The 226,474-nt window shown below is 60.7% G+C and carries 218 protein-coding genes and 1 riboswitch (2 of these 219 only partly in view); of the genes, 112 read left to right on the forward strand and 106 right to left on the reverse strand.

The window, feature by feature from the left end:
• The 6 genes from GVK95_RS11505 to GVK95_RS11530 form a co-directional block, all read right to left on the reverse strand.
• Window positions 1-1,027 carry the 5' portion of a right-handed parallel beta-helix repeat-containing protein gene (locus tag GVK95_RS11505; protein ID WP_159949667.1) on the reverse strand. Its footprint begins 479 nt before the window's first position, so only the first 1,027 of its 1,506 coding nucleotides appear in the window; it begins with the start codon at window positions 1,025-1,027; the stop codon falls past the left edge of the window.
• A 10-nt stretch (window positions 1,028-1,037) separates the two neighbouring features.
• Window positions 1,038-2,453 (reverse strand): sugar phosphate nucleotidyltransferase, encoded by a 1,416-nt coding sequence (locus GVK95_RS11510; RefSeq protein WP_159949669.1) that lies wholly within the window; start codon window positions 2,451-2,453, stop codon window positions 1,038-1,040.
• 59 nt (window positions 2,454-2,512) lie between these two features.
• Complete coding sequence (locus GVK95_RS11515; protein WP_159949671.1) at window positions 2,513-3,634, reverse strand: pilus assembly protein PilZ; 1,122 nt, start codon at window positions 3,632-3,634, stop codon at window positions 2,513-2,515.
• A gap of 33 nt (window positions 3,635-3,667) precedes the next feature.
• A complete protein-coding gene (locus GVK95_RS11520) occupies window positions 3,668-5,146 on the reverse strand; it encodes a glycosyltransferase (RefSeq protein ID WP_159949673.1) in 1,479 nt (492 codons plus the stop codon).
• 13 nt (window positions 5,147-5,159) lie between these two features.
• A complete protein-coding gene (locus GVK95_RS11525) occupies window positions 5,160-6,479 on the reverse strand; it encodes a nucleotide sugar dehydrogenase (protein WP_159949684.1) in 1,320 nt (439 codons plus the stop codon).
• Between the two features lie 242 nt (window positions 6,480-6,721).
• A complete protein-coding gene (locus GVK95_RS11530) occupies window positions 6,722-7,375 on the reverse strand; it encodes a response regulator transcription factor (RefSeq protein ID WP_159949686.1) in 654 nt (217 codons plus the stop codon).
• Window positions 7,376-8,225: 850 nt separating this feature from the next.
• Between GVK95_RS11530 and GVK95_RS11535 the strand changes: the two genes are divergently transcribed.
• Window positions 8,226-9,920: a chemotaxis protein gene (locus GVK95_RS11535; protein WP_244618752.1), complete on the forward strand. Its 1,695-nt coding sequence runs from the start codon at window positions 8,226-8,228 to the stop codon at window positions 9,918-9,920.
• Between the two features lie 9 nt (window positions 9,921-9,929).
• Here GVK95_RS11535 and GVK95_RS11540 read toward each other — a convergent pair whose 3' ends face one another.
• The 11 genes from GVK95_RS11540 to GVK95_RS11590 all read right to left on the reverse strand — a co-directional run bounded on the left by GVK95_RS11540 (window position 9,930) and on the right by GVK95_RS11590 (window position 21,286).
• Window positions 9,930-10,655 (reverse strand): ParA family protein, encoded by a 726-nt coding sequence (locus tag GVK95_RS11540; RefSeq protein WP_159949690.1) that lies wholly within the window; start codon window positions 10,653-10,655, stop codon window positions 9,930-9,932.
• Window positions 10,656-10,810: 155 nt separating this feature from the next.
• Window positions 10,811-11,896, reverse strand: a complete 1,086-nt coding sequence (locus tag GVK95_RS11545; RefSeq protein WP_159949692.1) for a chemotaxis response regulator protein-glutamate methylesterase — start codon at window positions 11,894-11,896, stop codon at window positions 10,811-10,813.
• 6 nt (window positions 11,897-11,902) lie between these two features.
• Entirely contained in the window at window positions 11,903-12,754 is an 852-nt protein-coding gene (locus tag GVK95_RS11550; protein ID WP_159949694.1) for a CheR family methyltransferase, read from the reverse strand.
• A gap of 11 nt (window positions 12,755-12,765) precedes the next feature.
• Window positions 12,766-13,266 (reverse strand): chemotaxis protein CheW, encoded by a 501-nt coding sequence (locus GVK95_RS11555; RefSeq protein ID WP_200844269.1) that lies wholly within the window; start codon window positions 13,264-13,266, stop codon window positions 12,766-12,768.
• On the reverse strand, window positions 13,263-15,080 hold the full coding sequence (locus tag GVK95_RS11560) for a methyl-accepting chemotaxis protein (RefSeq protein ID WP_159949696.1): 1,818 nt from the start codon (window positions 15,078-15,080) through the stop codon (window positions 13,263-13,265). Before GVK95_RS11560 ends, GVK95_RS11555 begins: the two co-directional genes overlap by 4 nt.
• A gap of 156 nt (window positions 15,081-15,236) precedes the next feature.
• Window positions 15,237-16,937: a methyl-accepting chemotaxis protein gene (locus GVK95_RS11565; RefSeq protein ID WP_159949698.1), complete on the reverse strand. Its 1,701-nt coding sequence runs from the start codon at window positions 16,935-16,937 to the stop codon at window positions 15,237-15,239.
• A 21-nt stretch (window positions 16,938-16,958) separates the two neighbouring features.
• Window positions 16,959-17,474 (reverse strand): chemotaxis protein CheW, encoded by a 516-nt coding sequence (locus GVK95_RS11570; protein WP_159949700.1) that lies wholly within the window; start codon window positions 17,472-17,474, stop codon window positions 16,959-16,961.
• Complete coding sequence (locus GVK95_RS11575) at window positions 17,471-19,480, reverse strand: chemotaxis protein CheA (protein ID WP_159949702.1); 2,010 nt, start codon at window positions 19,478-19,480, stop codon at window positions 17,471-17,473. Before GVK95_RS11575 ends, GVK95_RS11570 begins: the two co-directional genes overlap by 4 nt.
• On the reverse strand, window positions 19,477-19,845 hold the full coding sequence (locus tag GVK95_RS11580; RefSeq protein ID WP_113142410.1) for a response regulator: 369 nt from the start codon (window positions 19,843-19,845) through the stop codon (window positions 19,477-19,479). Before GVK95_RS11580 ends, GVK95_RS11575 begins: the two co-directional genes overlap by 4 nt.
• Entirely contained in the window at window positions 19,842-20,156 is a 315-nt protein-coding gene (locus tag GVK95_RS11585) for an STAS domain-containing protein (protein ID WP_159949704.1), read from the reverse strand. Before GVK95_RS11585 ends, GVK95_RS11580 begins: the two co-directional genes overlap by 4 nt.
• A gap of 8 nt (window positions 20,157-20,164) precedes the next feature.
• On the reverse strand, window positions 20,165-21,286 hold the full coding sequence (locus tag GVK95_RS11590) for an HD domain-containing phosphohydrolase (RefSeq protein WP_159949706.1): 1,122 nt from the start codon (window positions 21,284-21,286) through the stop codon (window positions 20,165-20,167).
• 725 nt (window positions 21,287-22,011) lie between these two features.
• Here GVK95_RS11590 and GVK95_RS11595 point away from each other — a divergent pair.
• From GVK95_RS11595 to GVK95_RS11625, 7 genes are all read left to right on the forward strand, one after another.
• Window positions 22,012-23,085: a LacI family DNA-binding transcriptional regulator gene (locus GVK95_RS11595; protein ID WP_159950273.1), complete on the forward strand. Its 1,074-nt coding sequence runs from the start codon at window positions 22,012-22,014 to the stop codon at window positions 23,083-23,085.
• Window positions 23,078-24,100, forward strand: coding sequence for an ABC transporter substrate-binding protein (locus tag GVK95_RS11600; protein WP_159950271.1), 1,023 nt, complete (start codon window positions 23,078-23,080; stop codon window positions 24,098-24,100). Before GVK95_RS11595 ends, GVK95_RS11600 begins: the two co-directional genes overlap by 8 nt.
• Before the next feature lie 104 nt (window positions 24,101-24,204).
• A complete protein-coding gene (locus GVK95_RS11605; RefSeq protein ID WP_159949708.1) occupies window positions 24,205-25,032 on the forward strand; it encodes an ABC transporter permease in 828 nt (275 codons plus the stop codon).
• On the forward strand, window positions 25,029-25,808 hold the full coding sequence (locus GVK95_RS11610) for an ABC transporter permease (RefSeq protein WP_159949710.1): 780 nt from the start codon (window positions 25,029-25,031) through the stop codon (window positions 25,806-25,808). Before GVK95_RS11605 ends, GVK95_RS11610 begins: the two co-directional genes overlap by 4 nt.
• Complete coding sequence (locus tag GVK95_RS11615) at window positions 25,801-26,826, forward strand: ABC transporter ATP-binding protein (protein ID WP_159949712.1); 1,026 nt, start codon at window positions 25,801-25,803, stop codon at window positions 26,824-26,826. Before GVK95_RS11610 ends, GVK95_RS11615 begins: the two co-directional genes overlap by 8 nt.
• 2 nt (window positions 26,827-26,828) lie before the next feature.
• Window positions 26,829-27,752: a nucleoside hydrolase gene (locus tag GVK95_RS11620; RefSeq protein ID WP_159949714.1), complete on the forward strand. Its 924-nt coding sequence runs from the start codon at window positions 26,829-26,831 to the stop codon at window positions 27,750-27,752.
• Entirely contained in the window at window positions 27,749-29,533 is a 1,785-nt protein-coding gene (locus GVK95_RS11625) for an adenine deaminase (protein WP_159949716.1), read from the forward strand. Before GVK95_RS11620 ends, GVK95_RS11625 begins: the two co-directional genes overlap by 4 nt.
• A 98-nt stretch (window positions 29,534-29,631) precedes the next feature.
• Here GVK95_RS11625 and GVK95_RS11630 read toward each other — a convergent pair whose 3' ends face one another.
• Complete coding sequence (locus GVK95_RS11630) at window positions 29,632-30,804, reverse strand: M20 aminoacylase family protein (protein WP_159949718.1); 1,173 nt, start codon at window positions 30,802-30,804, stop codon at window positions 29,632-29,634.
• A 163-nt stretch (window positions 30,805-30,967) separates the two neighbouring features.
• Between GVK95_RS11630 and GVK95_RS11635 the strand changes: the two genes are divergently transcribed.
• The 6 genes from GVK95_RS11635 to GVK95_RS11660 all read left to right on the forward strand — a co-directional run bounded on the left by GVK95_RS11635 (window position 30,968) and on the right by GVK95_RS11660 (window position 37,191).
• The gene (locus tag GVK95_RS11635) at window positions 30,968-31,651 is read left to right on the forward strand and encodes a phosphoribosyltransferase (RefSeq protein WP_159949720.1); all 684 of its coding nucleotides are present in this window, start codon (window positions 30,968-30,970) and stop codon (window positions 31,649-31,651) included.
• A gap of 235 nt (window positions 31,652-31,886) precedes the next feature.
• Window positions 31,887-32,849, forward strand: coding sequence for a galactofuranose ABC transporter, galactofuranose-binding protein YtfQ (gene ytfQ, locus GVK95_RS11640; RefSeq protein ID WP_159949722.1), 963 nt, complete (start codon window positions 31,887-31,889; stop codon window positions 32,847-32,849).
• A gap of 109 nt (window positions 32,850-32,958) precedes the next feature.
• Window positions 32,959-34,479 carry a sugar ABC transporter ATP-binding protein gene (locus GVK95_RS11645; protein ID WP_159949724.1) on the forward strand — a complete coding sequence of 507 codons (1,521 nt, stop codon included), beginning with the start codon at window positions 32,959-32,961 and terminating at the stop codon, window positions 34,477-34,479.
• Complete coding sequence (locus GVK95_RS11650) at window positions 34,476-35,483, forward strand: ABC transporter permease (protein ID WP_159949726.1); 1,008 nt, start codon at window positions 34,476-34,478, stop codon at window positions 35,481-35,483. Before GVK95_RS11645 ends, GVK95_RS11650 begins: the two co-directional genes overlap by 4 nt.
• A complete protein-coding gene (yjfF, locus tag GVK95_RS11655) occupies window positions 35,480-36,460 on the forward strand; it encodes a galactofuranose ABC transporter, permease protein YjfF (RefSeq protein WP_159949728.1) in 981 nt (326 codons plus the stop codon). Before GVK95_RS11650 ends, yjfF begins: the two co-directional genes overlap by 4 nt.
• Entirely contained in the window at window positions 36,457-37,191 is a 735-nt protein-coding gene (locus GVK95_RS11660; protein ID WP_159949730.1) for a FadR/GntR family transcriptional regulator, read from the forward strand. The genes yjfF and GVK95_RS11660 overlap by 4 nt, the downstream gene beginning before the upstream one ends.
• 24 nt (window positions 37,192-37,215) lie before the next feature.
• Here GVK95_RS11660 and GVK95_RS11665 read toward each other — a convergent pair whose 3' ends face one another.
• The gene (locus tag GVK95_RS11665) at window positions 37,216-38,364 is read right to left on the reverse strand and encodes a PatB family C-S lyase (RefSeq protein WP_159949732.1); all 1,149 of its coding nucleotides are present in this window, start codon (window positions 38,362-38,364) and stop codon (window positions 37,216-37,218) included.
• Window positions 38,365-38,646: 282 nt separating this feature from the next.
• Window positions 38,647-38,755: riboswitch (guanidine-I (ykkC/yxkD leader) on the forward strand.
• A gap of 73 nt (window positions 38,756-38,828) precedes the next feature.
• On the opposite strand from GVK95_RS11665, the gene GVK95_RS11670 reads away from it, so the two are divergent.
• From GVK95_RS11670 to GVK95_RS11705, 8 genes are all read left to right on the forward strand, one after another.
• Entirely contained in the window at window positions 38,829-39,902 is a 1,074-nt protein-coding gene (locus tag GVK95_RS11670; protein WP_159949734.1) for a putative urea ABC transporter substrate-binding protein, read from the forward strand.
• A gap of 60 nt (window positions 39,903-39,962) precedes the next feature.
• Window positions 39,963-40,781 carry an ABC transporter permease gene (locus tag GVK95_RS11675; RefSeq protein WP_159949736.1) on the forward strand — a complete coding sequence of 273 codons (819 nt, stop codon included), beginning with the start codon at window positions 39,963-39,965 and terminating at the stop codon, window positions 40,779-40,781.
• A complete protein-coding gene (locus GVK95_RS11680; RefSeq protein WP_159949738.1) occupies window positions 40,778-41,566 on the forward strand; it encodes an ABC transporter ATP-binding protein in 789 nt (262 codons plus the stop codon). The genes GVK95_RS11675 and GVK95_RS11680 overlap by 4 nt, the downstream gene beginning before the upstream one ends.
• A 38-nt stretch (window positions 41,567-41,604) precedes the next feature.
• On the forward strand, window positions 41,605-42,432 hold the full coding sequence (locus GVK95_RS11685) for an urea amidolyase associated protein UAAP1 (protein WP_159949740.1): 828 nt from the start codon (window positions 41,605-41,607) through the stop codon (window positions 42,430-42,432).
• A gap of 13 nt (window positions 42,433-42,445) precedes the next feature.
• Window positions 42,446-43,099, forward strand: coding sequence for an urea amidolyase associated protein UAAP2 (locus GVK95_RS11690; protein WP_159949742.1), 654 nt, complete (start codon window positions 42,446-42,448; stop codon window positions 43,097-43,099).
• On the forward strand, window positions 43,099-46,848 hold the full coding sequence (locus tag GVK95_RS11695) for a 5-oxoprolinase/urea amidolyase family protein (RefSeq protein ID WP_159949744.1): 3,750 nt from the start codon (window positions 43,099-43,101) through the stop codon (window positions 46,846-46,848). The genes GVK95_RS11690 and GVK95_RS11695 overlap by 1 nt, the downstream gene beginning before the upstream one ends.
• A complete protein-coding gene (gene atzF, locus GVK95_RS11700) occupies window positions 46,848-48,656 on the forward strand; it encodes an allophanate hydrolase (RefSeq protein WP_159949746.1) in 1,809 nt (602 codons plus the stop codon). The genes GVK95_RS11695 and atzF overlap by 1 nt, the downstream gene beginning before the upstream one ends.
• A gap of 150 nt (window positions 48,657-48,806) precedes the next feature.
• Window positions 48,807-49,652, forward strand: a complete 846-nt coding sequence (locus GVK95_RS11705) for an asparaginase domain-containing protein (RefSeq protein ID WP_159949748.1) — start codon at window positions 48,807-48,809, stop codon at window positions 49,650-49,652.
• An 18-nt stretch (window positions 49,653-49,670) separates the two neighbouring features.
• Here GVK95_RS11705 and GVK95_RS11710 read toward each other — a convergent pair whose 3' ends face one another.
• Window positions 49,671-50,384 carry a GntR family transcriptional regulator gene (locus tag GVK95_RS11710; RefSeq protein ID WP_159949750.1) on the reverse strand — a complete coding sequence of 238 codons (714 nt, stop codon included), beginning with the start codon at window positions 50,382-50,384 and terminating at the stop codon, window positions 49,671-49,673.
• A 259-nt stretch (window positions 50,385-50,643) separates the two neighbouring features.
• Between GVK95_RS11710 and GVK95_RS11715 the strand changes: the two genes are divergently transcribed.
• The 6 genes from GVK95_RS11715 (at window position 50,644) to GVK95_RS11740 (ending at window position 56,576) form a co-directional block, all read left to right on the forward strand.
• Window positions 50,644-51,732, forward strand: coding sequence for an ABC transporter ATP-binding protein (locus GVK95_RS11715; RefSeq protein ID WP_159949752.1), 1,089 nt, complete (start codon window positions 50,644-50,646; stop codon window positions 51,730-51,732).
• A gap of 31 nt (window positions 51,733-51,763) precedes the next feature.
• Window positions 51,764-53,053: a PotD/PotF family extracellular solute-binding protein gene (locus tag GVK95_RS11720; protein WP_159949754.1), complete on the forward strand. Its 1,290-nt coding sequence runs from the start codon at window positions 51,764-51,766 to the stop codon at window positions 53,051-53,053.
• Between the two features lie 197 nt (window positions 53,054-53,250).
• Window positions 53,251-54,156, forward strand: coding sequence for an ABC transporter permease (locus GVK95_RS11725; RefSeq protein WP_159949756.1), 906 nt, complete (start codon window positions 53,251-53,253; stop codon window positions 54,154-54,156).
• Between the two features lie 2 nt (window positions 54,157-54,158).
• Window positions 54,159-54,977: an ABC transporter permease gene (locus GVK95_RS11730; RefSeq protein WP_159949758.1), complete on the forward strand. Its 819-nt coding sequence runs from the start codon at window positions 54,159-54,161 to the stop codon at window positions 54,975-54,977.
• A gap of 4 nt (window positions 54,978-54,981) precedes the next feature.
• On the forward strand, window positions 54,982-55,725 hold the full coding sequence (locus GVK95_RS11735) for an aspartate/glutamate racemase family protein (RefSeq protein ID WP_159949760.1): 744 nt from the start codon (window positions 54,982-54,984) through the stop codon (window positions 55,723-55,725).
• An 8-nt stretch (window positions 55,726-55,733) separates the two neighbouring features.
• Window positions 55,734-56,576: a GNAT family N-acetyltransferase gene (locus GVK95_RS11740; protein ID WP_159949762.1), complete on the forward strand. Its 843-nt coding sequence runs from the start codon at window positions 55,734-55,736 to the stop codon at window positions 56,574-56,576.
• A 3-nt stretch (window positions 56,577-56,579) separates the two neighbouring features.
• Here GVK95_RS11740 and GVK95_RS11745 read toward each other — a convergent pair whose 3' ends face one another.
• Genes GVK95_RS11745 through GVK95_RS11765 form a run of 5 tightly spaced genes read right to left on the reverse strand, consistent with a single transcriptional unit; the run spans window position 56,580 to window position 60,985 of the window.
• Window positions 56,580-57,074 carry a GNAT family N-acetyltransferase gene (locus tag GVK95_RS11745; protein WP_159949763.1) on the reverse strand — a complete coding sequence of 165 codons (495 nt, stop codon included), beginning with the start codon at window positions 57,072-57,074 and terminating at the stop codon, window positions 56,580-56,582.
• A complete protein-coding gene (locus GVK95_RS11750) occupies window positions 57,074-58,009 on the reverse strand; it encodes an ROK family protein (protein WP_159949765.1) in 936 nt (311 codons plus the stop codon). The genes GVK95_RS11745 and GVK95_RS11750 overlap by 1 nt, the downstream gene beginning before the upstream one ends.
• Window positions 58,006-59,190, reverse strand: a complete 1,185-nt coding sequence (gene nagA / locus GVK95_RS11755; protein WP_159949767.1) for an N-acetylglucosamine-6-phosphate deacetylase — start codon at window positions 59,188-59,190, stop codon at window positions 58,006-58,008. Before nagA ends, GVK95_RS11750 begins: the two co-directional genes overlap by 4 nt.
• Entirely contained in the window at window positions 59,187-60,209 is a 1,023-nt protein-coding gene (locus GVK95_RS11760) for an SIS domain-containing protein (RefSeq protein ID WP_159949769.1), read from the reverse strand. Before GVK95_RS11760 ends, nagA begins: the two co-directional genes overlap by 4 nt.
• A gap of 23 nt (window positions 60,210-60,232) precedes the next feature.
• Window positions 60,233-60,985 (reverse strand): GntR family transcriptional regulator, encoded by a 753-nt coding sequence (locus GVK95_RS11765; protein WP_159949771.1) that lies wholly within the window; start codon window positions 60,983-60,985, stop codon window positions 60,233-60,235.
• 508 nt (window positions 60,986-61,493) lie between these two features.
• On the opposite strand from GVK95_RS11765, the gene GVK95_RS11770 reads away from it, so the two are divergent.
• The 5 genes from GVK95_RS11770 (at window position 61,494) to ugpC (ending at window position 66,945) form a co-directional block, all read left to right on the forward strand.
• The gene (locus GVK95_RS11770; RefSeq protein ID WP_159949773.1) at window positions 61,494-62,678 is read left to right on the forward strand and encodes a Gfo/Idh/MocA family oxidoreductase; all 1,185 of its coding nucleotides are present in this window, start codon (window positions 61,494-61,496) and stop codon (window positions 62,676-62,678) included.
• Window positions 62,679-62,689: 11 nt separating this feature from the next.
• Window positions 62,690-63,574 carry a sugar ABC transporter permease gene (locus GVK95_RS11775; protein WP_159949775.1) on the forward strand — a complete coding sequence of 295 codons (885 nt, stop codon included), beginning with the start codon at window positions 62,690-62,692 and terminating at the stop codon, window positions 63,572-63,574.
• The gene (locus GVK95_RS11780) at window positions 63,571-64,431 is read left to right on the forward strand and encodes a carbohydrate ABC transporter permease (protein ID WP_159949777.1); all 861 of its coding nucleotides are present in this window, start codon (window positions 63,571-63,573) and stop codon (window positions 64,429-64,431) included. The genes GVK95_RS11775 and GVK95_RS11780 overlap by 4 nt, the downstream gene beginning before the upstream one ends.
• 68 nt (window positions 64,432-64,499) lie before the next feature.
• Window positions 64,500-65,714 carry an extracellular solute-binding protein gene (locus tag GVK95_RS11785; protein ID WP_159950276.1) on the forward strand — a complete coding sequence of 405 codons (1,215 nt, stop codon included), beginning with the start codon at window positions 64,500-64,502 and terminating at the stop codon, window positions 65,712-65,714.
• A 100-nt stretch (window positions 65,715-65,814) separates the two neighbouring features.
• Complete coding sequence (gene ugpC / locus GVK95_RS11790; RefSeq protein ID WP_159949779.1) at window positions 65,815-66,945, forward strand: sn-glycerol-3-phosphate ABC transporter ATP-binding protein UgpC; 1,131 nt, start codon at window positions 65,815-65,817, stop codon at window positions 66,943-66,945.
• A 77-nt stretch (window positions 66,946-67,022) separates the two neighbouring features.
• Here the strand turns inward: ugpC and GVK95_RS11795 are convergent, their stop codons facing one another.
• The 4 genes from GVK95_RS11795 to GVK95_RS11810 form a co-directional block, all read right to left on the reverse strand.
• Entirely contained in the window at window positions 67,023-67,403 is a 381-nt protein-coding gene (locus tag GVK95_RS11795) for a GFA family protein (protein WP_159949781.1), read from the reverse strand.
• A gap of 111 nt (window positions 67,404-67,514) precedes the next feature.
• The gene (locus GVK95_RS11800; RefSeq protein WP_159949783.1) at window positions 67,515-68,603 is read right to left on the reverse strand and encodes a D-TA family PLP-dependent enzyme; all 1,089 of its coding nucleotides are present in this window, start codon (window positions 68,601-68,603) and stop codon (window positions 67,515-67,517) included.
• The gene (locus GVK95_RS11805) at window positions 68,603-70,084 is read right to left on the reverse strand and encodes a M81 family metallopeptidase (protein ID WP_159949785.1); all 1,482 of its coding nucleotides are present in this window, start codon (window positions 70,082-70,084) and stop codon (window positions 68,603-68,605) included. The genes GVK95_RS11800 and GVK95_RS11805 overlap by 1 nt, the downstream gene beginning before the upstream one ends.
• Window positions 70,085-70,123: 39 nt before the next feature.
• Entirely contained in the window at window positions 70,124-70,609 is a 486-nt protein-coding gene (locus GVK95_RS11810; RefSeq protein WP_159949787.1) for a hypothetical protein, read from the reverse strand.
• A 112-nt stretch (window positions 70,610-70,721) separates the two neighbouring features.
• Between GVK95_RS11810 and GVK95_RS11815 the strand changes: the two genes are divergently transcribed.
• The 8 genes from GVK95_RS11815 to GVK95_RS11850 all read left to right on the forward strand — a co-directional run bounded on the left by GVK95_RS11815 (window position 70,722) and on the right by GVK95_RS11850 (window position 78,900).
• Complete coding sequence (locus GVK95_RS11815) at window positions 70,722-71,108, forward strand: RidA family protein (protein WP_159949789.1); 387 nt, start codon at window positions 70,722-70,724, stop codon at window positions 71,106-71,108.
• A gap of 16 nt (window positions 71,109-71,124) precedes the next feature.
• Window positions 71,125-71,988, forward strand: coding sequence for a MurR/RpiR family transcriptional regulator (locus GVK95_RS11820; protein WP_159949791.1), 864 nt, complete (start codon window positions 71,125-71,127; stop codon window positions 71,986-71,988).
• A gap of 50 nt (window positions 71,989-72,038) precedes the next feature.
• Window positions 72,039-72,812 carry an SDR family oxidoreductase gene (locus GVK95_RS11825; RefSeq protein ID WP_200844270.1) on the forward strand — a complete coding sequence of 258 codons (774 nt, stop codon included), beginning with the start codon at window positions 72,039-72,041 and terminating at the stop codon, window positions 72,810-72,812.
• A 26-nt stretch (window positions 72,813-72,838) separates the two neighbouring features.
• Window positions 72,839-74,761 carry a family 20 glycosylhydrolase gene (locus GVK95_RS11830; RefSeq protein WP_159949793.1) on the forward strand — a complete coding sequence of 641 codons (1,923 nt, stop codon included), beginning with the start codon at window positions 72,839-72,841 and terminating at the stop codon, window positions 74,759-74,761.
• 17 nt (window positions 74,762-74,778) lie between these two features.
• Window positions 74,779-76,218, forward strand: a complete 1,440-nt coding sequence (locus GVK95_RS11835; protein WP_159950280.1) for a M81 family metallopeptidase — start codon at window positions 74,779-74,781, stop codon at window positions 76,216-76,218.
• A 61-nt stretch (window positions 76,219-76,279) separates the two neighbouring features.
• A complete protein-coding gene (locus GVK95_RS11840) occupies window positions 76,280-77,491 on the forward strand; it encodes an MFS transporter (protein ID WP_159949795.1) in 1,212 nt (403 codons plus the stop codon).
• 9 nt (window positions 77,492-77,500) lie between these two features.
• Window positions 77,501-78,217 (forward strand): copper homeostasis protein CutC, encoded by a 717-nt coding sequence (locus GVK95_RS11845; RefSeq protein ID WP_159949797.1) that lies wholly within the window; start codon window positions 77,501-77,503, stop codon window positions 78,215-78,217.
• 86 nt (window positions 78,218-78,303) lie between these two features.
• Window positions 78,304-78,900 (forward strand): DUF922 domain-containing protein, encoded by a 597-nt coding sequence (locus GVK95_RS11850; RefSeq protein WP_159949799.1) that lies wholly within the window; start codon window positions 78,304-78,306, stop codon window positions 78,898-78,900.
• Window positions 78,901-78,948: 48 nt separating this feature from the next.
• On the opposite strand, the gene pcaF is transcribed toward GVK95_RS11850, so the two are convergent.
• Genes pcaF through GVK95_RS11865 form a run of 3 tightly spaced genes read right to left on the reverse strand, consistent with a single transcriptional unit; the run spans window position 78,949 to window position 81,590 of the window.
• Window positions 78,949-80,154 carry a 3-oxoadipyl-CoA thiolase gene (gene pcaF, locus GVK95_RS11855; protein WP_159949801.1) on the reverse strand — a complete coding sequence of 402 codons (1,206 nt, stop codon included), beginning with the start codon at window positions 80,152-80,154 and terminating at the stop codon, window positions 78,949-78,951.
• Between the two features lie 12 nt (window positions 80,155-80,166).
• Complete coding sequence (locus tag GVK95_RS11860) at window positions 80,167-80,871, reverse strand: CoA transferase subunit B (RefSeq protein WP_159949803.1); 705 nt, start codon at window positions 80,869-80,871, stop codon at window positions 80,167-80,169.
• Window positions 80,868-81,590: a 3-oxoacid CoA-transferase subunit A gene (locus tag GVK95_RS11865; RefSeq protein ID WP_159949805.1), complete on the reverse strand. Its 723-nt coding sequence runs from the start codon at window positions 81,588-81,590 to the stop codon at window positions 80,868-80,870. The genes GVK95_RS11860 and GVK95_RS11865 overlap by 4 nt, the downstream gene beginning before the upstream one ends.
• Before the next feature lie 156 nt (window positions 81,591-81,746).
• Here GVK95_RS11865 and GVK95_RS11870 point away from each other — a divergent pair, with 156 nt between their 5' ends.
• Window positions 81,747-82,502, forward strand: a complete 756-nt coding sequence (locus tag GVK95_RS11870; protein ID WP_159950283.1) for an IclR family transcriptional regulator C-terminal domain-containing protein — start codon at window positions 81,747-81,749, stop codon at window positions 82,500-82,502.
• A 14-nt stretch (window positions 82,503-82,516) separates the two neighbouring features.
• Here the strand turns inward: GVK95_RS11870 and pcaQ are convergent, their stop codons facing one another.
• On the reverse strand, window positions 82,517-83,440 hold the full coding sequence (pcaQ, locus tag GVK95_RS11875; RefSeq protein WP_159949807.1) for a pca operon transcription factor PcaQ: 924 nt from the start codon (window positions 83,438-83,440) through the stop codon (window positions 82,517-82,519).
• Between the two features lie 96 nt (window positions 83,441-83,536).
• On the opposite strand from pcaQ, the gene pcaD reads away from it, so the two are divergent.
• Genes pcaD through GVK95_RS11900 form a run of 5 tightly spaced genes read left to right on the forward strand, consistent with a single transcriptional unit; the run spans window position 83,537 to window position 87,187 of the window.
• Window positions 83,537-84,349 (forward strand): 3-oxoadipate enol-lactonase, encoded by an 813-nt coding sequence (gene pcaD, locus GVK95_RS11880; protein WP_159949809.1) that lies wholly within the window; start codon window positions 83,537-83,539, stop codon window positions 84,347-84,349.
• Window positions 84,342-84,761, forward strand: coding sequence for a 4-carboxymuconolactone decarboxylase (gene pcaC / locus GVK95_RS11885; RefSeq protein WP_159949811.1), 420 nt, complete (start codon window positions 84,342-84,344; stop codon window positions 84,759-84,761). Before pcaD ends, pcaC begins: the two co-directional genes overlap by 8 nt.
• Window positions 84,754-85,503 carry a protocatechuate 3,4-dioxygenase subunit beta gene (pcaH, locus tag GVK95_RS11890; protein ID WP_159949813.1) on the forward strand — a complete coding sequence of 250 codons (750 nt, stop codon included), beginning with the start codon at window positions 84,754-84,756 and terminating at the stop codon, window positions 85,501-85,503. Before pcaC ends, pcaH begins: the two co-directional genes overlap by 8 nt.
• On the forward strand, window positions 85,503-86,117 hold the full coding sequence (gene pcaG / locus GVK95_RS11895) for a protocatechuate 3,4-dioxygenase subunit alpha (RefSeq protein WP_159949815.1): 615 nt from the start codon (window positions 85,503-85,505) through the stop codon (window positions 86,115-86,117). The genes pcaH and pcaG overlap by 1 nt, the downstream gene beginning before the upstream one ends.
• Before the next feature lie 20 nt (window positions 86,118-86,137).
• Window positions 86,138-87,187, forward strand: a complete 1,050-nt coding sequence (locus tag GVK95_RS11900; RefSeq protein WP_159949817.1) for a 3-carboxy-cis,cis-muconate cycloisomerase — start codon at window positions 86,138-86,140, stop codon at window positions 87,185-87,187.
• Here GVK95_RS11900 and GVK95_RS11905 read toward each other — a convergent pair whose 3' ends face one another.
• From GVK95_RS11905 to GVK95_RS11940, 8 genes are all read right to left on the reverse strand, one after another.
• Window positions 87,188-87,388 (reverse strand): zf-HC2 domain-containing protein, encoded by a 201-nt coding sequence (locus tag GVK95_RS11905; RefSeq protein WP_159949819.1) that lies wholly within the window; start codon window positions 87,386-87,388, stop codon window positions 87,188-87,190. It lies immediately after the preceding gene.
• Window positions 87,388-88,014 (reverse strand): sigma-70 family RNA polymerase sigma factor, encoded by a 627-nt coding sequence (locus tag GVK95_RS11910; protein WP_159949821.1) that lies wholly within the window; start codon window positions 88,012-88,014, stop codon window positions 87,388-87,390. Before GVK95_RS11910 ends, GVK95_RS11905 begins: the two co-directional genes overlap by 1 nt.
• 206 nt (window positions 88,015-88,220) lie before the next feature.
• Complete coding sequence (locus GVK95_RS11915) at window positions 88,221-89,357, reverse strand: glycoside hydrolase family 88 protein (RefSeq protein ID WP_159949823.1); 1,137 nt, start codon at window positions 89,355-89,357, stop codon at window positions 88,221-88,223.
• 6 nt (window positions 89,358-89,363) lie between these two features.
• Complete coding sequence (locus GVK95_RS11920; protein WP_159949825.1) at window positions 89,364-90,875, reverse strand: glycoside hydrolase family 28 protein; 1,512 nt, start codon at window positions 90,873-90,875, stop codon at window positions 89,364-89,366.
• A 10-nt stretch (window positions 90,876-90,885) separates the two neighbouring features.
• Window positions 90,886-92,142, reverse strand: coding sequence for an ABC transporter substrate-binding protein (locus GVK95_RS11925; protein WP_159949827.1), 1,257 nt, complete (start codon window positions 92,140-92,142; stop codon window positions 90,886-90,888).
• 33 nt (window positions 92,143-92,175) lie between these two features.
• Complete coding sequence (locus tag GVK95_RS11930; RefSeq protein ID WP_159949829.1) at window positions 92,176-93,288, reverse strand: ABC transporter ATP-binding protein; 1,113 nt, start codon at window positions 93,286-93,288, stop codon at window positions 92,176-92,178.
• A gap of 4 nt (window positions 93,289-93,292) precedes the next feature.
• Complete coding sequence (locus GVK95_RS11935; RefSeq protein ID WP_159949831.1) at window positions 93,293-94,201, reverse strand: carbohydrate ABC transporter permease; 909 nt, start codon at window positions 94,199-94,201, stop codon at window positions 93,293-93,295.
• Window positions 94,202-94,203: 2 nt separating this feature from the next.
• Window positions 94,204-95,088, reverse strand: coding sequence for a sugar ABC transporter permease (locus GVK95_RS11940; RefSeq protein ID WP_159949833.1), 885 nt, complete (start codon window positions 95,086-95,088; stop codon window positions 94,204-94,206).
• 279 nt (window positions 95,089-95,367) lie between these two features.
• On the opposite strand from GVK95_RS11940, the gene GVK95_RS11945 reads away from it, so the two are divergent.
• The 8 genes from GVK95_RS11945 to GVK95_RS11980 all read left to right on the forward strand — a co-directional run bounded on the left by GVK95_RS11945 (window position 95,368) and on the right by GVK95_RS11980 (window position 106,828).
• Window positions 95,368-96,279 (forward strand): helix-turn-helix domain-containing protein, encoded by a 912-nt coding sequence (locus tag GVK95_RS11945; RefSeq protein ID WP_159949835.1) that lies wholly within the window; start codon window positions 95,368-95,370, stop codon window positions 96,277-96,279.
• 173 nt (window positions 96,280-96,452) lie between these two features.
• A complete protein-coding gene (gene kduI, locus GVK95_RS11950) occupies window positions 96,453-97,295 on the forward strand; it encodes a 5-dehydro-4-deoxy-D-glucuronate isomerase (RefSeq protein ID WP_159949837.1) in 843 nt (280 codons plus the stop codon).
• Window positions 97,296-97,633: 338 nt separating this feature from the next.
• Entirely contained in the window at window positions 97,634-100,174 is a 2,541-nt protein-coding gene (locus GVK95_RS11955) for a HAMP domain-containing methyl-accepting chemotaxis protein (RefSeq protein ID WP_159949839.1), read from the forward strand.
• A 200-nt stretch (window positions 100,175-100,374) separates the two neighbouring features.
• The gene (locus tag GVK95_RS11960; protein WP_159950285.1) at window positions 100,375-102,159 is read left to right on the forward strand and encodes an ATP-binding protein; all 1,785 of its coding nucleotides are present in this window, start codon (window positions 100,375-100,377) and stop codon (window positions 102,157-102,159) included.
• Complete coding sequence (locus tag GVK95_RS11965) at window positions 102,156-103,529, forward strand: sigma-54 dependent transcriptional regulator (RefSeq protein ID WP_159949841.1); 1,374 nt, start codon at window positions 102,156-102,158, stop codon at window positions 103,527-103,529. Before GVK95_RS11960 ends, GVK95_RS11965 begins: the two co-directional genes overlap by 4 nt.
• 232 nt (window positions 103,530-103,761) lie before the next feature.
• Window positions 103,762-104,742, forward strand: coding sequence for a tripartite tricarboxylate transporter substrate-binding protein (locus GVK95_RS11970; protein ID WP_159949843.1), 981 nt, complete (start codon window positions 103,762-103,764; stop codon window positions 104,740-104,742).
• Between the two features lie 109 nt (window positions 104,743-104,851).
• Window positions 104,852-105,313, forward strand: coding sequence for a tripartite tricarboxylate transporter TctB family protein (locus GVK95_RS11975; RefSeq protein ID WP_159949845.1), 462 nt, complete (start codon window positions 104,852-104,854; stop codon window positions 105,311-105,313).
• A 9-nt stretch (window positions 105,314-105,322) separates the two neighbouring features.
• A complete protein-coding gene (locus GVK95_RS11980; protein WP_007599456.1) occupies window positions 105,323-106,828 on the forward strand; it encodes a tripartite tricarboxylate transporter permease in 1,506 nt (501 codons plus the stop codon).
• A gap of 57 nt (window positions 106,829-106,885) precedes the next feature.
• On the opposite strand, the gene GVK95_RS11985 is transcribed toward GVK95_RS11980, so the two are convergent.
• The 9 genes from GVK95_RS11985 to GVK95_RS12025 all read right to left on the reverse strand — a co-directional run bounded on the left by GVK95_RS11985 (window position 106,886) and on the right by GVK95_RS12025 (window position 116,245).
• A complete protein-coding gene (locus GVK95_RS11985; RefSeq protein WP_159949847.1) occupies window positions 106,886-107,968 on the reverse strand; it encodes an ABC transporter substrate-binding protein in 1,083 nt (360 codons plus the stop codon).
• Window positions 107,968-109,359 (reverse strand): sensor histidine kinase, encoded by a 1,392-nt coding sequence (locus tag GVK95_RS11990; protein ID WP_200844271.1) that lies wholly within the window; start codon window positions 109,357-109,359, stop codon window positions 107,968-107,970. The genes GVK95_RS11985 and GVK95_RS11990 overlap by 1 nt, the downstream gene beginning before the upstream one ends.
• Window positions 109,346-110,023 (reverse strand): response regulator transcription factor, encoded by a 678-nt coding sequence (locus tag GVK95_RS11995; RefSeq protein ID WP_159949851.1) that lies wholly within the window; start codon window positions 110,021-110,023, stop codon window positions 109,346-109,348. Before GVK95_RS11995 ends, GVK95_RS11990 begins: the two co-directional genes overlap by 14 nt.
• 59 nt (window positions 110,024-110,082) lie before the next feature.
• The gene (locus tag GVK95_RS12000) at window positions 110,083-110,319 is read right to left on the reverse strand and encodes a hypothetical protein (RefSeq protein WP_159949853.1); all 237 of its coding nucleotides are present in this window, start codon (window positions 110,317-110,319) and stop codon (window positions 110,083-110,085) included.
• A 145-nt stretch (window positions 110,320-110,464) separates the two neighbouring features.
• Window positions 110,465-111,022 carry a sugar transferase gene (locus GVK95_RS12005; protein ID WP_159949855.1) on the reverse strand — a complete coding sequence of 186 codons (558 nt, stop codon included), beginning with the start codon at window positions 111,020-111,022 and terminating at the stop codon, window positions 110,465-110,467.
• Between the two features lie 4 nt (window positions 111,023-111,026).
• Window positions 111,027-112,367, reverse strand: coding sequence for an O-antigen ligase family protein (locus GVK95_RS12010; RefSeq protein WP_159949857.1), 1,341 nt, complete (start codon window positions 112,365-112,367; stop codon window positions 111,027-111,029).
• A complete protein-coding gene (locus GVK95_RS12015) occupies window positions 112,355-113,092 on the reverse strand; it encodes a glycosyltransferase family 25 protein (RefSeq protein ID WP_159949859.1) in 738 nt (245 codons plus the stop codon). Before GVK95_RS12015 ends, GVK95_RS12010 begins: the two co-directional genes overlap by 13 nt.
• 266 nt (window positions 113,093-113,358) lie before the next feature.
• Window positions 113,359-115,329, reverse strand: a complete 1,971-nt coding sequence (locus tag GVK95_RS12020) for a nucleoside-diphosphate sugar epimerase/dehydratase (protein ID WP_159949861.1) — start codon at window positions 115,327-115,329, stop codon at window positions 113,359-113,361.
• A 148-nt stretch (window positions 115,330-115,477) separates the two neighbouring features.
• Window positions 115,478-116,245, reverse strand: a complete 768-nt coding sequence (locus GVK95_RS12025) for a DeoR/GlpR family DNA-binding transcription regulator (RefSeq protein WP_159949863.1) — start codon at window positions 116,243-116,245, stop codon at window positions 115,478-115,480.
• A gap of 245 nt (window positions 116,246-116,490) precedes the next feature.
• Here GVK95_RS12025 and GVK95_RS12030 point away from each other — a divergent pair, with 245 nt between their 5' ends.
• Together GVK95_RS12030 and GVK95_RS12035 are read left to right on the forward strand one after the other, a co-directional pair.
• Window positions 116,491-117,420: a phosphotransferase gene (locus GVK95_RS12030; protein WP_159950287.1), complete on the forward strand. Its 930-nt coding sequence runs from the start codon at window positions 116,491-116,493 to the stop codon at window positions 117,418-117,420.
• Window positions 117,417-119,858, forward strand: coding sequence for an FAD-dependent oxidoreductase (locus GVK95_RS12035; RefSeq protein ID WP_159949865.1), 2,442 nt, complete (start codon window positions 117,417-117,419; stop codon window positions 119,856-119,858). The genes GVK95_RS12030 and GVK95_RS12035 overlap by 4 nt, the downstream gene beginning before the upstream one ends.
• Window positions 119,859-119,912: 54 nt before the next feature.
• Here GVK95_RS12035 and GVK95_RS12040 read toward each other — a convergent pair whose 3' ends face one another.
• The 3 genes from GVK95_RS12040 to GVK95_RS12050 form a co-directional block, all read right to left on the reverse strand.
• Window positions 119,913-120,212 (reverse strand): DUF982 domain-containing protein, encoded by a 300-nt coding sequence (locus tag GVK95_RS12040; protein WP_159949867.1) that lies wholly within the window; start codon window positions 120,210-120,212, stop codon window positions 119,913-119,915.
• A 73-nt stretch (window positions 120,213-120,285) separates the two neighbouring features.
• Window positions 120,286-121,134 carry a PfkB family carbohydrate kinase gene (locus GVK95_RS12045; protein ID WP_159949869.1) on the reverse strand — a complete coding sequence of 283 codons (849 nt, stop codon included), beginning with the start codon at window positions 121,132-121,134 and terminating at the stop codon, window positions 120,286-120,288.
• Window positions 121,131-122,159, reverse strand: a complete 1,029-nt coding sequence (locus GVK95_RS12050) for a substrate-binding domain-containing protein (RefSeq protein WP_159950290.1) — start codon at window positions 122,157-122,159, stop codon at window positions 121,131-121,133. The genes GVK95_RS12045 and GVK95_RS12050 overlap by 4 nt, the downstream gene beginning before the upstream one ends.
• Window positions 122,160-122,488: 329 nt before the next feature.
• Between GVK95_RS12050 and GVK95_RS12055 the strand changes: the two genes are divergently transcribed.
• Together GVK95_RS12055 and GVK95_RS12060 are read left to right on the forward strand one after the other, a co-directional pair.
• The gene (locus GVK95_RS12055; RefSeq protein ID WP_159950292.1) at window positions 122,489-123,280 is read left to right on the forward strand and encodes a ThuA domain-containing protein; all 792 of its coding nucleotides are present in this window, start codon (window positions 122,489-122,491) and stop codon (window positions 123,278-123,280) included.
• Window positions 123,277-124,335, forward strand: coding sequence for a Gfo/Idh/MocA family oxidoreductase (locus GVK95_RS12060; RefSeq protein ID WP_159949871.1), 1,059 nt, complete (start codon window positions 123,277-123,279; stop codon window positions 124,333-124,335). The genes GVK95_RS12055 and GVK95_RS12060 overlap by 4 nt, the downstream gene beginning before the upstream one ends.
• Before the next feature lie 105 nt (window positions 124,336-124,440).
• Here GVK95_RS12060 and iolG read toward each other — a convergent pair whose 3' ends face one another.
• Window positions 124,441-125,436, reverse strand: coding sequence for an inositol 2-dehydrogenase (gene iolG, locus GVK95_RS12065; RefSeq protein WP_159949873.1), 996 nt, complete (start codon window positions 125,434-125,436; stop codon window positions 124,441-124,443).
• A gap of 210 nt (window positions 125,437-125,646) precedes the next feature.
• On the opposite strand from iolG, the gene GVK95_RS12070 reads away from it, so the two are divergent.
• From GVK95_RS12070 to GVK95_RS12100, 7 genes are all read left to right on the forward strand, one after another.
• On the forward strand, window positions 125,647-126,465 hold the full coding sequence (locus GVK95_RS12070; protein ID WP_159949875.1) for a MurR/RpiR family transcriptional regulator: 819 nt from the start codon (window positions 125,647-125,649) through the stop codon (window positions 126,463-126,465).
• Between the two features lie 136 nt (window positions 126,466-126,601).
• Window positions 126,602-128,530, forward strand: coding sequence for a 5-dehydro-2-deoxygluconokinase (gene iolC, locus GVK95_RS12075; RefSeq protein ID WP_159949877.1), 1,929 nt, complete (start codon window positions 126,602-126,604; stop codon window positions 128,528-128,530).
• Window positions 128,527-130,347 (forward strand): 3D-(3,5/4)-trihydroxycyclohexane-1,2-dione acylhydrolase (decyclizing), encoded by a 1,821-nt coding sequence (gene iolD / locus GVK95_RS12080; RefSeq protein WP_159949879.1) that lies wholly within the window; start codon window positions 128,527-128,529, stop codon window positions 130,345-130,347. Before iolC ends, iolD begins: the two co-directional genes overlap by 4 nt.
• Before the next feature lie 2 nt (window positions 130,348-130,349).
• Complete coding sequence (gene iolE / locus GVK95_RS12085; protein WP_159949881.1) at window positions 130,350-131,243, forward strand: myo-inosose-2 dehydratase; 894 nt, start codon at window positions 130,350-130,352, stop codon at window positions 131,241-131,243.
• Window positions 131,244-131,349: 106 nt separating this feature from the next.
• A complete protein-coding gene (locus GVK95_RS12090; protein ID WP_159949883.1) occupies window positions 131,350-131,637 on the forward strand; it encodes a hypothetical protein in 288 nt (95 codons plus the stop codon).
• Window positions 131,597-132,412, forward strand: a complete 816-nt coding sequence (iolB, locus tag GVK95_RS12095; protein ID WP_159949885.1) for a 5-deoxy-glucuronate isomerase — start codon at window positions 131,597-131,599, stop codon at window positions 132,410-132,412. Before GVK95_RS12090 ends, iolB begins: the two co-directional genes overlap by 41 nt.
• A gap of 100 nt (window positions 132,413-132,512) precedes the next feature.
• Window positions 132,513-133,028 carry a DUF3833 family protein gene (locus GVK95_RS12100; RefSeq protein ID WP_159949887.1) on the forward strand — a complete coding sequence of 172 codons (516 nt, stop codon included), beginning with the start codon at window positions 132,513-132,515 and terminating at the stop codon, window positions 133,026-133,028.
• A gap of 31 nt (window positions 133,029-133,059) precedes the next feature.
• On the opposite strand, the gene GVK95_RS12105 is transcribed toward GVK95_RS12100, so the two are convergent.
• Genes GVK95_RS12105 through GVK95_RS12115 form a run of 3 tightly spaced genes read right to left on the reverse strand, consistent with a single transcriptional unit; the run spans window position 133,060 to window position 136,461 of the window.
• Window positions 133,060-134,271 carry a TIGR03862 family flavoprotein gene (locus tag GVK95_RS12105; RefSeq protein ID WP_159949889.1) on the reverse strand — a complete coding sequence of 404 codons (1,212 nt, stop codon included), beginning with the start codon at window positions 134,269-134,271 and terminating at the stop codon, window positions 133,060-133,062.
• Window positions 134,272-134,279: 8 nt separating this feature from the next.
• Window positions 134,280-135,455, reverse strand: a complete 1,176-nt coding sequence (locus tag GVK95_RS12110) for an aminotransferase (RefSeq protein ID WP_159949891.1) — start codon at window positions 135,453-135,455, stop codon at window positions 134,280-134,282.
• A 19-nt stretch (window positions 135,456-135,474) separates the two neighbouring features.
• On the reverse strand, window positions 135,475-136,461 hold the full coding sequence (locus GVK95_RS12115; protein WP_159949893.1) for a LysR substrate-binding domain-containing protein: 987 nt from the start codon (window positions 136,459-136,461) through the stop codon (window positions 135,475-135,477).
• Between the two features lie 168 nt (window positions 136,462-136,629).
• Between GVK95_RS12115 and speB the strand changes: the two genes are divergently transcribed.
• The 10 genes from speB to GVK95_RS12165 all read left to right on the forward strand — a co-directional run bounded on the left by speB (window position 136,630) and on the right by GVK95_RS12165 (window position 144,592).
• On the forward strand, window positions 136,630-137,685 hold the full coding sequence (speB, locus tag GVK95_RS12120; RefSeq protein ID WP_159949895.1) for an agmatinase: 1,056 nt from the start codon (window positions 136,630-136,632) through the stop codon (window positions 137,683-137,685).
• An 88-nt stretch (window positions 137,686-137,773) separates the two neighbouring features.
• A complete protein-coding gene (locus GVK95_RS12125) occupies window positions 137,774-138,580 on the forward strand; it encodes a transporter substrate-binding domain-containing protein (protein ID WP_159949897.1) in 807 nt (268 codons plus the stop codon).
• 4 nt (window positions 138,581-138,584) lie between these two features.
• Window positions 138,585-139,253: an amino acid ABC transporter permease gene (locus GVK95_RS12130; protein WP_159949899.1), complete on the forward strand. Its 669-nt coding sequence runs from the start codon at window positions 138,585-138,587 to the stop codon at window positions 139,251-139,253.
• The gene (locus tag GVK95_RS12135) at window positions 139,250-139,900 is read left to right on the forward strand and encodes an amino acid ABC transporter permease (RefSeq protein WP_159949901.1); all 651 of its coding nucleotides are present in this window, start codon (window positions 139,250-139,252) and stop codon (window positions 139,898-139,900) included. Before GVK95_RS12130 ends, GVK95_RS12135 begins: the two co-directional genes overlap by 4 nt.
• Before the next feature lie 142 nt (window positions 139,901-140,042).
• Window positions 140,043-141,053 (forward strand): ABC transporter substrate-binding protein, encoded by a 1,011-nt coding sequence (locus GVK95_RS12140; RefSeq protein WP_244618756.1) that lies wholly within the window; start codon window positions 140,043-140,045, stop codon window positions 141,051-141,053.
• A 146-nt stretch (window positions 141,054-141,199) separates the two neighbouring features.
• A complete protein-coding gene (locus GVK95_RS12145) occupies window positions 141,200-141,445 on the forward strand; it encodes a type II toxin-antitoxin system prevent-host-death family antitoxin (protein WP_159949905.1) in 246 nt (81 codons plus the stop codon).
• Entirely contained in the window at window positions 141,442-141,876 is a 435-nt protein-coding gene (locus GVK95_RS12150; protein WP_159949907.1) for a type II toxin-antitoxin system VapC family toxin, read from the forward strand. Before GVK95_RS12145 ends, GVK95_RS12150 begins: the two co-directional genes overlap by 4 nt.
• 33 nt (window positions 141,877-141,909) lie before the next feature.
• Window positions 141,910-142,944 (forward strand): ABC transporter ATP-binding protein, encoded by a 1,035-nt coding sequence (locus GVK95_RS12155; protein ID WP_159949909.1) that lies wholly within the window; start codon window positions 141,910-141,912, stop codon window positions 142,942-142,944.
• Window positions 142,941-143,795, forward strand: coding sequence for an ABC transporter permease (locus tag GVK95_RS12160; RefSeq protein ID WP_159949911.1), 855 nt, complete (start codon window positions 142,941-142,943; stop codon window positions 143,793-143,795). Before GVK95_RS12155 ends, GVK95_RS12160 begins: the two co-directional genes overlap by 4 nt.
• Complete coding sequence (locus GVK95_RS12165) at window positions 143,792-144,592, forward strand: ABC transporter permease (RefSeq protein WP_159949913.1); 801 nt, start codon at window positions 143,792-143,794, stop codon at window positions 144,590-144,592. Before GVK95_RS12160 ends, GVK95_RS12165 begins: the two co-directional genes overlap by 4 nt.
• A gap of 12 nt (window positions 144,593-144,604) precedes the next feature.
• Here GVK95_RS12165 and scpA read toward each other — a convergent pair whose 3' ends face one another.
• The 9 genes from scpA to GVK95_RS12210 form a co-directional block, all read right to left on the reverse strand.
• Entirely contained in the window at window positions 144,605-146,740 is a 2,136-nt protein-coding gene (gene scpA, locus GVK95_RS12170; protein WP_159949915.1) for a methylmalonyl-CoA mutase, read from the reverse strand.
• A gap of 207 nt (window positions 146,741-146,947) precedes the next feature.
• Entirely contained in the window at window positions 146,948-148,957 is a 2,010-nt protein-coding gene (locus GVK95_RS12175; RefSeq protein WP_159949917.1) for an acetyl/propionyl/methylcrotonyl-CoA carboxylase subunit alpha, read from the reverse strand.
• 5 nt (window positions 148,958-148,962) lie between these two features.
• Complete coding sequence (locus GVK95_RS12180; RefSeq protein WP_159949919.1) at window positions 148,963-149,247, reverse strand: DUF2442 domain-containing protein; 285 nt, start codon at window positions 149,245-149,247, stop codon at window positions 148,963-148,965.
• On the reverse strand, window positions 149,228-149,464 hold the full coding sequence (locus GVK95_RS12185; protein ID WP_159949921.1) for a DUF4160 domain-containing protein: 237 nt from the start codon (window positions 149,462-149,464) through the stop codon (window positions 149,228-149,230). Before GVK95_RS12185 ends, GVK95_RS12180 begins: the two co-directional genes overlap by 20 nt.
• Window positions 149,465-149,469: 5 nt before the next feature.
• On the reverse strand, window positions 149,470-149,883 hold the full coding sequence (locus GVK95_RS12190) for a hypothetical protein (RefSeq protein WP_159949923.1): 414 nt from the start codon (window positions 149,881-149,883) through the stop codon (window positions 149,470-149,472).
• A 4-nt stretch (window positions 149,884-149,887) separates the two neighbouring features.
• On the reverse strand, window positions 149,888-150,265 hold the full coding sequence (locus GVK95_RS12195) for a hypothetical protein (RefSeq protein WP_159949925.1): 378 nt from the start codon (window positions 150,263-150,265) through the stop codon (window positions 149,888-149,890).
• 12 nt (window positions 150,266-150,277) lie between these two features.
• A complete protein-coding gene (gene yghU, locus GVK95_RS12200; RefSeq protein ID WP_159949927.1) occupies window positions 150,278-151,198 on the reverse strand; it encodes a glutathione-dependent disulfide-bond oxidoreductase in 921 nt (306 codons plus the stop codon).
• Between the two features lie 48 nt (window positions 151,199-151,246).
• Window positions 151,247-151,879: a hypothetical protein gene (locus GVK95_RS12205; RefSeq protein WP_159949929.1), complete on the reverse strand. Its 633-nt coding sequence runs from the start codon at window positions 151,877-151,879 to the stop codon at window positions 151,247-151,249.
• Between the two features lie 13 nt (window positions 151,880-151,892).
• Window positions 151,893-153,425 (reverse strand): acyl-CoA carboxylase subunit beta, encoded by a 1,533-nt coding sequence (locus tag GVK95_RS12210; RefSeq protein WP_159949931.1) that lies wholly within the window; start codon window positions 153,423-153,425, stop codon window positions 151,893-151,895.
• Window positions 153,426-153,560: 135 nt separating this feature from the next.
• On the opposite strand from GVK95_RS12210, the gene GVK95_RS12215 reads away from it, so the two are divergent.
• Complete coding sequence (locus GVK95_RS12215) at window positions 153,561-154,970, forward strand: XRE family transcriptional regulator (protein ID WP_159949933.1); 1,410 nt, start codon at window positions 153,561-153,563, stop codon at window positions 154,968-154,970.
• 3 nt (window positions 154,971-154,973) lie between these two features.
• On the opposite strand, the gene GVK95_RS12220 is transcribed toward GVK95_RS12215, so the two are convergent.
• The 5 genes from GVK95_RS12220 to GVK95_RS12240 all read right to left on the reverse strand — a co-directional run bounded on the left by GVK95_RS12220 (window position 154,974) and on the right by GVK95_RS12240 (window position 158,662).
• A complete protein-coding gene (locus GVK95_RS12220) occupies window positions 154,974-156,047 on the reverse strand; it encodes an enoyl-CoA hydratase/isomerase family protein (RefSeq protein WP_159949935.1) in 1,074 nt (357 codons plus the stop codon).
• Window positions 156,048-156,120: 73 nt separating this feature from the next.
• Complete coding sequence (locus tag GVK95_RS12225) at window positions 156,121-157,077, reverse strand: D-2-hydroxyacid dehydrogenase (protein ID WP_159949937.1); 957 nt, start codon at window positions 157,075-157,077, stop codon at window positions 156,121-156,123.
• A 47-nt stretch (window positions 157,078-157,124) separates the two neighbouring features.
• Entirely contained in the window at window positions 157,125-157,757 is a 633-nt protein-coding gene (locus GVK95_RS12230; protein ID WP_159949939.1) for a glutathione S-transferase family protein, read from the reverse strand.
• A complete protein-coding gene (locus GVK95_RS12235) occupies window positions 157,757-158,440 on the reverse strand; it encodes a Rieske (2Fe-2S) protein (RefSeq protein ID WP_159949941.1) in 684 nt (227 codons plus the stop codon). Before GVK95_RS12235 ends, GVK95_RS12230 begins: the two co-directional genes overlap by 1 nt.
• Before the next feature lie 15 nt (window positions 158,441-158,455).
• Entirely contained in the window at window positions 158,456-158,662 is a 207-nt protein-coding gene (locus tag GVK95_RS12240; RefSeq protein WP_244618753.1) for a hypothetical protein, read from the reverse strand.
• Between the two features lie 172 nt (window positions 158,663-158,834).
• On the opposite strand from GVK95_RS12240, the gene GVK95_RS12245 reads away from it, so the two are divergent.
• Complete coding sequence (locus tag GVK95_RS12245) at window positions 158,835-159,692, forward strand: aromatic ring-hydroxylating dioxygenase subunit alpha (protein WP_159949943.1); 858 nt, start codon at window positions 158,835-158,837, stop codon at window positions 159,690-159,692.
• Between the two features lie 63 nt (window positions 159,693-159,755).
• On the opposite strand, the gene GVK95_RS12250 is transcribed toward GVK95_RS12245, so the two are convergent.
• Entirely contained in the window at window positions 159,756-159,953 is a 198-nt protein-coding gene (locus GVK95_RS12250) for a CsbD family protein (RefSeq protein ID WP_159949945.1), read from the reverse strand.
• Between the two features lie 185 nt (window positions 159,954-160,138).
• Between GVK95_RS12250 and GVK95_RS12255 the strand changes: the two genes are divergently transcribed.
• Window positions 160,139-160,522 carry a DUF883 C-terminal domain-containing protein gene (locus GVK95_RS12255; protein WP_159949947.1) on the forward strand — a complete coding sequence of 128 codons (384 nt, stop codon included), beginning with the start codon at window positions 160,139-160,141 and terminating at the stop codon, window positions 160,520-160,522.
• Between the two features lie 2 nt (window positions 160,523-160,524).
• A complete protein-coding gene (locus GVK95_RS12260; RefSeq protein ID WP_159949949.1) occupies window positions 160,525-160,977 on the forward strand; it encodes a hypothetical protein in 453 nt (150 codons plus the stop codon).
• Between the two features lie 85 nt (window positions 160,978-161,062).
• Here the strand turns inward: GVK95_RS12260 and GVK95_RS12265 are convergent, their stop codons facing one another.
• A complete protein-coding gene (locus tag GVK95_RS12265) occupies window positions 161,063-161,251 on the reverse strand; it encodes a NepR family anti-sigma factor (protein WP_159949951.1) in 189 nt (62 codons plus the stop codon).
• A gap of 152 nt (window positions 161,252-161,403) precedes the next feature.
• Between GVK95_RS12265 and GVK95_RS12270 the strand changes: the two genes are divergently transcribed.
• From GVK95_RS12270 to GVK95_RS12290, 5 genes are all read left to right on the forward strand, one after another.
• On the forward strand, window positions 161,404-162,198 hold the full coding sequence (locus GVK95_RS12270) for a response regulator (RefSeq protein ID WP_007598258.1): 795 nt from the start codon (window positions 161,404-161,406) through the stop codon (window positions 162,196-162,198).
• Window positions 162,199-162,311: 113 nt separating this feature from the next.
• Complete coding sequence (locus tag GVK95_RS12275; RefSeq protein WP_244618754.1) at window positions 162,312-163,298, forward strand: sensor histidine kinase; 987 nt, start codon at window positions 162,312-162,314, stop codon at window positions 163,296-163,298.
• Window positions 163,299-163,356: 58 nt separating this feature from the next.
• Entirely contained in the window at window positions 163,357-164,430 is a 1,074-nt protein-coding gene (locus tag GVK95_RS12280) for a putative zinc-binding metallopeptidase (RefSeq protein WP_159949955.1), read from the forward strand.
• A gap of 85 nt (window positions 164,431-164,515) precedes the next feature.
• Window positions 164,516-164,866: a hypothetical protein gene (locus tag GVK95_RS12285; RefSeq protein ID WP_159949957.1), complete on the forward strand. Its 351-nt coding sequence runs from the start codon at window positions 164,516-164,518 to the stop codon at window positions 164,864-164,866.
• Window positions 164,863-165,060, forward strand: coding sequence for a hypothetical protein (locus GVK95_RS12290; protein ID WP_159949959.1), 198 nt, complete (start codon window positions 164,863-164,865; stop codon window positions 165,058-165,060). The genes GVK95_RS12285 and GVK95_RS12290 overlap by 4 nt, the downstream gene beginning before the upstream one ends.
• A 71-nt stretch (window positions 165,061-165,131) precedes the next feature.
• Here GVK95_RS12290 and GVK95_RS12295 read toward each other — a convergent pair whose 3' ends face one another.
• Window positions 165,132-165,296, reverse strand: a complete 165-nt coding sequence (locus GVK95_RS12295) for a DUF1328 domain-containing protein (protein WP_159949961.1) — start codon at window positions 165,294-165,296, stop codon at window positions 165,132-165,134.
• Window positions 165,297-165,467: 171 nt separating this feature from the next.
• On the opposite strand from GVK95_RS12295, the gene GVK95_RS12300 reads away from it, so the two are divergent.
• On the forward strand, window positions 165,468-165,677 hold the full coding sequence (locus GVK95_RS12300) for a NepR family anti-sigma factor (protein WP_159950296.1): 210 nt from the start codon (window positions 165,468-165,470) through the stop codon (window positions 165,675-165,677).
• A complete protein-coding gene (locus GVK95_RS12305; RefSeq protein ID WP_159949963.1) occupies window positions 165,674-166,240 on the forward strand; it encodes an RNA polymerase sigma factor in 567 nt (188 codons plus the stop codon). Before GVK95_RS12300 ends, GVK95_RS12305 begins: the two co-directional genes overlap by 4 nt.
• On the opposite strand, the gene GVK95_RS12310 is transcribed toward GVK95_RS12305, so the two are convergent.
• Window positions 166,208-166,606, reverse strand: coding sequence for a hypothetical protein (locus GVK95_RS12310; protein ID WP_159949965.1), 399 nt, complete (start codon window positions 166,604-166,606; stop codon window positions 166,208-166,210). The genes GVK95_RS12305 and GVK95_RS12310 overlap by 33 nt on opposite strands.
• A gap of 124 nt (window positions 166,607-166,730) precedes the next feature.
• On the opposite strand from GVK95_RS12310, the gene GVK95_RS12315 reads away from it, so the two are divergent.
• Window positions 166,731-167,486, forward strand: a complete 756-nt coding sequence (locus GVK95_RS12315; RefSeq protein ID WP_159949967.1) for a Crp/Fnr family transcriptional regulator — start codon at window positions 166,731-166,733, stop codon at window positions 167,484-167,486.
• A 104-nt stretch (window positions 167,487-167,590) separates the two neighbouring features.
• Here GVK95_RS12315 and GVK95_RS12320 read toward each other — a convergent pair whose 3' ends face one another.
• Window positions 167,591-167,755, reverse strand: coding sequence for a DUF1328 family protein (locus tag GVK95_RS12320; protein WP_007605921.1), 165 nt, complete (start codon window positions 167,753-167,755; stop codon window positions 167,591-167,593).
• 256 nt (window positions 167,756-168,011) lie between these two features.
• Between GVK95_RS12320 and GVK95_RS12325 the strand changes: the two genes are divergently transcribed.
• From GVK95_RS12325 to GVK95_RS12340, 4 genes are all read left to right on the forward strand, one after another.
• Window positions 168,012-169,583, forward strand: a complete 1,572-nt coding sequence (locus tag GVK95_RS12325; protein ID WP_159950299.1) for a Re/Si-specific NAD(P)(+) transhydrogenase subunit alpha — start codon at window positions 168,012-168,014, stop codon at window positions 169,581-169,583.
• Between the two features lie 19 nt (window positions 169,584-169,602).
• The gene (locus GVK95_RS12330) at window positions 169,603-171,042 is read left to right on the forward strand and encodes an NAD(P)(+) transhydrogenase (Re/Si-specific) subunit beta (protein ID WP_159949969.1); all 1,440 of its coding nucleotides are present in this window, start codon (window positions 169,603-169,605) and stop codon (window positions 171,040-171,042) included.
• Window positions 171,043-171,261: 219 nt separating this feature from the next.
• On the forward strand, window positions 171,262-171,528 hold the full coding sequence (locus GVK95_RS12335) for a hypothetical protein (protein ID WP_159949971.1): 267 nt from the start codon (window positions 171,262-171,264) through the stop codon (window positions 171,526-171,528).
• Window positions 171,492-172,184 (forward strand): nucleotidyl transferase AbiEii/AbiGii toxin family protein, encoded by a 693-nt coding sequence (locus GVK95_RS12340; RefSeq protein WP_159949973.1) that lies wholly within the window; start codon window positions 171,492-171,494, stop codon window positions 172,182-172,184. The genes GVK95_RS12335 and GVK95_RS12340 overlap by 37 nt, the downstream gene beginning before the upstream one ends.
• 115 nt (window positions 172,185-172,299) lie before the next feature.
• Here the strand turns inward: GVK95_RS12340 and GVK95_RS12345 are convergent, their stop codons facing one another.
• Together GVK95_RS12345 and GVK95_RS12350 are read right to left on the reverse strand one after the other, a co-directional pair.
• Entirely contained in the window at window positions 172,300-173,142 is an 843-nt protein-coding gene (locus tag GVK95_RS12345; protein ID WP_159949975.1) for a fumarylacetoacetate hydrolase family protein, read from the reverse strand.
• A 96-nt stretch (window positions 173,143-173,238) separates the two neighbouring features.
• Window positions 173,239-173,973, reverse strand: a complete 735-nt coding sequence (locus tag GVK95_RS12350) for an SDR family oxidoreductase (protein WP_159950301.1) — start codon at window positions 173,971-173,973, stop codon at window positions 173,239-173,241.
• Window positions 173,974-174,244: 271 nt separating this feature from the next.
• Here GVK95_RS12350 and GVK95_RS12355 point away from each other — a divergent pair, with 271 nt between their 5' ends.
• Window positions 174,245-175,039, forward strand: a complete 795-nt coding sequence (locus tag GVK95_RS12355) for an IclR family transcriptional regulator (protein WP_159949976.1) — start codon at window positions 174,245-174,247, stop codon at window positions 175,037-175,039.
• An 86-nt stretch (window positions 175,040-175,125) separates the two neighbouring features.
• A complete protein-coding gene (locus GVK95_RS12360; protein ID WP_159949978.1) occupies window positions 175,126-175,965 on the forward strand; it encodes an amidohydrolase in 840 nt (279 codons plus the stop codon).
• Here GVK95_RS12360 and GVK95_RS12365 read toward each other — a convergent pair.
• The 8 genes from GVK95_RS12365 to GVK95_RS12400 all read right to left on the reverse strand — a co-directional run bounded on the left by GVK95_RS12365 (window position 175,962) and on the right by GVK95_RS12400 (window position 185,248).
• Window positions 175,962-176,657 carry a TetR/AcrR family transcriptional regulator gene (locus GVK95_RS12365; protein ID WP_159949980.1) on the reverse strand — a complete coding sequence of 232 codons (696 nt, stop codon included), beginning with the start codon at window positions 176,655-176,657 and terminating at the stop codon, window positions 175,962-175,964. The two genes, GVK95_RS12360 and GVK95_RS12365, sit on opposite strands and share 4 nt — an antisense overlap.
• An 18-nt stretch (window positions 176,658-176,675) precedes the next feature.
• Complete coding sequence (locus GVK95_RS12370) at window positions 176,676-178,349, reverse strand: amidohydrolase (protein WP_159949982.1); 1,674 nt, start codon at window positions 178,347-178,349, stop codon at window positions 176,676-176,678.
• A 30-nt stretch (window positions 178,350-178,379) separates the two neighbouring features.
• Window positions 178,380-180,050: an amidohydrolase gene (locus tag GVK95_RS12375; protein WP_200844277.1), complete on the reverse strand. Its 1,671-nt coding sequence runs from the start codon at window positions 180,048-180,050 to the stop codon at window positions 178,380-178,382.
• A 42-nt stretch (window positions 180,051-180,092) separates the two neighbouring features.
• Window positions 180,093-181,274, reverse strand: coding sequence for a serine hydrolase (locus GVK95_RS12380; protein WP_159949986.1), 1,182 nt, complete (start codon window positions 181,272-181,274; stop codon window positions 180,093-180,095).
• Between the two features lie 75 nt (window positions 181,275-181,349).
• Window positions 181,350-182,384: an extracellular solute-binding protein gene (locus tag GVK95_RS12385; RefSeq protein ID WP_159950303.1), complete on the reverse strand. Its 1,035-nt coding sequence runs from the start codon at window positions 182,382-182,384 to the stop codon at window positions 181,350-181,352.
• A 38-nt stretch (window positions 182,385-182,422) separates the two neighbouring features.
• Entirely contained in the window at window positions 182,423-183,229 is an 807-nt protein-coding gene (locus GVK95_RS12390; protein ID WP_159949988.1) for an ABC transporter permease, read from the reverse strand.
• Window positions 183,222-184,136 (reverse strand): ABC transporter permease, encoded by a 915-nt coding sequence (locus GVK95_RS12395; RefSeq protein WP_159950305.1) that lies wholly within the window; start codon window positions 184,134-184,136, stop codon window positions 183,222-183,224. The genes GVK95_RS12390 and GVK95_RS12395 overlap by 8 nt, the downstream gene beginning before the upstream one ends.
• Window positions 184,137-184,147: 11 nt before the next feature.
• A complete protein-coding gene (locus tag GVK95_RS12400; RefSeq protein WP_159949990.1) occupies window positions 184,148-185,248 on the reverse strand; it encodes an ABC transporter ATP-binding protein in 1,101 nt (366 codons plus the stop codon).
• Window positions 185,249-185,724: 476 nt separating this feature from the next.
• Here GVK95_RS12400 and GVK95_RS12405 point away from each other — a divergent pair, with 476 nt between their 5' ends.
• The 7 genes from GVK95_RS12405 (at window position 185,725) to GVK95_RS12435 (ending at window position 193,627) form a co-directional block, all read left to right on the forward strand.
• Window positions 185,725-187,149, forward strand: a complete 1,425-nt coding sequence (locus tag GVK95_RS12405; protein ID WP_159949992.1) for an amidase — start codon at window positions 185,725-185,727, stop codon at window positions 187,147-187,149.
• 154 nt (window positions 187,150-187,303) lie between these two features.
• Complete coding sequence (locus GVK95_RS12410; RefSeq protein ID WP_159949994.1) at window positions 187,304-188,356, forward strand: dipeptidase; 1,053 nt, start codon at window positions 187,304-187,306, stop codon at window positions 188,354-188,356.
• A 52-nt stretch (window positions 188,357-188,408) separates the two neighbouring features.
• Window positions 188,409-190,049: an ABC transporter substrate-binding protein gene (locus tag GVK95_RS12415; RefSeq protein WP_159949996.1), complete on the forward strand. Its 1,641-nt coding sequence runs from the start codon at window positions 188,409-188,411 to the stop codon at window positions 190,047-190,049.
• A 68-nt stretch (window positions 190,050-190,117) separates the two neighbouring features.
• The gene (locus tag GVK95_RS12420) at window positions 190,118-191,122 is read left to right on the forward strand and encodes an ABC transporter permease (protein WP_244618757.1); all 1,005 of its coding nucleotides are present in this window, start codon (window positions 190,118-190,120) and stop codon (window positions 191,120-191,122) included.
• Window positions 191,119-192,051: an ABC transporter permease gene (locus tag GVK95_RS12425; RefSeq protein WP_159950000.1), complete on the forward strand. Its 933-nt coding sequence runs from the start codon at window positions 191,119-191,121 to the stop codon at window positions 192,049-192,051. The genes GVK95_RS12420 and GVK95_RS12425 overlap by 4 nt, the downstream gene beginning before the upstream one ends.
• On the forward strand, window positions 192,048-192,881 hold the full coding sequence (locus tag GVK95_RS12430; RefSeq protein ID WP_159950002.1) for an ABC transporter ATP-binding protein: 834 nt from the start codon (window positions 192,048-192,050) through the stop codon (window positions 192,879-192,881). The genes GVK95_RS12425 and GVK95_RS12430 overlap by 4 nt, the downstream gene beginning before the upstream one ends.
• Complete coding sequence (locus GVK95_RS12435; RefSeq protein ID WP_159950004.1) at window positions 192,878-193,627, forward strand: ABC transporter ATP-binding protein; 750 nt, start codon at window positions 192,878-192,880, stop codon at window positions 193,625-193,627. Before GVK95_RS12430 ends, GVK95_RS12435 begins: the two co-directional genes overlap by 4 nt.
• 48 nt (window positions 193,628-193,675) lie before the next feature.
• Here GVK95_RS12435 and GVK95_RS12440 read toward each other — a convergent pair whose 3' ends face one another.
• From GVK95_RS12440 to GVK95_RS12470, 7 genes are all read right to left on the reverse strand, one after another.
• A complete protein-coding gene (locus GVK95_RS12440; protein ID WP_159950006.1) occupies window positions 193,676-194,869 on the reverse strand; it encodes an alpha-D-ribose 1-methylphosphonate 5-triphosphate diphosphatase in 1,194 nt (397 codons plus the stop codon).
• 96 nt (window positions 194,870-194,965) lie between these two features.
• On the reverse strand, window positions 194,966-196,150 hold the full coding sequence (locus GVK95_RS12445; protein ID WP_159950008.1) for an acetate/propionate family kinase: 1,185 nt from the start codon (window positions 196,148-196,150) through the stop codon (window positions 194,966-194,968).
• A complete protein-coding gene (locus GVK95_RS12450) occupies window positions 196,147-197,544 on the reverse strand; it encodes a bifunctional enoyl-CoA hydratase/phosphate acetyltransferase (protein ID WP_159950010.1) in 1,398 nt (465 codons plus the stop codon). The genes GVK95_RS12445 and GVK95_RS12450 overlap by 4 nt, the downstream gene beginning before the upstream one ends.
• 156 nt (window positions 197,545-197,700) lie before the next feature.
• Complete coding sequence (locus tag GVK95_RS12455; protein ID WP_159950012.1) at window positions 197,701-198,711, reverse strand: P1 family peptidase; 1,011 nt, start codon at window positions 198,709-198,711, stop codon at window positions 197,701-197,703.
• A gap of 433 nt (window positions 198,712-199,144) precedes the next feature.
• Complete coding sequence (locus tag GVK95_RS12460; RefSeq protein ID WP_159950014.1) at window positions 199,145-200,065, reverse strand: ABC transporter permease; 921 nt, start codon at window positions 200,063-200,065, stop codon at window positions 199,145-199,147.
• A complete protein-coding gene (locus GVK95_RS12465; RefSeq protein ID WP_159950016.1) occupies window positions 200,058-201,068 on the reverse strand; it encodes an ABC transporter permease in 1,011 nt (336 codons plus the stop codon). Before GVK95_RS12465 ends, GVK95_RS12460 begins: the two co-directional genes overlap by 8 nt.
• A gap of 74 nt (window positions 201,069-201,142) precedes the next feature.
• Window positions 201,143-202,849: a peptide ABC transporter substrate-binding protein gene (locus tag GVK95_RS12470; RefSeq protein WP_159950018.1), complete on the reverse strand. Its 1,707-nt coding sequence runs from the start codon at window positions 202,847-202,849 to the stop codon at window positions 201,143-201,145.
• Between the two features lie 316 nt (window positions 202,850-203,165).
• Here GVK95_RS12470 and GVK95_RS12475 point away from each other — a divergent pair, with 316 nt between their 5' ends.
• From GVK95_RS12475 to GVK95_RS12495, 5 genes are all read left to right on the forward strand, one after another.
• A complete protein-coding gene (locus GVK95_RS12475; protein ID WP_159950020.1) occupies window positions 203,166-204,329 on the forward strand; it encodes a M20 aminoacylase family protein in 1,164 nt (387 codons plus the stop codon).
• A 46-nt stretch (window positions 204,330-204,375) separates the two neighbouring features.
• A complete protein-coding gene (locus tag GVK95_RS12480) occupies window positions 204,376-206,226 on the forward strand; it encodes an ABC transporter ATP-binding protein (protein WP_159950022.1) in 1,851 nt (616 codons plus the stop codon).
• A gap of 117 nt (window positions 206,227-206,343) precedes the next feature.
• Window positions 206,344-207,006, forward strand: coding sequence for an exopolysaccharide biosynthesis protein (locus tag GVK95_RS12485; RefSeq protein ID WP_159950024.1), 663 nt, complete (start codon window positions 206,344-206,346; stop codon window positions 207,004-207,006).
• Between the two features lie 22 nt (window positions 207,007-207,028).
• Window positions 207,029-207,817: a carbon-nitrogen hydrolase family protein gene (locus GVK95_RS12490; RefSeq protein WP_159950026.1), complete on the forward strand. Its 789-nt coding sequence runs from the start codon at window positions 207,029-207,031 to the stop codon at window positions 207,815-207,817.
• Between the two features lie 65 nt (window positions 207,818-207,882).
• Window positions 207,883-208,596 carry a sulfate transporter family protein gene (locus GVK95_RS12495; RefSeq protein ID WP_159950028.1) on the forward strand — a complete coding sequence of 238 codons (714 nt, stop codon included), beginning with the start codon at window positions 207,883-207,885 and terminating at the stop codon, window positions 208,594-208,596.
• A gap of 3 nt (window positions 208,597-208,599) precedes the next feature.
• Here the strand turns inward: GVK95_RS12495 and nth are convergent, their stop codons facing one another.
• On the reverse strand, window positions 208,600-209,379 hold the full coding sequence (gene nth / locus GVK95_RS12500; RefSeq protein WP_159950029.1) for an endonuclease III: 780 nt from the start codon (window positions 209,377-209,379) through the stop codon (window positions 208,600-208,602).
• 25 nt (window positions 209,380-209,404) lie between these two features.
• Between nth and GVK95_RS12505 the strand changes: the two genes are divergently transcribed.
• From GVK95_RS12505 to GVK95_RS12520, 4 genes are all read left to right on the forward strand, one after another.
• A complete protein-coding gene (locus tag GVK95_RS12505; RefSeq protein ID WP_159950031.1) occupies window positions 209,405-209,899 on the forward strand; it encodes a DUF2244 domain-containing protein in 495 nt (164 codons plus the stop codon).
• 67 nt (window positions 209,900-209,966) lie between these two features.
• Entirely contained in the window at window positions 209,967-210,851 is an 885-nt protein-coding gene (locus GVK95_RS12510; RefSeq protein WP_159950033.1) for a bifunctional helix-turn-helix domain-containing protein/methylated-DNA--[protein]-cysteine S-methyltransferase, read from the forward strand.
• Between the two features lie 75 nt (window positions 210,852-210,926).
• Window positions 210,927-211,220, forward strand: a complete 294-nt coding sequence (locus tag GVK95_RS12515) for a type II toxin-antitoxin system ParD family antitoxin (RefSeq protein WP_159950035.1) — start codon at window positions 210,927-210,929, stop codon at window positions 211,218-211,220.
• 5 nt (window positions 211,221-211,225) lie between these two features.
• Window positions 211,226-211,594: a type II toxin-antitoxin system RelE/ParE family toxin gene (locus GVK95_RS12520; RefSeq protein WP_159950037.1), complete on the forward strand. Its 369-nt coding sequence runs from the start codon at window positions 211,226-211,228 to the stop codon at window positions 211,592-211,594.
• Here the strand turns inward: GVK95_RS12520 and GVK95_RS12525 are convergent.
• Window positions 211,579-212,589, reverse strand: a complete 1,011-nt coding sequence (locus tag GVK95_RS12525; RefSeq protein WP_159950039.1) for a sugar-binding transcriptional regulator — start codon at window positions 212,587-212,589, stop codon at window positions 211,579-211,581. The two genes, GVK95_RS12520 and GVK95_RS12525, sit on opposite strands and share 16 nt — an antisense overlap.
• Before the next feature lie 213 nt (window positions 212,590-212,802).
• Here GVK95_RS12525 and tal point away from each other — a divergent pair, with 213 nt between their 5' ends.
• Window positions 212,803-213,759: a transaldolase gene (tal, locus tag GVK95_RS12530; RefSeq protein ID WP_159950041.1), complete on the forward strand. Its 957-nt coding sequence runs from the start codon at window positions 212,803-212,805 to the stop codon at window positions 213,757-213,759.
• Between the two features lie 76 nt (window positions 213,760-213,835).
• Here the strand turns inward: tal and GVK95_RS12535 are convergent, their stop codons facing one another.
• The 7 genes from GVK95_RS12535 to GVK95_RS12565 form a co-directional block, all read right to left on the reverse strand.
• Complete coding sequence (locus GVK95_RS12535) at window positions 213,836-214,318, reverse strand: SH3 domain-containing protein (RefSeq protein ID WP_159950043.1); 483 nt, start codon at window positions 214,316-214,318, stop codon at window positions 213,836-213,838.
• A 950-nt stretch (window positions 214,319-215,268) separates the two neighbouring features.
• Window positions 215,269-216,693, reverse strand: coding sequence for a gamma-aminobutyraldehyde dehydrogenase (locus GVK95_RS12540; protein ID WP_159950045.1), 1,425 nt, complete (start codon window positions 216,691-216,693; stop codon window positions 215,269-215,271).
• 24 nt (window positions 216,694-216,717) lie between these two features.
• Complete coding sequence (locus GVK95_RS12545; RefSeq protein WP_159950047.1) at window positions 216,718-217,533, reverse strand: ABC transporter permease; 816 nt, start codon at window positions 217,531-217,533, stop codon at window positions 216,718-216,720.
• Entirely contained in the window at window positions 217,523-218,473 is a 951-nt protein-coding gene (locus GVK95_RS12550; protein WP_159950049.1) for an ABC transporter permease, read from the reverse strand. Before GVK95_RS12550 ends, GVK95_RS12545 begins: the two co-directional genes overlap by 11 nt.
• Window positions 218,470-219,459, reverse strand: coding sequence for an ABC transporter ATP-binding protein (locus GVK95_RS12555; protein WP_159950051.1), 990 nt, complete (start codon window positions 219,457-219,459; stop codon window positions 218,470-218,472). The genes GVK95_RS12550 and GVK95_RS12555 overlap by 4 nt, the downstream gene beginning before the upstream one ends.
• A 196-nt stretch (window positions 219,460-219,655) precedes the next feature.
• A complete protein-coding gene (locus GVK95_RS12560; RefSeq protein ID WP_159950053.1) occupies window positions 219,656-220,813 on the reverse strand; it encodes an ABC transporter substrate-binding protein in 1,158 nt (385 codons plus the stop codon).
• Window positions 220,814-220,950: 137 nt separating this feature from the next.
• Window positions 220,951-221,862 (reverse strand): LysR family transcriptional regulator, encoded by a 912-nt coding sequence (locus GVK95_RS12565; protein WP_159950055.1) that lies wholly within the window; start codon window positions 221,860-221,862, stop codon window positions 220,951-220,953.
• A 181-nt stretch (window positions 221,863-222,043) separates the two neighbouring features.
• Between GVK95_RS12565 and GVK95_RS12570 the strand changes: the two genes are divergently transcribed.
• Window positions 222,044-222,940 carry a DMT family transporter gene (locus GVK95_RS12570; protein WP_159950057.1) on the forward strand — a complete coding sequence of 299 codons (897 nt, stop codon included), beginning with the start codon at window positions 222,044-222,046 and terminating at the stop codon, window positions 222,938-222,940.
• A 40-nt stretch (window positions 222,941-222,980) separates the two neighbouring features.
• Here the strand turns inward: GVK95_RS12570 and GVK95_RS12575 are convergent, their stop codons facing one another.
• The 4 genes in view from GVK95_RS12575 to GVK95_RS12590 are tightly spaced (at most 2 nt apart) and all read right to left on the reverse strand, a layout consistent with a single transcriptional unit that may run on beyond the window.
• Window positions 222,981-223,823, reverse strand: a complete 843-nt coding sequence (locus tag GVK95_RS12575; protein WP_159950059.1) for a metal ABC transporter permease — start codon at window positions 223,821-223,823, stop codon at window positions 222,981-222,983.
• On the reverse strand, window positions 223,820-224,695 hold the full coding sequence (locus tag GVK95_RS12580) for a metal ABC transporter permease (protein WP_159950061.1): 876 nt from the start codon (window positions 224,693-224,695) through the stop codon (window positions 223,820-223,822). Before GVK95_RS12580 ends, GVK95_RS12575 begins: the two co-directional genes overlap by 4 nt.
• Window positions 224,676-225,659 (reverse strand): manganese/iron ABC transporter ATP-binding protein, encoded by a 984-nt coding sequence (locus tag GVK95_RS12585; RefSeq protein WP_159950063.1) that lies wholly within the window; start codon window positions 225,657-225,659, stop codon window positions 224,676-224,678. Before GVK95_RS12585 ends, GVK95_RS12580 begins: the two co-directional genes overlap by 20 nt.
• Before the next feature lie 2 nt (window positions 225,660-225,661).
• On the reverse strand, window positions 225,662-226,474 hold the 3' portion of the coding sequence (locus GVK95_RS12590; RefSeq protein ID WP_159950065.1) for a metal ABC transporter substrate-binding protein. 90 nt of this gene lie beyond the right edge of the window; 813 of the gene's 903 nt are visible here — the last part of the coding sequence; its start codon lies off the right edge, out of view — the gene reads right to left on this strand; the stop codon is at window positions 225,662-225,664.

Below are 226,474 nucleotides of genomic sequence, written 5' to 3' on the forward strand. Positions count from 1 at the left end.
GGAAAATGCCGCTGCCGCGATTGCCGAGCACGAGGTTGTGGGCGATCTCGATATCCGAGCTGCGGTTCTGGATGTTGATACCCTGAGCCTGTCGCGACCCCGTCACGATGTTGGACAGGATGCGTGCACGGTTGACGCCCTTCATGGCGATCGCTGGCCCGTCTGCATCGCGAAACCGATTTTGGGCGATCAGCACATTGTGGGTGTCGAGCAGATTGACACCGCTGACCCTGTCGAAGGCGCTTTCGACGAAGAAGGATCGGATCTTGGCAGGCAGGAGCGCCGCACCAATGATCGAGATCCCACTGGTCGAACCGGAGCCGGGAAAGCCAAGATTGCTGAACTCGGCCTGTCTCGCCTGCAAGGCGCCACTCATCGCTGTGACGATGAATGGCTTGAATTCAGGCAGGCCGTCATTAACCCCGGAGGAGCCGGATATTGATCCGTTGTTCACCTGGAGCAGGCCAGCGTTCAGGACAAAGGCGCCTGCGCGCGTCGATAGTTCAAGTCGGTCACCCTCTTCGAGCACCAGTCCGGAGTCCGACCAAATGACGATCGGCCATTTGGCGGTCCATGTTTCACCGTTCTTTTCGACCGCATCGGGAAACTGGGTCGCTGCGGCCGCTGCGAGTTCCTTCAGCGTGATGGTTCCGCCGCGGATGAACAAGGCGGGAGTGTTGGCATCGGTGAACGCCTTGTCGATGTTGGCGTTGAACCGCGCGCCGGTCTGAAGCCGCATTTGTGCCAGCATGAAGTCCACTGGGATCGTGTGTAGGCCGCCCTTGCCTTCGATCGCTGCGAAAGCCGGTACCTGAAGTGGCGCGGTGGCTGCTATACCATGCAATCGTTCCGTCAGGAGCGGTTCCACGCTCTCGAGTGTCGCGTCGCCAGCACCTGCCCGGTCGGTGACCTGGTTGATCTGTCGGGTCAGCTTGGCAAGAGCCGCATGATCGAGGTTTTCGGCAACCGCGCCGAACGCCGTCGAGGCGAGCAGTCCAGCAAGCAGAAGTGAGGCGCTTCTTCGCATGGAACCGTCCTCAGCTGTTCACGAGCTGGCGGCTGCCGGCCTGGGGTTCCAGTTTCGCCGTAACCACTTCGCAGACGACCTCGACGAGTTGCATCTCGGCTTCCGGTCCGCAAAAAATCACCGTGGATTCACCCGGGGGCACTTCGAACGTATCGCCGACGTGAAGGTGGCGGGTTATGGCGCCGTTCTTGAGCAGACCGGAGCCATTTGTCACCGTCAGCATTCGGTGAGAGGCCAGATCCTCCAGCATCGGCAGCATGCCGCCAGCTCGCAATGTCATCATGCGCAATTCATAGCCTGGGCCACTCTGCACGCGGCGGATCTCGCCCCAGGCCATCTGGTTGCGGGCATGCTCGGCCAGTTCACGACGTTTGATGGTTTCGAGCTTTTTCACGATCTGCTTCACCTGTTGTGCCTGGTCGCGGGTGGTGATCAGCAGGGCATCGTCGGTGTCGACGACGACCACGTCCTGCATGCCGATCACTGCCACGAGCTTGTTTGTCGAGCGGATGTAGGAGTTGCAGGTGTCGATGCTGATGACGTCACCGCTCAACACGTTGCCGTCTTCGTCCTTTTCCGCGATGTGATGAAGCGCATTCCAGGCGCCGACATCGCTCCACGCCACGTGCAGCGGCGCGATCACAGTGCGGGGCGAATGCTCGAAGACGATGGATTCGGTCGGGAGGTTGGCTGCAGAGAACAGTGCTTCAGCATTCAGATAGAGGGCATGTTCGGTCTGCAGGCCAAGCTTGATGGCGTTGCTGACCGCTTCATAGGTGATGGGATCCAGGCGCTGGAATTCGGAGATCAGCACATCGGCGCGGAACAGGCTGATGCCAGACGCCCAATAGGCATTGCCGGCCTTGATCAGTGATGTTGCAATTTCAACCGGGGGCTTTTCAATGAAGCTTGCAACCTTGCGGGCGCAGTCGAGCGTATCCAGTGCCCCGCCATCGACGATGTAGCCATAGCCGGTTTCCGGATATTCCGGCGGCACACCGAACAGGACAATGTGACCGCTTTCGGCGGCTGCGCGGGCAGCCAGAACATTTGCCGTCAGGTCACCCTTGACGATGTGATCCGACGGGATGACACAAATCAGCGCTGCCGGATCGGTTTCCGCAAGATCGAGTGCTGTGGCAAGGACTGCGGGTCCGGTGTTTCGGGAGATTGGCTCGGCGATGATGCGGGCCGGGCAATTCAGGTCGTTCAGCTGGCGCAAGACAGTAGCGACATGCGAACTGCTGACGGCGACGATGGGGTCTGCAAAGCCCGGCATGCGGTGGCGTTCAACCGTTGCATGAAAAAAGGTGGTCTCCGAGTTGCCGTCGATACGCTGAAACTGTTTCGGGTGCTCGGTGCGGGAAAGGGGCCAAAGGCGTGTGCCGATGCCGCCGCACAGGATGAGGGGATGGACGTTTTGCATGACTGCTCCTGTGAATCCTGTTTGTCGATTGCGCGGGATTGTCTGCCTTGCTGCGGTTCTCAGCCGGCCGTGCGGTTGGAGGACATCAGGCCGAGTTGCTGGCCAATGGCGAAAATGCGGTTGCTGATGATGCGTACGGAGACCGGCGAGCCGACGGCTTCCCCACCGAGAGCGGTATCCGGGGTGATGACGGCGCGCATCTCGCCTTGCGCGCCAACCGGCGTCAGAGCTTGTGCACCGGTGGCGAGTTTGCCGTAGGCAACGACGCCATCGGGGAAATTGAGCTCGGCGATGTCGCCGCGAACCAGAAGCTTTGCCTGATCTGCACTGACGGTCGCGACGACGACTGGTGCCGTCTCGCCGGTGACGACTTCGGCAATGGTGTCGCCGGCCATGACGGTCGAACCTTCTATTGCAGCGCCGGGCAGGATCTCGCAGTCACAGGGCATGTTGACGCTGAGCGTGTCGCCCGAGACGGCCTGCAGGGTGTAGAGAACGTCACCCTTGGCAGCGCCAAGGTTGAGATAGGAAATCTGGCCGCTTGCCACGGCGCGCAGCGGCTGGCCGCCAGCGGAAAGCGTGGCGAGTTGGGCGACTTCCTTGGAGAATACCCGCTGGTAGACGAGGTTTGCTGCGATGGCTGCCAGCGCAAGGCTGAGGGCTGCGGTTGCCGCGACGCGCAGGCCGCGTCCGACATAGCCGCCTAATGTCGTCGATCCACTCTGGATCCTGGCGTTGCTCACGCCAGCCTTTTCGCGGCGGCTGATAATGCCATCGATCGAGGTGATATCACCGGCGATATGGCTGTTGAGCAGATAACGCAGGGTCGGCAGGTGTTCTCCGGTCGGCTCGATGAAGTCGAGACGCAGTTCACCGGTTTCGGACTGGATACGGCTGATGCGAACATCGACCTGAAGGGCGATCGTGTAGCCGTCGAAATCGAAGCGCAGAACCGCGATCCGCTGCTTTCCTTCCAGTTCCGGTCCGGAAAGACCGGCGACCGTTGCCGACACGAGGGACAGGCTTTTGCCGCTGAACTGTCGACCGTCGATGATTGCGGAAAACGGGATGTTGGTTTTTGGGTGCTCGGTGCCGTTGTCCAGGAGGACCGGGACGTTTTCGGCCTGGATGGCCAAAGCCTGTGAAGCTGTGTCTCGTGCGGGCTTTTTCTCGATGTCCATTGTCACGGTCCTTCGCTGTTAGGGTGGGCGCGGTTAGATGAGGTTGCCGACATAAGCCACACCGAGGATGAGCCATCCGAGGGCAAGGCCATGCATGTAGGTTGAACTGTGGGCCTTCAGTCGCTGGCCGAGAGGCAGGCTGAATTTCCCCGTTTTCGCCGAGGACTGACGGGTCCAGCGCTGGCGGTCGAGGCGGAAGAGGATGAAGCTCTTGATCACCGCGCCGCCGACCTGGCTGAAGTAGAGCAGGAAGGGAAAGGTGACTGGGAAGCTGCGTTTGCGGAACGCCATGATGATCGTGCACATGCAGTAGCGGGTGAACATGACCCAGGCAAAATAGAGGGGCAGGATCCAGGGACTGACAAAGAAGGTCGCCAGGAGGATGCTGGCCGGACCGGCGAGTGTGGTCCAGATCGAGATTGCCTGATCGAGGATCGACCACCAGGTGAAATAGCCGATCTGCGAGGCGGGCAGGGCAAGTGCGCGGGCGTTGGTGCGCAGCATGTTGCCGAACCAGCGGGTCATCAGGACGGTGGCGGAGTCCATGAAACCGGAATTGGGCTGTGTTTCGATCGAGACCGTGCACAGGTCTGGCAGGTAAAGCATCTTGTATCCGCGCTGCAGCAGCCAATACCAGGTGGACTTGTCATCGCCGGTGAGGAAATGAACGCGGCCGAGGCGCCAGTGGTCGATGAAGTCGTTGCGGACGAGATCGACGAAGCCGCTGTCGGTGGCGAGATTGGCACGGAAGATCGACATGCGACCGGTCAAGGTCAGGACCCGTTCACCCAGCGACATCGACGACATCATCACATGGCGCTGGCAAAAGCGCAGGTCGAACCAGTCGCGGAACAGGCGGCCGCCCTTCGTGTCGCTGTATTCGTCGGTGGTGACGGCGCCGACGGAAGGGTCGGTGAAGAAGGGCAGGCTGCGCTCGATGACGTCGATCGGTACGCAGCTGTCACCATCGACGAAGATGACGATATCGTTGCGACCCGGATTGAGCCTGGCGATCGAGCGCAGGGACGTAGCGAGCGCGTCGCGCTTGCCGGTACCGGCGATCTTGTCGATCTTCAGGGCAACCATCGCTTCCGAACCCGGATTGCGTGAGGCGACCGAGGCCATGACTTGCCGGATCAGCCGTGCATCGGCTTCGTCGACGATCGAGGCGACGATGGTGGCGCCACCCTTTGCGTGGTAGGCCGCCTCGAAGATCGAACGATAGACCCGGGTCGAGATATCCGGAGCGATCTTGTAGGTGGTCACGAGGAAGAAGGTGTGATCCTTCAAGCCTCGGGCCTGGTAGGCCTCGACGGCGTTTTTACGCCGGCGAGGATAGGCGAAGTTCAGATAATAGGCGGCCCGCGCCAGGTTGATCCCCGCCCAGGCATAGCGCCAGCCGCCAATCAGGCCGACGGTGATCAGGGTGCCGGAGACGGTCTGGACCGCCGGATGCGGCACGCTGAGCGCCAGGATCGTCATGATGAGGAGATAGATGACGTGGGCCAACATATCGGTGCGCCCCTTACCAGCAAATGCCTTGGTAGGTTCCGGCGGAGCGAATGCCGGGGCGAATGCGGAGCAGGTCGACCATGGGGATCTTGTCACTCGAGGCATCAAGAACCGGCATGGCCTCGGCATAGTGATTGCCGACAAGGATGACGTCGGAACTGTCGACGAGATCGTCGAGGTCGCTGACGAGCCTGTTTTTCAGGTCGATGGCGGTGTCATTGCCGCGACCGGCGCCGCTCATGCCCTCGGCATAGGCCTGATTGACGAAGGGGTCGTAGATCTTGAGGTCGTAGCCTCGGTCGATCAGGCGAGAGGCGAGGCTTGCGAGCGGGCTTTCGCGCAGATCGTCGGTACCGGTCTTGAAGCTGATGCCGACCATGCCGATCGTCTGTCCGCCCATCTGCGAAACCATGGTCTCGGCGCGGTCGATCTGCGCTTCGTTGGCTTCCAGCACCGCGTCGAGAAGGGCGGTCTCGACATGCTTTTCCTTGGCCAGATGACGCAGAGCGCGGACATCCTTCGGCAGGCAGGAGCCGCCAAAGGCAAAGCCCGGGCGCATGAAATAGGGTGAGATGTTGACCTTGAGATCCGAGCACAGGATCTTCATCACCAGCTGACCGTCGACGCCGCTCGCCTTGGCGATGTTGCCGATCTCGTTGGCGAAGGTCACCTTGACGGCGCGCCAGGAGTTGCTGGTGTATTTGATCATCTCTGCGGTGGCGAGAGAGACCGAGTGGCACGGGCATGGGAGGGCGTCATTCAATTCGTGCAGAACCTTGTCGGTCTGTTCGTCGAGTGCGCCGAAGACGATCAAGCCCGGATCGTAGTAGTCTTCGATCGCTGTGCTCTCACGCAGGAATTCCGGATAGTAGCCGACACCGAAATCCTTGCCGGCGATCAGGCCCGTGCTGCGCTCGAGCGCCGGGATGCAGACCTGCTCCATGCTGCCTGGCACGATGGTCGAGCGGACGACAACGGAGTGGAAACGTCCCTTGGCAGCGATTGCAGTGCCGATCGCCTCGCAGGCCTTGACCACATAGGTCAGCCCAACCGAGCCGTCCGGTGCGCTCGGAGTGCCGACGCAGACGAAGGACACGTCGGTCGAAGCAATTGCATCCTGGATATCGAGCGTGGCGCGCAGCTTGCCGCTGGCGACAGTCTGCTCGATCAGGGGATCAAGGCCCTTCTCAACGATCGGTGCGCGTCCGTTGTTGATCGTGTCGACCTTGGCAGGGTCGATATCCACGGCTACGACTTCATGTCCATCTTTGGCCAGGCAGGCCGCTGCCACCACGCCGACGTAGCCGATTCCAAATACGCTGATCCTAGCCATGTGCTGCCCTTGTTGTTGACCGTAGGCCTCGACGGCCAGCCGGTAGTTAACAATCGTTTAAATCCGTCGTTAGGATTGGCAGCTATGTTTGCTTAGTAAAAGTCAGGAAAGGCCCGACAATTGTCAGGTAAATTCCCAATAAATATTTAATAAAAACAGCATATTAGCAATTGTAATTTAATAAACGCAAAGTAGCGCGATGGACGTACATCCATCGCGCTACCAATTTTTATCAATCAATGTTAATATTGAAGCCAGCCTACGCTAATTGCGTAGTTGACTATGTCTGATCTTGTTCGAAGTGATAGTTTTTTTGTCGCACGATATTTGTATGTTTCAACCGTTTTTGTGCTTAGTTGAATATCTGCTGCGATTTCTTTCATCGCTTTTCCAAGCGCGACATAACGTAAAACAAGTTCTTCCTGCGTGGAGAGCTTGCCTTGTTCGGGTTCTGATGTCGTATTGTTGGCGTTTCCGCTTTCAGACAATACAATCACAGATTCATCTATGACGATGTCGCCGGCGTGTATGCTCTTGATCACACGCAACAGCTTCGGGCTTGCAACCGTTTTGTTGACCACCCCAGAGTATCCCTTGGCGATATATGTCTCTCCGGGCAAGGTATCGCGCGCATTGCAATAGGCGATGATGCGTGCCGTGGCCTGAAGTTCTTTCAAGTCCATCTCGCCGTCGCGCAGCACCCGATCGAGGAAGCCCGGGTCGGCGACGATAACATGCGGCGCCAAGCGCTTGACCGCTTCAGTCAGACTCACGTCCCTTTGCGTCAGCGCGAGTGCTTTCAGCTGTCGTGTCGAATTTATCAGAAAGCTCAGGCCGTCCACCAGAACCGGGTTCTCGTCCAAAACAAGGACCCTTATCTTGCTAGTGTTTTCCATCGCAGCTCCAATCGACCGACCCTGCCGCACATTCCACCAATCGACCGATGTACTCGGGCGAACATGTTTGCAAATGACAAGCTCTGGCCTGAACATGTTCGGAGAGAACGGAGGGGGTGTCAAGATGCTGCGACGCAGTAAGAATTCTATCGATTATGCTGTTGTGCAACATAACTAAGCCGCTCGCCATCGTACTGATAGGGGGAATTCCTTTTTCTATCAATAAATTAGGCAAGTCTTTTGCAGGGTGATGAGGATCACAATATTCGGCTGGACTGCCGTAGGTTGCTCTCTTTAGCGGTGAAAAGGGCTTTTTGTCTCGAAAAAGCACATGGCCTATAAGGAATGACAGGTGACATTTCTCCAGCATTTCATGCCCGGAAGTTTCATTGACAAATGCCAAACCGTGGCCAGCCAATTCCCTTCACGACGTCCAGAAATCGCGCGCGAAATCCTCTTCGCACGAACTTCCGTTGGGATCGCGAATTGCTCGCGAGTGATTTGCAGTGTCATATCGTCGCTATCAGGCGAAATTGCAGCAATGTGATTTTATGTGATCTACGGATTGCAAGGAGGCCCCAGTCGCGGGCGTGCCCGGGTCGATGATCGTCAGCACCCCTTGCCATGAGCCAGCCGCATTCCCCTCGATCGAACAGCGGATTGCCGACGCTAAACCATTAACTGTAAAACCCATCACAAGTCGCATCGGGCCACTTTCGCAATTTGTTGCGCCCTGAATTTACTACTCTTTTTACAGTGTCGGCTAAGTTGACCTCTACAAAGTAGCGTAGGGTGTGTTGTGAAGCATAATTTCAAGCTTACGACAGTTGGTCCAGACTTGCGGACGGACTTGGTCTCAAAACTCAATCTGGCGCATTCGGCGATCGAGAAGTCATTTCTCGACGCGGGGGCGGTTCTTGTTTCGGTGATGGAGATTTTGAACGGACTGGTCGATATCCTTGATCGCCTGACGAATACCCTCGACGGCGAGACCACGGCGTCGACGGTCAAGGGTTTGCGGAGTACCGTTTCCGATCTCGCACTGCTGCCGAAGATCGCTGAAGCGCGGCATACGAAGTTTGTCGAGATTTCCGACATATGCCATTCGAGCAGCCTTCACCTCGACGACATGCGTGAGACAATCCGCTATCTGCGTACCTTCGCCATCACGGTGAAAATCACCGGTGCGGGACTTGCCGAGTTCGCGGAATTCGCCGATGAGATCCGCGACCGGGTGCAGTTCGGCGCGGAAGAGGTGGACAAGTTCGTCGCGCAGCTCAGCGTAATGCGTGCGCAGTTGCGGACAGCGCGCGACTTTGCCGAAGGCATCCGCAGCGATTTCGACACCACGGTTCCACGCATTGTCAGCAACCTGGATCAGAGCTCGAGCCGCATCGCACAGCAATATGCGCAGATGTCTGCCGTTGCCAGTGATGTCAAACAGGTGACGGGCCGAGTCCAGGGCAAGATAGCCAGCGTGCTTTCGGGACTGCAGATTGGCGATATCACCCGCCAGCGCATCGAACATGTGCAAAGCACGTTCGAACTGCTTGACGCGTTTCTGGCCTCGCCGGAGGGGCGCGCGCTTTCGGCGCAGGAAGCCGACGATCTGAATTCGGTCATTCTCCATCTGTGTCATGCACAGCTCGATGAAACGCTGGTCGATTTCCGTCGGCAGTGCCGTGGCATCTCTACCAATATTGCAAGCTTCTCCGCCGATGCATCGCAGATCCTCGTTCTGCGTGACAAGGTGACGTCCGAAGGTGCTGGCGAAGAGCACAATGCGCTGAAGTCGATGGAGGCGGATCTCAGGGTCGGTTGCGAGCTTGCCGAACGTGTTCGCGATCGCAGTGGCGAGTCTGATTCCGTCGTCGGTTCGGTGACAGCGACAGCCCAGCATCTGTTGAAAGGGATCGAGGTCATCCGCTCGATCAAGACTGATATCCACTATATGGCTCTCAACTCCAACCTGCGCTGTTCGCGCCTGGGGGATGCAGGGCGTTCGGTGAATGTGGTCAGCGGCGAGCTGCGGCTTTTCGCCGGTAAGCTTGAAACGCCGGCCGATGCGATCGTGACCGACCTTCATGCCGTGGAAGCGGCGACGCAGTTCCTGTCCGGTGAAGCGACCGCTGACATCGCCAATCTCGGTGAGCCTCTGCGGAATGCGCTGACGGCGGTCCAGACGGTCGGTGCTGAAATGGAAAAGGGGCTGCAGGAATTTGCGGTCGAGGGGCAGGCGGTGTTTGCGCGCATCAGCGCGGCCGTGACCAAGCTTGACTTCGAGAGTGAGCTCGGTGGTGTTCTAGACCAATGCCTGGGGCTTGCATCCCACATGGCCGCCGACACTCTTCCGGACACATTCGATCTCGCATCCAAAATCGAGCCGCTTTCATCGGGCATTTTCCGGATCTATACGATGGCGCAGGAAAGAGACATTCATCTGCGATACCTGAATGTGAATTCCGCGGGATCCACTGCCCCGGCTGAAACGGCCAAGGCGGAGATCATGGATGACGACGACCTGTTCGCCGACGCCCTGTTCTGACCTGCGGTACTAGGCCGCGTGCTCCAGCCGCCCGAACGTTCGGGCGGCGAGCAGCACCTGCTCGGTTGTCTGCGCCAGCGGCACAAGCTTCAACACTTCATCCGCATAACGTTCGGCGTTCAGGATCGCCTTGCCGAGATTGCTGACCTTGGCCGGATCCATACTGTGCAAGTAGGCGTGAAAATCGAACATGTCGCGATAGGCGGAGCGCTCGATGATCGGCGTGTCAAGCACATGCACGCGCTGTTCGGTCAGGAGCTGCTTGACGGCCTGCAGCGCACGCGTGGTTACAAACGAATTCACCCGCGACAGGACCACCGAGTGGGCGATGCGGATACCAGCTTTCCGGTCGAGATAACGGAGCAGATCGAGAACCTGCGCGCCACCCTGCGCATCCATGCTGCTTCCCTGCACGGGGATCATCACATGGTCGGACAGACCGATGGCAGTCGCCAGCAGGGGAGACTGAATTCCGGGAAGATCAATGATCACGTAGTCCCAGTCACGCTGGGAGTCGTTTACGGTTTTCTGGATCGTAGCCATGGAGACAAATGTCTCGACGGTCAGGTTTGGCCGCTTCTCGGCGGTTTCAAACCATCTCGAGATCCAGCGCTGCGGATCGGTATCCAGGATGCAGACCCTGAAATTGCGCCGCACGAGTTCTGTCGCGAGGAGAAGGACGGCAGTGGTCTTGCCGGCGCCACCCTTGGAATTGGCGAATGTGATGACGGCCATGGTCTGCTCCTCGTCTAGACGCGTGAGCCAGAATCGCTCGCCAGGGCACAACCATCGTGCAGGTTTCACTCTTGCCAAACATGGTTAACAAAGAGGAAAGCCCTAGGGACATAAGCTTGCAGATGTGCCTGCAATGCCGGGAAAAATTCTATGAATTACCGATGCTTGTCGGCACTCAGGATTTCCCGTGCGATGAGATCGAGAGAGACGACCTTGTCGACGCCACCACGCGCAATCGCTTCCTTCGGCATTCCGAAGACGATGGAACTCGCTTCATCCTGGGCGACGGTAAAGGCGCCGGTCTGGTGCATTTCCTCCATGCCACGCGCCCCGTCGTCGCCCATGCCGGTCATGATGACGCCCATGGCATTGGAGCCTGCAGCGCGTGCTGCCGAACGGAAGAGGACATCCACCGACGGACGGTGACGCGAGACAAGCGGGCCTGTGCGCACAGACACGTGGTAGCGGGCGCCTTGCCGCTCGAGGAGGATATGTTTGTCGCCGGGTGCAATCAGGACATGGCCGCGCAGAACCGGGTCGCCATCGACTGCCTCCTTCACCTCAACCTCGCAGAGGCTGTTCAACCGCTTGGCAAAGGCTGCGGTGAAGCGTTCCGGCATGTGCTGGACGATAACGATGCCGGGCGCGTTGGCCGGCAACCGCTCCAGCATTTCACGCAAGGCTTCGGTGCCGCCGGTGGACGCGCCGACGCAGACAACCATTTCGGTCGTGCGGGCCATGGCCTTGCCTGTCGGCGGCGGCAGGACGGCGTCGGCTGTCAGCTTGGCCGTCGGGCCGCCGGCTGCGGCCGAGCGCATACGCCTCGTCGACCCCAGCCGCGCCTGGGCTGCACTTTTCACCACGTCGCAGATCCGAAGCGCCTGCTCGGAGAGATAGTCGGCCGCACCGATCTTCGGTTTCAGGATGACATCAACGGCGCCGGCTTCGAGTGCCTGCAGCAGGGTTTCGGAGCCTGATTCCGTCAGGGACGAGCACATTACGACTGGGATGGGCCGCTGCGACATCAGTTTGCGCAGAAACGTGATGCCATCCATGCGCGGCATCTCGACATCCAGGGTGATAACATCCGGTATCTCCTCCTGGATGCGCTTGGCCGCTATGAACGGATCCGAAGCCGCACCGATCACTTCGATGTCAGGGTCCGACTGCAGGACTGCGGTCAGTGTCTGGCGCACAGACGCGGAATCATCAATGATCAGGACGCGGATCTTGTTGCTCATAGGTCTTCAGATCCTTTTGAAGATCGTGTTCGCCACCTGGCGGACAGGGAGATCCAGGCCGGTCACGGATTCCGAATGGCCGATGAAGAGATAACCGTCCGGAACGAGATTGGCGCAGAGTTGCGAGAGGACGTGTTCCTGGGTCTTCTTGTCGAAGTAGATCAGCACGTTGCGGCAGAAAATCATGTGGAACGGGTCACCGACTGGGTAGGTCTTGTCCATGAAGTTCAACCGGCCAAAGCCTATTTTCGACCGCAACGCAGGTGTTATCCTGACGTTGGTCCGCTTTTTATCCTTGGGCTGCATCACGTATTTCGCCATCATGTGTGGCGGTACCGGATCCAGTTGCTCCACCGGATAAATCCCGGCCCTGGCCGTCTTCAGCACATCCGTGGACAGGTCGGTTGCAAGGATATTGAAGTCGCTGCCGCTGTTGGCCTGGGTCGCTTCGGCCATCACCATGGCCATCGTATAGGGTTCGGCCCCGTTAGAGCAGGCGGCACTCCACGCCCGCAGGCGACGGATCCCCCGGTCCTTCAGTTCCGGCAGAACAACCTGTTCCAGATAGTTGAAATGGTTGGGCTCGCGAAAGAAGTCTGTCTTGTTGGTGGTGACCGCATCGATCAGATGTATGCTCTCGTTCTGCAAGCCACCGTGCTTGAAAAGGAAATCGCAGTAGTCGTTGAAGGTGGCAAGGCCGGTGGCGCGCAACCGCCGGCGCAGTCGTCCCTCGAGCATGGTGACCTTGTTCGGCGGCATCTTGATACCGCTATAGTCATAGATGAACTTCGCCAATAACTGATAATTGCGAGGACCCAGCGTGTCCTCGCCCCGTACCTGGGCTACGCCTGCATTCACCGAGTCACTCCTTAGCCAAAGGCCACTTGTTTTTCATTGCTGCCCAGCACATTCACGTCCGAATGTGAAAACAGGCGCGCCAGATCGATGATCACGACGAAATCCGCCTCGCGCCGGACAACGCCGGCGATGTAGTCGGAGCCCCAGCGGACACCGATATCCGGGGCTGCTTCGATCTGATCACGCCGAAACGGTGTGACCTCGTAAACCTTGTCCGCGACCAGGCCGATTGCCAGCGTCTTGCCCTCAATCGGAATATCCAGCACCAGGATGCGGGTATCATTGGTGCGGATCGTCCTCGACATTCCAAGGCGGACCCTGAGGTCGATGACCGGCACGCCCTGGCCACGCACATCGCGCAGCCCGAGCAGGTAGTCCGGCCCGTGCGGGATCTTGAACGGATCCTCATGGTCCAGGATCTCCCGGACCACGGTGACGGGAACGGCGAAGATCTCCTCGCCGAGGCTGAATGTGACGAACTGGGATTCAGATGAGGCCGTGCTCATGATCATGCGCTTTCCCGGAAATCGGCGTCGTGTGCATCAGGTCCACCCATCGACAGATCGAGGGCAAATCCCTTGGCGCGCGCCTGCTGGCTGGCGATTGAGTGGTCGGTTGCTGAAGGCTTTCTCTGGGGCGCGGCAGCGGTGCGGTTCGTCTGTGCCGCGGGGCGTGCGACAGTCTTGGCGGCCGCATTTTCGCGGGCGTTTCGTTCGACACGGAAGAAGGCGATGGAGGTCTGCAGTTCTTCGGACTGTGCTGCCAGCTCTTCAGAGGTCGCGGCCATCTGTTCGGACGCCGAGGCGTTCTGCTGGGTGACCTTGTCGAGCTGCTGGATCGCTTCGTTGATCTGCGAGGCGCCGACGTCCTGCTCGCGGCATGCTGCCGAGATTTCGGAGACCAGTTCGGCTGTCTTGCGAATATCGGGTACCAGACGGCCGAGCATTTCGCCGGCTTCCTGGGCTGCCTTCACCGTCTCACCGGACATTGCGCCGATTTCAGCCGCTGCCGATTGCGAACGTTCGGCAAGCTTGCGGACTTCGGAAGCGACGACGGCAAAACCCTTGCCATGTTCGCCGGCACGGGCCGCTTCGACAGCAGCGTTCAGTGCGAGCAAGTCAGTCTGGCGGGCGATTTCCTGGACGATGGAGATCTTCTCGGCAATCGTGCGCATGGCACCGACGGCGCGATTGACAGCGTCGCCGGATGCTTCGGCATCCTTGGCCGACTGGCGGGCAATCTTCTCGGTCTGGGCGGCGTTGTCGGCGTTCTGCTTGATGTTGGCGGCCATTTCTTCCATCGAGGCGGAGGCCTCTTCGGCGGATGCCGCCTGTTCGGTCGCACCCTGCGACAGCTGTTCGGAGCTTGCCGACAGTTCCTGGCTACCGGACGAGACGTTTGCGGCGGCTGAAAGCGCATCAGCGACCACGCCACGCAGGCGTTCAACCATGCTTTCCAGCGAGAGGCCGAGCGTATCCTTGTCGGACAGGGGCTTCGGCGTGACGACCAGGTCGCCATTGGCGATCAGGTCGGCGATGCGCGCCGTTTCGCGCAGGTTTCCGGTCATGATCTCCATGGATTTGACAAGATCCTTGATCTCATCGTTGGCCTTGTGCTCGATCTCGTGGTTCAAGTCACCAATGCTGACTGCGACAGCCAGATCGCCGGCACGTCGCAAGCCGCGCGAGATGTTGATCGAAATCCAGAATGCCACGACGGCAGAGAAGACCAGCAAACCTACGACGATAGCGATCAGTATATTGCGCGAGTACTCATACTGGATGTTCGTCGCCTCATCTGTGGCATTCAGATCCGTGACGATTTCCTCGTTCAGCCCGTTCATGGCGGTGAGCAGGGTCGAGGTCATCTTCGCGCCTTCGCCCATGGATATTGCACCGGCGCGCGCATTGGACTCCGTCGTATTTTGTCGAGCGAGGGCAATGATTTGATCCTGGAGCTCAAGCCAGGCAGGCAACGCGGCACGGACTTCGGCTAGCTTTACCCTTACACCCTCAGTCTTTTCGGCGTCGAGACGGGTAAGGAGCTCATTGATCTTGGTGCGAGCCTCACTGACTTCCTGGGAGTAGGAAGAAATTTGCGAAGCGTCAGTGTTGAGGATTGCGTTCTTTTCGGCCCGGATAGACAGGTAGATAGTGTCCGAAAGGTCGCTCGAATTGCGCAGATTAGCAGCCGGTCCCTGAACAATTTCGGTGATGGCGAAGTTCAACGTCGAGAGATTGTTGATCGCAAGCATGGCCATCCCGAAAGACATCAGAATGATGATTCCGAATGTCAGAGCGAGCTTGAGTTTGATGGTAAAGCGCATTGTCGCGTCCCCGGTCATATGTGTGTGATTCAAGGTGTGTATGGGACATCCCGGGCTTGCCTCTAAGCTACCGGGCAGGAGCCGCTGCTCCTCGCAATCAGCGCATTCTACGCTGGGATCAGGGCGGATCCATTTATCCGCCCTGGCTCATCAATTTTATGCGCTCTGCTTGAAATGCGCGTCGTCTGAGTCTGGGCCGCCCATCGACAGATCGAGGGCAAAGCCGTTGGCGCGGGCCTGCTGGCCGGAGATACTGTTGTCACCGTGGGCAGGCTTGCGAACTGCAGCGGCCGCTGCCGGACGGGCAACAGGAGCCGCCGGACGGGCGGCCGGTTTGCGGATGGCGGCAGGGGCTCGTTCGCCAGACCGGTCAACCCGGAAGAAGGCGATCGAGGTCTGCAGTTCCTCGGACTGGGCCGCCAGTTCTTCGGAGGTCGCGGCCATCTGTTCGGAGGCCGAGGCGTTCTGCTGGGTGACCTGGTCAAGCTGCTGGATCGCTTCATTGATCTGCGAGGCGCCGATGTCCTGTTCGCGGCAGGCTGCCGAGATTTCCGAGACGAGTTCTGCCGTCTTGCGGATATCGGGCACCAGGCGGCCGAGCATTTCGCCGGCTTCCTGGGCTGCCTTGACGGTGTCGCTCGACATGGCGCCGATTTCGGCTGCTGCCGACTGCGAACGTTCGGCGAGCTTGCGGACTTCGGAGGCGACGACCGCAAAGCCTTTGCCATGTTCGCCGGCGCGAGCCGCTTCAACGGCTGCGTTCAGCGCGAGAAGGTCGGTCTGACGGGCGATTTCCTGGACGATCGAGATCTTCTCGGCAATCGTGCGCATCGCGCCGACGGCACGGGTGACAGCATCGCCGGATGCTTCGGCATCCTTGGCAGACTGGCGGGCAATCTTCTCGGTCTGGGCGGCGTTATCGGCGTTCTGCTTGATGTTGGCGGCCATCTCTTCCATCGAGGCGGATGCCTCTTCTGCAGCTGCGGCCTGTTCGGTGGCGCCCTGCGACAGCTGCTCGGAGCTTGCCGACAGTTCCTGGCTGCCGGACGAGACGTTCGAGGATGCCGAGAGGGCATCGCCGACCACGCCGCGCAGACGTTCGATCATGGCGTTGACGTAAGTCAGCAGGTCGCCGATTTCGTCATTGGACTTGACCACGGCCAGCTTGGTCAGATCGCCGTCGGAGACGCTCTGGACCGAGCTGACTGCGTTGCGCAGGCCGCGATTGATGGAAAGTGCGATCCAGACTGCGGCAGCCAGGGCAATCAGCAATGCAGCGCCGGCCACTGCGAGCATGACATTGCGTGTCTGGACATAGTCGACTCCGGCCGTCTCGTTGGCTTCTGCCAGTCGGCTGGTTTCCAGCGTGACAACTTCATCGAGCAACTCGTCGATTTTGCCGACGGTTGCCCGATTTTCGTTTGTCGAAATGCGCAGGGCGCCGTCACGGTCGCCGGCCATCATCAGGGCCTGGATCCGGTCATCCTGCTCGCGGTATTCGGTGGCCATGCCATCCAGCTTGCCCCACAGGACCTTTCCCTGCTCCGTGGCCAGTAGCATGACGCTGTCAAACGCCTTGTCGAAATCCTGGCGCTGCTGGGTGATCTTGGCGGTATAGTCCCGCATGGCGGCGATATCGGTCGCGAGCAGCATGTTCTTCTGCTGGCGCAGCTGCTGCAGCTGGGTAATGTTGAGTTCCTGGGCAAGCCTCAACCGGGTGGCCGGGCCTTTGACGACGTTTTCGAGCGTGGTGTTCAGATCGCTGAGGCTCATGATGGCGATGGTTGCCGTGGCGATGAGCATGATGATGACAAAGCCGAAGGCGACGGTCAGCTTGAGTTTGATCGAGGCGCGCATGTGGTTTTTCCTTTGCTGCGACTAGTTTTTCGACGGGTCTGCCGCATGGCGCTCATGGCCGACGGAGAAGATCGTTTGAAGGTTGGGAAGAATGATGAATTCGCCGCCGCGGCGAACGAGGCAATCGATGAAATCGGAACGCCAGCGCATGCCGATGCTGGGTGGCGGTTCGCTGGCGGCCTTCAGCAGAGACGTGACTTCGTGAACCTTGTCGGTGCGGATACCGGTCAGTGTCGGTTCCCCGTCGACATCCAGTTCGATGACGATGATGCGGCTGTCGATCGTCGGCTTGGTTGCCTCCATGCCGAAGGCAAGGCGGATGTCGGCGAGCGGGATGACCTTACCGCGGAAGTTGATGACGCTGCCGACGAAGGGTTTTGCCCCGGGAACGCTCGTTTCCGGTAGGAGATCGAGGATTTCCTGCACCATGACGGCCTCAAGGGCGAACATTTCGCCGGCAATGTCGAAGGTCAGAACTTCGAGTTCCTCGCTGGCGCCCCAAAGATGCTCGGGTATCTTACGTGCTGCTTCGCTCATCCTGCTGCGCGCAAATGCGCCTCCTGTTTCTGGCCTTCCAAGACGAGATGTCCCACGTCGAGGATGAGAGCCACGTCGCCGTCACCCAGGATCGTGGCGCCCGAGAAGGTCGCAACGTCGTGATGCAGTTTGGACATGGCCTTGATGACGGTCTGGTGGTCGCCGATGATCTGGTCGACGACGAGACCGACGCGTTCGGAACCGGTCGAGATGACCACGACCTTCTGGAAGGGGTCGGGTTTGCTGCCGGTGCGGAACAGCTCGCGCAGGCGAAGATAAGGCACCAGGCTGTCGCGCAGCGAGATGAAGCTGCGGCCGCGCGAGCGCATGTCGTCTTCGACGGAAAGCTCGAGGCATTCCTCGACGGCCGAGAGCGGAATGACATAGCGGCCGTTGCCGACACGCACCAGCAGGCCATCGATGATTGCCAGCGTCAGAGGGATCGACAGCGAGACTTCCGATCCCTCGCCAGGATGGCTGACCACGTTGATGGTGCCGCGTAGCGTATCGATCGTGCGCTTCACCACATCCATGCCGACACCACGGCCGGAAAGGTTGGTGACTTCCTGCGCCGTCGAGAAGCCCGGCTGGAAGATCAGCTGGAGCAGTTCCTGGTCCGAGAGGACCGCGTTCGGCTGGATCAGGCCCGAGGCTTCGGCCTTGGCGCGGACACGGTCACGATTGATGCCGCGACCGTCGTCCTTGATGGTGATGATGACCTCGCCGGCTTGCTGGCGGGCCGAGAGCAGGATGCGGCCTTGCGGTGATTTTCCGGCAGCGCGGCGTTCTTCCGGCGGCTCGAGACCGTGGTCGCAGGAGTTGCGGACCAAATGAACCAGCGGGTCGGCCAGCCGTTCGATGACGGTCTTGTCGACTTCGGTTGTCTCACCTTCGGTTTCCAGCTCGATCGTCTTGCCGGTTTCGCGGGCAAGGTCGTGCACCAGACGGCGGAAGCGGCCAAACAGGCTACCGACCGGGACCATGCGCAGCACCATCATCGTGTCGCGCAATTCACCGGACAGGCGCTCGACATCTTCCGATACCGAACGCAGCTGAATATTGGCGCTGATATTGGCCAGCTGCGACAGGCGCGACTGCGCAATTACCAGTTCGCCGACGCGGTCCATGAGTTCGTCCAGGCGTTCGGCCGGAACGCGGACGTTTTCAGCCGACTTGTTGGACTTGGCGTCTGCCGGGCCAGTGTTCGTCGTGGCTTGTTTCTTCTCGGCAACCGGTTCGGCGACCAGTTCCGGCGCGGTTTGGTTCGGTGCCTGTTCGGTTGATGCTGCCGCCTTGATCTCGGTTATTTCCAGCTGCATGTCGTCCATGACGAAGATGAACACATCTTCGATCGCCGAACGTGGCTGCTCGGTTTCCAGCGCGATGGTCCATCCGAGATAAAGGGTTGTCGGATCGATCTCGGCAAGGCCGGGGATCGTGCTGGCGTCGACAGTGATCGTGCACTCTCCGAGTTCGCGCAGTTCGTCCAGCAGGCCCAGCGGGTTGGTGCCGTTGGCCATTGCATTGTCGGGCAGACGGAACTTGATCGACCAATTGGTCGATGCGGTTTTGGCTGCGGCCACGGCGATCGATGCCGGCGCTGTCGGCTGTGAGGCCGCGACATGACCATTCTTTCCACCGACTGCCGCATGCAGCTTGGCGAGAAGTTTCTGGCTCATGTCGTCATGATCGCCATTCGGCTTCTCGACCAGGGCCTTCATATGGTCCTGGGCTTCGAGAACGGCGGCAACCAGTTCGCTGGTTGCCTGGACCTCACCCTTGCGGACGCGGTCAAAGGCGGATTCGCAGTGGTGCGTAAAAGCGGCGAGGGCCTCGAAGCCAAACATGGCTCCTGATCCCTTCAGCGTGTGCAGTCCGCGGAAGACAGCGTCGATCTGGTCCTGGTTGGACAGGTCATGGAGGAGATCAAGCAGACCGCTTTCGATCTGTTCGAAGAGCTCCGCCGCTTCCGTCCTGAAGACCTGGATGGGGTCCATTGTGTTCATTTGCCCAGCACTTTCCTGGCGATCTTGACGAGCTGTTCAGGGTCGAAAGGCTTTGTGATCCAACCGGTGGCACCGGCTGCCTTGGCACGGCTCTTCATGTCCGCGTCGGACTCTGTGGTCAGGAAGATGATCGGGATACCGGTGTGTGCCGGCGACTGACGCAGCGCCTCGATCATGGCCAGGCCATTCATGTTGGGCATGTTGAGGTCGGTGACGATCAGGTCGAAGCTGGCGCTCTTGGCCTTGTTGAGGCCGTCAAGGCCGTCCACGGCTTCCGTCACCTTGTAGCCGGCATTGGTCAGCGCGATCTTCGTCGTCATCCGGATGCTGGCTGAATCGTCAACCGTCAGAATGTTCGCACTCATTGTATTTCCTTCCGATGTAACCAAAATTGAGAAAAGGCGGGGTCCATGGCCGAGAGAAAGCCGCCGCGCTCGAGAACGTCGAACACACGTCCATTCGCCGCTGCCTTCAGGGACAGGCGCTTGCCATGGCCATCGGCGTGACGCCGGGCGGCCTCGATCAACTGAATGAGGCTGAGATCGGCATCACAGCCGTCGGGAAATTCCACCTCAACCGCTTCATGCTTTTCAAGGGCGGCCAGAAGCTGCTCGCGGGTGGTGGCCGCGTGGCGGATCGAGAGTGTGCTTGGCAGTGTCAGTGGGTGGCTCGGCATGTCTCTTCCTAAGCTCGGTGAATGGCGTTTGTTTTTTCCGGGTTTTCGTCCGCCTTTGCGGAAGGCAAACGGACGGTCTTGGCGCTGCGGGCGTCGGCGAGGTCATTGCTTCCGGTCATGAGTGCCTCGATTGCCGGCCACTGGCGCTCGAAAGCAGCAATGCAGGCTGGATCGAAATGCCTGCCGCTCTCGGTGCGGAGATAGCCAAGCGCCTGCTGCGGAGCCCAGGCAGATTTGTATGGACGTTCGCTGCACAGGGCCTCGAACACGTCTGCGACGGCGACAATGCGGGCCTCGATCGGGATTGCGTCGCCGACGAGGCCGTTCGGATAACCGCTTCCATCCCATTTTTCGTGATGGCCACCGGCAATCTTTTCAGCGGTACGCACCAGGTCGGACGTGCCGTTTTCCAGAATCCTGACGCCTATCTGGACATGCTGCCGCATCTCGGCGATTTCGGCCTCGGTCAGGCGGCCAGGTTTGGACAGGATATTGTCGGCGATACCGATCTTGCCGACATCGTGCAGCGGGGCGGCCAGATAGATCATCCGGCAATAGGCCTGGTCGAAGCCCAGTTCTTCCGAGATCATCCGGCAGATATGGGCGACCCGCGAGACATGTTCTCCGGTGGAGCCGTCGCGATATTCGATTGCGCGGGCAAGGCGCCAGATGATTTCCTCTTCACGGATGGCCAGCTTTGCCGTTGCACTATTCACCAGCCTTTCCAGACCTTTTGCCTGATCGGCCAGATCGAGCTGGGCCTGCCGCAAGGTGAGCAGATTGGCGACGCGCGCGCGCAGTTCAACACCGTCGAAAGGCTTGCGAAGAAACTCGGTTGCGCCTGCTTCGATCGCTTCGATGCGGATGCTGCGCTCGGTCTCCGACGTCACCATGACAATCGGCACATGCTGATAGGAGGGGCATGCACGCAGTTGACGAATGACATCGACGCCGTTCATCCGGGGCATTGTGTAATCGACCAGAACCAGGTCGAACGGCGTGGATTTGCACGCTTCCAGTGCCAGCACAGGATCCAGAAAGGCTTCCACATGGAGAGCTACAAGCCCCAGAAGCGATGTTTGTATCGCTGCGAGCACAGACTTGCTGTCATCTATTAGAATTACGCGCACGGGTTCTCCGGCCGGCCGAAGGGCTGGCAAAAAATTGGGCACACTATCCCGGTGCGAAATGCCATCGGGCATGCCGCCTGGAGAAGAGCTAATTGGTCAGATTTCGAGGATCGAGTTGCGTCATGCAGCCGCTGGAGCCGGGGCGTGTATTTGTGCGCCGTTTAATCCGATTCCTTACCACAATTTTGACTAGCAGAGTTAAAAGAGGTTTAAAGTCTGACGTGAATAGTAATCACGCTTGAGGTCAAAATCTAGTATTGCTTGATCATCGTTGTTTTTCACTTTTCTCGATACGATGTGAGCACCAGATTTCGGATGTGAACGTGGAATTCACGCGTTCTTCCCAATAATTTCCATCTAACTATATGTAATTGTATAATTTTATTTTCAGTTCGGAAAGCCTCAAGGTGGCTGTTTGTTCGGCCGTTGCCGTTGACCGCAGTCGGCTGTCGCAAATTTAAATGCTCGCCGACCCCTCATTTATGAGGTGACGGATTGCCGATAGTGCCACTCCTCTCTGCAACCAAAAGTAAGTTTTTTAGCCCAAAAAAAATCCGCTGTAGCGCATACATTTAACAATGGCTGTGGCGATCGCAGGTTGCGCGGCAAGACAGCTTCCATAGGAAAGCTGGTCGTTTCAAACCCGTAATCTCGGATGGACAAGGTAGGTGATCTGGGTTAAGTTGATTAAACGTTTAATCACGCTGCTGGACAATCTCTTGGCCATAGCCCGCCCCGGATCGAGCCTTGCGCACATTGCCGAAGCCCTCGGCGTGTCTGTGGCGACTGTGTCCAATGCGCTGTCGGGCAAAGGCAGGGTGTCTCCTGAACTGATTGCACGTGTGCGGACCAAGGCGGCGGAGCTGGGTTATGTGCCGAGCCAGGCGGGCAGGGCGCTTCGCACCGGCCGCACCGGTGTTCTCGGGCTCGTGCTGCCGGATATCGCCAATCCGCTGTTTCCACAGATTGCCCAGGCGATCGATTTTGCCGCAAGCGAAGCCGGCTATGGTGTGCTGATCGCCGATTCCCGTGGGGATGTCGCGATGCAGACCGAAGCGATCAATCGACTGATCGAGCGTGGTGTCGACGGTATCGTGATCGTACCGCGGCGGGGCACGCGCATTGCCGATGTCGGTTGCCCTATCGCGGTCATCGACAGCCCATCGACTCCAGGCAATACCGTGTCGGCGGATCACTGGCAGGGCGGGCAGATCCTGATCGATTATCTGGCCGCACTCGGGCATCGCAAGTTCCTGCTGATCGGCAACAACCCGGCATCGATCGTGCAGAACGACCGGATCGGGGGGATGAAATCCCGCGTTCCCGCCGGCGCCAGCGCCGAGGTGGTCTGGATCGAGACACTCGAAGAAAAGAATGGCAAGGGCTGCACGCTCGGGCTGGCCGATAAGGTGGCAAAAGGCCTAACCGCCATAGCGTCCGTCTCGGACCTTCATGCCTTGCGTGCGCTCACCGAATTGCAGCGGGCCGGCGTCAAGGTGCCGGAGGATGTCAGTGTTGCCGGCTTCGACGATCTGGTCTGGTCGTCGGTGGTGACGCCGAGCCTGACAAGCATCCGCATGGACATGGCGACAATCGCAGAAATCGCCGTCGGAGCGCTCGCCCGCGCCATTCTGGGCGAGCCGACAACAGCTTCCAGCCCCGATACCACGAACGGCAGCGTGGTTTCGGCGGATATCAAAAAAGTGCCGATGCAATTGGTGGTGCGACAGACGACCGCTCCGGTGGAAGAGCGCGTTGCATCATCATCCCCCCAGAAGGAGAACACAGATGATCAATAAGACAATGCTGGCATCGGCAACTGCGCTGATGCTGACCATGGGTGCTGCCCAGGCTCAGGAAAAGACGCTGACGATTTCGGTGTATGCGCTGGCACAGGACGAGTTCAAGGCGATCGTCTACGATCCGTTTGAAGCCAAATGTGGCTGCAAGCTGGTGGTCGAAACCGGCAACAGCGTTGAGCGTCTGGCCAAGATGGAGGCCAACAAGGCCAACCCGGTCGTCGACATGGCCGTCGTCTCGATGGCGGATGCGCTGTCTGCGTCGCGCAAGGATCTGATCGAGAAGATCGATACGTCGAAGCTGTCGAACTACGGCAAGCTCTACGATATCGCCAAGGATCCGAACGGCGACGGCATGAGTGTCGGCTACACCTTCTATGCGACCTCCATCGTCTACCGCACCGACAAGATGAAGATCGACAGCTGGGCCGACCTGCTGAAGCCGGAAAATGTCGGCCATGTCGCCTTCCCGAACGTCACCACCAATCAGGGCCCGCCGTCACTGTTCATGCTCGGCAAGGCGCTGGGCAACGATGCGGCCGATCTGAAGACCCCGATCGCCGCCGTTGGCGAAAAGAAGGACGAACTCGTCACCTTCTACGTCAAGTCCTCGCAGCTTGTGCAGTTGATGCAGCAGGAAGAAATCTGGGCCGCGCCGATCGGCCGTTTCACCTGGGCACCGTTCAACAAGCTCGATCTGCCGCTCGCCTGGGCAACGCCGAAAGAAGGCCAGACCGGCGGCATGAACGTCATGGTGCTCGCCAAGGGTTCGAAGAACCAGGATCTGGCGCTTGAATTCATGGATTTCTGGCTCTCGACCGAAATCCAGACAAAGCTCGCCGAACAGCTGGTCGACAGCCCGGCCAATGCTGACGTCAAGGTTTCGGACGAGATCGCGGAGAACCTGACCTATGGGCAGGAAACAGCCAAGAGCCTGACGCTCATTCCGTCGGCGGCCGCCCTCGACAACCGTGATGCCTGGCTTTCGGAATGGAATGCCAAGGTCGGACAGTAACATCCGGCCCATATGAATGCCTCCCAAGGCAAGGGGTGCGGTGGACAAGCTTCGGCTCGCCATCGCATCCCGCTTGATCATCCTTCGTGCTGAAAGCTCAGTCCATGTTTCAGAACCGTAAGGAAGCCCTGGTGCTTGCATTGCCGGCAGCGATTTTCGCCGCTGTCGTGTTCCTTGTGCCCGTCATTCTGCTTCTGTCAGAAGGCTTCCGTAATACCGAAGGCTGGACACTGTCTGCTTTCACCAGCTTCTTTTCGGAACCGTTGAACCGTACGGTTTTCCTGCGCACCCTGCGTCTCGGCGCCATCCTGACAGTCGTGTCCGCCGTGATCGGCTATGCTGCTGCCTATGCGATCGTCAGCCTTCCGCCGGAAGGCAAGGGCCGCATGGTCGGCCTCGTGGTTTTGCCGTTGATGATTTCGCCGGTGGCGCGCACCTATGCCTGGATCGTCATCCTGGGCCGCACGGGTATCGTCAACGAGTTCATCACCGGGCTTGGCCTGTCCGAGACGCCGATCCGGCTGCTGTTTACCGAGACGGCCGTGTTCATCGGCCTGCTTCAGCTCTTCCTGCCATTGATGATCCTGTCGCTGGTCAGCGCGCTTGAAAACATGCCGCGCGATGCCGTGCCGGCTGCCCGCGTGCTCGGTACAAACTGGTTTCAGGTGTTCTGGAAAATCATCCTGCCGCTGACGAAGGAAGGCCTTGTCATCGGCGGAACGCTCGTCTTCACCGGTTCGATGACCGCCTATATCACGCCCGCAATCCTGGGCGGCTCCAAGGTTCTCATGCTTGAAACTCTGCTCTACCAGCGCGTGACGGTCGCCAACGACTTTGTTGCCGCCAGCGTCATCGCCTTCATCCTGATCGTCATGAGCTTTGCCGCAAACCTGTTGCTCAAGCGCCTGGCCACCGCAAGGAACCGCGCATGACCCAGCGCCTGTTTACCTGGGTCACGCTTGGCCTGCTGATGATCTTCCTGATCGGGCCGTTCCTGATCATCGTTGCCGCATCCTTCTCTGCCGGCGATACGTTGGCCTTTCCGCCGCAGGGATTTTCGCTCAAGTGGATCGTCAAGGTCTTCACGGTCGAGAGCTTCCGCGAAAGCTTCGTCACGTCGATGTTTCTTGCAATCGGCGGCACAGGTGCCGCCCTGGTGCTCGGCATTCCGGCCGCCTATGCCATGTCGCGTTACCAGCTGCCATTTTCCGAAACGGTGAAAACCGTGGTGTCCGCGCCGATCATCGTGCCCGGCATTATCGTTGGCCTGGCGCTGCTGCGCTACTTCGTCGTGCCGTTCCAGATCAACATCACGCTGGCCTTGTTTCTCGCGCACACGGCACTGGTTCTCCCCTATGCGGTGCGTGTCGTCTCGGCCAGCCTGAACAATCTGCGCTCCGACATCGAGGAAGCGGCGGTGCTGCTCGGCTCCACCAGGCTGGGCGCCTTCTTCCGTGTCGTCATGCCCAATATCCGTGGCGGCATTCTTTCGGCCTTCATCCTCGGCTTCGTCACCAGCTTCAATCAGGTGCCGGTCTCACTGTTCCTGTCGGGACCGGGCGTGCGCACCCTGCCGATCGACATGCTCGGCTACATGGAAATCGTCTTCGACCCATCCATCGCAGCGCTCTCGTCGCTGCTTGCCTTCCTCTCCATCGGCATCGTTTTCCTTGCCGAGCGTTTTCTGGGGTTCTCCCGCTATGTCTGACCAAGATTTTCTGACACTCGACAAGCTGACGTTGCGTTACGGCAAGACGCCTGCGGTCAAGGATCTCGATCTCAAGATCCGCAAGGGCGAGCTGCTGGCGCTGCTGGGGCCGTCCGGTTGCGGCAAGACGACGACCATGCGGTCGATCGCCGGCCTGCTGAACCCGAGTAGCGGACGCATCATGCTGGACGGCGTCGACATCACCCGGGTGCCGGCCAACAAGCGTGCCGTTGGTCTGGTGTTCCAGTCCTATGCGCTGTTCCCGCATCTGACGGTGTTCGAGAATGTCGCCTTCGGTCTGAAGCTGAAGGGCATGCGCGGTGCAGAACTTGAAGACAAGGTTCGCGGCGGCCTCAAATCGGTCGGCCTTGCGGATTTTGCCGGCCGCAAGCCTCCCGAGCTTTCCGGCGGCCAACAGCAGCGCGTAGCATTGGCGCGTTCGATGGTGATGGAGCCGAAGGTGCTATTGCTCGACGAACCGCTCTCGAACCTTGATGCGCGACTTCGGCTTGAAATGCGCACCGAATTGCAGCGCGTGCAGCGCGAGACCGGTGTGACGATGATCTTCGTCACCCATGACCAGGTCGAGGCGTTGGCGCTGGCCGACCGGATCGTGGTGATGAAGAACGGCGCGATCGAGCAGATCGGCACGCCGGAGGAAATCTACAATGCGCCGGTTTCGCGGTTCGTCGCGGACTTTGTCGGCTTCGAGAATATTTTCGAACTGCGCGATGGCAAGCTGATGGTGGGCGCCAAGGAAATTGCCCTTGGCGCTGGGGTTCCGGATGCCGCCGGTCTGGCCTGGCGACCGGGGGCGGTCCCGCTTGGGGGCGGACCGTTTACCGGGATAATCCGGGGAACCTCCTTTGCCGGCAGTAGCCGTGAATATGTGCTTGAAACGCCGATCGGATGGATCAAGGCGGAGACGGATGCTGCTCGCCAGGCGTTCCTTCCAGGACAGCAAATCGCCTTTGATCTGCCGGTCGACAAGGCCGCTCGACTTACGCGGTTTGCCTGACCATGGGGATCTGGATCGATACCGACATGGGCTTCGACGATATCGCCGCCATCCTGACGGTGGCGCGGTCGGGGCTGGAGATTGACGGCATTTCCCTGGTGTTCGGCAACACGCCGATGGAGCAGGTGCGCCGGAATACGGCTGCGGCGTGTTCGGTGTTCGGTTGGCGATATCCGGTTTCGATCGGCCGCGACCGTCCGGTGCTTGGCCCCATGGAGACGGCGCAGGCGATCCTCGGCAACACCGGCATCCCGACGCTTGGGCTGGCGCTACCGGTGATGGACCCCGTCCAGGGCGAACGGGCTTTTGACGCCCTGGTGCGCTGGCTGGAAGCGGGCGACACGCCGCGCCGGATCCTGGCGCTCGGCCCCTTAAGCAATATCGCGGCGCTTGTTCTTGCACGCCCCGATCTTGTCGCGAAGATCGGCGACCTGACCTGGATGGGCGGCGGTGCCACCCGTGGCAACCACACGGCGTCCGCCGAGTTCAATGCGCTTGCGGATCCGGAGGCGGTGGCCATCGTTCTTGCTCAAGGGGTGTCGCTGAACGTGATTGATCTCGATTTTTGTCGTCAGATCCTGAGTTTACCCGAAGAGGCTGATCATCTTCGCGGGTTCGGGGGTCGCAATGCGCCGCTGCTGGCGGACCTGTTCGGTGGTTTCATTGCCATCGCAACAAGCAGAGGCCGAAAGGCCATGGCGCTTTACGACCCTGCGGCGGCGGCCGCGTTTGTCCACCCGGATCTCGTGACATGGCAGCCTGTCGGCTTGCAGATGGAGCTCGCCGGGACAGTGACGCGCGGCCGCACAGTCGTCGAACACCGGGCCAGCCATGCGACCTTCAACGCTCGCCTGGCCATTGACAGCGACCGTGACCGGTTGAAGTCTGTCATTCTCGACGCGCTTGCCTTCGAGGCGTCCCGATGACCGCTTCCAGGCATGAACCGGCCGATCTCAACAGTTCCGCGTTGCGCAGCCGCGGCGTTGCCGCTGCGCGGGGCGATGGTGCATTCGATCGGCTGATCATCGGCGGCACCGTTGTCGACATGGTTACCGGCGAACGGCGCTTGGCCGATGTCGGCCTTGTCGGCCCCCTGATCGCCAGCGTGCACGCGCCGGGCACCCGCACCGATGCCGTGGAGGTTGTCGATGCAGCCGGGCTTTATCTTTCGCCCGGCCTGATCGACATGCACATGCATATCGAAAGTTCGATGGTGACGCCGGCAACCTATGCCGGGGCGGTTGTCCCGCGCGGGGTGACAACCATTGTCTGGGATCCACACGAGTTCGGCAATGTTCTCGGACTAAAAGGCGTCGAGTGGGCGCTGGAGGCATCCAGGGATCTGCCGCTCCGGGTGGTGATGCTTGCGCCGTCCTGCGTGCCTTCAGCGCCTGGGCTGGAGCAGGCCGGTGCCGATTTCGATGGCGGTCTCATCGCCGACCTGCTGGCCGATCCCGCCATCGGCGGCATTGCGGAAATGATGAACATGCGCGGCGTGATCGAGCGCGATGCGCGCATGAGCGCCGTCATTCAGGCGGGTCTGGACGCCGGAAAGCCGGTGTTTGGCCATGCACGCGGTCTTGCCGGCGCAGACCTCAATGCCTTCATGGCGGCGGGCGTCAGCTCCGACCATGAGCTGACCTCGGCCGAAGATCTCATTGCGAAACTGCGGGCAGGTCTGGCGATCGAGATGCGCGGCTCGCATGATCATCTGCTGCCGGAATTCGTCGAGGCCCTGAACGCCCTCGGTCATCTGCCGCAGACGGTGACCCTGTGCACCGACGATGTTTTTCCCGACGATCTTGAGCAGGGCGGCGGTCTCGATGATGTCGTGCGCCGCGTGGTACGCTACGGTCTCAGGCCGGAATGGGCGCTGAGGGCGGCGACGCTGAATGCGGCGCAAAGGCTGGGACGCAGCGATCTCGGCCTGATCGCTGCGGGTCGCCGCGCAGATATCGTGCTGTTCGAAGACCTCAAGGATTTTCGTGCACGTCATGTGCTGGCCAATGGTGAACCGGTGGCACTTGAGGGTCGCTTGCTCAAGCAGCCGAAGGCCCTGTCGGTTGCGGCACTGACCAAGACAATGAAGATCGCGCCGCTGACGGCCGACGATTTCCGGATTGCGTCCACCGCGAGGAAGGTCAAGGTCGCCACCATCGAACGGCCACGGTTTACCCAATGGGGCGAGCGCGACACGGACGTGCGCGACGGTTTCGTCGTGCCGCCGGAGGATGCGACGCTGATTGCGGTTGCGCATCGGCATGGGCTCGCCGACAGCCGGCCGCGCGTCGGTTTTCTGACCGGCTGGGGACAGTGGCGCGGTGCTTTCGCCACGACCGTTTCGCATGACAGCCACAATCTGACGGTCTTCGGTTCCAATCCCGAGGATATGGCAATCGCCGCCAATGCCCTGATCGAGGCGGGCGGCGGCATGGTCGTCGTGTCCAAGGGCGTGGTCGATGCGCTGCTGCCGCTCCCCTTGGCCGGGCTCGTCTCGGATGCGCCGCTTGCTGACGTGGCGGGGGAATTCCGCGCGTTGCGGGCGGCAATGGACCGGATAGTGACCTGGCAGCCGCCCTATCTCATCTTCAAGGCCTGTTTCGGGGCAACGCTTGCCTGCAACGCCGGTCCGCATCAGACGGACCGTGGCATTGCAGACGTGCTGACCGGCAAGCTGCTGGAAAGCCCGGTTCTCGCAGAACTCTGAGCCTTGCCGGCGAAAACGGTGTCGCCTTCAATGCTCTATCTGTTTGTTTTTACGCAATTCCGGACGCAAAGCCGGTTCCCACTTCTGCTGGATTTTCTCTAGCTGGCGTTCAGTTCCTGCTCGACCAGTGTCGACCAATAGGCGATGCCATAGGGAATGGCGTCGTCGTTGAAGTCGTAAGCCGTGTTGTGATGCAGGGCGCCGTCGACCGCAGGGCCGTTGCCGAGCCAGGCATAACAGCCCGGCACAGCGGCGCCGAAAAAGGCGAAATCATCTCCCGCCGTCGATGGCGGAAAGGCGGTGCGGGTCTTGTCGCCGAAGACCAATCTTGCAGCGGCAAGCGCTCTTGCTGTCGCTTCGGCATTGTTGACCACCGGCGGTATGCGACGCTCGAAATGGTAGTCGGCGGCGATGCTGTACATTTCCGCCGTACCACGGGCGAGCCGGCCGATTTCGGTCTCGAGCTGGTCGCGGACCTCGGGTGTATAGGCACGGGCCGTGCCGCCGATCTCAACGATATCAGGGATGACATTCAATGCCTTGGGATCACCGGCGCGGATCGAACAGGCGCTGACGACTGATGGCTGCAGTGGATCCACCACGCGGCCTGGAATGGTCTGCAGTGCGCTGAGAAACGTGCCCATCGCCGTGATCGGATCGCGCCCGAGATGCGGCTTGGCGCCGTGGGTTCCGGTACCGCGCAAGGTCACGTGCCAGCTGTCGGAGGATGCAAGCTGCGGCCCTTCCACGACTGCCATTTCGTCGACAGCGAGGCCCGGCATGTTGTGCAGGGCATAGACGGCATCGCAAGGGAAAAGATCGAAAAGGCCGTCCTCGACCATACGCCGCGCACCGCCGCGGCCCTCTTCTGCGGGCTGGAAGATGAAATGCACCGTGCCGGAAAAATTGCGGCTGCGGGCAAGGTGAAGGGCGGCACCCAGCAGCATGACCGTGTGTCCATCATGGCCGCATGCATGCATCTTGCCGGGAACCGTCGATTTATACGGGCGCTCTGCCGTCTCCGGCATGGCGAGGGCATCCATGTCGGCGCGCAGGCCGATGCGTCTTGTGCCGTTGCCGATCTGCAGTGTGCCGACCACGCCGGTCCTGCCGAGACCGCGATGGATGGCGATACCTGCGTCCTCCAGGATGCGCGCGACGATGTCGCTGGTGCGATCTTCTTCAAAACCCAGTTCCGGATGGGCATGCAGATCGTGCCGCAGTTCGGTCAGTCGGGCGAGGTCAGCGGTAAATTTCGGATCGGGCGACATGAAGCTGGGCATATCCCTTTGAAATGGCATGCGACGGATGGTTGTCCACCGCTCCAACCTGCATAAAGGAAATGTCCGAAAAGTTGAACGAAAACCGCTCGGCTGGCAGGCCACATCACAGTATTCGACTGATGTTCGACAGATGCCAAGATGGAGATGATAGATGCAGCCTCATAATTTCTGGCAGGAGTTCCATCCGCCGGGTTCTTTTCCGGGCGAGGGTCCCTTTGCCGACTTCTTTCCGGCTTCACTCGGCGACGGTCGGCAGCTTCGTCTGCCGATCCGCGCGTTGGCAGATGGGCGGCATGGACTTGCGTCCCTGATCATCAATCAGGCGGGTTTTGTTGTGCAGGACGCCCTGGCTGCGGCACTGGCTGAAAAGCTGAAGCACCTGAACGCGGATGTGATCATCGGGCTTCCAACCTTGGGTCTGACGCTTGCGGCGGCTGTGTCTCGTGCATTGGGCCATTCCCGCTACGTTCCGCTCGGCACGTCGCGCAAGTTCTGGTATGTCGATGACCTGTCCGTTTCGCTGACGTCGATCACCACCCCGGATCAGGTCAAGCGCCTTTATGTCGATCCTCGCATGCTGCCGTTGATCGAAGGCAAGCGTGTTGTGCTGATCGACGACGTCGTCTCAAGCGGCAGTTCCATGCGTGCCGGCCTTGAACTCCTGACCGCCTGCGGCGTGGAGCCGGTAGCGCTCGGCGTCGCCATGGCGCAGAGCATGCGCTGGCGGGATCACCTGACCCTTGCCGGTCGGGATTGGTCGAATGCCGTGTTGAGCGTGTTTCAAACGCCGCGGCTGGTGAGGGGCGATCATGGTGGCTGGTTGCTTGAAGGCTGATCCTTCGCCTTAAACGAGAAAACGTTGCGCATCAGGCCGTCTCGTGTAGACTAACAGCTTGTTGCAGCACAATATTATGCTGCAATGCGGTCTCGGCAGTTCTGTGTTGCAATGCAGCGTTTTATGCTGCAGTGCACACCATATAATAGTACTTTTTCACTTTACAGATGCTTTTGTCTTGCCTAAGCATAATGCCAGACACCGTGGAGGCGGTGTCTTTCTCAGGGAGGACATCATGAACATTCTTCGTAAGCTTGCGCTCAGCGCAAGCGTGATTGCACTCGGCTGCACATCAGCCATGGCTGCCGATCTGACCGTCGGCTTTTCCCAGATCGGTTCGGAATCCGGCTGGCGCGCGGCGGAAACGTCGGTGACCAAGCAGGAAGCAGAAAAGCGTGGCATCACGCTGAAATTCGCCGATGCACAGCAGAAGCAGGAAAACCAGATCAAGGCGCTTCGCGGTTTCATCGCCCAGGGCGTTGACGCGATCCTCGTTGCTCCGGTGGTTGCCACCGGCTGGGAAGACGTGCTGACTGAAGCCAAGGAAGCCAATATTCCGGTCATCCTGCTCGACCGTGGCGTCGATGCACCGCAGGATCTCTACCTGACGTCGGTCGCATCCGACCAGGTCAAGGAAGGCCGCGTTGCCGGCGAATGGCTGGTCAAGGCCGTTGGCGACAAGCCATGCAAGGTCGTTGAACTGCAGGGCACCGTCGGCTCGACGCCGGCGATCAACCGCAAGAAGGGCTTCGAAGAAGCGCTTGCCGGTCATGCCAACATCACCATCGCACGCAGCCAGACCGGCGACTTTACCCGCGCTAAGGGCAAGGAAGTCATGGAAGGCTTCATCAAGGCAGAAAATGGCGGCAAGGACATTTGCGCCATGTATGCCCATAACGATGACATGGCCGTCGGTGGCATCCAGGCGATCAAGGACGCGGGCCTGAAGCCAGGTACCGATATCCTCGTTGCCTCGATCGACGCCGTTCCGGACATCTTCGCCGCCATGGTTGCCGGTGAAGCCAATGCCACCGTCGAACTGACCCCGAACATGGCCGGTCCCGCCTTCGACGCGCTGGCTGCCTTCCTCAAGGATGGCAAGGCGCCGGAGAAGTTCATCATCACGGAATCGAAGCTCTATACGCCTGCCGACAATCCGCAGGGCGAATACGACAGCCGCAAGGGTCTGGGCTACTAAGCTCCTCCTGGAACGGCCCTGTCTGCCCAAAAGGCAGCGGGGCCGTCTCCGCTTTCACCCGAGTGCAATCGGGGTTAGCCTGCATGCATTCGAGGGGTGACGGAATCACATGACAGCAGTATCGGGGGTCGTGCTCGAAGCCCAGGGCATCACCAAGACATTCGGCAATCACACAGCCTTGAGCGGCGTGGATATCGCATTCCACAAGGGCGAAGTTCATGCACTGCTCGGCGAAAACGGCGCTGGCAAGTCCACACTGATCAAGATTTTGACCGGGGCCTATATCGCGGATTCCGGGGTCATTACCGTTGATGGCGAAACCGTCAGCTTCTCGACCCCGCAACAGGCCCAGGTACTGGGCATCGGCACGGTTTACCAGGAGGTGAACCTGCTGCCGAACATGACAGTCGTCGACAATCTCTTCATCGGCCGCCAACCGCGGCGGTTCGGTATCGTGGACCGACGCCGGATGGAGCGCGACGCGCGCCAGATCCTGGCGACCTATGGCCTTGATATCGACGTCAGGGCAGAACTTTCGACCTTTTCGGTCGCCATACAGCAGATCATCGCGATTGCCCGTGCCGTCGAGCTCTCCGGCAAGGTGTTGATCCTCGATGAGCCAACGGCGAGCCTCGACCGATCCGAGGTGGAAAAGCTTTTCAGCATCATCCGGCAATTGCGCGACCGCGGCCTCGCCATCGTTTTCATCACCCACTTTCTCGATCAGGTCTTCGAGCTTTCCGACCGCGTCACGGTCTTGCGCAACGGTCGCCTGATCGGCACGGAATCGATCAAGTCGCTCGACCGCGCCAGCCTTGTGCGGATGATGCTGGGCAAGGACCTTGCCTTCCACCATGCCGAACTTCTCGGTGAAGAGGCGGCTGCCGGCGAAACGCTGATGACCTTCGAAAGCTTCGGTCTTGCCGGCAAGGTGCAGCCGTTCGATCTGAAGATCCACCGGGGCGAAGTCGTCGGCGTTGCAGGACTTCTCGGTTCCGGTCGAACCGAAATGGCGCGGCTTATGTTCGGTATCGACCATGCCGATAGCGGTACGCTGCATATCGACGGCAAGTCCCGGCAGGTGAAAAATCCGCGTGAGGCCGTCGAACTCGGCTTCGGCTTCTGCCCGGAGGATCGCAAGATCGACGGCATCTTCGGTGAACTTTCGGTGCGCGAAAACATCGTCATCGCCATGCAGGCGCGTCTCGGCTGGTTCCGGGCGCTGAACCATGACGAGCAGATCGAGATCGCCGGAAACTTCATCGAGGCGCTCGACATCCGAACAGCCTCTGCCGAACTGCCGGTCAAGCTGCTGTCGGGCGGCAACCAGCAGAAGGTCATCCTTGCCCGCTGGCTGGCGACCGATCCGCGCTTCCTGATCCTCGACGAGCCGACGCGTGGCATCGATGTCGGCGCCCACGCCGAAATCGTCCGCATGATCACCCGACTGCGCGAAGACGGCCTGGCGCTTGTCGTCATCTCGTCCGAACTCGACGAAATCGTCAGCTATTCCTCGCGCGTGGTGGTGATGCGCGACCGCAAGATGGTCGCCGAACTGCATGGCGCCGACATCACTCCGGGCGTGATCGTCCAGACAATTGCCGCCCAGCCGGCGGAGGCCGAGGCATGAAAAGACTGCAATTTTCCCGTATCATTTCGCCGCAACTGCTGGCGCTTGCCGGTGTGCTGCTGTTCAACTGGATCGTCTTTCCGGGCTTCTTCGACGTCACCTGGAAAGATGGCCGCCTGTTTGGCAGCATGATCGACGTGATCAATCGCGGTGCACCGGTGGCCATCCTTGCCATCGGTATGACGGCGATCATCGCGACGAAGGGGGTCGACCTCTCCGTCGGCGCGGTAATGGCAGTGGCCGGCGCCGTGGCCGCGACCTTTGCTGTCGCCGGGCAACCACTCATCGTCATCCTTGCCGCCGCACTTGCCTGCGGTATCGTCTGCGGTCTGTGGAATGGTGCGCTCGTCGCCTATCTCGGCATTCAGCCCTTTGTCGCGACGCTGGTGCTGATGGTCGCCGGACGCGGTGTGGCGCAGCTGATCACCGAGGGGTCGATCGTTACTTTCTCCGATCCCGCTCTGATCTTTGTCGGCACGGGATCGGTGCTCGGGCTTCCCATGCCGGCAGTGATCGCGATCGTTCTGATGATCATCGCGCATATCGTCATGCGCCGCACTGCGATCGGGCTTTTTATCGAGGCGATCGGCACCAATCTTTCGGCGGCCAATTATACCGGCCTTCGCAGTCGGGCGTTGATGATGTGCATCTATGCGTTTGGCGGCTTCTGCGCGGCGATCGCCGGGATCATCGCAGCCGCCGACATTCGGGGCGCTGATGCCAACAATGCCGGTCTCTGGCTTGAACTCGACGCGATCCTCGCCGTGGTCATCGGTGGTACGTCGCTGCTCGGCGGGCGTTTCTCGATCCCGATGTCGGTGCTCGGGGCTGTGATCATCCAGGCAATGAACACCGGTGTTCTCGTTTCCGGTTTCCCGCCCGAGTTCAACCTCATCGTCAAGGCCGGCATGATCATCATCATCCTCGTCCTGCAGTCGGCGCGCATCGCCCAAGCCCTCGGTCGCAAGTTCGGCCCCAGACAGACTTCGGAACAGACACGATGAACCCGCGCTATCGCCCGCTCGCTGCCACCACGCTTATCTTCATCATCGCTTACGCGCTGTGCATCTTCCAATATCCGGGCATGTGGTCGACCCGGGTGTTCGGCAACTTTCTGACGGACAATGCCTTTCTCGGCATTGCCGCCGTCGGTGCCACTTTTGTCATCCTGTCCGGTGGCATCGACCTCTCCGTCGGTGCGATCATTGGCCTGACCGGCGTGGTGACGGCCATCCTGATTTCCTGGCTCGGCCTGCATCCGCTTCTGGTCTTCGCCATCGTTCTGGTCTTGGCGGCATCGTTCGGCGCCGGCATGGGAGCGGTCATTCATTTCCTGCAGGTGCCGCCGTTCATCGTCACGCTGGCCGGCATGTTTCTCGCCCGTGGTCTCGCTTCGGTGCTGACCCAGGATTCGATCCCGATCGACCACGAGTTCTACCGGACAATCTCGACGCTCTATTTCAAGCTTCCAGGCGGCGGGCGGTTGAGCTTCATCGGCATGCTGATGCTGGCGACGTTCGTGATCTGTGGCCTGATCGCGCACAAGACCCGCTTCGGTTCCTATGTCTACGCGATCGGTGGCAATGCGACCTCAGCCTCGCTGATGGGCGTTCCAACCGGGCATGTGACGATTGGCATCTATGCGCTGTCATCGTTCCTCGGCGGTCTGGCGGGCATCGTCTACTCGCTCTATACATCGGCCGGGTATCCCCTGGCAGCCGTCGGCATCGAACTTGACTCGATTGCAGCCGTGGTGATAGGCGGGACCCTGTTGACGGGCGGTTACGGGTTTATTTTTGGAACCCTGATCGGGGTCATGCTGCAGGGCCTCGTCCAGACCTATATCGTCTTTGACGGCACGCTCTCCAGTTGGTGGACCAAAATTGCCATCGGGTTCCTGCTGTTTATGTTCATCCTGCTTCAGAAGCTTGTCTTCAGCGCGCAATCCGGACGTTCGCGATTGAAGAAAGGCCCCGCATGAGTGAGCCGGGGAGCCTTCTTCGCTCCCTGTCCGGGCGGTCGACGGCACGAAACTTCCATTCGCATGTGATCAATGAAATCGGCGCCGGCGTTATCTCCGGTCGCTATGCGATAGGCTCCGTGCTGCCGAATGATGCCGAGCTGATGGCCGATTTCGAGGTCTCCCGCACAGTCCTGCGCGAGGCCTTGAAAACGCTCGAGGCCAAGGGTCTGCTGGAGGCGCGCCCCAAGGTCGGGACCAAGGTTTCGCAGAGGAACCGGTGGAACCTGTACGACCCCCAGGTGCTGGCCTGGCATCTCGAGGCGCCGGCCGACGAGGAGTTCCTCATCGGCATGCAGGAGGTCCGCCGGGCGCTGGAGCCGCTGGCAGCAGGCCAGGCCGCCAAGCGTCGTTCTGCCGACCAGATCCGCCTGATGCTCTACTGGATCCGGCAGATGGAGACGTCGCTTTCCTCGGCGCAGAATTTTGTCCTGGCCGATTTCGAACTGCACCGGATCATCGCGGACGCCGCACATAATCCGTTTTTGCGGGCGCTCTACGGCGTGATCGAACTGTCGCATGCCTTCGCCTATCAGCGGTTGGTGCAGCAACCGGACGAAGAAGCGCTTCTGCCGTTTCTCGACAAGCACCGCGCCCTGGTCATGCGCATCGAATACGGCGACGAGGCGGGCGCCCGCAATGCCATGCTCGACACGATCGCGCATGATTGCGCCATGGCATTGCTCCGGTAGTGTTACGGCAGAGAGGGCTGCAATTCAGCTCTTCAGCGCCGCTTCCATTCGCTCGAGACCTTCGGTGATCAGCGAACGCGGGCACCCGAAATTGATGCGCAGATACTGGCCGTAATCCGCCCCGAAATCCGAGCCGGCACTGAATGCCACCTTGCCCTTGTCGAGGAAGAAGCGCTGTGGTGCATCCGCGAGATCGAGTGCCGAGCAATCCAGCCAGGCGAGATAGGTGCTTTCGGCGGCAATCATCCGGATCTTGGGGAAGCGGCGGGCGATCTCGGCCTGCAGGTAGTCGCGGTTACCTTCGAGATAGGCGATCAACTGTCTCCGCCATTCATCTGCGCTTTCGTAAGCGGCCAATGTCGCTTGCAAGCCGAAAACATTGACGCTGTCGACCAGGCCGCTTCGGGCGGCGTTGACCCGCTGGCGAAGCGCAGGGTCCTGGATGACGGCGAAGGAAGTCTTAAGACCGGCGATATTGTAGGTCTTGCTGGCCGACATCAGGGTCACGGTCCGCCTGGCAATCTCCGGAGACAGGGAGGCGATCGGAATGTGCTTACGGCCGTCAAAGACAAGCTCGCAATGGATCTCATCGGAAATCAGCAGCAGGTCGTGGCGAATGCAGGCATCGGCAATCAGGGCCAGTTCCGTGGCCGTGAAGACTTTGCCGGTCGGATTATGCGGATTGCAGAAGAGGAAGGCTTTCGAACGGGCGAAGCCTGATTCCAGGGCTTGTTCATCGATGACATAGCCGGCCTGACTCGGCATCAGCGGCGCCTCGACAGATGTCAGGCCCCAGTGCTTGTGGGCGGTCAGGATCGGATTGTAGATCGGCGTCTGGATCAGCAGTCCTTCGCCTGCTTCAAGTTCCGAATTCAGAGCCATGTTGAAGCCCGCTTCGACGCCGGGCAGGAAGATGATATCGTCGGCCGCAATCTGCCAGCCGTATTTTTCGTCCATATCGGCGACGATCCGCGACCGAACCTCGTCCTGCGGCAGGCAATAGCCGAAGAACGGATGGTCCATCCGCTTTTTCATCGCATCGATCACCGGGGGCGGTGCGGCGAAATCCATGTCCGCAATCCACATCGGCAGAATGTCGTCGCCGTAGAGCGCCCACTTCTTGCTGCCGGTGTGTTTGCGGTCGTGGACGGTGTCGAAGTCGAAGCTGGTCATGGTGCGCGGGGATCCCGGGTGTCGGTGGTAAAAGAGCGACGAAATCGCTAGCACAAGTCTTTTTCGCGCGGGCAGGAAAATTGTCCCCATGACAGGCGATGACAGTTCGGGAAAGGCTGTTGGATCGATGCAGGGCATCGAACGCGTGCTCAAAAACTGGGCTTGATATGCCGAATTTATCCAAAATGTATGCACATTGAAATCGGTGGGAAGTTAGCGGCGTGTCATTTCGTTGATTTCATATGGTTTTTCCGTATGGCACGCGGATTGCTTGTTTTTGCTTGAGTTGGTGGCTAGGGTTCCGGTGCATTCACGCATGCTGGTCCGAGAGCTGCCACCGGCAGGGGAGACATCCTTGTCGGATGCACGGCGGGATAAAAGCCCGGGAGACCTCGTTAGCCAAGGGATTGGCGGCGCTGGTCTATGCCGATCCCTTTTTGGACAAAACAAAAAGGGGAATTTCAATGCAGACTTTTTCGAAGCTTCTTTCCATCGCCGCGTTGACATCAGCGATCGCGCTGTCCGGTCTTGGTCCGGCGCAGGCCGAAGCGAAGAAGGATTTCAAGGTTGCCTGGTCGATCTATGTCGGCTGGATGCCATGGGGCTATGCCAACGACAAGGGCATCGTGAAGAAGTGGGCCGACAAATACGGCATCAATATCGAGGTGACACAGTTCAACGACTATGTTGAGTCGATGAACCAATACACTGCCGGCGCCTTCGATGCGGTCACGCTGACCAATATGGACGGCCTGTCGATCCCGGCTGCCGGTGGCGTGGATACGACTGCCGTCATCGTCGGTGATTTTTCCAGCGGCAATGACGCGGTCATCCTGAAGGGCAAAGACAAGCTCGAGGATATCAAGGGTTCGAACGTCAATCTGGTCGAGTTTTCCGTGTCGCACTACCTGCTGGCGCGCGCGCTCGAGACCATTGGTTCCTCGGAGCGTGACGTGAAGGTGGTCAATACTTCGGATGCCGACATGGTCGGCGCCTACAAGGCCGACGACGTCAACGCTGTCGTGACCTGGAACCCGCTGGTCGCCAGCATCATGGAGGATCCGTCGGCCAAGAAGGTGTTCGACAGTTCGCAGATCCCCGGCGAGATCATCGACCTGATGGTCGCCAATTCCGATGTGCTCAAGGATAATCCCGATTTCGGCAAGGCGCTTGCCGGCATCTGGTACGACACCATGGCCGTGATGACCGCCGACACGGATGAAGGCAAGGCGGCGCGGACCGCAATGGGTGCTGCCTCCGGGACTGATCTTGCCGGCTTCGAAAGCCAGATGGCGGCAACCAAGCTGTTCGACAAGGCAGCCGATGCGGTGGCCTTCACCACATCGCCGGATCTGTCGAAGACCATGGACCTTGTGCGGGCCTTCCTGTTCGAAAAGGGTCTGCTCGGCAGCGGTGCTGCTTCGGCCGACGTGATCGGCATCGAAATGCCGGACGGCTCGGTGCTTGGCGACAAGGAGAACGTCAAGTTCCGCTTCACCGCCACCTACATGGATGCAGCCGCCAAGGGCGCGCTCTGATTTCAGCGAGGCCGGGCAATTATCGCCCGGCCCCTGGCTGTCTTCGATGGAGGTTTCCCGATGCGCTGGATCAATGCACGGCCGAGCAATGGCGCCCGTCTGGCGCTGACGCTTGCGCCTTTCGCCCTTGTGCTGATCGCCTATGCCATGGGTTCGGCGGCGCGGCTGGCGGACAATGCCAATGACAAGCTTCTGCCTGGCTTTGCCGGATTTGCCGAGGCGATCAATCGGCTGGCCTTTGTCGCCGATCCGCGCACGGGCGACTACATTCTCTGGGCCGATACTGTGGCGAGCCTGCTGCGCCTGTCTGCCGGGCTCGGCATCTCGACGCTGATTGCGCTGATCATCGGCATGCTGATCGGCATGCTGCCATATCTGCGTGCGCTGCTGGCGCCATTTGTCGCGGCGGTCTCGATGGTGCCGCCTTTGGCTCTGCTGCCGATCCTGTTCATCGTGATGGGACTTGGCGAAGCCTCCAAGGTGACGTTGATCGTCATCGGGGTCGCGCCGATCATGATCCGCGATCTGGCGCTGAAAGCGCTGGAGTTGCCGCGCGAACAGATCATCAAGGCCGAAACGCTGGGCGGCAATTCCTGGCAGATCGCCTTGCGTGTCGTGCTGCCGCAGATCCTGCCACGGCTTTTGACCTGCCTGCGCCTGCAGCTTGGGCCCGCATGGCTGTTCCTGATCGCAGCAGAGGCGATTTCGTCCGATAGTGGTCTCGGTTACCGCATCTTCCTGGTTCGCCGCTATCTGGCGATGGATGTGATCTTTCCCTACGTGCTGTGGATCACGCTGCTTGCCGTGTTGACCGACTACCTGCTCGACCGCCTGCGCGTCGCTGTCTTCCCCTGGTCGGAGCTGGAGAAGCAGGCATGAGCGCGATCAGCATCAAGGACGTCTGGAAGGAATATGGCGACCAGATCGTGCTGGAGAACGTGTCGATCGACATTGCTTCTCGCGCCTTCGTGGCACTGGTCGGTCCATCCGGCTGCGGCAAGACCACGTTCCTGCGCATGCTGCTTGGCCAGGAGCGTCCGACCCGTGGCAGGATCCTTCTCGACGGCGAGCCTTTGCCGGCGGAGCCGGGGCCGGATCGCGGCGTCGTCTTCCAGCGCTATTCGGTGTTTCCGCACCTGACCGTGCTTGGCAATGTGCTGCTCGGCAAGGAGCTCAGGGCGGCGCGCCTGAGTGCGAGGCTATTCGGCGCGGTACGGCGACAGGCGGTCGATGAGGCCCTTGCGATGATTGCAGCCGTCGGCCTTTCGGGTTCCGAAGACAAATATCCGGCCCAGCTTTCCGGGGGCATGCAGCAGCGGCTTGCGCTTGCCCAGGCGCTGGTCATGCGACCCAAGGTCCTGCTGCTCGACGAACCCTTCGGTGCGCTCGATCCGGGCATCCGGGCCGAGATCCATGTGTTGATGAAGCGCCTCTGGCACGGCGCGCCGATGACCGTGGTCATGGTCACGCATGACATGCGCGAGGCTTTCACGCTGGCGACGCGGGTCGTTGCCTTCGAGCGACCGCGCGACCGGCCGGAGGAAAAGTTGCGCTACGGCGCCAGTATCACCAAGGACATAACCATCTGGCCCCCCCGCAAGGCGGGCGAGGCTTCTCTCATTCGACCCGACCGGGACGGCCCGGTTCCTAGCCAAGGTCACTAGCCGGGACGACCCGGCCACCCGATGATAGGAGATGAACCGTGCATTTCAGACGTTCCCCCGAAGAAATTGCCGAAAACCGTGCGCGCTACGAAGAGCATCAGAAGAAGGGGCTTGAATTTGCCCCGAAGGCCTTGCCGGCCAAGAGCGAGAAACCGGCGCCTGCGATCGCGGACAGCGCTATCCTGCACCGCGAGGTCATTCCGGGTGCCTGGTACTGGTCAACCCGTGTCAGGACCAACGAGGTCTTGCGCATCACGCTCGATCAGGGTCACTCGACTGTCTCCGTCGTCGCCTGGAACGCTGTCGATACTACCGAGCGCATGAACCTGCCGGATACGGTCAAGGTGCAGTGGACGACCGGGCTCGGCAAGGGCCGGGTGATCTTTTCCGACATGGGCAAGGTGATGTTCTCGATCGTCGAGGATTCGTCGGGCGCGCATGACTGCCTGATGGGCGGTTCGACGACTGCGTCGAATGCGAAGAAATATGCCGGCGCCAATGGTCCTGCCCTGCGCAATACCCGGGACAATCTCGTGCTGCTCGCCACCAAGGCAGGCCTCGACAAGCGCGACATCCCGGCGGCGCTCGCCTTGTTCGCGCCGGTTCGTGTCGACGCCGAAGGCGTGTTTCACTGGAGGCCCGATCTGGTGGCGGAAGGTGACTACGTCGAGCTACGCGCCGAGATGGACATGATCGTCGGTTTTTCCAATTGCCCGCATCCGCTCGATCCCAACCCGGTCTATGCGCCCAATCCGGTGACGGTCACCCGCATCGCGGCCGTCGAGCCGGCGGCAGACGATCTTTGCCGGACCGCCACCGCCGAGGCCGTTCGCGGGTTTGAAAACAATGCGTTTGCAGCGATCTGAGAGGAGCGGAGCCATGAACAATTTTATCCAGACGTCCGCCGCCCGCACGCTCTCCAACGCAGTGCAGGACCACTACATTCCGGCGGAGGCGCCGTTCTCTACCGTCGTCAGGGCGGGGCAGACCGTGCGCATCGAAGACAGCTACGGCCAGCAGGCGATCGACACGCTGTTCTACAATGCCGCCGATTTCTCCGAGCGCTATTCCAGCCAGGACACGTTGCGGGAGCATGGGGCGGCCTACATCTCCACCGGCACGAGGGTCATCTCCAACGAAGGCCGGGTGATGCTGACCATGACCGCCGATACCTGCGGTCGTCATGACACATCCGCCGGTGCCTGCTCCTGCGAGAGCAATACGGTGCGCTTTGGCCACAGCGTCAAATATCTGCACGCGTGCCGGGACAACTTTGTCATCGAAGTCTCCAAGCATGGCATGAGCAAGCGCGATGTCGTGCCCAACATCAATCTCTTCATGAATGTGCCCATCGAGCCGAGCGGGGAGATGACCATCGTCGACGGTATTTCGGCGCCGGGCGACTATGTCGAGCTGAAGGCCGAGATGGACGTGCTGCTGGTGATTTCCAATTGCCCGCAGATCAACAATCCCTGCAACGGCTTCGATCCGACGCCGGTGCGCGTGCTCGTCTGGGATGGTGAGGACGCCTGATGTTCAACAAGGTACTCATTGCCAATCGCGGCGAGATCGCGGTGCGTGTCATTCGCACGCTGCAGAAAATGGGGATCGCCTCGGTGGCGGTCTATTCCGATGCCGACCGGTTTTCCAAGGCCGTGTTGATGGCCGACGAGGCAGTGCGACTCGGGCCGGCACCGGCTTCGGAGAGCTATCTGAATGTCGACGCGGTGATTGCCGCCTGCAGGCAGACGGGCGCGCAAGCCGTCCACCCCGGCTATGGTTTCCTCTCGGAAAACATCGGCTTTGCCGAGCGGCTGAAGGCAGAGGGCATCGTTTTCATCGGCCCGAGCCCGGCCAATATCGCCGATTTCGGCCTGAAACATACGGCGCGTGAACTGGCGCGCGACAGTGGCGTGCCGCTGCTTCCGGGCTCCGGCCTGCTCGACAACCGTGAGGCAGCCCTGATGGCGGCCGAGGAGATCGGCTATCCCGTGATGCTGAAGTCGACTGCCGGCGGCGGCGGCATCGGTATGTCGCTGTGTCACGATGCGGAGAGCCTGAAGGCATCGTTCGACAGCGTGCAGCGCACGGCGAAATCGAGTTTTGGCGATGCCCGCGTTTATCTCGAACGTTTCGTGGCCAAGGCCCGCCATGTCGAGGTGCAGATCTTCGGCGACGGCCAGGGCCGTGTGATCGCGCTCGGCGAACGCGACTGCTCTTTGCAGCGGCGAAACCAGAAGGTGATCGAGGAAACACCGGCGCCCGGACTGTCCGACGTCGTGCGATCCAGCCTGCATGCTGCGGCCGTGGCGCTTGGCCGGAAGGTCAAATACGCGTCCGCCGGCACGGTGGAATTCATCTACGACCCGGCCCGCGAGGAGTTCTACTTCCTTGAGGTCAATACGCGTTTGCAGGTCGAGCATCCGGTGACGGAGGCGGTGTTCGGCATCGACCTGGTCGAGTGGATGATCCGCCAGGCGGCCGGCGAAGATGTGCTGACCGGTAAGGAAACACTTACGCCGAAAGGTGCGGCGATCGAGGCGCGGATTTATGCCGAGATGCCGCATGCGGATTTCCGGCCGAGTGCCGGCCTGCTGACCGAAGTGGTGTTTCCGGCCGGCGTGCGCGTCGACGGATGGATCGAGACCGGCACGGATGTGACGCCATATTACGATCCTATGCTAGCCAAGGTCATCGTCTCTGCCGATGATCGTGCGTCGGCGATTGCAGCCCTTTCAACGGCACTCGAGGGCACGGCACTTTCGGGCATCGAGACCAATCTGGAATATCTGAAAGCCATTGCGGCGTCGGAGCTTTTCAACAGTGGTGATGTTGCGACCACGGCATTGAAGGATTTCGATTTTGTGCCCGATGTGATCGAGGTGATCGCGCCTGGTGCACAATCAAGCCTGCAGGAATTGCCGGGGCGGATCGGCCTCTGGCATGTCGGCGTGCCGCCAAGTGGTCCGATGGACGAGCGATCCTTCCGCCATGCCAATCGGCTTGTCGGCAATGGTGACGAGACGACAGCGCTGGAGCTGACGGTTTCCGGCCCGATGCTGAAATTCGTCTCCGATGTGGTCGTGGCGCTTGCCGGTGCGGTGATGCCGATGATGCTGGACGGCAATCCGGTGCCGCATGGTACGGCGGTGATGGTGAGGGCCGGGCAGACGCTGGCTATCGGCAGCATCCAAGGGGCGGGGCAGCGTGCCTATCTGGCGGTGGCAGGCGGCTTTGCGGCACCCGTCGTGCTTGGATCGCGCGCCACGTTCGGGCTTGGCCAGTTCGGCGGCAATGCCACCGGCACCTTGCGCGCCGGCCATGTTCTGCGGCTGGCAAGGGCGGCTCAGGAACCGAGCAAGCCTGCGGATGAACCAGCGATCCTGTCGCGCGAATGGTCCGTCGGTGTGGTCTATGGCCCGCATGGCGCTCCCGATTTCTTCCTTGAGGAGGATATCGAGACCCTGTTTTCGACCGAATACGAGGTGCATTTCAACTCCGCCCGCACCGGTGTCCGGCTGATCGGGCCTGCGCCGAAATGGGCGCGCACCGATGGCGGCGAGGCGGGACTGCATCCGTCCAACCTGCATGACAACGCCTATGCGATCGGTTCGATCGATTTTACCGGCGACATGCCGATCATTCTCGGGCCGGATGGTCCCAGTCTCGGCGGTTTCGTTTGCCCGGCGGTCATAGCCGCTGACGAGCAATGGAAAATGGGCCAGTTCAAGCCGGGCGACAGGATTAGGTTTCACCCGGTGGCGCGGGATGGCGATGTGGGCATTGATGGTTCGAGTGTCATGGTGGCTGCACCCCCCTCTGTCCTGTCGGACATCTCCCCCACACGGGGGGAGATCAGGGATGCCGCAGTTTCGCCTGCCGCTTCGGCTGAAATCGGGGCGAGGTTGCTTTCTGAAAGTGAAGAGGCCGGCGTGGCGCAGATCTCCCCCCGTGTGGGGGAGATGCCCGGCAGGGCAGAGGGGGGTGTTCACGAAGCCATAGCGTTAACCTCTCGTCTGGCATTCGCCACCGGTTCCCCAATCCTCGCCACCAGCATGAGCGGTCCGGTGCCGGTCGTCTACCGCCGGCAGGGCGACGACAATCTGTTGGTGGAATATGGCGAGATGCAGCTCGACATCGCGCTGCGCCTGCGCGTTCATCTGCTGATGCAGGCGGTGAAGGCGGCAAAGCTGCCGGGGCTGATCGATCTGACGCCCGGCATCCGCTCGCTGCAGATCCATTATGACGGAACGACGCTCACCCGCAGCCGCCTGCTCGGTCTGCTGCAGGAGATCGAGGCGGGCCTGCCGCCGGCGCAGGCGGTGACGGTGCCGAGCCGCACGGTCTATCTGCCGCTGTCGTGGAATGATCCGCAGGCGGAACTGGCGATGCGGAAATATCAGGAACTCGTGCGTCCGAATGCGCCCTGGTGCCCGTCGAATATCGAGTTCATCCGCCGGATCAACGGCCTTGCCGACGAGCAGGCGGTGAAGGACACGATCTTCGACGCCTCCTATCTGGTCATGGGGCTCGGCGATGTCTATCTCGGTGCGCCGGTGGCTACCCCGCTTGACCCGCGTCATCGGCTGGTCACCACCAAGTACAATCCGGCGCGCACCTGGACGCCGGAAAACGCGGTCGGGATCGGCGGCGCTTATATGTGCATCTACGGCATGGAGGGGCCCGGAGGCTATCAGTTGTTCGGCCGCACCATCCAGGTGTGGAACACCTGGCACCAAACACCGGTCTTCCACAAGGACAAGCCCTGGCTGCTCGACTTCTTCGACCAGATCCGCTTCTTTCCTGTCAGCCATGAGGAGTTGACGGAAGCGCGCGCAGCGTTTCCGCATGGTGGCTATCCGATCAGGATCGAGGAGGGCGAGTTTTCCTATGCGGCCTATGAGGCCGAACTTGCCGCCAATGCCGCGAGCATCGGCGCGTTCAAGCAGAAGCAGCAGGCGGCGTTCGAAGCCGAACGCCTGCGCTGGAAGGAGCAGGGGCTCGACAGTTTCATCGTCGATGAGGGTGCCGGGCCCGGCCTTTGCGGAGATATTCCCGAGGGCTGCTTCGGGGTCGAAAGCGCCGTGCCCGGCAATATCTGGAAAGTGCTGGTCGAACAGGGACAGACGGTCGCCCCCGGCGATACGCTTGCCATCATCGAATCCATGAAAATGGAAATCAACGTCACCGCTCACGCCGCAGGCACTGTTCGCGATCTTCGCGCCGGTCCGGGGCGCAACGTCAAGGCCGGCGATGTGCTGGTCGTGCTGGAGGAAATCTGATGCTCCCCACCATACTCGATCTTTCGTCGCTCAAGGCCGCCTATGCTGCGGGTCTTTCACCGCTTGACCTTGTCGAAGAGGTGATCGCCCGTCGCAGGGCATCCGACGATCCGGCAATTTTCATCACCGAGACGCCGGATGATGTTCTGCGAACGGCTGCCAAAGACCTTATGGCGCGGGCGCCGGAGCCGAACAGCCTGCCGCTTTGGGGCGTGCCGTTTGCGGTGAAAGACAATATTGACGTTGCCGGCCTGCCGACGACTGCGGCTTGCCCGGCCTTTGCCTATGATCCGACAATCGATTCCACCGTCGTTGCCCGGCTGAAAGCGGCCGGTGCATTTGTGATCGGCAAGACCAATCTCGACCAGTTTGCCACTGGCCTCAATGGTACGCGTTCGCCTTATGGCGCGCCACGCTCGGTCTTCGACAAGGCCTATGTCTCGGGTGGTTCGTCTTCCGGTTCCGCCGTGACCGTCGCTTCGGGCCTCGCAAGTTTTGCGCTGGGTACGGATACCGCCGGTTCCGGTCGTGTGCCTGCTGCGTTCAACAACCTCGTCGGCATCAAGCCGACGCCCGGACTGGTGCCGAATGTCGGTGTCGTGCCGGCCTGCCGCAGCGTCGATGTGGTGACGGTCTTCGCCGCGACTGTCGGTGACGGGGTGGCGATCCGCAGGGTGATGGACGGTTATGAGGCTGGCGATCCCTATTCCCGCAAGGCGGTTCCGGCCAGCCTGCCGGCCGCTGGCCTCAGGATTGGCGTACTTGATGGCGCAGAGCGCGAGTTTTTCGGAAACAAGCGGGTCGAAGCGCTTTACGATGCGGCGATCGAACGCGCGAAATCGCTGGGTGCTATCATCGTGCCCTTCGACTATGCGCCGTTTCGTCAGGCGGCCGAACTGCTCTACAATGGGCCCTGGGTTGCCGAGCGGCTGGCTGCCGTGAAGGACTTCATCGGCAGCAATGCCGATGATTTCGACCCGACGGTGCGCACGATCATCGAAGGTGCCAAGGCCTATGATGCCGTTGCCGCTTTCGAGGGGCAGTACAAGCTTGGCGCACTCAGGCAAAAGACGCTGGTCGAATGGGAAAAGCTCGACATCCTGATGCTGCCGACATCGCCGACGACCTACACGGTCGACGAGATGCTGGCCGATCCGATCGTGCGCAATGGTCATTTCGGTCGTTACACCAATTTCGCAAACCTGTTCGGCTATGCGGCGATTGCCATTCCAGCCGGCTTCGATTCCGACGATCACCTGCCCGCCGGCGTGACGCTGTTTGGCCCGTGCTTTTCCGACGATGCACTGGCTACGTTTGCCGATGCCATGCACCGGGCACTGGCCCCAGGCATGGGCAAGGACAAGTCTGCCGTCATTCCCGAAGCCAGCCGGGTTGCGGAACCGGACGATGGTCTTGTCCCGATCATGGTGGTCGGTGCGCATCTGACCGGCATGCCGCTCAACCACGAACTGACCGGCCCCGGTGGTCGGCTGGTGAAAACCTGCCGCACGGCGGGCGACTATCGTCTCTTCGTCCTGCCGAATACCGTGCCGCCGAAGCCCGGTCTGATCCGGGAGCCGGGGTTCGTGGGCAAAGGGCTGGAGGTCGAGGTTTGGAAGGTGACGCCGGCTGTCTTCGGACGTTTCGTGCAGAATATTCCGGCACCGCTCGGGATCGGCAAGGTGACGCTGGACGATGGCAGCCAGGTCTCCGGCTTCCTGTGCGAACCCTACGCCATCCAGAATGCGCAGGACGTGACCGAACTTGGTGGCTGGCGGGCCTATATCGCCTCGCGCAACAAGGCATAACTCTACTGCCCGCCATGACCCGGCTGTTTCATATCATCGGGTCATGGCGACATTCCTCGCTTCCCCCTCTGCATTGATCTTGGCCATATGCTCGCCTAAGACGGCGCCTCACGCATAGGCAAGGGCGCCGACAAAGGCAGGGAGACGCGAATGAAGCTGTTGCTTATCCATACGGGAGGAACGATCGGCATGGTGCCGACACCGGACGGCCTTGCTCCGCAGGCCGGCATGGTGGAGGCCGCGCTGGAGGCGATGCTGCCGACGGGGATCACCCTCGTTCGCCATATCTTCGACCCGCTGCTCGACAGTGCCGATGTCGGCCCCAGCCACTGGAACGTCATATTGAACGTGATCCGGTCGCATCCCGACATGCCGGTGATCGTCACGCATGGCTCCGACACCATGTCCTTCACCGGTGCCGCCCTGTCACAGGCTCTGGCAGGCGAAGAGCGGCGCGTGGTGCTTTGCGGCTCGATGAAGCCGCTTGGCCAAAATGCCGACGCCGAGGGCAATCTCGCTCTCGCAATCGGCACTGCCCTTGCCCCGGGCGCCGGCGTGTTCCTGGCTTTTGCCGGCAAACTGCTGCCTGCGGCCGGTCTGGTCAAACATGACAGCCAGGCCGAGGATGCGTTCTGTTCCCAGCCTCAAGCACCGCTGGAGCCGGCGCAATCGCGCCTGTTTTCCGACAAGCGCCTGGCCATTCTGTCCCTGTCTCCCGGCGTGGAAGGGGCATTCCTTGCTGCGGCGCTCGATGCGCTCGATGGTGCGGTGTTGCGGGTCTTCGGGTCAGGGACTGCTATGTCGGATCAGGCGGTGCTTGCTGCGCTTGCGACGGCGGTGTCCGGCGGCAAGCGCGTGCGTGCGGTCAGCCAATGCGAGGCTGGCGGCTTGCAGCCCGGCGCTTATGCGGCCGGTGCCGGGTTATGGGCCGCGGGCGTAGAAAACGGCGGGGCTGAAACGCCGGAGGCGGCACTGATCCATCTGTGGCTGAACTGAACCGTCCAACTCACACCTTCAGAGCGCCAGGGCATCCTTCAGCGTTCGGGTCTCGCTGAGCGCAAGGTCGAGGTCGGCCTCGATGTGGTCGATATGATGCATCATCAGATGCGTGGCGCGGGCAATGTCGCCTTTTTCCAGAGCATCGAGAATGTCGCCATGTTCGTCATGGCCGCAACTCGAGACGCCGGTGCGGCCATAAAGCGCGATCACCAGCGAGGAGCGGGCCACGAGCTCGTCCATGAACTTTTCCAGCACGGCATTGCCGGCGACCTTGGCAAGCAGCAGATGGAAATCGCCGGATGCCTTAATCTCGGCGCGGCGGGCGCTGGCGCCGCGCTCGGTCCGGTGTCTTTCCTCTTCGCGCAGCTGTTCTCGAAACTGGGCGATGTCCGCAGGCGTCAGCCGTTCGGCGGCAACTGCAATGATACCGGCTTCGATCAGGCGTCGTGACGCAAAGACCTGGCGAGCCTCCTCGGTGCTCGGATTGGAGACGAAAGCGCCGCGGTTGCGCTCCGTGCGCACCAGGCCCTCGAAGGCGAGCATCTGCAAGGCGTCGCGCACGACCGTGCGGCTGACATCGAACAGGGTTCCCACTTCCGCCTCGGAGAGTTTCGTGCCCGGCGCGAGGCGTCTGTCGACAATCGCGTCACGCAGCGCGTCGCGGATGGCGCGGGCGCGATCTTCCTGGTTCTGGTCGAGTTGGCGGTGAGACGTGGCTTTGAGAGACATTGTTCAATCCGGTGTTGCCTCTATTTAGCGGCAGCTACGGAAAATTGAAACCCGCATTGTCTGTGATCGCTTTTTCATATTGCATACAATCTGCTGTACCGATTGGTCGCAATCGATTATTTTTTGTGCATACATGTTCTCTGTCTGCTCATGTCTTTTGCGCAGTGCACAATGGCTATTGCGAATCCAAGCACTTAGCGCCGCAGACTGAAACTGGCACAGCTTATGCATCCCTTATCGGGCAGATCAGGGAGCTATCATGAGCAAAGCAGCAGAGATCGATATCGCCGCCGTCTCCAAGGTTTACGGCAACACCACAGCGGTGCATGCCATCAGCCTGAAAATACCGGCCGGCACCTATTGCTGCCTGCTCGGCCCGTCAGGTTGCGGCAAGACATCGACGCTCCGTATGATTGCAGGCCACGAAAGCATCTCCTCCGGCGATGTGCGTCTCGGCAATGCGGTTGTGACCGACCTGCCTCCCGCCAAGCGCGGCACGGCGATGATGTTCCAGTCCTACGCGCTGTTTCCACATCTCGATCTTGTCGACAATGTCGCCTTCAGTTTGAAGATGAAGGGCGTCGACAAGGAAGAGCGCCGCCGCAAGGCAATGGACATGCTGAAGCTGATGCAGCTCGAGCCCTATGCCACGCGCCGTCCCGCCCAGCTTTCCGGTGGCCAGCAGCAGCGTGTCGCTCTGGCGCGCGCGCTGATCACCAATCCCGAGGCGTTGCTGCTCGACGAGCCGCTGTCGGCGCTCGATCCGTTCCTGAAGATCCGCATGCGGGCAGAACTGAAGAAGCTGCAGACCTCGCTCGGCATCACCTTCGTGCATGTGACCCATAGCCAGGAGGAGGCCATGGCGCTGGCTGACCTGATCGTGGTGATGAACGAAGGGCGCATCGAGCAGGCGGCGCATCCGCGTGTGGTGTTCGAGGCGCCTGCGACCGCTTTCGTCGCGCGTTTCATGGGTGATCACAATGTGCTGTCTGGGCGGATCGTTGAGCGCACCGAAACAGGTCTTTTCATCGAGGTCAGCGGCGGTGGTCGCTTCTTCGCCAAGGGGACGGCGCCGGTCGAAGACGAAACCGCCGATATCGCTATCCGCACGGATCATGTCCGTCTGGGCGCTGCACCAGCTCCCGGGCTTGGTTTCGACGGGATCATTTCCAATCTCGAATATCTCGGTGCCAAGGTGAAGCTGACGATCACCACCGCCTTCACCGACGAGTTTACCGCGGTCCTCACCGACGCGGCCTTCTTCGCGACCCCCGTCAAGGTTGGCGAGGTCGTCACCCTGTCATGGGATGACACGGATTCGATCGTCCTCGGACGCATCGGCAACTGAATCAACAATAGCAAAACCAGGAGAACAGCGCATGTCAGAGACAACCAAGCCAACAAAGGGAATTAGCCGCCGCTCGCTTCTGAAGACGGCATCTGCTGCTGCCGGCCTTGCTGCCGGCTCCGGCGTCATCACCGGTTTCCCGACCATCTGGGCGCAGAACCCGATCACCCTGCGCCAGTTCGGTACCGGCGTGTCGAACCTCAATGCGATCGCCGAAAAGTGCAAGGCCGACCTCGGCATCACGCTAGAAATGACGGCGACGGACTCGGACGCCGCCGCCCAGCGCGCCGTGACCCAGCCGAATTCCTACGATATCGCCGACATCGAATACTGGATCCTGAAGAAGGTGTTTCCGGCCGGCGTCATTCAGCCGATGGATGTCAAGAAGCTGAAATATTACGACAAGATCGTTCCACTGTTCAAGAACGGCAAGCTTACGGCAGACAGCGTCATCGCCCAGGGCACCGCGCCGCACACCGTCGGTTATGTCGAAAAGGCCGGTGACAAGACCTTTGCCAAGAGCGAGACCGAACTGTTCACGATGGTTCCGACCATCTACAACGCCGATACGCTCGGCATCCGTCCCGACCTCGTCGGTCGTGAAATCACCACCTGGGCCGACATCATGGATCCGGCCTTCAAGGGCAAGACCTCGATCCTGAACATCCCGTCGATCGGCATCATGGATGCCGCGATGATCATGGAAGCCATGGGCAACATCAAGTATGCCGACAAGGGCAACATGACCAAGGCGGAAATCGATGCGACCATCGAATTCCTGATCAAGGCCAAGCAGGACGGCCAGTTCCGCGCCTTCTGGAAGAGCTTCGACGAGTCGGTCAACCTGATGGCATCGGGCGAAGTCGTCATCCAGTCGATGTGGTCGCCAGCCGTTGCCGCCGTCCGCGGCAAGGGCATCGCCTGCAAGTACCAGCCTCTCAAGGAAGGCTATCGTTCGTGGGGCGGTGGTCTGGGTCTCGCCTCGCACCTGCAGGGCGCCCAGCTCGACGCTGCCTATGAATACATCAACTGGTACACGTCCGGCTGGGTCGGCGCTTATCTCAACCGTCAGGGTTACTACTCCGCTGCCATGGAAACCGCCAAGGAACACATGTCGGCTGACGAATGGGGCTACTGGATCGAGGGCAAGGCCGCCCAGGGCGATATCGTCGCACCGGACGGCAAGGTCATGGAAAAGGCCGGTGCTGTGCGCGATGGCGGCTCTTTCGAAGAGCGCATGGGCAAGGTCGCGTGCTGGAACTCCGTGATGGACGAAGACCGCTACATGGTTCGCCGCTGGAACGAATTCATCGCGGCCTGAGGCGTCAAACCCCTCCCGGCCTGCCGGCCACCCTCCCCACAAGGGGGAGGGATACTCGTAGCCACCGCTCATCTCGAGACGTGTGACAGGGTACCAACGGCGAGAAGGCAGGGTGCCATCGAGATCCTGTCTCCCCCCTTGTGGGGGAGATGGCGGCAGCCAGAGGGGGTTTTCCCCATAAACAGGAGACGGAAACCATGGCGACAGTGCGGTTCATAGGCGTCGGCGAGCCGAAGCCGAGGCGCGTCATCAAGCTGCCGTCGTGGCTGCCCGCCTATCTGCAGGCACTACCTCTGACCCTCATTCTCGGCGGGTTCCTGCTACTGCCGATCCTGATGATAAGTGTCGTCAGCTTCTGGGACTACGACTTTGCCCAGATGTATCCTGATTTCGTCACCTTCAATTATACCGAGACACTGGGCTCCTGGGTCACCTGGAAGACCTATCTCAACACGCTGAAATTCGCCTTCATCGTCTGGGCAATCACCTTGTTCATCGGTTTCTGGGTCGCCTATTTCCTGGCTTTCCACATACGCACCTCGTCTATGAAGATGGTGCTGTTTCTCGTCTGCACGGTACCGTTCCTGACGTCGAACATCATCCGGATGATCTCCTGGATCCCAGTGCTGGGGCGCAACGGGCTGATCAACAATACTCTCGTCGGCGCCGGCATCATTCCGCAGCCGATCGAGTGGCTGCTCTATTCCGATTTCGCCGTGGTGCTTGCCATGGTGCATCTCTACACACTGTTCATGGTCACCCCGATCTTCAACACGATGATGCGCATCGACCGGTCGCTGATGGAGGCCGCGCGTGATGCTGGCGCCTCCGGCTGGCAGACGCTGACCAATGTCATCATCCCGCTGGCCAAGCCCGGCATGGCGATCGGCACGATCTTTGTCGTGACGCTGGTCATGGCCGATTTCTCCACCGTGCAGGTGATGTCCGGCGGCCAGAGCGCTTCTGTTGCGCTGATGATGAAGAACCAGATGTCGTTGCTGCAATATCCGGCGGCGGCGGCCAATGCCGTGGTTCTTCTGATCATCGTGCTGATGATGGTTGCCGCCATCCTGCGCGTCGTCGATATCCGCAAGGAACTCTGAGCATGAACAGCGAAACCCGCTCCCGCGAATTCTACGTCCTGGCGATCTTCTTCGCCCTGTTTGTCCTCTTCCTCTATGGACCACTATCGGCGATCCTGATCCTGTCCTTCCAGGGTCCAAATGGTGGCCTGACCTTCCCGCTGAACGGTGTCTCCGTCCACTGGTTCATCAACCTGTTCCAGACCCAGGCGGTCGGCGATTTCGGCGGTTCGTTCCGGCGTTCGCTGATGCTCGGGCTGATGGTCATGGTGGTGACGGTGGTTGTGTCGCTGCTGGCCGGCCTTGCGTTCCGGCGCAAATTTGTTGGCGGGACGGCTTTGTTCTATCTTTCGGTTGCCAGCCTTGTTGTGCCGTCCATCGTGATTTCGCTCGGCATCGGCGTGCTGTTCCAGCAGATCGGGCTGCAGCCGGCGTGGTATTCGTCAGGCTTCGGCGCGCATCTGACCTGGACGCTGCCGTTCGGCGTCTTGATCATGTTTGCCATCTTCAATCGCTTCTCTCCCGCCTATGAAGAAGCGGCGCGCGATCTCGGCGCCACGCCGTGGCAGACCTTTGCCCATGTCGTGCTGCCAATCATCGCGCCCAGCCTGATCGGGGTCGGCCTGTTCGGCTTCACGCTCTCCTATGACGAATTCGCCCGCACCCTGATGACGGCCGGGACCTACAACACGCTGCCGCTGGAGATCTACGGCATGACGACCAATGTAACGACGCCGGTGCTGTATGCGCTCGGCACCGTGACGACGGTTTTTTCCTTCCTCGTGATTGCGGGAACACTTGGCCTGATCGTCGGCATGAGCCGGCGCAGGAACCAGGGCTGAACGCATGAAAATCGCAGTGATCAACCCAAATACGACCGCCAGTATGACGGCGACGATCGCAGACGCAGCAAGGCGCGTAGCGAATGCCGGGACCGAGATCGAGGCGATCACCTCGTCGATGGGCCCTGTGTCGATCGAAGGCTATTACGACGAGGTCTTTGCCATTCCGGGGTTATTGGTCGAAATCGCCAAGGCGGAACGGCGAGGGGCGCAGGCAATTGTCATCGCCTGCTTCGACGACACGGGGCTTGATGCGGCGCGCGCTCTGGCCTCGATACCGGTCATCGGCATCTGCGAGGCGGCGGTGGCCGCGACATCCTTCATAGCGCAGCGTTTTTCCATCGTCACCACGATGGAGCGTTCGCGGCTGCCGGTCGAGCATCTGGTGCATCGCTATGGCATGAGCGGACGCTGCAAGGTGCGGGCCGCCGACGTGCCGGTGCTGTCGCTCGAAGATCCGAATTCCAATGCGCGTGACCGGCTGCGTAGCGAGATCATCGCGGCCCTTCGCGACGACCGAGCCGAGGCCATCGTTCTTGGTTGTGCGGGCATGGCAGACCTGACGCTCGAACTGCGGCGCGAATTCGGCGTGCCGGTGGTCGATGGCGTGGCGGCGGCCGTCAAACAGGCCGAAGCGCTCGTCGCGCTCGGGCTTTCGACCGCCAAACGCGGCGCTTACGCGACGCCGATCGACAAACCCTATCTGGGCGTGCTTGAGCGTTTTTCGCCGGCTGCCATGGCGGTGTGACGGTGGATATGGCTTCTGCCGAAATCCGCGTATTGAAATTGGGCGAAGTCGAGCAACTGGTCGGCTGGGCGGCAGACGAGGGCTGGAACCCGGGGTCGGAAGATGCTGCCGCTTTTCGGGCTGTAGATCCGCAAGGTTTTATCGGATGCCTGGTCGACGGCCGATTGGCCGCCGGCATTGCGACGGTCTCCTACGGCGGCTTCGGCTTCATCGGGCTCTATATCTGCCATCCGGAGTTTCGCGGACGGGGCCTCGGCCGCCAGGTCTGGGATGCCGGCATGGCGCATCTCGGCGATGTGGTGATCGGGCTCGACGGGGTGGTCGAGCAACAGGAGAATTACCGCCGGATGGGTTTCGTTCCCCACTACCGGACCTTCCGTTGGTCTGTGGCCAGTGCCGGCGACAACGGAGTCGTCGCTGAGCGGTCTGTCAGCCTTGCGGCGCCGGACGATGTGGCCGAGATCGTCGCTTTTGATCGCCGGTTTTTTCCGGCCGAACGCGGCAATTTCCTGCAGGCGTGGCTTGGTGTGCCTCGTGAGGTGATGGTCAGCCGTAACGGCAAGTATGTTGATGGCTATGCGGTCATGAGGCCTTGTGTCGATGGCTACAAGATCGGACCACTGTTTGCCACCAGCGAGGCCGATGCCATAGCGCTGCTCAATGCCTGCCTTGACCGCCTTGCCGGCACTGCGGTGCATGTCGATGTGCCGGAATACCAGCAGGCGTTCAGTGCGCATCTGGCGGCGTGTGGTTTCAATCGCGGCTTCATGACGGCGCGCATGTATCGCGGAACGCCGCCGGCCATTGAAGCGGATGGCGTGTTTGCGATCACGACACTTGAGCTTGGCTGAGGTCTAGCCCGAGACCCCGTTCGGGGCCGAAGACGGCATCATGCCGCGATAGATACCGGGCTTCGAGCCCTCGATCGGCACGGCGCCAACGCTCTTTTGATAGAATTCCATCGGTCCGGCGCCACCGATGATCGCATAGGCATAGCCCTGCGCATGCATGTCGAGCAGGGTGGTGATCAACAGGGCATGCCCGACGCCCTTGCCGCGTGCTGCCTCGTCGACGCCTGTCGGGCCGAAAAAACCCTTCATCGTCGCGTCGTGGCAGGCAAAACCGAGCAGGACCGGTCCCTGATGTGCAATGAAGCAGGTGACCGGCTGACGCATGATGGCGGCTGTCGCTTCTGCTGCCCAGCCGGAACCGAAACGGGGCTCGATCCAGTCGCAGATCGATTTCAGTTCCGGGACCAGCGCGCGACGCAGCGTGATGCCCTGACCGTCCATGCGCTGATCGAGCCCGTTATCGGGCTGCAAATCGTAGAGCTTGACCAGCATGTCCATCAAATGGTCTCCAGGCGCTTGCCCATTTCCTCGGCGGCGCTCAGGCCGAGGACGGCAGCACCGATCAGGCCGGGCTCGACGCGGCATTCGGCTGGAATGACGATCGGATTTTCGAAGCGCCGCAGGATGCGGGTTCGCACGGTGGTGTCGATGGCGGAAATCAGAGCCGGAACGTTCGACAGACCGCCACCGACCGGCAGGATCGTCGTCCCCGTCAGGTTGATCACCAGCGCCAGCGGATCGGCAATGATGTCGACATAGATATCGATGGTGCGTCCGGCCAGCGGATCGCCCTTTTGCCAATCCGACAGGATTTCCTCGCTGGTCAGCGGTTCACCATGCAGATGCTGGTGCAGCTTTTCCAATCCGCGCGCGCTGCAGATCGCATCGATGCAACCCTTCTGGCCGCAGCCGCACTGAAAGCGTGGAATGCTGGCCGGTGGATCACCGGCCTCTGTTGCGGAAATGGGACCATGGCCCCACTCGCCGGCAAAGCCACCGTCGCTGTTGATCAGTTTGCCGTCGATCACCAGACCGCCACCGACGCCGGTGCCGAGAATGATGCCGAAAACGACACGGTGACCCTTGGCAGCACCGATGCTAGCCTCAGCGAGGACGAAACAATCGGCGTCATTGGCAATGATCACGGGCAGGCCAAGGCGCTGTTCGAGATCGGCCTGCAGCGGTCGCCCATGGATGCAGGGTATATTGGCAACGACGGCATTCGAGGTGTCGGGATCGATGACGCCGGCAATCGAGATCGCGACGCAGTCCGGTCGCGCCCCGGCCTCGGCAATCACCGAAGCCAGTGTCGCGACAAAGGCGTCGAAGTCATGGATCGGAGTCGGATGGCGCGGAAAGGGGCGGATATCGTCGGCACTGTAAGCCACGGCACCCTTGATGGCGGTGCCGCCGATGTCGAAACAGACGATCATGCGCGGGCTTTCCGTCGTTCGGCATTGGCCTCATGGACGCAAGCGCCCCCGATCCAGGTTGAGAGAAGGTCGAGTTCTTCGCCGAGCACGATAAAATCGGCGTCGTTTCCGACCGTCAGGCTGCCCTTGCAAGGGGCGGCAATCGCTTGTGCCGGATAGAGGCTGGCCATGCGCAATGCCTCCTCGAGAGGCTGGCCGAGGCGTTCATGCACAAAGCGCACGCATGACAGCATGTCGATGTCGGCGCCGGCCAGAGTGCCATCCGCCAGGGTGAGGCGGCCGTCACGGCGATAGACCGCACGACCATTGAGGTCGAAGCCGCTGCTGTCGGTGCCGATGGTCGACATGGCATCGGTGACGAGGAAGATATGGGCCGGCCCCTGTTTGGCGGCGAGCGCTACCCGCATCGTGACCGGATCGACGTGGAAGCCGTCCGCGATCAGGCCACAATGTAGGGCTGGCGAAGAGAGGCCGGCGCCGACCAGACCCGGCTCGCGGTTGCCGAGCTGGCTCATGGCGTTGAACAGATGGGTGACCATTGTTGCGCCGGCATCGACATAGTCTGCGATCGCCGCGCATTTGGAATCGGTATGGCCGAGGCTGATGCGGTAGCCTGCCGCGACGAGGCGGCGGACCTGGGCAGGCGTGACGCTTTCCGGGGCCACGGTCATCATCGGCAGGCCGAACATTCCGGCCTTGCGCTCCAGATAGAGGAGATCGTCTTCGGTCATCGGTCGGATCAGGGCCGGATCGTGGGTTCCCTTGCGGGCGACCGAGAGATGCGGGCCTTCCAGATGCAGGCCGAGGAAACCCGGAACCGCGTTGGTCGCGGCCTGGCAACCGGCCTCGACCGCAATGTCACGGATGTCGGGAACATCGGTGATCAGGGTGACCATCAGGGCCGTCGTGCCGAAACTGGCGTGGGCTGCGCAGATCGTCTCGATGCCTGTGACATCCGGCTGGTTGTTGAACAGTACGCCGCCGCCGCCATTGACCTGCAGATCGATGAAGCCGGGTGCAATCAGGTTGTTGCCGACCGGAAGCGTCTTCATGCCGGCTGGCAGTTTCGATTGTGGCATGATGGCGCCGACTTTGGAGCCGTCGACAACGAGGGCGGCGTCCAGATAAAAGCTCTGCCCATCGAAGATACGGCTGGCGGTTATGGCAAAAACGGCAGTCATCGGGTCTGGGTGACTTTCTTGAGGGCGACGGGTTTATCGGGATTGAAGCCCCTTGCACGCGAAAGCGATTCGACCATGCCATAATAGGGAACGATCAACATCAGCGCATCGGTCAACGGATGGCCGGTCTCGATAAACGGCAGGCGGTTTGCGCTGTCGGTTTTGTCGGAGGTGATGAAGCAGGCGGCATTGTTGGAGGCCAGTTTCGACATGGTCTGGGCAATCGAGGCTTCCGCCTTGTCACGGGCGGCAAATCCGACGACCGGGAAATTCTTGCCGACGATCGAGACCGGGCCGTGCAGGACTTCGGCAGAGGAGTAGGCCTCTGCATGCAGTTCGCAGGTTTCCTTGCATTTCAGCGCCGCTTCCGCAGCAATCGCCAGCGCCGGGCCACGGCCGAGCATATAGAGAGAGTCTGCATTGGTCAGCGGCTCGATCAGCGCGCTCCAGTCGAGCTTGAGCGCCTGCGAAAAATGCTCCGGCAGGCGAGAGACTGCGCTTTCCAGCTCCTTGTCTTCGCTCCAGCCAGCGATGATGGCGAGGCCTGCGACAATCGAATTGACGAAAGACTTGGTCGCCGCGACGGCAATTTCCGGGCCGGCCTTGATGTCGACGGCGATGGTTGCAGCGTCGCCAAGCGGCGAGGGCAGTGTGTTGACCAGGCTGATCGTTGTTGCGCCACCAAGCCTGGCACCGCGCATCATCGCGACGATGTCCGGGCTTGCACCCGATTGCGATACGGCAAAGGCCGCAGCGTTTTTCAGCTTCATCGGCGCTTCGTAGATGGAGGCCAGCGATGGGCCGAGGGAAGCGACGGGCAGGCCCAGCTGCAATTCGATGGCATATTTGAGGAAATAGGCCGCATGGTCGGACGATCCACGGGCGATCGTCACGACGACGCTCGGATCCTTTTGGCGCAGCGCATCCGCGCATGCGCCGATGGCTTCAGACGATTCCTTGAGAAGGCGCGCTGCGGCAGCCGGGATCTCGTCGATTTCTTCTCGCATTTTCGTCAGCATTGCTTGTCTTTCAATGTTCGGCGTCACGGAGATCCGATGGTCAATTCTGCGACCAGGTCATAGGCGTCGCTGCGGTAGAGGGCGCGCGACATTTCCATCACGCGGCCGGTTTCAAGATAGGCGATGCGCTGCACCGACAGCGCGGCAGACCCCTGCGGGACGCCAAGCAGCTTGGTTTCGTCATCCCTCAGGATAACGGCGGAGATGCGTTGGTTGGCGCGGACCGGCGTGATGCCGCTCTGGCGCAGGTGGAGATAGAGGGAATCATCCATGGCATCCGGATCGGGCAGGATATCGTCGGGAAGGCTGGTGCGTTCCAGTGCGATAGGCATGTCATTGGCTGTGCGAATGCGCTCGATCCGGGCGACCCTTGCGCCGCCAACCAGACCCAGCATCATGGTTTCCTCGGCGGTCGGAAAATACAGGCCACGGTCGATCCAGTGCGATCCCGCCGTCATGCCGCGCCGGCGCATGTCCTCGGTGAACGAGGTAAGCTGGCTCAGTGGCTGCTGCATGCGCGGCACAGGCTTGACGACAAACGTGCCGGAGCCGCGCCGGCGAACGAGCAGTCCGTCGTTGACCAGGTCGTCGATGGCTTTGCGCACGGTGACGCGACTGATCGCGGCCGCGTCGGCAATGTCGCGTTCGGCAGGCAGCGCATCGCCATGCTTCAGGCGACCGGAGGACACGGCGTCCTCAATCATCTTGCGAAGCTTGACATATAGCGGACCGCCACGAACGGCCTGCAGCTGATCCAGCGGAAGGGTCGCGCTCATGGGTGATCCTTACCGAAACGATGGCAGGCGGGCCAACAGCCACCGGAAGCGCAATCCACGCTTTTCGCTATCCGCATTCGTCGAGCCTCTCAATGTCAACTGCTTAAAAAGATACCAACCAAGCACCTATTTCGCAAATGGTTTCATCACTTGAATGCCAAAAACCTGTTGTCGCCAGAAATATCGCCGTTAAATCATCTATTTATCAACAATTCAGCAGTTTATGACGAAACTGGCTGGACGATTGGCATTTATTTGGTATCGTTTATTAACTTTTGAAACGCTGAGCCAAGTCTGGCCGTAGTTCGAAGGTGTGCGTGCCTGATCGTGATGTTGTGCGTCGGCGACGATGTGTCCTTGATCGATCGGGTGGGGCTGGAAGGCTGTCGTGATATCCAATGTGTGAAAAGAATTTTCATAAGTCGATGAAAATTTCCACCGGATGTTGACGATGGCCGGTTTCTGACGCAGTCTAAGAAAAATAATTGCGAAAGCAGGGGAATTACACATGAAGGTTGCCGTTATCGGGCTCGGATTCCGCCTCGGCTACCTGGGCCGGGTTTTCAAGGAACTCGATCCAGATTTCCAGATTGTCGGTTATGTCGATCCGGCGCCGGCTGGAATGCCGACCTTGGCTGAAAACGGCATCTCGCCGGGCAAGGCCTATGACACGCCCGAAGCGCTGATCGCCGGGGAGAGTTTCGACCTGCTGATGATCGGTTCGCCCAACCATCTTCATCTGGATCATATCCGTCTCGGTCTCGAGGCAGGGCTCACGGTCTTTACTGAAAAGCCGATTGTCACGACCATCGAGGAAAGCTTCGCGCTGGCCTCGCTGCTGCACACCCATGGCCATGACCGTCTGCTGGTCGGTCTGGTGCTGCGCTACTCGCCGCTATACCGCGATCTGCGCAAGGCGCAGGCGGAAGGCAAGCTTGGCGATGTCGTGTCGATTGAGGCATCCGAGCATATCCAGCCTTATCATGGTGCATTCTTCATGCGTGACTGGCGCCGTTACGGCCAGTATGCTGGCGGCTTCATGCTGGAAAAGTGCTGCCACGATCTCGACCTGTATAATGGTGTGGTCGGCGCGCGTCCGCGTTTCGTGGCAAGCTTCGGCGGCCGCAAGAGCTTCGTTCCGGCGAATGCGCCGGAAAACCACGGCGTCAACGATATGGAAGTCTATCATCGCAAGCCGAGCGGCTGGATGGGGTCCGACAAGGTGTTCGACAGCGATGGCGACATCATCGATTTCCAGACCGCAATCGTTGAATACGAGAACGGCGCGTCGATGACCTTCCATACCAATCTCAATGTTCCGGACGAGTTCCGCCGCTTCTGCGTCATGGGCTCGAAGGGCATGGCGGAAGGCGATTTCGTCCGTGGTTTCATGGATGTGCATGATGCGCGCACCAACGAGAAACTGGTCGCCAACAAATATGCAGCGCCCTCGGCGAAGTCGCAGCACTACGGTGCCGACGAGCAGATGGCGGAGGATGTTCTCGCTTTCGTTCGCACGGGTGCCAAGCAGCCGGTTTCGGCAATCGACGCGCTCGAAGCCGGCATGCTGGCTCTGGCGATGGATGAAGCCCGCCTCGGTCGCAAGGTCATCGACATGAAGCCGGTATTCGAGCGTTTCGATGCCTGCCTTCACGGCACCAGCCAGGGCGTTGCCCAGGCGAAGTCAGCTTAAGGGGCGATGTGATGCAAGCCAGACGAAGCGCTGTCATCTTTGCCTGGTTGCTGATTGCACCGGCTGTTCTCTACATCGCGGTCATTGTCGCGTTTCCGCTGGTCCAGACCTTTGTGCTTTCCTTTACCGATGCGTCGCTGAAGAAGGTGACCAACTGGGTCGGCTGGGTCAATTACGAAAAGATCTTCAACGAAACATTCGCCGGCGTTATCATCCGGACCTTCATCTGGACGTTCTTCTCCGTGGCGATCAAGATGATCATCGGCACGTTCGGCGCGACCATGCTGAATGCCGCCGTGCCGGGACGCGCGCTGTTTCGCGTGCTGACCATGCCGCCGTGGATTGTGCCTATGGCGATCGGGATCTTCATGTGGGGCTGGATGTATAATGGTCAGTTCGGGATGATTTCCGGCATGCTGCAGCGTGCCGACCTGGTCGATGGACCGGTCGCTTTCCTTGCGCATGGCTCGACCGCCTTCTGGGCGACGATCTTCACCGATGTGTGGATCGGCGTGCCGATGGTAACGCTCTATATGCTGGCCGCGATGCAGGCGATCCCGCAGGACCTCTACGAGGCTGCATGGACCGATGGTGCCGGCCGCTTCTACCGCTTCCGCCGCATCACCATGCCGCTGATCCTGCCTGCCATGATCACCATGTCGATGCTGTCGCTGATCTCGACGTTCAATTCCTTCGACATCATCTGGATCCTCACGCAGGGTGGTCCGAATGGCGAAACGACGACGATGATCATCGATACCTACCGGACGGCCATCGGTTCGAAGAAATACGGCGAGGGCGCTGCCCGTGCGGTTCTGATCTGCATCTTCCTGTCGATCTTCTGCTTTGCTTATTTCCGCGTCACCAGCCGCCTTTCGCAGGAGCACGCCCGATGAACCAAGACAAGAATGCGATGATCAACCGCTACCGGTGGTATGAGCTCATCTCGATCTATGCCGGCATCGCGCTGTTCCTGACCTTCGTGCTTGCGCCCTTCGTCGAAGGTTTCCTGGTTTCCCTGAAGCCGCTCAGCCAGCTGTTCTCGTCACCCTATCGTTTCCTGCCGGAGAACGGCTCGTTCGAGGCCTATCGGACGATGTGGGTCAGCGTACCGGGCTTTGCCCGCTATATCTTCAACTCGTTCTTCATCTCGACCATCGCGACCGTGATCGTATTGCTTCTGGTCGTGCCGGCCTCCTATGCATTTGCCCGTTTCGAATTCAAGGGCAGCGGTCCGTTGCTCGGTGCCTTCCTAGCGGTCAACATGTTCTCCGGCGCGGTTCTGCTTATCCCGCTGTTCCGGCTGATGCGGACGCTGGGTGTGCTGAACACTTATTTCGCCATGATCGTGCCGGGCGTGGCCTTCCTCATTCCCTCGGCGATCTGGCTGCTGCGCACCTATATGCTGCGCATTCCGCGCGAGCTTGAAGAGGCGGCCTATGTCGATGGTGCGAGTTACTTCTATACATTCCGCCGGGTCATCCTGCCGCTGGCGAGACCGGGCATTGCCGTTGTCGCGATCACCACGTTCATCGGCGCCTATGCCCAGCAATTCATCTTTGCACTGACCTTCAATTCGAAGACCGAGTTTATGCCGCTGCCGATTGGCCTGTTTGCCTATTTTGGTCGTCAGGAAGTGGTGTGGAACGAATTGATGGCCGCCAGCTTCGTCGGCATCGCACCCGCGATGATCGTCATCTTCTTCCTGCAGCGCTTCCTCGTCAGCGGTTTGACCGCTGGTGCGGTCAAGTAAGCGGTGCCAACAAAATTCGGGCTAACCGGACGACCTAACCTGTCAACAAAGGGGAACTATCGATGAAAATGACACTCTCTCTTCTGGCCGGCACCCTGGCGCTTCTCGCCAGCTCGGCTTTGCCGACACTTGCAGCTGATCAGGAAATCAGCTGGATCTATTGCGGCGACAAGATCGACCCGATCCATGAGAAGTACATCAAGGAATGGGAAGGCAAGAATGCCGGCTTCAAGGTCGTGCCGGAAGTTGTCGGCTGGGCCCAGTGCCAGGACAAGGCAACGACGCTTGCCGCCGCCGGTACACCGGTCGCCATGGCCTATGTCGGCTCGCGCACGCTGAAGGAATTCGCCCAGAACGACATGATCGTTCCGGTTCCGATGACCGACGAGGAAAAGGCAAGCTACTACCCCAATATCGTCGATACCGTCACCTTTGATGACAACCAGTGGGGCGTGCCGGTCGCATTCTCCACCAAGGCGCTTTACTGGAACAAGGATCTGTTCAAGGCTGCCGGCCTTGACCCGGAAACCGCACCGAAGACATGGGCGGAAGAAGTCGCCTTTGCCAAGCAGATCAAGGAAAAGACCGGCACTGCTGGTTACGGTCTGCCTGCCAAGACTTTCGACAACACCATGCACCAGTTCATGCACTGGGTTTACACCAACAACGGCAAGGTCATCGACGGCGACAAGATCGTCATCGACAGCCCGGAAGTTCTGGCAGCCCTCCAGGCTTACAAGGACATCACGCCTTACTCCGTCGAAGGTGCGACTGCTTACGAGCAGAACGAAATCCGCGCCATCTTCCTCGATGGCAAGGTTGCAATGATCCAGGCCGGCTCCGGTGCCGCTGCCCGCCTCAAGGAAACCAAGATCAACTGGGGCGTTGCGCCTCTGCCGCTCGGTCCTGCTGCAAAGGGTGAAGGCACGCTGCTGATCACCGATAGCCTGGCCGTGTTCAAGGGTTCTGGCGTTGAAGAAAAGGCGATCGAATTCGCCAAGTTCATCACATCGCCGGGTCCGCAGGGCGAATACGAACTGCAGGGCGGCGCCGGCCTCACCCCGCTGCGTCCGTCGGCGAAGGTTGACGAATTCGTCAAGGCCGATCCGTCGTGGAAGCCGTTCATCGACGGTATCGCCTTTGGTGGTCCCGAGCCGCTGTTCACCGATTACAAGGGCTTCCAGAACGTGATGATCGAACTGGTCCAGGCTGTTGTCACCGGCAAGGCCGAACCAGCTGATGCGCTGAAGAAGGCTGCTGCCGATCTCGAGCAGTACAAGTAAGCCTTTCTTTCATGGTGCCGCGGGCCTTCGGGTCCGCGGTTTCCGCCAGATTGTTTATTGAACCGGTCGTCACCGACCGGCGGCGTGGAGACGCAAAGTCGTGGGTCAGCTTTATCTCAACAAGGTGCGCAAGTCGTACGGACATTTCGAAGTCATCAAGGGCGTCACGCTTGACGTGAAGGATGGCGAGTTCGTCGTCTTTGTCGGACCGTCGGGTTGCGGGAAATCGACACTGCTGCGGATGATCGCCGGCCTTGACGACACAACCGACGGCGACATCGTCATCGATGGTGACCGGGTGAATGACCGCCCGCCCGTAGAGCGTGGCATTGCCATGGTGTTCCAGTCCTATGCGCTCTATCCGCATATGTCGGTATTTGAAAACATTGCCTTTCCGCTGCGAGTCGAAGGCATGAACGATGCGAAGATGCGCGAGAAGGTCGACGGGGTCGCCAAGATCCTCAAGCTTGACCAGCGCCTGGATCAGCGCCCGGGCCAGCTGTCCGGCGGCCAGCGCCAGCGTGTCGCCATCGGCCGCGCGATCGTCCGCGAACCGAAGATCTTCCTGTTCGACGAACCGCTGTCAAACCTCGATGCTGCTCTGCGCGCCGACATGCGTATCGAGCTGACCAAGCTGCACAGCGATCTGAAGGCAACCATGATCTACGTGACCCACGATCAGATCGAGGCCATGACCATGGCGGATCGCATCGTAGTGCTGAATGCTGGCGATATCGCTCAGGTCGGCGCGCCGCTTGAGCTTTATCACAAGCCGCAGAACCTGTTCGTTGCCGGCTTTATCGGCAATCCGAAGATGAACTTCGTGCCGGTGACCTGTACCGCCATCGATCCGACCGGCGTGACCGTTTCCTATGAAGGCCAGAGCGTTACCCTGCCCGTCGAACCGCGGACCGACCTTGTTGGCCAGACGCTGACACTCGGCATTCGGCCGGAACACACGACGCTTGCGCGCGGTGACGTCAACATCACTGTCCTTCCGTCGGTCATCGAGCGATTGGGCATCAATACGATCGCCTATGCCGCCCTGCCATCCGGCGAACCGTATTGCGCGCTGCTGCCGGGATCGGCGCCCGTGCGTGCGGAAGAGCCGCTGGTCACCGGCATTATGGCAGCGGACTGCCATCTGTTCGATGGCAATGGCCAGGCGCTGGAGCGTCAGGTCGATTGGCGCACCCTGGAACTTCCGGCTGCGGTCACCGCTGCCGAGTAAGACTTCGCTTCAGGTCCCCCGACCTTAACTCTGGTCCGCCTTCGGGCGGGCCATTTTTATTCATGCCGTGATCGACCTCATGGAAATCCCTGGTACTGGGGCAGATCGTCGGTGATTTCATACCACGGCGCTTTCGATCCGACGAAGATGTGCATGCTGGGGCGCGATGATGGTGGATCCATCAGCGTTCCCATCGGGATATGGATCTTCACGCTGCCATTTTCGGCGATCCAGGAATAGATCAGCGATCCGCATAGGCGGCAGTGCCGGTCGTGGATGCCGTCCGGATTGCCGTGTGTAAACAGCTCCTCCTTGCCGTGGACAATCCTGAAATCATCCGGACGGAGGCCTGCAATGGGCTTGAAGGCGGAGCCTGTGGTTCGGCGGCATTTCGAGCAATGGCAGTTGAGCGCATAGAGGAACCGATCCTCGGCCTCGTATTCCACGGCGCCGCACATGCATCCGCCACGTAACGGCCTGGCATGGGGTCTCTGTTGTTTGTCCGACACGACCGGTCCTCCTGCTGCGCAAGCTAGGGAAGGTCGATCGGTGTAGCAACCGAAAGCTTGTTACCAGACGAGGCCACGGGCGGCGACATTCTCAACACGCGTCACCAAACCATTGCGATGGAAGGTCATGCTGTCGAACAGATTGGAGACCACACAGGTGTGGTTCGGCACGATGCGTACCTTTTCGCCGATCTCGGGGCGCTTGCCTTCGATCTTGGACAGGTCGACCGTGCCATGTTCTTCCGACAGGCCGGTAATCGACGCTTGCGGATACTCGACAATCAGGCCGAAATCGGCAAAGCCGAGAAGATCCGAAGTCAGCGTCTTGGAGCCGGCATCGAGAATGGCGCGGTCAGCGGTCGGGCGCGAAACCACGGTCGCCAGAATATGCATGGCGCAATCTTCCAGCGTGCAGTGTCCCGCCCGGAACATCGAGCGATCGTTGTAGACATAGGTTCCCGCCCGGTGCTCCGTGGCCGAGGGCACGAGATGGGCGGAGAACAGGCTTGGCGAGCCGCCATTGGAGACGATGGGGCAGGGGATGCCAAATCCCGCAAGCGTGGCTACGGTTTCTGCAAAGAAAGCCTCAACTTCGGTCTCGGTATTCGCCTTGGGATAGGTCAGCAGGCCGGCGAAGGTCAGTGATGTTGTGGCCACGATCATCTGCGCCAATGCCACGGCCTCGGCCGGGGTCTGGACGCCGCAGCGCCCGCCACCGGTATCGCACTCGACCAGAACAGTGAGTGGCTTGCGGGGAGCGAAATAGTCGGCCAGGCCCTGAACGGTGGTTGCACTGTCGGCCACGACCTTGAGACCCGAGATACGCTCGTTCAAGGCGGCGAGTCGCTCGAGCTTTTCAGCGCCGAGAATGTTGAAGGTGATCAGCAGGTCTTCGAAACCGGCATCGGCAAAGACTTCCGCCTCGGTGATCTTCTGGCAGTTAATGCCTCTCGCTCCGGCCTCGACCTGGGCCTTGGCGATCGACGGGATCTTGTGGGTCTTGATATGCGGGCGAAAGGCGATGCCGCTGGCGTCCATGTAGGACTGAACGCGGGCAATATTGCCCTCCAGGCGGGTCTCGTCGATCAGCGGCAGGGGCGTCGACAAGGAGTGCAGCGGTGCGCCGATTTTTGGGCGTAGATCAAGCATCAGGCGGCCTCGTGTCCTTCAGGTGTGCCATGCGGATCCGCCATGATCGGCCAGATGTCATGGCGTACGCGGCGATAGGCGGTTTTGGCCGGGTTGTTCGGGTAGGGTGTGCCGGCCGAGCAGTACAATATCTCCGAGGCGATCTTTGAAAAGGCCGCATAGAAGTGATTGGTCGATTTGATCACAAGGATATGCTTGCTGGTCGGGTCTATGCCGAGCGCTGTAAACAGCGACGGGTCGTAGCTCTGCACGCGCACGCTGCTCAGGATGATATCGATGCCGTTCAAATGAATATGGGCCGCATCGCCGAATGGCGCGACGCTTTCGCCGAAATGCATCTCGGCATTCGGCACCACCTTGACCACTTTCACCAGTCCATCGATCGGATTGCCGGTACCGGGCGCCGATTTCGCCCCGAAACGCAGGGGTATTTCTGCCCCTTCACCGGCGGCCATGCAGATCTGCACGGCGATCGGGTCCCAGATCATGCCGACGGCGACATTGGTGATGCCCTGCGCCAGTATTTCTGCCAGGACAACGGTTGCGTCGCCTGCCGTGCCGCCGCCGGGATTGTCCCACATGTCGGCGAGCACCACCGGGCCATTGGGATAGGCAGCAGCGCGGGCAACGGCTTCCCGCTCGTCGATCTGCGGCATCATGAAGGTGCCGCGCTTGGAGAACAGGTCAAGACCGAGTTCGCGGGCAAGCGCTGCCCCCTTGTCCGGCCTTGCATTGGTCACGGCGATGGTCTTGGTGCCCATTTCCGGAACGTCACCTGCCATGAAGCCATGGATGACCGATAGCGAGAGCACATCGTCATCTTCGTTTTCGATGGCCATAAGCCTGTCAACAAAGCTGCGCATCGGCTCGCGTGACGTCGGAAAGACGTCGATCATCCGGCAGTCGAAGACCGACATTGCAGGTTTAACGCGGCCTTCCAGCGTGTCTACGGCGATCGCCCACAGATCTTCGGCGCGATCGACGAAATCGGTGTGCGGAAACTCCTTGAAGACGACAAAGAAATCGGCGGCGGCAACACGTTTGGCGGTCAGATGGCTGTGCGGATCCAGTTCGGCGCAGAGAAGAATGTCCGAACCGATAATCTCGCGGATACGGGTGAGCAGATCGCCTTCCGGGTCGATGTAGCCGTCGGCGACCATGGCGCCATGCAGGCCGAGCACAACGGCATCGACCGGCATGGCGGCCTTCAACTGGCCGAGGATCTCGTCGCGCAGGCCTTCATAGGTCTGCTTGTTGATGAGGCCTGCCGGATCGGCCCAGGTCGCTGTGCCTTCGATCAGCGTCCAGCCTTTCCGCGCGCAGACCTTGCGACCGACTGTGATCGGCGCCGTGCACAGCGTCGGTGTTTCCGGATGCTGCCCGGGTGCTGCATAGAGCGACTCTTCGAAGGCGCGCCGGTCGATGCAGATCGGAGAGAAGGTGTTTGTTTCCGTTGCAAGAGCGGCTGTGAAGATGCGCACGGGCTGGCTTTCTGATCTGTTGTCGGAGCGGACGGTGTTTTAACCCATCGGGTTGGGCAGGTAGCCGGTAAAGCCGGAGATCTTCCAGCGGCCTTCGTGCAGGCGGCAGTAGTAGAGCGTTTGCCACTTCATTACGTCAAAGCTGCCGTCGGCCTTCTTGATGCCGCCATCGAACTTCTTGCGCACCAGCGCCGTTTCGCCTTCGACTTCAATCACTTCCAGTGTCGTGGTGGTAAAGATCGCGGTGCGTGTGTCTTCGCCATAGCTTTCGCCGGCAAATTCCTTGGCCTGTTTCAGCCATTCGTCGCGATAGGCGGGGAGATTGGGGAAGGCGAGGCGCCAGTTGTCGGCATTCTGGTCGCGGTTGCCGCTGACGGCGAGGAAGCCTTCCTCGACGAAATCATCCGCAACCATGCCCCAGTCTGCAGCTAGAAAGGCATCGATGTCGCGCGGAACCAGCATCTCCCAGATGCTGTGACGGGCCGTGTCGCTTTCGGGAAAGGGATTCTTGAACGGATCGCGCATTCTAGGTCTCGCCTTTAAAATCTTTTCATGGATTGCGTTTTTCTCTGGTCAAATTCGGTTTTTTATGGTCGTTTGTCAACGATTGACGAAAATAATTTGCATGGAGAGCCCTATGACGATCAAACGTTACGGCGCTGAAAAGGCTGGCGCCGGTGGCCAGCGTCTTCCTTTTGCGCGGGCGGTCGAAGCCGACGGCTGGCTGCATGTTTCCGGCCAGGTTGCCATGGAAAACGGCGAAATCATCAATGGCGGCATTGTCGAACAGACCCACAAGACGATCGCCAATGTCATCGAGATCCTGCACGAGGCCGGATATGGCGTCGAGCATGTGGTGCGCTGTGGCGTCTGGCTTGATGATCCGCGTGATTTCTGGACCTTCAACAAGATCTACCAGCAGTATTTCGGCGAGCATCCGCCAGCGCGTGCCTGCGTACAGGCGTCGATGATGGTCGATTGCAAGGTCGAGATCGACTGCATAGCCTACAAATCTTCGAAATAGAGAAGAGGGCAGGCCAGTGGATATCTTTGCGACGATACAGGAAGAGGGGCCGCAGTTTTCGGCCTCCGAGCAACGCATCGCGGATATCCTGCTCAGCCAGTTCGACTTTGCCGTCAACGCCTCGATCATCGAGCTTGCCGAGCGCGCCGAAGTTTCGCCGCCGACGGTGACGCGGTTCTGCCGGCGCCTCGGCTGCCAGAGCTTTGCCGATTTCAAGGTTAATCTGGCGCGCACCGCCTATGTCGGTGTGCGGTATCTCAACCCGGAAGCCGAGAGCACCGAACCGGCCGATGTCGCAACCGACGTGATCACCAAGGCGCAGAATGCGCTGTTCATGGTGCATCGTTCGCTGGATGCCTCGGTGATGGAAAAGGTCGCAGATCGCGTGTCGCGTGCCGAGATGGTTTACGCCTTCGGCTCGGGCGGCAATTCCTCGCTGATCGCCGGGGAGTTCCAGAACCGACTGTTCCGGCTGGGTTCGCGTGTCAGTGTCAGTACCGACCATGGACTGCAGCTGATGCTGACGGCGGCGGCGCGTCCCAATGATGTGCTCATCGGCTCGTCGTTTTCGGGTCGCAATGCCGAGCTGGTCAAATGCTTCAACCTGGCGCGCGAAAACGGGATTACCACGATCGCACTGACCCAGAGCGACAGTCCGGTGGCCAAGGCGGCAGAACTGGTGATCGGCATCGACCTGCCGGAGGGCGACAATATCTTCCGCCCGACTTCCACGCGTTTTGCCTATCTGGCGGTGGTCGATGTGATTGCCAGCCTGGTTGCCTATCGCAATCGCAAGCTCTCGCAGGTGACGCTGCGCCATATCAAGCAACAACTGGTCGAGCACCGCGATGGTGACGACCGCCAGCTTCTGGGAGACTGACCCGTGTCCAGCCTGTTTCTGCCGTCGTTTTGCCTGAAGGCGGACCGCTGATGTCTTCCGTCGCAGTTGTAACTGGTGCTGCCGGGGATATCGGCCGGGCGATCGCGCTTCGTCTTGCCGACAGCCACGATGTCGTGGTGCTGGTCGATATCGACGTCGTTGCGGCGGAAAAGGCGGCGCGCGATCTTGGACCCGCAGAGCGCTTTGTGGCGCTCGGCTGCGACGTGACCAGCGAGGCAGAGCTTGCCGCGCTGGCGACAAGGATTGCCGGGTTCGGGCTCGTGCATACGCTGGTCAACAACGCAGGCGCTGCGCGTGCCGTCAGCCTGCATGACACGGACGGCGATATCTGGCGCAAAGACAATGCGCTGAACCTTGAGGCACCATTCCTCTGCTTCAGGGCTTTCTCCGAGGCGTTGAAGCAATCGCAGGGATCGGTGATCAACATCTCCTCGGTCAATGGCATGGCCGTGTTCGGCCACCCGGCCTATAGCGCAGCCAAGGCCGGTCTCATTCACCTGACCAAGCTGATTGCCGTCGAATACGGCAAGTTCGGCATCCGCGCGAATGCCGTGGCGCCCGGCACGGTGCGCACGCAGGCCTGGGAAGTGCGGGCTGCGGCCAATCCTGAGGTCTTCGAGGAAGCCAAGCGCTGGTACGCATTGCGGCGTATTGCAACCGCTGAGGACATTGCCAATGCCGTGTTCTTCCTGTCGGGCGACCAGGCGGCGGCAATTACCGGCGTCTGCCTTCCGGTCGATTGTGGCCTCACCGCAGGCCAGGCGGAACTCGCGCGCACCTTCTCGCAATCCGAACATTACTGATCCAACGATAAGCCAGGGGAACCATCATGGCACCAGTCCTTTTCCGTCTTGAAAACGCATGGCACCCGACCGAAGGTGGCCAGAACGGTCGTTTCACCTTCACGCTGGTCAACCTGTCCGACGCTGCCATCAGCGGCTTCAAGGTCGCCTATACGTCCTTGACCCGTGTCATCGACAAGGCGGCCTGCAGCAATGCTGTGTTCGTCAATCGCAATGCCAACTTCCATCAATTCGCGCCGCCGCAGGGTTTCGTGCTCGAGCCCGGCGCTTCGTGGTGCTTTACGGTCGCTGGGCTGCATCGGCCGGCAGTCCATCGCACGGATGGGGCGAAATCCGCCTATCTGACCTTGGCAGATGGTAGCCACATGGCGGTGGCGGTGGCCGACCTGATGCTGGAAGGCAAACATAGCGAGCCGGCGCCGGCTCTCCTGCCGGAAGGCAAGGTTAGCGAACCCTTCGCCATGCTGCCCTGGCCGGCAGAGGCGACGCTCGTTGCCGGTGACAGCTTTCCTGTTGCGCTCTATCCGGCGGAGGGTGCCTCGCTTGCCGAATTGCGCACGGTCGAAAATGCGTTGCGGCTTTTCTGCCGACTGTTTTCCGTCGGACATGCGCCGCTGGCGCTCGCTCCTGTGCATGAGGGTCGTGCGCTGCGTTTCGAAGAAAAGCCAAGCCTCGGCGCTTCCGCTTATGGGATTGTCTTCTCGCAGAGCGACGTTACCATTTCCTATGGCGATATCGCCGGCCTGCAATACGGCCTGACCATCCTCGCCCAGATGTTACATGGCGCGCGCATCAAGCCTGATCTGTTCCGGTTCCCGGTTTCGGGCAACATTTCCGACCAGCCGCGCTACGGCTGGCGCGGTTGCCATCTCGATGTCTCGCGCCAGTTCTATCCGACCCATGACGTCAAGCGGCTGATCGACATTCTCGCCTGGTTCCGGATGAACATCTTCCACTGGCACCTGAGCGATGACGAAGCCTGGCGGCTTGAGATCAAGGCCTATCCGGAACTGACCACGCTCGGCGTGCTGCGTGGCCCGGACGAACCGCTTCTGCCGCAGCTCGGCAACGGCGCGGAGCCGGTCGGCGGCTTCTATAGCCAGGAAGAGGTCAAAGACGTGGTGGCGCACGCCACGGCGCTGCATGTCGAGGTCATTCCGGAAATCGATATTCCCGGTCACAGCACGGCAACACTTGTCGCTCTGCCGGACCTGGTCGATGGACAGGAAGCGCCAGACAGCTATCGTTCGGTGCAGGGTTATCCCAACAATGCGCTGAACCCGGCGATCGAATATACCTATGAAGTGCTCGGCAAGGTGTTCGACGAGATGGTCGAACTCTTCCCCTCGGTGCTGATCCATATCGGCGGCGACGAAGTGGCGTCCAATACCTGGATGGCGTCTCCGCTGGCAAAGAAGCTTATGGAAGACGAAGGCATCGAAGGCACTTTCGGATTGCAGAGCTATTTCATGAAACGCATCCAGCAGATGCTCGCCGAGCGTGGCAAGAAACTAGCCGGCTGGGACGAAGTCAGCCATGGCGGCGGCGTCGATCCGGAAGGCACGCTGCTGATGGCCTGGCAGAAGCCCGAAGTCGGCCTGGAACTGGCAAAGCAGGGTTATGATGTCGTGATGACGCCCGGCCAGGCCTATTACCTCGACATGGTGCAGGCAACGGAATGGCAGGAGCCGGGCGCGAGCTGGGCCGGGACCGTGCCACCGCATCACACCTACACCTATGAAGCCGTCGCGGAATTCCCGGCGGAACTGGCGGCGCGCATGCGTGGCGTGCAGGCCTGCATCTGGTCAGAGCATTTCCTCAATCGCGACTATTTCAACCATCTCGTCTTCCCGCGCCTGCCGGCCATCGCCGAGGCAGCGTGGACGCCGAAGGCGCGGAAGGACTGGCTGCGCTTTGCCGCCATCGTGCCGCTCAGCCCACGCTACTGAGGAGAAAACATATGACCTTGCGTATCGCCGTTGGCGGCATTCACACCGAATGCAGCACCTCCTCGCCGGTCCTGATGCAGCCGGACGATTTCCGCGTGCTGCGCGGCGAGGAACTGCTGGGAGCCGAATACTTCAACTTCCTCGACGCCGAGGATATCGAGCATCATCCTTTGCTGCATGCGCGTGCCGTTCCGGGTGGTCCGATTGCACGCGCCACCTATGAAGGCTTCAAGGCGCAGTTCCTCGAACTGCTGCGCGATGCGTTGCCTGTAGATGGCCTCTATCTGGCCATGCACGGCGCGATGAATGTCGAAGGCATGGATGATGCCGAAGGCGACTGGATTTCGGCTGCGCGCGCGGTGGTCGGCCCCGATATCCCCGTGGCAGCAAGCTATGATCTGCATGGCAATGTAACGCAGAAGATCATCGACCAGCTCGACATCTTCGCCGGCTATCGCACGGCGCCGCATATCGATGTGCGCGAAACCATGGTGCGGGCGTGGTCGATGCTGGTTCGGGCTCTTTCCACCGGCGAGAAGCCCGGCGTTGCCTGGGCGCCTGTGCCGGTGCTGTTGCCGGGTGAGCGGACCTCGACCGAGGACGAGCCGGCCAAGGGGCTCTATCTCAAGCTGCCGGAGCACGACAAGGTTGCCGGCATCTGGGACGCCAATCTGATGGTCGGTTACGTTTGGGCGGACGAGCCACGCGGCACCGCCTGTGCCGTCGTGACTGCGATCGATAAGGTGGCTGCGGAAACTGCGGCGACTGCTATTGCCCAGTCCTACTGGGATGCACGCTCCGACTTCCAGTTCGGACCGGTGACCGGGTCGCTGGATGACATGCTCGACATTGCCGAGAAGACCGAGACCCGTCCGGTGATCCTCGCCGATTCCGGCGACAACCCGACCGGCGGCGGTGTCGGCGATCGCGGCGATGTGCTGAAAGCACTGATTGCCCGCAATTTCGACGGCGCTCTGGTCGGCGGTATTACCGACAGGCCGGCGGTGGAGGCCTGCTTTGCGGCCGGCGAAGGGGCGGAGATCAGCGTGAAAATCGGCGGCTCGCTCGACCCGGCCAGTCCGTTCGTCGAAACGACGGCAAAGGTGCTGCGGCTCGATGATACAGGCGTTCCGGCCGAGCGTCAGGCTGTGGTGAAGATCGGTGGCATTACAGTTATCCTGGCGGCGAAACGCCGTCCGTATCACAACATCGCCGATTTCGCCCGTCACGGGCTCGACCCGCAGACGGCCAGGCTTCTGGTGGTGAAATCGGGCTATCTTTCGCCTGAACTGAGCCCGATCGCCAATCCCAATCTGATGGCGCTCACCGATGGCGTGATCAATCAGGATATCGAGGCTCTGCCGAGCAAACGTCGCCAGCAACCGACCTATCCCTTCGTCAAGGATTTCGAGTATACACCCCTGGTTCGCCTGTCCGCACGATTCCCCGGCGCCTAGCGAAGCATCTTTTGCGTGCCGCCTGAGGTGGCACGCTCCCTCCATGTGAACGTATTGTCCGATGCTGTCGACCCTGACGCTTGTCTATCGCCATCCACCCATCCGGGTGAGTGCGCTTGCGATCTTCTTCTTCGGATTCTCCGGAGCGGCGACCTCGCCGTATATGTCGCTCGTCGGCATTCGTGAGCTGGGACTTTCGGACGTCGTCTATTCGGCGTTGATGTTTGCGGCTGCCATCGTCAATGTCAGCGCCAGTGTGACCGCCGGCATTCTCGCCGACCGGCTTGGACACTTTCGCTCACCGATGTTGTTTGCCGGAACATTCGGCGTTGTCGGCTTCGGCATCGTCTATCTGCTGCCGTCCCAGCTTGTTTTCATTGTCGCGGCATTGATCTTCATTCCGGTGTTCAATTCGGTCAATTCGCTGATCTTCGCCAATGTACGGGCGGTCTCGGCCGGAATGCCGGTTCGCGAACTGATCGCAGTCAATTCGGCGATCCGCGCTGTTCTTTCTCTCTCTTGGGTTCTCGTTCCGGGTGTCGTCGGTGCCGCTCTTGCCGGTGGCCCGAGCATGCTGCCGGCCTATCTTTTGGCGGCCCTTGCCTGCCTGATCTGTCTGGCGCTGTTCTATTTCGGCATGCCGAAGGAGCCGCCGCCGGTTGCCGAAAACCGGCCGCACTATTCCTTCTTCGCGTCAATCCGCCAGATCGGCTCTCGCTCTGTCGTGTCACGGCTGCTGGCAATCGCCTTGATTTCCTCCATGCTGCATATCAATGGCGCAGTGCTGCCGCTGGTCATCACCGGCAAGGCGGGAGGCACGACGGCGGATGTCGGGGTGATCGTCGGCATCGTCGCGTTTCTCGAGATCATTTTTATCCTGTTCTGGGGCTGGGTCGAAGCCAGAACTTCGACCGTGCTGGCGATGTCGGCCGGGGCGGTCGTCTACTGTGTCTACCTGATCTTCCTCGGCCTCGCCGACCAGCCGAGAGATGTCTATGTCCTGACATTGGTGAGCGGCCTCGGCGCTGCCGGTATCATCGCCATTCCGATCACCTATCTGCAGAACCTGATTGCCGACCGGGCCGGGCTCGGCAGTTCGCTGATCGCGGTGAATATCTTTGTCAGCGGTGGACTGAGTTCCTTGCTGTTTGCCGTCGGTACCGCTGTCAGCGACTATGCGGGAACGGCTATATTGGGGGCTGTCGCGGGCCTGACCGGTATTTTCCTTCTCTGGTTCTTGGACAAACCATTTGCCGCCGCGACGGACAGGTAAGGGCGCAGGATGCAGACGAGAATTCTGGAAGTGTGTGTCGATGATGCCGATGGCCTTGCCGCAGCAATTGCCGGCGGAGCTGATCGCATCGAGCTGTGTTCCGCGCTTGGCGTGGGCGGCCTGACGCCGACACGCGGCTTCATGGCGCTGGCTGCCAAATGCCATATCCCGGTCAACGCCATCATCCGCCCGCGCATCGGCGGCTTCGTCTATTCGGACGATGAGATTTCAATCATGCTCGCCGATATCCAAGCCGCGTGCGAGGCAGGGCTTGCGGGCGTCGTCATCGGTGCTTCGCGGCCAGACGGTACTCTGGATCGTGCAGTTCTGGAGCGGCTGATCAAAGCTGCTTTGAAACTCGACGTTACGCTGCATCGCGCCTTCGATCTGGTGCCGGATTTTGATGCTGCTGTGGAAATGGCGATCCATCTCGGTTTTTCGCGTATTCTGACCTCCGGTGGTGCGCGACATGCCGAGGCCGGATTGCCGGTGCTGCAGCACGCTGCGGAGGTGGGACGCGGGCGCATTTCAATCATGCCCGGTGGCGGCGTGCGCCCAGGTAATGCGGCCGCTTTCCTCGCCATTCCGGGGATTTTCGAGCTGCACGCTTCCTGCAGCCAACCGATGGAACCGAATGCCGATCTGGTCGATTTCGGCTTTTCGCCCGCCAATGCGCGGCGGACCGATGCCGATACGGTGCGGCAGATGAAAGCGATCTTGGCGTGAGGTTGCTGACTGCGCCAGTGGAGCGGCTTCCCTTCAAGCGGGAATGGCACTAAATCATGCGGGCCTTGCCAACGATCGGAAGTCGCGTGATCCTTCTTTCCAGAACCAGCCTTGTTCTTGCCTTTGCCGTATTGACCTGCACAACCGCGGCTCGTGCGGACTGGGTCGCGACCGAAAAGATAGAGAGCTACAAGATCAGCGGCACCGCGCCGATGGAGCTCTACACCTCGATCGGCGAGCGAGGGCCTAAGCTTGGCGGCGGCCGGGCGATAGCGCATACAAATTTCAAGCTGACCTGGCAGCGCGACTACCAGCCGCAGGGCACGGCCTGTGTGCTCGTTTCGGCCAAACCGAAGTTGATCATTACCTATACGCTGCCGAAACCCAGTCAGAAACTGCCGGCGGAGACCAAGGCCAAGTGGGATCGGTTCTACGAGGGGATCGTCAAGCATGAAAAGCTGCACGGCGAGTTCATTCGTGACCTCGTGCGGCAGATCGAGCAGATCTCGGTCGGACTACGGGCCGAGAATGACCCGCAATGCCAGAAAGTGCGCCAGGCATTGCAGGCGCAGTTGAAGCCCATTTCCGATGCGCATGTGGCGCGCCATGGCGACTACGACCGGGTCGAAATGTCGCCCGGCGGCGCGGTTCACCAGTTGATCCTGACATTTCTCAATCCGTAACGCAGGCCTCAAGCCATAAGCACGGACACGCCGACGGGAATTCTGGTATCAGACCCGTTCGATGACGATCGAAATGCCCTGGCCAACGCCGATGCACATGGTCGACAACGCGTAGCGGCTGCCGGTCTCCTGCAATTCCAGCGCGGCCGTGCCGGTGATGCGGGCACCTGACATGCCGAGCGGATGACCCAAAGCGATGGCGCCGCCATTGCGGTTCACGCGGGGGTCGTCATCGGCGATGCCGAGATCGCGCAGTGTCGCCAGTCCTTGCGAGGCAAAGGCCTCGTTCAGTTCGATGACATCCATCTGCTCCTGCTTGAGGCCGAGACGGGCGAGCAGCTTCTTCGAGGCCGGGGCCGGGCCGAAACCCATGATGCGGGGCGGCACACCGGCCGTGGCACCGCCGGCGATGCGGGCGACCGGCGTGAGACCGTATTTCTTGACGGCCGCTTCGGAGGCAATGATCAGGGCTGCCGCGCCATCGTTTACGCCTGAGGCGTTGCCGGCGGTCACGGTGCCGCCTTCCTTCTTGAACGGTGTGCCGAGCTTGGCCAGCGTTTCGATCGTGGTGGCGCGGGGATGCTCGTCTTGCGAGACGATCAGCGGATCGCCCTTGCGCTGCGGGATCGTAACCGCGACGATCTCTTTTGCCAGCCGGCCATTCTCCTGTGCTGCTGCTGCCTTGTTCTGGCTGCGCACGGCAAAGGCGTCCTGATCCTCGCGGCTGATATGAAAGTCCTCTGCGACGTTTTCGCCGGTCTCGGGCATGCTGTCGACGCCGTATTGCTTCTTCATCAACGGATTGACGAAGCGCCAACCGATCGTCGTGTCATAGATCTCGGCGTTGCGGGAAAAGGCCGTGTCGGCCTTCGGCATGACGAAGGGCGCGCGGCTCATGCTTTCGACCCCGCCGGCAATCATCAGGTCGGCCTCACCTGCCTTGATGGCGCGCGCGGCCGCGATGACGGCATCCATGCCGGAGCCGCAGAGGCGGTTGATCGTGGTGCCGGTTACGGTGACCGGAAGTCCGGCAAGCAGCAGCGACATGCGGGCAACATTGCGGTTGTCCTCGCCCGCCTGGTTGGCGCAGCCGAAGATCACGTCGTCGACAGCTTCCCAGTCGATACCGGCATTGCGATCCATTAGTGCCTTTAGCGGAATCGCGCCGAGATCGTCTGCGCGGACGGAGGAGAGCGCGCCACCGAAACGGCCGATGGGCGTGCGGATATAGTCGCAGATATAGGCTTCGGTCATATCGCAGATCCTTCAGAGTGCCGGGACGACGAGGTCGGCCACGGGGCCGTCGGTATGAAGCGGTGCGCCGGTCATCGCCTGCAATTCTTCCATGGTCATTGCGGCGAGCTTTTCGCGCACGATGAAGCGGCCGTCCTTGATGTCGATCACGGCATGGCTCGTGTAGACGCGGGTGATGCAGCCGACGCCGGTCAGCGGGAAGGTGCAGGCCGCGACCAGCTTCGGCTTGCCATCCTTGGTCACATGCTCGGTGATGACAAAGACCTGCTTGGCGCCATGCACCAGATCCATGGCGCCGCCGACAGCGGGCACGCCCTTTGATCCGACACGCCAATTGGCAAGATCGCCGTTCTGGGCAACCTGATAGGCACCGAGGATGGCGACATCCAGATGGCCGCCGCGCACCATGGCGAAGCTGTCGGCATGGTGGAAGAATGCCGCGCCCGGCTTCAGCGTCACGGCCTTCTTGCCGGCGTTGATCAGGTCCCAGTCCTCTTCGCCTTCGGCCGGTGGTTCGCCGAAATTGAGAATACCGTTTTCGGTGTGGAAGATCGCTTCGCGGCCGGGCGGCTGGTAGCGCGCGACCATTTCCGGAAAGCCGATGCCGAGGTTCACATAGGCGCCGTCTTCGATGTCCTGGGCAGCGCGCCAGGCGATCTGGGCATTGGAAAGCTTGATGTCTTCACGGGTATCGATTGCGTGTGTGTCGATGGTCATGCGTATACCACTCCGGCCCGGATGAGCTCTTCTTCCTGCTGCGGGTTGGCAACCTCGACGACGCCATTGACGAAGATGCCGGGCGTGATCACCTGCTCGGGATCGATCTCGCCAGCGGCCACGATGCTCGATACCTGCGCGATGGTTCTGGCTGCTGCCATGCACATCAGCGGGTTAAAGTTGCGGCCCGCCTTGTTGTAGGTGAGGTTGCCGTGCACGTCGCCGACATGCGCCTTGACGATGGCGAAATCGGCCTTCAGCCAGCGCTCCTGCACATAAGGACGGCCATCGAATTCGGCGATGACCTTGCCATTGGCAAGTTCCGTTCCGTAGGCTGTGGGCGTGTAGAAGGCCGGAATTCCAGCGCCACCGGCGCGGATGCGTTCGGCGAGCGTTCCTTGCGGCACAAGCTCAAGCTCGATTTCACCGGCCAGATAACGATCGGTGAACGCGCGGGGATCGGATGAGCGCGGGAAGGAGCAGATCATCTTTCTGACCATGCCGGCATCGATCATGGCCGCGATGCCGATGCGGCCGTTGCCGGCATTGTTGTTGATCACCGTCAGGTTCTTCGGGCTCCCCGTCTGCTGAAATCTGTCGATGAGGGCGTGGATTAGTTCGATGGGCGCGCCGGAGCCACCAAAACCACCGATCATGACGGTCGCCCCGTCGCCGATATCCGCGACGGCTTCCGCCGTGCTCGTAATTGTCTTGTCCATGCGGGGTCTCCCGTTTCCCATGCGGTAAGCTTCATTCCACTGACCGAACTGGCTCGCCTCTGCCTTCAGAAATAGATCCGGACCGCATCGACAGCAAGAAATTTGTGCGATATACGATATTTGTACGATTATCGCACAAGTGAGAATGATATGCAGATCAGGGAGCGGGACCTGATGGGCGGGCTCGCCAAGGGCCTGAGCATCATCGAGGCGTTCAGCGCCGAGCGCCAGAGGTTGAGCATTTCAGAGGCTGCAGAGATCGCCGGGCTGGACCGCGCGACGGCGCGGCGCTGCCTGCTGACGCTGTCGGAGCTTGGCTATGCCCGCTATGACGGCAAGTATTTCGAGCTGACGCCGCGCATCCTGCGGCTGGGCAATGCCTATCTGTCGGGCACGTCGCTGCCGGCGCTGCTGCAACCCTATCTCGATCAGTTGTCGGAAAGGCTCGGGCACAGCGCCTCGGCATCGGTGCTCGACGGAAGCGAGATCGTCTATATTGCCCGCGCGTCACAAAAACGGGTGATGTCGATCAATCTCATGCCGGGTTCGCGCCTGCCGGCCTATTGCGCCTCGATGGGCCGGGTTCTGCTGGCTGCCCTTGGCGATGCCGACGTTGCGGCCATTCTGGCAACGAGCGTGCTCACGGCCAATACGCCGTTCACCAAGACGGATCCTGCGGAATTGCTGACAGAGATCGGCCGGGTGCGAGGTCAGGGCTATGCCGTGATTGATCAGGAACTCGAGATCGGCCTTTGCTCGATCGGCGTTGCGGTTCATGACGCGCGCGGACGTGTTGTCGCCGCGATCAATGTCGGCGCGCCGTCCGCCGTGCTGCCTGCGGCCGATCTGGCCGGCCATTGCCTTGACGCCATGCGCGAGGTCCAGGCACGCTTGAGATCTTTGCTGACTTGATTGCGGGCAGCGCTTTAATTGCTCTTCGCCTCGCGGGCCGCCTGGCGGATGGTACCCATCAGTACGGTGAGCGGCATGGACGGAATGGCGTCGGTGCGAACGGTCAGGCCGACAGGGCCTTTGGTCTCGCTGGTGTCGATCGGCAGGCTCGCCAAGGTGCCATCGTCGAGATCGGCGGCAACCACGCCTGCGGAAATGATCCAGATCGCATCGGTCTGGCGGACAAAGGCGCGCCCGAACGAATCCGACACGGTTTCGATCTGGGTCGGCAGGGCCGAGATACCGTTGGCAATCAGGTAACGCTCGACAAATGGCCGGATGATCGAGGCGCGGGTGGGCATAAGTACTGGATAGCGCTCGAGCGCTGCAAAGACCGCCGAGCCTTCGGTCAGCAGCGGATGCCCGGCGCGAACACAGAAGATCACCTGCTCGGAATAAAGGTGCTCAAAGGAAAATCCGGTCATCTGTTCCGGTGCTGCTAACCGACCGACCACGAGATCGAGATCGCCGATGCGCAGTTGTTCGAGCAGAACTGCATTCTCGCCCGTGACGATCTTGATGCGCGCCGGAATGTCCTCCTGCAGAAAGAGGGTCATGGCGCGCGGCATGATGCGGGTCGAGACCGTCGGCAGCGCGCCGACGCGGATCGGCGGGGCATCCGCGTGCACGGCATGGGAGACGGAATCGAAACCCTGGCGCAGGGCAGTCAGCGCCGCGCCGGCATGTTTCAGGAAGGCTTCGCCATAGCGGGTGATGCGGATGCCGCGGCCGTCGCGTTCGAACACAGCAACGCCCAGAACCTCTTCCAGCTCCCGGATCGTCTTGGTCACGGCGGGCTGACTGATGTTGAGCAACTGAGCCGCCTTCATCACGCTTTTCTGGCGGGCAACTTCGACGAAAGTTTGCAGGTGGCGAAACTTGATGCGGTTGTCGATCATGAAGATTCATAACTCATGAGTTAATGATTGATTGGAAAACATCATTTTACCTAACCAAACGCCGCAAGCAATATGGCAGCGTTGGAGGAGACATTCGTGCAATTCGTTCGTGTTAACGGCATCACGCTGCATCACCAGATCATTGGTGGTCCTGCGAACCGCCCCGTCATTGTGTTCATCAATTCACTCGGCACCGACTACCGTATCTGGCGAGATGTGCTGGTGCGGCTGGCAGGCGACTATCCACTGGTCGCGTATGACATGCGTGGCCATGGCCTGTCGGATGTCGGTACAGCTCCCTACAGCATCGACGATCATGTCGATGATCTGATCGGGCTTCTGGAGCATCTGAACGTGAGCCAGGCGGTGCTCTGCGGTCTTTCGGTTGGTGGACTGATTGCGCAAGGGCTCTATGCGCGTCGTCCTGATCTTGTGCGGGCTCTGGTGCTTTGCGACACGGCACCGAAGATCGGTTCCTCCGAGATGTGGGACACCCGCATTGCTGCCGTGCAGACCAATGGCATCGAGCACATTGCCGATCTGGTGATGGAGCGCTGGTTTACCGCGCATTTCCGCCGAGCCGACAATCTGGATTATCCCGGCTATCGCAACATGATGATCCGCCAGCCGGCAGATGGATACATCGGTACCTGTGCTGCCATTCGCGATGCTGACTTTACAGAAGAGGCGGCCCGCATCGCGGTTCCGACGCTTTGCGTCGTCGGCGATCAGGACGGCGCGACGCCGCCGGATGTTGTGCTGGCTATGGCCAGGCTCATTCCCGATGCCCGTTACGAGGTTGTCTCCGGGGCCGGACACCTTCCCTGCATCGAGCAGCCGGAGATGCTGGCCGCAATGATAACCGCTTTTCTCACGCCGCATGTTTCAGGAGAAAAACAGCATGGCTGATGTGTCTGGTTCATCCGAACGATACCGGCAGGGGATGGCAACCCGCCGTTCCGTGCTGGGCGATGCCCATGTCGATCGTGCATCTGGCCTGGCAACGGGTTTCGACCAGCCCTTCCAGGAGATGATCACGGAAGGCGCCTGGGGTACGGTCTGGTCGCGACCCGGTTGGAGCAAGCGTGAACGCTCGGTGGTGACGATTGCACTTCTGGCCGCGCTTGGTCACGATGAGGAAGTGGCGATGCATGTGCGGGCGACCGCCAACACCGGCGCAAGCCGTGACGATATCTGCGAGGCGCTGTTGCATGTGGCGGTCTATGCCGGGGTGCCGGCGGCCAATCGCGCGTTCAAGCTTGCCAAGCAGGTGTTCGAGGAGATGGATGCCGGGCAAGCGATGGGAGGAAAACATGAGTGACCTGTCGAACAAGAAGCCGGAAACGGGCGCCTTCTTCGGACGCGACCGGAGCCAGCATCCGCCAGCCTATACGCCGGGCTACAAGACGTCCGTGCTGCGCTCGCCGCAAAAGGCGCTGCTGTCTCTGGACGGGACCGTCTCGGAAATCACCGGACCGGTCTTCGGCCATTCGATCCTCGGCGAACTCGACAACGATCTGATCCACAATTTCGCCAAATCCGGCGAAAGCGCGATTGGTGAACGGATCATCGTGCATGGTCGGGTGCTGGACGAGCGGGCGCGGCCGGTGCCGGGCGCATTGGTCGAGTTTTGGCAGGCCAATGCCGGTGGGCGGTATCGCCACAAGAAAGAAAGCTATCTTGCGGCGCTGGATCCGAATTTTGGCGGTTGCGGCCGCGCGATCACCGACGAAAACGGCTATTATATCTTCCGCACGGTCAAGCCGGGCGCCTATCCCTGGCCAAACGGCGTCAATGACTGGCGCCCGGCCCATATCCATTTCTCGATCTTCGGCCATGGCTTTGCCCAGCGGCTGATCACCCAGATGTATTTCGAGGGTGATCCGATGATCTGGAAATGTCCGATCGTTCAAACCATCCCGGATCGTTCGGCGATCGAACAGCTGGTCGCGGCGCTCGACTGGTCCGCGACCATTCCGATGGATGCGCGCGCCTACAAGTTTGATATCGTCTTGCGTGGCCGTCGTTCGACATTTTTCGAAAACCGGCTGGAGGGAAATTGATGGTTCAGCCTCTCGGTTATCTGAAGGAAAGCGCGTCGCAGACCGCCGGTCCTTATGTGCATATTGGGTTGACGCCCAATTTCGCCGAGATCACCGGCGTCTATCCGGTCGATCTCGGGACTGCGATGGTCAATGACAGGACGCAGGGTGAACGCATCACGGTCACCGGGCGGGTGATCGACGGTTCGGGTACGCCGCTCCGGGATGCGTTGATCGAGATCTGGCAGGCGGATGCTGCGGGGCTCTACAACAGCCCGTCCGAGATGCGCGGCAGTGCGGATTCGAATTTCACCGGCTGGGGACGTTGCCCCTGCGATCTCGCGACCGGCGAATACCGTTTCGAGACGATCAAGCCGGGCCGAGTTCCGTTCAAGGACGGTCGCCTGATGGCGCCGCATATCTCGTTCTGGATCGTTGCGCGCGGCATTAATCTCGGGCTGAATACGCGAATGTATTTCGGCGACGAGGAGACGGCCAATGCCGAGGATCCCATTCTGGCGCGTGTGGAGCACCGGGTTCGCGTACCCACCCTGATTGCCAGCCAAGAAGGTTCCACATATCGTTTCGACATCCATCTCCAGGGAGACAGGGAAACGGTGTTCTTCGACATCTGATCTCGATCCAGCAGGGCTTAATGAGCATTTCTGTCTTCGACCATTCAATCTTGTCCGGTCTTCTCGGTGACGCGGAGATTGCCGCGCAGTTTACCGTTGCGGCAGAACTGTCGGCGATGCTTGCCTTCGAGGTTGCCTTGGCGAAGGCCGAGGCGGAGGTGGGGTTGATCCCGCAAGCGGCGGCCGATGCGATCCTTGCGCTGCCGGAGCGTTTCGTGCCGGATGTCGATGCCATTCGCGAGGCCACCATGCGCGACGGCGTCGTCATTCCCGAACTTGTGCGGCAGTGGCGCGCAGCGCTGGGTGAGCAAGGCAAGCACATTCATTTTGGCGCGACCAGCCAGGACGCGATCGATACCGGTCTGATGTTACGTCTGATGCAGGTGGCTAGCTTGCTCGATCGACGGCTGGAAACGGTCATCGGTGCGGTCGATGTGCTTGAAGCACGGTTCGGTCCGATTCCCCTGATGGGCCAGACCCGGATGCAGGCGGCAATCGAGATCTCCGTTGGAGACCGCCTGGCATCCTGGCGTGCGCCGCTGGCGCGTTATCGCCAGATGCTGAAGCGCTGGCTTGAAGGAGGTTTCCCCGTTCAGTTCGGCGGTGCTGCCGGGACACTGGAAAAGTTGGGCGACAAGGCGGACACAGTCCGGGCACGGCTTGCCGCCGATCTGGCACTGGCCGACCGGCCGCAATGGCACAGCCAACGAGACGTGATTGCCGAGTTTGGCGGACTGCTGTCGCTGATCAGCGGCAGTCTCGGCAAGATGGGGCAGGATCTGTCGCTGATGGCCAGTGCGGGGACGGCACTGATCGGCGGCGGCGGCGGATCCTCGGCCATGCCGCACAAGCGCAATCCGGTCAAAGCCGAGGTGCTTGTGACCCTGGCGCGCTTCAATGCTGTCCAGCTGTCAGGGCTGCATCAGTCTATGGTGCATGAGCAGGAGCGGTCCGGCAGTGCCTGGACGCTGGAATGGTTGATCCTGCCGCAGATGGTAGTCGCAACGGGTACGGCACTTCGAACCGCTGCCGATGTGCTTGGTTCCGTCGAGCGGATCGGGGACGCCTGATCAATCGGATGCCGGGTCATCTTCGGCCGTGCCTGATGCGAAGCGTCGGCTCATGCGGCTGATCATGCGGATCTGGCGGCTGAAGTTGCGACATTTTTCGCAGGCAAGCAGATGCAGCCGCAAGCCGATCGTTTCGCGCGTATTCAGCCGACGGTCGAGGCTGTCGGAAGCGAACTTGGTCGCGTCTTCGCATTTCAGCATCAGCAGGTCTCCTTCGGGGCGAACCAATGGCCTTCTAGGCAGTTTCTCAACCGCAGCCGTGCGCGATGCATGAGCACATGCAGGTTGGAGATGCTGATGCCGACCTCGGCGCAGATTTCAGGTGTCTGCATGTCGACAAATTCCCGCATCATGAACACGCGGCCCTGATCCGGCGGCAGATGATCGAGGCAGGTCTCGAAGACCCGCCAGAAATCCTTGCCCAGCAATTCCGCTTCCGGGTTCCCCCAGTCACTGGGCGCGTGTTCCGGCAGCCAGTGGCGGCGCATGTCGAAGAAAGCCGGCTCCACATCGTCGCTGGTGGGTGACGGCAACGGAATGATCGTTGCCTGCCGGCGCTTGAAACGAAGCTGGTCGGCGATCTTGTTGCGCAGGATGGCAAATACCCAGGTGCGGAAAGCCGAACGTCCGGCAAAGGCGCTGGCATTGCGCAAGGCTCCGGCCAGCGCTTCCTGTACGGCATCCTCTGCCAGAGAGATATCGGAGAGCTGAAGTGCCGCGAATTTCAGCATGCGTTCGCGCAATTCGGCCAAATAGGTGCCGTCAGACAGAAAGGTAGCTGCCGGAAGCGCTGATGGCGCTTCAACCCGCCCGCTGTTTTTCATCATCGCAAATCCCCTCGCCAAAGCCCAGACTAACCTTCGCAGGGCGCCTTGCAAACTCGGCTCTTCCCGATATTCGTCGTCTGACGAATTCAGTTCTTACACAAGGGACGAAAGAAATTCAGCCGGATGCGTTTGCCGGAGGCGAAAAGGTGCGTTGCGGCGATGCTGCATCCGGCAACAACCGGCATGTGTGGAACTCCGGCGAAAGGCTATCCGTCGGAGCGTATACGCTCCATTGCCGGCGCAATTGCAGGTGCGATCTTTGTGGCAACCTGATGCCGGCGCTCTTCGGCATAGGCCATCATCAGCGGCGCAACACCCTTGATATCGTCGGCACGCAGTTCCTCCGTCAGATAGTAGGCGACGCTGCCGTCTCGATAGATACCCTGAAACGGGCCAAGACCTGCAACGCAGCAGATGCCGTTCAACTGAACGCGGTCATCAACGCCGGCGCGCAGTTCATGTTCGACGAGCGAATGCAACGCCTTGCGACCAAGGTCGGCATTGGCGCCGATCCCCAGCCGTTCCGCTTTCTGCAAGGCATAGGCAAACATCGCTGTCGCCGAACTTTCCGGATAATTGCCGGCGATCTCCGGATGATCGATCACCTGCAGCCACCGGTGGTCGGGTGTGGTGCATGCTGTGAGCTGCTCGTTCAGGGCTACAAGGCGGCTGGCGAGCGCGTCGCGATCGGGGCCGTTCGGCAGGTTTTCGATGATATCCACGAAGGCCATTGCAAGCCAGCCAATCGAGCGAGCCCAATGGGCGGGCGACAGGCCGGTCCTGTCATCGGCCCAGGCCTGGAGCCGGGCCTCGTCGTAGCCGTGGCGATAGAGACCCGATGCCTTGTCGAACGTGAGATCAAGCGCTGTCTTGAATTGATCGATCGCGTCGGACGCCATGTCGGTCGCCGCAAGCAAGTTGGCGAGTTCGAGCTTGAAGGGCAGGGCCATATATAGCCCGTCCAGCCAGATCTGATGCGGATAGCGCAGCTTGTGCCAGTAGGGGCCTGCCTTGGTGCGGGGATGATGCTGCAACTGCAGGCCGAGCGGACGAACTGCGTCGAGATAGCGTCCCTCTCCGGTCATGCGGTGGAGATAGATCAGCGCGCGTCCGGCCAGCACATTGTCGATGTTGAATTCATCGATCCGGTATCCGGCAAGTGCGCCGTCCGGTCCGATCTGGCCGTCGACGAGACGGGTCAGGTGCTCAAGCCAGCGGGCTTCTCCTGTCGCCTCGTGCAGACTGATCAGGCCGCGATACAGGCAGCCGTCCTCGTAGCACCAGGCGCCACCTTTGTAATAGTCATAGTCGCGGGCGTAATTGTCGAAATAGGTGGTCAACATGGATCTTCACAAGCTCGGGTGAATGGATTGTGGTGACAGCCTTGCGAGCAGGCTGAATCGGGTGTTTTCAGCGATGATGCCCGCATGGAGCATTTGTGGAAGGTGGCAGGCCATTTCCGGAAGTCCGGGTTTGGCGCCTTCGGCATAGGCAACACTCAGTCCATCGACGGACACCGCGTCGATTTGACATTCGGGCAAGCCGTAGAAGACGGCGGCTGCAGTTTCGGCACCTGATATCACCACGTCCCGGATTGTGATGTTGGCGATGCGCGGTGTCTCGATCGATAGCGGCAGAGGCTTGCGCGACTGGACATAGTCAGAATGTCCATCGGCATCGCAGAAATAGAATGCATTGACGGCGATCGGGGTTGCGACACCGTCCATACGGCAATGGCTGAGGTGGATGTCCGAAATGGCGCCGCCCCGTCCGCGCCGTGTCTTGATACGCAGGCCGCGGTCGGTCCCGACAAAATGGCAACGGCTGATCGATACATCATGAATGCCACGGCTCATCTCGCTGCCCATGACCACGGCGCCATGGCCACGCTGCATCAGGCAGTTGCGGATCTCGACGCGCTGAGTCGGGCGATCCGGTCCGCCGCGCGGATCACGTTTGCCAGCCTTGATCGCGATGCAGTCGTCGCCGACGGAGATATCCAGGCCGATCAGCCGGATATCGCTGCTGGATTCGGGGTTCAGCCCATCGGTGTTCGGCGAGAGTGGATCGTTGCGGATCGTCAGGCCAGCTGCGAGCACGTGCTGGCACAGGACCGGATGCACCGTCCATGACGGAGAATTGCGCACCGTGATCCCGGACAAGGTGACGTGCCTGCAGCCGGACAGGAAGATCGTGCGCGGACGGCGCGCGCCGTCGCGGGTATCCTTCGGCCATGTCCACCAGTCGCCGCGGTCGCCGCCGCCATCGATTATGCCGTGACCGGTGATCGTCAGGTTGTCACAGTCGATGGCGTTGACCAGGCTGGCAAAACACGGTTCGGCAACCCCTTCCCACGTGCCGAGTACGCGGCCATCTGCATGACGGGCTGGCAGAACCCTACGGCCCTGGCGGGAACCGGTATCGGCAAGAATTGCGCCTTCCTCGAGCAGAATCGTCATCTCGCTTTTGAGGAAGATCGGGCCGCTCGACCATAGACCGGCGGGCAGACGCAGTATGCCGCCTGCGGGTATCGCGGCGATCGCGGACTGGATCGAGCGTGCATTGTCTTCGCTGCCTGTCTTCGCTCCGAAATCGCGGATGTCGAGCAGGGCTGTTTCAGTTGCGGTGGCGAAGGTCAGCGCGCCATCCGCTGTTTCAAGTCGGTAGTGGCTTTCAGGCTCGAGATTGCCAAGGTTGAGCACGACGGAATGTAGCCGCCCTGTCGCGACAACCAGGCCATCACTCTTGCTGAGCCGCCAGTCGAGGACGCTGTCGCGGGCAAACAGAAACCTGTCCGGTGCGATCAACAGCGTTGCCGTGCGGGCGCTGACGGTCAGTAGAGTGATGAGCTGGCTGGTCACGATGTTCCTCTCAGATGCCGGTCAGGGCGTCGTTGATGCCGTCGATGATTTCCTGCGCAGCATCGGCTGCCGATGCCTGCCCATAGGCATAGGCCTCGAACGTGCTGTCAAAAACGTCGGTGACGCGCGGATGTTCGTTGAGTGGGGAGACCCCGGCGCCGCTTGCGTCCAGAACGATCTTGTTGGCCTCGATCTGGACCGGCTTGATCTTGCCTTCCTTACCCAGCACTTCAAGTGCGACCTTGCTCGACGGTATTCCGCGCGTGGCGCCGAGAATCTTGATCGCTTCCGGGTCATTCAGCATGCAGTTGACCACCTGCGCCGCCGCCTTCGGATCCTTGCTGTTCTTCGAGATGGCAAACAGCATGGATGGCTTGCGGTAGACGCCTTCTGTGGTCGCGCCTTCGACCGTCAGCAGCTTGACTGGAACGAGCACCTGGCCGTCTTCCATTGGGCCGGAAATCTTGCCGTATGTGCTGTCCCATTGATAGGTGCCGGCGATCTTGCCCTTGGCCCATTCCGGGTTCTCATGCAGCGGGGCGTTGCCGCCAGCAGCAACGGTCTTCCACGATTCGATGACGCCCTTGTCGACCATGGTCTGGTAGAATTCCAGGCCTTCGGCAAGCTCTTCCGGTGTCCATGCAACCTTGTGCGTGGTCGGATCGATCAGGTCCTTCCCGGTCTTTTGCGTGGTGCGCAGGATGACGAGGAGCCTGGCGTCGAGTGCAGCGCCCTCGAAGGGATAATAATCCTTGCCGAGCTTTTCCTTCATCACCGGGGCCGCGGCGATCAGCTCGTCCCATGTGGTCGGGATGGCAAGGCCGGCCTTTTCATAAGTTGTCTTGTTGAACATGAAGACACGGCCTGTCGTCGATACCGGCAAGCCGTTGAGTTTGCCATCGACGGAACCGCTGTTCAGGTCATTGTCCGACCACTGGCTGAGATCGATAATGTCCTTGTACTGGTTGAGATCGGCAAAGCCGTCGCCGCTCTTTGAAAAGATCGGCAGCCACGGCCAGTTGATCTGCATAATGTCGGCCTCGGTCCTGCCGGCGAGTTGGGTCGTGACCTTTTCCTGGTGGCCAGTCCAGCCGGTGAATTCCGGGGCGATGGTGTGGCCGAACTTGCCGCCGCAGAGTTTCAGGGCTTCCTGCGTCGCCAGGTGGCGATCGTCGCTGCCCCACCAGGACATGCGAAGATCGCTGGCATAGGCAGTGCCGAGGCTGGTGGCTGCGAGCAGTGCAGCGGTTGCAATCAAGGTTCTCATTTTGGCTCCTCCCAAGTTGAAACGATGAAGATGTCAGTTGGCCAGAGAGATGTTCTCCCCGCTCTGGCGGTCGAAGATATGCATCTGGGCAATGTCGGGGGTCAGCCAGACACGATCGTCGCGGATGGCGCTGCGGTCGAACTGACTCGATGGGACAACGGCAATGACGCGCTCCGGGCCGATGTCGACATAGAGATAAACCTCGTGTCCCATGAATTCGACATGGCTGATCCTGCCGTTCAGCGTGCCGGGAGTTTCGGGGGCAGCGACGCGCAGATGTTGCGGGCGGATGCCCATCGTCACCTGTTGCGGTGCATTGGCGATCAGGCGGTTGCTCAGGCCGGCGATGAGCGGCACCGTCTGGCCGGCTGTTATGATCTCGTCGCGCGCCGTGAGATCGGCTGAAATCAGGTTCATCTCCGGACTGCCAATGAAGCCGGCGACAAAGGCGTTGGCGGGACGGTTGTAGAGTGTGACCGGGTCGGCGACCTGCATGATGTGGCCATCCTTCATCACGCAGATGCGGTCGCCCATGGTCATGGCTTCGGTCTGGTCGTGGGTGACATAGATGACCGTTGCGGCCATGCCGTCGGCCTTCAGTTGCTTGTGCAGGTCGGTGATGCGCACGCGCATAGAGGCGCGCAGCTTGGCGTCGAGGTTCGATAGGGGCTCGTCGAAGAGGAAGACTTGCGGCTTCTTGATCAGCGCGCGGCCAACGGCAACACGCTGGGCCTGGCCACCGGACAGCTGTTTCGGCAGGCGCTCAAGCAAGGCTCCAATTTCCAGGGTGTCTGCGACCTTGTCCGTTTCTGCGTCGATCTCGCTGGCCGGCCGGCGCTTCAGGCGCATGCTGAAGGAGAGGTTCTTCTTCACCTTCATATGCGGATAAAGCGCATAGTTCTGGAAAACCATGGAAATGCCGCGGTCTCCGGGAGAGCGGTCATTGACCAGCTGGCCGCCTATGCGGATCTCGCCGCCGGTGACCTGCTCCAGCCCGGCGATCATGCGCAGTGTCGTCGACTTGGCACAACCGGACGGACCGACCAGCACCATGAACTCGCCGTCTTCGACATCGAGATTGATGCCATGTACGGCGCGAAAGGATCCGTAGTCTTTTTCGAGGTTCTTCAATTGCAGCCTGGCCATCGGATTATCCTTTGATGCCGCCGGCGGAGATGCCGTCGATGAAGTATTTCTGGGCAAGGAAGAAGACTGCGAGTGCCGGCGTCAGCGCCAGCACCGACATGGCCAGCACACGGTTCCATTCGAAGGCTTCGGTCGTGTCGATCGACAGTTTGAGCGCCAGCGATACCGGGAATTTTTCGACCGAAGAGATGTAGATCAGCGGTCCGAGGAAGTCGTTCATCGTCCACATGAACTGGAACAGGCAGACGGAGATCAGCGCCGGCATCAGCAGTGGAATGATGATGAAGACGAGAACCTGCCATGTGTTGGCGCCATCGACGCGGGCGGCCTCTTCCATGTCGCGCGGGATGGCGCGCAGGAACTGGACCAGCATGAAGACGAAGAAGGCGTCGCCGGCGAGCGCCGAAGGCACCCAGAGCGGCAGGAAGGTGTCGAGCCAGCCGAGATCGCGAAACAGGAGATATTGCGGAATGCGGGTGACGACATTCGGCAGCAGCAGGGTGGCGATCAAGGTGGCGAAGAGAAGCTTCTTGAACGGGAAGTCGAAGCGGGCAAAGCCATAGGCGACTGCCGTGCAGGAAATTGCCGTGCCGATCATCTTCGGCAGGACGATCCACAGCGTGTTCAGAAAGAACGTGCCGAAGCTATAGGGCGTCGATGTCTTCCAGCCCTTGATGTAGCCATCGATCGTCGGGTTCTGGGGCCAGAAGCCGGGATTGGCAAAGATTTCCGAATTGGTCTTGAACGAGGCGCCGATCAGCCAGACCAGCGGGTAGATCATGATCAGGCCGACGATTGTCAGCACCGCATAGCGGATCGCTGTGGCAACCTTCTGTCGGCGCAAGTCGCGACGGCGGGTCAGGGATACCTCGTCCAGTTCGGTGGCCAGAGGGAAAAGCGCGTGGTCAGTCATGATCAGCTCCTCTTGTCGCCGGCGTAATAGACCCAGTGGCGCGAGGACCAGAAGGCGATGAGCGTCAACGCCATGATGATGACGAAGAGCACCCAGGCGATGGCCGAGGCATAACCCATGTCGAAGCGCTTGAAGGCCTCGTCATAGATGTAGATCGGCAGCAGATAGGTGGCTTTCAGCGGCCCGCCCTGGGTAATGATGTAGGGGCCGTTGAATTCCTGGAATGCCTGGACCATCTGCATGATCAGATTGAAGAAGATGACCGGTGTGATCAGCGGCAGGGTGATGTGGACGAAGCTCTTCCACTTGCCGGCGCCATCGATGGAGGCGGCTTCGTAGAGGCTCTTGTCGATGCTCTGCAGCGCGGCAAGAAAGATCACCATGGCCGAGCCGAACTGCCAGAGACGCAGAAGCGTGATGGTGAACAGCGCGTTGACCGGATCGCCGAACCAGTTGACCGGTTCGAGGCCGATCATGCCAAGTCCCATGTTGACCAGGCCGACATCGGCAAACATGTAGCGCCACAGCACCGCGATGGCGATCGAGCCGCCGAGGATCGATGGCACGTAGAAGGCGGTACGGAAGACGTTGATGAATTTCAGCTTGGAATTCAGGATCACGGCGACGAAGAGCGCGAAGGCAAGCTTCAGCGGTACCGTGGTGAAGACATAGAGCAGTGTCACCCAGAGCGACTTGCGGAACGTGCGGTCGGCGGTAAACAGGCGGATGTAATTGTCCAGCCCGGTGAAGATCGGTGCACTCATCAGATTATAGTCGGTAAAGCTCAGATAGAGCGAAATGACGAAGGGCACTGTGGTGAAGACCAGCAGGCCGAGAATGTAGGGCGACAGATAGAGCAGCCCGAGATAACGGCTGTCTCCGCTCATGGTACGCTCCTCGCTGCGTTGCCATGCACTGGCGCGCAATCGGTATCGCACCGGCAGTTTTCGATGGGCCGGCGCGCATGGATGGCCTGGGCTCGATGTTCTCTTTTCTGCATCGCAATGTGCGGGGATACGCCTTCTGCCGCTCCTGCTCCTCCGCAGGGCTTGCCGCCGTGTCCCGTCTCCTCCCGATTTCCTCGCCGGCCTTTTCAAACTGGCCGCTTCTGTGGCTAATATCCGGCGGAAGTCTCTGCGCGGAAATTGACGAATAGGGGGAAAATGATGGAGGAAACTGAAGGTCATGTTCTGGCCGGCATTCCGATGAATGCGCTGGCGCTCAACCTGACGCGCTCGACAATCCGGATGCAGCACACTCAGACATGGCGGATCGACAAGTCCAACCGGGTCCACGATCTGGTTGTGTGCCTGACGGGCAGCGCGCAGTACGATATTGAGGGCGAGACGGTCTCGATGGTGCCAGGCTGTGCGATGCTGCTGAACGCCGATACCCGGTTCGTCGGATATTCGACCTCGGTCGAGCCCTACACGGGCATTGCGCAGCATTTCACGCTTGATCTGTTCGGGCGTCTGGATCTGATGGGGCAGATGCAGTTGAAGCGTGCCGTTGCGCTGTCGCGTTGGGACATGCTGGAAAAGGTGGTCCGGCATTACCGCGAAACCGCGCCGCCCTATTCAACGACGCTGCAGCAGCATCACGTTTTCATGTTCCTGCTGACCGAATTCATCGAGCAGGCATTTGTCGGGTGGCGCGAGCAGTCGGTCGGCAATGTCGCCAACCCCGATCAACTGTCTCTGGCGATCATGGTGGCGGCAAGCCAGATTGCCGCGGATCCGCTCAGCGAGCATATCGTCCAGCAGGTGCTGGACGCCGCGCCGTACAATCTGGACTATTTCAAGCGCGAATTCCGCCGGAAAGTCGGCTGGACGCCTGACAAGTTCCAGGAGTTCAAGCGCATGGAGCGGGCCATGGGGCTTCTCGCCGGCGGCTGCACCGTGAAGCGGGCGGCGGCGCTTTCAGGCTACGGCGATGCCTATTATTTCTCGCGGATGTTCAAACGCTATATCGGTGTGAGCCCGCAAGGGTATCGCGACGCCGAACGCATGAGCCGGGAAGGGGCTTTCCCGCGTGGTGAGGAGGACGGACAGATCGTTTATCCTCTCGCGAGGTCCTGACAAACCTGTCATATGTTTTCAGTCACACGCCCTTTTTTGCAGGCGCCTTCTCGGTCAAATTCACCTCTGTCTCTTCGCTAGATTCAAGTTGCGCCCCTGCATATGCAGCTTTCCGGCTTGTGGTTGCTTCGGCAACCTGTATGATGAGTTTAAATACATGTTCGGGAGGCATTATGACGCATACTGATTTCACCAACCGGTTTGCAATCGATCCTATGACCGCGGCAAGCTTCGGCACCGATCAGTTGCGCGAGCATTTTCTGCTGCCGCCGTTGTTCGTGATGGGGCGAATTCAACTGCATTACACCAACTATGACCGGATGATCGTGGGCGGTGCCATGCCTGGAGCCGAGCCATTGGTCCTTGAAACGATCAAGCCGGCCGGCACGCCGGAGCTTCTGGCTCGGCGCGAATTGATTGCCGTCAATATCGGCGGCCCTGGTGTCGTGACTGTGAGCGGCGAGGCTTTCGCAACCGGCCCGCGCGATATGGTTTATGCCGGCATGGGAACGTCAGTGACGTTTGCATCCATGTCCGCCGAAAATCCGGCAAAATTCTATCTGCTCAGTGCGCCGGCTCATGCTTCTTTTCCGGCCCGCCATATCGGCATATCAGACGCCAAGCGCATCGATCTGGGCGCGCAGGAGACCAGCAACGAGCGCTCGATCTTCCAGTTTGTTCATCCGGAAGGCGTGAAGACATGCCAGCTTGTGGTCGGCATGACCAGCCTTGCCAAGGGTTCCGTTTGGAACACAATGCCCTGCCACGTCCATGATCGGCGCATGGAAGCCTATCTCTATTTCGACATGACGGAAAAGACGCGCGTCTTCCATCTGCTTGGCGAGCCCGATGAAACACGCCATGTGGCGATGAAGAACGAGGAGGCGGTCCTGTCTCCCGGTTGGTCGATCCATTCCGGCGCCGGAACGGCGAATTACTCCTTCATCTGGGCGATGGCCGGCGACAATGTCGATTATACCGATGTCGATCTGGTTGCGATTGAAGAGCTGCGTTGAGCCCTCCCTCGGTTACATTCATGCTCTTCGTATGGTCCTGACTGACGAATGACAGCTCGGGGAGCTTGATCTGCGCCATGTGCGGGGCGGTGTGCGGGATTGTCCATCCCGCCCACACTTTTGGGCGCGATCTCATGACGTGATCGCTGACATTGATTGTGTTTTGGAATGTGCCGAAACCAACGACATCAGGCCAATCGACCGCTACTTTAGTTATGGGCCATTAAGGCGGCGTTAGCTATCCGTCACCTACTCTCGAACGATTAGGCGTGAATGTCTCCTGTTCGCTGGCTCACTTTTGTTGCCGCGATTGCGACATTCGGAGGAGAGGGTAGTCCGTGTTTATTGATCGTATATTGTCGCGGTTTAACATCCAGACCAAGGTGTTGATCTTCATCCTTCCCTTTGTCATCAGCATTTCAGCCGTCGGGTTTACCGGCCTTTATGCCTCCGGACTTCTCCAGGGCCGCATCGAAATCTCCAACAGTGTCTTGCAGTCGCTGAGCGGCTTCCGCGATGTGTCGGCTGCGATGAGCAGTTTCCTCGCCGAGACGACCGCCGCCGGACGCGATGACGTGACCAGCCGGCTGAAGCAGCAGCAGCAGGTTCTCAAAGACACGCTTGCGCAATTGCCGGCCAATGCCGATGGCCGCAAGGAACTTGAGCAGGCCGGAAATCTGGTCGACCAGGTGGTCAAGCATATCGACGAACTCTGGCGTTTGCATGAAACCGAATCCGGCCTCGTCCAGTCGCTACAGCAGGGCGTGGGCGTGGTTGTCGCCTCGCAGGCATTGGCGACCGATGCCATGGCCAAGGTGGAAAGCGCCGTTCAGGCCGATGATACCGCCGCGAAGTCGATGCTTCGCGATGCCGATCGCATCCGCAGCACCGGCACATTCCTGACAGAAACCAACTCGGCCTATACCAAGGCCAAGTTGCCGGATGAAAAGTTTGCGGTCATCGCTTCGCGTCTGGACGAGATGAAGCAGCGCCACAGCGTTCTGGTGACGGCTTTGCCTGAAGCCAACAAGTCGGCCGCCAAGACAATCGACAAGATCATGGGCGAGTTGACGGTCATCCTGGCCGCAAACGACAAGTCAGAAGCCGTCATCACCGACGTCACCGGCAAGCTGCGCAATTTCACCCAGCTGAATGCCTATCTCGGTCTTGCCGCTCAGCAGAAGATGAAAGAAGCAACGATCAAGTTCGGCGAACTGGATGCGCCGCTGGCAAAGGCCCAGGCTGTATTGAGCGATGGCCGTGTACTTGTCAGCTCCAGCTATCAGACGCAGATCATGATGGCGCGCTTCCTGCTGGAACCAACCGAAGAAAACCGCATCCTTCTCGACAGCCGGGTCGCAGCCATGCGCGATGACCTGGCGACACTGGAGAAATCCGCAGCCGAGCTGCCGTTCATGGCGCAGCTCCAGGCCGATCTGTCTCCGGCCATTGAGGTCATGCAGACCGCCAGTGTCGACCTGGTCAAGATCAGCCAGGATCGCAAGGCGAGCTACGGTCAGGCCGGTGCCGATCTCAACACGATCTGGACGCAGCTGACATCGTTTGCCGAGTTGCAGAAGGTCAGCGCCGGTGAAGAGCGCCGTGATGCCAATTCGATTTCGATCGGTGCCACCGGCCTCGGCATCCTGATTTCCATCTTCGCCGGCATCGGTCTGGTCCTGACCTTCAAGGGGCCGATCGGTCAGATCACCGCAGCCATGCGGCGCCTCGCCGATGGCGTGCTCGATACCAAGATCAACGGCGAAGCCCGGGTCGATGAAATCGGCGAGATGGCGCGTGCGCTTGGCGTGTTCAAGCAGAATGCCCTTTCGAAGATCGAAATCGAAACCCGCAGCGAGGCGGAGCGGGCCGAAGCCGAGGAAGACCGTCGGCGCAACGACCGTGAGAAGCAGGATGTCGACAGGCAGATCGACTTTGCCGTCAACGCTCTTGCCGCCGGTCTCGGTCGCATGGCGCAGGGCGACATTTCAAAGACGATCGATACGCCGTTCCATGGCCGTCTGGAACAGTTGCGCACCGACTTCAACCAGTCGCTCGAGCGGCTGCAGGACACGGTAACGCGTATCCGGTCCAACACCTATATGATCCAGCGCAATGCTGCGGAAATGAGCAGTGCCGCCGACCAGCTGGCCAAGCGCACGGAACAGCAGGCTGCTTCGCTTGAGGAAACCGCGGCTGCGGTCGATGAGATTACCGTGACCGTCAAGTCGTCGGCCGAGCAGGCCGAGGAGGCCAACAGCATAGTTGCCGACACCAAGGGTCGGGCGGACACCTCGTCGGTGGTCGTTGCCAGTGCGATCGACGCCATGGGTCGGATCGAGGATGCGTCCGGCCAGATCGTGCAGATCATCGACGTGATCGACGAAATTGCCTTCCAGACAAACCTTCTGGCTCTGAATGCCGGGATCGAAGCGGCCCGCGCTGGCGAAGCCGGCAAGGGCTTTGCGGTCGTCGCCCAGGAAGTCCGCGAGCTCGCCCAGCGTTCTGCGGGCGCCGCCCAGCAGATCAAGGACCTGATCCACAAGTCGAGCACCGAAGTTTCCTCGGGCGCCAAGCTGGTCCAGCAGACCGGTGCCGTTCTCGCCGAGATTTCTGCCAATATCATCACCGTGTCCGAGCGGGTCTCGATCATTGCCATGGCGAGCCGCGACCAGTCGAACGCCCTGGGCGAGGTCAATTCCTCGGTCAACGAGATGGACCAGATGACCCAGCGCAATGCGGCAATGGTGGAAGAAACCAATGCCGCCACGCGCCAGCTGGCAGACGAGGCGGATGCGCTGATGCAGTTGGTCGATCAGTTCAAGCTCGCACCTGAAAGCCAGCGACGCGCTACCAGCTCGCATTCCCGGGCAGCCTGACCGTCCACCTGCTTCAAGATCAAGCCGCCAGCGACCACTGGCGGCTTTTTTCGTTCGGCTGACGCGGGACCGACGGGTTGATGTGCGGTCGGCCCTTGGAAAGTTGCGTGGGGCTCGATATCCTTGATGCCGGAGGAGGACCGAGTTTGACGACATCGAAGGCCGCAGGAAAGGCCGCAAGACCATGGCAGCGCGTGGCGATGGCACGGCGCACGATTGGCGTTCTGGTCGTCCTGCTGGTGATTGCAGCTATCGGTGTCATGACTGCGGGTCAAAGGCTTCTTACCCGCAGCGTGATGGACGAGGCCTCCTTGCAGGCCGAAAGTGCGTTGCGACTGGCGGCGGCGGCACTCAGCGGTCATCTCAAGCGTTATGAGCCACTGCCGGCGCTGATCGCAGACGATCCAGACATGAAGGAACTGGCGCGCCGGCCCGATGATGCCGGCCTGCGCGCGCATGCCAATGCCTATCTGAAGGCGATCAACGCGCTGCTCAAGTCCTCCGACATCTACATCATGACCATGGACGGCGTAACCATCGCGGCCAGCAATTACGATGGCCCGGCGAGCTTCGTCGGCGAGAATTTCAGCTATCGTCCCTATTTCCAGGAGGCCGCGGCCGGGCGGCAATCGCGCTTTTACGCGCTTGGCACGACATCGGCAAAACGCGGCTATTATTTCGCCTCACCCATCAATGTCGATGGCGACGTTCGCGGGGTTATCGTCTTCAAGGTCGATATCGACAGTATCGAGGCATCCTGGCGTGGCGGCGAGTACAAGATCCTCGTCTCCGATCCGGAGGGCATCATCTTCATGACCGGCAGTCCGGGCTGGCTCTATTCGTCGGTGCTGCCGCTAACGACTGAGCGACTGGAGCGCACGACTGCATCGCGGCGCTATTCCGATGCCGTGCTCAAGGAACTGCCGATCAAGCGCAGTCAATTCGACAATCATGAACTGATGACGGTTCCGACGAATGGCGTTTTCCGCGAATACCTGGTCAAGTCGGACTACATGATCGATGCCGGCTGGAACGTCAGCGTTCTCCTGGACACGGGCTCGATCCGTGCCCAGGCACGCACCATGCAGATCGCCATTCTTCTGTCTTTGTGCCTGATGTTTCTCCTGCTTGCGGTGGTGATCCAGCGCCGTGCGCGGCTGGAGGAGCGGATGCTGATGCAGGTCGAGGCACAGGCGGAGCTGGAGCGGCGTGTCGAGGAGCGCACCGCCGATCTGGCGCGGGTCAACTCTCAGCTTCGGCAGACCCAGGCCGACCTGATCCAGGCCGGGAAACTGGCGGGGCTTGGCCAGATGTCGGCAGCCCTTTCACACGAGTTCAACCAGCCGCTCGCCGCCGCCAAGACCTATGCGGATAGCGCCGCCATGCTGATCGATCGTCAGCGGGTGGGCGAGGCGCGCGAGAACCTGACGCGTATTTCCGGCCTGATCGACCGCATGGCCTCGATCAGCCGGCATTTGCGCAACTTCGCCCGCAAGCCGAACGAGAAGCTTGCGGCGGTGGCGCTGGACGATGTGGTACAGGATACGCTGGAAATCATATCCGCGCGCCTGTCCACGGCCGATGCTGAACTGGTCATCGATATCGCGCCTGGCCTGCCGCCGATCCATGGCGGTTCGGTGCGCCTGCAGCAGGTTCTGGTCAACCTCCTCTCAAATGCCTGCGATGCCGTGGAAGGGCTCGGCGATCGGACAATCCATCTCGAGGGGTGGCGCGAAGGGGACCGTGTCGTGATCGAGATCGGCGATCGGGGTCCGGGCGTGCCACCGGCAATCACCGAGCGCATCTTCGATCCGTTCTTCACCACGAAGGGTGTCGGCCGGGGGCTGGGGCTGGGCTTGTCGATCTCCTACAATATCATCAAGGACTTCGGCGGCAGCCTGACGGTTGGGCCACGTGACGGCGGTGGTGCCCTTTTCAGGATCGAGCTTGGCGTGGCCGAACCGGTCAGCGAGGCTGCGGAATGAGCGAAGGTCTGGTGCTTCTGGTCGATGACGAGGAGGAGTTGCGGTTCTCCACCGCGCAGGCGCTTGAACTGCACGGATTGAAAGTGAAGGCCTTTGCCTCGGGAGAGGATATACTCGAGCGGGTCGGTTACGGTTTCGATGGTGTCGTGGTCACGGATATCCGCATGCCGGGGATCGATGGCATGACGCTGCTGCACCGGATCCGGGAACTCGACCATGAAATACCGGTGATCCTCGTCACCGGCCATGGCGATGTGCAACTGGCCGTCAAGGCCATGCGCGAGGGCGCTTATGACTTCATAGAGAAGCCGTTTGCCAGTCAGGGTCTGGCGGGTGTCGTGCGACATGCGCTGGATCGTCGGTCGCTGGTGCTGGAAAACCGGCGTCTCAGGGCCGTGGCCGGCAAGCGCGACGACATTGAGAGCCGGCTTCCGGGTCGGACACCGGTCATGGTCGACCTGCGCTATCGGCTACGGGCGATCGGAGCGACGGAGGCCGACACGCTGATCATCGGTGAAACCGGCGCGGGCAAGGAAGTGGTGGCGCGGAGCCTGCATGATATCAGTGCGCGTGCCAAGGGGCCGTTTCTGGCTATCAATTGCGCCTCTCTGCCGGAAACATTGATCGAGAGCGAGCTGTTCGGCCATGAGGCCGGTGCGTTTCCAGGTGCGCTCAGGGCGCGCTACGGCAAGTTCGAGCATGGCCGCGGCGGGACAATCCTGCTCGACGAAATCGGCTCCATGCCGATCGATCTGCAGGCGAAATTCCTGCGGGTGCTGCAGGAGCGGACGATCACGCGGCTCGGATCAAACGAGGTTGTTCCGCTCGACGTGCGCTTCCTGGCAACCAGCAAGGTCGACCTGGCCGAGGAGGTGGCTGCGGGACGGTTTCGTGCCGATCTCTTCTACCGCCTGAATGTGGTGACCATCCGCGTGCCGTCGCTTGTCCAGAGGCGCGCGGATGTTCCCCTGCTGTTTCTCCAATTGGTGCGGGAAGCCTGCGCCCGTTATGGCCGTGACGATATGCAGGTCGCACCGGAGATCATTTCCGAGATTGCCGAAAGAGACTGGCCGGGTAACGTGCGCGAACTGCGCAACGCAGCCGACCGCCTGGTTCTTGGGCTGGAAACAGGGCTCGATTCCGCCGCTGCCGATGCGCGCGCCGGCCTGAGGCTGATCGACAAGGTCGGCGCCTATGAGAAACAGGTCATTGCGGGCACCATCGCTGCGCATGGCGGTAGCCTGCGACCGGTCTATGAGCAGCTCGGGATCTCGCGCAAGACCCTCTACGAGAAGATGCAGAAATACGGCCTCGACAAAAAGCTGGCGCTTGGCGAGCGTGATTCCGAGGCTTACGGCCCGGAAAATTGAGCCTTGCTCTCCCGCGGTTGACGACAATTTTCTTGGGATGGGTGGATTTCCACCCGTTGCTTCGGTCGCATGGGCGGGAAACCACCCATGATGCGGCGCAGCACGCGCCATAAGTTTGTTCGACGGATCTTCCGAGCATTGCGCGATGGGTAAATGCGGCAAAAAACTCATCCATCCGAGACCGGCCTGGGAGGAGCCATGCCGGCGGGGGACGTCATATCGGGAGGATTCGATGACATTTCTGAAGTCGCTGTTCAGCGCAACCGCCATTGCCGCCACGCTTTTTTCCGCACAGGCATCCGCCCAGGGTTATCCTGAGCGTTCGATCACCATGGTCGTGCCCTTTGCCGCCGGCGGTCCGACGGATACCGTTGCCCGCCTCGTGGCGGAAGCCATGTCCAAGGATCTCGGCCAGCAGGTCCTGGTGGAAAATGTCGGTGGAGCCGGTGGCACGCTGGGTGCCGGTCGCGTCGCTTCATCCGAGCCGGACGGCTATACGATGCTGCTGCATCACATCGGCATGGCAACCTCTGCCAGCCTGTACCGCAAGCTCGCCTATGATCCGCTCAATGCCTTCGACTATGTCGGCCTTGTCACCGATGTGCCGATGACGATCGTCGCGCGCAAGGATTTCGAGCCAGCCGATCTCAAGAGCCTGGTCGAATATGTGAAGGCGAACAAGGACACAGTGACCGTCGCCAATGCCGGCATCGGGGCTGCCTCGCATCTTTGCGGCATGTTGCTGATGAGCCAGATCGAAACGCCGCTGGTCACTGTTCCCTACAAGGGCACCGGGCCTGCGATGACCGATCTGCTCGGTGGCCAGGTCGATATCATGTGCGACCAGACCACCAACACGACCAAACAGATCCAGGGCGGAACGATCAAGGCCTATGCCGTGACGTCGCCAGCGCGCCTCGACGTGCTGCCGGATGTGCCGACGGCTGCTGAAGGCGGACTGGCCGATTTCCAGGTCGGCATCTGGCACGGCGTCTACGTGCCGAAGGGCACGCCGGGCGAGGCAATCGACAAGCTCAATGCATCGCTGAAGAAGGCACTGGCCGACGAGAACGTGGTTGCCCGCTTTGCCGAACTCGGCACGGCACCTTCGCCGGACGCCGATGTGACACCGGCTGCACTGAAGGCAAAGCTCGAAAGTGAAATTGCCCGCTGGAAGCCTGTCATCGAAGCTGCCGGCCAGTACGCCGACTGAGACCTGATAGTCGAAGCATGCGCGGATCCGGTCATCTGGCCGGGTCCGCCAGTCGTTTCGCCGGGGCTTGCCAAACCCCGTCGCGGAACCATTCATTTCGGGGGACCCAATGAAATCTGTTCGTCTCGATCCAGCCAATGCGCTTTGCGGCCTGCTCTTCATCGGGCTCGGCCTGTTCTTCACCTATCAATCCTTCCAGCTCGAACTCGGCACCGCTTTCCGCATGGGGCCGGGATATTTCCCGCTGGTGCTGGCAATCATCCTCGCATTGCTGGGGATCGTCATTCTCGTTCAGGCGACCCGCGTCGAGGGTGAACCGATCGGGCCGGTTGCCTGGCGCGGCATGATGTTCATCCTGCCTGCCCCGGTCGTCTTCGGGCTTCTGGTGCGTGGTGCGGGCTTCGTGCCGGCGCTGTTCGTCGCGGCCTTCATCGCGAGTTTCGCGTCCGAGCGGCTGCGCGTGCCGGCGGCGCTGCTGCTGGCGATCGGCATCACCTTCTTCTCCGTGCTCGTGTTCAGCTATGGCCTCGGCCTGCCGTTCGAGCGTTTCGGCCCCTGGCTCCGCTTCTGAGGTCCCGACATGGAATTCATCGATAATCTTGCGCTTGGCTTTTCGACGGCCGGCTCGATCGAAAATCTCTTCTTCTGCCTGGTGGGTGTCATTCTCGGCACATTGATCGGCGTGCTTCCCGGCATCGGCGCGACGGCGACCATTGCCATGCTGCTGCCGATCACCTTCCAGCTTGAACCGGTCTCGTCGCTGATCATGCTGGCCGGCATCTACTATGGCGCGCAGTATGGCGGCTCGACCACCGCGATCCTGATCAACATGCCGGGGGAATCATCATCCGCGGTGACTGCAATCGACGGTTACCAGATGGCCCGCAAGGGACGGGCGGGGGCGGCACTAGCAATTGCAGCTATAGGTTCCTTCTTCGCCGGAACAGTCTCCACCTTCCTGGTTGCGATCTTTGCCCCGCCGCTAACCGCTATCGCACTGCAGTTCGGCTCTGCTGAATATTTCTCGCTGATGATCGTCGGTCTGGTGTCGTCCATTGCGCTGGCGCATGGTTCGATCATCAAGGCGCTGGCCATGGTGTCGCTCGGCCTGCTGCTCGGTCTCGTTGGCACCGACATCTATTCCGGCACGCCGCGTTTCACCATGGGGATTACGGAATATGCCGATGGCCTGAATTTCGTCGCCGTGGCCGTTGGTGTCTTCGGGGTCGCGGAAATCCTGCGCAACCTGGAAAGCGACCGGAACCGCACGGTTCTTATCTCCAAGGTCAGCGGATTGATGCCGACACGGGATGACTTCCGCCGGATGTTCTGGCCCGTTCTGCGTGGCACGGGCATTGGCTCCGCACTTGGCATCCTGCCGGGGGGCGGCGCGATCCTGGCGTCTTTTGCCTCCTATACCGTGGAAAAGCGGATGTCGAAGACGCCGGAGGAATTCGGCCACGGCGCCATCGAAGGCGTCGCCGGTCCGGAATCGGCCAATAATGCCGGCGCGCAGACTTCCTTCATTCCGCTGCTGACACTCGGCATTCCGGCCAATCCGGTCATGGCGCTGATGGTTGGCGCGATGATCATCCAGGGCATCGTGCCCGGCCCCAATGTCGCTGTTGAACAGCCGGCGTTGTTCTGGGGTATCATTGCGTCGATGTGGATCGGCAATCTGATGCTGCTGGTGCTGAACCTGCCGCTGATCGGGCTCTGGGTGAAGCTGCTGACCATCCCTTACTACGTGCTGTTCCCGATCATCATGGCTTTCTGCTCGATCGGGGTCTACAGCGTCAACGCCAATATCTACGACCTCTATGCCGTGGCCTTCTTCGGCTTCATCGGTTACATGCTGGTCAAGTTGCGCTGTGAACCGGCGCCGCTGTTGCTCGGTTTTGTTCTCGGGCCGCTGCTGGAGGAAAACCTGCGCCGTGCGATGATCCTGTCGCGTGGCGATCCGTCAACCTTCGTGACCCGGCCGATCAGTGCCACCCTGCTTTTGATCGCGCTCGCCGTGCTGATCATCGTCTTCCTGCCCAGCGTGAAGAAGAAGCGCGAGGAGGTTTTCCAGGAGGAGGACTGATCGACGTCCTCGGTCATTCCTGCAAGGCCCGGCCCCATGTGCCGGGCCTTGTTTCTTTCATGGGTCCGGCGCTGTGAACAGGGCCGTCCAGTTGCGGATGAAGCGTTCACGCGTGGCGCGGTCCTGGGCTGCCAGCAATGCCGGTCCGATACGGATTGGACGGCCAATACCGGATTCGATCAGTGAGGCCGGGCCTTCGACACCTTCGGGCAATGGGTCATCTTCGGAGAGGAAGAAGGCCTCTTCGCGCGCAACCCTCTTGCCACGGGATGAGAGAAGATAATCGATAAAGCGGCGGGCGAGATCGGTTTGCTGCGATTTTACGGGGATCAGGGCTGCGCGCGGCAGGATCAGCGCATAGTCGCGCGGTATGACGACGCGCAGGTTCGGGTTCTTCAAGAAGGCCGCATAGGCGTAGGAGCCGAGAATATTGTAGGCGATGCGCAAGCGCCCGCTGGCGATCTGATCCAGCACCTCGTTGTTGCAACACCCTGTTACGACCTCGGCGCGACTGAAGCTTTCCAGCAATCGGCCATAGATTGTTGGCGCCTGAAGCGCGTCATGAAAGGCAAGCAGGTATCCCACGCCGGAGAGCTGGATGTTGTAGGTTCCGATCCGGTTGCGATAGTCCTCCGGCTTGCGGCGCAGGAGATCGGCAATGTCCGCATGGCTGCGCGGCACATCCGCTTGCGGAACACGCGATGCATCATAGACGATGACGGCGGGCTCGAAGACAAAGCCGAAGACTTCGTTTCGCCAATTCGCCCAGCTTGCGAGCGCATCGGTCTCTGCGGAACTATGAGGAATGGCACAGCCGTCATTGGCAAGTTTGACGAGTTGGTCTGCCGAGGATGAGATCAGCAGATCACCGTAATTCTGCCCGGTGCTGCAAGCCCGCTCGGCCTCACGAAAAAGATCGTTGGAAACGTAGTCGTTGAACTCGACGGTGACGTCCGGTGCTAGCTGCTGAAAATCCTCTATCAGCGGTTTGATGGCATCGGCGTCGGTCACGCCGTTGATGACCAGCCGGGATCTTTCAGCGCCGGGCGACTGGAAGACGGTCTTCTCACCCTCGATCGCTGTGGCATGATTGGGCATACAAAGGATGAGACTGGCGCATAAAAGGGTTTTCTTGAGCATCAGCTTATGGTCTCTGCCTGGAGCGGCAATTCAAGGACAACGGTAAAGCCTTTTTCCGGCGTCTTTTCGCGGAAGGAGAGGCCGCCCCTCAAGGCAATTGCGACCTCCGAGGCGATAGCAAATCCAAGGCCGGAGCTGCCACTGCCTGATTTCGACGACACGAAGCGTTTGGTGACCTGACCCCAGTCGGCCGGGGGGATGCCGGGTCCGTCATCTTCAACTTCGACCAGAGCAAAATTGCCGCGTCTGAGGACACGCACATCCAGCTTGAACCGGGTGCCGTGGCGCAGGGAGTTGTCGATGATGTTGACGATGGCCTCGCGCAGGCTGAGGCCATCACCGAGCACGACCAAGGTTTCGTCCGGCCCTTCGAACGATACGACCGTATCCGGATCGATGGTGATGGGCACAGCGGCACGGAACGCTTTTCGCGCAATTTCGGTGACGTCGAGCGGACCCAGTTGCGCGCTGTCGAAGCGGTGAATGACCATGGCATGGTTAAGCAACTGTCCGGTGAAATGGGCGAGTTCGCCGGCGCGGTCCTTGACCCGTTCCAGATGGCGCCGGTCATTGTCGGAGAGCGCATCTTCGTGGATCAGGCTGACCTGGGCTGACAGTGCCGTCAGTGGGGTCCTGATCTGGTGGGCGCTGTCGGCAATGAAGCGCTGCAGCAGGCGGACGCGTTCATCGAGCCGTCGCATGAAGTGATTGATGGAATCGACGAAGGGAGAGAGTTCGCCCGGCACGGCGACGGATAGCGGTGTCAGGTCCTGCGGATCACGGCGCAGCAGCATATCGCCGAGCTGATTGACGGGGCGCAGCGAATAGCGGATGGCAAGCGCCGTACCGGCGAGCGCCAGCGCACTCATGATCAGGACAATGACGAGCGCGCGGGTGGTAAGTTCAGTGACGAACTCCTTTCGAGCCTCGGTCGTTTGCCCGACGAGCACATAGGCCCAGCCACCGGCTGCTGCTTCGCTGATGGCGCGGCCGACAATGCCGATGCGCAATGGTACGTTGCGGTAGTCCTCGGAAAAGAAGACGGGACCAGAACGGGCCGGGGTGAGATCGGCCGACGGCGCCAGATCGTCATAGCCGGTCAGCGTCGATCCATCCGGCGAGACGACGCGGTAGAATATCCGGTCGCGCGGGGCCTGGCCGAGGAGTTCAAAGGCGGCCGGCGGCAGGTTTATGCCGATCCGCCCGTCCTCTACGGACAGGCCGTCGAGAATCTGGATCGCTGCTCCTTGTAGCAACCGGTCATAGGCTTCGTCGGCCGCAGCCTTGGCATAAAACCATGCAGCCGTGATCAGGACGGCGGCGCCAAAGAAAAGAACCAGGGCGACGCGGACGACCAGCCGGTAAAAGAGCGAGCGTCTAGTCTTCGTCATCAGACACCAGTTGATAACCCAGGCCACGCACGGTCACGATTCTCGCCCTTGCGCCTTCCAGCTTCTTGCGCAGCCGGCCGACATAAAGTTCGATCGCGTTTGGCCCGGCGGGTTCGTCGAAGCCGAAAATCTGATCGAGCAACTGGTCCTTGCTGAACACGCGGCCGGGACGCGAGGCGAGGATTTCAAGCAGCGTCATCTCGCGGCGCTTAAGCTGGACCTCGCGCTTGCCGACATGAACCGACCGATTGGTGCGATCGAGCATGACGTCGCCGCAGGCAATCACATTGGTCGCCTCGCCGCCGGAGCTTCTGCGCAACAAGACACGCGCTCTGGCCTCGAGTTCGCGAAAGTCGAAAGGTTTGACCAGATAGTCGTCCGCCCCGAGATCAAGGGCACTGACGCGGTCATCGATTTCCGAGCGGGCCGTCAGGACCATCACGGGCACGGCATTGCGGTTCTGACGCAGCCGCTTGAGGATTTCGAAACCGTCCAGGCCGGGCAGCATCACGTCAAGGATGACAAGATCGTAGTCGGTGAAATCGAGGATCTCCGAGGCGGCACGGCCATCCGTTTGCCAATCGACCGTATGACCGGTCGTCTCGAACCGGCGACTGATCGCCTCTCCCACGTCGTGTGTGTCTTCCACCAGCAATATTCGCATGGCTCAAAACCTGTCACGGATCGCCGAGGCGATCAAGGTGGAGCAGGTTGCGTCGGCATCTAGAAGGAAGCGACGCCGGCTTTCGGGTGGTGTGTTTCGGTGCCGGGTTTCGCTGGAGGCGTGGACATCGCCTCGATCAGTGAATTCATGATGGCTGCCCGCAGGGCATAAGTGTTCGCAGTCGTTTTCTTGTGATCCAGTCGTTGGGCTGAAACCACGAGATTGGCACCATGATGCATGATAATCTGTTGAGCCCGGACCATCGCCCAGGTCTCCAAGTCTGCTTGCCGTTCCATATCCGCACCTCAGCTAAATCATTTAGCCTGCGAGACTTTTTCGAATCAGTCTCTATTGGGTAGAGTATTCGATTATGCGCATCTGATAAATCGGGGGCCAAAAAAGGTCATGCAAGAGCCAGGCCAGTTCCGATTGTTCTGACTGTCAACGGGTCGCCGCGTCGCCTCGGCCGCCACCAAGCACAGTCTGGAACAGCAGCTTGATGTCGCCGATCAAAGTCTGGTTTTCAACGTAGCTTCGGTCTGCCGCTGCAAGGCGTGCTGGTTCCGACATGTCAATGCCAGCAACCTGGGCAGGCCCCGTAATGCCAGGACGAACCGAAAAGACGTCCTGGGCACGGCGTGCGGCAATCACATCCGCCTGATTTGGCAGGCAGGGTCTTGGGCCGACAAGGCTCATTTCACCTTTCAGCACATTGATGAGTTGCGGAAGCTCGTCGAGCTTGTAAGCGCGCAGCCAGCGACCGGTGGGGGTTATCCAACTTGTGGACGCGGCATGTGAGGCAACGTCGGGCGTGCCCGTCGCCATGGTGCGAAACTTCAGGCAGGTGAAGGGCACTTCATCGCGCCCAACTCTTGTCTGAACGAAAAGGGCCGGGCCAGGAGATGTCCGACGAATAATGACGACAAGGATCACCATGATCGGACTTGCTATGATCAGTCCGAAGAGCGCGGCGAGGAAGTCGAATAGACGCTTCAGCATGGGGTCACGCAGTTGTTTTAGGCGCGGATGGTTTAACATCGGCGCGGAGCATGATGGAAATGGCAAAGACCGCAGCGCCGGCCAGCAGGAAAAAGCTTTCTCCGATCGCGATGCGGTTGTTCGAATTCGAGGCCATAGTGATGAAGAAAAACAGGCTCATGCTGAACAGATAAAGCATCAGACTGGATGGGATCAGGCCGCGTTTCCATGCCAGCCTGATGCGGAAGAAGGCAGTTGCAACGAAGACCAGCAGCATCGCCATTCCCAGCAAGCCGTGACGCACGAGGATTTCGAGGTATCCATTGTGGATCAGGGTAAACCGGACGTTTGCGTATTTCGCGTGCTGCCAGCGTTCCAGCCAAAGGTTCCCGGACCCTGTGAGGGGGGTTTCGAGGAATATGTCGATGGCATTAGTCCAGAGCATTAAGCGCTCGCGCATCGAATTTGGTGTGTCTGCCTTGTCCACGGAGTTTTCCATGGCTGTTTCGATTTCCTCCTGGCTCACGGCCTGCTCGGAAAGGCGCAGCGCTGCGGATACCGTCGGGCCGGCATAGTGCTTTATGTTGTCGTAAGTGGCCAAAGCTGCAAGCAAACAGAGCAACAGAGCCAGAGCACCAGCAACGAGCATGCGGCGGCGACCATAGTGGATGACAGCCGTGACGCTCATGAAGCCGAATACAAGCGAGAAAGCCAGCCATACACCTTTGGATTTGGCGGCAAAGATGCCGACGAGACAGAGCATGGCAGTTGTGATCGCGATGGCCGCCAGAGCTTTTCCGCGAATGGTTTTCAGAGCATTTGTGTCCGCAGCATAGGCCAGCCAGTAGACGCAGGAAATGAACAGCAGTCCGCAGCCGACTGCGGCATGGATGGAATTGTGATGATAAAGCGGGCTGAAACGTTCGCCGTGAATGAGTGCTGGGAAATCCAGCGTCAAAAGCAGACCGATGAAACCCGCAACCATCACAAATGTTACTGCAGCGAAGATACGGTCACGCGTCGCATATAGACAGACGCCAAGCCATGGGATCAATAGTGGAAAGACGTAAAGCCATTCGGATGCGCCCCTTTCGCCATAGGCCGCAATGCCCCAGGAAAAACGGAGAAACGCATAAACCGCCCAGATGACGCATAGTTGAGCCAACCAGTCGCCTTTGACGAGGTTCAGGTCGTCCCGATGAAACATGCAGCAAAAAATAAGTAGGGCGATTGCCGCGTAGCGGTAGAGGTCGCTCTCCAGCAACATTGCGGATGCGAAAAATGCCCATAGTATAGAGACTATGTACGGCAGATAGGGGGCCTGTTCTAGCCTCATGATCGCTGAGGTTCGTTTCAAGATAGGCAATATCGTATCCTGCGGATGTAGTCTAAGGCGCGCAGGAGGTGGGTAATCGTGCGACGAGGGCCACGGAACTTACCTATTCGATAGTCGTCACGCGTGGCGATTTCGGTCGTCTTGCTCGCTGGGCTCAGATTTAGCACGTTGTCGCGCACGGTGAAAACCGCAAGACCGGTATGCCAGCCACGCTCGAGGGCGACATCCACGGGATAACGCATGACTTGCATGCTTTTCAGGATTTTCTCGGCCCCAGCGCGGGTGATGAGATAACACGCGGCGGAACCCTGCGGGCCGTGGATGCTACGCCCAATCTCGTCGCCCAGCCGGCTGGTTGCTGTTTTGCGGAACCACTTCGTCCGATGATTGAGTAGCTTGACTAAATCGGCATCGGGCATGGCTTCTCGAATGGCAATTGCCCTCTCGATAAGGCCTACTGCCAACTCGACATCGTCTTCCAGAATGATCGCGGCATCATAGTTACTGGCTAGGAAGGTCGAGACAGCAAGAATGTGACTGCGATAGCAGCCATATTCGCCAGGCAAAACGGTCCGTCCGTTCTCGCGCAGAAAATGCTTCATATCGAGATCACTACGGGCGCCCTTTGCAAGGGCCGCGCCATCGACTCCTTCGACGCGCTCAAGAGTTACGCCAAGTTCATATGCTCTTTGGCTCAAGCCATCCCAGCGTGCACGCGATCGCGCGAGATTTATGACATAGATGCCGATTTTCATATTTTCGCTCAGTTCTTGCCCGGCTCTCCGGCCGGGATCGCCATGTCATAATGTCGGTTGCGTGTATTAGCAATCGATTGCGGTTTTAGTCGTCCCAGGATGGCGTTGCAACGTTTAGGCGTCACATTCGATCTCGCGTTTCCGTCATACTTTTTGGGAGTTGCCGTCAATCGTGTCGATGACGTTATCCGTCCAATCGGGTGACCGGCTAGCTGCGTGGATGGCGTGGTTCTGCGCGCGAGACATTTCTCTGGTAACCAGATCCATCACAGCCGTCCGTAGCTGGTGGTGTCGGGATTGGGGAGTTCTGTGGAGTCCTCGGTTTGCTCGGCATTGCGCAGGACAACGAGGTCAACGACTTCGGCACTTGGCCGATAGCCTGTTACCAGTGACGACAGAATTTCCCGGCTTCCTGCTGCGTCGCCGGCATCCATCGTCTGCTCCAAATGCCGCAATTTTTCTTCGAGCGTTTTCCATGGAAGAAACTCGTCGCGCGCTTTCATGATCAGCGGATGCAACGTTGGTCCGGGATTGTCGCCTATCAACAATTCCTCGTAAAGCTTTTCAGCCGGGCGAAGACCCGTCATGACAAATGCGATGTCACCATCCGGATGCTGGTCGTCCCTGACCGTCAGGCCGGAAAGTTCGACCATCCGGCGCGCTAGGTCGATGATCTTGACCGGCTCGCCCATGTCGAGAACGAAGACATCGCCGCCTTCAGCCATTGCGCCAGCTTGAATTACCAACTGCGAGGCTTCGGGAATGGTCATGAAGAAGCGCGTAATTTCAGGATGGGTCAAGGTAAGGGGACCGCCGCTCCGGATCTGTTGGCGGAAAAGCGGGACGACGGATCCCGACGAGCCCAGCACATTGCCGAAACGAACCATGCAAAATGTGGTGGTCCGGCAATTTTGTGCCAGGGCCTGAAGCAGCATTTCGGCAATGCGCTTGCTCGCACCCATGATGTTGGTCGGGCGGACGGCTTTGTCGGTGCTGATCAGGACGAATTGCGGCACCCCCATCTCAATGGCGGCTTTCGCCATTACCTCGGTGCCGAAGACATTGTTCTTGATGCCTTCTATCGGATTGTGTTCAACCAGCGGCACGTGCTTGTAGGCGGCTGCGTGGTAGATTGTGTCGACTGGCCAGGATTGCAGGATCTCGCGGATGCGACGGCGATCGCGCACGGAACCCAGCAACGGCAGTATTACATCGGCCCTTCCGCCATAGTCACGTGTGAGTTCGGCGTGAATCGCATAGAGGGCATATTCATTTTGCTCGACAAGGAGCAATCGATCGGCCCCCACGGCCATAATCTGTCTGCAGAGTTCACTACCGATCGAACCACCCGCGCCGGTAACCATCACAGTCTTGCCCGCAATGTTGCGGCTCAGGAGTTGCGGGTTTGGAGCGACTGCCTCGCGTCCCAGTAGATCCTTGATGTCGAGTTCGTGAAAATCTGAAAAATTGACACGACCCTGTGCGAGTTCGCTGACATTCGGCACAAGCCTGACGGCAACGTGAGCGCCGCGCAGGCTTTCGATGATCTCGTTGCGTCTGGCGGACGATATGTTGGGGATCGCCAGAAGAACAGTTCGAACGTCAAGCTTTTCTACGAGAGCGTTTAATTGTTTTGGATCGTAAACCCGTACACTGCCGATCATCGAACCATGTAGGCTCTGGTCGTCGTCCAGAAACCCCTTCACCTTCAGATCGGCACCGTTTTCAAGTGCACTTGCAAGCTGACGACCCATCGTGCCCGCCCCGTAGATCAGGACATACGATTGATTTTCACTCCGCAGAATTCGGCGATAGGAATCGCCGAGCATGTAGCGGGCAATGAGACGCGATAGTCCGACTGCAAGCAGAAGAAGCAGTGGTTGAAGGATGCCGACGGTGCGTGGAATACCGGGAATGCTGATCGTCGTGAATATGGTCATGTAGATCAAGCCGTACAGCGATGTCGCCTTCAAGATCGATAGGAATGCGGCCCATCCGATGTAGCGGAAAATCGCGCGGTACAGTCCGAGTTTGATGAAAATTGGGATGGCAATGGCAATTGAGACGGGAATGGTCAACCATTGCACGCCAGACAAGATAACCCACTGATCCAGTCGAAAACAGAAAGCAAACCATACCGTTAACGAGCAGAGCGCCATATCGACTACTAGCGCAACACAGCGCTTGAGCCAGCGCGGTAAACGCAAGATCTGAATTATGAATTCGTCCGGCATCATTCCCAATACCAACTGCCTTGCGCGCGACCATGCCGCGGAGGGCAACACTTGTGGAGATCTTACGACATCCCTGCCACCAGAGCCACCGCAAAGCAACGCTTGGTTGGGCCTTTTCCCAGATATCGTTGTCGGATGTCGCGACCGTTGTTTAGCACGGCCGTGCAATGGTGCAGGCAACCCCCGCTGCTTCCAGTGCGCCGGTGATATCGGCGGGCGGTGTGCCGTCGGTGACGAGATGCGTCAGGTCGCTGAAGTCGCAAACCTTGACCAGGCCACTGCGATTGAATTTGCTCTGGTCGGTGACTGCGATCCGCCTGTCGCCGCGGGTCAGCAACGTCCGGGCGAACTCGGCTTCCTCGAAGTCGAAGTCCAGTATGCCCGAACCGGCACTCACGGCCCCCACCGAGATTACGGCATGCAGGACATGGAAACGGCCGATGAAGTCGATCGCTGTCGAGCCGAACGCGGCGCCATTGTCCGAGCGCAGTTCGCCGCCGGCCATATACACCCGGTTTTCGTTGCTGGTCGCCAATGTTCTGGCGATGTCGGACGAGTTGGTGATCACTGTCAGGCGACGGTGACCGAGCAGTTCGCGCGCCAGGATGCTCGTTGTCGTTCCCGTGTCGAGCATGATGGAATCGCCGTCGCGGATGGTTGCAGCGAGTTCCCTGGCAATGGCTTTCTTTGCCTCGGGGTTGTCGCGCAGGCGTCGTTCAAAAGGTGCCTCGCCGAGCATCGAGGGCAGGGCGACGGCGCCGTGCATCCGAACAATCGCGTGGCTGTCGGCAAGCGGGCGCAAGTCGCGACGGACGGTTTCGAACGATACACCAAGGCGACCGGCCAGCTCGGCGATCGAGAGGGTGCCGTTTTGCTGCAGAAGATTCAGTATGTCCCGATGTCGTTTTGATTCCGCCATGCTGACGTCCCGGTGCTGTTGCCGTGTTAGCGATGCAATCCAGTGCGTCAAAAGTAAAGTCACAAAATCGGTCAATTAGTCACAAATATCCACACAGTCGATTGACAGCTTGATCTGGCTGCACGAAGCTTGGTCATCCTCCGGGTCTCCAAGAAAAACACATGGGAACGGATCCAGAGGCTGGACTGAACCGTTTGAACCGCTGGGAGGTCATGCGTGCTGTATCCGAACAAGGCGTGGCGCCGATGAGCGTGACGGACGTTGCGACCGGCCAGGTTGGTGAGACCAGTGCCAACAGGGATCGCATCCGGCACTTGCCCTGCTGGAACGGGTCGATCGAGATCGCCCTTCTCAAGGGTGGCATCAGCAATGAAAGTTATGTTGTCACCGATGCAATCGGCCGCCATGTCATACGTTTCGGCAAGGATTATCCGTTTCACCATGTCTCGCGGCAGCGTGAATTGATGGTGGCGCAAAGTGCGCATGCGGCGGGTTTTGGACCGGAAGTCCGATATGCCGAGTCCGGCGTAATGGTGACGGCATTTCTGGGCGCCAAGACCTTTGGTGCCGAAGACGTTGTCGCCAATGCTGATGCTGTTGCCCGGCTGCTGAAACGTTTCCATGAGGTTATGGCCCGCTATGTCAGCGGCAGTGCCTATCTGTTCTGGCCTTTTCATGTCGTGCGCGACTATGCGCGGACGCTGGTTGCGGGCGACAGCCGGATGGTCCCGCAACTGCCCGACTACCTGAAACTGGCCGAGGAACTGGAGCATGCGCAGGTGCCGCTGCCGATCGTCTTTGGCCACAATGATCTGTTGCCTGCCAATATTCTCGATGATGGTGAAAGGCTCTGGCTGATCGATTTCGAATATGCCGGCTATTCGACGGCCATGTTCGATCTGGCGGGCGCAACGTCGAATTCCGGCTTTTCTGACGATGCCAGCCTTGAATTCATCGCTCACTATCTTGGCCGACAGCCGGATCCCGATTTCCTCAAGGCCTTTGCCGCCATGCAGTGCGCGTCGCTGCTGCGCGAGGCGATGTGGAGCATGGTTTCGGAGCTTCATCTGAATGCGCCCGGTGCAGATTACGTCACCTATACCGGTGAAAATCTCGTCCGCCTTGAGGCGGCGCTCGACCGCTATCGTTCTCTCTATGGAAAGACATCTGCATGACCACGCTTCCATCCCATGCCCAGATCGTCGTTATCGGCGGCGGCATCATCGGTTGCTCGACGGCCTATCATCTGGCGCGAGACCACAAGGCCGACGTGATCCTGCTGGAGCAGGGAACGCTGACGTCCGGCTCGACATGGCATGCCGCTGGTCTGGTCGGGCAACTGCGCTCGTCGGCCTCGATCACCCGGGTGCTCAAATATTCCGTCGATCTCTACAAGGGGCTTGAGGCCGAGACGGGTCTTGCCACCGGTTGGAAGATGACGGGTTGCCTGCGGCTGGCGACCAATCAGGACCGCTGGACGGAGTTCCGGCGGCTGGCGACGACGGCCGGCAGCTTCGGTATGGAGATGCATCTCGTGTCGCCGGAAGAAGTCAAGCGGATGTGGCCGCTGATGAATGTCGACGATCTGGTCGGCGCTAGCTGGCTGCCGACCGATGGACAGGCGAGCCCGTCCGACATCACCCAGTCGCTCGCCCGCGGTGCGCGCATGCATGGTGCAAAAATCGTCGAGAATGTCCGTGTCACCGGCTTCGAGATGCAGGATGGCCGCATCCTCAAGGTCAAGACGACGCTCGGCGACATCGCTTGTGAAAAGGTAGTCAATTGTGCCGGGCAATGGGCCAGGCAGGTCGGCGCTATGGCGGGCATCAACGTGCCGCTGCAGCCGGTCAAGCATCAGTATATCATCACCGAGAAGCTGGATGGCCTTTCGACCGACGCGCCGACGATCCGCGATCCGGACCGGCTGACCTATTTCAAGGAGGAAGTGGGCGGTCTGGTGATGGGCGGCTATGAACCAAATCCACAACCTTGGACGACGGGAGACGTGCCGGACGAATGGGCGTTCCGGCTGTTCGACGACGATTTCGATCATTTCGAGCAGCATATGGTGCAGGCGATCGAACGCATTCCGGCGCTGGAGACGGCCGGGGTCAAGCAGATGATCAACGGCCCGGAAAGCTTCACGCCCGATGGAAACTTCATTCTCGGCGTGGCGCCGGAATGCAAGAACATGTTCGTCGGTGCCGGCTTCAACGCCTTCGGCATTGCGTCGGGTGGCGGCGCGGGCTGGGTGCTGGCGCAATGGGTCGTTGATGGCGAAGCGCCGCTCGATCTCTGGGTGGTCGATATTCGGCGTTTTGCCGGCATGCACCGCGATCGGCAATGGGTGCTCGATCGCACCCTTGAAGCCTATGGCAAGCATTATACGATCGGCTTTCCGCATGAGGAATACCAGAGCGGCCGGCCAAGGCTTGTGTCACCGCTTTATGATCGACTGAAGGGGCACGGCGCCGTGTTCGGCTCGAAGCTCGGCTGGGAGCGACCGAACTGGTTTGCGCCTGCCGGCACCGAAGGCAGCGACGTCTATTCCATGGGCCGACAGAACTGGTTCGATGCGGTTGGTGCCGAGCATCATCATGTGCGCGAAGCAGTCGGGATCTTCGACCAATCCTCGTTTGCCAAATACGAGATGCGCGGTCCGGATGCGGTGCGCGTACTCGACCGCATCTGTGCCAATGATTTGACGAAGCCTGTCGGCCGGTTGAGCTATACTCAATTGCTCAATACGCGTGGCGGCATCGAGGCCGATCTGACGGTGGCCCGGATTGCCGAGGACAGGTTCTATATCGTGACCGGTACCGGATTTCGCACACATGACTTCGGCTGGATCGCCGATCATATTCCGGAAGATGCCACGGTCAGCTTCACCGATGTGACAGAGGAATGGGGGACATTGTCGCTGATGGGTCCACAGGCGCGTGACGTGCTTTCGGTGGTGACGACGGCAGATGTCAGCAATGCCGGGTTTCCATTCGGCCATGTCCGCGAAATCGATATCGCCGGCAGCTCTGTCCGGGCACTGCGCATCACCTATGTCGGTGAGCTTGGTTGGGAACTGCATGTGCCGATCGCGGCGATCGGTGAGGTTTTCGACGTGCTGATGGCAGCCGGTGCTGCGCACGGGATCAAACCGATCGGCTACCGGGCGCTGGAATCCTTGCGTCTGGAAAAAGGCTATCGCGCCTGGGGCTCGGACATCACGCCCAATGACACTCCGCTGGAAGCGGGCCTCGGGTTTGCCGTCAAGATGAAGACTGATGCCGATTTCATCGGTCGTTCAGCCTTGTCTGCAGTCGCCGGTCAGCCGCTGAAAAAGCGGTTGGTGGGTTTTACTGCCGGCTCGGATGTGGTCCTGCTCGGACGCGAAACGATCCTGCGCAATGGCGAGCCTGTCGGTTATCTGACCAGCGGTGGTTATGGCTACACGCTCGGCAAGGCGATTGGCTATGGTTATGTCCGCCATGCAGATGGGGTGTCTGATAGCTACCTCACCGATGCCACGTATGAGCTGGTTGTCGCCATGGATCGAGTGCCGGCGCAGGTTCATCTCGGCCCGATGTTCGATCCGGCGATGGTCCGGATCAAGGCCTGAACCCAACGGAGGGCCCAGGCCTGCTGTGGCGCAGCGATCTCTGGAGCATCGTCCTCAAGCAACGGCCTTCCTGTGCGGCCGAAAGCTGATCAGGCGCGACGGGTCAGTACACTGGGGCATGCCTGCCTCGTCGGCGGCTGCAATGAAGGCCGCACGGGCCAATTCACTGGCGCGGGGACTGCGCAGGGCGTTGCGGCAGAGAAGAACTGCGCGTTGGTAAGCAATGCCTCTGCGTGTCGGCCATTCCGCTTCGAGAAAATCGAGCGCATCGTAGACATTGCAGAATCGTCTTGTCAGGCCGCAGTGCAGATCCAGCTCGACGGGAACGGTCCATGCGATATTTGCTTCGGTCATGCAGTCCTCCATTTCGATCCCACGAACTCGCAAGATGGGATGGAAGTTCCCGGCCGGCGCACAAATAAGTTAGTTATTTATTTGATTTTTCTGTGAACATTGCCTCGCGTTCCAAAAGCCATTCGGCTGTGGACCGGCTGGCATTCAAGGCTGCGTCGGTGATTTTGGCGCCGTTGAGCAGGCTGTCTATCAGGGCTCCGCTGAACGTGTCGCCGGCGCCGATGGTGTCTCGCACCGTGACGTGCATTGGCACCGGTATCCTGCTTTCCGTCCGACCGTCGAAGACGGATGTCGGTTCCGGACCGTCGGTCATGACGAGATGGCGAAGCCGGGCGCCGGCGAGCGCCTGCGCGTCCCGCCAGATGGCCTCGATCGGTTTTCCCGGCATATCCGCCTTGGAGCCGACGATGACGTCGGCAGGGCGCGGCTCGCCGTCGCGCAGCGGCAATTGTGAAACGACCAGCGGGGCGGCGTTCAGCGACTGGCGGATGGTTTCGCACAGATGCGGGCCATTGATGTAGAAGGCATCGGCTGAGGCTGGTTGTGCCAGGGCGAAGGTGCGGGCGAGACGGCGCTCGTTGGAAAGAATGGTGCGTTCGCCGGTCGGGTCGAGGAGGATATCGGCAAAATCCGTTTCTCCCTGCCGCTCCGTGATCAGGCTGGTGTCAAAGCCATCCTCTGCAAGCGAGGCGTACGCATTTTGACCATGGCTGTCACTCATCAGGTTGGACAGGATGCGGACATGATGGCCGAAATCAAGCAGGCGTCTGGCCGTGAAGTAGCCGCCGCCGCCCAGCCTCGCCTCGCGAGCACGCCAGGCAATCCGGCCGCCTGCGCGCAATGGTTCGGTCAGGTGCCAGATCCTGTCGTGGTTGATGTGACCGATGACAATGACGGTCTTGCCGGTTCTGTTGGTATTCATGCAGACAGGTCCCGTGGTGCAGGCTTGCTGGAGTCTCTGAGAATAAGCTCGACCGGCCACAGTTCCTGTATCCCGACCGGGTCGCGGCCGGCCAGAATTTGCAGCAGCAGGTCGGCAATCCGGGTGCCGGCGGCGCGGATCGACGAGCGTGTCGTCGACAGGGACGGGGCCATGTTGTCGGCGGTCAGATACGGAAAGACGTCGTCATGGGCGATGACCGAAATATCCGTGCCGATACCAAGGTTCATCGCGCGTGCTGCCCGGTAGACGCCCAATGCCGTCATCATCGAGCCGGCGACGAAGGCTGTCGGCTGTGGCCGCTTTTCCAGCGCCGCCCTGGCAAGCCGGAAACCGACTTCATCGGTGAAATTTCCATGAGCAACAATGCCGGCGTCGTAAGGGATGTCCCTTGCCTGTAGCGCTGAACGATAACCAAGATCGCGATGGCGGGTGAAGGTCAGGCCTTCGTTCCCATTGATCAGGGCGATCCGCCGGTGGCCGAGATCCAGTAAATGGTCCGTGGCACGGCGAATGGCGCCTTCGTTATCGATGTCGAGCCACGCATGCGGTACGTCCGTCTGCGAGCGGCCATGAACGATGAAGGGTATCTTCAACTGGTGCAGCAGTGCGATGCGCGGATCATCCGGTCGCGGAGAGTGGATGACAACCGCGTCGACCCTGCGGCTTTCAGCCAGGCGCTTGTATATCTGAAGCTCGTCACGGCTGTCCTGCTCGGCCATGGGCGTCACGAGAATGTCGATGTCTTCGCGGCCCAGTCGCTCCGCCATGCCGCTCATGAATTCGGAGAACTGGTACTCTCCAGCCTGGCTCATCACCACGCCAATGGCACCGGCGCGCCCTGTCGCCAGACGCACGGCGTTGATGTTCGGCCGATAACCCAACCGATTGGCCTCGTCCATGACACGTGCGCGCGTCACTTCGCTGACCTCCGGATAACCGCTCAATGCACGACTGACCGTGGTTTGAGACAGGCCAACCTTCAGGGCAAATTCCTTGAGCTTCATTGCCTTGTTCATCGCTTCGACGGATTGAAATTCCTGCAGCATGCATGGCAAGATTTTGCTGGATGGGCAAGACGATAGGGAGCGAAAGCGCTTTCAATATTTCGCGGAAAGTTCTTTCAAAAGGAGAATTGACCTGTCCGTTCTGATCTTGCTCCTGTCCATTCTAGACGGAAATGTCTTTTGACAAAGACTGGAAGTTTTGCCAGTTTGCGAGAACCAAAGCGGTTTCAAGTCATCGAGTCCATGGATCCGTTTGTGCGATGAGACATTGTAGAGGCCAGTCAGCGCCGCATAGTCGTGGCGTGTGAAAAGGGAGAGTTTGCGTGCCAATCAGAACGCCAATCAGAACGGTTGTCTGGGGTGAGAACATCCATGAGCGGGAAAATGCCGTTGTCCGCAGTATTTATCCCGACGGGATGCATGCGACGATTGCGGCTGCCCTCAACGTCGACGGTGACATCGAGGCGACGACCGCGACGCTGCAGGAACCGGAGCATGGTCTGCCGGTCGAGCGGCTGGCGGAGACGGATGTGCTGGTCTGGTGGGGACACAAGGCGCATGGCGATGTGTCCGACGAAATCGTCGAGCGGGTGGCCCGGCGCGTGTGGGAGGGCATGGGTCTGCTCGTGCTGCATTCGGGCCATTTTTCCAAGCCGTTCAAGCGCTTGATGGGTACGCCCTGCGCCTTGAAATGGCGTGAGGCAGGCGAGCGCGAGCGTCTCTGGACCGTCAATCCTGGCCATCCGATCGCAGCCGGCATTCCGGAAAACTTCGTGCTGGAAAACGAAGAGATGTATGGTGAGTTCTTTTCGGTGCCGGAGCCACTGGAAACGGTGTTCATCTCCTGGTTTGCGGGCGGCGAAGTCTTCCGGTCGGGCCTGACCTGGCGGCGCGGGGCCGGCAATATCTTCTACTTCCGCCCCGGTCATGAGACCTATCCGACCTATCATGATGCCAACGTGCAGCAGGTCATCCGCAATGGGGTGAAATGGGCCTATAATCCGATGCCGCGCTACGGTGCGGTGCATGATGCACCGAATGTGCCGGTCGAACATGCGCTGGAGCCGATCACCGAACGCGGCCCCCGTCTGCATCAGGCCGGCGAGGAAGGTTACAAATGACGAAGCCGATCCGTCTTCTGGTGCTTGGCACCGGTGGCATGGCCAATACCCATGTGATGCATTTCTCGACCATCAGCGATGTTCAGATTGTCGCTGCGGTGGATCTGGATATCGCCACGGTTCGCGCCTTCGCCACGCGTCACGGCATACCCAATACGTTCACGTCCCTGGAGGAGGCGATCGCCTGGGGCGAGTTCGATGCGGTGACCAATGTCACCCCTGATCGCATCCACTATCCGACGACGCTACAGCTTCTGGCGGCGGGCAAGCATGTGATGTGTGAAAAGCCGCTTGCCGAAAACTATGCCAAGGCGGATGAAATGGCGAGGGCTGCCGAGACGTCAGGTCTGGTCAATATGGTCAACCTGACCTACCGCAATGTGGCGGAGGTTCAGAAGGCGCGGCAGATGGTGATCGGTGGCGAGATCGGCCAGGTTCGCCATATCGAGGCCTCCTATCTGCAGAGCTGGCTGGTGTCCAAGGCCTGGGGCGACTGGGCGACGGAGAGCCAATGGCTGTGGCGGCTGTCGACGAAGCATGGCTCGAACGGCGTGCTTGGCGATGTCGGCATTCATATCCTCGACTTCGCAGGATTTGGCGCCGCGACCGATATCGATCACATCTTCGCGCGGCTGAAGACCTTCGAAAAGGCGCCGGGCAACAAGATCGGCGAATATGACCTCGACGCCAATGACAGTTTCACCATGACGACCGAATTCACCAATGGCGCGATGGGTGTGATCCATGCCAGCCGCTGGGCGACCGGGCATCTGAACGAACTGCGGCTCAGGGTGCATGGCGACAAGGGTGCGTTGGAAGTGATCCACACGCCGGAAGGTTCCTCGCTTCGGGCCTGCCTGCAGGATGATGTTGAAACGGCAGTCTGGCGCGAGATCGAAGTCGATCCAGTCGAGACGAACTACCAGAAGTTCATCACCGCGATTCAGACGCGCAACAATCTCCAGGAGCCCGGTTTTCGCCATGCCGCCGAGCTGCAAAAGGTCCTCGATCTTGCGATGCTCACGGAAGTCGAACGGCGCGAAATGGCGGTCTGATCGTCTGACGCCAACCAAACAACAAAACGCCGCCCGAGGAGGTTCGGGCGGCGCTTCTGTTTGGTGCGGTCACGATGACTGCGCCAAATTTCCCGATATGTCAGATCAGTATGCGACCTTGATTGCGGTACCTTCCTTGGCGGCCTTGATGGCAGCGTCAGCCAGCGCCAGCGCGATCAAGCCGTCTTCTGCCGAGGGCGACATCGCCGTTCCCTGCTCGAGACTGTCGATGAAGGCCGAGATCTCGGCGGCATAGGCGGCGGTGTAGCGGGTCATGAAGAAGTCGTGCAGCGGCGGGCGGGTGTAACCGTCCTTGTTGGCGACTTCGATCGAGACCGGGCGCTGGTTTTCGGCAGACACCGAACCCAGCGAACCATGAACTTCGATGCGCTGGTCGTAGCCGTAGGATGCGCGGCGGGAATTGGAGATGATCGCCTGGCGGCCGGTCTTGGTCGTCAGGATCAGCGAGGCGCTGTCATAATCGCCGAGTTCGCCGATCTTCGGATCGACCAGTACGGAAGCCGAGGCCATGACGGTGTCGATTTCTTCGCCGAGCAGGAAGCGGGCCATGTCGAAGTCGTGAATGGTCATGTCGCGGAAGATGCCGCCGGAGACCTTGATGTATTCGGCCGGCGGTGCGCCCGGATCGCGGCTGGTGATCGTCACCATCTCGACCTTGCCGATCGAGCCCTTGTCGATCTCCTTGCGCACGGCCTGGAAATGCGGATCGAAGCGGCGGTTGAAGCCGAGCATGACCTTGCCGCCGACGGTGCGCACGGTTTCCAGGCAAGCCTTGGCCCGGGCGACGTCCAGATCGATCGGCTTTTCGCAGAAGATCGCCTTGCCGGCCTTGGCGAAGCGCTCGATCAGATCGGCATGGGTGTTGGTCGGCGTGCAGATGATGACTGCGTCGATGTCCTTGTCCGCCTCGATTTCCTCGATCGTCTTCACCTCGCAGCCGGTCTGGGTTGCGATGGCATTGGCGGCATCGGCAAACGCGTCGGCGACAGCTACCAGCTTGGCGCGCTTGTCTTCCGCGATGGCTTTCGCATGTACCTTGCCGATGCGGCCGGCGCCCAGAAGGGCCAATCTCGTGACCATGTCATTTCCTCCCATGCTCGCTCTGCCGAGTTCCATCGGCGGCGGCGTCGTTGTTGCAGCGGACCCGACTTTCGGCAGGGGCCATCCCCGTGGCTGGTCCCGACGTTCATCTCCTCGATGAATATTCCAGATCCGTATTTGGAATATACGTTCTATTTTGCTAGATTGTGATACGGTTTGTGTCAAGCGTGGTTCGTGGAAAGGATGTGAATGGAAGAGATCGGCGGGCCGGTATCGGTGAAGGCGTTCGAGGAGCGGTTGCTGGAGGTATCCGGCAGTCTGCCGAAGCGGCTTCGGCAATGTGCAGATTATGTCGCGGCCAATCAGGATCGCATTGCTGTCTCGACGGTCGCAGAGATGGCGGAAGGGGCGGGCGTTCAGCCCTCGGCCTTCATGCGCTTCTGCCAGATCATGGGTTTTTCCGGGTTTTCCGAAATGCAGCGGCTGTTTCGCGACAGCTTTGTCGGCGGCTGGCCGGACTATTCGACGCGGCTCGATCACCTGCGGGAAAAGGCCGAAGGTAGCCCCTCGGCATTGCTCGCCGAATTCGTCGAGGCGGGGCGACTGTCGCTGGAAAATCTGCTGAAAACCGTTGATCCGCAGGCGCTGGACAAGGCTGTCGCAACGCTTTCCTCCGCGCATATGATCCATATCGTCGGCCTGCGGCGATCCTTCCCGGTGGCAAGCTACATGGCCTATGCCTTCGAGAAGATGGGTGTTCCTGCGATGTTGCACAGCGTGGTCGGGCGTCTGGAAAATCATCATGCGATCCGAGATGGCGATGCGCTGCTGGCGATCACCTTTGCCCCCTATTCGGCCGAGACGATCGACCTGGTCGAGCAGGTCTGCGGGCGCGGCATTCCGGTGGTTGCGGTCACGGACACGGCGGTCAGTCCTCTGCGCCGGTTCGATGCGATTGCGCTCTCGGTTTCCGAGGTCGATTTCGGTGCCTTCCGCTCACTGTCTGCCACGCTATGTCTGGCAATCACGCTGTCCGTCGCTGTCGGGACGGCGCGACAAGATGGCTGAATATTTGTGTTGAAAGGTCTAAAAATAGAATTTATAGTCCATTTCGGAAGAGGATCTTGATCGACATTCCATTCGAATGCGATCGGCAGCGGCAGGCGAGGCTTCGAGACCTCGCGACCGTCAGGGAGGTTTCAGCGTGGCATCACTCGATCTCATCACGATCGGCCGATCATCCGTGGATTTGTACGGCGCCCAGGTGGGTGGGCGGCTGGAAGACATGGCCTCGTTCAACAAGTATATCGGCGGTTCTCCGACCAATATCGCTGCCGGCACGGCTCGGCTCGGCTTGAAGTCGGGCCTGATCACCCGGGTCGGCAATGAACATATGGGCCGGTTCATCCGCGAGCAGTTGGTGCGCGAGGGGGTCGATGTGCGCGGCGTGGTCACCGATCCGGAACGGCTGACGGCGCTTGTTCTTCTGGGCATCCGAGACGAACACCAGTTCCCGCTGATCTTCTACCGCGAAAACTGTGCCGACATGGCGCTGAGCGAAGACGATATCGATCCTGATTTCGTTTCAGAGTCGCGTTGTGTCTGCGTCACGGGAACGCATCTGTCCAATCCGCGCACCGAACAGGCCGTGCTGAAGGCGCTGGAGATTGCTCGCCAGCATGGCGGTCTGACCGCGCTTGATATCGATTATCGTCCCAATCTCTGGGGTCTCGCCGGGCATGGCGACGGCGAGAGCCGTTTTGTCGAATCCGCCAAAGTCACGGCCAAGCTGCAGTCGACCCTGCATCTGTTCAACCTGATCGTCGGCACGGAAGAGGAGTTCCACATTGCCGGCGGCTCGACCGATACGATCGAGGCGCTGAGGGCCGTTCGCCAGGTCTCGCCCGCCACCCTGGTCTGCAAGCGCGGACCGATGGGCGCAGTCGTGTTCGAGGATGCCATTCCCGACAGTCTCGACGAGGGGCAGACCGGAGAAGGTTTCCCGATCGAGGTGTTCAATGTGCTTGGCGCCGGCGACGGCTTCATGTCCGGCCTGCTCAAGGGCTGGCTGACTGGCGAAGACTGGCCGACATCGCTGAAGTTCGCCAATGCCTGCGGCGCCTTCGCCGTCTCCCGCCATGGCTGCACGCCGGCCTATCCGAGCTGGGAAGAGCTGCAGTATTTCTTCAAGACCGGCATTCAGAACAAGGCGCTGCGCAAGGACAAGGCGCTGGAACAGGTGCATTGGTCGACCAACCGCAAGGGCGACTGGTCGACAATGCGGGTGTTTGCCTTCGACCATCGCATGCAGCTTGAAACCATGGCGAAGGAAGCCGGTGTTACCGACGGCCGGATCGGTGAGTTCAAGAAGCTTTGCCTGAAAGCTGCGTTGAACGTTTCGGGCAGCAAGCCCGGCTATGGCATTCTCTGCGACAGCCGCGTCGGTCGCGATGCGCTTTATGCCGCCAGCGGAACAGGTCTGTGGATCGGCCGTCCGGTCGAATGGCCGGGTTCGCGACCTCTGACACTTGAGCCGGAGATCGGTCCCGATTTCGGTGGGCTCAACGAATGGCCGGTCGAAAATGTCGTCAAGGTCCTGTGCTTCTATCACCCCGACGATACGGCCGAGATGAAGGCCGAGCAGGAGCAGACGGTCATCCGCCTCTTCCACGCCGCGCGGCGCAACAATCTGGAATTCCTGCTTGAGATCATTCCATCGAAGGTCGGACCGGTCGATGACCATACGGCTGCCACGATCATCGAGCGTTTCTATGAAATCGGTGTCTATCCGGACTGGTGGAAGCTGGAGCCGATGAAGACCAAGGCATCCTGGGCCAATGCCTGTGCGGCCATCGAACACAACGATGCCTATACGCGCGGTATCGTCGTGCTCGGGCTCGATGCACCGCAGGCGGAACTGGAGGAGAGTTTCGCGCTGGCGGCCGGGTTCGATCTGGTCAAGGGCTTTGCCGTTGGCCGGACGATCTTCGGCGATGCCGCGCGCAAGTGGTTGTCGGGCGCGATCAGCGACGGCGAAGCAGTGGAGGATATGGTGCAGCGCTATCGCAGTCTCTGTGAGATCTGGGACAAGGCTCGCAACGGAGCAGGCGCGGCCAAGGGAGAGACGGCATGAAGACGGTCAGACTGACGGCGGCACAGGCGCTGGTGCGCTATCTCGCCAACCAATATAACGAGCATGGCGAAACCTATATTGCCGGCATGTGGGCGATTTTCGGTCATGGCAATGTTGCCGGTCTCGGCGAGGCGCTGCACGGCATTCGCGACGAGTTCCAGACCTATCGCGGTCAGAACGAGCAGTCGATGGCGCATGCCGCGATTGCCTATACCAAGCAGATCGGCCGTCGCCGCGCGATGGCGGTGACCTCCTCGATCGGTCCGGGCGCGCTCAACATGGTGACGGCGGCGGCACTCGCCCATGTCAATCGTCTGCCGGTCCTTTTCATTCCGGGCGACGTGTTCGCCAATCGCGGTCCGGATCCGGTGCTGCAGCAGATCGAGGATTTCGGCGACGGTACGATGTCCGCCAATGACTGCTTCAAGCCGGTCAGCCGTTATTTTGACCGGATCATGCGTCCCGAACAGCTGCTGACGGCATTGCCACGGGCGCTACGCACGATGACCGATCCGGCCGATTGCGGCCCGGTGACGCTGGCCTTCTGCCAGGACGTGCAGGCGGAAGCCTATGGCTATCCGGAGAGCTTCTTCGACAAGAAGGTCTGGCACCAGCGCCGTCCCGAGCCTGACGCGCATGAATTTGCGGAAGCCGTTGCGGCGCTGAAGGCTGCCAAGAACCCGATCATCGTTGCCGGTGGCGGTGTGCATTTTGGCGGTGCGACCGAGACGCTGAAGGCTTTCGTCGAAAAGCACCAGATCCCGATCGTCGAGACACAGGCCGGCAAGTCGGCGCTGGCCTGGGATCACGCTCTCAATTTCGGACCGGTCGGCGTGACCGGTGCCGAGAGCGCCAATGCGATTGCTGAAAAGGCCGATCTGGTCATCGGTGTCGGCACACGGTTCCAGGATTTCACCACCGGCTCCTGGGCGCTGTTCAAGAACCCTGATCGCAAGATCCTGGCGCTCAACGTTCAGCCCTATGACAGTGCCAAGCATGAGGCGATCCCGCTGACCGCCGATGCCAAGGTCGGCCTTGAGAAGCTGAGCAAGGCCCTCGGCGACCATCGCTTTGGTGCGCCGGACAGCAGCCTGAAGGATAGCTGGTTTGCCAAGGCCGATGCGGTCACTGCTGCACCGACCGACGGCAACCAGCTGCCGACCGACATGCAGGTAATCGGCGCGGTGCAGCGATCCTCGCGCGACAATACGGTGGTGATGTGTGCGGCCGGCACGATGCCGGGCGAACTGCATCAGTTGTGGAAGGCCAAGCTGCCGCTGTCCTATCACATGGAATACGGCTTCTCCTGCATGGGGTATGAAGTGGCCGGTGGTCTCGGCATCAAGATGGCCGAGCCCGATCGTGACGTCATCGTCATGGTCGGCGACGGTTCCTACATGATGATGAATTCGGAACTCGCCACTTCGGTTGCCATGGGGTTGAAGATCACCCTGGTGATCACCGACAATCGTGGTTACGGCTGCATCAACCGGCTGCAGATGGGCACCGGCGGCGCCGAGTTCAACAATCTCTATGCCCATACGAATGTGAACCCGATCGCCATCGATTTTGCTGCCCATGCAGCCTCAATGGGGGCGGTGTCGCACAAGGTTGCATCGATTGCCGAGCTGGAAAAGGCGCTCGATGCCGCGCGCGAAAGCATGGCCACGACGGTGATCGTTATCGACACCGACCCTTATCCGACGCCCGATGCCGGTGGTTACTGGTGGGATGTCGCGGTGCCGGAAGTCTCGGTCCGTCCGGAAGTCAACACGGCGCGTGCCGCCTATGAAGCATCGCTCAAGGAAAGAACGTAATCATGATCCTGTTTGGTACCAATCCGATTGCCTGGACGAATGACGATGATCGCTCGCTCGGCGCCCATATCAGCCTCGACCAGTGCCTGGACGAGACCGCCAAGATCGGTTTCGACGGCATCGAGAAGGGCCACAAGTTCCCGCAGGACCCGGCCGGTCTCAAGGCGGTTCTTGAGCCGCGTGGCCTGCGCTACGTTTCCGGCTGGCATTCGCTCAACCTTTTGACCCATTCGATCGAGGATGAGAAGGCGGCAATGCAGCCGGCGCTCGACCTGTTGAAGGCCATGGGTTCGAAGGTGATCATCGTCTGCGAAACCTCGAACGCCATCCACGGCGCCGACGACACGGCCGTCAATGATCGCCCGATGCTTGCCGACGCCGACTGGGCGGCCTTCGGCGCTGGTGTCGAGGCGCTTGCCGAGTATGCGGCAGCCCAGGGCATCACACTGGTCTATCATCACCACATGGGCACGATCGTCGAAAGCCCGGCTGAAATCGACAAGCTGATGGCCCATACCGGTCCGCATGCCAAGCTGCTGCTCGATACCGGCCATTGCCTGTTCGGCGGCGGCAATCCGGAAGAATTGGCGAAGAAATACATGGGCCGCGTGGGTCATATCCACGCGAAGAATGTTCGTCCGGTGATCGCAAAGCAGGTTCGCGACGAAAACCTCTCCTTCCTCGAAGGCGTGCGCCGCGGCGTGTTCACGGTTCCCGGTGACAGCGAAGGCGGGGTAAATTTCCCGCCGGTGCTCAAGCTGGCTGCCGAAAACGGCTATCAGGGCTGGATCGTCATCGAGGCCGAGCAGGACCCGGATGTGCGCAATCCGTTCGAATACCAGAGCCTCGGTCTGAAATCGCTGAAGGCGATGGCCAAGGATGCCGGCCTGAACTGACTGACGCTATGGATGAAGGCAGTGCCGATGGACTGCCTTCTCCTTTGACACACTGCAGGTTTGCGGACTACTGCAGATCAGTTTTCCGCGACCTCCAGGAGCCGCCGTGCAGATTCTCGACCCGAAGCATCCGTTTTTCAAGCCTCTCTGGCGGCGCATCCTGACCGTACTTCTGCCGGCAGCATGGGGCGGTGTCGAGCTTTACAACAATGCCATGGGCTGGGCCGTCGTGTTCTTCGGCGCTTCTGCTTTCGCGGCATACGAATTGCTGTTCATGTACGGCCACACAATTGCGAAAGCCAAGGCGGCTGAGGAGGCCGCCAGGGCTCGACAGGAAGACGAGGGAGATGACGATGACGGATCTGCTCCGCAAGCCGGTGGCCAAGACCGGTAAAGTTCACGATATCACGCCGGCGAGCGCCAATTGGGGCTATGTCGGCTTCGGGCTCTATCACCTGAAACCCGGTGAAAGCGCATCGGAACAGACCGGCGAGACAGAAGTCATTCTCGTTCTCGTCGAGGGCAAGGCGACGGTGTCCGGCGGGGGCAAGGATTTCGGCGAACTCGGCGACCGCATGAATGTCTTCGAAAAGAAGCCGCCGCATTGCGTCTATGTGCCGGCCGGCTCCGACTGGTCGGCGAGTGCGACCACCGACTGCGTGCTCGCCATCTGCACGGCGCCGGCTATGCCCGGTCGAGAAGCCCAGCAGATTGGGCCGGACGGCATTGCCTATGTCCAGCGCGGCAAAGATGCCAATACCCGCTATATCTATCCGATCGCCATGGAGGACCGTAACGTTGCCGACAGCCTGCTGGTGACGGAAGTGTTCACTCCGTCCGGTAATTGGTCGTCCTATCCGCCGCACCGGCATGACGAGGACAATTATCCCGAGATGACGTATCTTGAGGAGACCTATTATCACCGGCTGAACCCGGCCCAGGGCTTCGGCTTCCAGCGCGTGTTCACCGAGGACGGTTCGCTGGACGAGACCATGGCGGTGTCCGATGGCGACGTGGTGCTGGTGCCGAAGGGCCATCATCCCTGCGGCGCGCCCTATGGCTACGAGATGTATTATCTCAACGTCATGGCAGGCCCTTTGCGCAAGTGGCGCTTCGAGAACCATCCGGATCATGACTGGATCTATCAGCGCGACAATCCGCCAGCCTGATACGGGCCGAACACCGCGACGATTTTGACAGGAGCAGTCCAAACCGCTCGCGATCATTCTCCGTATTGGATGCAAGATGCGCCAATCATGGAGATTTAATATGTCCAAAGTCGGTTTTGCCCTTTTCGGGCTGGCCCTGAGCCTGATGCCGTCCGCAGGCAATGCTGCGGACGCCTTCACCTTCGAAGACTATTTCACAGGACGAACAGAGGCGGTGGGATCGTTCAGGGCGATCAATGGCGTCAAGCGCAGCTTCACCGTCGATCTGACCGGCAAGTGGGATGGCAAAACCTTGACGCTGCGCGAGGATTTCGTCTTTGATGACGGCACGAAGGATCGCAAGACCTGGCGTTTCGTCAAGACCAGCCCGACGACCTATTCCGGCACCCGCGAGGATGTAATCGGCGAGACAAAGGTGACGCTGAACGGACCGGTGGCGAAGTTCAATTATCTGGTCTATCTGGATTCAGCCAAACAGGCGAACAAGGTGCATTTCTACGATAAGATGGTCTTGCGCGCTGATGGCACTGTGCTGAATACCGCGCTGGTCACCAAGTTCGGTTTTCCGGTGGCCAAGACCACGGTCGAGTTTCGCAAGCCGGGCCAGAAGAAATAGACAATGTAGAACTGAGCGTTGCGGATGCCACTCAGTTGGCGGCAAGCCATGCGTCGATGCCGTTTGCCGCCGCCTTGCCGGTGGCGAAACACGCGGTCAGCAGATAGCCGCCGGTTGGCGCTTCCCAATCGAGCATTTCGCCGGCAGCAAAGGCGCCGGGCAGGGCATTCAGCATGAAATGGGGATCGACTGCGTCAAAGGTTACACCACCGGCAGACGAAATTGCCTCTGCGATCGGACGTGGTCGGATGATCCGTAGCGGCAGGGCCTTGATCAGGCTTGCCAAGGCATCTGCCGGCAACCGGTTTGCGTCCGGCGCGACTTCGCGCAGCAGTGCCGCCTTGACGCCGTCGAGACCGGTCGCTTTTTTCAATCGCGTCGCAAAACTTGCCTTTGCATCCTGCCTCTCCAGATCGCGGGCAATGCGGGCATGATCGCGACCGGGTGCGAGATCGAGCGACAGAACGGCTTTTCCGGTTTCGATCAGCGCATCCCGTAGAGCGGCCGAATGCGCATAAATCAGGCTACCCTCAATGCCGCCGCGGCTGATGACGAATTCGCCCTGCGTGGTTCCGGCTGCGGACGTTGCCTTGACGGATTTGACCGGCTCGCCGGAAAAACGGGCATCGAATATCTCGCTGAAATCACAATCGAATCCGCAGTTGGCCGGCAGGAGATCGCGGATGGCGACGCCTTGTTGGCGCAGGAGCGGAACCCAGGCGGCATCCGATCCCAGCCTTGGCCAGCTAGCGCCTCCGAGGGCAAATAGCGTCGCGTCGGGTTCGATCTGGGCAGGACCATCTGGCGTTTCGAATGTCAGGGCCTTGCCGGCAAAGCCCGTCCATCGATGGCGGGTCAGAATGTCGACACCTTGCGCTTCCAGCCGTTTCAGCCAGGCGCGCAGCAGCGGAGAGGCCTTCATGGCTGTCGGGAACACGCGCCCCGAAGTGCCGACGAAGGTTTCCGTGCCGAGTTCCGCTGCCCAGGTGCGGAGATCATCCGGTGTCATCAGATCCAGCGCGCTTCGCAGCCAATCGTTGGCCGCGCCAAAGCGGGTGACGAAGCGGGCATAGTCTTCGGCATGGGTGATGTTGAGCCCGGATTTTCCGGCCAGCAGAAACTTGCGCGCAACCGTCGGCATGGCCTCGTAGACGGTCACGGCATGGCCTTTCTGGCTCAGCGTTTCCGCCGCCATCAGGCCCGCCGTTCCGCCGCCGACAATTGCAATCTGCCGCTTGCTCATCCCGGATCTCAGTCGAGGGTAAAATTGACGAGACGCGCCGTCAGGCCGCGGATCGTATCGCTATCGGCATTGGCGAAGGCGAAACGCAGATAGTCCTGCTGACCCTCGCCGAAATAGGCGCCGGGAATGCAGAGAATGCCGGCGCGTTTTGCCAGTTGTTCCGCGACCCGTGCCGAAGGCTGCCCTTCGAAAGGATGGCGGATGAAGGCGAAATAGGCGCCGATCGAGTCCATTTTCCATGCCGGCAATTCGGCCATCACGCCCTTCAGCGTTTCGGCGCGGGCAAGGATTTCGGCGCGATTGAGCTCGCGCCAATCCCGTAGGGCAGGGATGGCGCGGGCAACGGCTGCCTGTGGTGCGCGTGGGGCGCAGATCTGCAAATTGTCCATGACCTTGGCGATTTCGGCAACGGCGCGCGGGCCGGCGGTGATCGCGCCAAGCCGATGACCGGGAATGCAGAAGGACTTGGAGAAGGAATAGAGCAGGATCAGGTTGTCTTCCCAGCCGGGGACGGACAGGAGGTCGTGCGGGTGTTCGTGGCCGGGCAGGAAGTCGCGATAGGTCTCGTCGAGAATGAGGAAGGCGCCGGCGCTGCGGCAAGCCTCAAAGATGTCGCGCAGCAGGCCTGCCGGATAGATCGCGCCGGTGGGGTTGTTGGGCGAGACGAGTGCGATCGCCTTCACACCTTTTGCCAGAACGGCGTGCACGCCATCGAGGGTCGGAACGAAGCCGGTTGCGGGATCCAGTGGCAGGAGTTCGCGACGGATGCCCAGCATTCCGAGCGTCGTTTCCTGATTGAAATAGAAGGGTTCAGTGAGGCCGACGCTGTCGCCATTGCCGGCGAGCGCCATGGCGGCGGCTATGAAGGCCTGATTGCAGCCGGCGGTGATGTGGATGTTGTCGAGGGTGACATTGGCGCCATAGATCGCCTGCTGCTCGGTGGCATAGGCGGTGCGCAATTCAGTCTCGCCCTCGATCGGGCCGTAGCCTGCATAGGCGCGGGATCCGGCGGATTCGGCAAGCCATGCCAGCATGTCGGGATGTGGCGGATAGCCGGGCACTGCCTGCGAGAGATCGATCAGCGGTCCGCATTTGCCATCATAGGCGCGGCCCCAGGCGAAGACCGAAGGGACGGGTGGGGGCGAAAGCTTGGAAACGAGTGGATTGAAGGAGGCTGCGGGCATTGTGTCGATCCTTATGCGGTCATTCCCCGTCTTCAACAGACTGGGGGCTGGTTGCGCGGCGGCGTGGTGTCGGGACGATGGTGCGGGTGGTCGGGCGGGCGATCGGTCGTGGCTGTACGGCCCGTTCCGTTTCGATGGTGTCGAAAAGCCAGTCGATGAAGACCTTGGCGATCGGTGCGCCGCGGACTTCGTTGCGGGCAGCGACATAAAATGCGTCGGCTGCAGGCACAGCCAGATCGAAGGGAATGATCAACTCACCGGCGGCGATCAGGCTTGAGGCGGTGATGCTGTCGCCGAGGGCAACGCCCTGGCCATGGCGTGCAGCCTCGGTCGACAGCCTTGCATCGCCCATGAAATGTTCGCGTGGATGCGGCATGTCCAACTGGTCGGCGGCGGCGAGCCAACTGCGCCATTCGCGGCCGTCATCGCCATGCAGCAGAACATGATCCTGCAGGTCGCGTACCGAGCGCAGAGGCCTTGTGTTCAACAGTGTCGGGCTGACGACCGGGAAGAGGTCGAACGTGCTCCACAGCCTGGTCCAGCAATCGCGCCAGCCGCCGGCGCCGTAGAGGATGGCGATATCGATTTCCGGCGAATAGATCAGGTCAGCATCGTTGCTGGAGGTCAGCGTCAGGCTTATTTCCGGATAACGCTCGGTGAAGGAGCCCATGCGCGGCACCAGCCAGAGGGCCATCAGAGCCGGCACGCAACTGATGCGCAGATTGCCGCTGGTCGATGGGCGGTCGAGCAAAGCAGTCGCGGCCGCAATGCCGTCGAATGCCTGACTGACGGCGGGCAGAAGCAGTGCGCCCTGCGGGGTCAGCTTCAGGCGCTTGCCGCCACGTTCGAAGAGTGTCGTTTTCAGCGTCTCTTCCAGACTCTTGATCTGATGCGAGATGGCGCCATGTGTTACATTGAGCTCGCGCGCTGCGGCCGAAATCGAACCGCGGCGTGCTGCCGCCTCGAAGGCGCGCAAGGGATTCAGCGGTGGCAGGCGGTTGGCCATGGTGCCCATTCATTGTGAATTTTTCTCATATAGAATGCTATAACATCGTGAATTGATTTTCCAAGAGGCTTGCGGATTAATGCTCACAATAAAGGCAGCGAAAACAGCTGCCGTAAAAACAGCCTAGGTGGCGGCGTCTGTTGCCACTCCAAAGCAGGGAACGGTTTCATGGCATTCGACGCGGAAAAACTTGCTGCACTTCGGGCAAAATACGGTGAGAGCCGCAATGGCGAGATATTCGACGCCGACTTCAGCAAGGTCGGCGACAAGATCTTTTCCAAAGGCACGCGGGCGGCACCTTTCTCGGGCCTGCCGACCTTTCTGTCTGCGCCTTACCGCGAGATGGCTGCACAGGATCCCGATTTCGGCGACCTGCAGGTGGCGATCACCGGCGTTCCGATGGACCTCGGCGTCACCAATCGACCGGGATCACGTTTCGGGCCGCGTGCCTTGCGGGCGATCGACCGGATCGGTCCCTACAATCACGTTCTCGGCTGCGCGCCGGTGCATGAGCTCAGGGTTGCCGATATCGGCGACGTGCCGCTGCGCAGCCGCTACCGGCTGGAAACCGCGCACGAGGACATCGAGCGCCGCTTCAACCAGATCGTCGATGCCGGCGTCACGCCGCTTGCCGTCGGTGGCGATCACTCGATCACCTATTCCATCCTGAAGGCGGTCGGCAAAAAGGCGCCTGTCGGCCTCATCCATATCGATGCCCATTGCGATACCAGCGCGCCGTTCGAGGATACCAAGTTCCATCACGGCGGACCGTTCCGCCAGGCGGTGCTCGACGGCGTTCTCGATCCGACGCGCACCATCCAGATCGGTATCCGCGGTTCGGCCGAATATCTCTGGGAGTTCACCTACGAATCCGGCATGACCGTGATCCATGCCGAAGAGGTGACCGGGCTCGGCATGCCGGCGATCATCGAAAAGGCGAAGGCGATCGTCGGCGATGGTCCGACCTATGTTTCCTTTGATATCGACAGCCTGGATCCGAGCTTTGCACCGGGCACGGGCACGCCGGAAGTCGGCGGTCTGACGACCCGCGAGGTGCTGGAACTGCTGCGCGGCCTGAAGGGCATCAACGTCGTCGGGGGCGATGTCGTCGAAGTCGCGCCGCAATATGACGCGACCGCCAATACCGCGCATGCCGGCGCGCAGGTGCTGTTTGAAATCCTCAGCCTGATGGTCTTCAGCCCGCATTTGACCGGCAGACGCTGACATTGCATTCCCGCTGATCGAAAAGGTTGGCGGCTGGCGGCCGGATTGCCCGCATCACCCAAAGCAATGTCCGATAAAGGGGAATAAAATGAAAACCAAAATCGCAGTGAAATCGACGGTCGCCGCCATGCTTCTGCTGGGCGGTGCCGTTCTGGGCTTCGCGTCTTCCGCCAATGCGGACGCGATCGACGACATCACCAAGGCCGGCGTTCTCAATGTCGGCGTGTTTGCCGATTTCCCGCCTTTCTCTTCGGCCAGCGCCGATATGAGCCTGAAGGGTTATGACATCGATGTCGCGCAGTATATTGCCGACGCTCTGAAGGTGAAGCTGGTTCCTGTGCCGATTACCGGCCAGAACCGCATTCCGTATCTCACCGAAAAGCGCGTCGATATGCTGGTCAGCGTCGGCTATTCCAAGGAACGCGCCGAAGTCATCGATTTTGCTGCAGCCTATGCGCCGTATTACATCGCGGTAATCGGCCCGGCGGCCATGGAGATCAAAGGCAAGGAAGACCTCGCCGACAAGAGCATCGCCGTTAACCGCGGCACGCTGGAAGACACGTCGCTGACGGAAGCAGCGCCCAAGTCTGCCGACATCAAGCGCTTCGACAACTACAATTCCGTCATCCAGGCCTTCATTTCCGGCCAGACCGACCTGATGGTGGTTGGCAACGACGTCGGCGCGCAGGTTCTGGCCCGCCAGGAAGCCCTGAAGCCGGAGCAGAAGTTCCAGCTTCTCACCTCGCCATCGCATATTGCCCTCAACAAGGGCGAAGAACGCCTGAAGACGGCAATCAACGATGCGGTCGCCAAGATGCTGGCCGATGGCAAGCTGAACGAAAGCTCGGAGATGTGGCTGAAGACGCCGCTCAATCCTGAAAACCTGAAGGATTGATCCTTTGGGCTATCAGCTCGATTTCGGCTGGCTCACCGACGCGATCCACCTGATCGCGCAGGGTGCAGCCATGACGATCTTCCTGATTGCGGTGTCGGCGGTTGCCGGCATCGTTCTCAGCGTGCTGGGGGCTGCCGCCCGGCGCAGCCGGCATGCCGTGCTGCGGCGTATGATCGGTGCCTATGTCGAGTTGATCCGCAACACTCCGTTTCTGGTGCAGTTGTTCTTTATATTCTTCGGCCTTCCAAGCCTTGGCATTCGTCTCGATCCGGTGGCTGCGGCGATCCTTGCGATGACGCTGAACATGACGGCCTACACGACGGAGATCGTTGGAGCCGGTCTCGATGCCGTGCCCAAGGGCCAGAAGGAAGCGGCCCTGTCGCTCGGGCTTCGCCCGCGGCAGGTCTTCTTCAAGATCGTGCTGCCGCAGGGACTGAAGGTGATCTTTCCGGCGCTGACCAGTCAGATCGTCATCATGATGCTGGAATCGGCCGTTGTCTCGCAGATTGCCGTGCGCGAACTGACCTATGAAGCAGATATGCTGCAGGCGCGGACGTTTCGTGCCTTCGAGACCTATTTCGTCGTGACGCTGGTCTATCTGGGTCTCAGCATCGGCCTGCGCCGGCTGCTGGTCGCCGGTGGCAACCGGATGTTGGCGGGAGGTGTCACGTGATCGAGTTCACCTTCTGGGATATCGTCCGCAATCTTCTGCTGGCGGCGCGCTGGACCGTGCTCCTGTCTGTCGTCGCCTTTGTCGGCGGAACGGTGGTCGGTATCGCCATTCTGCTGATGCGGATTTCAACGCGGCGCGTCTTCAGGCGGTTTGCGGAATATTATATCGGCCTGTTCCAGGGCACGCCGCTGTTGATGCAGCTGTTCCTGCTGTTCTTCGGCCTGCCGCTGATCGGCATCCGGATCGAGGCATGGACGGCCGCCGTTATCGGCCTGACACTCTGCGCCAGCGCGTATCTTGCCGAGATCTGGCGCGGCGGCGTCGAAGCGCTGCCGCTCGGGCAATGGGATGCCGGGAGCAGTCTCGGTCTGCACTATATCGCGCAGTTGCGCCTGATCGTGCTGCCGCAGGCGTTTTCGATCACCCGGGCACCGACGGTCGGCTTCCTGGTGCAGTTGATCAAGAACACCGCGCTGACCTCCATCATCGGGTTTGAGGAACTGGTTCGGACCTCGAACGCGATCAACAATGCGACTTTCGAGCCCTTCAAGGTTTATGGCATGGTCGCATTGATCTATTTTGCCCTGTGTTTTCCGCTGACGCGGTATGCGCGGGCACTTGAACTCCGTGCCGCCAAATACGGATGATGTCGGCACATACTTCTTCTAAAAACGGGAACAGGCCAAAGGCCAAAAAACAAGGAGACGCATAATGAAGGATCTCATCAACGCTTCCATCAGCCGCCGCGGCGTGCTGGCCGGGTCGCTGGTTGCAGCCGGCACGCTTGCCATGCCGTCGATCCTGCGCGCGCAGGACAAGTCGCTGAAGGTCGGCGTCTATGGCGGCTACTTCAAGGATTCGTTCGACAAGAACATCTTCCCGGACTTCACCAAGGCAACCGGCATTGCGATCGAATCCATCGCAGAGCCGACCGGCGAAGCCTGGCTCGTGCAGCTCGAGCAGGCCGCAAAGGCCGGCCAGGCGCCGGCCGACGTTTCGATGATGTCGCAGGTTTCCATGCTCAAGGGCCAGGCGACCGAGCTCTGGGCGCCGATCGACATGGCGAAGCTCAAGAATGCTTCCGGCCTGATCGACCGTTTCGTCAACAAGTATCCGGACGGCCGTGTCGCCGGCGTCGGGGCCGTGGCCTGGTACATCACGCTGGTCACCAATACCGATGTCTTCAAGGAAGCGCCGACCTCCTGGGAAGCGCTGTGGGATCCGGCCAATGCCGACAAGCTCGGCCTGCTCGCCCTGGTATCGAATTCCTTCCTGCTGGAAGTGACGGCGAAGACTTTCTTCGGCGGCACCAATGCGCTGGACACGGAAGAGGGCATCCTGAAGGCGTTCGAAAAGCTCGCGGAAGTGAAGCCGAACGTGCGTCTGTGGTACCGCGATGAAGCGCAGTTCGAGCAGTCGCTGAAATCGGGTGAAATCCCGATGGGCCAGTATTACCACGACGTCACGGGCCTTGCTGCCGCCGATGGGCAGCCGGTCCGCTCGACCTTCCCGAAGGAAGGCGGCATCCAGGACAGCGGTTGCTGGGCGCTGTCGCGTGCTTCGACCAAGACGGAAGAGGCGCATATCTTCATGGACTACATGTGCCAGCCGGCGATCCAGGCGACCCTGTCGCGCAAGGTCGGCACGGCGCCGACCGTCAAGCGTGAGCTGCTCGACCTGACCGATGCGGAATTTGCGTCTGTATCGTCCGACATCGAGCCGATCACGCCGCGCTACGATCTCTACCAGACCAAGTCGGATTGGCTGAACCAGAAGTGGACCGAACTGATCGTTGGCTGAGATTGAAAGAGGTCCGCTCTGCGTCAACTTTCCCTCTCCCCGCTTGCGGGGAGAGGGTGGGGTGAGGGGTAGAATTGCGGCAAGGCTTTTGCGGCATCTCCAGGCACGTGATAAGATCATCGGATGCAGCTAACGGAGACAATCTCATGGCGACGGTCAGCGTGCGGGATGTGAATACGGATCTTTCCGAACTGGTGGACGAGGTGATCAAGGGCGGCAGCGTAACGATCACCCGCGACGGAAAGCCGGTGGCGGAGTTGGTGCCGGTGGCAAGTGAGGGGACGAGCGACAAAGAACAGAAACCCAATTTGGTCGATTTTCTCAAAAGTTTCCCTGAGCCCGGGATGGTTTTCGAACGCAATCCTTCGCCTAGCCGAGATCTCGATCTTTGAGCGGCTATCTGCTCGACACCAATGCGGTTTCGTTGCTCTATGACGGAAGGGCTTCGCAGCAGTTTGAAGAGTGGCTGAGGCAGCGCTTTCTGGAAAATGTACTGTATCTTTCCGCCATCACTGTGCTTGAGATCCAGAAGGGGATCACGAAGCTCGAGTTGGTCAAGAACGGCAACCCCATTCGAGCACGGCAAGTGCAACTCTGGTTGCAAACGCTCATCGAGCAGTATGCGGACAGCATTTTGATGGTGGACACTGAAACTGCACTCAACGCCGGACGCCTTGATGGCGCGATGCGCGCAGGAGGGCATAACGGTCAACTCGCCGACATCCTGATCGCCGCAACAGCCAGGGTTCATGGCCTCATCGTCGTTACTGCCAATATCAGAGACTTCGAGCCCCTGGGCGCCGACTGTCTTTCACCTTTTTGAACAACCACTTCCAGGAACGGAAACCAAGAGCGCATGTCCGGACTGATCCTCAACGCTGTCACCAAGCAATTCGGCCCGTTTACCGCCGTTGATCAGGTGCAACTGACCGTGCCGCACGGCACCTTCGTCTGCATGCTCGGACCATCCGGTTGCGGCAAGACCACGCTGCTCAGGATGATCGCCGGGCTCGACCTGCCGACCGGTGGGGAGATCGTGCTCGACGGGCAAGACATCACCCGCATGCCGACGCACAAGCGCAATCTCGGCATGGTCTTCCAGTCGCTGGCGCTTTTCCCGCATCTGACCGTGGGTGAAAACATCGCCTATCCGCTGCGTATCCGCGGCGTTGGCCGCGAGGAGCAGGTGAAGCGCGTCCAGGAACTGCTCGCCATGATCCATCTGACGGGTTATGCCGACCGTCCGGTGAACAAGTTGTCCGGTGGGCAGCGGCAGCGTGTGGCGATCGCCCGGGCGCTGGCGATTTCGCCGAAACTCTTCCTGCTCGACGAGCCGCTGTCAGCGCTTGATGCCAAGCTGCGCGAGGCGATGCAGGTCGAGTTGCGCAAGCTGCAGCAGCAGCTCGGCATTACCACCATCGTCGTCACCCATGATCAGCGCGAAGCCATGACCATGGCCGATACCGTTGTCGTGATGAACGGCGGCAAGATCCGCCAGGCGGCAAGCCCGATCGAGATCTATCGCCGTCCGGCCGACCGTTTCGTCGCCGACTTCATCGGCTCGACCAATCTTCTGCCGCTCAGTGTTCAGGGCGGCAACACGCTGGTCCTCGGCCAACCCGTCTCCGGCATTGCGCCGCCCGCTGGCCAATCGTCCTGCAGCCTTTCTGTGCGCCCGGAAGACATCAGGTTATCGGCACCCGGCGAAGGCCGGTTGACCGGAAGGGTCACCTTCATCCGCGATCTCGGCGGCACGATCGAGACCTTTCTCGACGTTGCCGGCACCGAGGTGGTCGCGGTCTCGACGCCGCGCGAGCGGCCTGTCGTCTCGATCGGTCAGGAGGTCGGCCTGATCATCGATCCGGAAACCGCCGTGGTGCTTGCAGCATGAGACGCGAACCGCCCAAGACAGCACTCGATTATGCGCCGCTCGCCTTTCCGGCAGCCATGCTGATCCTGTTCTTCGTTGTGCCGTTTGCGACGATGATCGCCGTGTCCTTCTTCAAGCGTGATCCGGCCGGCTTCTATTCGACCGCCTTCGTCTTCGACAATTATGCCCGGTTTATTTCCACCTTCTTTGCCGGTGTGCTCGGTTTCTCGCTGATGCTGGCGATTGCGGTCGCCATCGTCTGCGTGGCGCTCGGGCTGCCCTTCACCTATCTGCTGGCACGCATGTCGCGCAAAGCCCAGGTGCTGTGGCTTGTGGCGCTTTTGTCGATCCTCTCCCTGTCGGAAGTCATCATCGGCTTTGCCTGGTCGACGCTGTTTTCGCGCACGGCTGGCATCACCAACCTGCTGGTGATGATCGGGCTGATGGAAAAGCCTGTTGCCCTGATGCCGAATTTCGGCGCGGTGCTGACGGGCATGGTCTATCAGGCGCTGCCCTATACCGTGCTGGTCCTCTATCCCGCGCTCGTCCGGCTTGACCCGACGCTGACGGAAGCGGCCCGCACGCTCGGTGCTTCGCCGATCAAGGCCTTCTTCACTGTCGTGGTGCCCGCCTTGCGCAACACGCTGATCGCCACGCTGATCATGGTGTTCATCTTCGCGCTCGGCTCCTATCTTCTGCCGCAGATCCTCGGCCGGCCGCAGCACTGGACGCTGTCGGTATTGATTACCGACCAGGCGATCTATCAGTCGAACATGCCGTTCGCGGCTGCCATGGCCGTGTTCCTGGTGCTTGTGACGCTCGGCATGGTGGCGTTGACGCTTCTTGTCGGCCGCAAGGGAGAAGCCGCATGAACAAGGTTCTCACCCGCGTCTATTTCACCCTGATCGCGATCTTCCTCGCCGCACCGATCGTCGTCGTCGCCGGCGTTTCGGTGAACGCGAAGCAAAGCCTGAATTTCCCGCCGCAGGGTTTCTCGCTTTCCTGGTATGGGGCGATCTTCACCGATGCCGGCTGGCGTTCGGCGCTGTTTGCGTCGCTGATCCTGGCGCTGACAGCCGCGGCCCTCGCGGTTGCCATCGCGCTTCCACTCGCCTGGTTCCTGTGGCGCAGGTTGGCACCCTGGGCGCAGGTCTTCCAGTTGCTCGGGATTGCGCCTTTCACCCTGCCGCCGGTGATCACGGCGCTTGGGCTGCTGACCTTCTGGGCAACCACGGGTTTCTACGGCCAACCCTGGACCGCCGTTATCAGTCACGCGATCTTCTTTGTCACACTGCCGCTGGTCACGCTGTCGCTCGGCTTTTCGGCCATTGATCGCTCGTTGGTCGAGGCGGCCTCGACCATGGGGGCCGATGACCGGACGATCTTCCGCACGGTCGTCTTGCCGTTGATCATGCCCTATCTCGTCTCCGGCTATGCCTTCGCCTTCGTGTTGTCGCTCAACGAATATATCGTTGCCTACATGACCGTCGGCTTCACCATGGAGACACTGCCGATCAAGATCTTCAACGCCTTGCGCTACGGCTATACGCCGGTCATGGCCTCGGTGACGGTCCTGTTCGTGGTGATGGCGGCGCTGATCTTCGGCCTGGTGGCGCGATTCGGCGACCTGCCAAAACTGCTTGGTGCGAATGCTGCCGACGACAAATAGACGGTCGTAGGCTCAGCTGTTCTTGAGCCTGCCTTCCAGCAGGTCAAGAACAGCGCGGGCGGCATCCATGACATTGGTGCCGGGGCCGAAGACGGCCGAGACACCGTGTTCGATGAGGAAGTCATAATCCTGGCGCGGAATGACGCCGCCGACCACGACGATGATATGATCGGCGCCTTTCGCCTTCAACGCCTCGACCAGTTGCGGGGCGAGCGTCTTGTGGCCGGCGGCTAACGAGGACATGCCGACGACATTGACCTTCTGCGCGATGGCGAGATCGGCGGCCTCATCCGGTGTCTGAAAGAGCGGACCGGCCACGACATCGAAACCGATGTCGCCGAACGCCGAGGCAATCACCTTGGCGCCGCGATCGTGGCCGTCCTGGCCGAGCTTGGCGACCAGCACGCGCGGCTTGCCAGAGACCTTGCTGTAGTCGTTGAGCCGGCCGGACAGGATTTCCATCTCGGGATCGCCTTGATAGGCCTTGCCGTAGATGTCATGCACGACTTCCGGCGTTGCGACATGATCGCCGAAGACGCGGCGCATGGCGTCCGAAATTTCGCCGACGGTGGCGCGCGCGCGCGCGGCCTCCACGGCAGCTTCGAGCAGGTTTCCCTGTCCTGTCCTCGCGACCTCTGTCAGTCGCGTAAGTGCGTTTTCCACCGCATGCGGATCGCGCTGACGTTTCGTCTGCTCCAGTCGCTTGACCTGCGAGATCCGCACGGCGGAATTGTCGATCTGCAGGATGTCGATCGGCGCCTCGTTTTCGAGCCTGTATTTGTTGACCCCGACGATCACCTCCTCGGCGCGGTCGACGGCCGCCTGCCTTCTTGTGGCCGCCTCCTCGATCAGGCGCTTCGGCAACCCGTCGTCGACCGCCTTGGTCATGCCGCCGAGGCTTTCGACCTCTTCGATCAGGGCCCAGGCCTTTTCCGCCAGTTCACTGGTCAGGCTCTCGACATAGTAGGAACCGGCGAGCGGATCGACGACCTTGGTCACGCCGGTCTCGTGCTGCAGGATCAGCTGGGTGTTGCGGGCAATGCGGGCGGAGAATTCCGTCGGCAGCGCAATCGCCTCGTCGAAGGAATTGGTGTGTAGCGACTGCGTGCCGCCGAGCACGGCGGACATCGCCTCGAAGGCCGTGCGCACGATGTTGTTGTAGGGATCCTGTTCGGCGAGCGACACGCCCGAGGTCTGGCAATGGGTGCGCAGCATCAGGCTAGACGCCTTCTTCGGCTCGAATTCCTGCATGATCCGGGTCCAGAGCAGGCGGGCGGCGCGCAGCTTGGCGGCCTCCATGAAGAAGTTCATGCCGATGGCAAAGAAGAAGGACAGGCGCCCCGCAAAATCGTCGACATTCAGCCCTTTGGCAATGGCGGCGCGCACATATTCGCGCCCGTCGGCCAGCGTGAAGGCAAGCTCCTGCACCAGCGTCGCGCCGGCCTCCTGCATGTGATAGCCGGAGATCGAGATCGAGTTGAACTTCGGCATTTCCTTCGCCGTATATTCGATGATGTCGGCAATGATCCGCATCGAGGGTTCCGGCGGATAGATATAGGTGTTGCGGACCATGAATTCCTTGAGGATGTCGTTCTGGATGGTGCCCGACAGCTTGTCGCGCGAGACACCCTGTTCCTCGCCGGTGACGATGAAGTTGGCCAGAATCGGGATGACCGCGCCGTTCATGGTCATCGAGACGGAGATGGCTTCGAGCGGAATGCCGTCGAACAGGATCTTCATGTCCTCGACACTGTCGATCGCAACCCCCGCCTTGCCGACATCGCCTTCGACGCGCGGATGATCGGAATCGTAGCCCCGATGGGTGGCGAGGTCGAAGGCGACGGACACGCCCTGCTGACCGGCGAGAAGCGCCTTGCGGTAGAAGGCATTGCTCTCCTCTGCCGTCGAGAAGCCGGCGTATTGCCTGATCGTCCATGGACGGCCGGCATACATGGTGGCGCGCGGACCGCGGGTGAAGGGCGAGAAACCCGGCAGGCTGTCGAGATGACCGATGCCGGCGAGATCGTCCGCGGTATAGAGCGGCTTCACCGGAATGCCCTCGGGCGTGTTCCAGACAAGGCTGTCAGCCGGACGCTTCAATTCCTTCTCGGCAAGGGCCTGCCAGTCGGCAATGGTTTTCTTGGTCATCCGGTCTTCTCCCTGCTCCGCTTGGACTGCGGGCCGACGGCTAAAGTGTTCCTGTTTGCCCCTTACCCTGCGTTCTCCCCGGTGGCGGAGAGAGGGAGGTGCAAGCTGTGCCGTTTCGGCCTTCTCCCCGTTCACGGGGAGAAGGTGCCGGCAGGCGGATGAGGGGCGCGTGCCTGAGAATCCGGGCAGCAGCTTCTGCCCACTCCCTCACCCCTCGAACTCCATGATCAACTCGTCGACGGCGAGACTTTGCCCCGGCTTGACGGCGATCTTCTTCACCGTGCCGCGGCGTTCGGCTTTGAGGACATTTTCCATCTTCATCGCCTCGACGGTGGCCAGTGCCTGACCGGCTTCAACGGTCTCGCCTTCCTTCACGGTTACACCGGTGATCACACCCGGCATCGGGCAGAGCAGCAGCTTGGAGGTATCGGGCGGCAGCTTTTCCGGCATTAGTTTGGCGAGCGCGGCAACACGGGGTGAGCGGACGCGGGCGGTGACGTCGATACCGCGCCAGCGCAGGCGGATCGCCGGGCCCTTGAGGTCGATCTTCACGGCGATGGTTTCGCCGCCGATGTCGAAATTTGCCAGTGTCTGGCCCGGCGTCCAGGTGCTGCCAACCACAAGCTCGCTGCTTTCCGTGAAGGCCACCCGGCTATTGCCCGAGCCTTCCGAGAGGGTCACCGCATGATCGCTGCCGGCGAGGTTCACCACCCAGTCTGCGCCCATGGTGCGGGCGTGGTTGCCGATCGTGCCGGAAATCTGCGTGGCGCGGGCTTGCAGGCGGTGGTTGATGACAGCGGCGACGGCTGCAAGCTTCTCTGCGGAGGCCGCGTCGGGTGTGACGCCGGCAAAGCCGTCTTTGAATTCCTCGGCGATATAGGCCGTGGTGATCTGGCCGGAGCGGAAACGGTCCTGGTTCATGACGGCCGACAGGAAGGGCAGGTTGTGGCCGATGCCTTCGACCTCGAAGCTGTCGAGAGCTTCCGACATCGCGTCAATCGCCTGCAGCCGGTCTGGTGCCCAGGTGCAGAGCTTGGCGATCATCGGGTCGTAATACATCGAGATCTCGCCGCCCTCGAAGACGCCGGTGTCGTTGCGAACAACGCTGCCATCTGCCGTCCGTCCCTCTGCCGGCGGGCGGTAGCGGGTCAGGCGGCCGATCGAGGGAAGGAAGTTGCGATAGGGGTCTTCGGCATAGAGCCGGCTTTCGATCGCCCAGCCGTTGAGCTTCACGTCGTCCTGGCCGAAGCTGAGTTTCTCGCCTGATGCGACGCGGATCATCTGCTCGACGAGGTCGAGGCCGGTGACCAGTTCGGTGACAGGATGTTCGACCTGCAGGCGGGTGTTCATCTCGAGGAAGTAGAACTTGTTCTGCTTGCCATCGACGATGAATTCGACCGTGCCAGCGGAATGATAACCCACGGCCTTGGCGAGTGCGACGGCCTGTTCGCCCATGGCTTTCCGGGTGGCAGGATCGAGGAATGGCGAGGGGGCCTCTTCGATGACCTTCTGGTTGCGCCGCTGGATCGAACATTCGCGCTCGCCGAGATAGAGCACGGTTCCGTGTTTGTCACCGAGCACCTGGATCTCGATGTGGCGCGGTTGGTCGACGAACTTTTCGATGAAGATGCGGTCGTCGCCGAAGGAATTCTTCGCCTCGTTCTTCGAGGACTGGAAGCCTTCGCGGGCTTCTTCGTCGTTCCAGGCGATGCGCATGCCCTTGCCGCCGCCACCGGCAGAGGCCTTGATCATCACAGGATAGCCGATCTCGCCGGAGATCTTCACCGCCTCGTCGGCATCCGCGATCAGGCCCATATGGCCGGGCACGGTCGAGACACCGGCTTCGGCTGCCAGCTTCTTCGAGGTGATCTTGTCGCCCATGGCCTGGATCGCACCGACCGGTGGGCCGATGAAGGTGACGCCCGCCTTTTCCAGCGCCTCGGCAAAGGCAGCGTTTTCCGACAGGAAGCCATAACCCGGATGCACCGCATCGGCGCCGGTCTTTCGGATCGCGTCGAGGATCCTGTCGATCACGATATAGGATTGGTTCGACGGGGCCGGGCCGATAAACACCGCCTCATCGGCCATCTCGACATGCAGCGCATTTCGATCGGCATCGGAATAGACCGCGACCGTCTTGATGCCCATCTTCTTGGCGGTCTTGATGACCCGGCAGGCGATTTCGCCGCGGTTGGCGATGAGGATTTTCTGGATCATCTGTGTCACTCGGCAGCTTGAGCGGGCGGGATTGCTCCGGGGGCAGCACCCCCGACAATCAGCGCTTTGGCGCTGATGTATTCGTCGATCTCCTCCCAGCCGACCGCGTCACCAAAGGGCAACACCTCTGCTTTTGCGCGCTGTTCAACGGACGCTTTTGCGAGGCGCGGATACCACCAGAGTGGCGCCTCGATCCGTCGCCCATCAGCCATGTTGAAGATGATGCTGTCGTCCGTGACAGTCGCCGATGTGACCTGCAGCTGCCGCTCGTCAATGTCCAAAGTGCTCATTCCACGCCTCCTCGAAACCCTGTCGGTGTTCCGCGACGACCTTGAGGATAGCATTCACCTCATGGGTCGCGAAGCCTGCGTTGCGGGCGACACCGAGATCCCGCAACCACACTTTCAACTGCTTTCCGTCCTTGAGGACGTGAATGTGTGGCGGCTCGCCTATCTCCTTCGAGTAGAAAAGAAAACGATGTCCTTTCCAGAGAAGGAGTGTCGGCATCCCCGCTAGTCCTTCACCGGCTTCATCACGCCGCGTTTGACGCTCTGCTCGCTCTTCACGTCCTCAAACGCTTCCGGAAAGTTCTTGCGTGCGAGCTGCTCGTTGAGCTTCAGCTTGGCAAAATAGGATTGCGGATCAAACCCGCGTTCGGCGGCTATCACTTCCCGACCGAACAACCGGCAGAGGCGTTCGCCGTCGAGATTGCCGCGCTCGAAAGGCTCGGTGCCGAAATATTGCCAGAGCGCCTGGACGAAGCCGAGATCGGCGTGTGCCACCGTCTGGTCCATGGTCCGGTGACGCGGCCAGTTGGTCAGCGGCGTCACCTTGGGGTTCGGCCGGCGTATCGTGTATTGCCATTGCGTGCCCAGAAGGCCGGGCGGGAAACCCTGATGTTTGGGCATAAGCGATTCTTTGGCCATGGCATCAAACCTCGAACACGTCTTCAAAGGCATCCGGAAAGCTCTTGCGGCCGACCTTTTCGTCGATCCTGAGCAGGGCTTCGTAAGAGGTCGGGTCGAAGGGCGTTTCGGCCGGCACGACTTCGCGGCCGAACAGCAGGTTCAATCGGCCGGCATCGAGATTGCCACGCTCGAAGGGCTCAGTCCCGAAATGATGCCAGAGCGCATGCAGGAAGGCGGCGTCAACCTTCTGCTCGATGGTGTTCGGCCGGGCGAGACGTTGCAACACCTTGAGGGGCGTTGCTCCTTTCTCGTTGGCACGGCGAATGGTGAAGTGATGGCCATGGCCCGGCAGGCCGGAGGGAAAGCCCCTGTGCTTGGTCATTTCGGGTGGTCTGGCCATCCTTGGTCTCCTTTATGCCGTCTTCTCGGTGGACGGGGCAATCTTGTCTTGTGTTTGTGTATCGAAGTCGGAAGCGTCGTGGCGCTCGTGCAGCTGTTCCGACAGTTCGCCCGAGGTCTTGTTGACAATGCTGCCGCGCTTGACTGCCGGACGCGCGCCAATCTCGTTGGTCCAGCGCACCACGTTCTTATAGCTTGCGGCATCGAGGAAGGTGCCGGCATCGCCATAGGCCTGGCCCAGCACGATCTTGCCATACCAGGGCCAGATCGCCATGTCGGCAATCGTGTATTCGGAGCCTGCCATGAACTGGTTGTCGGCAAGATGGCGGTCGAGCACGTCGAGCTGACGCTTCACTTCCATCGCATAGCGGTCGATCGCGTACTGGATCTTGATCGGCGCATAGGCATAGAAATGGCCAAAGCCGCCGCCGAGAAAGGGCGCGGAACCCATCTGCCAGAACAGCCAGTTCAGCGTCTCGGCGCGGGCGCGGGTCTCGCTCGGCAGGAAGGCGCCGAATTTGTCCGCCAGATAGGTCATGATCGAAGCGGATTCGAACAGCCGGATCGGTTGGCCGCCATCCTTCGGCGCATGGTCCATAAGGGCGGGGATCTTGGAGTTCGGATTGATTTCGACGAAGCCGGAGCCGAACTGGTCGCCATCGCCGATCTTGATCAGCCAGGCATCATATTCCGCACCGGTGTGGCCGGCGGCCAAAAGTTCCTCGAGCAGGATCGTGACCTTCTGGCCGTTCGGCGTGGCCAGCGAATAGAGCTGCAGCGGATGCTTGCCAACCGGCAGTGGCTTTTCGGTCTGCGCGCCTGCGGTCGGGCGATTGATGCCGGCAAAGGCGCCGCCATTGCCAGGTTCCCAGGTCCAGACCTTCGGGGGCACGTAGCCTGCGGGAAAATTGTCGGCGGGGGATTTCTCGGTCATGAATTGCCTCTGTTCCTTGGTTCGCGAAGGGTCGAAGACGACTCCCGCTTACTCTTTCGCGCGCTGTGCGTGATACTCGGCCCGCTGGTGGTCGTTAAGAAGTCTGTATGTCTTCGCGAGCATCAGGTGAGCCCCTTCATCCTTGGCGTCAAGCTCCAACACCGAGTTAAAGAACTCCACAGCCTTCCCGTAATCGCCATCGATCCCCAGATGGGTTCCGATCATGATCAGTGCTGCTCTTTGTCTCTCACTTCGATCGATGGCGGCTTGTAGGCAAAATTCCTTTTTTTCCAGCTGGTTCATCACACGATAGATGTCTACGAAACCGAGGTATGGGTAAGGACTCTTGGGATCGAGCACGGCCGCCTCGCTAAAAGCTTTCGAGGCCGAAGCGAAGTCCAGCTCATCCAGAGCTTGGAACCCTTTGTTTGCAGCAGCACCAGCTGCTTTCGTGAAGTCCCCAGCGAACTCAGCGGTGACCGATAATCGAACGCTAGCTTCCCATGCTCTCGTTTCGTCATTCGTTGGTCTTTCCCAAGGGGGCACGACCAGAGTTTGGATTTGACTGGGATCGATTTGGACGATCTCCGGTTCACTTGCTTGCGCTATCGACAGATCTGCCACGAGGGTGCTCAGTACCAAAAACGATGCGAATGCTCTCACGGCGTAGCTGGAGGTCATTGTCGGGCGCTCCTCACAGCGGCATCGTGTCGTGCTTCTTCCAGTGCGTCCCCACCTGCTTGTTCCGAAGGCTGGCAAACGCGCGGGCGATCCGGCGGCGGGAGGAATGCGGCATGATCACCTCGTCGATGAAACCGCGTTCGGCGGCCTTGAAGGGGTTGGCGAAGTTGACCTCGTATTCCTTCGTGCGCGCCGCGATCTTCTCGGGGTCGCCGAGTTCCGTTCGGTAGAGGATCTCGGTCGCGCCCTTGGCACCCATCACGGCGATTTCAGCGGTCGGCCAGGCATAGTTGATGTCGGCGCCGATATGTTTGGAGGCCATCACGTCATAGGCGCCGCCATAGGCCTTGCGGGTGATCAGCGTAACCATCGGCACAGTCGCCTGGCTATAGGCAAACAGCAGCTTGGCGCCATGCTTGATGACGCCGCCATATTCCTGGGCGGTGCCGGGCAGGAAACCGGGCACATCGACCAGCGTCAGGATCGGGATCGAGAAGGCGTCGCAGAAGCGGACGAAGCGGGCAGCCTTGCGCGACGCGTCGATATCGAGGCAGCCGGCCAGCACCATCGGCTGGTTGGCGACGACGCCGACGGTCTGGCCTTCGATGCGGATATAGCCGGTGATGATGTTCTTGGCGAAGGCTTCCTGGATCTCGAAGAAATCGCCTTCATCGGCCAGCGCCAGGATCAGTTCCTTCATGTCGTAGGGCTTGTTCGACGAGTCGGGGATCAGCGTGTCGAGGCGCATCTCGATGCGGGCCGGATCGTCATGGAACGGACGGACCGGCGGCTTCTCCCTGTTGTTGAGCGGCAGGAAATCGAACAGCAGGCGCACATGCTCGAGCGTCTCGATGTCGTTCTCATAGGCACCGTCGGCGACCGAAGATTTCTTCGTGTGGGTGGATGCGCCGCCGAGCTCTTCCGCCGTGACGATCTCGTTTGTCACGGTCTTCACCACGTCCGGGCCGGTGACGAACATGTAGGAACTATCGCGCACCATGAAGATGAAGTCGGTCATCGCCGGCGAATAGACGGCTCCACCGGCGCAGGGGCCCATGATGACGGAGATCTGCGGGATGACGCCCGAGGCATCGACATTGCGCTTGAAGACATCGGCATAACCGGCGAGCGAGGCAACACCCTCCTGGATACGGGCGCCGCCCGAGTCATTCAGGCCGATGACCGGTGCGCCGTTCTTCACCGCCATGTCCATGATCTTGCAGATCTTCTGGGCATGAGTCTCCGACAGCGAGCCGCCCAGCACGGTAAAGTCCTGGGAGAAGACATAGACCTGCCGGCCATTGATCGTGCCCCAGCCGGTGACGACGCCATCGCCGGCGACCTTCTGCTCGGCCATGCCGAAATCGACGGCGCGGTGGGTGATGTACATGTCGTATTCTTCAAACGAGCCCTCATCCAGGAGCACGTCGATGCGCTCGCGGGCGGTCAGCTTGCCCTTGGCATGCTGGGCGGCAATGCGCTTTTCGCCGCCGCCGAGACGGGCTTGCGCACGGCGGGCTTCGAGCTGGTCCAGGATTGTGTGCATGCATCCCCCCGATGAAGAACTTTGGCTTTGCGCCTGATATCTGAGCCTTAAACTGCATTGCTGGCAAAGAAAATGATTGAACAGGTGCAATTGCGGATTTATGAATTTGCAAACTGAATATTGCGAATTTACGAAATGGCCATCGGGAAACTCTTCATCGGCCGCAAGGTCCGCGAAATCCGCCAGGCAAGCAGCGCCACGCAGGCGCAGTTTGCCGATATGATCGGCATTTCGACCAGTTATCTCAACCAGATCGAAAACAACCAGCGGCCGGTCTCGGCCACCGTGCTGCTGGCTCTGGCGGAAAAGTTCGGCATCGACATCACCGAACTGTCCTCCGGCCAGAGCGATCGGCTGCTGTCCGCCTTGACCGAGGCGCTGTCCGATCCACTGTTCGAGACCTATAGTCCAGGCCTGCAGGAGCTGAAGCTGATCACGCAGAATGCGCCGGGCATGGCGCATGCGCTGATTGCGGCACACCAGGCGTACCGCCGTGGCAACGAGCAGCTCGCGAGTTTCGACGACCGGCTGGGATCGGCACCTGCGCAGGAGACGACACCCTATGACGAGGTGCGCGACTTCTTCCATTTCGTCGACAACTACATTGCCGATCTGGACCTTGCTGCCGAGGCCCTGGCAATCGAATTGAAGCTGGGCGAGGGGGAAAACCATGCAGCGCTGACCGCCTATCTCGAGAGCCGGCATGGCGTGCGCGTGGTGCGTGGCGAGGCGGGCGACGAGGCGATCCGCCGTTTTGATCCGGTCGGGCGCATCCTGACGGTCAGCCGCTACGCATCGGCGCCGACCCGCGATTTCCACATCGCCATCCAGATTGCCCAGTTGCACGCTGCCGAGAAGATTGACGCCGTGTTGAAACAGGCAAGCTTTCGATCCGATGAAGCGATCGAGATCTGTCGCATGGGCCTGCACAACTACTTTGCAGGCGCCTTGATCCTGCCCTATCGCAACTTCCATCAGGCGGCGCGCGAATTGCGCCACGATATCGAGTTGATCGCCGCACGGTTCGGCGCCTCGCTGGAGCAGGTCTGCCACCGGCTCTCGACGCTGCAGCGACCGGGCCTGAAGGGTGTGCCGATCTTCTTTGCCCGGATCGACCGGGCCGGCAACATCACCAAGCGCCATAGCGCGGCGCGGCTGCAATTTGCTCGTTTCGGGGCCGCCTGTCCGCTGTGGAATGCGCATCAGGCATTCGAGATGCCGGGCCGGATCAACCGCCAGCTCGCCGAGACACCGGACGGGGTGCGTTATCTCTGTCTTGCAACCCAGGTGTCGAAAGGCTCGGTCGGCTTTCGTGCCGCCCAGCCCCGCTACGCCTTGGCCTTCGGCTGCGAGATTTCCTATGCCGATCAGTTCGTCTATGCCGACGATCTCGATCTGAGCAACCGCGCAGCCTACGATCCGATCGGCATCTCGTGCCGCATCTGCGAACGCGTCACCTGCACCAGCCGCGCCGTGCCGCCGCTGAAACGGAAGCTGGTGGTGGATCACCGGGTCAGGAACCCGATGCCGTATGAGATTGAGTGACGATCAGGAGAACAGTCGTTCCCCACGCGCTTTGAAAAAGGCATCGACATCCGGCGACGGGACGCCATCGATGCGTGCCGGCGCCCATTTCGGATTGCGGTCCTTGTCGATGATCGCGGCGCGGATGCCTTCGTAGAAATCGGGCACCTTTACCACCTGCAGCGTGCCGGCGAATTCGCGTTCGAGGCAGGTTTCGAGGTTTTTCGAGCGACGGGCTTCGAGCAGCATCCTGAGTGTCACCTTGAGGCTGGTCGGCGATTTGGCTCGTATGGCGGCGAGGGTTCTGGCGGCGAGCTCGGAGGTTTCGCGTTCCAGGGCGGCGACAATCTCCTCCACCGTGTCGAAGGCAAAGCACCGGTCGATCAATTGTCGCCCCTGGCAGAAGAGGCCGGTCGGGCCGTCCACGGTATGGTCGCGGATCGTCGAGGCGATGGTCTGCCCAAGCGCCGGGGCGGGCAGGGCGGCAATTGCAGTCAACAACTCGGCGATCCGCTCCTGCGGCACGAACCAGTCTGCGAAACCGGCGCTGATCGCATCGGCGCCATTGAGCGCCTCGCCGGTCAGGCCCATCCAGGTGCCGAGTTCGCCGGGCGCGCGCGACAGGAGCCAGGATGCGCCGATGTCTGGGAAGAAGCCAATTCCTGTTTCCGGCATGGCGAGCTTCGTCGTTTCGGTGACGATGCGGTGGCTGCCGTGGCTGGAGACGCCGACGCCGCCACCCATGGTGATGCCGTCCATGACGACGATATACGGCTTCTTATAGCGCGCGATGCGGGCGTTCAGACGGTATTCGGCCTTGAGGAAGGCGGAGGCCTTGCCGTCGCCGGCCTTGCCGCTCTCGTAGAACATGCGGATATCGCCGCCGGCGCAAAGCCCACGTTCGCCTTCGCCGGTGACAAGCACGGCAGCCACCTGCGGATCGGCCTCGAAGGCATCGAGTGCCTTGCCGAAATCCACCACCATGTCGTGGGAAAGGCTGTTCAGCACCCGTGGCCGGTTGAGCGCGATCAGGCCGAGCGCGCCTTTCCTTGCCGTCAGGATCTCGTTTCCCTGATAGTCCGCCTCCAGATAACGCATGCCATCCTCCCTTGTCTTTCCAGAGAGTTAGACATGCGTCTTCGCTGAAGAGCAAGTGCGCCGATGGTCGTGTTTACCCGACGAGGTGGCGCGGGGTGCCGGCGATAAACAGCTCGATGTTGTCGATCAGCTGGTCGGCCAGCGCCTGGATCGCCTCGCGGCTCGCCCAGGCGACATGCGGGGTCAGGATGACGTTGGAGCGGCTTGCAATGCGCATCATCGGGCTGTCCGTCGCCGGCGGCTCGCCGTCGGTGACGTCGAAGCCGGCGCCGGCGATCTGGTTCTTGTCGAGGGCCTGTTCCAGCGCAAGCTCATCGACAAGGCCGCCACGGCCGGTGTTGATGATCAGCGGCTTCTGCTCCATCAGGGCAAATTCGCGCGCGCCGATGATGCCGCGGGTTTCGGCATTGAGCGGGCAATGCAGGGTTATGGCGTCGGCGCGGCGCATCACGTCGTCGAAGGCGGTCTGCCCCGGCTTCAGTTCATCCGAACCACGGCGGCCGGCGACCAGCACCGTCATGCCGAAGGCCTCGGCGATGCGACCGACGGCCTGTCCCAATGTGCCGTTGCCGACGATGCCGAGCGCCGCGCCGCCGAGATCGGCAATCGGATGGTCGAAGAAGCAGAATTGCGCGGCCTCCTGCCAGCGACCGTCCAGCACCGACTGGCGATAGGGGATGATCGAGCGGCGCAGCGCAAGCAGCAGCGCAAATGTGTGTTCCGGCACCGTGTGCTTGGCGTAGTTGCGGATGTTGCAGACCGATACGCCCTTTGCCTTGGCGGCGGCAAGATCGATGATGTCGGTGCCTGTGGCTGAAACCGCGATGAGCTTCAGGTCGTTTGCGCCTGCAAGGGCATCGGCGCGCACCGGGGCCTTGTTGGTGATGACGATATCGGCATCCTTGATCCGCTCGGCGACCTGATCGGCGCTGGTGCGCTCATGGACGATCAATTCATGCGGGAAGCTCGGAGCACGAACCACTGTTTCCGCAGAGAGCGTGTCACGGTCGAGAAAGACGATGCGGATCATGGTGGAACCCTTGTGGCGATGCGGCGCGCGGTCTTGGCACGCTTGTCTCAGTGATAGTCGGGGATGCCCGGCATGGTGATGAAACCATCGAGCTTGCGGAAGCGACGCAGCCAGCGCCGCAGGGCTGGAAACTCGTCATGGTCGAGGCCGAAGTCCCGCGACAGGGCAAAGCTTGCGATGAGTGCAATATCGGCAATCGTCGGCAGGTCGGCAATGACGAATTCGAAGCCGCGGATCTGTTGCAGCGTCATGTGATCATCGATGATGCGCAAGGCGCGGCGCGCTTCGGCGACGATCTGGGGCTTTGCGCCGTCCGGCGTGAACAGGGCCTGTTGCCGGGCGATCACGGCGGCCGATAATTGCCGTCCGGCAAAGCCCAGCCATTGCTGCAGCAAACCGTAGCGCGCCGGGTCCAATGGCAGCCACTGGCCGGATGGGTCATAAGCACGCGCGAGATAGGCCAGAATGGCCTCGGTGCCGGAGACGGTGAGATCGCCATCGGTGAGAACCGGCAAGGTGCCTGCCGGATTGATTGCCAGCATATGCGGCTGTTCCTGTTCGCGACCGGGCTGCATGTCGACGGCAATGGTCCTGTAATTTAGGCCGAGCATTGAGAGCAACAGGCGCACGCGGTAACAGCTGTCGTCGAGATCGTAGTTGTAAAGTGTCAGCAAAGACATCAGGCGACCCTGGCGAAAGAGTTTTCGAGCGAAAAGCGCAGTCCGGTGGCCCAGATCGCGAGATGTGCACGGGTCTGGCTGTCGGCCGATGCCGATACGAGGATGTGCAGCGCCGTCCGGTCGGGGCTCAAGGGCTGAAAAGCGATGACGAGCATGCTGCCCGCTGCCGTGCGCTGCAGGCAGAGGGGGGAGAGTGCCGTGAGTTCGGCCGGTTCCATGTCCGGCGGGGTGACCTCTGCCAGGTGATCGCGGCAACCATCGAGCGGAGCATCGACATAGAGGCTGCGGACGGAAAACAGATTGTCGGGCAGGTCTGGCACTGTTTTGGGATCTGCGTCTTGCGACTGGGAGGCCCAGATCAGGCCACCCGCCTCTGCCACGGCAAAGGTCGGAACCTTGATTGTCTTGGGCACATCCAGATCCGGATGGGCTGGAATAAGGCGACACTGACCTGCGCTGTCATAGCGCCAGCCATGATAGAGGCAGGCAATCTGGTCGCCGCGCACGAAGCCGAAACTCAGGCGCATGCCGCGATGCGGACAGCGATCTTCCCAGACATGTGGCTTGCCCCGGTCGTCGCGCCAGACAACATATTCATCGCCGTGGACCTTCGTTCCGGCGGACGTACCGGGCTCGATGGATGTCGAAAGGGCAACAGGGATCCATTGCGTTGTGTCGGTCATCGGAAAATCTCCGGATCATCCATGCGGGTGATCGCTGCGTTCGATATCGAGAATGATGCAATCATAGGGACCGAGACTGACAGCCATTTCAAAGGCGTCGATCAGGGCATCCGGCCCGCTCACGGTCAGCATACAGGCTGCCGTGTCGCAGATGCCGATGGTGAGCGCCAGGTCGAGCCTGGCTGCGCGATGGCGGGCGAAATCCAGAAAACTCTCGGACATCAGGCTACCGCGAAAAATGAAATCGCAGGCGCTGCGTCTGCTGTTCCGGTCGCTTGCCTGGGGAATGTTGTTGCCTGCCAATTGTGCTCGCTCTATTTTCGAGCAATCTAGCGGTGGGTTGCGACGGGGTTCAAGCGGAAATTCAGCGTGCCCCCAGATGAAGGATCAGGACATGGCGGCAGGGGAAATCGATCGGGCATCGCTTGACCAGTGGTATGTGATCGACACCGAGGCGGCCATTCCGGTCGGGCGCTCGTCAAACCGCCTTCTGGGAACAGAGCTCACCGTCGTGAAAGAGCAAAATGGTCAGGTCGCAGTGTTTGCCGAAAACCGGGACGGCGCCTTGCCGCTGCGCCACCGCTTCGGCTTTCTCTGGACGACGCTGGGCACACCGGACCGTGAGATCTTTCCCCTGCCGGAGGCAGACGAGCCTGACCGGCGCTATGTGGCCTGCGGCGTGGTGACGGTGAAGGCGTCCGGGCTCCGGATCGTCGAGAACTTTCTCGACATGGCGCATTTCCCCTTCGTGCACACGGATGTTCTCGGCGCAGAGCCCTTTACGGAGGTGGAGCAGTACGATGTCGAGATCCGTCGCGACGCCGATGAAGTCTGGGCAACGAACTGCAAGTTCTTCCAGCCGCAGGCAGCGCTGTCGGCGACCGACGGCATCACGACGCAGTACATGTACCGGGTGATGACGCCGTTCACCACGATCCTCTACAAGACCTGCCCGAATTCGGACACGCGCTGGGATGTGATCGGGCTGTTTGTGCAGCCGCTCGATCCGGACCGTTGCCGGGCACATCCGATCATGTATCTGATCGATGATGTTTCAACGACGACGGAACTGGTGCATTTCCAGCAACTGATCTTCCTGCAGGACAGGATCATTCTGGAAAACCAGCGGCCTGTTCTGCTGCCGCTCGAGCCGCGCAAGGAAATCCCGACACGGGCGGATGCGTCGTCGATTGCCTACAGGCGCTGGCTGAAGGAAAAGGGCGTCACCTACGGCGCAACGACAGCCGCATAGTCGACAAAAAAAGCCCGGAAGCGGGTGCCTCCGGGCTATCTCAACTCATGACCCGGTCGGGCCTCAGTTCTTGCTCATCCAGTCGTCGATCTCGCGATCGGCTTCTTCCTGGGTCTTGCCATAGGCTACCTGGATCTTGCCGGACAGTTCCTTGCGCTTGCCGGCGACCACGTCGAGATCATCGCCGGTGAGCTTGCCCCACTGGGTCTGGGCTTTGCCCTTGAACTGTTCCCAATTGCCTTCAACCTGATTCCAATTCATCGGAAATCTCCCGTGTCTTGTGTTTGATGAGAGGCTCATGTCCTCGGCAGCTACAACGTGCCGGCATCTCGGAAGTTCCGGTTTCGGCTGCGGAAGAAAGAGCATGGCGCGAGGGAACCCAAACGGTGTTCCCGCGTTGTCGTCACGAACTTGAGATCATTGTGAACGCTCACGGAGGCTCCGACATGGCGCTATCGACCACCAGCAAACGAAAGATCGAAGACACGGCCAACGATATTGCCGATCGCATTGAAGCGCTTGCTTCGACCGATGCGTCCGCCACGCCGGCCGACATCCAGGTTGAACTCGACAACCTTCGTCGTGACCTGGCTTCGTTGACCAAGACGGTTGCGTCGTTCGGCAGCGGCAAGATCCGGGAAGCCGGCAGCATGGCGAGCCAGTTGGGCGCAGATGCCGCCGAAACCTCGACGCAGTATGTCGAAGCGGCACGCGATACTCTGGTCGGCGTCGAGCAGGATCTGAGAGCGCAGGTGCAGGCCAATCCGTTCCAGTCGCTCGCGATTGCGGCCGGCGTTGGCTATATCTTCGCCTTGCTCAGCCGGCGCTGATCATGTTGCAGTTGATGCAACACCTCGGTGTTCTGGTTTTCGGCAAGGTGCGGCCGACGGCCCGGCGTGTGGTACGGTCCCTGATCGGGGCCGTGGTCGCGGGCATTTTCGGATTGACCGCCTATATTGCACTGTTTCTGGCGCTCGGCATTTACCTGTCGCGGGAATATGATCCGGTGACGGCGGCCTTGATCATTGCAGCACTGACGGCGTTTGCGGCGATTGTGGTGATCGGGGTGATTTCCGCTGTCAACCGGCGGTCGGAGCGGCAGCTTCTTGCGCGGCAAAGGGCTGCACGGGCACGATTGCCGGATCCGGTAACGCTGCAGATTTTGGCGGGTCTTCCGACGATGATGCGTGGAAAATCACTGTTTGCCACATTGGCCATAGCTGCGGTCGTGTTTGCCATGGCGAAGGGCCAGGGAACCGGCTCAGCAAGGGCAGATGACGATTGAGTGTTCGCGCATTACGGGTGCGGGCGAGTTGGCCGGTCGAGACGTTTCCGGGGGACAACCTCCGGCACGGCTATCAAATAAAGCGTTATTTCTTCGCTTTGAGCTCGGCTTCATGAAGGCGTTCGAGCAGGTCGATGAGATGCGACGGGGTGCCTTCATCGATAATGGTGTCGTAGTATCCGCGCAGTTTCGAGGCAATCAACGCATTGGAATTCTGGCCCCTGGTATCGGCAGCTTTGCTTTTTTCGGGTTTGTCTTTTGGGCTCTTGGCCATCTTTGTCCAATTCCGTCAGTTCATTAGGCAGGAGCGAATAGCCTGATAACCTTTTTGATGCAAAAAAGTTCCGCCGTGATGGAACTATTTTTTGAGCCGAACGTTTTCAGCCGAGTCCGCACCCGTATTTCCATATGCGATTGGAGAAATGCATGTCCCTTACTGCCCGCGTCGCCGTTCATCTTCCCTATCTGAGGCGGTATGCACGCGCCGTTACCGGTTCACAGACCTCAGGCGATGCCTATGTCGCCGCTGTCCTCGAAGCGCTGATTGCCGATATTTCGATTTTCCCCGATACCGGCGATGATCGCGTGGCGCTCTATCACCTGTTTGTGTCGATCTATGATTCAACCAAGGTCGAGCTGCCACCAATCACCTCTCCTTTCGCGTGGGAAAAGCGTGCGGCTGCCAATCTTGCCGCCGTGCCGACCCGTGCGCGCCACGCCTTCCTCCTGGTCACGGTCGAGGGGTTCACCACCGCCGAAGCGTCAGCCGTTCTCGGCGTCAGCGAAGGCGAGTTCAACACGTTCTTCAATGAAGCGTCGGCCGAGATTTCCCGCCAGGTCGCAACCGACATCATGATCATCGAGGATGAACCGCTCATCGCGCTCGACATAGAGCAGATGGTGGAAGACCTCGGTCACCGCGTAACGGGGATCGCCCGGACGCATAGCGAAGCGGTCGAGCTTTACAAGCGCACGAGCCCGAAGATGGTGCTGGCTGACATCCAGCTGGCCGACGGAAGCTCTGGTATCGATGCGGTGAACGATATCCTGAAGGTGGACACCATTCCGGTGATCTTCATCACGGCTTTCCCCGAGCGTCTGCTGACCGGCGAGCGCCCTGAGCCCGCATTCCTGGTGACGAAGCCATTCAACCCGGACATGGTCAAGGCGCTCATCAGCCAGGCCCTGTTCTTCAACGAGCAGGTCGCTGAACAGGCGTGACGCGCGGACAAATGCAATAAAGACAAGGACTTTGGATCAAGTGCTGGTGCATGGAGCGCTGGCGCTGGTCTGGAGGGCCGAGCAACGGCGGAGCAGGACAGTTGGTACATCGATTGACATGGTTTGAACCTCAGCGCGGCGAGGAGCAATTGCGCGAGTTCTTCATAACCGCCCTCATCGATATGGGTGCCAGTCTGATCCTGCAGGACAAGGATGGCACCTATGTCTGCATCACCGCGCTTCCGCCGCAGTGGCGTCTGGAAGCCGGGGCGCGACCAACGGATGTCTCCATCTTCGGACCTGAAATCGGCGAGCGGCTGACGGAGATCAAGTCGACCCTGGTCAAGGCGGGCGACCGGGCCGACCTCGAGATCGAAGCCGGCGACGACAGCTTTTTCGAGTTTCGCTGCAGGCTGGTGGAGATGGCAGATGCCAAACTTCACCTGATCACCGTGGTCATCGATCGGACCGAGGATCGTCGTCGCGAGCGTCTGCTGAGGGCATTGCTGCGCGAAGTCAGCCATCGATCGAAAAACCTGCTGGCGATCATCCAGAGCATCGCGTCGCAGACCGCGCGCTACGCCGGAACGCTGGACATGTTTCTCGGCAAGTTCCGTGGTCGATTGCATGCGCTGTCGCAGTCGCAGGATCTGATCACCGACAGCAGCTGGCGCGGCGCTTATTTCCGCGACCTGCTGAAGCAGCAGGTGGATCGCTACGTTCAGGAAAATGCCGATCTGGTGCATGTCTCGGGCGATGATGTGCTGCTTACGCCGAACGCCTCGCTGCATATCGGGCTTGCCCTGCATGAACTGGTCGTCAACGCCGTCAGCCATGGCGACTTCCTGCAGCGGCGCCGGCCGATCGAGGTTACCTGCACGCGGCTGGACACGCCGGAAGGTCCGATGGTCCGTATCCTCTGGGTAGAACCCTTCGGCATCGCGGATGCCGAAGATATCAAGGCGGTCAAGACCAACAGGTTTGGCAGCACCGTTCTTGAGCGGGTCGTGCCGTCGTCCGTCGACGGGACGGCACAGCACGAGTTCGGCCAGGCGGAAATCCGCTACGAGCTGACCTTCCCGCTTGAGATCTTCGATTAATTGCGGTGAACTCTTTCGGGTTCCGCCTTCCACACTCTCCAGACAATGGTGATTGATCATGCGCCTGTTCAGTTGCTCGAACTGTTCGAACGTCGTCCATTTCGAGAACAACGGCTGTGTCACATGTGGCTCGCGCCTGGCCTTCAGGCCAAGCGCGCTGGACATGGTGGCCTTGCGGCTGGATGGCAGCGCCATACTCGCCGATTCCACCGAACAAGGCTGGGCGGCCCATCCGTGTGCCAATGCGGATATCGGCGGTTGCAACTGGCTGGTCGATGACAATGACGTCTCGGGCTTCTGTGTCGCCTGCCGACACAATGTGACCATTCCGGATATCTCGATCCCCGAGAACATCGCCAACTGGCAGAAGATCGAGCTTGCCAAGCGCAACCTGTTCTATTCCCTGCTGCGCTTCGATCTGCCGATGACGACCCGCGCCGAGGACCCGGCGCAGGGGCTTGGCTTCAAGTTTCTTGCTGACGAGGTCATCGCGACCGAAGATGGCCCTGTGCTGACCGGCCATGAGGACGGTTTGATCACGCTCAATATCGCCGAGGCTTCCGATGTCGAGCGCGAGGCCCGGAGAGTTGCGCTGGGCGAGCCGTTCCGCACCCTGCTTGGCCATTTTCGCCATGAGGTTGGACACTACTACTGGAATGTTCTGGTGCGCGATCGTGGCGAATATGATGCGTTTCGCGCAGCATTTGGCGACGAGAGGGTCGACTATGGCGAGTCCCTCACGCGACATTATGCCGAAGGTCCGATGGTCGGCTGGGAGCTCAGCTATATTACCGCCTATGCGGCAAGCCATCCTTGGGAGGATTTTGCCGAAACGTTCGCGCATTACTTCCATATCGTCGATGCGCTCGACACGGCCGATGCGTTCGGGCTCAGAACCAATCCCGAAGCCGACACGGATGTCTCGGGGCTGACGCTGAGCAAGACGTTCGACAGCTATCGCAGCGGCAGCTCGGAAGCGCTGATCCGGGCATGGGTGCCGCTGACGCTGGCGATCAACAGCATCAACCGCAGCATGGGCCAGCACGACCTTTATCCCTTCATCCTGTCGGAGCCGGTTTTCGAAAAGCTGAGATACATTCATCAGTTGCTCCGCTCCGGTCGGATGTCCTGAACAACAGCCAAAGTTGAATTGCTTAACAAGCCCGGAACTTCGGGGTTTTTCCCGCGTTAACATTTAAATAACGCGGAGATCAGTGATGAACACCCTGGCTGCTTTGATGGTAATCGTTGCTTGCCACTCGCAAGACACTTCATGTCTTGAGGAGCCGGTCGCTGTTATTTCCTATGAAACCGGCCAGGCCTGTCGCACAGCGCTGCCGCAGCAGATGCATCAGGCGGAGCGTCTTGCCGGTATCGTCTACGGCGACTGCATTCCCGTCGATGCCGAACTTGTCGCGGGTCGAGACATTCACCGTTCTATCGATCCGGCCAAGCTCGCAAGCCTCGATAGACGCACGGACGCGTCATCGGTCGAAGCTCAGGCGATGATGCCGCAGGTTCCCGCGCGTATTCCGATCCCGCTTGACCGTTTCCAGGAGATCCAATGACAGATCCCGTCCGAAACCCCGAATATCCGCCCGACCCGGCGGTCGACCGGCAGACGCTCGACATGGCGCAGCATGCAGGTCTCGATGCGGATCTCGGTTCCAAGGTGCCGCCGCGCTACGGCGCGTTTACGGTGTCCATCATGATCGGTATCCTGATCGCAATGCTTGCCGGGTTAATCTGGATTGTCTTGTAAAGCTTATTATGAAAGTACAAAAAAGGGGCCTCGCAATATGCAAGGCCCCTCGTTCTTCTTTGTCTCTGAACTTACGCCTGTCGAAACAGACGCATTGCCAGCGAGATGAGGAAGAGGATGATAAAAATTGTAAAGAGGATCTTGGCGATACCGGCGGATGCACCGGCAATGCCACCGAAGCCGAGAACACCGGCGATCAATGCGACGACGAGGAAGACGAGAGCGTAGTATAGCATGATTTTTCTCCTGTTCTGGTGGCGGAAAAACGTCAAAGATGCGGCTTTGTTCCATGCCGATCGTCGTGAACAGGCGCAAAAATCGCCTCCCCTAAAAAAAGACATGTCAGGGGGAACCTATTGGCTCCCCGGCCGTTGTCCGGCAACAAAGAAACAGAGCCGTTGGAACACATGACACATGACTCAAAGAAACCGCCGGTGGCGAACGGGTTGCCCGGCGTGAGCGCCGTTCACCCTGGCGTATCGGCGCAATTGCGTGAGTATTATCAGTCGGTGCAGGAGGAGGGCATTCCGGAGCGTTTCCTGAGCCTGCTCGAACGTCTGGATATGGCTGAACGACAGGCCGGCGAAGGTCGTCGGATCAAGGATACCACCCAATGACAGTTGATGATGAAGCGAACCAGCGCGCCTTCAAGCGCGACCTTCTCGCCGCCTTGCCAAACCTGCGTGCATTCGCGGTGTCTCTGACAGGGCGTCATCACGTGGCCGATGATCTGGTGCAGGACACCATCATGAAGGCATGGGCCAAGCAGGACCATTTCGAGCCCGGCAGCAATATGAAAGCCTGGCTCTTCACCATTCTGCGCAATGAGTTCTATTCGCAGATGCGCAAACGTGGTCGCGAAGTGTCCGACACTGACGGTATCTTCACGTCGCAGCTCTCCACGCATCCACAGCAGTATGGTTCGCTGGACCTGCAGGACTTCAAGCGGGCGCTTGATCAGTTGCCGAGCGACCAGCGCGAAGCGATCATCCTGGTCGGCGCTTCAGGTTTTGCCTATGAAGAAGCCGCTGAGATCTGCGGCTGTGCCGTTGGCACGATCAAGAGCCGCATCAACCGTGCCCGCAACAAGCTGCAGGAAATCCTTGGCGTGAGCGGAGAAGGGGACTATGGCCCCGACGCACACAGTTCAGCTGTCACCAAGAAAGCCTTCGCCCTTTGACGATGTGTCACGCCGCTTGGCTTGGGTCACGGCGTCTGCCAGTGCCTCAGGCTGCGGCGGCTTTGTCACGAATGGATAGTCATTCCGGCTTGTGCCACTCTGCGGAAACTGGTCGTAGGACGATAGAAAGACAGGCCACGCACCGGCCGCTTCGATCATGCGGCCACGCACAGTGTTGAGGCTGTCGTTGGGGGCCCCGTCCAGGATGACGACATCGAACGGGCTCCTCGAGAGTTCGCTTTCAAGCCGGGTGAGAGGCACGATCGTCACCTCGCAGGCCAGCGTTTCAGCGAGGATCCTCTCGACCTCCATCGCAATCAGATATTGGTTCTCGGCAATGAGAACACGAAGCGACGGGTTTTGCATGACTATTCCTTTTTCCAGACCCGCTTATGGTGCTGGGCTTCTCCATCGTCATTTAAAAAAGACATGTGCGGCGTTGGTTGTGTTCCTGTGAGGGAACAAACTGGCAAACAAACGAGGTAATCCCATGGCCGGGGAAACTCGCCTGAATCCAGTTCGTGTTAGTTGCTACGAATGTCCGTTGCGGCGCATGCCGCATTTTCGAACCTTTACGGAGGACGAACTGGACTTCGTCGCGCAGTTCAAGCGCGGCGAACTGATGGCTGATCCGGGGACGACGGTCCTGGTCGAAGGCGCAAAGAGCGCGCATCTTTACACGGTTCTGTCCGGCTGGGGGTTTCGATATAAGATCCTAGAAGACGGCCGTCGGCAGATCCTCAATTATATGGTGCCTGGCGACATGATCGGGTTGCAGGGGGCTGTGATGGCCGAAATGCAGCATTCGGTCGAGGCGATGACGCCGATGAAGCTGTGCGTCTTCGAGCGCAGCCGTCTGTTCAGCCTGTTCGAGCGCCATGCCGGTCTCGGGTTCGATCTGACATGGCTCGCATCACGGGAGGAGACAATCCTCGACGAGCATTTGCTGAGCATCGGCCGGCGCACGGCGATCGAACGCGCATCCTACCTGCTGGCCTTCCTGTTCGAGCGCGGGCGTGTTGCCGGCCTGCTCGACGACACTCGCCGTCATATTCCGATTACCCAGACACACTTTGCCGACACGCTCGGGCTGTCCATCGTTCATACCAATAAGACGCTGAAAAAGCTGTCCGATCGGGGGTATGTCCTATGGCGCGACAGAGGGTGCGAAGTGCTGGATCCGGAAGGACTGCAGGCGACAGCGCGCTGGACGCCGGGTGAGCCGCCAATGCGGCCGTTCATCTGACGCGGCGTGGAGATTGAGCGCAAAGCTGATCTATAGGAAATCGGCCGGCTCCATGGGAGCCGGCCGATTTCGTCTGGTCGAACTGGGGGCCCCGGATCACCGCGTCAGGCGACGATGAGCACACCGGTAAACAGGGCGATGATCAGGATCACCAGAACAATGAAAATCAGAATCTTGGCAATTCCGGCAGATGCTCCGGCCACGCCGCGAAAACCGAGAAGGCTCGCAACGGCGGCAATCAGAAGCAAGATCAGGATCCAGTGCAGCATGGTCATCTCCGTTTGATTATTCCGAACAGGTAACCGCCAGATCCGACAATTGTTCCATTTCTGCGCCGGAGGTTAGATTGTGCGGCGCAACAAAAATCGTTTTAAGCTATTCCCAATGCGACAAAAACCGACACTTGCGCACCCAAGTATACTAGACAGCCGCGCGTGCATCTGATCGGTTCCGCCGTGAAGAGTCCCTGCGACTTTTGACGGAGGGATTGGGCTTGATGGAGCGAGGTTTGAGAGGGAGATGGGTTTGAAGATCGGTTCGCCTAGGGAAATTTACGGGGGAGAGGCGCGCGTCGCGATGACGCCGGATAGCGCTGTCCAGCTGCAGAAACTCGGTTATGATTGTTCGATCGAGACGGGCGCCGGCAAGGCCGCCGGCTTTTCGGACGACGCCTATCGGGCCGTCGGCGTCACCGTTGTGGAGGACGCCGGGGCGCTGTTTTCGACGGTTGATGTCATCGCCAAGGTGCGGCCGCCGCAGACTGCGGAAGTCGATAGACTGTCTCCCGGCAAGACGCTGATCTCGTTCTTCTACCCGGCCCAGAATACGGACCTGCTCGAGCAGGCCAAATCGACCGGTGCCAATGTCATCGCCATGGATATGGTGCCGCGCATTTCGCGTGCCCAGAAGATGGACGCGCTGTCGTCGATGGCCAATATCGCCGGCTACCGCGCCGTGATCGAGGCCGGCAACAATTTCGGCCGCTTCTTCACCGGCCAGGTGACGGCTGCCGGCAAGGTGCCACCCGCCAAGGTTCTGGTCATCGGTGCCGGCGTAGCAGGCCTTGCCGCGATCGGTACCGCCACATCGCTCGGCGCCATTACCTATGCCTTCGACGTCCGCCCGGAAGTGGCCGAGCAGATCGAATCGATGGGTGCGCAGTTCGTCTATCTGGAGTTCGAAGCGAGCCAGGATGGTGCGGCGACCGGCGGTTATGCAGCACCCTCGTCGCCGGAATTCCGTGAAAAGCAGCTGGCCAAGTTCCGTGAGCTGGCGCCAGACATCGACATCGTCATCACCACGGCGCTGATCCCCGGCCGTGATGCGCCCAAGCTGTGGCTGGCCGACATGGTCGCCGCAATGAAGCCAGGCTCGGTCGTCATCGACCTTGCGGCCGAGCGCGGCGGCAATTGCGACCTGACGGTTGCCGACCAGAAGATCGTCTCGGAAAACGGCGTGACGGTCGTTGGCTATACCGACTTCCCGAGCCGCATGGCCGCTCAGGCTTCGACGCTTTATGCGACCAATATCCGCCACATGATGACCGACCTGACGCCGGCCAAGGACGGCGCTGTTGTTCACAACATGGAAGACGACGTCATCCGTGGCGCGACCGTTGCCTTCCAGGGCGAGATCACGTATCCCCCGCCGCCGCCGAAGATCCAGGCGATCGCGGCTGCAAAGCCAAAGGAAAAGATCAAGGAACTGACGCCTGCGGAAAAGCGCGCCAAGGAAGTTGCCGCGTTCAAGACGCAGACCCGCAACCAGGTCGGGCTGCTGGTCATTTCCACTCTCCTGCTTCTGCTTGTCGGTGCCTATGCGCCGGAAAGCTTCATGGGCCATTTCATCGTCTTTGTCCTGTCCTGCTTCATCGGCTTCTCGGTGATCTGGAATGTCAGCCACTCGCTGCATACCCCGCTGATGGCGGTGACGAATGCCATTTCCGGCATCGTCATCCTGGGTGCGCTGCTGCAGGTCGGCTCCAGCAACTGGCTGGTGGTGATCCTGGCGGCGTTGTCGGTGCTGATCGCGACGATCAATATCGTCGGTGGCTTCCTCGTGACACGGCGCATGCTCGCCATGTTCCAGAAGTCGTGATCGGGGAGGGGAAAAGACTATGACAATCGGTATCGTATCTGCGGCCTATATCGCCGCTGCTGTTCTCTTCATCCTGTCTCTCGGCGGACTGTCCGGCCAGGAAAGCGCCAAGCGCGCCGTCTGGTACGGCATTGTCGGCATGGCGCTTGCCGTCGCAGCCACCGTCTTTGGCCCGGGCGTTGGCAACTGGTTCATCATCCTGGTGATGATCGCCGGCGGCTCGGTCATGGGCTACTACGTCGCTGCCCGTGTGCAGATGACGGAAATGCCGCAGCTGGTTGCGGCGCTTCACTCCTTCGTCGGCCTCGCCGCCGTGTTCATCGGCTACAATGCAGAACTGGAACTCGGAACCGTTCTGGCGCTGAAGGCGGCTGGCGGCGATCTGTCGACGCTGGCCGGGTTTGCCGAAAAGCTGGCGCACAAGGATCTGGTGGAAATCGCCATCCTCAAGGTTGAGGTCTTTCTTGGCGTGTTTATCGGTGCGGTTACCTTCACCGGCTCGGTCGTCGCCTTCGGCAAGCTCGCAGGCAAGGTCGACGGCAAGGCGAAGAAGCTGCCGGGCGGGCATTTCCTCAACGCAGGTGCGGCGCTGGGCTCGATCATCCTGCTGGTGATGTTCTTCAATGGTGCCGGCATCTGGACACTGGTCCTGATGACGCTTCTCGCCTTCTTCATCGGTTATCACCTGATCATGGGCATCGGCGGTGCCGACATGCCGGTGGTCGTGTCGATGCTGAACAGCTATTCCGGCTGGGCTGCCGCTGCCATCGGCTTTTCGCTCGGCAACGATCTCTTGATCGTTACCGGTGCGCTGGTCGGCTCTTCGGGTGCGATCCTGTCCTACATCATGTGCAAGGCGATGAACCGATCATTCGTCTCGGTCATTCTCGGCGGCTTCGGCGGGACGACGGGGCCGGCGATGGAGATCGAGGGCGAACAGATCGCCATCGATGCGGAAGGCGTTGCCAATGCGCTGAACGATGCCGACAGCGTCATCATCGTGCCGGGTTATGGCATGGCGGTCGCCCAGGCGCAGCAGGCCGTGTCGGAACTGACGCGCAAGCTCAGGGCTGCCGGCAAGACCGTGCGTTTTGCCATCCATCCGGTCGCCGGTCGTCTTCCGGGCCACATGAATGTGCTGCTCGCCGAAGCCAAGGTGCCCTATGACATCGTCATGGAAATGGACGAGATCAACGACGATTTCCCGACGACCGACGTCGTCATCGTCATCGGCTCGAACGACATCGTCAATCCGGCGGCCGAAGAAGATCCGAACTCGCCGATCGCCGGCATGCCGGTCCTCCAGGTGTGGAAGGCCAAGCAGGTCTTCGTCTCCAAGCGCGGCCAGGGCACCGGCTATTCCGGCATCGAGAACCCGTTGTTCTACAAGGACAATACGCGGATGTTCTATGGTGATGCGAAGAAGTCGGTCAGCGATTTGCTGCCGATGATCAAGTGAGGCTCGCGCCTCGTTGATGTTCAAGAGCCGGGTGGAGACGCCCGGCTTTTTGCTGCCACTGCGCAAAATCACCGAGGTGTATAAAGTACAGCTTCAAACATAGGTTTCAAATCCAACATGGAACATTCTATCAATTGGTCGCATATTGTTTGACGGGGCCGACCAGCGGGGCGTATGAGTCCATGACAATCACACTCCTACCAAGCAGAGGAGACTGATATGCTGCCGATTGATTCACTGGTGCTCAGCACTGTGAATGCACCGTACAGTAAAAAGCTGGACGCGTCGGCGCTGGTCACCTGTATCCTCGACGCCGTTCAAAGCAAGGCCGCAGCCGGGCCGATGTCGTCGTTCTTCTACGAGGTCTCGCCGAAGCTCCAGATGGAGTTTGCAAAGGCGCACGGTGTCTCTATTGCTGTCTTGCTCAATGCGGCAGCATCCTTCGATGCATGGTCTGGCCAGAAGAGCCAGTTGCTCGCCGCATGATTTCCCGGTGGGAAGATCTTCTGCAAATTGCTCTCGATATGATTGACCAGTCACCTATCGGTGATGATTGGACGTTTGGCGGTGGTACGGCCATGATGCTTCAGATCGATCATCGCGTGAGCAACGACATCGACCTGTTCGTCGGGGATCCACAATATCTGGGCTATCTTGACCCGGCTAGGCGCAATTTCGGTTTCGCCATCGAACCGACGCGTTATGATGGCGATGGAAGTCGGTTCCTGAAGATCGCGTTCGAGGATGTGGGCCAGATAGACTTCATCGCCTGCGCACAGTTGACCGATCCATCCTGGACTGTGATGGAGCTCCTGGGTCGATCGATCAAGATCGAGACCATACCGGAAATCATCACCAAGAAAGTCTTCTATCGCGGAACGCATATTGCACCGCGTGACGTGTTCGATATAGCGGCTGCCAGCGCGACACATGGGGCATCTATAATTGCCGCCTTGTCCGAGTATCGAACAAAGACCGCCATCGCGGCGGACACTTTGAGACGGCTAAATCCTGATTTCGTGCTGCGCGTCATAGATCAGCTACAGGTGAAACCGGCATTCGAGTATCTGAAACCGTCCGCGATAGATGAATGCCTTGACGTTTTTTCGGCGGCCATCGCCTTGTCTAACTCCAACGCCTAGCTGCAATCTCAGCCCGGATCGGTCTGCAGTCACTGACCTTGCGCGTCGAGACTGACGCTCATAAACGAAAAACCCCGCCACATGGGCGGGGTCGTCGTTTCGACATTTTCAACTCTCAGACATCCGCCTTGAACGTCTGTTTCTGGCTGCCCAGACCTTCGATGCCGAGTTCCACCACATCACCAGCCTTGAGGAAACGCTGTGGCTTCATGCCGAGGCCGACGCCGGGCGGCGTGCCGGTGGAGATGACGTCGCCGGGATGCAGAGACATGAACTGGCTGAGGTAGGAGACCAGGTGTGCGACGCCGTAGACCATGGTCTTCGACGAGCCGTTCTGCATGGTCTGGCCATTGACCTTCAGCCACATGCCGAGGTTCTGCGGGTCGGCGATTTCATCCTTCGTTACCAGCCATGGGCCGATCGGGCCGAAGGTGTCGCAGGACTTGCCCTTGGTCCACTGGCCGGCACGTTCGGTCTGGAAGGCGCGCTCGGATACGTCGTGCGACACACAGTAGCCGGCGACATAGTCCATGGCGTCGGCTTCCGAGACATATTTCGCCGTCTTGCCGATGACGACGCCGAGTTCGACTTCCCAGTCGGTCTTCTGCGAGCCGCGCGGGATCAGCACGTCGTCATTCGGACCGCAGATGGCGGATGTCGCCTTCATGAAGATCACCGGTTCCGGCGGAACCTGCGCGCCGGTTTCAGCGGCATGGTCGGAATAGTTGAGGCCGATGCAGATGAATTTTCCGGTGCCGGCGACGCAGGCGCCGATGCGCTCGGCACTGATTTCCGGCAGGCTTGCCGGATCAAGGGCGGCGATTTTGGCGAGGCCTTCCGGCGAGATGGCGCTGCCGCCGATGTCGGTGACATGGCCGGAGAGATCACGGATCTTGCCATCCTTGTCCTGAAGGGCCGGCTTTTCCTGGCCGAGTGGGCCAACGCGCATGAGTTTCATGGTTCGGTTTCCTTTCCTGCTGAGTGGAGCGCGTGCAGCGCCCCCTGCTTTTTTTTGTCGTGCGGCTGCAAAACCTGCCACATCATTCGGGTTTTGTCAGATGCCCCAGCCACCGTCGATCGCGTAGGCCTGGCCCGACGTGTATGTGGCGCCGGCAAGATAGACGGCGAGATCAGCGATCTCCTCCGGCGTGCCGAGACGACCCATCGGCTGGCGGGCGATGAAGGCGGCGCGCGCTTCGTCGTAATTGCCCTGCGCCTTCATGCGATCCTGCAGCGACGGGCTCTCGACCGTGCCGGGGCAGATGGCGTTGCAGCGGATGCCCTGCGTGACATAGTCGGCGGCGACGGATTTGGTCAGGCCGATAACGGCGGCCTTGGTGACGGTATAGGCGCAGCGGTTCGGTACGCCCTTGATCGAGCTTGCGACCGAGGCCATGTTGATAATCGAGCCGCCACCGCGTTCGAGCATCGAGGGTAGAACGGCGCGGATGGTGCGGATCATGGCGCGGACATTGAGGTCGAAGGCGAAGTCGAGGTCCTTGTCGGCCATGTCGAGAACCGAGCCTGAGTGAACGAAGCCGGCGCAGTTGAACAGCACGTCGAAGGGGCCGGTGGCTGCGATGACGGCGTTCACCGCGTCATCCTTCAGCACGTCGAGAACCCTGGTTTCAATCCCCTTTTCGCCATCGAGGCTGTTCAGGGCTTCGGCATTGATATCCGTGGCGACAACGCTGGCTCCGGCCTTTGCGAAAGCAAGGGCGCTTGCGCGGCCGATGCCCTGGCCGGCGGCGGTGACCAAAACGCGTTTATCCTGCAGCGGTAGTCTCATGTTCATTGCGTCCTCTCGCTTGTGGTCGAACGATCGGACGCGGCTGCAATTTACTTGCCGCCACGCGCTCCCCTCCGGGCCTCCAGCCTTCGACCACTCTTAAGCCCGCCTTCAGCAACGCTCGATTGACGCTGCGGAAAACACGGGCTCTCTCCCAATATGCGTTCATATGGGTTGCATAAAACGATCGCCAATGCGAGCCTAATTCACAGGCAAAGCACTTATTCATGAATCGTTGTGGTAAAAGCAGAGTGCTGGAAGAGGGGCAGGGTTGACTGAGGCCGAGCAAGAGCAAGACCGTTACCGGGCGCCGGCTCTCGACAAGGGGCTCGATATTCTCGAGCTGCTGGCGGGTGTCGATGGCGGCTTGACGCAGGCCGAGATCGCCAAGCGGCTGGACCGCAGTCCGAACGAGTTCTATCGCATGCTCGATCGCCTCGTGCGTCGTGGTTACGTGGCGCGGCTCGACGGTGATCGGTTTGCGCTGACGCTGAAACTGTTTGGTCTTGCACAAATGCATGTACCGACGCGCAGGCTTGCCTCGTTTGCCATGCCGCTGATGCGCGAACTCGGTGAGACGTCACGCCAGGCCAACCATCTTGTCGTCTATGACCGCGGCAATCCGGTGGTCATTGCCCAGCAGGAAGCGCCCGGATACTGGGGTATTTCCATCCGGATCGGCTCCCGGGTCGGGTTGTTCGATACCGGTTCCGGGCATGTTCTGCTTGCCTTTCGAAGCAAGGATGCGCGGGCGATGATGGTCTCCGAACATGTCGGCAGTGGCGGCGATGGCGATCGCATGACGCCTGCATTCGAAGCGCGGCTGAACCAGGTCGTGGCGCGTGGCTACGAAATGATGCCAAGCGCCCAGACCGCCGGCGTCATCAACGTGACGGCACCGATCGTGATCGCCGACGGAACTGCCATTGCCGCATTGACGGTGCCCTACATCACGTTGATCAATACGCCTGGCGCGCCGGATATCACCAACACGATCCAGCTGTTGCTGAACACGGCGAAGCGGCTTTCCGATCTTGCCGGAGCGGGTATATCGAGCGAAGCGTAGTTACCGCAGAATTATCCGTTTACGAATGGGCAGTTTACTAATGGGCAGGCTACGAGTGGGCAGGCGGCGCTTTGGAGGAGGCACCTATGATCATCGACACACATCTGCACCTGATCTATCGCGACTGGTTGCGCTATCCGTGGTTGAAGGACGTGCCGGCGCTCGACGCCGACTTTACCTATGAGCGCTATGCGCGGGAAGCGCGGCGGCTTGGTATCAGCGCCGTGCTTCACATGGAGGTCGATGTCGATCCCGTCGACATGGCGGCCGAAACGGAGATGGTGCAGTCAATCTCGCACAAGCCCGGCAACATGATCCGCGGCGTGATTGCCGCCTGCCGGCCGGAGGAAGAGGATTTTCCCGATTATCTGGAGCAGCAGCGCGCCAATCCCTTCGTCAAGGGCTTTCGTCGTGTGCTGCATGTCGTGCCTGACGATGTATCCGAAGGCGCGCTGTTTCGTGAAAACATCAGGCGTCTGTCCGGCACGGGGCTGACATTCGATCTGTGCATGCTGCCGCACCAGATCGACAAGGCCAAGGCACTGGTCGATCTGGCTCCGGACGTGACCTTCATCCTCGACCATTGCGGCGTTCCCGATATCAAGGGCAATGGCTACGACGTCTGGAAGCAAGGCATCACCCAGATCGCCGAACGCGCCAATGTTCGCGTCAAGATTTCCGGCATTCCGGCTTACGGCGATCTGGAGAACTGGACGCTCGATGACATGAAACCCTATTTCGATCATGTGATCGATGCCTTCGGTTTCGATCGTGCGGTCTGGGGGTCGGATTGGCCTGTCTGTACGCTCGGCGGCGGCCTGTCGACCTGGGTTGCCACGACACAGGCGCTGTTGTCAGGCGTTAGTCTTGAGGACAGGCAGGCATTGTTTGCGGGCAATGCGAAGAGCTTGTGGCGGCTTTCTTAGCCGTCTCCAGCCATGCTGCTGTCGGCCATCATGCGGCGAAGGTAGCCGCGCATGGCAATGATCAGCGCTTCGACATCGTCATTGGACGCTGACAGGTCCTGCAGGGCGTAGCTCTGCAGGATGATGCCGTCGATGCCGATCAGGATCTGCCGGGCGACGGCGCGACCGATGCGACGGCGCTCGCCGGTAAGCCGATCGTGGTCGGCGAAGACAAGATGGCCATAGAAATCGATATAGGCATTGTACTGGCGGGCCGCGAGCCATTCAGACCCTTTGGTTCTGAGCGCATAGAGGGTCAATTCCGTCTGGGCGATCTGCTTGGAGCGGGTGTGCTGGATATAGTGCCAGCTGGCGCGGATCAGCGCCTCGACCCGGTCTTCCGGATTTTCCGGCAAGGGTTCATCGCGCTGATAGGCCTTGTCCATGTCGGCAATCAGATCTTCGAGCACGGCCAGCAGCAGGCTTTCCTTGCTGTCGAAATAGTAATGCAAGGTGGCAAGCTTGACGCCGGCGCTTTCCGCGATGCGACGGGTGGTGAGCGCGCCCATGCCGCCGTTCTCCAGGGCATCCATCGCGCCCTTGATGATCCGGGCGCGTGTCTCCAGGCCCTTGCGGGTGGCACCCGCCGGCCGGCCGCGCTGGCTTTCGCTAGTCCCCTCGTTCATCGCGGCTGATGCCTGTTTGTCGTCCATCGTCGTCCATCGTCGTCCCTAGCTGGCCTGGTAGGTGATACGCCCGTCGCAGATGGTCACAACGGGCGACAGATCGACAATCTCGGCATGAGGGCAGGTTTCGATATCGCCCGAAAGCACCACCACGTCGGCGTAATAGCCGGGTTTCAACATGCCCTTCCTATCTTCCATAAACTCGACCCAGGCGCTGGTGCGGGTATAGGCGGCAAGCGTCTGCGTCAATGTCAGGCGGTGGTCCGGCATGTCTTGTCGCCAGGGCGTGCGGATCATGGCGTCGGTGATGCAGCTTAGCGGTGGCAGCGGCGAGACCGGCCAGTCAGTGGCAAAGACGATCGTGGCCCCTGCGTCGATCAGCAGTTTCCAGGCGAAGGCATATTGCCAGCGCTGCTCGCCGATATAGGTCAGATAGGGTTCAAGCGGCAGGCCGGCAGAGCCCGGCGGATGGGTCGGCTGCATCGAGGCGATGGTGCCGAGTTTCGCAAAGCGTGGCACGTCGTCGGGATGCACGACCTCGATATGTTCGATGCGGTTGCGGCTGTCGCGCCGGCCATTGGCCTCGATCGCTGCTTCATAGCCGTCGAGCACCATGCGCACCGCGCCGTCGCCGATGGCATGCACTGTCACCGGCAGCCCGAGACGATCGGCCTCAACGGCAATGGCGTTGAAATGTTCGGCGGAAAACAGCGGCTCGCCTTTCCAGCCAGGCTTGTGGCTGTAGTCATCAACAAAGACCGCGGTTTCGCCTTCGGTCACGCCATCCATGAACATCTTGACGAAGTTGCAGCGCAGCTTGTCGGACTGGAAGCGTGCGCGCCAGACGGCGGCCTTCTCCTCGAGATCGGTGAGCGGCATGAAGTTCTTCATGTGGTAGGGCATGCGGACACGGACCGGGAGCCCTTCTGTATCCTCGATCTCCTGCAGCATTTCCAGCTGGTAGAGACTGCCGTCCATGTTCTGGATCGAGGTGATGCCCTGCGAAGCGCAATAGGCAAGGCCTTTCTTCAGGACCGCGATGTCGGTTGCCCGCTCCTGCGGCGTGACATGCGCCGGGTCGCCACCGGTCGCACTGCCGAGCATTTCGCGGCCGCCGGTTTCGCTCAGCGCCATGACCGGGCTGAAAGCATTGGTCTCGCGCAATTCCCCGGCGGCAAGCCCGTCGGCCCCCATGACGATCTCGTTGCCGATCCCGACGTCGCGACCATGCAGAATGCCGGCCTTCTCCAGGGCGATCGTATTGGCCCAGGCGGTGTGGCGGTCCGGCGCCATCATCACGAAGGGCCGATCGGCGATGATCGCATCGAGATGGTGGCGGGTGACGCGCTCGTCTTCCGATAGAATGGTATAGTCGGCGTAGAGCCCTTCCAGCAGGGGCTTGTCTGGGTTGTCAGTGGCGTAGGCGCGTATGGCGGCCTTCAGGGCATCGAAGCCCTTTATCCCCATCAGCGACAATTGGCTGAGGCCGACCGAGCCGCCGAAGATATGCATATGCGCTTCATTGAAGCCGGGCATCACCGTTGCTCCGCCGGCATCAATCATCCGGGTTGCGGGCACGCAACAGGCCATGATCTCGGCGTCGGTGCCGACCGCGAGGATGCGATTTCCGGCCATTGCAATCGCCTGTGCCGTGGGCCGATCATCATCCATGGTCAGGATGCGCGCATTGTGGATGATGATATCGGCGGCGATGCTCATGATGCGGACACTTTCGCTCGTGGCGGTCAATCAGGCTTGATAGGTGATCTGGCCGTCGCAGATGGTGATCGCGGCGCGGACTTCGGTCATGATCTCATCGGGTGCGACGGCCTCGATATCTGTCGACAGGACGACGATATCGGCGAGAAAGCCGGGTTTCAGCTTGCCCTTGCGGTCTTCCATGAATTCGACCCAGGCACCGATCGCGGTGTAGGCTTCCAGCGATTCCTCCAGCGAGAAGCGCTGGTCGGGAAGGCCATCCTTCCAGGGTTTGCGGGTCAGGGCATCCTGGATGCATTGGAAGGGCGATACCGGAGAAACCGGCCAGTCGGAGGCAAAGACGACTGTCGCGCCCGCTTCCTTCATCGTGCGCCAGGCATAGGCATATTGCCAACGGTCTTCGCCGATCTTGTCCGTCGTCGGCTCAGCCGGAAAGCATGTGCCGCCGGGATAGTGCACGGGCTGCATCGAGGCCACGATGCCAAGCTCGGCAAAGCGCGGAATGTCGTCCGGGTGAATGACCTCGATATGCTCGATGCGGTGGCGGATGTCCTTTTGGCCGTTGGCTTTCAGTGCTGCCTCATAACCATCGAGCGTCTGGCGAATGGCGGCGCTGCCGATGGCGTGCACGGCGACCTGCAGGCCGAGCGCATCGGCCCTGGTGGCAATGGCGTTGAAGGCGTCGGCGGTAAACAGCGGTTCGGAGTCATAATCGGGGCGATCGCCGTAGCCGTCGAGCATGAAGGCGGTCTGGCTGTCGAGCACGCCGTCCATGAACACCTTGACGAAGTCGCCGCGCAGCATATCGGTGGCAAATTCTGTCTTCCATTCGGCAGCCTTGTCGAGTTCGGAAAGCGCCATGAAGTTCTTCATGTGGAAAGGAATGCGAATGCGGCAGGGCAGTTCGCCGGCCTGTTCCAGATCGCGCATCAGACGCAGCTGGTAGTGATTGCCGTCGAAATTCTGGATCGAGGTCACGCCCCAGGAGGCGCAATAGTCGAGGCCGTTCTTCAGGATCGCGCGGTCCAGCGCATATTGCTCGGGCGTGACGGCTTCCGGGTCCATGCCGGTGACCATGCCGAGTTCCTCGCGGCCACCCGTCGAGGCGAGGGCCGCGACCGGGCCGAAGGCATTGCCTTCGCGCAATTCGCCGCTGGCCATTCCATCCGTGCCCATGACGACCTCGTTGCCGATGCCGACATCCTTGCCGTGCAGAAGACCTGCCTGTTGCAGGGCCATGGTGTTGGCCCAGGCCGTATGATGGTCGGGTGCAAACATCATGAACGGGCGATCGGGCAGGATGGCGTCGAGATGCTGACGGGTGACAGGTTCGCCGAGGCCGATGATCGAATAGTCGGCGGAAAAGCCCATCAGGAGCGGGTCGTCAGGATTGGCGGCGGCGTAGTCGAGAATCGCTGTCTTCAGCGCTACGATACCCTGAACGCCGTGCAGGTTGAGCTGTCGCAGCGAGACGGAGCCGGGGAAGATGTGCATATGCGCTTCGTTGAAGCCCGGCAGGACGGTCGCACCCTTGGCGTCGATGACACGGGTTGAAGCGTTGGCGAGCGCGTCGATCTCGCCTGCAGAACCGACCGCCAGGATCCGGTTTCCAGCAATCGCAATTGCGTCGCCACGCGGATTGGCTTGGTCCATCGTCAGAACGCGGGCATTCTTGATGATCAGGTCGGCGGTCTGGGACATGGTGGTCATTCCGGTTGTCTCGAATTCGGGTTCAGGCGTTGCTCAGACGTTCAGGGCACTGAGGGCGCGGAAGAAGGCGAAATTGTCCTGCTTCAACTCGTCATCCAGTGGGTTGGGCTGCGACGAGAGCTTGACGATCACGGTCTCGGTGGACGGGTCGACATAGAGCCACTGGCCATGGATGCCGATGGCGCAAAAGGCGCCGTCCGCCTCACCGCTCTGGTACCATTGGCTGCGATATCGACCATTGGGCAAAAGATTGGGTTTGCCGTCCACCCAGGACTGATGGTCGCCGGCTTGGAGCATGTCGGCAATCCAGGCTTGCGGGACTACCTGCCGGCCATCGACCAGACCATTGTTGCGCACCATTTCGCCGACACGGGCAAGATCGCGCGCGGTCACCGAGACACCGCCTGCGGCACGAGCAGAGCCCTCGGCATCCACCGTCACCGTGGCGTGGTTCTTCGCGCCGAGCGGTTTCCACAGGCGTTCGGAAAACACCTCCGCATAGCGCTTGCCAGTGGCGCGCTCGACCAGGATGCCGAGCAGGTCGGAATTCGGCGAGGCATAGAAATGCGCGCCGCCATGGGCATGATCGGCTTTTTTCAGCGTCAGCAGAAAGGCAAGCAGCGTCTCGGTCGGGGTTGCCGGATCGGCCGGGTTCCACAAGGTGGCGCGCCGATAGCGGGCATAGGCGCCATCGGTATTGAGATAGGCCTCGTCGAACGCCAAGCTGACGCGCATGTCGAGCACGTCGCGAATGGAGCAGTCGCCATAGGCGGAGCCGTCGGCTTCGGGCAGAAGGCTCGTCACCGGCTTGTCGGGATCGATCAGGCCATCGGCTTCAAGGTTTGCAATCAGGAGCGCAGTCAGCGACTTGCTCACCGAAAAGACGATATGCGGCTGGTTGACGTCAGCATGCGGGGCATAGTGCTCGGCGATGACCTGTCCGCTGCGCATCAAGACGAAGGCGTCCGTGTGGGCATAGCTGAGGAAGTCGCGGGCCGTGCCATGGCCAGCAAGGCCGGTGTCCATGGGGCGGTCGAGCAACGGTGACTGGGCCAATGCCGTTTCCGGCTGCTCGGCGGTGGCGCGGATCATCGCACTCGGCACCACTTCGGCCGCATGGGCAAAACTCCAGCGGCTGAACGGGGCCGTGCGCCAGTTGGCAAGGGACACGGCGCTGCGTTCAAAGCCGTGCGCCCTGGCAAAATCGGTGGTCATGGAAAAGCTCCTCCAGACGGGAGAGCCGCTTGGCCCTCCCGTTGGTCATTGTCATCAGGTGATTGCGGGACCGGCTTACTTCTGCACTTCGGTCCAGATCTTCGAGTAAAGCTGTTGCACTTCCGGTTCGCAGCCGATGAGGAATTCGCCTGCTGCTTCGAATTCAGCCGGGACGACCAGTTCCGGTGCCGTCTGCATGTCAGCCGGCAGGAACTTTTCCGAACCCTTGATGCCGTTGGCATATTTCGCGAAGGCCGAAATCATCGCTGCGTTTTCCGGATCCATGATGAAGTTCATGAACAGCTTGGCATTTTCCGGGTTCTTCGCGTCCTTCAGGATCGCGACGCTGTCCATGAAGAAGGGGAAGCCTTCCTTCGGGTAGCCGAACTTGATGTCGGCGTTCTTGGCGCGCGAGCGCATGATGGCGCCGTTCCAGTAATAGACGGCCGAATAGTCGCCGGCGGGCAGCTTCTCGGTGACGCTGTAGTCCATGGCCAGCCACTTGGATTTTGCCTCGACCAGCTTGTCGCGTGTCTTGCGCAGCACGTCCTTGTCCATCGTGCACCAGTCGCCGCCGAAATACTTGATCGTGGCGAAGAGAACGTCGTTCATTTCCGGTGCGACGTTGATCTTGCCCGCCAGTTCTGGTGGCGGATCGAGGAAGATCGCCGAGGTGTTGATGTCACCCTTGTAGACTGTAGTGTTGACGCCGATGCCGGTCAGGCCCCACTGCCATGGAACCGTGTAATGGCGGCCCGGATCCCAGGCGACATCGACCCAGCGCGGATCGACGTTCTTGAAGTTCTCCATCTGGTCGGGACGCGCTTCGACAAGCAGGTCTTCCTTGACCCAGATCGGCACGTAGTTCGCCGAGGGAACCACGATGTCGAAGCCGTGACCGCCTGCGCGAACCTTGGCAAGCGCCGTGTCGTTGGAATCGTAGTCGGTGACCGTTACCTTGACGTCGAATTGCTGTTCGAACTTCTTGATCAGTTCGGGGCTGGTATAGTCACCCCAGTTATAGATGTTCAGTTCGCCGGCGGCAGAGGCCGCACCTGCGAAGGCAAGCGTTGCGATCAGCGCGGTTGCGGTTGTCGTCATCCATTTCATTTTCATTCTTCGTTCCTCTCTGTTGTTATGACGTCGAATTACTGTTGTTTTCGCCGGTTGACGATGAAGACGATGATCACAAGTGCTGTCGACAGCGCCAGGAAGACCGTGGCAATCGCGTTGATCTCGGGCGTGGTCTCGCGTCTCAGCTGACCCAGCATGTAGGTGGGCAGCGTGTCCTGCCCGCCGGATTTGACAAATTCGGTGATGACGACGTCATCGAGCGAGATGACAAAGGCCAGCATGAAACCGGCGATCAGCGCGGGGCGCAGCAGCGGGAAGGTCACATGGCGGAACGCCATCCAGGGGGTGGCGTAGAGGTCCGCTGCTGCCCGCTCCAGCGTCAGGTCCATGCTCTCCAGCCGGGCTCTGATCGGCAGATAGGCGAAGGGAATGCAGAAGGCTGTATGGGCTGCGATCAGGTAGCCAAGGCCGGAATAGCCGGTCCAGACCTTAATCCTTGAGAAGACGATCAACAGAGCCACGGCCGTGACAATTTCCGGCACCATGATTGGTTGATTGATCAGCGCATATTTGAAGGTAAGGCCGCGATAGGGCTCAGTCCTGGTCGTTGCCAGTGCGGCCATGGTCGCGGTGATCGTCGCAAGCGTTGCGGCCCAGACCGCGATGATCAGCGACCGGATGGCAGCATCCTGCACGGCCGAATTCTGCCAGGCTGCCTCGAACCAGCGCAGCGAGAACCCATCCCAGTGCGACAGAGATTCCGCACCATTGAAGGAATAGGCGACCAGTGCGCCTATCGGCAGATAGAGCGCGAAGAAGGTGAAGAGGGCGATGAAGCCGAAACCGGGTTGAGCCCGGATGTCGAAGTGTGGCTTAAACATGACCTGCCCCCGAGCGTGAAGCGTTGCGCACGTAGAAAATCAGGGCGATCATGACCAGCGCCATCAGCGTGATCGACATGGCGGCCCCCAGCGGCCAGTTGCGACCAGCGCCGAACTGCATCTCGATAAGGTTGCCGAGCATCATGTTCTTGCCGCCGCCGAGCACGCGTGGAATGACATAGGCGCCGAGCGAGGGAATGAAAACGAGGATCGAGCCGGCGATGATGCCGGGTTTCACCAGCGGGATCACGATACGCCTCAACACCTGGAAGCGGGTCGCGTAGAGATCATATCCCGCTTCCACCAGCCGGAAGTCGAGTTTCTCGATCGAGGCATAGAGCGGCAAGACCATCAGCGGCAGGTAGACATAGGTCATGCCCAGCAGGTTGGCCGTATCGGTATACATGATCTGCAGCGGGCTGCTGATCACGCCGAGCCAGATCAGCGCGTTGTTCAACATTCCCTCGTTGCGGATGACCTGCTGCATGGCAAAGGTGCGGATCAGCAGATTGGTCCAGAACGGGATGGTCACCAGGAAGACCCAGATCTCGCGTGAGCTTGGCGGCCGTGTGGCGATGAAATAGGCGGTCGGGAAACCGAGGATCACCGTCAGCAGCGTGGTGAAAAACGACAGCTGTAGCGAGCGCCAGATGATCGACAGGTGCGCCGTGGCCAAGCCGAACGTGTCATCGAACATGTCGCGCTGGAAGAAGACCGAGAACCAGCCTTCGGAAGAGAATTCGCCGAACTTCACGTCACCGTAGTCGCCCTTCGCCATGAACGAATAGAACAGCATGACGAGAAGCGGGCCTGCGGCAGCGACGAAAATGATGAGCAGTGCCGGGAGGCTGAGCAGCCAGCGGTTTCGGATGTCGCGCGATTTGGCAATTTCGGGGGCCGTCTGGATCGCGCTCATGGTCAATCCCTCAGGATCTGCGCGACATCGTCGCTGAGTTCGATGCCGACCGTGTCGCCCTCACTGATACCGCAGTGGCCGCTGCGGGCATTTTGCTGACGGATGGTGAACAGGGCGCCGTCGCCGAGCCGGATGTGGATATGCGTATCCGTTCCCAGATAGACGACGGTCTCGACCGTGCCCGACAGGACCGAGGCTTGTTCGGGGCCGGCGATGCGGGCATGTTCCGGACGGATGACCACGGTGACCTTGCCGGAGGGCGTGGTCTGATCCGGGAAGGTCGCCGGAATTTCTGCTCCAGACGCAAGCCGGACCCTGGCGCGTTCCCCTTCGACCGACAGCACATCGGCCTCGAGGAAATTCGTCTCGCCGATGAAGTCAGCGACAAAACGTTCGGCCGGACGATCATAGATGTCCCAGGGCGAACCGACCTGGCGCAGGCTGCCGGTCGACATGACCGCGATGCGGTCGGACATGGTCAGCGCTTCTTCCTGGTCATGGGTGACGAAGATGAAGGTGATGCCGGTCTCGGCCTGTACCCGCTTCAGCTCGATCTGCATTTCCTTGCGCAGCTTGTAGTCGAGGGCCGACAGCGGCTCGTCGAGCAAGAGCACCTTCGGCTTCGGAGCCAGCGCGCGGGCGAGCGCGACGCGCTGCTGCTGGCCGCCGGAAATCTGGCTGACCTGGCGGTCGCGCATCGGCACCATATGGACGAGCTCAAGCATCTCGTCGACGCGCGCCTTGACCTCGGCTGCCGGCTTGCCGAGCATCTTCAGGCCGAAGCCAATGTTTTCGGCAACCGTCATGTGGGGAAAGAGCGCGTAGCTCTGGAACACCGTGTTGACCGGCCGCTTGAACGGAGGAAGCGGTGCGATGTCCTCGCCATACAGCAGGATCTCGCCGGTGGTCGGGAAATCGAATCCGGCAATCAGCCGAAGGAGCGTGGTCTTGCCGCAGCCGGATGGTCCGAGCAGGGTGAAAAATTCGTTTTCACGGATCGTCAGGTTGATGCCGTCCAATGCGGTCACCTTGCCTCCGCCCGATCCATACACACGGCTGACGCCGCGGATCTCAATGGCTGCCTTCTGGGATATGGAACTCAAGCAGTGCCCCCGTTTTTATGTTGGGTTTATGCGTGGAGAAGTTCACACAGCCGTGACCTGCCAAGGCGGATCTCTAACTGCTTTTTGCAACTGTCGTCACGCAATTCGCGTGCCATCCCAATTGCCATCTTCGAAAGCCTCCACTCAGTGCGGCGACGCAAGGCAGAGCGCCGGAAACCCGCATGTAACCCTGTCTCACCGATGTTCCCGTTCATTTTAACTGATCCGTTCGGCGCGTCCGGATCAGCCTGATTAACGGCATGTTGCCTCTAAATTGGTCGTTTGACCATTTTTATTTCGCAGGCTTGAGAAGATTTTCGCGAAGCGCATGGTGACCCGCAATTCTGGCCTGCGTTTTACGCGTGCAGCATCGGCTTGACGCGTGTGCGACAGCGCTCCATCGTTGGGGCCTGCACACGGCAGCGACGTCTCGACCATCATCAGGCGTTCGCCACGCCGCCATTCTGGAGCATGCCTTGACCGATCCGACCGCCCTCAGCGCAACCGCACTTTCCGCCGCCATCCAGTCCGGTGAACTCACTGCAGAGGCGGTGATGGCGGCCTATCTCAAGCGCATTCATACGCTTAACCCGAAGATCAACGCGATCGTCAGCCTGCGGCCCGACGACCAGCTTCTGGCCGAAGCGCAGGCTTCCGACCGCGAGCGCCAGGCTGGTCGCAGTCTTGGCTGGATGCATGGATTGCCGATTGCGATCAAGGACCTCTCCGAGGTGAAAGGCATTCCCTGCACCTATGGTTCGCCGCTGTTTCGCGACTTCATTCCCGATTTCGACGAGATCCAGGTGGAGCGGATCCGGACCGCCGGCGCGATCATCATCGGCAAGACGAATACGCCCGAATGGGGCTTTGGTTCGCATAGCTACAATCCGGTTTTCGGCGTCACCCGCAATCCCTACGACCTCAGCCGCTCGGCCGGTGGATCGAGCGGCGGGGCAGGGGCGGCGCTGGCCGCGCGGCTCGTGCCGGTCGCCGATGGCAGCGACATGATGGGATCCTTGCGCAATCCGGCGGCCTTCAACAATGTCGTCGGCTTTCGCCCGAGCTTCGGCCGGGTGCCGTCGCTGCGGGGTCGGGATGCCTATCTCAACCAGCTTGCGACCACCGGGCCGATGGGGCGTTCCGTTGCCGACGTTGTGGCGCTGCTGAATACCCAGTCGGGCTATGACCGGCGTGATCCGTCGTCCTATGACAGTGCGCCGATTTTGCTCGATCCAGCCATCGCCAAAGCAGGCGGGCGGATCGGCTGGCTGGGTGACTACAACGGCTATTTGCCATTCGAGCCGGGTGTGCTGGCGCTGTCGGAGACGGCGTTGAAAGTGTTCGACGGGCTCGGTTTCGTGGCCGAAAGGGCCATGCCCGATTTCGACATCGAACGGCTGTGGTGGGCGTGGACGACGCTGCGCAGTTTCCTGACCGCCGGCAGCATGCGCGACTTTTACGAGGATCCCGGCAAGCGCGGCTCTCTCAAGCCCGAGATCCTGCATGAGGTCCGAACAGGGCTCAAGGTTTCCGCCAGCGACGTCTACGAGGCGTCGGCGCTGCGTACCCTCTGGTACCAGGCGATGCTCACGCTTTTCGACCGCTACGACTACCTGATCGCGCCTGCCGCCCAAGTCTTCCCCTTCGATGCGGATATCCCTTGGCCGCGCACGATTGCCGGCCAGCACATGGATACCTATCATCGCTGGATGGAGGTGGTGATCGGGCCGAGCATGGCCGGTTTGCCGGTTGCGGCATTGCCGGCCGGCTTCAATACGCATGGATTGCCGACCGGATTCCAGCTCATCGGCCGCCCGCGTTCCGACGGCGACGTGCTGTCGCTTGCGGCGCTCTACGAGCAGGCGACCAAATGGCTCGGCCACCTTCCGAAGCTCGAATAGTTTCATTTGGGGTAAAATTTTTTCACCCTTGAATATCGATGGGATTTGGCCCTACCATCTAAAACACGGTTCTACCGTGACTTAACCCTGCCAGCCCCCGATCACGGGGACCGCGCTTCTCCTCGTGTTTGACTGAAAAGCGGAATTCATTTTCATGGACTTGATCTTCGACGGCCATAACGACGTGTTGCTTCGCCTGTGGCGCGGACGCAAGGACGGGACAGATCCGGTCGTTGAATTCACCCAGGGCACGACAGCGGGCCACATCGACGGGCCGCGCGCCAAGGCCGGTGGACTGGCTGGCGGACTGTGCGCCATCTACATTCCGTCGCCGCATGACTTCTCGTTGCAGGAGCCGGACGCTGCGGGCCACTATGTCACGACGCTCGATCCGCCGCTCGACCGGCAGTGGTCGCTCGACATCGCGCTGGAAATGGCATCGGTGGCGCAGCGTCTCGACCGCGCCGGTGCCTGGAAGCTCTGCCGCTCGACGGCCGAGATCCGCAAGGCCATGGCGGAGGGAGTGTTTGCCGCCGTTCTGCATATGGAAGGCTGCGAGGCGATCGACAAGGATCTCGATGTGCTGGAGACCTTCCACGCTTCGGGCCTGCGTTCGCTGGGCCCGGTGTGGAGCCGCAACAATATCTTCGGCCATGGCGTGCCGTTCGCCTATCCGATGTCGCCCGATACCGGCCCCGGTCTGACAGATGCCGGCGTGGCGCTGGTCAAGCGCTGCAATGAACTGGGCATTCTGATCGATCTGGCGCACATTACCGAAAAGGGCTTCTGGGACGTCGCCAGGATTACCGATCAGCCGCTGATCGCCAGCCATTCCAATGTTCATGCGCTGACGCCGGTTGCGCGCAACCTGACGGACAAGCAGCTGGATGCGATCAAGGACAGCCGTGGTCTGGTCGGCCTGAACTATGCCGTCACCATGCTGCGGCCGGATGCACGCGACAGCGCCGATACGCCGATTGCCGCCATGGTCCAGCATATCGACTATCTGGTCGAGCGCATGGGCATCGATTGCGTGGCGATCGGCTCCGATTTCGACGGCGCGACTGTGCCTGCCGACATCGCCGATGCATCCGGCAATCAAAAGCTGGTTGAAGCGCTGAAGGCTGCTGGCTACGGTGGCGAAGACCTGGACAAGATCTGCCGGGAGAACTGGCTGAGAGTACTCGCATCGGCCTGGCACGAATAGTGCCAAGCCATACGATCGTTATCCACCAACAACCAAGAAGGGGAATAATCGGATGATGAATTCATTCAACAAACGCTTGAAGTTGATGACGACCAGTGCGGCGCTTGCGCTGATCCTGGCGGGCGCACCGCAGGCCTATGCCGCAACGCCGGCCGATACGCTGGTTCTGGCCTGGGCGATCGATGACATCATCACGCTTGATCCGGGCGAAGCCTTCGAAATCTCGACGGCCGAAGTGACCGCCAATACCTATAACAAGCTGGTCGCGCTTGATCCGGCCGACACGTCGAAGGTTATCGGCGACCTCGCCGAAAGCTGGACCATTTCGGACGACGGCTTGACCTATACGTTCAAGCTCAAGTCGGGCCTGAAATTTGCCTCCGGCAATCCGATCACGGCGGCCGACGTGGCCTACTCGTTCGAGCGTGCCGTCAAGCTCGACAAGTCGCCGGCCTTCCTGCTCACCCAGTTCGGCCTGAGCGGCGACAATGTCACCGAAAAGGCGAAGGCAACCGACGACACGACCTTCGTGCTAACCGTCGACAAGGCCTATGCGCCGAGCTTCGTGCTCAACGTGCTGACCTCAACGGTTGCCTCGGTCGTCGACAAGGTGCTGGTCACCGAAAAGGCCAAGGCAATGACGCCGACGGCTGAATACAAGTACGACACCGATTTCGGCAACGAGTTCCTGAAGACCGGCTATGCCGGCTCGGGTCCGTTCAAGATCCGCGAATGGCGCGCCAACGAAGTGGTTGTGCTGGAGCGCAACGACAATTTCTTCGGCGAAAAGGCAAAGCTTGCCCGCGTCATCTATCGCTACATGAAGGAAAGCGCTGGCCAGCGTCTGGCACTTGAAAACGGCGATATCGACGTCGCGCGCAATCTCGAGCCGGGCGATTTCGAAGCCGTTGCGAAGAAGGAAGGCATTGCCACGACGTCCGCGCCGAAGGGCACGCTCTACTACTTCAGCCTCAACCAGAAGAACCCGAACCTGGCCAAGCCGGAAGTCATCGAGGCCTTCAAGTATCTGGTCGATTACGATGCGCTTGGTGAAACCCTGATCAAGGGCATCGGTTCGATCCACCAGACCTTCCTGCCGTCGGGCCAGCTTGGCGCGCTTGAGGACAAGCCCTACAAGCTCGACGTTGCCAAGGCGAAGGAACTGCTGGCCAAGGCAGGTCTTGCTGACGGCTTCACCGTCACCATGGATGTGCGCAATACTCAGCCGGTCACCGGCATTGCCGAAAACGTCCAGCAGACGCTGGCCCAGGCCGGCATCAAGCTGGAAATCATCCCGGGCGATGGTAAGCAGACGCTGACCAAGTTCCGCGCCCGCCAACACGACATCTATATCGGCCAGTGGGGTTCGGACTATTTCGACCCGAACTCGAATGCCGAGACCTTCACCTTCAATCCGGACAATTCCGACGAAGGCAAGAACAAGACGCTCGCATGGCGCAATGCCTGGGATCCGACGGAGCTTTCGGCCAAGACTGCGGCCGCCCTACTCGAAAAAGACACGGCAAAGCGTGCGGCGATCTATGAAGACCTGCAGAAGCAGGTTCTGGCAACCGGCCCGTTCGTGATGATCTTCCAGCAGACGGAAATCGCCGGCTATTCGGACAAGGTGAAGGATTACAAGCTCGGACCGAGCTTCGACACCAACTTCGTCTACACCGTCTCCAAGGACTGATCCCCTTGACGGATGTCTCCAATCGGACCGAGGCGCGGCGCAGTAGCGCGCGCGCCTCGGCGCTTGCCATCTCGCTGTCGAAGTTCATTCTGACGGTGCTGACGACGTATCTCGGCCTTCTGGCCGTGACCTTTTTCATCGGCCGCGTGGTGCCGATCGATCCCGCGCTCGCCATTGTCGGCGACCGTGCGCCGGCGCATGTCGTCGAGCGCGTGCGCGAGGAACTCGGCCTGAACCTGCCGCTCTACGAGCAGTTTATCATCTACATTCGCCAGGTGCTGAGTGGCGACTTCGGCACTTCGGTGCTGACCACCAATCCGGTGCAGACCGATATCGCAAGGGTGTTTCCCGCGACCATGGAGCTTGCAACAGTCGGCACGATCATCGGAGTTTTGTTCGGCGTGCCGCTCGGCATCCTGGCTGCCGTCAAGCGCGGCTCGATCGCCGACCAGATCGTCCGCGTGATCGGCCTGATCGGCTATTCCGTGCCGATCTTCTGGCTGGGGCTGCTGGCGCTTCTGTTCTTCTATGCCAAACTCAACTGGGTCGCCTATCCGGGGCGCGTCGACATCGTCTACGAATACAGTTTCACCCCGGTCACCGGCTTCTTTCTGCTCGATGCCGCCATGCAGCAGCAATGGGATGTGCTCTGGGACCTGTTCCGCCACATCATCCTGCCGGGTGCGCTGCTCGGCTATTTCTCGCTCGCCTATATCAGCCGCATGACGCGCTCGTTCATGCTGAACGAGCTTTCGCAGGAATACATCGTGGCTGCCCGGGCCAAGGGCCTGTCTGAAACGCGGATCATCTGGTTTCATGCGCTGCGCAATGCCGCTGTGCCGCTGATCACCGTGATCGCACTCTCCTATGCCGGCCTGCTCGAAGGCTCGGTGCTGACCGAGACGATCTTCTCCTGGCCGGGGCTTGGCCTCTACATCACCAATTCTCTGCAGAATGCCGACATGAATGCGGTGCTGGGCGGGACGATCGTCATCGGTTCCGTGTTCATCGCCATCAATCTCCTGTCGGATGTTCTCTACCGCATGCTTGACCCGAGGACGCGCAGCCGATGACCGGATCCGAACTCACGGCAAAACCGAGCCTTCGCCAATGGCTGCTCTCCGACCGGCCGCAGTCGCGCTGGCAGGCCCGTTGCGGCCGCCTCTACATGATCTGGAGGCGGTTTTCGGAAAATCGCCTGGCGCTGCTCGGTCTCGCCATCCTGATCGCGTTGTTGTTTGTTGCCGCCTTTGCCGATGTTCTGGCGCCGCATTCGCCGGTACAGGGCGACCTGCGCAACGCGCGCCTGCTGCCGCCGGGGACCGAAGGCTATCTGCTCGGCACGGATGACCAGGGTCGCGATATCATGTCGCGGCTGATCCATGGCTCGCGCCTGACACTGTTCGTCATCGCGCTGGTCGCGATCATCGCCGCGCCGATCGGGCTGATTGTCGGGACCGTTGCCGGTTATGCCGGCGGATGGGTCGATGCGGTGCTGATGCGCATCACCGACATTTTTCTCGCCTTTCCGAAACTGGTTCTGGCGCTGGCGCTTGTCGCAGCCCTTGGTCCCGGTATCGAAAACGCGGTGCTCGCCATCGCGATCACATCATGGCCGCCCTATGCGCGTATCGCGCGCGCCGAAACGATGACCTTCCGCAATTCCGACTATATTTCGGCGGTCAAACTGATGGGGGCGTCGCCGCTGCGCATCGTGCTCTTCCACATCATTCCGCTCTGCATGTCGTCGCTGATCGTGCGCGTGACGCTCGACATGGCGGGCATCATCCTGACCGCTGCCGGCCTTGGTTTCCTCGGTCTCGGCGCTCAGCCGCCGCTGCCCGAATGGGGCGCGATGATTGCGTCGGGTCGCCGTTTCATCCTCGACCAATGGTGGGTTGCCGCCATGCCGGGCTTTGCCATCCTGATCGTTTCGCTCGGCTTCAACCTTTTGGGCGACGGCCTGCGCGATGCACTCGATCCGAAGGAGGCCGGCCAATGACGCCACTCCTGACGGTCGAAAATCTGCGGGTCAGCTTCCCGACCCGCACCGGCACGATCGAGGCCGTGCGTGGGGTGAATTTCACCCTCGGCAAGGAACGGCTCGGGATCGTTGGCGAATCCGGTTCCGGCAAATCGCAGACCGGGCGCGCCATCATGGGGCTGACGCCCGGCCATGCGCGGATCACCGCGGATCGTCTGGCGTTCGGCGACATCGATCTGCTCAAGGCATCGGCCTCGCAGCGTCGAAACCTGCGCGGCAAGCGGCTGGCGATGATCCTGCAGGATCCGAAATATTCGCTCAATCCGGTCATGCCGATCGGCCGGCAGATCATGGAGACCTTGCGGACCCATGAACGGGTGTCGAGAAGCGAGGCGCGTGCGCGTGCGCTTGCGATGCTGGAAGCGGTGCAGATTCGCGATCCGGAGCGTGTCTTCGATCTCTATCCGCACGAGGTTTCCGGCGGCATGGGCCAGCGCGTGATGATCGCGATGATGCTGGTCTGCGGGCCGGAACTGCTGATCGCCGACGAGCCGACATCTGCGCTCGACGTGACCGTGCAGCTTGAAGTGCTGGCCATTCTCGACAAGCTTGTGTCCGAGCGCGGCATGGGCCTGATCTTCATCAGCCATGACCTGCGTCTCGTCTCGTCCTTCTGCGACCGTGTTCTGGTCATGTATGCCGGCAAGGTGGTCGAGGAGATCGAGGCATCGAAACTGTCCGAGGCCAAACATCCCTATACCCAGGGTCTGCTCAACTGTCTGCCGCAGATCGCGGCCGACCGGCATCCGCTGCCGGTGCTGGAACGTCAGGCGGAGTGGAAGCTATGAAACTGTCCCTGTCCATCCGTGACATGATCGTGCGCTTCGATGGCTTTCGCGCGCTCGATACCGTCAGCCTCGATGTGGAAACCGGCCAGTCCTTCGGCATTGTTGGCGAATCCGGTTCTGGCAAATCGACGCTGCTGCGTGCCGTGGCCGGGCTGAACCCCTTCGACGAGGGCAGCTTGACGGTCAGCGGCAAGAGCTACAGCGGCCGCCGGCGTGACCGCGAATTCTACCGCACTGTCCAGATGGTGTTCCAGGATCCCTATGGCTCGCTGCATCCGCGCCAGACGGTTGACCGGCTGTTGCTGGAGCCACTGGCGATCCATGGCATACCGGATGCGGAGGTGCGCATCGCGCGTGCGCTCGACGAGGTGGGTCTTGGCAGCGGTTTCCGCTTCCGCTTTTCGCACCAGCTGTCGGGTGGCCAGCGCCAGCGCATTGCCATTGCCCGGGCGCTGATCCTCGAGCCGCAGATCCTGCTGCTCGACGAGCCGACCTCGGCGCTCGATGCCTCGATCCAGGCGGAGATCCTCAACCTGCTCGAACAGGTGCGCAAGGATCGCGGCCTGACCTTCGTCATGGTCAGCCATGATCTCTCGGTGATCAGCCACATGTGCGAAAAGCTGGTGGTGATGAAGTCCGGCAAGGTGGTGGAAACCCTGTCGACGGAGCAGTTGCGCAGCCGCGACTTTTCCACCGACTACACGCGCCAGCTCCTGACCGCCAGCGAAGGTTTTCGCCGCGACTGATCCAGGGCGCGACTGATCGTCTGCGCGGGACGGATCGAGGTGGGTGGCTCAGGCCACCCGCATGCCCGACCGCCAGGCTGTCTTCAGGAACGGATGGCCGTCATGCAAGTCGGTGCGAATCAGGTCGGCGCGCAGGCCGAGCGAGATTTCTCCGCGATCCTTCAACCCGCCGGCCAGTGCCGGTGCGCGGGTGACCATGGCCACGGAACGCGGCAGGTCGTAACTCAGCCCTGGATCGGCGGCGATCATGAAGGCCGCATCGAGCAGCGAACGCGGCACATAGTCGGATGCGAGGATGTCGACGAGGTCGGCCGCCAGCAGATGGCGCACGGCGATATTGCCGGACTGCGAGCCACCGCGCAGGATGTTCGGCGCGCCGGCGACGATGCCCAGCCCCTTGTCGCGAGCGGCCTGAGCCGCTTCGATCGTGCAGGGGAATTCGGAAATGCTGACACCATCGGCCAGCGCTTCGTCGATGTGTTCGATATCGGTGTCGTCATGGCTCAGCAGCGGCAGGCCGCGTGCGCGGGCAAGCGCCACGATTTCCGGACGAATAACGGCACCGATCTCGCCTTTTTCCGCTACCAGCAACTTGATCTTCTCGCGCACCAGGTCGTGGCTTTCGCCGGTCGATTTGGCGGCACGGGCGACATAGGCGTCGATGTCGCGGCTCTGGCGGATGCCGGGCAGGTGCTCCATGACCGACATGACCCGGACGATGGCGCGGTCGATATTGGCGGCGGTCAGCGCCGGCGTCGCCGGATCGGTGATCTCGCAGCGCAGATGCACCAGGTGTTCGGCGCGCAGCATGCCTGCAGCCGTTGCCTGTTCCAGCGCCTCGATCATCGGCGTCAGGATTTCGGCGCGATGCGGGTTGTCGGTTGTGGCACCGACGCAGAGGCTGTCGAAGACGGTGGTGACGCCGCCGCCGATGATCTGGGCATCGTGGGCAAGGGCGGCCCGCATGAAATCCCAGCGCACATGGGCGCGCGGATAGATGTGCTTTTCGAAATGGTCGGTATGGATGTCGACCAGACCGGGAAGCAGATAGTCGCCGGCAAAATCGATGGCGCCTTCCAGCCGCGACGGGCCTTCGTGGATCTCGGTGATCAGGCCGTCCTCGACGATGACCGTGCCATGCATGACATGACCGGGCAGGACGACGCGGGCATTGGTGATGACGATGGCAGTCCGGTTCGCGTGGCGCTCGGCCTCACCCGTTGCATTCATCTCCTGCAGCATGTGGCGTGCTCCCGTCTGGACTGATTTGAACCGATTGTCGGCCCGTCTCTAAGCGCGCTTCATGACGGTTTGTTGTCAGCCGCGAACGATTGCAACTCAACGCTGTCGATCGAACACGGACAGCATATCGTCGGCAATCACCTGTTCCTCGTCCGTTTCGATGACGCGGACCTTGATCTGGCTGGAGGCTGTCGAGATCACTGCGGCATTCCGGTCATTGGCGAGCGTGTCGATGGCCACGCCGAGGAAGGCCAGCCGGTCGCAGACCGCCTTGCGGATGGCCGGCTGGTTCTCGCCGATGCCGGCGGTGAAGACCACCGTGTCGAGCCCGCCGAGCGTGGCCGCCAGACGTGCCACTTCACCGGCGATGCGGAAGGTGAAGACGTCGATCGCCTCGCGGGCCGGGCGTGCGTTGCTTTCCAGCAGCACGCGACTGTCGGCACTGATGCCGGACAGGCCTAGCAGGCCGGATTGCTTGTAGATCATCGTCTCGACCTGATCGACGCTCAGGCCGTGGCCATGGATCAGGTGAAAGAAGACGCCGGGGTCGATGGCGCCGCTGCGGGTTGCCATCGGCACGCCATCGATGGTGGAAAAGCCCATCGAGGTGTCGCGGCTGATGCCATGCTCCATGGCGCAGAGGCTGGCGCCGCTGCCGAGATGGGCGACAACCGCATATCCGCCGGCGCGCTCCGGTTCCAGCGCCTTGAGGGCGCGGGCGATATAGGCATAGGACAGGCCATGGAAGCCGTAGCGCTTGATGCCCTTGTCGAACCATTCGCGCGGTATGGCAAAACGCTGCACGGTCTCGCTCTGGCTGCGATGGAAGGCGGTGTCGAAGGACACGGTCTGCGGCAGGCCGGGCTTCAGGTCGTGAATGGCCTGGATCAGCCTGATGTTCTGCGGCTGGTGCAAAGGCGCCAGCGGGATCAGCGACGCGATCGCAGCCGTGCTCGCGTCGGTGACCAGCACCGGATCGGCAAAATGATCGCCGCCATGCACCACGCGGTGGCCGACGGCGGTCACCGCATCGAGATCATAGTGCGCCGCCAGCCATGCGAAGGTTTCTTCCAGCACATCATGCAGCAGGTCATCGCTTCTGGCTTCGAGCGGCACGTCGAAGATCTGCGGGCCTTCGACCAGGTGGAAAGTCAGCGGCTGGTGGCGAAAGTCGATCATGCCCTTGCCGATGCGCCTCGCCTTGCCGTCTTCGCGGACAAACAGGCCGATCTTCACCGAAGAGGAGCCGGCATTGAATGTCAGCAGCAGTTTGTCGCTCATGAAATGATCAGCCCCAATTCCGGCGCTAGGGCCGCAGTCCGCCTGGCCGCCACGAGCTTGGCAAGGGCGGCGGACGTCATGCGCACCCGCAGGCTGTCGGAGCGGCTGGTCAGGATGATCGGAACCCGGGCACCGAGCACGAGGGCTGCCGCATCGGCATTGGCGAAATAGAGCAGTTGCTTGGCCAGCATGTTGCCGGCTTCGAGATCCGGCACCAGCAGAATGTCGGCATCGCCGGCAACCGGTGAGACGATGCCCTTGGTGCGCGCCGCCTCCAGGCTGATGGCATTGTCGAAGGCAAGCGGCCCGTCGACCAGGGCGCCCTTGATCTGGCCGCGTGCCGCCATGACGGTGAGGGCTGCGGCATCCAGCGTCGCCGGCATCTTATCGTTGACCGTTTCGACGGCGGCGAGCACCGCGACCTTGGGCGTGGCGACGCCGAGCATGTGCATGAGATCGACGGCGTTTTGGCAGATGTCGCGCTTCTGGTCGAGTGAAGGCGCGATGTTGATCGCCGCATCTGTCACCACCAGCAGTTTCGAATAGGCCGGCACATCCATGACATAGACATGGCTGATGCGGCGTTCGGTGCGCAGGCCGGAACCGCCGGCAACAATGGCGCCGAGGATTTCGTCGGAATGCAGGCTGCCTTTCATCACCGAGCCGACCTTGCCGGCTATGGCCAGTTCAACGGCCAGGGCGGCGGCGGCATGGCTGTGCTCGGTTGACATGATCTCGAAACCGTCGAGCGAGATGCCGGCTTCGGCAGCGGCCGCGCGGATCTTGGCTTCCGGGCCGATCAGGATCGGGTCGAGCAGGCCTTCGTCGCGGATCTCGACGGCCGCCTCGATGACGTCAGGCGTGCAGGGGTGGACGAGCGCCGTCCTCAGCATCGGCATTGCCTTGGCTTCGGCGACGATTGCGTCGAAACGGTCATGGCGTTGCAGCGAGACGTCGGGAATGGCGTTTTCCGACCAGACCACACGTCGCTCCGGCGCCTTGACGCGGGCTTGTCCGGCCAGCACGGTTTCGCCATGCTGGTTGACGCAGCGGGTGTCGAAGATCACCGTCTGGCCGTCGGCCTGTTTCTGAACGAGGGTGACGGTGGCCGTGATCGTGTCGCCGGGCGACAGCGATTTCTGGAATTGCAGATCCTGGCCGAGATAGACGGTGCCGGGGCCGGGCAGGCGGGTATCGAGCACCGCCGAGACCATGCCGGCGGGGATCAGCGACTGGCCAAGCGGAACCGGATTGTGGTCGCCGGACAGGGCTGCGAAGAGTTCGACATCGTCAGGCCCGATCAGCCGCGTGATCGCGGCGCTGTCGCCGACCTTCAGTTCCTCGAAGGTGCGGTTGGTGAGGATCGGCTTTTCCATCTCGGTTATGTCATCCATCTGAAATCGTCCCGGTTCCTGGCGGATCATCATGCGGTCTGCCGGGCCGTGTCGCAATGTTGCGTTGCAATATGCAGCCACTATCCCGGTCGGGGTGACGCCTGTCCTTGACTTATCTCAAGCGCTCTGGAGCTAAAGTCTAAGTGCTGGCCACAGCTAGGCGTTTGGCAAGACCCAGCGGTCGCGCCATGCGGCCTGTGCGCCCGGATAAGGCAATGCTGTTGCGGCATGCACACCGCGGGCAATCGCGCGGGCTGTGACCAAGGTGGCGAGGTGGCAGAGTTCCATCAGATCTGCAGCGCCGGCCAGCACCCGTTTTCCGGTCGACGCCGCAAACAGCGTGTCGCCATCGTGTGGCAGATGCGCCGGCAGGACGGCGCGGGCGAGCCCGTCATGCGCGGTGATCGACAGCCGGTGCAGGTCGGCCTTGCTCAGGGCTGCGTCGGTGACGACGGCGCCGATGGTGGTTGCCGTCAGCCGCACGCCCTTGATGGCCATGGCGCGGTCGGCAGCGCTGACCGTGGCGGGCAGGCCGAGGCCGCCGAATTCATCATCTTCCTCGAACGATGCCGCCCAAAAATGTGGACCGTCGCCTATGGTCACCGAGCCCATGGCGTTGACGGCAACAAGCGCGCCAATCGTATGCCCGCTGGACGACACGGCGCTGGCCGAGCCGATGCCGCCCTTGAAGTTGGCGGTTGTGGCACCCGTGCCGGCACCAACCGTGCCGAGATCGAAGGGACCGGTGGCACAGGCGAGAAACGCCGCATAACCCATGTCCTGGTAGGGCGAATGCAGGCCCCAGTCCTTGTTGCCGCCGTTGAGCAGATCCATCAGGATCGCCTGCGGCACGATCGGTACATTGACCGGGCCGACCGGAAAACCGCGGCCAATGGCCCTCAGCCCCGACTGCACGCCACCGGCCGCATCGAGCCCGAAGGCCGAACCGCCCGACAGCACGAAGGCATCGACCTGCTGCACCGTCATCGATGGATCGAGCAGCGCCGTGTCACGCCCACCCGGCGCGCCGCCAAGCACCGTACCGGAGGCTACCGCCGGTTCGTCGAACAGGATGACGGTGACGCCGGACCCGAGTTCCAGATCGGTCGCATGGCCGACGGAGACGCCGTCGACATCGGTCACGAGGTTGAGGGGCGCGTTGGGCATGGTGCGGGGTCTCCCGAGGTCAGGCGCGGAGAGTGGCGGGAGAAGGTGGCGGGATCAAGGGGAGGGGGTGGAGGGATAGGGATACCCAAAGGAGATGGGCATTTACCATTGCTCCGCGGAGCCCCCCTCTGCCCTGCCGGGCATCTCCCCCACAAGGAGGGAGATCGGATTGGGTTTGCGCCGAGCTAACCTCATTCGAACCCGACGTTTGCCGCAGGATACATAAAGTCTGTCTGAAACGTTTTGTGGAGACCGGGCGCCGGCCCAGCATCGATCTTCCCCCAAGTGGGGGAGATGCCCGGCAGGGCAGAGGGGGGCTTTGCCAGCAGTGTGGATCTCGCCGCTCAGGATTGCGTTCTTCGGTCTCCATGAAGTCCTGCAAGGATGTTCTGAATGGGCGCTTGCCACTGCGCCCATTCAATTGACGCACCCCTCAATGCTTCAACGCCCGCGGATCCAGCGCATCCCGGATTGCGTCGCCGATATAGTTCACGCTCAAGACCGTCAGCGAGATCGCCAGGCCCGGCCAGAGGACGCGGGAGGGGTTGATCTGCAGGAAGTTTGCGCCATCAAACAGCAGGCGGCCCCAGGTTGGGAAGTCGGAGGGGAAGCCGAGGCCGAGGAAGGACAGGGCCGATTCCGTGATGATCGCCGATGCGATGCCGAGCGTTGCCGAGACCATGATCGAGGACATCACATTGGGCAGGATGTGCTTGAGGATGATCCGGTATTCGCGCATGCCGCTCGACTTGGCGGCCAGGATGTATTCCTGGCTTTTCACCGCCAGCACGTCGCCGCGCACGATGCGGGCGGTGTGCATCCAGCTGGTGATGCCGATGACGAAGACGATCAGGATGAAGATGCCGGTCTCCGGGCCGAAGGCGGCGCGCAGCGTGTCGCGGAACAGCATGATGATCACCAGCAGCAGCGGCAGCAGCGGCAAGGCGAGGAAGAGGTCGGTGATGCGCATCAGCGGGCCGTCGAGCTTCTTCGAATACCCCGACAGCACGCCGACCAGCGTTCCGACCAGGAGCGCCAGCGACATGGCGGTCATGCCGACGGCAAGCGAGATCTGCCCGCCGGCCATGACCTGGGCCAGCATGTCGTGGCCGAGATTGTCGGTGCCGAAGGGATGGGCAAAGGACGGGCCCTGGTTCTTCGCCTTGATGTCGATCTTGTTGGGGTCGATCGTGTGGATCAGCGGGCCGACATAGACCGCAATCACGATGAAGGAAAACACGATCAGGCCGGCGACGCCGCCGGGATGGGCGCGGAACTGGCGCCAGAGCAGCAGCCAGAAATTGCCGCTCTTCGGTCGTGTCGCAAGCGTTGTCGGGATGGCCGCATCAGTCATAGCGAATCCTCGGGTCAAGGATGCCGTAGAGAACGTCGGCAATCAGGTTGAAGAGAACGATCAGCACCGCGAAGATGAAGGTGAGCGTCTGGACGAGCGGGATGTCGGCGCCCTGGATCGCGGTGATCAGCAGCTGGCCGAGGCCGTTCACCCGGAACACCTGTTCGGTGATGATGGCGCCGGAAAAGATGGTCGGAACACCGAGCGCTATCACGGTGACCACCGGGATCAGGCTGTTACGCAGCACATGCACCAGCAGCACGACCTTTTCCTTGACGCCCTTGGCACGCGCCGTGCGAACATAATCCATATGCAGGTTGTCGAGCATCGAGGCGCGGACGAAGCGGCTGATCTGCGAGGTGTTGTAGAGCGTCAGCACCAGCACGGGCAGGAACATCTGCTTCACCTGCATGACGAAACTCGACCAGCTGTCGACGACCAGATTGGTGTCGTAGATCGACGGGAACCATTGCAGGTAGGAGGAGAAGACGACGATCAGCAGCACACCGGTGAAGAAGGTCGGAACGGAATAGCCGACCATCGAGATGAAGGTGCCGATCTGGTCGAAGATCGAATATTGGCGATAGGCGGAGATGACGCCGATCGGGATCGCCAGCAGCACGCCGAAGAGATAGGACAGGCCAACCACCCAGAGCGTCTGCGGTAGCCGCTGGACGATCAGGTCGACCACGGGGCTGCGGGTGGCCCAGGACAGGACGCGCATGCGCTCGCCGGTGCCGATGGTAAGCCCGGTCAGCTGTTCAAAGATGTTGAGCGGTTCATTGATGAAGAACTGCTGCAGCCATTTCATGTAGCGGATGAGGAAGGGCTGATCGAGGCCCATGGCGGCGCGGATCTGCTCGCGCACCTCGGGCGGAATGGTCAGGGGCAGGTCGCTCAGCGGGTCACTGGGGGCGAGGTCCAGCAGCGCGAAAATGATGAAGCTGATCGCCAGCAATGTCGGGATTGCAAACAGCAATCGCCGAATCGTAAAGGTGAACATCGGATGGTCTCCAGGCTGTCACGAGAAATGCGATCGCCGGGCCTTGCGTGTCGGCAAGGCCCGGCGAGGCGGCATTATTTCTTGCGCGACCAGTCGGCGACGTTCCAGAGTTCGCTGTCCCAGGCGTTCATCTTGACGCCTTCCAGCGTCGCGGAGACGGCGGACGGCTGACCGCGATGGATCAGCGGGATCTGCGCCACGTCATTGCTCAGCATGTCGTTGAGCTTCTTGGCGATCACGGCGCGGTCTTCCAGCTTACCGGTCTTGCCGAGTTCCTTGACCACGGCGTCGTATTCCGGGTTGCAGTAGCGGACGATGTTCTCACCCTGCCAGCCGCTGGCCGGGCTCGGGATCTTGTCGCACATCCAGCCGGCCATGTATTTTTCCGGGTCGGTGCCGTCGAAGTTGTTGGTGTACATCTGGATGTCGGCCATGAACTTCTGGAATGTATCCGGAGACGCCGGATCGCCGCCGAAAAAGACGTTGGCCGAGACGTTGCGCAGTTCGACGGCGACGCCGATCTGGCTCCACATATCCTTGACCAGCGCCTGGGTTGCCTGGCGGACGGAATTGGTCGAGGTCTGGTAAAGGAAGGAGAGCTTGACGCCATCCTTTTCGCGAATGTCGTCGCTGCCCATCTTCCAGCCGGCATCGTCGAGCAGTTTGGTGGCTGCTTCGACATCCTGCTTCAGGCACCAGTCGACGGCGGTCGAGACGTAGATATCGGGCGCCGGCAGAATGTTGCAGGTCGGCTTGCCGTTGTCGCCGTAGCCAGCCTCGTCGATGATGTCGCGATCGATGGCGAGCGACAGCGCCTTGCGCACGGCCGGATCCTTGAAGGCCGGATGCGGGCCTGCTTCCTTGGTCGAGCGCTTGTCGCCGAGCGATGGATCGACGCCGAAGGGGTTGAGGTCGATACGCTCGACCTGGGTGCCGAAGGCAACCTCGATCTTGCCCTTGCCGGCCTGCATCATGGTCGCCAGCACTTCCGGCTCGACCTGCATGTTCCAGGCATAGTCGAATTCGCCGGTTTCCAGAACCGAGCGCGCTGCCGATGCAGCATCGCCGCCGCCCTTGAGGGTCGCTGTTGCAAAGGCGGGCTTTGCGGCGTCGCGGTAGTTCGGATTGGCGGTAAAGGTCACGACGTCATTCGGCTTGAATTCCTTGACGACGAAGGGGCCGGTGCCGATCGGGCCGAAATTGGCAGACGTGCATTCCGGTGCCTTGGCGCCGAGGCAATCCTTGAACTGGGCTGCCTGGATCAGCGGCGACTGGCCGCCGACCAGCGCGCTGTAGGGATAGGGCTTGGGGTCGGTGAACGAGATCTTGATGGTCGAGGCATCGACAGCCTCGACATTGCTGACACCCTCGAAATAGGCGCCCTGGGCGCAGCCACCATCCGGTGCCGTGCAGTATTTCCAGGTGAAGATGGCATCGTCGGCGGTGACCGGTGTGCCGTCCGACCACTTGAGGTCCGGCTTCAGCTTCCAGGTGATGCTCTTCAGGTCGGCGGCGACGCCGCCATTCTCGACGGTCGGGATCTCGGTTGCGAGCATCGGCACCAGCGCGCCGGTCTCGTCGTAGCGGGCGAGCGGCTCGATGACCATCGAGGCCCCGTAGACTTCCTTGGTGCCGCCGGACAGGTATGGATTCATCGTCGAGACGGCCTGCCAGAAGATGATCTTGAGGTCGCCATCGGTGCCGCGATCGGCCAGGGCCGGGGCGCCGGAAATGGTCAATGCGGCAGCCGACGCCGCAAGGATAACGTGCAGTTTCTTCATAAGCTGTTCCCCATTTATTATTGTAGGAGCTTCGGCACCTTTGGGCGCCGGGTCGAGATGTGGCCAGTCCAAATGAAAAATGTCAACAGCCTATCTCATTGGGATATATAGAAAAATTTGAGATTTTGTGACGCAAAACGCGTCGTCAAAGCCGCCGCTGACACGGCGACGCCCTGTCCGGCTGGTGAAAATTTAGGCCATGTAATCACAAGCCTATTTTCCATGCAAGATGGAAAATTGCGGCTTGCAAAAGGGTAAACTCACAGGCCAGTATGGGTGCAATCCTGCCGGGAGCAATGATAAAAAGAGGTCTTTCATGCCAGTTCTCAACCGCGCCAGCGAACTCCAGCCGGAGGTGGCCGAATGGCGCCGGCACCTGCACGAAAATCCCGAACTGCTGTTCGATGTGCATGGAACGGCTGCCTTTGTTGCCGACAAGCTGAAGGAGTTCGGCTGCGATGTCGTCAAGACCGGCATTGGCCGGACCGGAGTCGTCGGCGTGATCAAGGGCAGTCGCGGTGACGGTCCGGCGATCGGTTTTCGCGCCGACATGGATGCCCTGCCGATCCTCGAGGCGAGCGGCAAGGATTGGGCGTCGAAGACGCCGGGCAAGATGCATGCCTGCGGTCACGACGGCCACACCGCCATGCTGCTCGGGGCGGCCAAATATCTGGCCGAGACGCGCAATTTTCGCGGATCGATCGCGGTGATCTTCCAGCCGGCCGAAGAGGGCGGCGGCGGTGGCCGCGAAATGGTCGCCGACGGCATGATGGAGACGTTCGGCATCAAGGAAGTCTACGGCATGCACAATCACCCGGGCATGAAGGTCGGAACGTTTTCCACCCGCAAGGGCTCGGTGATGGCAGCGGCCGACCAGTTCGACATCGAGATCCATGGCCGCAGCGGCCATGCCGCCCAGCCGCACAAGAGCATCGATCCGGTGCTTGCGGCAGCCCAGGTCGTCGTCGCGCTGCAATCGATCGCCGCGCGTGAAACCGATCCGCTCAATTCCGTGGTCGTCACGGTGACCAAGATCCACGGCGGTGATGCCTATAACGTCATTCCTGACGGCGTGAAACTGTCCGGCACGGTTCGCACCCTTTTGCCCGAACTGCGCGACATGGCGGAAAAGCGTCTGGGCGAGATCGCGACCGGCATTGCCATGGCCATGGGTGCCAAGGCGGAGGTGCACTATCATCGCGGCTACCCCGTCACCTTCAATCATCATGCCGAGACCGAGTTTGCCCTCGACGTGCTGCGCAAGGTGGTCGGCGGCCAGGCTGTCAGCGACGAATTCCCGCCGGCCATGGGTGCGGAAGATTTTTCCTACATGCTGGAAGCTCGTCCAGGCGCCTTCGTCTTCATCGGCAATGGCGACACGGCGAACCTGCACAATTCGGCCTATGACTTCAACGACGAGGCCATCCCCTACGGCATCAGCTACTGGGTGACGCTGGCCGAAACTGCGCTCGCCGCCTGATCCATCCGCAGCAGATCTCGACGACATAAGAACAGGGGAACTGGACATGGCTGACGTGGAACTGGCTGAGGTGGAATTGGCAACCGGCGGCACGATCGAGCCCGTGCTGTCCGTGCGCAATCTGACGACGTCGTTCCGGGTCGGTCCGGAGTGGCGTTCGGTGGTGCGCAACATGAGCTTCGATATTGCGCCGAGGGAGACGGTTGCGATCGTTGGCGAGTCCGGCTCCGGAAAAAGCGTCACGTCGCTGTCGGTCATGCGGCTTCTGCCGTCGGCCTCGAGCCGCATCGAGGGCAGCGTCAAGCTGCAGGGGCGCGAACTGCTGACGCTCGAGCCGGAAGCCATGCGCCGGGTGCGCGGCAACGAGATCGCGATGATTTTCCAGGAGCCGATGACCAGTCTCAATCCGATTTTCCCGATCGGCAAGCAGATCGCCGAGGCGATCACCTGCCACCGGAATGTCTCGAATGCAGAGGCCAAGGCGGAAGTGCTGCGCCTGCTCGACAAGGTCCGCATTCCGAATTCGAAGAGCCGCTTCGACGACTATCCGCATCAGTTTTCCGGCGGCATGCGCCAGCGGGTGATGATCGCCATGGCGCTGGCCTCCAAACCGAAGCTGCTGATCGCCGACGAACCGACGACCGCGCTCGACGTGACTATCCAGGGACAGATCCTCGATCTTCTCAAGACGTTGCAGGACGAGGAAGACATGGCGGTGCTGTTCATCACCCATGACATGGGTGTGGTGGCCGAGGTGTCCGACAGGACGATCGTGATGTTCCGTGGCGAAGCGGTGGAGACAGGAACCACGGACGCCATCTTCAATCGTGGCACACATCCCTATACGCGGGCGCTGCTCTCGGCTGTGCCGAAGCTCGGCTCGATGGGCGGGCGGGAGCGGCCGATGCGCTTCCCGGTGATCGACATCAAGAGTGGCGAAACGCTGGTGCCGGAAACCGAAGCCGCCGGCGTTGACGTGGCCAGCCGACCGATCCTCGAAGTGAAGAACATGACCACGCGCTTCGATATCCGTTCCGGTCTGCTTGGTCGCAAGAGCGGCGCGGTGCATGCCGTCGAGAACGTCTCCTTCGATCTCAGGCCGGGCGAGACCCTGGCGCTGGTGGGTGAATCCGGTTGCGGCAAGTCGACCACCGGTCGCTCGATCACCCGGCTGGTCGAGCCGAGCTCTGGCCAGATCTCGATGGACGGTTACAATGTAGCGTCGCTTGACAGCATGGCGCTGCGGCGCATGCGGCGCAGCATCCAGATGGTGTTCCAGGATCCGTTCGCCAGCCTCGATCCACGGATGAGCGTCGGCCAGGCGGTGATGGAACCGTTCATCGAGCACCAGCTCGGCAGCAAAGCGCAGGCGCGCGAAAAGGCGGCCAACCTGTTGGAACGCGTCGGTCTCGGCGCTGATATGATGCCGCGCTATCCGCACGAATTTTCCGGCGGCCAGCGCCAGCGCATCGCCATTGCCCGCTCGCTGATGCTCGATCCGAAGGTGATCATTGCCGACGAGGCCGTCTCGGCGCTCGACGTTTCGATCAAGGCGCAGGTGTGCAATCTGCTGCTTGATTTGCAGCAGAGCTTCAATCTCGCCTATCTGTTCATCAGCCATGACATGGCGGTGGTCGAGCGGGTCAGCCACCGGGTGGCTGTCATGTATCTCGGCGAAATCGTCGAGATCGGGCCGCGCCAGGCGGTGTTTGAAAACCCGCAACATGCCTATACGAAGAAGCTGATGGCCGCCGTGCCGGTGCCGGATCCCTCGCGGCGGCGGGCCAAGCGCAACCTGTCGACCGACGAAATCAAGAGCCCGATCCGGCCGCTCGGTTTCAAACCGCCGGTGCGGCAATACCGCGAGGTCGCAGCCGGTCATCTTGTCCAACTGTAGACTGTGGCTGACGCCAAGGTTTATTTGCGATTTTGTCCGGCGTTAATCCAACATCCGTCATTGTCTGGCGATAAGGCTCCGGTAAACGAAGCAATCGGGACAGTGCAGGAATGAAGCATGATTGATGCGGATGGCGGGCTCGCCGACGAACCCTTGTCGGCGGACAGGAACGGCAAACGTGGGCGACGTCTCTCCGAGATTCTTTCTGACATCGCTCTGGATGTCGAGCGTTCGCGGGTATCCGTTTCCGATCTCTTCACCGCGATGGGTGACCGTGCCTTTGGTGCTTTGCTTTTGATCTTCGCACTGCCGAATGTCGTTCCGACGCCGCCGGGTACGTCTGCGATCACCGGTGCACCATTGGTGTTCCTGGCGGCGCAATTGATGCTGGGTCAGTCGCCGTGGCTGCCGAAGATCATCGCCAACCGTTCGATGGCGCGCGAGGATTTCGCTGCGATCGTCCGGCGTATTTCTCCCTGGCTGGCGCGTGGTGAGCGCATGCTGCGCCCGAGGCTGACCGTTCTTGTCTATCCGCCGGTGGAGTATGTGACGGGACTGCTCTGCCTGATCCTGGCGATCATTCTGGCGCTGCCGGTGCCGCTCGGCAATATCCTGCCGGCCATTGCCATTTGTCTGTTCTCGTTCGGGATTCTGGAGCGGGATGGGCTCTGCATCCTGTTCGGATTTATCACATTCGTGCTATCGCTGGTGGTGGTTGCGGGCGTCTTGTTTGCGATCGTGAAGGGGTTCATCCTGCTGCTGTCCGCGATGTTTTTCTAACCTGCCAACCATAGGTGCCATCATGTTGATCTCGCTCTATCAGATGCAGCCGATTTCCGGCGATGTGCCGGGCAATATCGGCAAGATCGCCCAGGCGGCGATGGCTGCGGCCGAAATGGGTGCGGATGTGCTGGTCACGCCGGAGCTCGGCACCAGTGGCTATGCGCTCGGAGCGCGGTTTGCCGAGGTGGCGGAAACGCGCGATGGGTCGATCATCGAAGCGCTCAGCGAGATTGCCGCCGATTGCGGCCTTGCCATCTGCGCCGGCTTTCCCGAGCGTGATGGCGATCAGGTGTTTAACTCCGCCGTGGTGGTGCGTCCCGACGGTTCGCTGGAATTCTACCGCAAGGGCCATCTCTATGGCGATGGCGAGCGCGCAGCCTTCGTTCCAGGCGCCGATAGCCCGCATGTGTTTGATCTCTTCGGCATCAAGACCGGCATGCTGATCTGCTACGATGTCGAGTTCCCTGAATATGTGCGGACGCTGGCTCTGGCCGGTGCCGAACTGGTGCTCGTGCCGACCGCGCTGCCGGCAGGTATCATCAGCCGGCGGGTTGCCGACATGGTCGTGCCGACGCGCGCCTTCGAAAATGGCCTCTTCCTCGTTTATGCCGATCTTTGCGGCACCGAAGGCGCGCTGTCCTATACCGGGCGCTCGGTGATCCTCGCTCCGGATGGCGACGAGTTGGCACGGGCGGGTACCGGGGAAACGCTGCTGGTGGCGAAGGTCGATCTCGGCGCCTATGACGATGCCAAGGCGCAGAACCCCTATCTGACCGACCGGCGGCCCTCGCTCTACCGGCTTGGCTGACATTTGCACATTGCGGTTGTGGCCTGCCTTTCCTACATCAGGCACCGATCCTGAAGGAGACCGCGATGATCCTCGATGCTGCAGCGCTTGCTGCCCGTAACCTGTTTGCCAGCGAAACCCGTTCTGTATTCTGGAAAGTGCTGGGACTGACGGCTCTGGTGCTGATTGCCCTTTGGCTGGCACTTCGGGAAACCTTCATCGCCTATGCCATGCCGTTGATCGACGGTTTCGTTCCGGACCTGCCGGCCTGGGCCGGCTGGCTGAGTTTCGTCTTCGGCATTCTCGCCAGCATCGGGCTTGCGCTCGCCGTGGCGTTGCTGATGTCGTCGGTGACCGCGATCATTGCCGGTCTGTTTCTCGACGATGTGGCGGAGGTGATCGAAAAACGCGACTATCCGGGCGATCCGGCCGGTTTCGCCATGCCCCTGTTGTCCAGCATTGCAACCTCGCTGAAATTCTTCTGCGTCGTCGTGCTCGGCAATCTCGTGGCGCTGATGCTGCTGTTCATTCCGGGCGTCAATCTGATCGCCTTCTTCCTGGTCAATGGCTATCTGCTCGGGCGGGAGTTCTTCGAATTCGCCGCCATGCGCTTTCGCACACCTGCGGAAGCAAAGCTGTTCCGCTCCAAACATGGCGGCACGATCTTTCTCGCCGGGCTGGTGATTGCCGGCTTCCTCGCGGTGCCGATCCTCAACTTGCTTACGCCGCTGTTTGCCGCCGGCCTGATGGTGCATCTGCACAAGCTGCTGAGCGCCCGCGATCCGCAGTTCAGGGTGTAAAAATCACTCGACGCCGCCGATTGTCTGCTGCGGCAGTTCGACCAGCGGCGCCGGGATGTCACAGGTCTTTTCCGCCGACTTGCAGATGTCGGCGATGACGCAGCGTTCGCATTCCGGCTTGCGCGCCTTGCAGCAGTAGCGCCCGTGCAGGATCAGCCAGTGATGGGCGTGGAACAGGTATTGCTTCGGCACGATCTTCATCAGGATGTCTTCGATCGCGTCCGGGGTCTTGGCCGGTGCGAGCCTGATGCGGTTGGCGATGCGCAGGATATGGGTATCGACGGCCATGGTCGGAATGCCGAAGGCCATGGACATGACCACATTGGCCGTCTTGCGCCCGACGCCGGGCAGCTTCACCAGCTCCTCCCGCGTCTTCGGCACGACGCTGCCGAAATCGTCGACAAGCATCCGGCTGAGCGCAATGACGTTCTTCGCCTTGTTGCGATAGAGCCCGATGGTCTTGATATGGTCGCGGACCTTGTCCTCGCCGAGAGCCAGCATCTTTTCCGGCGTGTCGGCCACCTTGAACAGGGCGCGGGTCGCCTTGTTAACGCCGGCGTCGGTTGCCTGGGCGGACAGCGCGACGGCGACGACGAGGGTGAACGGATTGACGTGTTCCAGCTCGCCCTTGGGTTCCGGCCGCTGGACCGAGAAGCGGCGGAAGATCTCCTCCAGCTCGGCGCGGGAATAGGCCGTGCGACGGCTTGTCGCTGCCGATTTTCGTGCCGGTTGATTTGACTTTTTCAAGCTTTGGGTGCTGGATTTCGGCTTCGCAAGGGTCATCGGAAATCTATAGTCGGGCAGGCGGATGGAAGGCAATGTCGAGCAGGCGGCGGAGACGCCGATTTTTGCAGCGGAGCTCACGCCCTATCGATCGCTTGGGCCGAAGGGCTTCCGCGTGCTGCTGGTCCTGACCGGCGGCGTTTGCCTCGTGCATGCGCTGTTCTTCCTGGCGACCGGGGCCTGGCCGATCGGCCTGTTCTTCGGGCTGGATTTCCTTCTGCTCTATGGCGCCTTCCGGCTCAACTACCGGTCGGGCCGGGCGCGCGAGGAGGTCACCGTCTCGCGCAGCAATCTGTCGATCCGCAAGTTCACGCCCGCAGGCCGCATGACCGAGCACCGCTTCAACACGTTCTGGGCGCGGTTCTTCGTGCGCCGCCACGAGGAAATCGGCATCGTGTCGATGCAGGTGACCGGCGAAGGACGGCGCACAGATATCGGCTCCTTCCTCAATCCCGATGATCGCGAGAGCTTCGCCAAGGCGTTTCGCGGCGCGCTGGCGACGGCGAAACAGCGGATCTGAGCGCAAGAAACGGGTGGCGTCGCCGTCCCCGTCGTGGTCAAGTCCCGTCCGAGATGAGGACCAGACCATGACACTTGCGCAGCATATCGACCTTTCCCGTAGCACGGACATCACCCCCGACGGTGGCGATTACGAGACCGTGCGCCAGGTGATCGAGATGCTGACGCTCGACTACCAGAGCCAACCGTCGCTGGAAACGATTGCAGACCGGCTCGGCCAGTCGCCGACGCAATTGCAAAAGACCTTCACCCGCTGGGCCGGGCTTTCACCGAAAGCATTTTTGCAGGCGGTGACGCTCGACCATGCCAAGCGGCTGCTCGGCCGCGAGGAGCTGCCACTCTTGGAAACCTCGCTGGAGCTTGGTCTGTCCGGACCCGGCCGGCTGCATGACCTGTTCGTTACCCATGAGGCGATGAGCCCGGGTGAATGGAAGGCCAGGGGTGCCGGCCTGACTATCCGCTACGGTTATCATCCGTCGCCGTTCGGGGTGGCGCTTGTCATGGCGACCGATCGCGGGTTGGCGGGGCTCGCCTTTGCCGATTTCGGCGGCGAGCGGGCCTGTTTCGACGACATGGCCTGCCGCTGGCCGAATGCGCAATTCGTCGAGGACCAGCTTGCCACGGCGCCTTATGCCGGGCGTGTCTTCGATCCGGCGCGCTGGTCGTCGGATGAGCCCTTGCGGGTGGTGCTGATCGGGTCCGATTTCCAGGTCCGGGTCTGGGAAAGCCTGCTGTCGATCCCGCTCGGCAAGGCCGTCACCTATTCCGACATCGCTGCCAAGATCGGCCAGCCAACCGCAAGCCGGGCAGTCGGGGCCGCCGTTGGCCGCAACCCGATTTCCTTCGTCGTGCCGTGCCACAGGGCGCTCGGCAAAAGCGGCGCGCTGACCGGTTATCACTGGGGCCTGACCCGCAAGCGGGCGATGCTGGGCTGGGAGCAGGGGAAGGCTTAGGGAGCTGTTGGCGATCGCGTTGGCAATTTCCGCTATCCGGTGTAGCGTTGTGACCATCACGCGAAGGACCGTGCCATGCCAATCCGCGATGTCGACTTAACCGAATACCATGAGCAGGTGATCGACCGGCTGGTGGAATCCGGGCGCTATCAGAATGCCAGTGAGGTCATGCGCGAGGGATTGCGGCTGGTTGAACAACGGGAAAATCTGGAAGCGGCAAAGCTTGCAGCGTTACGCGATGCGGCACAGCAAGGATTTGCGGATCTGGATCAGGGACGTTTCATCGATCTACCCGCAGAAGGTCTTGAGGAGCTTCTTGCCGAACTCGGTCTCGAGGCTGAGGCCAAACGTCAAAAAGCGGGGTCCTGAGGTGGATGGCTCAAGTTCGTCTGTCGCAGGCGGCTCGAGCCGATATCGTTGATATCCTGATGTGGACTTCACAGACTTTCGGAGAGGGCGCTCGTCTGCGTTATGAGCGGCTGCTCGGCATAGCCCTGCGTAACCTGTCCGAGGACCCACTGCGTTTGGGGACGGTGGAGCGACCTGAGCTTGGAGACGATATCCGGAGCTATCATCTGAGACATGCACGCGAATGGGCTCGGCTTAAGGGTGTTGTCGTTCAGCGTCCACGACATCTATTGCTCTATCGTATCGCGGGGACTGGCATGATTGGTATTGGCCGCATTCTGCATGATACGATGGAACTGGAACGTCATCGGCCTCGCGATTACGGAGATGGCTGATCAGCCGGGCCAGTATCAGTCCCCACCATCCCCAGCAATTCCCGCGCAGCACTCTCATCCGTGATCAGTGTGTTGCAGCCGATGCGCTTGATCGTGGCGCGGATGGCGACTGCGCGGTGGGCGCCGCCGGAGGAGATGACGATGTGTTTCGCCTTTTTCAGCGTATCGAGATCGACCGACATGACACGCTCATTGATCGGGTGATCGACCGAGTGGCCGTCGGCATCGAGGAAGTTGAACATGGTGTCGCAGACGCAGCCGGCGGCGATCAGTTCCTCCAGCGTCTCGTGGCTGATGAAACCTTCCGACAGCGAGGTCGAATGCGGGCCGATGTCACCGCAGGAGACAATGGCGAGGTCAAGGTTTTCGGCGAGATCATAGAGCGTCTTCAGGCCGCATTTTTCAATCAGCGCCCGCTTGGTGGCAACGGAATCGACCAATAGCGGCGCGAGGAACATGTAACATTCAGCACCAAGCTGGCTCGCCAGCCGCCAGGTGTAGTCGATCGGGTTGGTCTGATGGACGGCGACAATGCCGCCGAGCAGCGAGACGACCTTGCAGTTTTCCCGGCGCGGCGGGCGAAAACCCGACAGCGAGGCAGTCATCGTGCGGCCCCAGCCGACGCCGATCGTGGCATTGTCGGTGACCACTTCGGTGAGGAACTGGCCGAGCGCCAGGCCAACCGCGCTGGCGATCGAGGCGGCATCCTGATTTGCGGGAGAGGGCACCACTACGGCCTCGTCGAGGCCAAACGCCTTTTCCAGCCGCACGGCCAGTTCGACGCAATCGCCGATGCCGTCGCTGATCCAGATCTGCACCTCGGCCCGCTTCAGGGCCTCGTCGAGCATGCGGATGACCGTCGAGCGGCTGATGCCGAGGCGGTCGGCGACATCCTTCTGGGTCAGGCCCTGATTGTAGTAGAGCCATGCCGCCCGCAGGCGCTGCGATGCCGCGTCGGAATAGGTGCTGTGCGTTTCCCGTCTGAGCTTGGCCAAGAGTTGCGGTATCCTGATATTGTCAAAGCGCACTATTTCCCGATATGACACTTATGTCAAATCCGATGAACAAATGTCTTGACTTCCTCCCCCCGCAGTTGCGATAGTCTAGGCTATAATCGCGCGCGTTCATCTTGCCGGTCTTTGCGCCGGATCCTCGGGAACGAATGGCCGTTGAACAGGTTTAACTAAGCAAATTCGAAGGATATCCGCATGACTTCCAAACTCGAACAGCTTCGCGCCATGACGACCGTTGTTGCCGATACCGGCGACATCGAGGCGGTCGCCCGCCTGAAGCCTGTCGATTGCACGACCAATCCGTCGATCGTCCTCAAGGCGCTGGGCACGGATGCCTTTGCCGATGCCTTCAAGGAAGCGATTGCCTGGGGCAAGGCCAAGGGCGGCAAGGATGATGCCGTCGTCGGCGCCATCGCCGACCGTATGGCCATCTCGGTTGGTGCAGCCCTCTCCAAGCTCGTTCCGGGCCGTGTCTCGACCGAAGTCGATGCCGACCTGTCGTTCGACACCAAGGCGTCGATCGAGAAGGCCCATGGCATCATTGCCGGCTACAAGGAACGCGGCATCGAGAAGGATCGCATCCTGATCAAGCTCGCCTCCACCTGGGAAGGCATCCGGGCTGCCGAAGTGCTGCAGAAGGAAGGCATCGACTGCAACCTGACGCTGCTGTTCTCCAAGGCCCAGGCGATTGCATGCGCCGAAGCCAAGGTGTTCCTGATCTCGCCCTTCGTCGGCCGTATCCTTGACTGGTACAAGAAGTCGACCGGCGAAAACTACACATCGGAAACCGATCCGGGCGTGGTCTCGGTGCGCGCCATCTACGATTATTACAAGGCGAACGGCATCAACACGATCGTCATGGGCGCCTCGTTCCGCAATGCCGGCGAAATCGAAGCACTGGCCGGTTGCGACCGCCTGACGATCAGCCCGCAGCTGCTTGACGAATTGAATGCCGCCGAAGGCGATCTTCCGCGCATGCTGTCGCCGGAAAAGGCCAAGGCCGAACCGCTGGTTTCGCTCGACGAAAAGGCGTTCCGCTGGGCGATGAACGAAGATGCGATGGCGACCGAAAAGCTGGCCGAAGGCATTCGTGGCTTTGCCAAGGATCTCGGCACGTTGCGTGGCCAGATTTCCAAGGCGCTTTCCGCTTAAGGCCTGCCCCATACCTCCAGAAAGGCGCTGCGATCCACCCGCGGCGCCTTTTTTTGCATTCACCAGCCGACGATGTTCAAGGTCTGCGCGGCCGGTGCGGGCGACCCGGATCGTTCGGAAGCGGGATCGGAATGATCGGCTGGATCTCCAGCCGCCGGTCATCATAAGGCATGAAGCCGGCATCCTCGAGCAGGAAGCGGCCATCGACCCAGCCGGAAATGCGCGGTCGATCGACGGTTGCCACGCGGCACCAGTATCCACCCCGGCTTTCGCGGCAGTTCAGCCGTTCGATCGGCGATCCCTCATCCAGCATGTGGATGACGCGGAAGTTCGGGCCGGCGCCGGAATAGACGGCAAGCCGGGCTCCGGGCGGCAGGCCTTGCACATGCCAGAGATAGGTATCCATCATCTGGCCGCCGCCGAGATCGGGCGCCGGGATCACCTGCGGTTGCTGGGCGAGCACAGGAGCAGCCGGGATCATGCCCAGGCCGATGAGCGATGCGGCAGCCACGATGGCAGTGCGGCGCGTCTTTGCTGCCAGGCGAATGCGGTTGCGCATATGGTACTCCCTGATGATTCCACCCGCATGATACGGGGTAGGCCCGCGCTATGCCACCGGTTTGGCCGTTCAGGGTAAACGGGTGGGCGCATACGCCATCGTGCGTTGCGGAAGCGGTGAACTTGCGGCCGACACCAGCATGCCACCCTCAAAGCAGCTCTCAAAGCCCACTTCAAACCATCCCAAACCCCATTCCCACGGGGATGAGTTTTCCAAATCGCCCAACGTTTTCAATAAAACGCACCCCATTTCATCCCCCTGGTTTTGAGCCGTGCGATACTCTTCCCCGTTCCGCTTTCGGATACACCGGGTATTGCGAGCCCGGCGAAGCGGAACCGGTGCCGGAGGGCGCGGCTGTCGCTGGCCAGATCCTCCGGGCCGGATGCAACGGTCTCCCTCCGGTGGAGGGATGGTGGATGGCAAAGACCTCGGATGGTTTGAGCCAACCTCGATCCCAACGGCCATCGGACGTGCCTAAGCGGCACACAAACAAGGCGCCGGATCCGGTCAACGGGTGCGGTGACAAAGACGGCGGGAGCTGCGGCGACAATGCCAAGGCTCCCCGGGCGAGGGTCAGGTCGGGATGTGCGCACATCCGCCGAGAACCTGAAACCTCCCGGGCACCCGGCCAGGACGTTTCGGCAAGAGACGTTTCGGACCCAAGCCCGGTTGACGGTGAAACGCTTGGTTTCGCCGGCCAAAGCCGCCTTGCCAGAGAGACGCATGCAACCGGCAAAAATCGCCGAACGGGGCGCCGGAAGGAGCCATATAAATTATTCATACAGGTTGCTTCTGGCGCCCTGTCCGAGACTGACACGCTATCCCCGGAGGAGGACAATCCGACCGGTGGTTTGGCATGCGATTTTTGAAGATTTTGATTTTACCCCGGCAACGCATTCAACGCTGCCGGCGGCATGGGTGGCTGGATTGTCATCCCCGGGTGTTTCGCCTCAATGGGCGATCATCACATGGCGGACGGCGGTATAGTCCTCCAGCGCATAAACCGACATGTCCTTGCCGTAGCCCGACTGCTTCAGGCCGCCATGCGGCATCTCGTTGCACAGCATGAAATGGGTGTTGATCCAGGTGCAGCCGTAGCGCAGCTTGGCGGCCGTCTGCATGGCGCGCGAGATGTCCTTGGTCCAGACGGACGAGGCGAGGCCGTAGTCGCTGTCATTGGCCCAGGTGACCGCCTGATCGACATCCGAGAAACGGGTGACGGAGACGACCGGGCCGAAGACTTCGCGGCGAACGATCTCGTCGTCCTGCAGGGCACCGGCGATGACGGTCGGGGCATAGAAGAAGCCCTTGTCCGAGCCGAGCTTGCCGCCGGTCACCACTTCCATGTGCTTGTGTTCGGAGGCGCGGGCGACGAAGCTTTCGACGCGGTCGCGCTGGCGCTTGGAGATCAGTGGGCCGATCTCGTTTTCTGTGTCGTCGGCCTGGTTGTATTTCAGTGTCGAGACGGCGGAGGCGAGGTCAGCAACGAATTTTTCGTAGACCTTGTCGGCAGCATAGATGCGGCAGGCGGCGGTGCAGTCCTGGCCGGCATTGTAGTAGCCGAAGGTCCGGATCGCCGAGACGACGGCGTCGATATCGGCGTCGTCATAGATGATGACAGGGGCCTTGCCGCCGAGTTCGAGATGGGTGCGCTTGACGGTCTTGGCAGCGGCCGCCAGCACCTTCTTGCCGGTGGCGATATCGCCGGTGATCGACACCATTGATATCTTCGGGTGGTTGATGATCGCGTTGCCGACGCTTTCGCCGCGGCCGAGCACGACATTGACCACACCTTCCGGCAGGATGTCGGCCATCAGCTTGGCCATTTTCAGCGCGGTCAGCGGGGTCTGTTCCGACGGCTTGAAGACGACCGTGTTGCCGGCGGCAATTGCCGGGGCCAGCTTCCAGGCCATCATCATCAGCGGATAGTTCCACGGCGCGATCGAGCCGACGATGCCGATCGGATCGCGGCGGATCATCGAGGTGAAGCCGGGTAGGTATTCACCGGCGGCCGGCGCCTGCAGCGTGCGGATCGCGCCGGCGAAGAAGCGGTAGCAGTCGACAATGGCCGGGATCTCGTCGTTGAGCACGGCATTGATCGGCTTGCCGCAGTTCAGCGCTTCGAGCGTGGCGAAACCCAGCGCGTCCTTTTCCACGGCGTCGGCGATGGCGAGAAGATAGGCCGAGCGCTGGCCGGGTGTGGTGGTCGACCATGACTGGAAGGCTTTGTCGGCTGCATCGACAGCGGCGTCGATCTGGCCAAGCGACGCTTCGGCCAAATCGAGGATCATCTCGCCGGTCTTCGGGTTGAGGATCTTTTCCTCGATCTCGGTGCCGGCCTCGAATTTCGCGCCGATCAGCATCTGGGTGTCCATGTCGTTCTCCCTCGTTTTTGACGGTTATTTGCCACTGCCGGACACCTGGTCGGTGTCGCGGGTGAGATAAAAGGCGGCCAGGATCGGCAGGAATGTGACGATCACCACGACCATGGCGACGACGTTCGTGACAGGTCGCTGGCGCGGGCGGATCAGTTCTTCCAGCATCCAGATCGGCAATGTCGATTGCTGGCCGCCGGTAAAGGTGGTGACGATGACCTCGTCGAAGGACAGGGCGAAGGCAAGCATGCCGCCGGCCAGAAGTGCCGTCGCGATGTTCGGCAGGATGATGTAGCGGAAGGTCTGGAAGCCATCGGCACCGAGATCCATCGACGCTTCGATCAGCGAACCTGAGGTGCGGCGGAAGCGGGCCACCGCATTGTTGTAGACGACGACGACGCAAAAAGTGCCGTGGCCGAGAATGATCGTCCACATCGAGAACGGGATCTCGCCGAGCGAAAAGGCCGAGCGCAGGGCGATGCCGGTGATGATGCCGGGCAGGGCGATCGGCAGGATGACAAGCAGCGAGATCGCTTCGCGGCCGAAGAATTTCGTCCGGGCCACGGCGGCGGCGGCCAGCGTGCCGAGCACCATCGCGATCAGCGTTGCGATGGTGGCGACCCTGACCGACAGCCACAGTGCTTCCCAGATGTCGGGACGGTTCCAGGCAATGGCGAACCACTTGGTGGTCAAGCCCGGCGGCGGCCACTGGAAGCTCTTTTCCTCGGTGGTGAAGGCGTAGACGAAGATCAGCAGGATCGGCAGATGCAGGAAGGCGAGGCCGCCTGCGGCTGCCAGTTTCAACGGCAGACCTGCCGCATTGGGACGATCAGAGCGCATCGAAGGCCCCCATGCGTTTGGCGATCGTCAGGTAGATGCCCATGATGACGATCGGCACGACCGAGAAGGCGGCGGCGAGCGGGATATTGCCGGCCGTGCCCTGCTGGGCATAGACGGCCTGGCCGATGAACAGCCGCGACGAGCCGATGATCTGCGGGATGATGTAATCGCCCAATGTCAGCGAGAAGGTGAAGATCGAACCGGCGACGATGCCGGGCAAAGCGAGTGGAAACAGCACATGACGGAAGGTCTGGCGTGGGTCGGCGCCGAGATCGCCCGATGCCTCGATCAGGTTGCCGGGCACGCGTTCCAGCGCTGCCTGGGTCGGCAGGATCATATAGGGCAGCCAGACATAGACGAAGACGATGAAGGTGCCGATATAGCTGATCGACAGGGAGTTGCCGCCGATCACCGGCGTCGCCAGAACGCCGTCGAGCAGCCAGGTCAGATGCAGCTTGGCAAAGATCCAGGTGAGGATGCCTTCCTTGGCGAGGATCAGCTTCCAGGCATAGATCTTGACCAGATAGCTCGACCAGAGCGGTAGCATGATGCCGAGATAGAAGATGGCCTTCCATTTTCCGGTGGCATAGCGGGCGGCATAATAGGCGATCGGGAAGGCAAGCAGTGCCGAGGCGAGCGTCACCGAGATGGCCATCAGCAGCGTGCGCAGGATGATGTCGAAATTCGACGGGATCAGCAGTTGCCTGTAGGTCGACAGTGTGAATTCGTAGGTGATCAGGCCGGAGAAGTCATCGATGGCAAAGAAGCTCTGCAGCAAAAGCGCGAGCAGCGAGCCGACATAGATGATGCCGAGCCAGAGCAGGGGCGGCACCAGCATCAGGACCAGCAGCAGGTTGGGCCTCCGCCAGAACAGATCCGAGAGCCGCCCCGCCAGGCCGTTGCGGCCGGGAAGAATGGCGGTGGTGGGGGCCATGCTCATGCCAGGTCCTCCATGGTGTGGAGGTCGCTTTGCTGCCAGGTGATGCGGGTGGTTTCGCCGGGGTTCGGCACGGGCTGGCCGGCCGGGACCACGACGCAGAGCGGCAGGTTGCCGACATCGAGGAACAGGCGGGTTGCGCTGCCGAGGAAGCTTTTCGAGCGCACCGTCGCGGGGATGCCGCCGTCGGCACTCAGGCGGATCGCTTCGGGCCTGAGGCTCGTCCATCTGGCCTCGCCGCCGAGCTTTGCCATGTCGGCCGGGGCAATGACATTCGAAGAGCCGACGAAATCGGCGACGAAGCGGGTCTTTGGTCGGTTGTAGATGTCTTCCGGCGTGCCGGCCTGGACGATCCGGCCGTCGTTGAAGACGGCGACGCGGTCGGCCATCGACAGGGCCTCGCCCTGGTCGTGGGTGACGAAGACAAAGGTGATGCCGAGCGCGCGCTGCAGGCTCTTCAATTCCTCCTGCATCTGCTCGCGCAGCTTGAGATCGAGCGCGCCGAGCGGCTCATCAAGTAGCAGGACCTTCGGTTTGTTGACCAGCGCCCGGGCAAGCGCCACGCGTTGCCGCTGGCCGCCGGAAAGCTGGCCGGGTTTGCGGGTACCGTAGCCGGGCAGCTTGACCAGTTCGAGCGCCTTTTCGGCTTCGCGCAGACGCTCGGTCTTGGCCACGCCCTTGACCATCAGGCCATAGGCGACATTGTCGAGAATGCTCAGATGCGGGAAGAGGGCGTAGTCCTGGAAGACCGTATTGACGTTGCGGCGATAGGGCGGCACGCCGCCGGCCTTTTCGCCAAAAATCTCGATTTCGCCACCGGTTGGCTGTTCGAAGCCGGCGATCAGGCGCAGGCAGGTGGTCTTGCCGGATCCCGACGGGCCGAGCATGGCGAAGAACTCGCCGGGTTCGATGGTCAGGTCGACCGCGTCGACAGCTTTGACGGTGCCGAAATGGCGCGACACCTTCGTGAAGGAAACGGCAGCGGTCATGGGGACTCCGGCTCCATCTCTCCCCTTGCGGGAGAGAATGTGATTTCAGCAGCTTAGCGTCAGCTAAGTGCCAGAAATCGCAAGAGAGGGGGGGGGTAGGCTTGCCCCTCTCTTGCAAAATCTAACGCTTAGCCTCGCTTCGCTCGGCTAATTCGTTGATGTTGCTTTCTCCCCCGCAAGGGGGGAGATACAGAGACTACCGACCGCCGATCACGCCGATATAGTCGGAGACCCAGCGGTGGTAGGGCACGCACTCGCCGGTGCTGCACTTGCTGGTCGGGGTGCGCCAGAACTTGATCTGGTCGAAGTTGTCGAAGCCGTTGGTCTTGCAGCCTTCGTCACCGTAGAGCGCATTGCCCTTGCAGGCAGCCGGGACGGAGGGAACGGTGCCGAACCAGGCGGAGACGTCGCCCTGGACCTTCTGCGACAGTGAATGCTCCATCCACATATAGGCGCAGTTGGGATGTTCGCTGTCGGCATGTAGCATGGTGGTATCGGCCCAGCCGGTCACGCCTTCTTCCGGGAAGGTAGAGGCGATCTTGGTGCCTTCGGCCTTCATCAGGTTGACCTGGAACGGCCAGGAACCGGAGGCAACGACACCTTCGTTCTTGAAGTCGTCGATCTGGATCATGGCGTCGTGCCAGTAGCGACCAACCAGCTTGCGCTGGCCGCGCAGCAGGTCGAGGGCGGCCTTGTACTGGTCCTCGTTCAGCTCGTAGGGGTCCTTGATGCCGAGTTCCGGCTTGTGCTTCATCAGGTAAAGGGCGGCGTCCGCGACATAGATCGGGCCGTCATAGGCCTGGACGCGGCCCTTGTTGGACTTGCCGTCGGGGAGGGTCTGCTCTTCGAAGACGACGTTCCAGCTCTTCGGCGCTTCATCCTTGAAGGCGTCGGTATTGTACATCAGGACGTTTGCGCCCCAGACATAGGGTGTGCCGTAATGCACGTCGTTGACGGTATGCCACGGCGCATTCTGCAGGCGCTCGTCGATGGTGCTCCACGAAGGAATGAGTGCCGTATTGATCGGCTGGACACGCTTGCCGGCAACCAGGCGCAGCGAGGCGTCGCCGGAGGCGGTGACGAGGTCGAAGCCGCCTTCGTTCATCAGGGCGACCATTTCGTCGGAGGTGGCGGCGGTCTTGACGGTGACCATGCAGCCGGTCTTCTTTTCGAACTCGGTGACCCAATCGTAGTTCTTGTCGGTCTCGCCACGCTCGATATAGCCGGCCCAGGCGACGATCGAGAGTGCGCCTTCGCCGGCACCGAGCACCTGCAGCGGCTCCTGGGCGACGGCGGCGGAGGTGATACTCAGAACTGAGGCAAGGACGGTGCAGGACTTCAGAATGGACTTCATCGCGAGGTCTCCCGGTTTTTGAGGGGCCGCATTTTCACGGCGTTTTGTTCCCGGTTTTGAAGGTGGCGTTAAAAAGCCGCATTCGCAAATTCATTCGTCAGAATGATGGTATCGGTTTTTCCGATATCGACGATGAATTATCCGCGAACGCGTCCACTGCGGGTCGCCTCGGCGATGCCGACGAAGTCGCGGGCGGCCTGGGGCAGGCTCGAGCCCTTGCGCCAGACCATGCCGACCTGCACGACGGGAAGGGCGCCGGAGACATCGCGGCTTTCGATGCGGTCGCCTTCCAGCGACCAGGGGCGGTAGACGAGATCGGGCAGAAGTGCCACGCCGGCGCCTGTCGCGACCAGGCTGCGCACTGCTTCGACCGACCGCGTGCGGAAGGCGACATGCGGGCGGGCGCCGAGAGCCGAGAGAAGCTTGCCGGTGTTTTCCTCGATTTCATCCACCGTCAGCATGATCAGCGGTTCCTTGGTGATGTCTGCAATCGAGATGATGTCGGCCGACACCAGCGGATGACCGATCGGCAGCCAGAGACGGTAGGGCGAGGTTTCGAGGATTTCCGCCTGCAATGCCAACCGGTCGCGCAGGTTGGAGATGACCATGACGGCGACATCGAGTTCGCCGCCGACCAGGAGGTGCTCGAGATAGGAGCCATTGTCCTCGATCGCCGAGACCTCGACGCCGGGGCAGGCGCGGCGGTAGCGGGCGAGAAGATCGGACAGGACGTAACCTGCGACCAGCGAGGTGACGCCTATATTCAGCGTGCCGCCGGTATTGTTCTTGGTTTCGGCAAAGGAGTTGCGCGCATCCGAGACGGTTGCGAGGATCTTGGTCGCGTGGCGGAGGAACTGGTGGCCGTTATAGGTGATCGACAGGCCGCGTGGGTGGCGATCGAACAGTTCGACCCCGAGATCGCCTTCCAGTTCCTTGATCGCTTCGGTCACGGAGGACTGGGAAATCGACAGGTTCTGGGCGGCGCGGGTGATCGAGCCCAGTTCTGCGACGGCGACGAAATATTGCAACTGACGAATGGTGAAGGCCATGGCAACTATACAGCATGGAGATGAGGCTTCGAACAAGGGGCGTCAGCACTTGTCAGGTTGCAGGGCAGCCATGAATTTCTGGACTAGGCAAATGGCGTCATGGGTGTAGGATCAAACGGCTGCACTGCAGGTTCGTGCACCGCCATCCCGTTTCATACCCCCAAAGCATCCGTATCCCATCATGAAATCGACGCCGCTCGGCTATACCTTTACCTTCCTCGCCTTTTCCGTCTTCGCCATTCAGGACGGCATCTCCAAACACCTGGGGGCAAGCTATTCGCCGGTGCAGGTTGCGATGGTGCGCTACTGGGCTTTTGTCGCTTTCGCCCTGTTCCTGGCCAGCCGCGCGCCGGGAGGACTGGCCGCTGCGGTGGCAACCAAGCGGCCGCTCTTGCAGGTGCTTCGCGGTCTCATCCTGTTTTCGCAGATCCTGATCTCGATCGTCGCCTTCACCAAGGTGGGACTGGCGCAAAGCCAGGCGATTTTCGCCGCGGGCCCGATTTTCGTCGCGCTGCTCTCGATGCCGATCCTGGGCGAAAAGGTCGGCTGGCGCCGCTGGACGGCGATCGTCTTCGGGCTCGTCGGGGTGGTGATCATGCTCTCGCCGACGGCAGGCGGCTTCAACGTCTATATCTGGCTGCCGTTGATCTGCGCCGTGCTCGGCGCGGTCTACGGTATCGCCACGCGTCTGGTCAGTCGTGACGACCAGCCGTCGACCTCATTTTTCTACCTGGCGATCGTCGGCTTCATCGGCGCAAGCCTGCTTGGGCCGTTCTTCTGGGTGCCGTTCGCGGCGATAGACTGGGCCTGGATGGGTGGGCTCTGCTGCACGGGCATTGTCGGGCATTTCGCCCTGATCCGGGCCTATGAGAACCTTGATGCGGTGATCGTCCAGCCGATTTCCTACTGGCAATTGGTCATCGGCGCGGTGATCGCCATTTCCGTCTTCGGCGAAGTCCTGCGCTGGAACACGGTGGTCGGTGCGACAATCGTCGTCGGCGCAGGCTTGTTCACCGTCTGGCGCGAATGGGTGGTCTCCCGCCGTGTGCGCCGGGCCGAGGAAGAGGCGCGCGTGTAACGGTTTCCGACAATCACGCAAGACGGTTGGTGGAACTGCTCTACAGCGTTGCCTGCGTCCGGCGATTGCGCAGCGCGCCGATGATGAAGACGGCTACGAACATCGAGCTCATGACCAGGACGATCGTCGGTGCCGGCGCGCTGTCGAGAAAGAAGCTCAGATAGATCCCGATCAGCGATGCCAGAACGGCGACCGATACGGCGGCGATCAGCATCGACTGGAAGCGCCGAGTGATCAGGAAGGCGATGGCGCCGGGTGTCACCAGCATGGCAACCGAGAGGATGATGCCGACCGCCTTCAAGGCGCCGACGACGACCAGCGACAGAACCGCCAACTGGCCGTAGTGCAGGACGCGCACCGACAGGCCGATGGCGCGGGCATGCTGCGGATCGAAGGCATGGGCGAGCAGGTCCTTGCGCAGGACGACGAGGAAGGCTGTGGCCGCCAGCGCGATCAGGCCTGTCTCGATGAGGTCGGAGGGCAGGATGCCGAGCATGTCACCGAACAGGATATGGTCGAGATGCACGCTGCTCTCGACATTGACATAGAGCACAATTCCCAGACCGAACATGCCGGAGAACACGATGCCGAGCACCGTGTCTTCCTTGATGCGGCTGTTCTCCTTGACGTAGCCGGTCATCAGCGCACAGGCGAGGCCGGCGATGAAGGCGCCGATCGCCAGCGGAATCCCGGCTATATAGGCGATGACGATGCCGGGTAGCACGGCATGGGAAACCGCGTCGCCCATCAGCGACCAGCCCTTGAGGACGAGGAAACAGGAGAGCAGGGCCATCGGCACGGCAATCATCAGTGTGATGACGAAGGCCGTCTGCATGAAAGGCAGCTGGAAGGGCAGGATCAGCAGTTCGAGTGTTTCGCTCATGTTGCACGCTCCAGTTCCAGCGGTTCCAGTGCAAGGCGGGCGCGACGGCGGGCGGCGAACAGGCCGTGCTTGGGGGCAAGCAGGAAGGCCGCGACGAAGATCAGCGATTGCAGCACGACGATGACGCCGCCGGTTGCGCCGTCGAGGAAATAGCTCAGGTAAGCGCCGATGAAACTGGTGCCGGCACCGATGGCGAGCGCCATCAGGATCAGCCGCTGGAAGCGATCGGTCAACAAATAGGCTGTTGCGCCCGGGGTGACGACCATGGCGATCACAAGGAAGGCGCCGACGGTCTGCATGGCGGCAACGGTCGAGGCGGCGAGCAGGGTGAAGAAGATCACTTTCAGGCGCTCGGGTTTCAGGCCGATGGACCGGGCATGGTTTTCGTCGAAGAAGGCTACCATCAGGTCCTTCCATTTCAGCGCCAGGACCAAGAGGCTGATGCCGCCGATCAGGACAAGCTGCAGGGTGTCGGCCGGGGTGATGGCGAGGATATTGCCGAGCACGATTGACTTGATGTCGATCGAGACGGGCGAGATCGACACCATGAACAGGCCAAGGCCGAAGAAGGAGGTGAAGATCAGTCCGATGATCGCGTCTTCCTTGAGCTTGGTGCGCTGGTTGAGGAAGAGAATGGCGAGCGCTGCCAGGCCGCCGGAGAGAAAGGCGCCGAAGGCAAAGGGCAGGCCGAGCATATAGGCGCCAGCGACGCCGGGCACGATGGCATGCGAGAGGGCGTCGCCGATCAGCGACCAGCCCTTCAGCATCAGATAGGCCGAGAGAAAGCCGCAGACACCACCGACCAGGGCGCTGACGAAGATCGCATTGCGCATGTAGTCATAGGTGAAGGGCTCAAGCAGGACGGTCATCATCAGCCCTTTCCAGCACGTCTGCCGGCTTCTGCGCAGGTGCTGGCGGTTTTGTCCCCGGGGCAGCGGCAGGTGTGCCGTAGATCACGAAGGGGCGTTCGTCGTCGGTGATCACCTTGACCTCGCGGCGATCGGCATCGTCGTGCAGGTCGCTGCCGGAAAGAACGAAATGGCGCAGGGCACCACCGAAGGCGGCCTTGAGATTGTCTTCGGTGAAGGTGTCTATGGTTGTGCCCGCAGCCAGTACCGTGCCCTTGACGAAGATTGTGCGGTCGCAGAAGTCGGGCACGCTGCCGAGATTGTGGGTCGAGACGAGCATCACTCTCCCTTCGGCGCGCAGATCGCGCATCAGGGTGATGATCTGCTCTTCGGTGGTGACATCGACGCCGGTAAACGGCTCATCGAGCAGGATGACCTGACCCTCCTGGGCAAGGGCGCGGGCGAGGAACACACGCTTGCGCTGGCCGCCGGAGAGTTCGCCGATCTGGCGCTTGCGATAGTCGCCCATGCCGACGCGCGACAGCGCCTCGTCGACCAGGCGGCGGTCGTTTTTCGAGGGAATGCGGAGGAAATTCATGTGGCCATAGCGGCCCATCATCACCACGTCCTCGACCAGAACCGGGAAATTCCAGTCGACCTCTTCGGCCTGCGGCACATAGGCGATCAGGTTTTTTGCCAGCGCATCGTGCACGCTCATGCCGAGCACGCTGATCCGGCCGCCGGCGACCGGCACGAAGCCCATGATCGCCTTGAACAGGGTGGATTTTCCCGCACCGTTGACGCCGACAAGGGCGGTGATCGTGCCGGTGGGGATGGCAAAGCTCGCATGGCGCAGCGCCGTGTGGCCATTGCGATAGGTGACCGTGACGTCTTCGGCGACGATGCCCTGACCGGCTGGATATTCCGGATCCTGATTGGGTTTCGGCGCGGATTGCCGCAGCTTTGCCCGGCGTTGGCTGGAACCCATGATCATCCTTCAAGTCCCTTGGCAATGGTCGAGACAGTAACCTTCAGAAGGTCGATATAGGTGGGAACCGGGCCGTCCTCGGTGCTCAGCGAGTCGACATAGAGGACACCGCCGTAATTCGCGCCGGTTTCGGCCGCGACCTGCTTGGCCGGCTTGTCGGATACGGTGCTTTCGGAAAAGACGACGCGGATCTTGTTGGCGGTCACCGCGTCGATCACGGCCTTGACCTGCTGTGGTGTACCCTGGCTGTCGGCATTGATCGGCCAGAGATAAAGCTCCTTCAGGCCGAGATCGCGGGCGAGATAGGAGAAGGCGCCTTCGCTCGTCACCAGCCAGCGTTCATTTTCGGGGAGGGCGGCGATCTGCGCCTTCATCGGGGCGATCTCGGCCTTGATCTTGTCGGAATAGGCGGCGGCGTTGGCGGCATAGACGGCGGCGTTGTCGGGATCGATCCCGGTCAGCGCCTTGCGGATATTTTCGACATAGATCAGCGCATTGTCGGGCGACATCCAGGCATGCGGATTGGGCTTGCCGTCATAGGCGCCACCGGAAATGCCCATCGGCGTGACGCCGTCGCTGACCACGACATTGGGCACATCGCCGAGATTGGCGAGGAATTTTTCAAACCAGGTTTCGAGATTGAGACCGTTCCACAGGACAAGATTGGCGTCGCTGGCTTTCAGGATATCGCGGGGCGTTGGCTGATAGCCGTGGATTTCGGCGCCGGGCTTGGTGATGCTTTCGACGGTGGCTGCGTCACCTGCAACGTTTCGGGCAATGTCGGCGATCACGGTGAACGTGGTCACGACCTTGGG

Source organism: Rhizobium sp. 18065 (assembly GCF_902706095.1).
Lineage (GTDB): Bacteria > Pseudomonadota > Alphaproteobacteria > Rhizobiales > Rhizobiaceae > Allorhizobium.

Excerpts from the sequence above, each read along its gene's own strand:
- GVK95_RS11930 (WP_159949829.1), bottom strand. The coding sequence starts at position 93,288 with ATGGCCAGGCTGCAATTGAAGAACCTCGAAAAAGACTACGGATCCTTT.
- GVK95_RS12385 (WP_159950303.1), bottom strand. The coding sequence starts at position 182,384 with ATGAAATGGATGACGACAACCGCAACCGCGCTGATCGCAACGCTTGCC.
- GVK95_RS11585 (WP_159949704.1), bottom strand. The coding sequence starts at position 20,156 with ATGCCGAGCCACCCACTGACACTGCCAAGCACACTCTCGATCCGCCAC.
- GVK95_RS12480 (WP_159950022.1), top strand. The coding sequence starts at position 204,376 with ATGGCTGACGTGGAACTGGCTGAGGTGGAATTGGCAACCGGCGGCACG.
- GVK95_RS11620 (WP_159949714.1), top strand. The coding sequence starts at position 26,829 with ATGGGGATCTGGATCGATACCGACATGGGCTTCGACGATATCGCCGCC.
- GVK95_RS11935 (WP_159949831.1), bottom strand. The coding sequence starts at position 94,201 with ATGACTGACCACGCGCTTTTCCCTCTGGCCACCGAACTGGACGAGGTA.
- GVK95_RS12155 (WP_159949909.1), top strand. The coding sequence starts at position 141,910 with ATGTCCGGACTGATCCTCAACGCTGTCACCAAGCAATTCGGCCCGTTT.
- pcaH (WP_159949813.1), top strand. The coding sequence starts at position 84,754 with ATGAGTGACCTGTCGAACAAGAAGCCGGAAACGGGCGCCTTCTTCGGA.
- GVK95_RS11735 (WP_159949760.1), top strand. The coding sequence starts at position 54,982 with ATGAAAATCGCAGTGATCAACCCAAATACGACCGCCAGTATGACGGCG.
- GVK95_RS11530 (WP_159949686.1), bottom strand. The coding sequence starts at position 7,375 with ATGGAAAACACTAGCAAGATAAGGGTCCTTGTTTTGGACGAGAACCCG.
- GVK95_RS11725 (WP_159949756.1), top strand. The coding sequence starts at position 53,251 with ATGGCGACAGTGCGGTTCATAGGCGTCGGCGAGCCGAAGCCGAGGCGC.
- GVK95_RS12210 (WP_159949931.1), bottom strand. The coding sequence starts at position 153,425 with ATGCACACAATCCTGGACCAGCTCGAAGCCCGCCGTGCGCAAGCCCGT.
- GVK95_RS12050 (WP_159950290.1), bottom strand. The coding sequence starts at position 122,159 with ATGAAGCTCAAGGAATTTGCCCTGAAGGTTGGCCTGTCTCAAACCACG.
- GVK95_RS11860 (WP_159949803.1), bottom strand. The coding sequence starts at position 80,871 with ATGACCATCGACACACACGCAATCGATACCCGTGAAGACATCAAGCTT.
- GVK95_RS12315 (WP_159949967.1), top strand. The coding sequence starts at position 166,731 with ATGGCCGGGGAAACTCGCCTGAATCCAGTTCGTGTTAGTTGCTACGAA.
- GVK95_RS11515 (WP_159949671.1), bottom strand. The coding sequence starts at position 3,634 with ATGGACATCGAGAAAAAGCCCGCACGAGACACAGCTTCACAGGCTTTG.
- scpA (WP_159949915.1), bottom strand. The coding sequence starts at position 146,740 with ATGACCAAGAAAACCATTGCCGACTGGCAGGCCCTTGCCGAGAAGGAA.
- GVK95_RS11785 (WP_159950276.1), top strand. The coding sequence starts at position 64,500 with ATGACACTCTCTCTTCTGGCCGGCACCCTGGCGCTTCTCGCCAGCTCG.
- GVK95_RS11750 (WP_159949765.1), bottom strand. The coding sequence starts at position 58,009 with ATGATCGTCTGTTTCGACATCGGCGGCACCGCCATCAAGGGTGCCGTG.
- GVK95_RS12460 (WP_159950014.1), bottom strand. The coding sequence starts at position 200,065 with ATGACTGATGCGGCCATCCCGACAACGCTTGCGACACGACCGAAGAGC.
- GVK95_RS12040 (WP_159949867.1), bottom strand. The coding sequence starts at position 120,212 with ATGACCGAAGCAAATATCGCATGGACCGTTCCCGTCGAGCTGGATCTG.
- GVK95_RS11675 (WP_159949736.1), top strand. The coding sequence starts at position 39,963 with ATGCGCTGGATCAATGCACGGCCGAGCAATGGCGCCCGTCTGGCGCTG.
- GVK95_RS12535 (WP_159950043.1), bottom strand. The coding sequence starts at position 214,318 with ATGCGCAACCGCATTCGCCTGGCAGCAAAGACGCGCCGCACTGCCATC.
- GVK95_RS12235 (WP_159949941.1), bottom strand. The coding sequence starts at position 158,440 with ATGACCGACACAACGCAATGGATCCCTGTTGCCCTTTCGACATCCATC.
- GVK95_RS12565 (WP_159950055.1), bottom strand. The coding sequence starts at position 221,862 with ATGGCCTTCACCATTCGTCAGTTGCAATATTTCGTCGCCGTCGCAGAA.
- GVK95_RS11980 (WP_007599456.1), top strand. The coding sequence starts at position 105,323 with ATGGAATTCATCGATAATCTTGCGCTTGGCTTTTCGACGGCCGGCTCG.
- GVK95_RS11765 (WP_159949771.1), bottom strand. The coding sequence starts at position 60,985 with ATGAGCGCGACCCTTCCGCTGGATCAGCTGCAGGCCGTTCGTGGCGGT.
- GVK95_RS11865 (WP_159949805.1), bottom strand. The coding sequence starts at position 81,590 with ATGGACAAGACAATTACGAGCACGGCGGAAGCCGTCGCGGATATCGGC.
- GVK95_RS12520 (WP_159950037.1), top strand. The coding sequence starts at position 211,226 with ATGGCTCAAGTTCGTCTGTCGCAGGCGGCTCGAGCCGATATCGTTGAT.
- speB (WP_159949895.1), top strand. The coding sequence starts at position 136,630 with ATGGCATTCGACGCGGAAAAACTTGCTGCACTTCGGGCAAAATACGGT.
- GVK95_RS12415 (WP_159949996.1), top strand. The coding sequence starts at position 188,409 with ATGATGAATTCATTCAACAAACGCTTGAAGTTGATGACGACCAGTGCG.
- GVK95_RS12345 (WP_159949975.1), bottom strand. The coding sequence starts at position 173,142 with ATGAAACTCATGCGCGTTGGCCCACTCGGCCAGGAAAAGCCGGCCCTT.
- GVK95_RS11810 (WP_159949787.1), bottom strand. The coding sequence starts at position 70,609 with ATGCGCGATCCGTTCAAGAATCCCTTTCCCGAAAGCGACACGGCCCGT.
- GVK95_RS11945 (WP_159949835.1), top strand. The coding sequence starts at position 95,368 with ATGGAGGAAACTGAAGGTCATGTTCTGGCCGGCATTCCGATGAATGCG.
- GVK95_RS11780 (WP_159949777.1), top strand. The coding sequence starts at position 63,571 with ATGAACCAAGACAAGAATGCGATGATCAACCGCTACCGGTGGTATGAG.
- GVK95_RS11665 (WP_159949732.1), bottom strand. The coding sequence starts at position 38,364 with ATGACCAGCTTCGACTTCGACACCGTCCACGACCGCAAACACACCGGC.
- GVK95_RS12030 (WP_159950287.1), top strand. The coding sequence starts at position 116,491 with ATGAGCGTGACGGACGTTGCGACCGGCCAGGTTGGTGAGACCAGTGCC.
- GVK95_RS12305 (WP_159949963.1), top strand. The coding sequence starts at position 165,674 with ATGACAGTTGATGATGAAGCGAACCAGCGCGCCTTCAAGCGCGACCTT.
- yghU (WP_159949927.1), bottom strand. The coding sequence starts at position 151,198 with ATGACCGAGAAATCCCCCGCCGACAATTTTCCCGCAGGCTACGTGCCC.
- GVK95_RS12435 (WP_159950004.1), top strand. The coding sequence starts at position 192,878 with ATGAAACTGTCCCTGTCCATCCGTGACATGATCGTGCGCTTCGATGGC.
- GVK95_RS12225 (WP_159949937.1), bottom strand. The coding sequence starts at position 157,077 with ATGATCCGCATCGTCTTTCTCGACCGTGACACGCTCTCTGCGGAAACA.
- GVK95_RS12380 (WP_159949986.1), bottom strand. The coding sequence starts at position 181,274 with ATGACCACCGATTTTGCCAGGGCGCACGGCTTTGAACGCAGCGCCGTG.
- GVK95_RS12310 (WP_159949965.1), bottom strand. The coding sequence starts at position 166,606 with ATGCAAAACCCGTCGCTTCGTGTTCTCATTGCCGAGAACCAATATCTG.
- kduI (WP_159949837.1), top strand. The coding sequence starts at position 96,453 with ATGACGCATACTGATTTCACCAACCGGTTTGCAATCGATCCTATGACC.
- GVK95_RS11555 (WP_200844269.1), bottom strand. The coding sequence starts at position 13,266 with ATGATCATGAGCACGGCCTCATCTGAATCCCAGTTCGTCACATTCAGC.
- iolB (WP_159949885.1), top strand. The coding sequence starts at position 131,597 with ATGACGGATCTGCTCCGCAAGCCGGTGGCCAAGACCGGTAAAGTTCAC.
- GVK95_RS11795 (WP_159949781.1), bottom strand. The coding sequence starts at position 67,403 with ATGTGCGGCGCCGTGGAATACGAGGCCGAGGATCGGTTCCTCTATGCG.
- nth (WP_159950029.1), bottom strand. The coding sequence starts at position 209,379 with ATGACCCTTGCGAAGCCGAAATCCAGCACCCAAAGCTTGAAAAAGTCA.
- GVK95_RS11645 (WP_159949724.1), top strand. The coding sequence starts at position 32,959 with ATGACAGCAGTATCGGGGGTCGTGCTCGAAGCCCAGGGCATCACCAAG.
- GVK95_RS11705 (WP_159949748.1), top strand. The coding sequence starts at position 48,807 with ATGAAGCTGTTGCTTATCCATACGGGAGGAACGATCGGCATGGTGCCG.
- GVK95_RS12160 (WP_159949911.1), top strand. The coding sequence starts at position 142,941 with ATGAGACGCGAACCGCCCAAGACAGCACTCGATTATGCGCCGCTCGCC.
- GVK95_RS11900 (WP_159949817.1), top strand. The coding sequence starts at position 86,138 with ATGAGCATTTCTGTCTTCGACCATTCAATCTTGTCCGGTCTTCTCGGT.
- GVK95_RS11760 (WP_159949769.1), bottom strand. The coding sequence starts at position 60,209 with ATGCTGACGAAAATGCGAGAAGAAATCGACGAGATCCCGGCTGCCGCA.
- GVK95_RS12585 (WP_159950063.1), bottom strand. The coding sequence starts at position 225,659 with ATGGGTTCCAGCCAACGCCGGGCAAAGCTGCGGCAATCCGCGCCGAAA.
- GVK95_RS11965 (WP_159949841.1), top strand. The coding sequence starts at position 102,156 with ATGAGCGAAGGTCTGGTGCTTCTGGTCGATGACGAGGAGGAGTTGCGG.
- GVK95_RS12100 (WP_159949887.1), top strand. The coding sequence starts at position 132,513 with ATGTCCAAAGTCGGTTTTGCCCTTTTCGGGCTGGCCCTGAGCCTGATG.
- iolE (WP_159949881.1), top strand. The coding sequence starts at position 130,350 with ATGATCCTGTTTGGTACCAATCCGATTGCCTGGACGAATGACGATGAT.
- GVK95_RS11745 (WP_159949763.1), bottom strand. The coding sequence starts at position 57,074 with ATGGACATGCTGGTCAAGCTCTACGATTTGCAGCCCGATAACGGGCTC.
- GVK95_RS11715 (WP_159949752.1), top strand. The coding sequence starts at position 50,644 with ATGAGCAAAGCAGCAGAGATCGATATCGCCGCCGTCTCCAAGGTTTAC.
- GVK95_RS11520 (WP_159949673.1), bottom strand. The coding sequence starts at position 5,146 with ATGTTGGCCCACGTCATCTATCTCCTCATCATGACGATCCTGGCGCTC.
- GVK95_RS11960 (WP_159950285.1), top strand. The coding sequence starts at position 100,375 with ATGGCACGGCGCACGATTGGCGTTCTGGTCGTCCTGCTGGTGATTGCA.
- GVK95_RS11815 (WP_159949789.1), top strand. The coding sequence starts at position 70,722 with ATGACGATCAAACGTTACGGCGCTGAAAAGGCTGGCGCCGGTGGCCAG.
- GVK95_RS12245 (WP_159949943.1), top strand. The coding sequence starts at position 158,835 with ATGGCGGCAGGGGAAATCGATCGGGCATCGCTTGACCAGTGGTATGTG.
- GVK95_RS11695 (WP_159949744.1), top strand. The coding sequence starts at position 43,099 with ATGTTCAACAAGGTACTCATTGCCAATCGCGGCGAGATCGCGGTGCGT.
- GVK95_RS11610 (WP_159949710.1), top strand. The coding sequence starts at position 25,029 with ATGACCCAGCGCCTGTTTACCTGGGTCACGCTTGGCCTGCTGATGATC.
- GVK95_RS11840 (WP_159949795.1), top strand. The coding sequence starts at position 76,280 with ATGCTGTCGACCCTGACGCTTGTCTATCGCCATCCACCCATCCGGGTG.
- GVK95_RS11575 (WP_159949702.1), bottom strand. The coding sequence starts at position 19,480 with ATGAACACAATGGACCCCATCCAGGTCTTCAGGACGGAAGCGGCGGAG.
- GVK95_RS12195 (WP_159949925.1), bottom strand. The coding sequence starts at position 150,265 with ATGGCCAGACCACCCGAAATGACCAAGCACAGGGGCTTTCCCTCCGGC.
- GVK95_RS12575 (WP_159950059.1), bottom strand. The coding sequence starts at position 223,823 with ATGAGCGAAACACTCGAACTGCTGATCCTGCCCTTCCAGCTGCCTTTC.
- iolG (WP_159949873.1), bottom strand. The coding sequence starts at position 125,436 with ATGGTCACGAGATTGGCCCTTCTGGGCGCCGGCCGCATCGGCAAGGTA.
- GVK95_RS12270 (WP_007598258.1), top strand. The coding sequence starts at position 161,404 with ATGTCCCTTACTGCCCGCGTCGCCGTTCATCTTCCCTATCTGAGGCGG.
- GVK95_RS12005 (WP_159949855.1), bottom strand. The coding sequence starts at position 111,022 with ATGCTGAAGCGTCTATTCGACTTCCTCGCCGCGCTCTTCGGACTGATC.
- GVK95_RS12180 (WP_159949919.1), bottom strand. The coding sequence starts at position 149,247 with ATGAGCACTTTGGACATTGACGAGCGGCAGCTGCAGGTCACATCGGCG.
- GVK95_RS11630 (WP_159949718.1), bottom strand. The coding sequence starts at position 30,804 with ATGTCGCCCGATCCGAAATTTACCGCTGACCTCGCCCGACTGACCGAA.
- GVK95_RS12145 (WP_159949905.1), top strand. The coding sequence starts at position 141,200 with ATGGCGACGGTCAGCGTGCGGGATGTGAATACGGATCTTTCCGAACTG.
- GVK95_RS12505 (WP_159950031.1), top strand. The coding sequence starts at position 209,405 with ATGGAAGGCAATGTCGAGCAGGCGGCGGAGACGCCGATTTTTGCAGCG.
- GVK95_RS11545 (WP_159949692.1), bottom strand. The coding sequence starts at position 11,896 with ATGAGCAACAAGATCCGCGTCCTGATCATTGATGATTCCGCGTCTGTG.
- GVK95_RS11775 (WP_159949775.1), top strand. The coding sequence starts at position 62,690 with ATGCAAGCCAGACGAAGCGCTGTCATCTTTGCCTGGTTGCTGATTGCA.
- GVK95_RS12185 (WP_159949921.1), bottom strand. The coding sequence starts at position 149,464 with ATGCCGACACTCCTTCTCTGGAAAGGACATCGTTTTCTTTTCTACTCG.
- GVK95_RS12035 (WP_159949865.1), top strand. The coding sequence starts at position 117,417 with ATGACCACGCTTCCATCCCATGCCCAGATCGTCGTTATCGGCGGCGGC.
- GVK95_RS11565 (WP_159949698.1), bottom strand. The coding sequence starts at position 16,937 with ATGCGCGCCTCGATCAAACTCAAGCTGACCGTCGCCTTCGGCTTTGTC.
- GVK95_RS12475 (WP_159950020.1), top strand. The coding sequence starts at position 203,166 with ATGCCAGTTCTCAACCGCGCCAGCGAACTCCAGCCGGAGGTGGCCGAA.
- GVK95_RS11730 (WP_159949758.1), top strand. The coding sequence starts at position 54,159 with ATGAACAGCGAAACCCGCTCCCGCGAATTCTACGTCCTGGCGATCTTC.
- GVK95_RS11800 (WP_159949783.1), bottom strand. The coding sequence starts at position 68,603 with ATGCTTGATCTACGCCCAAAAATCGGCGCACCGCTGCACTCCTTGTCG.
- GVK95_RS11690 (WP_159949742.1), top strand. The coding sequence starts at position 42,446 with ATGAACAATTTTATCCAGACGTCCGCCGCCCGCACGCTCTCCAACGCA.
- GVK95_RS12455 (WP_159950012.1), bottom strand. The coding sequence starts at position 198,711 with ATGCCCAACGCGCCCCTCAACCTCGTGACCGATGTCGACGGCGTCTCC.
- GVK95_RS12540 (WP_159950045.1), bottom strand. The coding sequence starts at position 216,693 with ATGGACACCCAGATGCTGATCGGCGCGAAATTCGAGGCCGGCACCGAG.
- GVK95_RS11940 (WP_159949833.1), bottom strand. The coding sequence starts at position 95,088 with ATGAGCGGAGACAGCCGTTATCTCGGGCTGCTCTATCTGTCGCCCTAC.
- GVK95_RS12110 (WP_159949891.1), bottom strand. The coding sequence starts at position 135,455 with ATGCCCGCAGCCTCCTTCAATCCACTCGTTTCCAAGCTTTCGCCCCCA.
- iolD (WP_159949879.1), top strand. The coding sequence starts at position 128,527 with ATGAAGACGGTCAGACTGACGGCGGCACAGGCGCTGGTGCGCTATCTC.
- GVK95_RS12360 (WP_159949978.1), top strand. The coding sequence starts at position 175,126 with ATGATCATCGACACACATCTGCACCTGATCTATCGCGACTGGTTGCGC.
- GVK95_RS12375 (WP_200844277.1), bottom strand. The coding sequence starts at position 180,050 with ATGTCCCAGACCGCCGACCTGATCATCAAGAATGCCCGCGTTCTGACG.
- tal (WP_159950041.1), top strand. The coding sequence starts at position 212,803 with ATGACTTCCAAACTCGAACAGCTTCGCGCCATGACGACCGTTGTTGCC.
- GVK95_RS12330 (WP_159949969.1), top strand. The coding sequence starts at position 169,603 with ATGACAATCGGTATCGTATCTGCGGCCTATATCGCCGCTGCTGTTCTC.
- GVK95_RS12230 (WP_159949939.1), bottom strand. The coding sequence starts at position 157,757 with ATGTCTTTGCTGACACTTTACAACTACGATCTCGACGACAGCTGTTAC.
- GVK95_RS12300 (WP_159950296.1), top strand. The coding sequence starts at position 165,468 with ATGACACATGACTCAAAGAAACCGCCGGTGGCGAACGGGTTGCCCGGC.
- GVK95_RS12545 (WP_159950047.1), bottom strand. The coding sequence starts at position 217,533 with ATGCGCTCTGATCGTCCCAATGCGGCAGGTCTGCCGTTGAAACTGGCA.
- atzF (WP_159949746.1), top strand. The coding sequence starts at position 46,848 with ATGCTCCCCACCATACTCGATCTTTCGTCGCTCAAGGCCGCCTATGCT.
- GVK95_RS12015 (WP_159949859.1), bottom strand. The coding sequence starts at position 113,092 with ATGAAAATCGGCATCTATGTCATAAATCTCGCGCGATCGCGTGCACGC.
- GVK95_RS12510 (WP_159950033.1), top strand. The coding sequence starts at position 209,967 with ATGACACTTGCGCAGCATATCGACCTTTCCCGTAGCACGGACATCACC.
- GVK95_RS12105 (WP_159949889.1), bottom strand. The coding sequence starts at position 134,271 with ATGAGCAAGCGGCAGATTGCAATTGTCGGCGGCGGAACGGCGGGCCTG.
- pcaF (WP_159949801.1), bottom strand. The coding sequence starts at position 80,154 with ATGACCGAAGCCTATATCTGCGACTATATCCGCACGCCCATCGGCCGT.
- GVK95_RS12350 (WP_159950301.1), bottom strand. The coding sequence starts at position 173,973 with ATGAGACTACCGCTGCAGGATAAACGCGTTTTGGTCACCGCCGCCGGC.
- GVK95_RS12410 (WP_159949994.1), top strand. The coding sequence starts at position 187,304 with ATGGACTTGATCTTCGACGGCCATAACGACGTGTTGCTTCGCCTGTGG.
- GVK95_RS12285 (WP_159949957.1), top strand. The coding sequence starts at position 164,516 with ATGAACACCCTGGCTGCTTTGATGGTAATCGTTGCTTGCCACTCGCAA.
- GVK95_RS12570 (WP_159950057.1), top strand. The coding sequence starts at position 222,044 with ATGAAATCGACGCCGCTCGGCTATACCTTTACCTTCCTCGCCTTTTCC.
- GVK95_RS12340 (WP_159949973.1), top strand. The coding sequence starts at position 171,492 with ATGGTCTGGCCAGAAGAGCCAGTTGCTCGCCGCATGATTTCCCGGTGG.
- GVK95_RS12440 (WP_159950006.1), bottom strand. The coding sequence starts at position 194,869 with ATGCTGCAGGAGATGAATGCAACGGGTGAGGCCGAGCGCCACGCGAAC.
- GVK95_RS11525 (WP_159949684.1), bottom strand. The coding sequence starts at position 6,479 with ATGGCTAGGATCAGCGTATTTGGAATCGGCTACGTCGGCGTGGTGGCA.
- GVK95_RS11985 (WP_159949847.1), bottom strand. The coding sequence starts at position 107,968 with ATGCTCAAGAAAACCCTTTTATGCGCCAGTCTCATCCTTTGTATGCCC.
- pcaC (WP_159949811.1), top strand. The coding sequence starts at position 84,342 with ATGGCTGATGTGTCTGGTTCATCCGAACGATACCGGCAGGGGATGGCA.
- GVK95_RS12450 (WP_159950010.1), bottom strand. The coding sequence starts at position 197,544 with ATGGATGACATAACCGAGATGGAAAAGCCGATCCTCACCAACCGCACC.
- GVK95_RS11570 (WP_159949700.1), bottom strand. The coding sequence starts at position 17,474 with ATGAGCGAAGCAGCACGTAAGATACCCGAGCATCTTTGGGGCGCCAGC.
- pcaG (WP_159949815.1), top strand. The coding sequence starts at position 85,503 with ATGGTTCAGCCTCTCGGTTATCTGAAGGAAAGCGCGTCGCAGACCGCC.
- nagA (WP_159949767.1), bottom strand. The coding sequence starts at position 59,190 with ATGACTGCCGTTTTTGCCATAACCGCCAGCCGTATCTTCGATGGGCAG.
- GVK95_RS11915 (WP_159949823.1), bottom strand. The coding sequence starts at position 89,357 with ATGTTGACCACCTATTTCGACAATTACGCCCGCGACTATGACTATTAC.
- GVK95_RS12000 (WP_159949853.1), bottom strand. The coding sequence starts at position 110,319 with ATGGAACGGCAAGCAGACTTGGAGACCTGGGCGATGGTCCGGGCTCAA.
- GVK95_RS11670 (WP_159949734.1), top strand. The coding sequence starts at position 38,829 with ATGCAGACTTTTTCGAAGCTTCTTTCCATCGCCGCGTTGACATCAGCG.
- GVK95_RS12490 (WP_159950026.1), top strand. The coding sequence starts at position 207,029 with ATGTTGATCTCGCTCTATCAGATGCAGCCGATTTCCGGCGATGTGCCG.
- GVK95_RS12430 (WP_159950002.1), top strand. The coding sequence starts at position 192,048 with ATGACGCCACTCCTGACGGTCGAAAATCTGCGGGTCAGCTTCCCGACC.
- GVK95_RS12020 (WP_159949861.1), bottom strand. The coding sequence starts at position 115,329 with ATGATGCCGGACGAATTCATAATTCAGATCTTGCGTTTACCGCGCTGG.
- GVK95_RS12390 (WP_159949988.1), bottom strand. The coding sequence starts at position 183,229 with ATGTTTAAGCCACACTTCGACATCCGGGCTCAACCCGGTTTCGGCTTC.
- GVK95_RS11680 (WP_159949738.1), top strand. The coding sequence starts at position 40,778 with ATGAGCGCGATCAGCATCAAGGACGTCTGGAAGGAATATGGCGACCAG.
- GVK95_RS11825 (WP_200844270.1), top strand. The coding sequence starts at position 72,039 with ATGTCTTCCGTCGCAGTTGTAACTGGTGCTGCCGGGGATATCGGCCGG.
- GVK95_RS12025 (WP_159949863.1), bottom strand. The coding sequence starts at position 116,245 with ATGGCGGAATCAAAACGACATCGGGACATACTGAATCTTCTGCAGCAA.
- GVK95_RS12190 (WP_159949923.1), bottom strand. The coding sequence starts at position 149,883 with ATGGCCAAAGAATCGCTTATGCCCAAACATCAGGGTTTCCCGCCCGGC.
- GVK95_RS12165 (WP_159949913.1), top strand. The coding sequence starts at position 143,792 with ATGAACAAGGTTCTCACCCGCGTCTATTTCACCCTGATCGCGATCTTC.
- GVK95_RS11615 (WP_159949712.1), top strand. The coding sequence starts at position 25,801 with ATGTCTGACCAAGATTTTCTGACACTCGACAAGCTGACGTTGCGTTAC.
- GVK95_RS11625 (WP_159949716.1), top strand. The coding sequence starts at position 27,749 with ATGACCGCTTCCAGGCATGAACCGGCCGATCTCAACAGTTCCGCGTTG.
- GVK95_RS12370 (WP_159949982.1), bottom strand. The coding sequence starts at position 178,349 with ATGAGCATCGCCGCCGATATCATCATCCACAATGCGCGCATCCTGACC.
- GVK95_RS12255 (WP_159949947.1), top strand. The coding sequence starts at position 160,139 with ATGGCGCTATCGACCACCAGCAAACGAAAGATCGAAGACACGGCCAAC.
- GVK95_RS12140 (WP_244618756.1), top strand. The coding sequence starts at position 140,043 with ATGCCGTCGATCCTGCGCGCGCAGGACAAGTCGCTGAAGGTCGGCGTC.
- GVK95_RS12240 (WP_244618753.1), bottom strand. The coding sequence starts at position 158,662 with ATGTCCGAGAGTTTTCTGGATTTCGCCCGCCATCGCGCAGCCAGGCTC.
- GVK95_RS12045 (WP_159949869.1), bottom strand. The coding sequence starts at position 121,134 with ATGAATACCAACAGAACCGGCAAGACCGTCATTGTCATCGGTCACATC.
- GVK95_RS12060 (WP_159949871.1), top strand. The coding sequence starts at position 123,277 with ATGACGAAGCCGATCCGTCTTCTGGTGCTTGGCACCGGTGGCATGGCC.
- GVK95_RS11580 (WP_113142410.1), bottom strand. The coding sequence starts at position 19,845 with ATGAGTGCGAACATTCTGACGGTTGACGATTCAGCCAGCATCCGGATG.
- GVK95_RS11905 (WP_159949819.1), bottom strand. The coding sequence starts at position 87,388 with ATGCTGAAATGCGAAGACGCGACCAAGTTCGCTTCCGACAGCCTCGAC.
- GVK95_RS12070 (WP_159949875.1), top strand. The coding sequence starts at position 125,647 with ATGGAAGAGATCGGCGGGCCGGTATCGGTGAAGGCGTTCGAGGAGCGG.
- GVK95_RS12260 (WP_159949949.1), top strand. The coding sequence starts at position 160,525 with ATGTTGCAGTTGATGCAACACCTCGGTGTTCTGGTTTTCGGCAAGGTG.
- GVK95_RS11740 (WP_159949762.1), top strand. The coding sequence starts at position 55,734 with ATGGCTTCTGCCGAAATCCGCGTATTGAAATTGGGCGAAGTCGAGCAA.
- GVK95_RS12215 (WP_159949933.1), top strand. The coding sequence starts at position 153,561 with ATGGCCATCGGGAAACTCTTCATCGGCCGCAAGGTCCGCGAAATCCGC.
- GVK95_RS12425 (WP_159950000.1), top strand. The coding sequence starts at position 191,119 with ATGACCGGATCCGAACTCACGGCAAAACCGAGCCTTCGCCAATGGCTG.
- GVK95_RS11970 (WP_159949843.1), top strand. The coding sequence starts at position 103,762 with ATGACATTTCTGAAGTCGCTGTTCAGCGCAACCGCCATTGCCGCCACG.
- GVK95_RS12485 (WP_159950024.1), top strand. The coding sequence starts at position 206,344 with ATGATTGATGCGGATGGCGGGCTCGCCGACGAACCCTTGTCGGCGGAC.
- GVK95_RS12295 (WP_159949961.1), bottom strand. The coding sequence starts at position 165,296 with ATGCTATACTACGCTCTCGTCTTCCTCGTCGTCGCATTGATCGCCGGT.
- GVK95_RS11925 (WP_159949827.1), bottom strand. The coding sequence starts at position 92,142 with ATGAGAACCTTGATTGCAACCGCTGCACTGCTCGCAGCCACCAGCCTC.
- GVK95_RS11650 (WP_159949726.1), top strand. The coding sequence starts at position 34,476 with ATGAAAAGACTGCAATTTTCCCGTATCATTTCGCCGCAACTGCTGGCG.
- GVK95_RS12175 (WP_159949917.1), bottom strand. The coding sequence starts at position 148,957 with ATGATCCAGAAAATCCTCATCGCCAACCGCGGCGAAATCGCCTGCCGG.
- GVK95_RS12465 (WP_159950016.1), bottom strand. The coding sequence starts at position 201,068 with ATGTTCACCTTTACGATTCGGCGATTGCTGTTTGCAATCCCGACATTG.
- GVK95_RS11540 (WP_159949690.1), bottom strand. The coding sequence starts at position 10,655 with ATGGCCGTCATCACATTCGCCAATTCCAAGGGTGGCGCCGGCAAGACC.
- GVK95_RS11710 (WP_159949750.1), bottom strand. The coding sequence starts at position 50,384 with ATGTCTCTCAAAGCCACGTCTCACCGCCAACTCGACCAGAACCAGGAA.
- GVK95_RS12445 (WP_159950008.1), bottom strand. The coding sequence starts at position 196,150 with ATGAGCGACAAACTGCTGCTGACATTCAATGCCGGCTCCTCTTCGGTG.
- GVK95_RS11910 (WP_159949821.1), bottom strand. The coding sequence starts at position 88,014 with ATGATGAAAAACAGCGGGCGGGTTGAAGCGCCATCAGCGCTTCCGGCA.
- GVK95_RS12250 (WP_159949945.1), bottom strand. The coding sequence starts at position 159,953 with ATGAATTGGAATCAGGTTGAAGGCAATTGGGAACAGTTCAAGGGCAAA.
- GVK95_RS11560 (WP_159949696.1), bottom strand. The coding sequence starts at position 15,080 with ATGCGCTTTACCATCAAACTCAAGCTCGCTCTGACATTCGGAATCATC.
- GVK95_RS12220 (WP_159949935.1), bottom strand. The coding sequence starts at position 156,047 with ATGCGTTATCTGGAGGCGGACTATCAGGGAAACGAGATCCTGACGGCA.
- GVK95_RS12495 (WP_159950028.1), top strand. The coding sequence starts at position 207,883 with ATGATCCTCGATGCTGCAGCGCTTGCTGCCCGTAACCTGTTTGCCAGC.
- GVK95_RS12280 (WP_159949955.1), top strand. The coding sequence starts at position 163,357 with ATGCGCCTGTTCAGTTGCTCGAACTGTTCGAACGTCGTCCATTTCGAG.
- GVK95_RS12320 (WP_007605921.1), bottom strand. The coding sequence starts at position 167,755 with ATGCTGCACTGGATCCTGATCTTGCTTCTGATTGCCGCCGTTGCGAGC.
- GVK95_RS12265 (WP_159949951.1), bottom strand. The coding sequence starts at position 161,251 with ATGGCCAAGAGCCCAAAAGACAAACCCGAAAAAAGCAAAGCTGCCGAT.
- GVK95_RS12115 (WP_159949893.1), bottom strand. The coding sequence starts at position 136,461 with ATGGCCAACCGCCTGCCACCGCTGAATCCCTTGCGCGCCTTCGAGGCG.
- GVK95_RS12205 (WP_159949929.1), bottom strand. The coding sequence starts at position 151,879 with ATGACCTCCAGCTACGCCGTGAGAGCATTCGCATCGTTTTTGGTACTG.
- GVK95_RS12365 (WP_159949980.1), bottom strand. The coding sequence starts at position 176,657 with ATGGACGACAAACAGGCATCAGCCGCGATGAACGAGGGGACTAGCGAA.
- GVK95_RS11635 (WP_159949720.1), top strand. The coding sequence starts at position 30,968 with ATGCAGCCTCATAATTTCTGGCAGGAGTTCCATCCGCCGGGTTCTTTT.
- GVK95_RS12515 (WP_159950035.1), top strand. The coding sequence starts at position 210,927 with ATGCCAATCCGCGATGTCGACTTAACCGAATACCATGAGCAGGTGATC.
- GVK95_RS12580 (WP_159950061.1), bottom strand. The coding sequence starts at position 224,695 with ATGATGACCGTCCTGCTTGAGCCCTTCACCTATGACTACATGCGCAAT.
- GVK95_RS11995 (WP_159949851.1), bottom strand. The coding sequence starts at position 110,023 with ATGCGAATATTGCTGGTGGAAGACACACACGACGTGGGAGAGGCGATC.
- GVK95_RS11975 (WP_159949845.1), top strand. The coding sequence starts at position 104,852 with ATGAAATCTGTTCGTCTCGATCCAGCCAATGCGCTTTGCGGCCTGCTC.
- GVK95_RS12335 (WP_159949971.1), top strand. The coding sequence starts at position 171,262 with ATGCTGCCGATTGATTCACTGGTGCTCAGCACTGTGAATGCACCGTAC.
- GVK95_RS11845 (WP_159949797.1), top strand. The coding sequence starts at position 77,501 with ATGCAGACGAGAATTCTGGAAGTGTGTGTCGATGATGCCGATGGCCTT.
- GVK95_RS11605 (WP_159949708.1), top strand. The coding sequence starts at position 24,205 with ATGTTTCAGAACCGTAAGGAAGCCCTGGTGCTTGCATTGCCGGCAGCG.
- GVK95_RS11830 (WP_159949793.1), top strand. The coding sequence starts at position 72,839 with ATGGCACCAGTCCTTTTCCGTCTTGAAAACGCATGGCACCCGACCGAA.
- GVK95_RS12470 (WP_159950018.1), bottom strand. The coding sequence starts at position 202,849 with ATGAAGAAACTGCACGTTATCCTTGCGGCGTCGGCTGCCGCATTGACC.
- GVK95_RS12555 (WP_159950051.1), bottom strand. The coding sequence starts at position 219,459 with ATGACCGCTGCCGTTTCCTTCACGAAGGTGTCGCGCCATTTCGGCACC.
- GVK95_RS11660 (WP_159949730.1), top strand. The coding sequence starts at position 36,457 with ATGAGTGAGCCGGGGAGCCTTCTTCGCTCCCTGTCCGGGCGGTCGACG.
- GVK95_RS11770 (WP_159949773.1), top strand. The coding sequence starts at position 61,494 with ATGAAGGTTGCCGTTATCGGGCTCGGATTCCGCCTCGGCTACCTGGGC.
- GVK95_RS12125 (WP_159949897.1), top strand. The coding sequence starts at position 137,774 with ATGAAAACCAAAATCGCAGTGAAATCGACGGTCGCCGCCATGCTTCTG.
- GVK95_RS11720 (WP_159949754.1), top strand. The coding sequence starts at position 51,764 with ATGTCAGAGACAACCAAGCCAACAAAGGGAATTAGCCGCCGCTCGCTT.
- yjfF (WP_159949728.1), top strand. The coding sequence starts at position 35,480 with ATGAACCCGCGCTATCGCCCGCTCGCTGCCACCACGCTTATCTTCATC.
- GVK95_RS12290 (WP_159949959.1), top strand. The coding sequence starts at position 164,863 with ATGACAGATCCCGTCCGAAACCCCGAATATCCGCCCGACCCGGCGGTC.
- GVK95_RS12560 (WP_159950053.1), bottom strand. The coding sequence starts at position 220,813 with ATGAAGTCCATTCTGAAGTCCTGCACCGTCCTTGCCTCAGTTCTGAGT.
- ytfQ (WP_159949722.1), top strand. The coding sequence starts at position 31,887 with ATGAACATTCTTCGTAAGCTTGCGCTCAGCGCAAGCGTGATTGCACTC.
- GVK95_RS11510 (WP_159949669.1), bottom strand. The coding sequence starts at position 2,453 with ATGCAAAACGTCCATCCCCTCATCCTGTGCGGCGGCATCGGCACACGC.
- GVK95_RS12550 (WP_159950049.1), bottom strand. The coding sequence starts at position 218,473 with ATGAGCATGGCCCCCACCACCGCCATTCTTCCCGGCCGCAACGGCCTG.
- GVK95_RS11990 (WP_200844271.1), bottom strand. The coding sequence starts at position 109,359 with ATGACGAAGACTAGACGCTCGCTCTTTTACCGGCTGGTCGTCCGCGTC.
- pcaQ (WP_159949807.1), bottom strand. The coding sequence starts at position 83,440 with ATGATCGACAACCGCATCAAGTTTCGCCACCTGCAAACTTTCGTCGAA.